Annotated in this window: 198 protein-coding genes, 1 tRNA gene, 2 pseudogenes and 2 riboswitches (1 of these 203 cut by a window edge); of the genes and pseudogenes, 114 read left to right on the top strand and 87 right to left on the bottom strand. The window is 71.4% G+C overall.

Going from position 1 to position 230,686, the window contains the following annotated elements; genetic code table 11:
* Positions 1-524: the 5' portion of a rhomboid family intramembrane serine protease gene (locus ABH940_RS03125; protein WP_370104282.1), read on the bottom strand. Its footprint begins 355 nt before the window's first position; 524 of the gene's 879 nt are visible here — the first part of the coding sequence; the start codon lies at positions 522-524; its stop codon lies off the left edge, out of view.
* A 148-nt stretch (positions 525-672) separates the two neighbouring features.
* Between ABH940_RS03125 and ABH940_RS03120 the strand changes: the two genes are divergently transcribed.
* The 6 genes from ABH940_RS03120 (at position 673) to ABH940_RS03095 (ending at position 8,135) form a co-directional block, all read left to right on the top strand.
* Positions 673-942 (top strand): hypothetical protein, encoded by a 270-nt coding sequence (locus ABH940_RS03120; protein WP_370064794.1) that lies wholly within the window; start codon positions 673-675, stop codon positions 940-942.
* Positions 943-1,073: 131 nt separating this feature from the next.
* On the top strand, positions 1,074-2,450 hold the full coding sequence (locus ABH940_RS03115) for an NYN domain-containing protein (protein WP_370064792.1): 1,377 nt from the start codon (positions 1,074-1,076) through the stop codon (positions 2,448-2,450).
* A gap of 352 nt (positions 2,451-2,802) precedes the next feature.
* Positions 2,803-3,807 carry an NlpC/P60 family protein gene (locus tag ABH940_RS03110; RefSeq protein WP_370104160.1) on the top strand — a complete coding sequence of 335 codons (1,005 nt, stop codon included), beginning with the start codon at positions 2,803-2,805 and terminating at the stop codon, positions 3,805-3,807.
* A gap of 357 nt (positions 3,808-4,164) precedes the next feature.
* A riboswitch (cyclic di-AMP (ydaO/yuaA leader) is annotated at positions 4,165-4,321 on the top strand.
* 11 nt (positions 4,322-4,332) lie between these two features.
* Positions 4,333-5,397 (top strand): NlpC/P60 family protein, encoded by a 1,065-nt coding sequence (locus ABH940_RS03105; RefSeq protein ID WP_370064788.1) that lies wholly within the window; start codon positions 4,333-4,335, stop codon positions 5,395-5,397.
* Positions 5,398-5,781: 384 nt separating this feature from the next.
* Positions 5,782-6,804, top strand: a complete 1,023-nt coding sequence (locus ABH940_RS03100) for an NlpC/P60 family protein (RefSeq protein WP_370064786.1) — start codon at positions 5,782-5,784, stop codon at positions 6,802-6,804.
* Positions 6,804-8,135 (top strand): hypothetical protein, encoded by a 1,332-nt coding sequence (locus ABH940_RS03095; protein WP_370064784.1) that lies wholly within the window; start codon positions 6,804-6,806, stop codon positions 8,133-8,135. The genes ABH940_RS03100 and ABH940_RS03095 overlap by 1 nt, the downstream gene beginning before the upstream one ends.
* Here the strand turns inward: ABH940_RS03095 and ABH940_RS03090 are convergent.
* The gene (locus ABH940_RS03090; RefSeq protein WP_370064782.1) at positions 8,125-9,441 is read right to left on the bottom strand and encodes a glycosyltransferase 87 family protein; all 1,317 of its coding nucleotides are present in this window, start codon (positions 9,439-9,441) and stop codon (positions 8,125-8,127) included. The two genes, ABH940_RS03095 and ABH940_RS03090, sit on opposite strands and share 11 nt — an antisense overlap.
* 47 nt (positions 9,442-9,488) lie before the next feature.
* Here ABH940_RS03090 and ABH940_RS03085 point away from each other — a divergent pair, with 47 nt between their 5' ends.
* From ABH940_RS03085 to ABH940_RS03070, 4 genes are all read left to right on the top strand, one after another.
* Positions 9,489-10,619: a glycosyltransferase family 4 protein gene (locus ABH940_RS03085; protein WP_370064780.1), complete on the top strand. Its 1,131-nt coding sequence runs from the start codon at positions 9,489-9,491 to the stop codon at positions 10,617-10,619.
* A gap of 155 nt (positions 10,620-10,774) precedes the next feature.
* On the top strand, positions 10,775-11,275 hold the full coding sequence (locus tag ABH940_RS03080; RefSeq protein ID WP_370064778.1) for a SigE family RNA polymerase sigma factor: 501 nt from the start codon (positions 10,775-10,777) through the stop codon (positions 11,273-11,275).
* Entirely contained in the window at positions 11,272-11,994 is a 723-nt protein-coding gene (locus tag ABH940_RS03075) for a hypothetical protein (protein ID WP_370104158.1), read from the top strand. The genes ABH940_RS03080 and ABH940_RS03075 overlap by 4 nt, the downstream gene beginning before the upstream one ends.
* A 116-nt stretch (positions 11,995-12,110) precedes the next feature.
* On the top strand, positions 12,111-12,326 hold the full coding sequence (locus ABH940_RS03070) for a hypothetical protein (protein ID WP_370064774.1): 216 nt from the start codon (positions 12,111-12,113) through the stop codon (positions 12,324-12,326).
* A 78-nt stretch (positions 12,327-12,404) separates the two neighbouring features.
* Here ABH940_RS03070 and ABH940_RS03065 read toward each other — a convergent pair whose 3' ends face one another.
* A complete protein-coding gene (locus ABH940_RS03065) occupies positions 12,405-14,204 on the bottom strand; it encodes a long-chain fatty acid--CoA ligase (protein WP_370064772.1) in 1,800 nt (599 codons plus the stop codon).
* Between the two features lie 175 nt (positions 14,205-14,379).
* Between ABH940_RS03065 and ABH940_RS03060 the strand changes: the two genes are divergently transcribed.
* From ABH940_RS03060 to ABH940_RS03035, 6 genes are all read left to right on the top strand, one after another.
* The gene (locus ABH940_RS03060; protein ID WP_370064770.1) at positions 14,380-15,147 is read left to right on the top strand and encodes a metallophosphoesterase; all 768 of its coding nucleotides are present in this window, start codon (positions 14,380-14,382) and stop codon (positions 15,145-15,147) included.
* A 154-nt stretch (positions 15,148-15,301) separates the two neighbouring features.
* Positions 15,302-15,733 carry an SRPBCC family protein gene (locus tag ABH940_RS03055; RefSeq protein WP_370064768.1) on the top strand — a complete coding sequence of 144 codons (432 nt, stop codon included), beginning with the start codon at positions 15,302-15,304 and terminating at the stop codon, positions 15,731-15,733.
* The gene (locus tag ABH940_RS03050; protein ID WP_370104156.1) at positions 15,733-16,944 is read left to right on the top strand and encodes an ArsA family ATPase; all 1,212 of its coding nucleotides are present in this window, start codon (positions 15,733-15,735) and stop codon (positions 16,942-16,944) included. Before ABH940_RS03055 ends, ABH940_RS03050 begins: the two co-directional genes overlap by 1 nt.
* 44 nt (positions 16,945-16,988) lie before the next feature.
* Positions 16,989-17,522: a DUF5304 family protein gene (locus ABH940_RS03045; protein ID WP_370104154.1), complete on the top strand. Its 534-nt coding sequence runs from the start codon at positions 16,989-16,991 to the stop codon at positions 17,520-17,522.
* Between the two features lie 197 nt (positions 17,523-17,719).
* The gene (locus ABH940_RS03040) at positions 17,720-18,661 is read left to right on the top strand and encodes an ROK family glucokinase (RefSeq protein WP_370064762.1); all 942 of its coding nucleotides are present in this window, start codon (positions 17,720-17,722) and stop codon (positions 18,659-18,661) included.
* Positions 18,662-18,678: 17 nt separating this feature from the next.
* Positions 18,679-19,482 carry an endonuclease/exonuclease/phosphatase family protein gene (locus ABH940_RS03035; RefSeq protein ID WP_370104152.1) on the top strand — a complete coding sequence of 268 codons (804 nt, stop codon included), beginning with the start codon at positions 18,679-18,681 and terminating at the stop codon, positions 19,480-19,482.
* A 103-nt stretch (positions 19,483-19,585) separates the two neighbouring features.
* Here ABH940_RS03035 and ABH940_RS03030 read toward each other — a convergent pair whose 3' ends face one another.
* Together ABH940_RS03030 and ABH940_RS03025 are read right to left on the bottom strand one after the other, a co-directional pair.
* Positions 19,586-20,116, bottom strand: coding sequence for a hypothetical protein (locus ABH940_RS03030; RefSeq protein ID WP_370064757.1), 531 nt, complete (start codon positions 20,114-20,116; stop codon positions 19,586-19,588).
* Positions 20,117-20,122: 6 nt separating this feature from the next.
* Complete coding sequence (locus tag ABH940_RS03025; RefSeq protein WP_370064755.1) at positions 20,123-20,884, bottom strand: alpha/beta hydrolase; 762 nt, start codon at positions 20,882-20,884, stop codon at positions 20,123-20,125.
* A gap of 197 nt (positions 20,885-21,081) precedes the next feature.
* Between ABH940_RS03025 and ABH940_RS03020 the strand changes: the two genes are divergently transcribed.
* From ABH940_RS03020 to ABH940_RS03010, 3 genes are all read left to right on the top strand, one after another.
* Positions 21,082-21,852, top strand: a complete 771-nt coding sequence (locus ABH940_RS03020) for a lysophospholipid acyltransferase family protein (RefSeq protein WP_370065022.1) — start codon at positions 21,082-21,084, stop codon at positions 21,850-21,852.
* A 140-nt stretch (positions 21,853-21,992) separates the two neighbouring features.
* Entirely contained in the window at positions 21,993-23,267 is a 1,275-nt protein-coding gene (gene macS, locus ABH940_RS03015; protein ID WP_370064753.1) for a MacS family sensor histidine kinase, read from the top strand.
* Positions 23,268-23,284: 17 nt separating this feature from the next.
* Entirely contained in the window at positions 23,285-23,932 is a 648-nt protein-coding gene (locus ABH940_RS03010) for a response regulator (protein WP_370065020.1), read from the top strand.
* A gap of 55 nt (positions 23,933-23,987) precedes the next feature.
* Here the strand turns inward: ABH940_RS03010 and ABH940_RS03005 are convergent, their stop codons facing one another.
* Complete coding sequence (locus ABH940_RS03005) at positions 23,988-24,539, bottom strand: YceI family protein (RefSeq protein ID WP_370064751.1); 552 nt, start codon at positions 24,537-24,539, stop codon at positions 23,988-23,990.
* A gap of 159 nt (positions 24,540-24,698) precedes the next feature.
* Between ABH940_RS03005 and ABH940_RS03000 the strand changes: the two genes are divergently transcribed.
* Positions 24,699-25,196 carry a MarR family winged helix-turn-helix transcriptional regulator gene (locus ABH940_RS03000; RefSeq protein ID WP_370064749.1) on the top strand — a complete coding sequence of 166 codons (498 nt, stop codon included), beginning with the start codon at positions 24,699-24,701 and terminating at the stop codon, positions 25,194-25,196.
* Positions 25,197-25,268: 72 nt separating this feature from the next.
* On the opposite strand, the gene ABH940_RS02995 is transcribed toward ABH940_RS03000, so the two are convergent.
* Positions 25,269-27,263, bottom strand: a complete 1,995-nt coding sequence (locus ABH940_RS02995) for an anthranilate synthase family protein (protein ID WP_370064747.1) — start codon at positions 27,261-27,263, stop codon at positions 25,269-25,271.
* A 323-nt stretch (positions 27,264-27,586) separates the two neighbouring features.
* On the opposite strand from ABH940_RS02995, the gene ABH940_RS02990 reads away from it, so the two are divergent.
* Both ABH940_RS02990 and ABH940_RS02985 read left to right on the top strand, forming a co-directional pair.
* On the top strand, positions 27,587-28,936 hold the full coding sequence (locus ABH940_RS02990) for a class II 3-deoxy-7-phosphoheptulonate synthase (RefSeq protein WP_370064745.1): 1,350 nt from the start codon (positions 27,587-27,589) through the stop codon (positions 28,934-28,936).
* A 138-nt stretch (positions 28,937-29,074) separates the two neighbouring features.
* Positions 29,075-29,323 (top strand): bacterioferritin-associated ferredoxin, encoded by a 249-nt coding sequence (locus ABH940_RS02985; protein ID WP_370064743.1) that lies wholly within the window; start codon positions 29,075-29,077, stop codon positions 29,321-29,323.
* Here the strand turns inward: ABH940_RS02985 and bfr are convergent.
* A complete protein-coding gene (gene bfr / locus ABH940_RS02980) occupies positions 29,320-29,799 on the bottom strand; it encodes a bacterioferritin (protein WP_370064741.1) in 480 nt (159 codons plus the stop codon). The genes ABH940_RS02985 and bfr overlap by 4 nt on opposite strands.
* A gap of 179 nt (positions 29,800-29,978) precedes the next feature.
* On the opposite strand from bfr, the gene ABH940_RS02975 reads away from it, so the two are divergent.
* Together ABH940_RS02975 and ABH940_RS02970 are read left to right on the top strand one after the other, a co-directional pair.
* Complete coding sequence (locus tag ABH940_RS02975) at positions 29,979-30,614, top strand: sulfite oxidase-like oxidoreductase (protein WP_370064739.1); 636 nt, start codon at positions 29,979-29,981, stop codon at positions 30,612-30,614.
* Between the two features lie 60 nt (positions 30,615-30,674).
* Positions 30,675-31,238 carry a GNAT family N-acetyltransferase gene (locus ABH940_RS02970; RefSeq protein ID WP_370064737.1) on the top strand — a complete coding sequence of 188 codons (564 nt, stop codon included), beginning with the start codon at positions 30,675-30,677 and terminating at the stop codon, positions 31,236-31,238.
* Here the strand turns inward: ABH940_RS02970 and ABH940_RS02965 are convergent.
* The 5 genes from ABH940_RS02965 to thiO form a co-directional block, all read right to left on the bottom strand.
* Positions 31,231-31,854 (bottom strand): GNAT family N-acetyltransferase, encoded by a 624-nt coding sequence (locus tag ABH940_RS02965; protein ID WP_370064735.1) that lies wholly within the window; start codon positions 31,852-31,854, stop codon positions 31,231-31,233. The genes ABH940_RS02970 and ABH940_RS02965 overlap by 8 nt on opposite strands.
* 58 nt (positions 31,855-31,912) lie before the next feature.
* Positions 31,913-33,880, bottom strand: a complete 1,968-nt coding sequence (pknB, locus tag ABH940_RS02960; RefSeq protein ID WP_370064733.1) for a Stk1 family PASTA domain-containing Ser/Thr kinase — start codon at positions 33,878-33,880, stop codon at positions 31,913-31,915.
* A 112-nt stretch (positions 33,881-33,992) separates the two neighbouring features.
* Positions 33,993-34,787: a thiazole synthase gene (locus ABH940_RS02955; RefSeq protein ID WP_370064731.1), complete on the bottom strand. Its 795-nt coding sequence runs from the start codon at positions 34,785-34,787 to the stop codon at positions 33,993-33,995.
* A 7-nt stretch (positions 34,788-34,794) separates the two neighbouring features.
* Positions 34,795-35,025 carry a sulfur carrier protein ThiS gene (gene thiS / locus ABH940_RS02950; protein ID WP_370064729.1) on the bottom strand — a complete coding sequence of 77 codons (231 nt, stop codon included), beginning with the start codon at positions 35,023-35,025 and terminating at the stop codon, positions 34,795-34,797.
* Positions 35,022-36,227: a glycine oxidase ThiO gene (thiO, locus tag ABH940_RS02945; RefSeq protein WP_370064727.1), complete on the bottom strand. Its 1,206-nt coding sequence runs from the start codon at positions 36,225-36,227 to the stop codon at positions 35,022-35,024. Before thiO ends, thiS begins: the two co-directional genes overlap by 4 nt.
* Positions 36,222-36,333: riboswitch (TPP riboswitch) on the bottom strand. Its footprint overlaps the gene before it by 6 nt.
* Before the next feature lie 24 nt (positions 36,334-36,357).
* Here thiO and ABH940_RS02940 point away from each other — a divergent pair.
* Positions 36,358-37,527, top strand: coding sequence for an NAD(P)/FAD-dependent oxidoreductase (locus ABH940_RS02940; protein WP_370064725.1), 1,170 nt, complete (start codon positions 36,358-36,360; stop codon positions 37,525-37,527).
* Here ABH940_RS02940 and ABH940_RS02935 read toward each other — a convergent pair.
* Entirely contained in the window at positions 37,508-37,777 is a 270-nt protein-coding gene (locus ABH940_RS02935) for a hypothetical protein (protein WP_370104150.1), read from the bottom strand. The two genes, ABH940_RS02940 and ABH940_RS02935, sit on opposite strands and share 20 nt — an antisense overlap.
* A 191-nt stretch (positions 37,778-37,968) precedes the next feature.
* On the opposite strand from ABH940_RS02935, the gene ABH940_RS02930 reads away from it, so the two are divergent.
* Complete coding sequence (locus tag ABH940_RS02930; RefSeq protein ID WP_370064721.1) at positions 37,969-38,799, top strand: enoyl-CoA hydratase family protein; 831 nt, start codon at positions 37,969-37,971, stop codon at positions 38,797-38,799.
* Positions 38,800-38,877: 78 nt separating this feature from the next.
* The gene (locus tag ABH940_RS02925) at positions 38,878-41,130 is read left to right on the top strand and encodes a bifunctional salicylyl-CoA 5-hydroxylase/oxidoreductase (protein ID WP_370104148.1); all 2,253 of its coding nucleotides are present in this window, start codon (positions 38,878-38,880) and stop codon (positions 41,128-41,130) included.
* Between the two features lie 129 nt (positions 41,131-41,259).
* Here ABH940_RS02925 and ABH940_RS02920 read toward each other — a convergent pair whose 3' ends face one another.
* Positions 41,260-42,105, bottom strand: a complete 846-nt coding sequence (locus ABH940_RS02920; RefSeq protein ID WP_370064717.1) for a PaaX family transcriptional regulator C-terminal domain-containing protein — start codon at positions 42,103-42,105, stop codon at positions 41,260-41,262.
* Positions 42,106-42,122: 17 nt separating this feature from the next.
* Positions 42,123-43,745, bottom strand: coding sequence for an AMP-binding protein (locus ABH940_RS02915; protein ID WP_370064715.1), 1,623 nt, complete (start codon positions 43,743-43,745; stop codon positions 42,123-42,125).
* Between the two features lie 163 nt (positions 43,746-43,908).
* Between ABH940_RS02915 and ABH940_RS02910 the strand changes: the two genes are divergently transcribed.
* The 5 genes from ABH940_RS02910 to thiE all read left to right on the top strand — a co-directional run bounded on the left by ABH940_RS02910 (position 43,909) and on the right by thiE (position 47,444).
* Positions 43,909-45,144, top strand: coding sequence for an acyl-CoA dehydrogenase family protein (locus ABH940_RS02910; RefSeq protein ID WP_370064713.1), 1,236 nt, complete (start codon positions 43,909-43,911; stop codon positions 45,142-45,144).
* The gene (locus ABH940_RS02905) at positions 45,141-45,917 is read left to right on the top strand and encodes an SDR family NAD(P)-dependent oxidoreductase (RefSeq protein WP_370104146.1); all 777 of its coding nucleotides are present in this window, start codon (positions 45,141-45,143) and stop codon (positions 45,915-45,917) included. Before ABH940_RS02910 ends, ABH940_RS02905 begins: the two co-directional genes overlap by 4 nt.
* Positions 45,914-46,312 carry a RidA family protein gene (locus tag ABH940_RS02900; protein ID WP_370064709.1) on the top strand — a complete coding sequence of 133 codons (399 nt, stop codon included), beginning with the start codon at positions 45,914-45,916 and terminating at the stop codon, positions 46,310-46,312. Before ABH940_RS02905 ends, ABH940_RS02900 begins: the two co-directional genes overlap by 4 nt.
* A gap of 113 nt (positions 46,313-46,425) precedes the next feature.
* Positions 46,426-46,791 (top strand): Rv2175c family DNA-binding protein, encoded by a 366-nt coding sequence (locus ABH940_RS02895; protein ID WP_370064707.1) that lies wholly within the window; start codon positions 46,426-46,428, stop codon positions 46,789-46,791.
* Complete coding sequence (gene thiE, locus ABH940_RS02890; RefSeq protein ID WP_370104144.1) at positions 46,788-47,444, top strand: thiamine phosphate synthase; 657 nt, start codon at positions 46,788-46,790, stop codon at positions 47,442-47,444. Before ABH940_RS02895 ends, thiE begins: the two co-directional genes overlap by 4 nt.
* 163 nt (positions 47,445-47,607) lie before the next feature.
* Here the strand turns inward: thiE and ABH940_RS02885 are convergent, their stop codons facing one another.
* The gene (locus ABH940_RS02885; protein WP_370064703.1) at positions 47,608-48,729 is read right to left on the bottom strand and encodes a polyprenyl synthetase family protein; all 1,122 of its coding nucleotides are present in this window, start codon (positions 48,727-48,729) and stop codon (positions 47,608-47,610) included.
* A gap of 168 nt (positions 48,730-48,897) precedes the next feature.
* Between ABH940_RS02885 and metF the strand changes: the two genes are divergently transcribed.
* Together metF and ABH940_RS02875 are read left to right on the top strand one after the other, a co-directional pair.
* Positions 48,898-49,815, top strand: a complete 918-nt coding sequence (metF, locus tag ABH940_RS02880) for a methylenetetrahydrofolate reductase [NAD(P)H] (protein ID WP_370064701.1) — start codon at positions 48,898-48,900, stop codon at positions 49,813-49,815.
* 71 nt (positions 49,816-49,886) lie between these two features.
* Positions 49,887-50,840 (top strand): hypothetical protein, encoded by a 954-nt coding sequence (locus tag ABH940_RS02875; RefSeq protein WP_370104142.1) that lies wholly within the window; start codon positions 49,887-49,889, stop codon positions 50,838-50,840.
* A 38-nt stretch (positions 50,841-50,878) separates the two neighbouring features.
* Here ABH940_RS02875 and ABH940_RS02870 read toward each other — a convergent pair whose 3' ends face one another.
* Positions 50,879-52,339: a phytoene desaturase family protein gene (locus tag ABH940_RS02870; protein ID WP_370104140.1), complete on the bottom strand. Its 1,461-nt coding sequence runs from the start codon at positions 52,337-52,339 to the stop codon at positions 50,879-50,881.
* Between the two features lie 85 nt (positions 52,340-52,424).
* Here ABH940_RS02870 and ABH940_RS02865 point away from each other — a divergent pair, with 85 nt between their 5' ends.
* The gene (locus tag ABH940_RS02865; protein WP_370064695.1) at positions 52,425-52,604 is read left to right on the top strand and encodes a hypothetical protein; all 180 of its coding nucleotides are present in this window, start codon (positions 52,425-52,427) and stop codon (positions 52,602-52,604) included.
* 1 nt (position 52,605) lies between these two features.
* Here ABH940_RS02865 and ABH940_RS02860 read toward each other — a convergent pair whose 3' ends face one another.
* Together ABH940_RS02860 and ABH940_RS02855 are read right to left on the bottom strand one after the other, a co-directional pair.
* Positions 52,606-53,232 carry a TetR/AcrR family transcriptional regulator gene (locus tag ABH940_RS02860; protein ID WP_370064693.1) on the bottom strand — a complete coding sequence of 209 codons (627 nt, stop codon included), beginning with the start codon at positions 53,230-53,232 and terminating at the stop codon, positions 52,606-52,608.
* Between the two features lie 27 nt (positions 53,233-53,259).
* A complete protein-coding gene (locus ABH940_RS02855; protein ID WP_370104138.1) occupies positions 53,260-53,577 on the bottom strand; it encodes a hypothetical protein in 318 nt (105 codons plus the stop codon).
* Between ABH940_RS02855 and ABH940_RS02850 the strand changes: the two genes are divergently transcribed.
* Positions 53,558-54,946, top strand: coding sequence for an MFS transporter (locus ABH940_RS02850; protein ID WP_370104135.1), 1,389 nt, complete (start codon positions 53,558-53,560; stop codon positions 54,944-54,946). The genes ABH940_RS02855 and ABH940_RS02850 overlap by 20 nt on opposite strands.
* A gap of 46 nt (positions 54,947-54,992) precedes the next feature.
* On the opposite strand, the gene ABH940_RS02845 is transcribed toward ABH940_RS02850, so the two are convergent.
* The 9 genes from ABH940_RS02845 to ABH940_RS02805 all read right to left on the bottom strand — a co-directional run bounded on the left by ABH940_RS02845 (position 54,993) and on the right by ABH940_RS02805 (position 71,880).
* Positions 54,993-55,811 carry a thioesterase II family protein gene (locus ABH940_RS02845; RefSeq protein ID WP_370104133.1) on the bottom strand — a complete coding sequence of 273 codons (819 nt, stop codon included), beginning with the start codon at positions 55,809-55,811 and terminating at the stop codon, positions 54,993-54,995.
* Positions 55,811-56,677 (bottom strand): ACP S-malonyltransferase, encoded by an 867-nt coding sequence (locus ABH940_RS02840; protein WP_370104131.1) that lies wholly within the window; start codon positions 56,675-56,677, stop codon positions 55,811-55,813. The genes ABH940_RS02845 and ABH940_RS02840 overlap by 1 nt, the downstream gene beginning before the upstream one ends.
* Entirely contained in the window at positions 56,674-57,267 is a 594-nt protein-coding gene (locus ABH940_RS02835) for a flavin reductase family protein (protein ID WP_370104128.1), read from the bottom strand. The genes ABH940_RS02840 and ABH940_RS02835 overlap by 4 nt, the downstream gene beginning before the upstream one ends.
* Positions 57,264-58,325, bottom strand: coding sequence for a MupA/Atu3671 family FMN-dependent luciferase-like monooxygenase (locus ABH940_RS02830; RefSeq protein WP_370104126.1), 1,062 nt, complete (start codon positions 58,323-58,325; stop codon positions 57,264-57,266). The genes ABH940_RS02835 and ABH940_RS02830 overlap by 4 nt, the downstream gene beginning before the upstream one ends.
* Before the next feature lie 69 nt (positions 58,326-58,394).
* Positions 58,395-59,714 (bottom strand): MFS transporter, encoded by a 1,320-nt coding sequence (locus ABH940_RS02825; RefSeq protein ID WP_370104124.1) that lies wholly within the window; start codon positions 59,712-59,714, stop codon positions 58,395-58,397.
* A 6-nt stretch (positions 59,715-59,720) separates the two neighbouring features.
* On the bottom strand, positions 59,721-61,391 hold the full coding sequence (locus ABH940_RS02820) for an amino acid adenylation domain-containing protein (RefSeq protein ID WP_370104122.1): 1,671 nt from the start codon (positions 61,389-61,391) through the stop codon (positions 59,721-59,723).
* On the bottom strand, positions 61,388-64,984 hold the full coding sequence (locus ABH940_RS02815) for a beta-ketoacyl synthase N-terminal-like domain-containing protein (protein ID WP_370104120.1): 3,597 nt from the start codon (positions 64,982-64,984) through the stop codon (positions 61,388-61,390). The genes ABH940_RS02820 and ABH940_RS02815 overlap by 4 nt, the downstream gene beginning before the upstream one ends.
* On the bottom strand, positions 64,981-69,882 hold the full coding sequence (locus ABH940_RS02810) for an amino acid adenylation domain-containing protein (protein WP_370104118.1): 4,902 nt from the start codon (positions 69,880-69,882) through the stop codon (positions 64,981-64,983). The genes ABH940_RS02815 and ABH940_RS02810 overlap by 4 nt, the downstream gene beginning before the upstream one ends.
* A gap of 111 nt (positions 69,883-69,993) precedes the next feature.
* Positions 69,994-71,880, bottom strand: coding sequence for a non-ribosomal peptide synthetase (locus ABH940_RS02805; protein ID WP_370104116.1), 1,887 nt, complete (start codon positions 71,878-71,880; stop codon positions 69,994-69,996).
* Between the two features lie 281 nt (positions 71,881-72,161).
* Here ABH940_RS02805 and ABH940_RS02800 point away from each other — a divergent pair, with 281 nt between their 5' ends.
* Entirely contained in the window at positions 72,162-72,914 is a 753-nt protein-coding gene (locus tag ABH940_RS02800; RefSeq protein WP_370104114.1) for an SDR family NAD(P)-dependent oxidoreductase, read from the top strand.
* Between the two features lie 146 nt (positions 72,915-73,060).
* Here ABH940_RS02800 and ABH940_RS02795 read toward each other — a convergent pair whose 3' ends face one another.
* On the bottom strand, positions 73,061-73,678 hold the full coding sequence (locus ABH940_RS02795; protein ID WP_370064681.1) for a DUF4126 domain-containing protein: 618 nt from the start codon (positions 73,676-73,678) through the stop codon (positions 73,061-73,063).
* 440 nt (positions 73,679-74,118) lie between these two features.
* Positions 74,119-75,657: a PLP-dependent aminotransferase family protein gene (locus ABH940_RS02790; RefSeq protein WP_370104112.1), complete on the bottom strand. Its 1,539-nt coding sequence runs from the start codon at positions 75,655-75,657 to the stop codon at positions 74,119-74,121.
* A gap of 225 nt (positions 75,658-75,882) precedes the next feature.
* On the opposite strand from ABH940_RS02790, the gene ABH940_RS02785 reads away from it, so the two are divergent.
* The 9 genes from ABH940_RS02785 (at position 75,883) to ABH940_RS02745 (ending at position 86,766) form a co-directional block, all read left to right on the top strand.
* Entirely contained in the window at positions 75,883-76,506 is a 624-nt protein-coding gene (locus ABH940_RS02785; RefSeq protein WP_370104280.1) for a YitT family protein, read from the top strand.
* Positions 76,400-77,098 (top strand): class I SAM-dependent methyltransferase, encoded by a 699-nt coding sequence (locus tag ABH940_RS02780; RefSeq protein WP_370104110.1) that lies wholly within the window; start codon positions 76,400-76,402, stop codon positions 77,096-77,098. The genes ABH940_RS02785 and ABH940_RS02780 overlap by 107 nt, the downstream gene beginning before the upstream one ends.
* Positions 77,099-77,323: 225 nt before the next feature.
* Complete coding sequence (locus ABH940_RS02775; protein ID WP_370064673.1) at positions 77,324-77,665, top strand: DUF6504 family protein; 342 nt, start codon at positions 77,324-77,326, stop codon at positions 77,663-77,665.
* Positions 77,666-77,793: 128 nt separating this feature from the next.
* On the top strand, positions 77,794-78,291 hold the full coding sequence (locus ABH940_RS02770) for an SAV_6107 family HEPN domain-containing protein (RefSeq protein ID WP_370065018.1): 498 nt from the start codon (positions 77,794-77,796) through the stop codon (positions 78,289-78,291).
* Positions 78,292-78,395: 104 nt separating this feature from the next.
* Positions 78,396-81,926 carry a DNA polymerase III subunit alpha gene (locus tag ABH940_RS02765; protein WP_370064671.1) on the top strand — a complete coding sequence of 1,177 codons (3,531 nt, stop codon included), beginning with the start codon at positions 78,396-78,398 and terminating at the stop codon, positions 81,924-81,926.
* A 106-nt stretch (positions 81,927-82,032) separates the two neighbouring features.
* Entirely contained in the window at positions 82,033-82,764 is a 732-nt protein-coding gene (locus tag ABH940_RS02760) for a methyltransferase domain-containing protein (protein WP_370064669.1), read from the top strand.
* 234 nt (positions 82,765-82,998) lie between these two features.
* On the top strand, positions 82,999-84,219 hold the full coding sequence (dinB, locus tag ABH940_RS02755; protein WP_370064667.1) for a DNA polymerase IV: 1,221 nt from the start codon (positions 82,999-83,001) through the stop codon (positions 84,217-84,219).
* A 264-nt stretch (positions 84,220-84,483) separates the two neighbouring features.
* A complete protein-coding gene (locus tag ABH940_RS02750; RefSeq protein WP_370064665.1) occupies positions 84,484-84,882 on the top strand; it encodes a DUF3040 domain-containing protein in 399 nt (132 codons plus the stop codon).
* Between the two features lie 222 nt (positions 84,883-85,104).
* Positions 85,105-86,766 (top strand): RICIN domain-containing protein, encoded by a 1,662-nt coding sequence (locus ABH940_RS02745; RefSeq protein ID WP_370064663.1) that lies wholly within the window; start codon positions 85,105-85,107, stop codon positions 86,764-86,766.
* Between the two features lie 15 nt (positions 86,767-86,781).
* On the opposite strand, the gene ABH940_RS02740 is transcribed toward ABH940_RS02745, so the two are convergent.
* From ABH940_RS02740 to ABH940_RS02730, 3 genes are read right to left on the bottom strand one after another with little or no spacing between them, the layout of a single operon-like run.
* Positions 86,782-89,145 carry a DUF3488 and transglutaminase-like domain-containing protein gene (locus tag ABH940_RS02740; RefSeq protein ID WP_370104107.1) on the bottom strand — a complete coding sequence of 788 codons (2,364 nt, stop codon included), beginning with the start codon at positions 89,143-89,145 and terminating at the stop codon, positions 86,782-86,784.
* Positions 89,146-89,178: 33 nt separating this feature from the next.
* Complete coding sequence (locus ABH940_RS02735) at positions 89,179-90,738, bottom strand: DUF58 domain-containing protein (protein WP_370064659.1); 1,560 nt, start codon at positions 90,736-90,738, stop codon at positions 89,179-89,181.
* Between the two features lie 23 nt (positions 90,739-90,761).
* Positions 90,762-91,775 (bottom strand): AAA family ATPase, encoded by a 1,014-nt coding sequence (locus ABH940_RS02730; protein WP_370064657.1) that lies wholly within the window; start codon positions 91,773-91,775, stop codon positions 90,762-90,764.
* 593 nt (positions 91,776-92,368) lie between these two features.
* Here ABH940_RS02730 and rsmH point away from each other — a divergent pair.
* The 16 genes from rsmH to ABH940_RS02650 all read left to right on the top strand — a co-directional run bounded on the left by rsmH (position 92,369) and on the right by ABH940_RS02650 (position 110,857).
* Positions 92,369-93,340, top strand: a complete 972-nt coding sequence (rsmH, locus tag ABH940_RS02725; RefSeq protein ID WP_370104105.1) for a 16S rRNA (cytosine(1402)-N(4))-methyltransferase RsmH — start codon at positions 92,369-92,371, stop codon at positions 93,338-93,340.
* Between the two features lie 52 nt (positions 93,341-93,392).
* Positions 93,393-93,956: a hypothetical protein gene (locus ABH940_RS02720; protein ID WP_370064650.1), complete on the top strand. Its 564-nt coding sequence runs from the start codon at positions 93,393-93,395 to the stop codon at positions 93,954-93,956.
* A gap of 15 nt (positions 93,957-93,971) precedes the next feature.
* Complete coding sequence (locus tag ABH940_RS02715) at positions 93,972-96,128, top strand: peptidoglycan D,D-transpeptidase FtsI family protein (RefSeq protein ID WP_370104104.1); 2,157 nt, start codon at positions 93,972-93,974, stop codon at positions 96,126-96,128.
* A 141-nt stretch (positions 96,129-96,269) separates the two neighbouring features.
* Positions 96,270-97,919, top strand: a complete 1,650-nt coding sequence (locus ABH940_RS02710) for a UDP-N-acetylmuramoyl-L-alanyl-D-glutamate--2,6-diaminopimelate ligase (protein ID WP_370065016.1) — start codon at positions 96,270-96,272, stop codon at positions 97,917-97,919.
* Between the two features lie 7 nt (positions 97,920-97,926).
* Positions 97,927-99,360 carry a UDP-N-acetylmuramoyl-tripeptide--D-alanyl-D-alanine ligase gene (murF, locus tag ABH940_RS02705; protein ID WP_370104102.1) on the top strand — a complete coding sequence of 478 codons (1,434 nt, stop codon included), beginning with the start codon at positions 97,927-97,929 and terminating at the stop codon, positions 99,358-99,360.
* Positions 99,360-100,421, top strand: coding sequence for a phospho-N-acetylmuramoyl-pentapeptide-transferase (mraY, locus tag ABH940_RS02700; RefSeq protein WP_370064643.1), 1,062 nt, complete (start codon positions 99,360-99,362; stop codon positions 100,419-100,421). Before murF ends, mraY begins: the two co-directional genes overlap by 1 nt.
* Positions 100,422-100,459: 38 nt before the next feature.
* Positions 100,460-101,875, top strand: coding sequence for a UDP-N-acetylmuramoyl-L-alanine--D-glutamate ligase (gene murD, locus ABH940_RS02695; protein WP_370064641.1), 1,416 nt, complete (start codon positions 100,460-100,462; stop codon positions 101,873-101,875).
* Positions 101,876-102,126: 251 nt separating this feature from the next.
* Positions 102,127-103,401 carry a putative lipid II flippase FtsW gene (gene ftsW, locus ABH940_RS02690; protein WP_370064639.1) on the top strand — a complete coding sequence of 425 codons (1,275 nt, stop codon included), beginning with the start codon at positions 102,127-102,129 and terminating at the stop codon, positions 103,399-103,401.
* Between the two features lie 6 nt (positions 103,402-103,407).
* Complete coding sequence (gene murG, locus ABH940_RS02685) at positions 103,408-104,517, top strand: undecaprenyldiphospho-muramoylpentapeptide beta-N-acetylglucosaminyltransferase (protein WP_370104100.1); 1,110 nt, start codon at positions 103,408-103,410, stop codon at positions 104,515-104,517.
* A complete protein-coding gene (locus ABH940_RS02680; protein ID WP_370064635.1) occupies positions 104,510-105,292 on the top strand; it encodes a cell division protein FtsQ/DivIB in 783 nt (260 codons plus the stop codon). Before murG ends, ABH940_RS02680 begins: the two co-directional genes overlap by 8 nt.
* Before the next feature lie 294 nt (positions 105,293-105,586).
* Complete coding sequence (ftsZ, locus tag ABH940_RS02675) at positions 105,587-106,825, top strand: cell division protein FtsZ (protein ID WP_370064633.1); 1,239 nt, start codon at positions 105,587-105,589, stop codon at positions 106,823-106,825.
* Between the two features lie 251 nt (positions 106,826-107,076).
* Entirely contained in the window at positions 107,077-107,829 is a 753-nt protein-coding gene (locus ABH940_RS02670; RefSeq protein WP_370064631.1) for a polyphenol oxidase family protein, read from the top strand.
* Positions 107,830-107,834: 5 nt separating this feature from the next.
* A complete protein-coding gene (locus tag ABH940_RS02665) occupies positions 107,835-108,563 on the top strand; it encodes a YggS family pyridoxal phosphate-dependent enzyme (RefSeq protein WP_370104278.1) in 729 nt (242 codons plus the stop codon).
* A 130-nt stretch (positions 108,564-108,693) separates the two neighbouring features.
* Positions 108,694-109,284 carry a cell division protein SepF gene (locus ABH940_RS02660; RefSeq protein ID WP_370104098.1) on the top strand — a complete coding sequence of 197 codons (591 nt, stop codon included), beginning with the start codon at positions 108,694-108,696 and terminating at the stop codon, positions 109,282-109,284.
* Between the two features lie 27 nt (positions 109,285-109,311).
* Positions 109,312-109,596, top strand: a complete 285-nt coding sequence (locus ABH940_RS02655) for a YggT family protein (RefSeq protein ID WP_196196143.1) — start codon at positions 109,312-109,314, stop codon at positions 109,594-109,596.
* 46 nt (positions 109,597-109,642) lie between these two features.
* On the top strand, positions 109,643-110,857 hold the full coding sequence (locus ABH940_RS02650; protein WP_370064626.1) for a DivIVA domain-containing protein: 1,215 nt from the start codon (positions 109,643-109,645) through the stop codon (positions 110,855-110,857).
* 99 nt (positions 110,858-110,956) lie between these two features.
* Here ABH940_RS02650 and ABH940_RS02645 read toward each other — a convergent pair whose 3' ends face one another.
* Positions 110,957-111,490, bottom strand: a complete 534-nt coding sequence (locus ABH940_RS02645) for a HutD family protein (protein WP_370064624.1) — start codon at positions 111,488-111,490, stop codon at positions 110,957-110,959.
* Between the two features lie 5 nt (positions 111,491-111,495).
* Complete coding sequence (ileS, locus tag ABH940_RS02640; RefSeq protein ID WP_370104096.1) at positions 111,496-114,633, bottom strand: isoleucine--tRNA ligase; 3,138 nt, start codon at positions 114,631-114,633, stop codon at positions 111,496-111,498.
* A gap of 695 nt (positions 114,634-115,328) precedes the next feature.
* Between ileS and ABH940_RS02635 the strand changes: the two genes are divergently transcribed.
* The 6 genes from ABH940_RS02635 (at position 115,329) to ABH940_RS02610 (ending at position 121,300) form a co-directional block, all read left to right on the top strand.
* Entirely contained in the window at positions 115,329-115,790 is a 462-nt protein-coding gene (locus tag ABH940_RS02635) for a TraR/DksA family transcriptional regulator (RefSeq protein WP_370064620.1), read from the top strand.
* A 163-nt stretch (positions 115,791-115,953) separates the two neighbouring features.
* Positions 115,954-116,592 carry a signal peptidase II gene (gene lspA / locus ABH940_RS02630; RefSeq protein WP_370065012.1) on the top strand — a complete coding sequence of 213 codons (639 nt, stop codon included), beginning with the start codon at positions 115,954-115,956 and terminating at the stop codon, positions 116,590-116,592.
* 120 nt (positions 116,593-116,712) lie between these two features.
* Positions 116,713-117,651: an RluA family pseudouridine synthase gene (locus ABH940_RS02625; RefSeq protein WP_370064618.1), complete on the top strand. Its 939-nt coding sequence runs from the start codon at positions 116,713-116,715 to the stop codon at positions 117,649-117,651.
* Between the two features lie 43 nt (positions 117,652-117,694).
* Positions 117,695-118,120: a GNAT family N-acetyltransferase gene (locus ABH940_RS02620; RefSeq protein WP_370065010.1), complete on the top strand. Its 426-nt coding sequence runs from the start codon at positions 117,695-117,697 to the stop codon at positions 118,118-118,120.
* 4 nt (positions 118,121-118,124) lie between these two features.
* Positions 118,125-119,714, top strand: a complete 1,590-nt coding sequence (locus tag ABH940_RS02615; RefSeq protein WP_370064616.1) for a Na+/H+ antiporter — start codon at positions 118,125-118,127, stop codon at positions 119,712-119,714.
* 161 nt (positions 119,715-119,875) lie between these two features.
* Complete coding sequence (locus tag ABH940_RS02610) at positions 119,876-121,300, top strand: amino acid permease (RefSeq protein WP_370064614.1); 1,425 nt, start codon at positions 119,876-119,878, stop codon at positions 121,298-121,300.
* A gap of 90 nt (positions 121,301-121,390) precedes the next feature.
* On the opposite strand, the gene ABH940_RS02605 is transcribed toward ABH940_RS02610, so the two are convergent.
* A complete protein-coding gene (locus ABH940_RS02605; protein ID WP_370104094.1) occupies positions 121,391-121,873 on the bottom strand; it encodes an Lrp/AsnC family transcriptional regulator in 483 nt (160 codons plus the stop codon).
* Positions 121,874-122,022: 149 nt separating this feature from the next.
* On the opposite strand from ABH940_RS02605, the gene ABH940_RS02600 reads away from it, so the two are divergent.
* Complete coding sequence (locus ABH940_RS02600) at positions 122,023-122,985, top strand: DMT family transporter (RefSeq protein ID WP_370064610.1); 963 nt, start codon at positions 122,023-122,025, stop codon at positions 122,983-122,985.
* Positions 122,986-123,309: 324 nt separating this feature from the next.
* Here the strand turns inward: ABH940_RS02600 and ABH940_RS02595 are convergent, their stop codons facing one another.
* A complete protein-coding gene (locus ABH940_RS02595) occupies positions 123,310-124,335 on the bottom strand; it encodes a mechanosensitive ion channel family protein (RefSeq protein ID WP_370104092.1) in 1,026 nt (341 codons plus the stop codon).
* Between the two features lie 151 nt (positions 124,336-124,486).
* Here ABH940_RS02595 and dnaE point away from each other — a divergent pair, with 151 nt between their 5' ends.
* The gene (gene dnaE / locus ABH940_RS02590) at positions 124,487-128,044 is read left to right on the top strand and encodes a DNA polymerase III subunit alpha (RefSeq protein ID WP_370064605.1); all 3,558 of its coding nucleotides are present in this window, start codon (positions 124,487-124,489) and stop codon (positions 128,042-128,044) included.
* Between the two features lie 92 nt (positions 128,045-128,136).
* On the opposite strand, the gene ABH940_RS02585 is transcribed toward dnaE, so the two are convergent.
* From ABH940_RS02585 to ABH940_RS02570, 4 genes are all read right to left on the bottom strand, one after another.
* Positions 128,137-129,336 (bottom strand): M14 family zinc carboxypeptidase, encoded by a 1,200-nt coding sequence (locus tag ABH940_RS02585; RefSeq protein WP_370065008.1) that lies wholly within the window; start codon positions 129,334-129,336, stop codon positions 128,137-128,139.
* A gap of 53 nt (positions 129,337-129,389) precedes the next feature.
* Positions 129,390-130,049, bottom strand: a complete 660-nt coding sequence (locus ABH940_RS02580; protein WP_370064603.1) for a hypothetical protein — start codon at positions 130,047-130,049, stop codon at positions 129,390-129,392.
* Between the two features lie 109 nt (positions 130,050-130,158).
* Positions 130,159-130,977 (bottom strand): ABC transporter permease, encoded by an 819-nt coding sequence (locus tag ABH940_RS02575; protein ID WP_370065006.1) that lies wholly within the window; start codon positions 130,975-130,977, stop codon positions 130,159-130,161.
* A gap of 8 nt (positions 130,978-130,985) precedes the next feature.
* On the bottom strand, positions 130,986-131,984 hold the full coding sequence (locus tag ABH940_RS02570) for an ABC transporter ATP-binding protein (protein WP_370064601.1): 999 nt from the start codon (positions 131,982-131,984) through the stop codon (positions 130,986-130,988).
* Positions 131,985-132,216: 232 nt separating this feature from the next.
* On the opposite strand from ABH940_RS02570, the gene ABH940_RS02565 reads away from it, so the two are divergent.
* Positions 132,217-132,975 carry a hypothetical protein gene (locus ABH940_RS02565; RefSeq protein ID WP_370064599.1) on the top strand — a complete coding sequence of 253 codons (759 nt, stop codon included), beginning with the start codon at positions 132,217-132,219 and terminating at the stop codon, positions 132,973-132,975.
* Positions 132,976-132,985: 10 nt separating this feature from the next.
* Here the strand turns inward: ABH940_RS02565 and ybaK are convergent, their stop codons facing one another.
* Together ybaK and ABH940_RS02555 are read right to left on the bottom strand one after the other, a co-directional pair.
* Positions 132,986-133,480: a Cys-tRNA(Pro) deacylase gene (ybaK, locus tag ABH940_RS02560; protein ID WP_370104090.1), complete on the bottom strand. Its 495-nt coding sequence runs from the start codon at positions 133,478-133,480 to the stop codon at positions 132,986-132,988.
* A gap of 47 nt (positions 133,481-133,527) precedes the next feature.
* Positions 133,528-134,238 (bottom strand): LON peptidase substrate-binding domain-containing protein, encoded by a 711-nt coding sequence (locus ABH940_RS02555; protein WP_370064595.1) that lies wholly within the window; start codon positions 134,236-134,238, stop codon positions 133,528-133,530.
* A gap of 364 nt (positions 134,239-134,602) precedes the next feature.
* On the opposite strand from ABH940_RS02555, the gene hisD reads away from it, so the two are divergent.
* From hisD to ABH940_RS02510, 9 genes are all read left to right on the top strand, one after another.
* On the top strand, positions 134,603-135,913 hold the full coding sequence (hisD, locus tag ABH940_RS02550) for a histidinol dehydrogenase (RefSeq protein ID WP_370104088.1): 1,311 nt from the start codon (positions 134,603-134,605) through the stop codon (positions 135,911-135,913).
* 5 nt (positions 135,914-135,918) lie between these two features.
* Entirely contained in the window at positions 135,919-137,067 is a 1,149-nt protein-coding gene (locus tag ABH940_RS02545) for a histidinol-phosphate transaminase (protein ID WP_370065004.1), read from the top strand.
* Between the two features lie 2 nt (positions 137,068-137,069).
* A complete protein-coding gene (gene hisB / locus ABH940_RS02540) occupies positions 137,070-137,678 on the top strand; it encodes an imidazoleglycerol-phosphate dehydratase HisB (protein WP_370064591.1) in 609 nt (202 codons plus the stop codon).
* Entirely contained in the window at positions 137,675-137,827 is a 153-nt protein-coding gene (locus tag ABH940_RS02535) for a hypothetical protein (protein ID WP_370064589.1), read from the top strand. The genes hisB and ABH940_RS02535 overlap by 4 nt, the downstream gene beginning before the upstream one ends.
* 31 nt (positions 137,828-137,858) lie before the next feature.
* Positions 137,859-138,494, top strand: coding sequence for an imidazole glycerol phosphate synthase subunit HisH (gene hisH, locus ABH940_RS02530; protein ID WP_370104086.1), 636 nt, complete (start codon positions 137,859-137,861; stop codon positions 138,492-138,494).
* Entirely contained in the window at positions 138,491-139,219 is a 729-nt protein-coding gene (priA, locus tag ABH940_RS02525; protein ID WP_370064585.1) for a bifunctional 1-(5-phosphoribosyl)-5-((5-phosphoribosylamino)methylideneamino)imidazole-4-carboxamide isomerase/phosphoribosylanthranilate isomerase PriA, read from the top strand. Before hisH ends, priA begins: the two co-directional genes overlap by 4 nt.
* A gap of 19 nt (positions 139,220-139,238) precedes the next feature.
* Positions 139,239-139,646: a RidA family protein gene (locus tag ABH940_RS02520; RefSeq protein ID WP_370064583.1), complete on the top strand. Its 408-nt coding sequence runs from the start codon at positions 139,239-139,241 to the stop codon at positions 139,644-139,646.
* Positions 139,643-140,425: an imidazole glycerol phosphate synthase subunit HisF gene (hisF, locus tag ABH940_RS02515; protein ID WP_370064581.1), complete on the top strand. Its 783-nt coding sequence runs from the start codon at positions 139,643-139,645 to the stop codon at positions 140,423-140,425. The genes ABH940_RS02520 and hisF overlap by 4 nt, the downstream gene beginning before the upstream one ends.
* Before the next feature lie 64 nt (positions 140,426-140,489).
* Entirely contained in the window at positions 140,490-142,748 is a 2,259-nt protein-coding gene (locus ABH940_RS02510; protein ID WP_370104084.1) for an MMPL family transporter, read from the top strand.
* A 3-nt stretch (positions 142,749-142,751) separates the two neighbouring features.
* On the opposite strand, the gene ABH940_RS02505 is transcribed toward ABH940_RS02510, so the two are convergent.
* Positions 142,752-143,684: an esterase/lipase family protein gene (locus ABH940_RS02505; RefSeq protein ID WP_370064577.1), complete on the bottom strand. Its 933-nt coding sequence runs from the start codon at positions 143,682-143,684 to the stop codon at positions 142,752-142,754.
* Between the two features lie 267 nt (positions 143,685-143,951).
* Here ABH940_RS02505 and ABH940_RS02500 point away from each other — a divergent pair, with 267 nt between their 5' ends.
* Positions 143,952-145,148, top strand: a complete 1,197-nt coding sequence (locus ABH940_RS02500; RefSeq protein ID WP_370064575.1) for a helix-turn-helix domain-containing protein — start codon at positions 143,952-143,954, stop codon at positions 145,146-145,148.
* Here the strand turns inward: ABH940_RS02500 and ABH940_RS02495 are convergent.
* Entirely contained in the window at positions 145,123-145,755 is a 633-nt protein-coding gene (locus tag ABH940_RS02495) for a TIGR03085 family metal-binding protein (protein WP_370064573.1), read from the bottom strand. The two genes, ABH940_RS02500 and ABH940_RS02495, sit on opposite strands and share 26 nt — an antisense overlap.
* A 28-nt stretch (positions 145,756-145,783) precedes the next feature.
* The gene (locus ABH940_RS02490; RefSeq protein WP_370064571.1) at positions 145,784-146,350 is read right to left on the bottom strand and encodes a hypothetical protein; all 567 of its coding nucleotides are present in this window, start codon (positions 146,348-146,350) and stop codon (positions 145,784-145,786) included.
* 114 nt (positions 146,351-146,464) lie between these two features.
* On the opposite strand from ABH940_RS02490, the gene hisI reads away from it, so the two are divergent.
* The 12 genes from hisI (at position 146,465) to ABH940_RS02430 (ending at position 156,039) form a co-directional block, all read left to right on the top strand.
* Positions 146,465-146,842, top strand: a complete 378-nt coding sequence (gene hisI, locus ABH940_RS02485) for a phosphoribosyl-AMP cyclohydrolase (RefSeq protein WP_370064569.1) — start codon at positions 146,465-146,467, stop codon at positions 146,840-146,842.
* 18 nt (positions 146,843-146,860) lie between these two features.
* The gene (locus tag ABH940_RS02480; RefSeq protein ID WP_370064567.1) at positions 146,861-148,429 is read left to right on the top strand and encodes an anthranilate synthase component I; all 1,569 of its coding nucleotides are present in this window, start codon (positions 146,861-146,863) and stop codon (positions 148,427-148,429) included.
* Positions 148,333-149,127, top strand: coding sequence for a TIGR02234 family membrane protein (locus ABH940_RS02475; RefSeq protein ID WP_370064565.1), 795 nt, complete (start codon positions 148,333-148,335; stop codon positions 149,125-149,127). Before ABH940_RS02480 ends, ABH940_RS02475 begins: the two co-directional genes overlap by 97 nt.
* A 71-nt stretch (positions 149,128-149,198) precedes the next feature.
* Positions 149,199-149,459: an HGxxPAAW family protein gene (locus tag ABH940_RS02470; protein ID WP_370064563.1), complete on the top strand. Its 261-nt coding sequence runs from the start codon at positions 149,199-149,201 to the stop codon at positions 149,457-149,459.
* Positions 149,460-149,558: 99 nt separating this feature from the next.
* Complete coding sequence (locus ABH940_RS02465; protein WP_370064561.1) at positions 149,559-150,008, top strand: DUF2752 domain-containing protein; 450 nt, start codon at positions 149,559-149,561, stop codon at positions 150,006-150,008.
* Positions 150,009-150,194: 186 nt separating this feature from the next.
* Positions 150,195-151,001 (top strand): indole-3-glycerol phosphate synthase TrpC, encoded by an 807-nt coding sequence (gene trpC / locus ABH940_RS02460; RefSeq protein WP_370064559.1) that lies wholly within the window; start codon positions 150,195-150,197, stop codon positions 150,999-151,001.
* A gap of 86 nt (positions 151,002-151,087) precedes the next feature.
* Complete coding sequence (gene trpM, locus ABH940_RS02455) at positions 151,088-151,315, top strand: tryptophan biosynthesis modulator TrpM (protein ID WP_370064557.1); 228 nt, start codon at positions 151,088-151,090, stop codon at positions 151,313-151,315.
* A 43-nt stretch (positions 151,316-151,358) separates the two neighbouring features.
* Positions 151,359-152,621: a tryptophan synthase subunit beta gene (gene trpB, locus ABH940_RS02450; RefSeq protein WP_370064555.1), complete on the top strand. Its 1,263-nt coding sequence runs from the start codon at positions 151,359-151,361 to the stop codon at positions 152,619-152,621.
* Entirely contained in the window at positions 152,618-153,427 is an 810-nt protein-coding gene (gene trpA, locus ABH940_RS02445) for a tryptophan synthase subunit alpha (RefSeq protein WP_370064553.1), read from the top strand. The genes trpB and trpA overlap by 4 nt, the downstream gene beginning before the upstream one ends.
* A gap of 224 nt (positions 153,428-153,651) precedes the next feature.
* Entirely contained in the window at positions 153,652-154,518 is an 867-nt protein-coding gene (locus ABH940_RS02440) for a DsbA family protein (RefSeq protein ID WP_370104081.1), read from the top strand.
* Positions 154,519-154,593: 75 nt separating this feature from the next.
* A complete protein-coding gene (locus ABH940_RS02435) occupies positions 154,594-155,109 on the top strand; it encodes a MauE/DoxX family redox-associated membrane protein (RefSeq protein WP_370064549.1) in 516 nt (171 codons plus the stop codon).
* 60 nt (positions 155,110-155,169) lie between these two features.
* Positions 155,170-156,039: a DsbA family protein gene (locus tag ABH940_RS02430; RefSeq protein ID WP_370104080.1), complete on the top strand. Its 870-nt coding sequence runs from the start codon at positions 155,170-155,172 to the stop codon at positions 156,037-156,039.
* Positions 156,040-156,086: 47 nt separating this feature from the next.
* Here the strand turns inward: ABH940_RS02430 and ABH940_RS02425 are convergent, their stop codons facing one another.
* Positions 156,087-156,731 (bottom strand): response regulator, encoded by a 645-nt coding sequence (locus ABH940_RS02425; RefSeq protein ID WP_370064544.1) that lies wholly within the window; start codon positions 156,729-156,731, stop codon positions 156,087-156,089.
* Positions 156,732-156,786: 55 nt separating this feature from the next.
* Positions 156,787-158,028 (bottom strand): sensor histidine kinase, encoded by a 1,242-nt coding sequence (locus ABH940_RS02420; protein ID WP_370064542.1) that lies wholly within the window; start codon positions 158,026-158,028, stop codon positions 156,787-156,789.
* A 170-nt stretch (positions 158,029-158,198) separates the two neighbouring features.
* On the opposite strand from ABH940_RS02420, the gene ABH940_RS02415 reads away from it, so the two are divergent.
* The 5 genes and pseudogenes from ABH940_RS02415 (at position 158,199) to ABH940_RS02395 (ending at position 167,294) form a co-directional block, all read left to right on the top strand.
* The gene (locus tag ABH940_RS02415; RefSeq protein WP_370064540.1) at positions 158,199-159,272 is read left to right on the top strand and encodes an ABC transporter permease; all 1,074 of its coding nucleotides are present in this window, start codon (positions 158,199-158,201) and stop codon (positions 159,270-159,272) included.
* Positions 159,269-159,805: pseudogene (locus ABH940_RS02410) on the top strand (ABC transporter ATP-binding protein); the annotation flags it as partial. The gene ABH940_RS02415 and the pseudogene ABH940_RS02410, both read left to right, overlap by 4 nt.
* 280 nt (positions 159,806-160,085) lie before the next feature.
* Complete coding sequence (locus tag ABH940_RS02405) at positions 160,086-160,808, top strand: VIT1/CCC1 transporter family protein (protein ID WP_370064536.1); 723 nt, start codon at positions 160,086-160,088, stop codon at positions 160,806-160,808.
* 482 nt (positions 160,809-161,290) lie between these two features.
* Positions 161,291-165,838 (top strand): glutamate synthase large subunit, encoded by a 4,548-nt coding sequence (gltB, locus tag ABH940_RS02400; RefSeq protein WP_370104276.1) that lies wholly within the window; start codon positions 161,291-161,293, stop codon positions 165,836-165,838.
* On the top strand, positions 165,831-167,294 hold the full coding sequence (locus tag ABH940_RS02395) for a glutamate synthase subunit beta (RefSeq protein ID WP_370064534.1): 1,464 nt from the start codon (positions 165,831-165,833) through the stop codon (positions 167,292-167,294). The genes gltB and ABH940_RS02395 overlap by 8 nt, the downstream gene beginning before the upstream one ends.
* Positions 167,295-167,471: 177 nt before the next feature.
* On the opposite strand, the gene ABH940_RS02390 is transcribed toward ABH940_RS02395, so the two are convergent.
* From ABH940_RS02390 to ABH940_RS02375, 4 genes are all read right to left on the bottom strand, one after another.
* Positions 167,472-168,368, bottom strand: coding sequence for a hypothetical protein (locus tag ABH940_RS02390; protein ID WP_370104078.1), 897 nt, complete (start codon positions 168,366-168,368; stop codon positions 167,472-167,474).
* 121 nt (positions 168,369-168,489) lie between these two features.
* Positions 168,490-170,361 carry a phospholipase C gene (locus ABH940_RS02385; protein WP_370064530.1) on the bottom strand — a complete coding sequence of 624 codons (1,872 nt, stop codon included), beginning with the start codon at positions 170,359-170,361 and terminating at the stop codon, positions 168,490-168,492.
* Between the two features lie 144 nt (positions 170,362-170,505).
* Complete coding sequence (efeB, locus tag ABH940_RS02380) at positions 170,506-171,726, bottom strand: iron uptake transporter deferrochelatase/peroxidase subunit (RefSeq protein ID WP_370064528.1); 1,221 nt, start codon at positions 171,724-171,726, stop codon at positions 170,506-170,508.
* Positions 171,723-172,931: an imelysin family protein gene (locus ABH940_RS02375; RefSeq protein WP_370104076.1), complete on the bottom strand. Its 1,209-nt coding sequence runs from the start codon at positions 172,929-172,931 to the stop codon at positions 171,723-171,725. Before ABH940_RS02375 ends, efeB begins: the two co-directional genes overlap by 4 nt.
* 196 nt (positions 172,932-173,127) lie before the next feature.
* Here ABH940_RS02375 and pyk point away from each other — a divergent pair, with 196 nt between their 5' ends.
* Positions 173,128-174,576 (top strand): pyruvate kinase, encoded by a 1,449-nt coding sequence (gene pyk, locus ABH940_RS02370; RefSeq protein ID WP_370064524.1) that lies wholly within the window; start codon positions 173,128-173,130, stop codon positions 174,574-174,576.
* Between the two features lie 151 nt (positions 174,577-174,727).
* On the opposite strand, the gene ABH940_RS02365 is transcribed toward pyk, so the two are convergent.
* The 3 genes from ABH940_RS02365 to ABH940_RS02355 all read right to left on the bottom strand — a co-directional run bounded on the left by ABH940_RS02365 (position 174,728) and on the right by ABH940_RS02355 (position 177,527).
* Positions 174,728-176,362, bottom strand: coding sequence for an APC family permease (locus ABH940_RS02365; RefSeq protein ID WP_370064522.1), 1,635 nt, complete (start codon positions 176,360-176,362; stop codon positions 174,728-174,730).
* A 242-nt stretch (positions 176,363-176,604) separates the two neighbouring features.
* On the bottom strand, positions 176,605-177,342 hold the full coding sequence (locus tag ABH940_RS02360; protein ID WP_370064520.1) for a transcriptional regulator: 738 nt from the start codon (positions 177,340-177,342) through the stop codon (positions 176,605-176,607).
* 110 nt (positions 177,343-177,452) lie between these two features.
* A tRNA-Leu gene (locus tag ABH940_RS02355) sits at positions 177,453-177,527 on the bottom strand.
* Between the two features lie 94 nt (positions 177,528-177,621).
* Here ABH940_RS02355 and ABH940_RS02350 point away from each other — a divergent pair.
* Positions 177,622-178,290 (top strand): ANTAR domain-containing response regulator, encoded by a 669-nt coding sequence (locus tag ABH940_RS02350; protein WP_370104074.1) that lies wholly within the window; start codon positions 177,622-177,624, stop codon positions 178,288-178,290.
* A gap of 5 nt (positions 178,291-178,295) precedes the next feature.
* On the opposite strand, the gene ABH940_RS02345 is transcribed toward ABH940_RS02350, so the two are convergent.
* From ABH940_RS02345 to ABH940_RS02315, 7 genes are all read right to left on the bottom strand, one after another.
* Positions 178,296-178,679, bottom strand: coding sequence for a nuclear transport factor 2 family protein (locus ABH940_RS02345; RefSeq protein WP_370104072.1), 384 nt, complete (start codon positions 178,677-178,679; stop codon positions 178,296-178,298).
* Between the two features lie 88 nt (positions 178,680-178,767).
* On the bottom strand, positions 178,768-179,484 hold the full coding sequence (locus ABH940_RS02340) for an ABC transporter ATP-binding protein (protein WP_370064514.1): 717 nt from the start codon (positions 179,482-179,484) through the stop codon (positions 178,768-178,770).
* Positions 179,481-180,395, bottom strand: coding sequence for an ABC transporter ATP-binding protein (locus ABH940_RS02335; RefSeq protein ID WP_370064512.1), 915 nt, complete (start codon positions 180,393-180,395; stop codon positions 179,481-179,483). The genes ABH940_RS02340 and ABH940_RS02335 overlap by 4 nt, the downstream gene beginning before the upstream one ends.
* Before the next feature lie 5 nt (positions 180,396-180,400).
* Positions 180,401-182,368: a branched-chain amino acid ABC transporter permease gene (locus ABH940_RS02330; RefSeq protein WP_370064510.1), complete on the bottom strand. Its 1,968-nt coding sequence runs from the start codon at positions 182,366-182,368 to the stop codon at positions 180,401-180,403.
* Positions 182,369-182,375: 7 nt separating this feature from the next.
* Positions 182,376-183,302: a branched-chain amino acid ABC transporter permease gene (locus ABH940_RS02325; protein ID WP_370064508.1), complete on the bottom strand. Its 927-nt coding sequence runs from the start codon at positions 183,300-183,302 to the stop codon at positions 182,376-182,378.
* Positions 183,303-183,382: 80 nt separating this feature from the next.
* The gene (locus ABH940_RS02320; protein WP_370064506.1) at positions 183,383-184,621 is read right to left on the bottom strand and encodes a branched-chain amino acid ABC transporter substrate-binding protein; all 1,239 of its coding nucleotides are present in this window, start codon (positions 184,619-184,621) and stop codon (positions 183,383-183,385) included.
* A 331-nt stretch (positions 184,622-184,952) separates the two neighbouring features.
* A complete protein-coding gene (locus ABH940_RS02315; protein ID WP_370064504.1) occupies positions 184,953-185,426 on the bottom strand; it encodes a PaaI family thioesterase in 474 nt (157 codons plus the stop codon).
* 242 nt (positions 185,427-185,668) lie between these two features.
* Between ABH940_RS02315 and polA the strand changes: the two genes are divergently transcribed.
* The 3 genes from polA (at position 185,669) to ABH940_RS02300 (ending at position 189,883) form a co-directional block, all read left to right on the top strand.
* Positions 185,669-188,416 (top strand): DNA polymerase I, encoded by a 2,748-nt coding sequence (gene polA, locus ABH940_RS02310; RefSeq protein WP_370064502.1) that lies wholly within the window; start codon positions 185,669-185,671, stop codon positions 188,414-188,416.
* A gap of 231 nt (positions 188,417-188,647) precedes the next feature.
* Positions 188,648-188,782 carry an SPW_0924 family protein gene (locus ABH940_RS02305; protein ID WP_370064500.1) on the top strand — a complete coding sequence of 45 codons (135 nt, stop codon included), beginning with the start codon at positions 188,648-188,650 and terminating at the stop codon, positions 188,780-188,782.
* 45 nt (positions 188,783-188,827) lie between these two features.
* Positions 188,828-189,883 carry a DUF3068 domain-containing protein gene (locus tag ABH940_RS02300; protein WP_370104070.1) on the top strand — a complete coding sequence of 352 codons (1,056 nt, stop codon included), beginning with the start codon at positions 188,828-188,830 and terminating at the stop codon, positions 189,881-189,883.
* Here the strand turns inward: ABH940_RS02300 and ABH940_RS02295 are convergent.
* Positions 189,806-190,651, bottom strand: coding sequence for a class I SAM-dependent methyltransferase (locus ABH940_RS02295; protein ID WP_370064496.1), 846 nt, complete (start codon positions 190,649-190,651; stop codon positions 189,806-189,808). The two genes, ABH940_RS02300 and ABH940_RS02295, sit on opposite strands and share 78 nt — an antisense overlap.
* 340 nt (positions 190,652-190,991) lie before the next feature.
* Between ABH940_RS02295 and rpsA the strand changes: the two genes are divergently transcribed.
* The 3 genes from rpsA to coaE all read left to right on the top strand — a co-directional run bounded on the left by rpsA (position 190,992) and on the right by coaE (position 195,595).
* Positions 190,992-192,491 carry a 30S ribosomal protein S1 gene (rpsA, locus tag ABH940_RS02290; protein WP_370064494.1) on the top strand — a complete coding sequence of 500 codons (1,500 nt, stop codon included), beginning with the start codon at positions 190,992-190,994 and terminating at the stop codon, positions 192,489-192,491.
* A gap of 257 nt (positions 192,492-192,748) precedes the next feature.
* The gene (locus ABH940_RS02285; protein ID WP_370104068.1) at positions 192,749-194,950 is read left to right on the top strand and encodes an MMPL family transporter; all 2,202 of its coding nucleotides are present in this window, start codon (positions 192,749-192,751) and stop codon (positions 194,948-194,950) included.
* Between the two features lie 45 nt (positions 194,951-194,995).
* Entirely contained in the window at positions 194,996-195,595 is a 600-nt protein-coding gene (gene coaE, locus ABH940_RS02280) for a dephospho-CoA kinase (RefSeq protein WP_370064491.1), read from the top strand.
* Between the two features lie 12 nt (positions 195,596-195,607).
* On the opposite strand, the gene ABH940_RS02275 is transcribed toward coaE, so the two are convergent.
* From ABH940_RS02275 to glgX, 4 genes are all read right to left on the bottom strand, one after another.
* Positions 195,608-196,324: a GNAT family N-acetyltransferase gene (locus tag ABH940_RS02275; RefSeq protein ID WP_370104066.1), complete on the bottom strand. Its 717-nt coding sequence runs from the start codon at positions 196,322-196,324 to the stop codon at positions 195,608-195,610.
* A 4-nt stretch (positions 196,325-196,328) separates the two neighbouring features.
* Entirely contained in the window at positions 196,329-198,134 is a 1,806-nt protein-coding gene (gene treZ, locus ABH940_RS02270; RefSeq protein WP_370104064.1) for a malto-oligosyltrehalose trehalohydrolase, read from the bottom strand.
* 87 nt (positions 198,135-198,221) lie between these two features.
* A complete protein-coding gene (gene treY, locus ABH940_RS02265; RefSeq protein ID WP_370104062.1) occupies positions 198,222-200,675 on the bottom strand; it encodes a malto-oligosyltrehalose synthase in 2,454 nt (817 codons plus the stop codon).
* Positions 200,676-200,790: 115 nt separating this feature from the next.
* On the bottom strand, positions 200,791-202,914 hold the full coding sequence (gene glgX, locus ABH940_RS02260; RefSeq protein ID WP_370064484.1) for a glycogen debranching protein GlgX: 2,124 nt from the start codon (positions 202,912-202,914) through the stop codon (positions 200,791-200,793).
* A gap of 521 nt (positions 202,915-203,435) precedes the next feature.
* On the opposite strand from glgX, the gene ABH940_RS02255 reads away from it, so the two are divergent.
* From ABH940_RS02255 to ABH940_RS02245, 3 genes are all read left to right on the top strand, one after another.
* Positions 203,436-204,692, top strand: a complete 1,257-nt coding sequence (locus tag ABH940_RS02255; RefSeq protein ID WP_370065000.1) for an SAV2148 family HEPN domain-containing protein — start codon at positions 203,436-203,438, stop codon at positions 204,690-204,692.
* Positions 204,693-204,827: 135 nt separating this feature from the next.
* Positions 204,828-205,550 (top strand): exonuclease domain-containing protein, encoded by a 723-nt coding sequence (locus ABH940_RS02250; RefSeq protein ID WP_370104060.1) that lies wholly within the window; start codon positions 204,828-204,830, stop codon positions 205,548-205,550.
* A gap of 302 nt (positions 205,551-205,852) precedes the next feature.
* Positions 205,853-208,039 carry an MMPL family transporter gene (locus tag ABH940_RS02245; RefSeq protein ID WP_370064480.1) on the top strand — a complete coding sequence of 729 codons (2,187 nt, stop codon included), beginning with the start codon at positions 205,853-205,855 and terminating at the stop codon, positions 208,037-208,039.
* Between the two features lie 88 nt (positions 208,040-208,127).
* Here ABH940_RS02245 and ABH940_RS02240 read toward each other — a convergent pair whose 3' ends face one another.
* The 12 genes from ABH940_RS02240 to ABH940_RS02185 form a co-directional block, all read right to left on the bottom strand.
* Complete coding sequence (locus ABH940_RS02240; RefSeq protein ID WP_370064478.1) at positions 208,128-208,550, bottom strand: hypothetical protein; 423 nt, start codon at positions 208,548-208,550, stop codon at positions 208,128-208,130.
* Between the two features lie 41 nt (positions 208,551-208,591).
* Positions 208,592-209,368 carry a sirohydrochlorin chelatase gene (locus ABH940_RS02235; RefSeq protein WP_370064476.1) on the bottom strand — a complete coding sequence of 259 codons (777 nt, stop codon included), beginning with the start codon at positions 209,366-209,368 and terminating at the stop codon, positions 208,592-208,594.
* Between the two features lie 4 nt (positions 209,369-209,372).
* Positions 209,373-210,299: an ABC transporter permease gene (locus ABH940_RS02230; protein WP_370064474.1), complete on the bottom strand. Its 927-nt coding sequence runs from the start codon at positions 210,297-210,299 to the stop codon at positions 209,373-209,375.
* Positions 210,286-211,086, bottom strand: a complete 801-nt coding sequence (locus tag ABH940_RS02225) for an ABC transporter ATP-binding protein (protein ID WP_370104059.1) — start codon at positions 211,084-211,086, stop codon at positions 210,286-210,288. The genes ABH940_RS02230 and ABH940_RS02225 overlap by 14 nt, the downstream gene beginning before the upstream one ends.
* Positions 211,087-211,240: 154 nt before the next feature.
* Positions 211,241-212,383 (bottom strand): aliphatic sulfonate ABC transporter substrate-binding protein, encoded by a 1,143-nt coding sequence (locus ABH940_RS02220; protein ID WP_370064470.1) that lies wholly within the window; start codon positions 212,381-212,383, stop codon positions 211,241-211,243.
* 225 nt (positions 212,384-212,608) lie between these two features.
* A complete protein-coding gene (locus ABH940_RS02215) occupies positions 212,609-213,901 on the bottom strand; it encodes a sulfate adenylyltransferase subunit 1 (protein ID WP_370064468.1) in 1,293 nt (430 codons plus the stop codon).
* A gap of 1 nt (position 213,902) precedes the next feature.
* Complete coding sequence (cysD, locus tag ABH940_RS02210; protein WP_370104057.1) at positions 213,903-214,844, bottom strand: sulfate adenylyltransferase subunit CysD; 942 nt, start codon at positions 214,842-214,844, stop codon at positions 213,903-213,905.
* Entirely contained in the window at positions 214,841-215,425 is a 585-nt protein-coding gene (gene cysC, locus ABH940_RS02205; protein WP_370064464.1) for an adenylyl-sulfate kinase, read from the bottom strand. Before cysC ends, cysD begins: the two co-directional genes overlap by 4 nt.
* Positions 215,426-215,471: 46 nt before the next feature.
* The gene (locus ABH940_RS02200; protein ID WP_370064462.1) at positions 215,472-216,200 is read right to left on the bottom strand and encodes a phosphoadenylyl-sulfate reductase; all 729 of its coding nucleotides are present in this window, start codon (positions 216,198-216,200) and stop codon (positions 215,472-215,474) included.
* The gene (locus ABH940_RS02195; protein WP_370064460.1) at positions 216,184-216,369 is read right to left on the bottom strand and encodes a hypothetical protein; all 186 of its coding nucleotides are present in this window, start codon (positions 216,367-216,369) and stop codon (positions 216,184-216,186) included. Before ABH940_RS02195 ends, ABH940_RS02200 begins: the two co-directional genes overlap by 17 nt.
* Positions 216,366-218,057 carry a nitrite/sulfite reductase gene (locus tag ABH940_RS02190; RefSeq protein ID WP_370064458.1) on the bottom strand — a complete coding sequence of 564 codons (1,692 nt, stop codon included), beginning with the start codon at positions 218,055-218,057 and terminating at the stop codon, positions 216,366-216,368. The genes ABH940_RS02195 and ABH940_RS02190 overlap by 4 nt, the downstream gene beginning before the upstream one ends.
* Positions 218,058-218,235: 178 nt before the next feature.
* Positions 218,236-218,319: a putative leader peptide gene (locus ABH940_RS02185; protein WP_332262522.1), complete on the bottom strand. Its 84-nt coding sequence runs from the start codon at positions 218,317-218,319 to the stop codon at positions 218,236-218,238.
* A gap of 258 nt (positions 218,320-218,577) precedes the next feature.
* Between ABH940_RS02185 and ABH940_RS02180 the strand changes: the two genes are divergently transcribed.
* Together ABH940_RS02180 and rsgA are read left to right on the top strand one after the other, a co-directional pair.
* Entirely contained in the window at positions 218,578-219,768 is a 1,191-nt protein-coding gene (locus ABH940_RS02180) for a YihY/virulence factor BrkB family protein (RefSeq protein ID WP_370064456.1), read from the top strand.
* Positions 219,769-219,940: 172 nt separating this feature from the next.
* Positions 219,941-221,095, top strand: coding sequence for a ribosome small subunit-dependent GTPase A (gene rsgA / locus ABH940_RS02175; protein ID WP_370064455.1), 1,155 nt, complete (start codon positions 219,941-219,943; stop codon positions 221,093-221,095).
* Here rsgA and ABH940_RS02170 read toward each other — a convergent pair.
* Positions 221,058-221,525: a rhodanese-like domain-containing protein gene (locus tag ABH940_RS02170; protein ID WP_370064454.1), complete on the bottom strand. Its 468-nt coding sequence runs from the start codon at positions 221,523-221,525 to the stop codon at positions 221,058-221,060. The two genes, rsgA and ABH940_RS02170, sit on opposite strands and share 38 nt — an antisense overlap.
* Positions 221,526-221,761: 236 nt before the next feature.
* Between ABH940_RS02170 and ABH940_RS02165 the strand changes: the two genes are divergently transcribed.
* On the top strand, positions 221,762-223,327 hold the full coding sequence (locus ABH940_RS02165) for an AlkA N-terminal domain-containing protein (protein ID WP_370104274.1): 1,566 nt from the start codon (positions 221,762-221,764) through the stop codon (positions 223,325-223,327).
* Entirely contained in the window at positions 223,327-223,803 is a 477-nt protein-coding gene (locus ABH940_RS02160) for a methylated-DNA--[protein]-cysteine S-methyltransferase (RefSeq protein WP_370064453.1), read from the top strand. The genes ABH940_RS02165 and ABH940_RS02160 overlap by 1 nt, the downstream gene beginning before the upstream one ends.
* Before the next feature lie 52 nt (positions 223,804-223,855).
* On the opposite strand, the gene ABH940_RS02155 is transcribed toward ABH940_RS02160, so the two are convergent.
* Together ABH940_RS02155 and ABH940_RS02150 are read right to left on the bottom strand one after the other, a co-directional pair.
* Positions 223,856-224,335: a MarR family winged helix-turn-helix transcriptional regulator gene (locus tag ABH940_RS02155; protein WP_370104055.1), complete on the bottom strand. Its 480-nt coding sequence runs from the start codon at positions 224,333-224,335 to the stop codon at positions 223,856-223,858.
* 81 nt (positions 224,336-224,416) lie between these two features.
* Complete coding sequence (locus ABH940_RS02150) at positions 224,417-225,409, bottom strand: helix-turn-helix domain-containing protein (protein WP_370064449.1); 993 nt, start codon at positions 225,407-225,409, stop codon at positions 224,417-224,419.
* Between the two features lie 261 nt (positions 225,410-225,670).
* Here ABH940_RS02150 and ABH940_RS02145 point away from each other — a divergent pair, with 261 nt between their 5' ends.
* The gene (locus tag ABH940_RS02145; RefSeq protein WP_370104053.1) at positions 225,671-227,335 is read left to right on the top strand and encodes a hypothetical protein; all 1,665 of its coding nucleotides are present in this window, start codon (positions 225,671-225,673) and stop codon (positions 227,333-227,335) included.
* A gap of 23 nt (positions 227,336-227,358) precedes the next feature.
* Here the strand turns inward: ABH940_RS02145 and ABH940_RS02140 are convergent, their stop codons facing one another.
* The 4 genes and pseudogenes from ABH940_RS02140 to ABH940_RS02125 form a co-directional block, all read right to left on the bottom strand.
* The gene (locus ABH940_RS02140; protein WP_370064445.1) at positions 227,359-228,552 is read right to left on the bottom strand and encodes a DUF4328 domain-containing protein; all 1,194 of its coding nucleotides are present in this window, start codon (positions 228,550-228,552) and stop codon (positions 227,359-227,361) included.
* Between the two features lie 127 nt (positions 228,553-228,679).
* Positions 228,680-229,297, bottom strand: coding sequence for a TetR family transcriptional regulator C-terminal domain-containing protein (locus tag ABH940_RS02135; RefSeq protein WP_370104052.1), 618 nt, complete (start codon positions 229,295-229,297; stop codon positions 228,680-228,682).
* A gap of 2 nt (positions 229,298-229,299) precedes the next feature.
* Positions 229,300-230,364, bottom strand: a complete 1,065-nt coding sequence (locus tag ABH940_RS02130; RefSeq protein WP_370104050.1) for an agmatine/peptidylarginine deiminase — start codon at positions 230,362-230,364, stop codon at positions 229,300-229,302.
* 62 nt (positions 230,365-230,426) lie between these two features.
* Positions 230,427-230,686 (bottom strand): annotated as a pseudogene (locus ABH940_RS02125) (urease subunit alpha); the annotation flags it as partial.

The following is a 230,686-nucleotide window of genomic DNA, read 5'->3' as shown; positions in this document are numbered from 1 at the left end:
CCCGACGCACCGACCAGGGTCTGCGTCGCGCCCGGGCTGCCCGCCTCGAAGAGGGCGTAGCCGTAGGTGGCCAGATAACCGAGTGCCACATAGAAGAGGAGAAAGGCCACCGGGCCGATCCGCTCCTCCACCATCGCGCCGAAGACGAAGAGGAAGAGCATGTTGCCCGCCAGGTGCAGCCAGCCGCCGTGGACGAACATGGCGGTGAGCACCGAGAGTGCCGGGACCTTGGGCAGGCCGGTGTCGGTCGGGCACCGGTGTGAGAGGTGCAGTCGGAGCACCGCGTTGTGGAGCAGCTCGGCCGGGACCACGCCCCAGCGGTGGTAGTACGCGGTCTCGGCACAGGCCCGGAGCGTGCCCGAGCCGTAGAGGGGGTCGAGGCCGGAGACCGGGCCGACCACGAAGACCAGGACGCAGAGCGCGATCAGTCCGTAGGTCGCGACCGGGACGAACGGCACCGGTCGGGGAACGCCGTCAGCAGTCGTCGGAGCCGCCGGGGGTGCCGGATCCGCCGGGGTCGCCATGGTCACCATGGACAAAGCATTCCTTCTCCGGACGAATCTGACACCCGTTCGTGGAGGCCTGTGGGGGACCGTGCCCGAGGGCAGCGCCCAGGCCATAGGGTTTACCGGACAGCTCGCTGACGCTGCCCGCCGACGAGAGGATCTCGCCATGGCCGTCCCGCTTCCCACCGAGGGAACCCGCTGGCGCTGCACCCTGTGCGGCAACCTGACCCGCTTCGACGTCACCCGCTCCTCACGGGTCGTCGAGTTCGTCCATCTGGACCTGGCCGGGGACCCCACCGTCGAGGAGCGCGAGGTGCTCAGCGAGACCGTCGAGTCGGTGCGCTGCCGCTGGTGCGACGCCGTCGACCAGATCGAGCTGGTGGACCGCCCCGGCGCCGAGGCCGAGGCCGCCGAGCAGGCCGCACGTCAGAAGTAGTCCGCCGTCGGGGGCGACCCCGAGACGGGCCGGGGACACGGCGGACGTGGCGGAGCGACAGGCGGGGGGCGTCGGCGGGGAGAATAGCGGTCCGGGCGGTACGTCCCCCGGAGCGGATCGGAGCGGATCAGGTGGAGCAGCCAGACCAGGCGTCGACGCCCGCGGAGGGCGGTGACCCCGCGCTGCCCGAGGGCGGCGAGGCGCTTGCGCGCCCGCTGCCGGAGGGCGTGCGGCGCCGGGTGGTCGGCATCGCCGCCGACGCGCTCGGCGGCCTCGCGGCGGGCGACCTGCCGATCCGGCTGCGTCCCTACGGGAAGTTCACCCGCGAAGCCCGCGTCAAGCGCGGGGCCACCGCGATCGCCGCCGCACTGGAGACCGACTCGCTGTTCCGCTCCCGGATCGCCGAGCGGCTCCGGCAGGGCCAGCCGGACCTGGTCGCCGCGCTGGAGGCCGGTACCGTCCCGGCTGCCGCCGACCCGCAGGACGTGGCCGCCGCCGCGTACCTGCTGCGCACCGCGGGCTGGACCCGGATCGTGGAGGGCGTCGGCGAGGAGGTCGAGCGCGCCGAACACGAGGGCGCCGCAGCGGAGTCGGCCCGGCTGGCCGAGAAGCTCCAGGACGAGCTCGTCGCCCTGCGCGCCGCCGCCCGTACCGAAGCCGAGCGGGCCAAGGCCGACCTGGACGTGGCCCGGAAGGACGGCGACAGCCTGCGCCGTCAGTTGCGTTCGCTGGCCGCCGACACCAAGCGCGCCGAGGCCGCCACCCGCAAGGCGGTGGCCGAGCTGGAGGCGCTGCGCGCGACCGGGGCCACCGAGCGGGGGGCGCAGGACAGCGAGGTGCGCCGGCTCAAGCACCGCGTGGCCGAGCTGGAGACGGCGCTGGAGGCCTCCCGGCGCGCGGCGCGCGAGGGGCGCTCGGCGGAGGAGATGCGGCTGCGGCTGCTGCTCGACACCGTGGTCCAGGGCGCCCAGGGCCTCCAACGCGAGCTCGGCCTTGCGCCGCTGAGCGGCCGTCCGGCCGACTCGGTCGAGGCGGTCTCGCCGGTTGCCGCCTCGCCGCACGACGTGGCCCGCCGGGCGCTGGAGGGGGACGACCCCGCCCTGCTGGAGCAGCTGCTCCAGTTGCCGCAGGTCCACCTGCTGGTCGACGGATACAACGTCACCAAGACCGGCTGGCCCGGGATGGCGCTGGACCGGCAGCGTCAGCAGCTGCTGCGCGGGCTCGGCCTGCTGGCGGCGCAGACCGGTGCCGAGATCACCTGCGTCTTCGACGGGCAGGACCTGGACGGTCCGATCCCGATGGCGCCGCCGCCGCGCGGGGTGCGGGTGCTGTTCAGCCGGACCGGGGAGACCGCCGACGAGCTGATCCGCCGTCTGGTCCGCGCGGAACCGGAGGGACGACCGGTCGTGGTGGTCTCGACAGACCGTGAAGTAGCGGACGGAGTGCGCAAATCGGGCGCACGCCCGGTCCCGTCCACGATGCTGCTGCGGCGGCTGATCCGCTCGTGACGGGGTGGCGAGGATGTTGCGAACGCCACTTCCCAGCGCGCGTGCTTGTTTGGGGGCGATGCGTGGCGGAGTGCCAATGAGCGCTTCTGACCTGGGCTTTGTGACGGTCCGCGACGCGCGTGGGCGGCTTCGTGATCTTGAGGCTTTGTTAAGAGCGGACGTCCGATCCGGTCACGGGGAAGACACGAGGCCTCCTCAATCACTATTGTCATCGCGCAAACGTCCGCACTCGTGTTCCAAACATCGTGTTTCAGCCGTGCACTCTGTCGTGCATGCGGACGAGTCCGCGTGTGAAGGGATTGCATCCGTCGTGGCCAATCATCGTCGTCCCAGGCAGACCAGCCGTGCCCGCGTGTCCGTGCTGACCGCGGCAGCGGCGACCGTGGTGGCGTTGTCCGCCCAGACCGCTGCCCAGGCTGCCCCGACCGTCTCGGTCAAGGACGCCCAGACCCAGGTGGACGCAGACCGCCAGGACGCATCCGTCAAGACGGAGCAGTACGACAACGCCCACCAGCAGCAGCAGAACCTGCAGCAGAAGGTGGCGGTCATCCAGCAGGAGATCGCGCGTCAGCAGGCGCAGATCAACAACGAGCTGGGCCAGCTCGGGCAGATCGCCAACGCGCAGTACGCGTCCGGCGAGATCGACCCCACCGTGCAGCTGCTGCTCTCCTCGGACCCGCAGCACTTCCTGGACCAGGCCACCTCGCAGGACGAGCTCACCGCCAACCAGACCTCCGAGCTGTCCCAGCTGGTGGCCCAGGAGGAGACGCTCAACCGGGAGAAGACCCAGGCCGCGTCCGAGCTGGCCCAGGAGCAGGCGCTGCTCTCGCAGATGAGCGCGGCGAAGTCGGAGGCGCTGGCCAAGCTGGCCCACGCGCAGTCGATCCTCAGCACGCTGACTGCCGCCGAGCAGGCCGCGGTCAACAACGCCAATAACGGCGGCGGTTACGGCAGCGGCGGCTCCACCAGCAACTGGAACGGCACCATCGACCTGAGCGGCATCTCCTCCACGGCGCGCACCGCGATGCTGGCGGCCGAGCAGTGGATCGGCAAGACCCCCTACCTGTGGGGTGGTTCGACCCCGTCCGGCTTCGACTGCTCGGGCCTGGTCATGTGGGCGTACGGCCAGGCGGGCGTCTCGCTGCCGCACTCCTCCTACTCCGACGAGTCGGTGGGTTCGCCGGTGGCGAGCCTGGCCGACGCACAGCCCGGCGACATCATCGTCCTGGAGCAGGGCGGCCACGTCGGCCTGTACGCCGGAAACGGCATGCTGCTCAACGCGCCGGAGTACGGCTACGACGTCTCGGTGCAGCCGTTGTCCTACTTCGGCTCGATTGTCGCGATCCGCCGCATGTGATCTCGTCTGTCAGTGTTCCGGTGCGTCAGCTGACGCGCCGGAATGTGGCGCGCCGACGGATCTGTGAATCCACTCACAGGTCATGCGCACGAAATCGCCTCATCCTGCGGGCGAATGACCGAATTGGCCCCCATGTCATGGCTGTTGGTCATGGCGTGGCTACGTTGTGTCCCCTGGGTGACGAGTCGTCGTAAGTGACTCGTGTTTTTTCTGACAAGGATTTGAACTGATCACGGTTCGGTCACTAGGGTCATGGGCCGAACCTCCGCGCAGGCGTTCGCCCATCCCGGGCGACAGCGGCGGTTACCGTCGAGTTCGACGACGCGGCAGGGCCATCCGGCACCCAGGGCGGCCCAACTGGGGAAGCCGTCGAGTCGGAGCCGGGGACCCACCTTCCTCGGGGTGAATCGGCGCCCGGTCGGCCGGTGTGAATCCGGACCGATGAAGCGTCGTAGGGCCTACTTCCTGGTCCGAACCCGTCAGCTCACCCGGTAGGCGGACGTAGGAAGAAGGAGTGTCGCCTTCGTGGCGTCCCATCGTCGTCCCAAGTCCCCCAGTCGTACCCGCATAACCGTTCTCACGGCAGCCGCCGCCACCGCGGTCGCGGTCTCGGCCCAGACGGCGCAGGCAGCGCCGAAGCCGACCATCAGCCAGCTTCAGGCCCAGCTCCAGCAGCTCAACGTCGAGTCCGACACCGCGATCCAGAAGTACGACCAGGCTCAGTCGGAGCTCCAGCAGCAGCAGGGCAAGGTCAACACTCTGCAGCAGCAGATCGCCCGTCAGCAGGCGGACGTCAACACCAAGCTCGAGTCGGTCGGCGAGATCGCGAACCAGCAGTACGCGGACGGCGCCGTCGACCCGACCGTCCAGCTGCTCCTCTCCTCGAGCCCGACGGACTACCTCACCAAGGCCTCCTCGCTGGGCCAGGTCACGGACAGCCAGGCGAGCCAGATCCAGGCGCTCAAGACCGCCGAGCAGGCCCTGGGCGGCCAGAAGGCCCAGGCCGAGCAGGCGCTCCAGCAGATCCAGGCCACCAACAAGCAGTTGTCCGCGCAGAAGTCGCAGGTCCAGCAGAAGATCGCGCAGACCCAGGCGCTGCTGAACTCGATGACCGCGGCCCAGCAGGCCGCCGTTGCCCGTGCGCAGGCCGCCGCCAACCAGGCCGCGGAGGCCGCCGCCGCCAAGGCCAACTCCGGCAGCTCCGGCGGCTCGGTCAACCTCGGCTCGTCCACGGCGGGCAACTCGGTGGAGGCCGCCGCCTTCGCCGCGGCGCAGACCCGTATCGGCTCGCCCTACGTCTGGGGCGCGACCGGCCCGAGCTCCTTCGACTGCTCCGGCCTGATGCAGTGGGCCTACGCGCAGGCGGGCGTCTCCATCGGCCGCACCACCTACGACCAGATCGACGCCGGCACGGCGGTCAGCTCCACGGCCGACCTGCAGGTGGGTGACCTCGTCTTCTTCAACGACGACTCGCACGTCGGCATGTACGCGGGCAACGGGATGATCCTGCACGCCCCGCACACGGGCGCGGACGTCCGCTACGAGTCGATCGACACGGTCGGCAGCATCTACGCGATGCGTCACATCTGATCGCGGCTCATGTCGCGTGCCACGGGCCCCGCTCCGATCCGGAGCGGGGCCCGTTCGCGTTCACCCCGGCTCACCCCGCCTCACTCGGACGGCCGTACGGGAGTGTCCTCCTTCGTGGTGGGTCGGTGTCCTGGGCAGGTGCGGAACCTCGGGGCGACCAGCAGACTCGTTCACCTGAGCGGCATTCGATGTGATTTTTCAGCTCTTGGGAGCTTGGACTGCTTCTGTCCGAATCGCTAACGTCAGCGCTCGGTTCCGTCCCGGAGATCATCCGGGAGAACCCTGGACCTGATGGTCCTCGACAAGCGGAGAGCGGAGAGCGAGCAGGTGGCGTCCCATCGACGAGGCAGACGCGTCGGACCGTCAGTGCTGTCGCGAGCCGCGGTGACCGTCGCTGCGGCGACCGCCGCGATGCTCACGGCCCCCGGCGGCGCGCACGCCGACCCCGTCCCCGGCGGGGCCGGCACAGCCGGCGCGAGCGGCAGTCTCACCCCGGACGAGGTGCAGCAGCAAGTCGACGCCCTCTACGCGCAGTCCGAGTCGGTCGGGCAGCAGGCCGACAGCGCACAGGAGCGGGCGGCCCGACTGCAGCACCGCGCCTCGCTGCTGCAGCAGACGCTGGCCGAGGAGCAGGCGAGCGCCAACGCGCTCGCGGCGCGGCTGGGCGAGGTGGCCACCGAGCAGTACCAGAGCGGCAGCATGGACCCGGTGATGCAGCTGCTGTTCAGCGCCCATCCGGCCGACTACCTCAGCCGCGCCGCCTCGCTCGACGAGGTGGACGCCGGTACCGCCGACGAGCTGGTCCAGCTGAGCGGTGTCGAGCGCGAGATCGAGCAGGGCAAGGCCGAGGTGCTGGCCCAGTACAGCGAGCTGGAGCAGGTGCGGCGGACCATCTCCACCACCAAGGCCGAGGCGCAGCGCCGGCTGGGCGCCGCCCAGGCGCTGCTCGGCTCGCTGACGGCGGCTCAGCGCGACCAGCTGCAGCAGGCCGAGGACGCCTCGGCCCAGCTCGCCGCCCAGGCAGCCGATTCGGTACTGCCTCCGGACCAGGGCCCGGCCGACTCCGCCGCCGCGGCGGCGCTGGCGGCGGCCCGGAGCGCGATCGGCAGCCCGTACGTCTACGGCGCGACGGGTCCTGGCGCGTTCGACTGCTCCGGTCTGATGTACTGGGCCTGGCGGCACGGCGGGGTGTCGCTGCCGCGTACGTCGCAGGAGCAGGCCTTCGCCGGGCGACGCGTGCCGGTGTCGGAGATCCGTCCGGGAGACCTGGTGATCTACTTCGGGGACATGCACCACGTCGGCATGTACGCGGGTAGCGGCATGGTCATCCACGCCCCGTACCCCGGCGCCCGGGTCCGCTACGAGAACATGCGCGACATGCCGATCGCCGCGGTGGTCCGCCCTTGATGGCGGCCGGTCAAGGACTCACCCGCCGACGGGTGCTGGTCAGCGGCGCGGCCCTGGTGGCGGCGGCTGGCGGCGCGACGGCCTGGGCGGCGTGGGCGGACGCCGCCGACGACCGGCGTGAGCAGCGGGCGGTCGAGGTCGAGCAGACGCTGGCCCGCCGGGCCGCCGCCGTCCTGGCCCGCGACGCCGCCGCACTGGCGGCCACCGTCGTCCCCGTCGCGAGCGGCGGTTCGGTGGCGACCGACCTGAGGCGGCGTCAGTACACGCTGGTCGCCAACCTGGCCGAGGTGCCGCTGGGCGACTGGCGCTACCGGGTCACCGCGCTCGACGCGTTCCCGCTGTCGCCGGTCCTCGGGGCGGGGGAGCGGGTGGCCGTGGCGGTCGAGCTCGGCTACCGGCTGGCGGGCTTCGACGCGCAGTTGGAGACCGCGACCCAGTACCTGACCTTCGAGCGGCAGCCCGACGGCCGTTGGCTGCTGGCATCCGACGGCACCGAGGGCGGGGACCACCCCGGCGGCACCGTGCTGATCTGGGACCTCGGCCCGGTCCGGGCGGTCCGCGGCCGGTACAGCCTGGTCCTCGGACTGCGCGACCCGGCCACCCTGGCCGCGATCGGCGCGGAGGCCGACCGCGCGGTCCCGGCCGTCAGCGCCGTCTGGGGGACCAGGTGGGGACAGCGCACCGTCGTGCTGGCCCCGCTGGCGAGCGACCAGTTCGGTGCGCTGCTCGACGCCGATCCGGCGGCCTTCGCCGACATCGCCGCCGTCACCACCGGCGAGCTGGGTGCGTCCGAACTCGGCCGGACCGAGCGGATCACGCTCAACCCGGTCGCCTGGGACGGTCTCAGCGCTCTGGGCCGACGGGTCGTCACCACCCACGAGACCACGCACGTCGCCACCCGCGCGGAGACCGTCACCTGGACGCCGCGCTGGCTCTCCGAGGGCGTTGCGGACTGGACCGGCTACCTCGGCACCGGCCGTACCCCGCAGCAGATCGCCGTCGAACTCGGCAGCGCCCTGACCTCCGGCGGCCCGGGCAGCTCGGGCGCTGCAGCCCGGCTGCTGGCGGCCCTGCCCGCCGACGCCGACTTCGCCGGCACCGCACCCGCCCTGCAGGAGGCGTACCAGAAGGCCTGGTTCGCCTGCCGCAGCGTCGTGCTGCACCACGGACAGGCCAAGCTGGTCGCGCTCTACGCCGCCGTCGCCGCGACCGGCGGCCGGGGTGGGCAGGACGCGGCGGTGGACGACGCGCTCCACTCGACGCTGGGCGTCGGCACCGCCGCGTTCACCGCGCAGTGGCGCGCGGACGTGGAGGCGGCGCTCAGGCGCTGACCTCTTCGGCGTCGCGCTCGCGTTCCACGGCGTCCGGCACCTGCGGCAGTTCGGGCGACGCGCTGGAGACGGTCGCCCGCCAGAGCCGGACGAAGGCCAGCACCGCCGCGGCGAGCAGCAGCAGGTTGCGGGTCCCTATGATCACCAGGCCCAGCTCGGTCCGGCCGGTCAGCTGGCCGAACATGAACGGGAACTCGACCGTGGTCACCGGCACCGCCACCGCCACCAGCCACGCCACCGGTCGCATCACCGAGCCCCGCAGCGTGAGGCAGACGGCGGCCAGCCCGACCAGCCACAGCAGGTACTGCGGGCTGATCACCCGGCTGGTCACCACGAAGAGCAGCACCGCGGTCAGCCCCGCGTCGGCGGCGGTCGCGGGCGTCCAGTTCCGGACGCGCAGCCGCCACAGCGCGAGCAGGGCGAAGGCGATCACCGAGCTCGCCACCATCACCCCGCTCATCGTGGCCACATGCGGGCCGAGCACCTCGAGCGAGCCGTAGTTCATCGCCACGGTGCCCTGCCAGTGCAGGAAGACGCTGGCGAACAGGAACGGCAGGGCGCCCAGCGACTCCACCTCGATGCCCCGGCCCTCCTGGAAGCCGAGGAAGGAGAACGCGCCGTGCGTGGAGACCAGGAAGAGGAAGCCGACCAGCGCCGCGCTCAGCGCGCACGACGTCACGACCTTGCGCCAGCGCCGTCCGCGACCCGCGCCGATCAGCAGCAGCACCGGCCACACCTTCAGCATCGCGCCGACGGCGGTCAGCACCCCGGCCAGCTTCGGCCGCCGGACCAGCGCGACCAGTGCGGCCATCGCCACGACGGTGACCACCAGGTCGAACCGGGCGTACAGCGTCGGCCCGAGCAGCGGCGGCACCACCACCCAGAGCCAGACGCCCGCCCTGTTGCGGGATGTCCCATCGGTCCGCTCGGTCCCGGAGCGGCGGAGACGCAGCAGCAGCCACAGGCCGAGCGCGTCGCAGAGGCCGATCAGCACCACGAAGCCGACGAAGTAGGACGCGGGCACCGCAAGCGGAGCCAGCATCACGAGGGCGGCCAGCGGCGGATACTGCCAGGTGACGTCGTCCATCGGAAACGTCCCGGAGCGCAGCACCTCGGCCCAGCCCTGGTAGATCACCTTGACGTCGCTGGTCACGTCCATCATGTGCGGTATTTTCAGGACGCCGAGCACCAGCAGGACCACCAGCGCACGTCCCAGCACCCACCCGCACCAGGCGGACGGGACGGTCGGGTCGAACTGGGGACGGTGCCGTCCTGGGGTGGCTCCGTCAGCTGGCTTTTTACGCATTGCCCTATCGTACGGATCAGCCCTCCCCGGACCGAGGAACCGCACGCGTGAACAAGACCCTCATCGTCACCAACGACTTTCCCCCGCGCCAGGGCGGCATCCAGACCTTCGTGCACAACATGGCCGTCCGGCTTCCCGCCGACCAGGTCGTGGTCTACGCCTCCACCTGGCGCGACGGGACCGAGGTGCGCGCGTTCGACGCGGAACAGCCGTTCGAGGTGATCCGGGACCGGACCACCATGCTGCTGCCGACGCCGAGGGTCACCCGACGGGCGGCGGAGCTGCTGCGCGCCCACGGTTGCTCGTCCGTCTGGTTCGGTGCGGCGGCGCCGCTCGGCCTGATGGCCCCGGCGCTGCGTCGCGCGGGGGCTTCGAAACTGCTCGGGATGACCCACGGCCACGAGGCGGCCTGGGCGCAGCTCCCCGGCTCCCGCCAGTTGCTGCGCCGGATCGGCGCGGGCACCGATACGCTCACCTACCTCGGCGAGTACACCCGCTCCCGGATCGCGTCGGCAGTCGGCCCGCAGGCGGCGGCCCGGATGGTCCAGCTGCCGCCGGGCGTCGACGAGAAGACCTTCCACCCCGCCTCGGGCGGCGACGCGGTCCGTGCCCGGCTCGGGCTGGCGGACCGTCCGGTGGTCGTCTGCGTCTCGCGCCTGGTCCGGCGCAAGGGCCAGGACACGCTGATCCGCAGCTGGCCCCGGGTGCTGAAGGCTTTCCCCGAGGCGGTCCTGCTGATCGTGGGCGGCGGCCCGTACCGGGAGGACCTGACGAAACTGGCGGCGGAGACGGGCGTCTCGGCCTCGGTCCGCTTCACCGGCGCGGTCCCCTGGGAGGAGCTGCCCGCGCACTACGGCGCGGGCGACGTCTACGCCATGCCGTGCCGGACCCGCCGGGGCGGGCTCGACGTCGAGGGCCTGGGCATCGTCTATCTGGAGGCGTCCGCGACCGGGCTGCCGGTCGTCGCCGGTGACAGCGGCGGTGCGCCGGACGCGGTGCAGGAGGGCGAGACGGGATATGTCGTCGGGGGCCGTGATCTGGACGCTCTCGCGGAGCGGCTGATTCTTCTTCTGGGCGACGAGGGATTGCGCGCGCGAATGGGAGCGGCGGGGCGGAAATGGGTCGAGGAGGCCTGGCGCTGGGATTTGCTCGCGGAGCGGCTCGAGGGACTGCTCTAAGTCAGTCCTTTATCTCCCCGGAATTTTCACGATCGCCGATCCGGATGCTGTCGCTCCTGTGATCAGATGATGTCTCGTGAAATGCTCAGACCTCTGCTTGATGTGCGGACTCCCGCTGGTCTCCCCGTGCCGGCCGAACCAGGGAGCGGGAGCGCTTGTCGCCTGAGGAGTTCGACGAGTTCTACGCCGCGAGCTGGTCGCGGCTGGTCGGCCAGCTGTACGTGATGACCGGGGATCTGGCCGAGGCGCAGGACGTCGTCCAGGAGGCGTACGTGCGCGCCTGGAAGCGGCGCGACGAGCTGTCCGCCTCCGGGGCGCCGGAGGCCTGGGTCAGGACGGTGGCCTGGCGACTCGCCGTCAGCCGGTGGCGGCGGGCGCGCAGTTACGTGTCCGCGCTGGTCCGCCACGGCACCCCGGCGGCGCAGGCCGGACCGGAGCCGGAGCACGCCGCGCTGGTGGAGGCGCTGCGCAAGATTCCCGAGGAGCAGCGCCGAGTGGTTGTCCTGCACTACCTCTGCGACCTCCCCGTCGTCGAGGTCGCCGAACAGACGGGTGCGCCGGTGGGTACCGTCAAGGTCCGCCTCTCCCGCGCCCGCGCGTCACTCGCCCGGCATCTGACCGGCGATCTCACGGACTTGACGGACCTGAAGGCATGATGGGCGACGACCTCCGACACGACGACCACCTCCGACACGACGGTGACCTCCCACACGACGGTGACCTGCGCCGCGCGTTGCACCGGCTTGCCGACAGCGCCGCCGGCCCTCCGCCGCTGAGCGGAACGGGGCTGCGGGCGTTGGCCGGGCGCCGCGGTCGGCGCACCCGACTGGCCGTGGTGCCCGCGGCTGCTGTCGGGGCGCTGCTGGCGGGTGCCACCGCGTATGCCCTGGCCGGCGGCGGCCACGCCACCCCGCAGGAGCACAGCGCGCCCGCGCCGAGCGTGGCCCCCGTCGTCTCCGGCGTTCCGCAGGCATCCGCCTCGCCGACGGCCGCCGGAGGCCGGAACGGTGCGACAGCGCCCGCGACCGCTCCGTCCTCCTCTCCCGTCAGCGCGAGCCCGACGGCCACCGCATCGTCGCGGGCCACCGCGCACCCGACGTCGTCGGCCCCGACCGGAGCGGCTGCGTGCCTTGCCGCCCCGCAGGGCGAAATCCTGGTCCTGCTGCGGACGTTGAGCACCCCCGGTGCACTGCTCTCGGCGACCCCGGTCGCCTGCGTCCAGGGACAGCTGGTGCCCAGCGGCCCCACGCAGAACTGGGGCCTGGCGCCGGGCGTCGTGGCGCCGACGACGGGTGCCGACCAGCTCTTCGCCGTCCGCCGGGACGCCGCCGGGCTGGTGGTCCGGCTGGACAAGGTGGCTGCCGGCCACGTGTGACCGGCGTCACTCGGAAATTCCTTCGAGGGGTGTAACCCAGTGCCCGTCGAGACGCGTAGAGAGTGCGGAACGGGTTCCACATGGCTGTTCCGCACTGCTGAAGAGAAGAGAGAATCATGCGCAACAACACCGGGTCGCAGATCGAGACGGCCGAGCTCTCCGACAGCGAGCTGGACCAGGTCGCCGGTGGTCTCGCCAACATTTCCGTCGGCGTCGCGGGTGTCGGCGTTCACGTGGGTGTCGGCAATGTCCTCGGTGCTGTCGAGTCCGTGGTCACCGCGCTGCCGCTTTCGCCGCTGACCCACCTCACCTCGGTGCAGACCAGCCACTGAGTCTGATTTACCCCAAAAGCTTGAAAGGGCGCAGGGCTCGCATTCCAGCGAGCCCCACGCCCTTTCGGTTTTTCCGGACTACCGCGCGTACAGATCCTCGACGTCCGCGGCGTAGTCCTTCATCACGACGGCGCGCTTCAGCTTCATCGACGGCGTCAGGTGCCCGGAGTCCTCCGACAGCACCGTGTCCAGGATCGCGAACTTCTTCACCGCCTCCGCGTGCGACACCGCGGCGTTGCCGTCGTCGATCGCCGCCTGGACCGCCTCGCGCAGGTCCGCGTCGTCCTTCAGCTCGGAGACCGTCGCCGACGCCGGCTTGCCGTGCAGCTGCTTCCAGGCCGGGAAGAACTCCTCGTCGATGGTGATCAGGGCCGCGATGAACGGCCTGCGGTCGCCGACGACCATGCACTCGGCGATGATCGGGTGGGCCCGGATGCGGTCCTCGATCACCGCGGGGGCGACGTTCTTGCCACCGGCCGTGACGATGATCTCCTTCTTGCGGCCGGTGATGCTGAGGTAGCCGTCGGCGTCCAGCGTGCCGATGTCGCCGGTGGCGAACCAACCGTCGTGCAGGGCCTCGGCGGTGGCCTCCGGGTTGTCCCAGTAGCCCGCGAAGATCTGCGGGCCCTTGAGCAGGATCTCGCCGTCGTCCGCGATGCGCGCGGCCGAACCCGGCAGGGGCTGGCCGACGGTGCCGATGCGCGGCTCGTCGTGGGGGTTGAAGGCGGTGGCCGCGCAGGTCTCGGTCAGGCCGTAGCCCTCCAGGACGGTGAAGCCGATGCCGCGGTAGAAGTGGCCCAGCCGCTCGCCCAGCGGGGCGCCGCCGGAGATGGCGTGGGTGGCCCGGCCGCCCAGCGCGTTGCGGAGCTTGCTGTAGACCAGCGCGTCGAACATCTTGTGACGCAGCTTCAGGCCGAGGCTCGCGCCGGAACGGGTGTCCAGGGCGCGGCTGTAGGCGATCGCCGTCTCCGCGGCGCGGTCGAAGATCTTGCCCTTGCCCTCGCTCTGTGCCTTCGCTCTGGCCGCGTTGTAGACCTTCTCGAAGACCCGCGGGACGCCCAGGATCAGCGTCGGCCGGAACGAGGCCAGCTCCGCGGTGACCTCCTTGATGTCCGGGACGTGGCCGATCCGGATCGGCGCCATCGCCGCAGCGATCTCCGCGATCCGGCCGAGCACGTGCGCCTGCGGCAGGAACAGCAGGACCGAGGACTCGCCGGGCTGGAAGAGCGGCCGCAGCCGGGTCGTGATGTTGCCCAGCTCCGCCATGAAGTTGGCGTGGGTGAGCATGCAGCCCTTGGGACGGCCGGTGGTGCCGGAGGTGTAGACGATGGTGGCCACCGAGTCGGGGCCGAGCGCGGCCCGGCGCTCCTCGATCGCGGCGTCGGGGACGTCCACACCGGCCCGGACCAGGTCGGTCAGACCGCCGGCCTCCAGCTGCCAGACCTGCTTCAGGTCCCGCAGCCGGTCCCGCACCTCGCCGATCACGGCCTCGTGGCGGGGGAGTTCGGCGATACAGGCGACCGCGCCGGAGTTGCCGAGGATCCACTCGACCTGCTCGGCCGAGGAGGTCTCGTAGACGGGCACGGTGACCGCACCCGCGCACCAGATGGCGAAGTCCAGCAGTGTCCACTCGTAGCGGGTGCGCGACATCACCGCGACCCGGTCGCCGAGGCCGACGCCGGAGGCGATCAGGCCCTTGGCCACCGCCCGTACCTCGGACAGGAACTGGGCCGCGGTGCGATCCTCCCAGGCGCCGCTGTCGTCCTTGCGGGCGACCAGCGGCAGGTCCCGATACTGCGCCGCGTTGCGGTGGATCGGATCGGTGAGGTCGCCGCCACTCGGCACCTGGTAGAGGGCCGGAAGGCTGAACTCGCGCAAAGCTGCTCCTCGATCTCGAAGCGCTGACCTGGGCGGAACCCAGCGCGCTGTCACGGCGACGCTGCAGGGACGCCAGGACGTTACTGGCAGGTAGTTACTCCGGCATAGGTGTACCAGCCAATATGTTTCCAGGGTCACACTCGGACCAGCCTAGGGGCTGGTTACTGTGGTGGTCATGCGGGTCCATGTGGTCAGTGACGTGCACGGCAACAGCGAGGCCCTGGCGCGCGCCGGGGAGGGCGCTGACGCTCTGGTGTGCCTCGGGGACCTGATCCTCTTCCTCGACTACGCGGACCACACCCGCGGGATCTTCCCCGACCTCTTCGGCGCGGAGAACGCCACGCGACTGGTCGGGCTGCGCAACGAGCGCCGGTTCGAGGAGGCGCGGGCGCTCTCCGCCGAGCTCTGGTCCGGGCTGCGGATGGACCGGCGCACGGCGATCGAGGGGGCGGTCCGCCGTCAGTACGCCGAGCTCTTCGCCGCCTTCCCGGCCCCGACCTACGCCACCTACGGCAACGTCGACCTGCCCGGCCTCTGGCCGGAGTTCGCCCGCGACGGGGTCACCGTGCTGGACGGGCAGACCGCCGAGATCGGTGGGCTGCGCTTCGGCTTCGTCGGCGGCGGTCTGCCGACTCCGATGCGGACGCCGTTCGAGATCCCGGAGGAGGAGTACGCGGCCAAGGTCGCCGCGCTCGGCCGGGTCGACGTGCTCTGCACCCATGTCCCGCCCGCCGTACCGGAGCTGACCTACGACGTGGTGGCCCGCCGTTTCGAGCGCGGCAGCGAGGCGGTGCTGCAGGCGATCCACGAGACGCAGCCCGCGTACGCGCTCTTCGGTCACGTCCACCAGCCGTTGCGGCGACGGCTGCGGATCGGCAGGACCGAATGCGTCAATGTCGGCCACTTCAACGCGACCGGACGCCCCTGGGTCCTCGACGTGTGACCGTACTCAGCGGTTGACCGTGCGCGACGTCTGGCGGTGCCCGGCAACCGGCAGTGCTCGACAACTGAAGAGGGGCCCGGACGCGATAGCCTCTCATCGGCGGGATGTACACACCGGCCGTGACAGCAGCAGGGCGAGAGGCGGAGGCCATCCGATGGCGGAGCACACCAGGTCGAGCACCACGATCGAGGCGACCCCGGCCCAGGTCATGGCGGTGATCGCGGACTTCGCGGCGTATCCGGCGTGGACGGGCGAGGTCAAGGAGATCGAGGTCATCCGCCAGGGCACCGACGGCCGCGCCGAGGAGGTCCGGCTGCTGCTGGACGCGGGCGCGATCAAGGACGACCACACCCTCGCCTACACCTGGGACGGCGACCGCAAGGTCAGCTGGACCCTCGTCAAGAGCCAGATGCTCAAGTCGCTGGACGGCTCCTACACGCTCACGCCGACGGGGGACAAGACCGAGGTCACCTACCAGCTCGCGGTCGACGTCAAGATCCCGATGCTGGGCATGATCAAGCGCAAGGCCGAGAAGGTCATCATCGACCGCGCGCTGGCCGGGCTGAAGAAGCGCGTCGAGAGCTGATGGCGCCTCGGCTCGTCCTGGTCAGCGGCGCGGGAGGCGCCGGGCGCAGCACGCTGGCGGCGGCCACCGCCGCGCTGGCGGCCGAGTCGGGCGAGCGGGTGCTGCTCGTCGCGGCGGACGACCCGCACCGGTCCGTCGACGGACTGCTGGGTCACCGGCTCGGCCCCGAACCGCTGCGGATCGCCTTCGAGCCGGGCCTGTTCGCGCTGCGGCTCGACGAACAGACGGCGTTCCGCGCGGCCGGAGTGCGGCTGCTGGAGCGCGCCAAGGGACTCTTCGACCTGCTCGGCGTGGAGCCGTTGGAGCCCGAGGAGCTGACCGCCCTGCCGGGTGCGTCCCACCTGGCGCTGCTCGACCTGCTGCGCAGCTACGGGCGTTCGGACTCGTTCGACCTGGTCGTCGTCGACGCGCCGCCGGTCGCGCAACTGGTCGCCGCGCTCGCGCTGCCCGAGCAGCTCGACGCCTACCTGGCCCGGCTGCTGCCCGACGAGCGTCAGGCGGCCCGTGCGCTGCGGCCGGTGCTGGCCGGGCTGGCGGGCGTGCCGATGCCGTCGCAGTGGCTCTTCGAGGCGCGCGCCTGGGCCTCCGCCGAGCTGGCCGACATCCGCGCGGTGCTGCGTGCGCCGGGAACCGGCATCCGGCTGGTCACCGCGCCGCCCGCCGGTCCCCGGGCGCGAGCCGAACTGCTGCGCGCCCGCGCCGGGTTGGCGCTGCATCAGCTGCCGCTGGAGTCGCTGCTGGTGAACCGGGTGCCGGTGGACCGCACCTCGGTGGACCGCCCGTCGGTGGACCGTGACAGCGGCGAGCTCGACCTGCTGCGCGCCGCCTGGGACGTCCCGGTCCACTCCGTGCCGGACCTCGGGCGGGAGCCCGAGCGGGTCGACCTCGGCGAACTGGCCGAGCCGGCCGCCCTGGTGACCTGGACCGACACCCCCGCACGTGCGGCCGCCGACTGGCGCGTCGAGGACCGGCTGGGCACCCCCGAGCGCGTCCTGGTCTGGCACATCCCGCTGCCCGGTGGGGAGCGCGGCGACCTGGAACTGGTCCGCCGCGGCGACGAACTCACCCTCGGCGTCGGCTGTTACCGCCGCGCGGTGCTACTGCCGTCCGCGCTGCGCCGCTGCACGGTCGCGGGCGCGGCGCTGCGGGACGGTGTGCTGACCGTGCGATTCGCACCCGACCCATCCCTCTGGCCCGCCTCGCTCGGGTAGCGTCGGAGGCAGAAGGATCGCCGCGCCCACGAAGGAGCAGCACGATGACCAGTGCCGACGACAGCAGCGCCGCTGAGAACGGTCGCATCGAGGATGTGTGGGCGGAGGCGGTGGCCGAGCAGCACCTGACCGACCAGGAGCGCGACGACAGCTGGGCCGAGCCGGACGTCGAGGCCGTCCCCGGCAGCGCCGCCGACAGCAGCGCCGCCGACAGCACCGCAGAACACGGGCCCGTCCCGGTCGACGGCGAGGTCGACGAGAAGGCGGACGGCGCGCAGAAGGAGTCGGCGGCGGACTTCCCCTTCGCGGGCGACCTCGGGCCGTTGGTCGACGAGGTGCGCAAGTTCGCCTCCGCCGTCGGTGACAAGGTCAGCTCCGTGAGCAGCGGTGGCGCGGATCCGATGGAGGTGCTGCAGAACCTCGCCGCACCGCTGCGCAGCAAGAGCCCCGCCGTCTACGGTCACCTGCTGGCGGCCGGCGGCGAGCTGATCGCGGCCTACCGCGCGGCGGTTTCAGCCTCCGAACGCCGCTGGTCCGCGCCGAAGAAGAGCGACTCGGAGCACATCGACCTGGACTGAGCCCTGGGCTGAGCTTTGGGCCGAACTGGTCTGGACCGCGGTCTGGACCTGACTGACTCAGTGCCTACGACTTCTGAACCCGCCCGGCTCAACCATCGCAACCTGTCTTCGGCTAATGTACGCAAAGGTGTGTACCCGGCCCCCCGTGGCCGGGTACGGTACCGCCCAGCGGGGAACCACCGAAGACTGAGGGACACATGGGACTGACCATCGGCGTGGATGTCGGCGGCACCAAGATCGCAGCCGGTGTCGTGGACGAGAACGGGACGATCCTGGCGCGCACCCGCGTGCCCACGCCCGCCGATCCGCAGTGGGCCGTCGGTGCGATCGCAGACGCCGTAAAGGAACTGCGCCATGAGCACGACGTCACCGCCGTCGGCGTCGGCGCCCCCGGCTACATCGACCGGAACCGCTCCACGGTGCTGATGGCCCCGAACATCGCCTGGGAGAACGAGCCGCTCAAGGCCCGGATCGAGGACCTGGTCCACCTCCCCACCGTGATCGAGAACGACGCCAACGCGGCGGCCTGGGGCGAGTTCCGCTTCGGCGCGGCGGCCAGCCACCCGGACATGGTGATGGTGACCGTGGGCACGGGCATCGGCGGCGGCATCGTCATCGACGGCCGGATGCACCGTGGCAGCTTCGGTGTCGCGGGCGAGATCGGCCACCTCAACATGGTTCCCGACGGCCTGCCCTGCGGCTGCGGCTCCAAGGGCTGCTGGGAGCAGTACGGCTCCGGCCGTGCCCTGCGCCGCTACGGCCGCGAGGCGGCGGCAGCCGACCCGGTGCGCGGCAAGCGGCTTCTCGAACTGAACGAGGGCGTCGCCGAGACCATCACCGGCAGCCAGATCACCCAGGCCGCGCACGAGGGCGACCCGCTGGCCCTCGACGTCTACGACGAGCTGGCTGACTGGCTCGGTCGGGGCCTGTCCGATCTGGCCTCGCTCTTCGACCCGGCGGTCTTCGTCCTCGGCGGCGGCGTCTCCGACTCCGGTCGGCTGCTGCTCGACCCGGTCGCCAAGGCCTTCGAGAAGTACCTGATCGGGGGCGTCCACCGGCCGCGTGCCGAGGTCGTGCTGGCCACCATCGGCTCGGCCGCCGGCATCATCGGCGCGGCGGACCTCGCCCGTCAGGACTGAGCCGTCAGACTCGGTGCATGGCCGAAGCGACCGCACCGACGGTACCGTCCGCACCGACCACCGGGAGCTGGGAGCTTCCGACGTCCGGAGCGCAGCCGGACGGCTCGGAGATCGTCCGGGTGGTGAGCTGGAACATCCGCTCCCTGCGCGACGACCGCACCGCTGTGGTCCGGGTGCTGCGGGCGCTGGAGCCGGACCTGGTCTGCCTCCAGGAGTCCCCGCGCTTCTGGTTCCCCCGCCCGCAGGCGGGTTGGCTGGCCCGGTCGACCGGACTGCTGGTGCTCGGCGGCGGCAAGAGCGCCGCAGGGCCGCTGCTGCTCGGCCGCCTGCGCGCCCTGCCGCTCTCCGTCCACGACGTGCTGCTGCCGCGCACACCCGGGCTGCACCAGCGGGGCTTCGCGACCACCGTGGTCCGCCTCGGCTCGGCCCGGCCCTTCTCGCTGACGAGCTGTCACCTCTCGCTGGACCGCGACGAGCGCCGTCGCCAGTGTGGGCTGCTGCTCGACCACCTCGACCACCTCGACCGACGGGGCGTCGCCCACTCGATCGTCGGCGGTGACGTCAACGAGCGGCCCGGCGAACCCGGTTGGGAGCTGCTCGGCTCCCGGCTGCAGGACGGCTGGGCGACGCGGCCCTGGGGGGACGAGTACAGCTATCCGTCCGCGAACCCGTCCCGGCGCATCGACGCCGTCTTCACCACGCCGGAGGTCGAGGTCCTCGGCTGCGGCGCGGTAGGGGAGGGGTTCCCCGGCCTGCGCGGCAAGGACCTGGCGCTGGCCACCGACCACCTCCCGGTCGTGGCCGCGCTGCGGCTGTCCTGAGCCGGGAGGTTCGCGCACCGGGACATCCCTGACCCGGAACGTCCCTGCCCCGCAACCTCACTGCCCCCCAACCTCACTGCCCCAGAACCTTCCTGACGGCGGCTCAGACCACCGCGCCGTGGTTCGGGTCGTCGCGGTCGTGGTCGTCGTCCTCCGAGTCCTTCATCCGGGCGACCAGCGTCACCACGCCGCCCGCCGCGAAGGCCACGCCCAGGAAGGTGGCCATGCCCGGCAGTTGGCCGAAGCCGCCCAGCAGCGCCAGGATGGTGCCGCCGATCAAAGACAGCAGTGCCATCCGGGTCGGCGCCTCCGCCTTGGGCAGGTCGCGCGGGTCCGGCGGGACGTAGTGGTCCTCGTCCGGGTCCTCCGCCGGGCTCCAGGCGCGCGGGTCGACCGGCGGTACCGCCGGGACCACCGGCAGCGCCCGGATCACCGGCTCGATCACCGGGCGGGGCCGCGGCTGCGGCGTGAAACCGGACAGATCGTTCTCGGTGAGGTCCTCCGACTCCGGCCAGCTGCGCTCCTCCTGGGCCACCGGCTCGTCGAACCCGGCCACAAGCTCCGCGAACAGCTCGTCGTCGGACCGGCCCGCCTCGCTGCCGTCGGTACCGGACGCGTCCCGCTCCTCCGCCATCGCGCCTCAGCCCTTCGTGACGGGGACGGTGAGCCGACGGACGAAGTCGACGCTGCCGTCGAAGATCGTCTCGGCGTCGTAGTCCAGCGTGGCGACGTGGTAGCTGCGCTCCAGCAGCCGTTCCTCCAGGTCCGTGCTGCCGACCCGTTCCAGCAGGAGCTTGCCGCTGGGCGGCGGCACCACGTTGTCCTGCGGGCTGCGGAAGAGCAGAAGCGGCTGGGTGACTGTCGGGAGCTCGGCCTGGACGATCTTCGTCAGCTGCTTCATCGACCACGCGGCGTGCAGCGGGGTGCGGGTGTAACCGCCCTCGTCCACACCGGGCTTGGCGATGTCGCTGGTGATCCCGGGCAGGCTCGGCACCAGGTGGCGCGCCACCGGCAGCGCCACGTGCGTCTGTCCGGGCATCCGGACCAGCGGGTTGACCAGCACGAGTCCGCTGACGCCGGCGCCCTGCTGGGCGGCCAGGTGGAGGGCGAGCAGGCCGCCCATGGAGAGACCGAAGACGAAGACCTGGTCGCACTCCTCGGCGAGCTCCAGGTAGCCGCGTTCGACCGTCGCGTACCAGTCCTGCCAGCGCGTGGTGTTGAGGTCCCGCCAGTGGGTGCCGTGCCCGGGGAGCAGCGGAAGCGAGACGCTGTAACCCTCGGCGGCGGCGCGCTCGGCCCAGGGGCGCATCGACACGGGTGAGCCGGTGAACCCATGGCACACCAGGACTCCCACCGGGCCGCCGTGGTGGCGGTACGGCTCGGCGCCGGGCAGCAGCGGCATCTGTGGTCCTTCCGAAACGGCCTACGCGGCAGTAGCTGTCATCGTCCCATGTCCGCAACGCAGCCGTACAGCGCCTGTGTTCCCGTGGCGCCGCTCCGGGCAGGGGGTGGCCCGCCGAGGGGGGACTTTTCCGCAAACGCGACTAAGGTTCTCCGTGGTCAGGTGAGTATGGAGGTCCAGGGTTGTTCTACCGGTTCATGAAGATGATCGTCACCCCGATGTTGAAGATCTTCTTCCGTCCGTGGGTCGAGGGGATGGAGAACATCCCCGAGGAGGGCCCGGCCATTCTGGCCAGCAACCACCTCTCGTTCTCCGACTCCTTCTTCCTGCCCGCGATGATCCCGCGACGCCGGGTGACCTTCATCGCCAAGTCCGAGTACTTCACCGGGACGGGGCTCAAGGGCAAGTTGACGGCTGCCTTCTTCAAGGGCGTCGGACAGCTGCCGGTCGACCGCTCGGGCGCGCGCGGTGCGGGCGAGGCCGCGATCCGCAGCGGGATCGAGGTCGTCAAGCGCGGTGAGCTCTTCGGCGTCTACCCGGAGGGCACCCGCTCTCCGGACGGTCGCCTCTACCGCGGCAAGGTCGGTGGCGTGGCCCGGATCGCGCTGGCGACGGGTGCGCCGGTGATCCCGGTCGCGATGATCGACACCGAGAAGCTGCAGCCGCCCGGCCAGGTGCTGCCCAAGCTGGGCGTCCGTCCGGGGATCCGGATCGGCCGGCCGATGGACTTCTCCCGCTACCACGGCATGGAGAACGACCGGTTCATCCTGCGCTCGGTCACGGACGAGGTGATGTACGAGATCATGCGGCTCTCCGGCCAGGAGTACGTGGACATCTACGCCACCGCCGCCAAGCGTCAGCTCCAGGACGCGAAGAAGCAGGCCAAGCAGGCGGCCCAGCACGACAAGCAGACCGAGCAGGACAAGCAGACCCAGCAGGACAAGCAGGACAAGACGGAAGAGTCGTAGGGGGAGACAGCGTGCTCGGGGGCATACGTCCCGGCTTCGGCCGCAAGCCGGGAGACACGGCGGGGACGGCAGGCACGACAGGTACGGCAGCGACGGCCGGCACGAGAGGTGCGGCAGGGGCGGCCGGCGGATCCTTCTCCGTGGAGCAGCCGCTCTGGACCGCCATCGGCGCGTTCCGGATCCTCACCCTCCTCTACGCCATAGGCCGTTACGCCGAGCACGAGCAGCACTACACCGACCAGGTCGGCGCGTGGCTCTATCTCCTCGTGCTGACCGTGTGGACCTTCGGCACCGTCAAGGTCTTCTCCACCAAGCAGCGCTGCGGCTGGCCCTGGCTGCTGACGGACGGCGTGCTGGTGGTGGCAGGCATCCTGCTGACCCGGGTCTTCGACGGCTGGGCCTGGGTCGTCGGCGGGGACGTGACACTGCCGACCATCCGCGCCGCCGGGATGGTGCTGGGCTTCGCCGTCTACGGCGGCTGGATCCCCGCGGCCGTGGCCGGCCTGGTGGTCGGCATCGCGAACATCATCGAGGCCAACGGCCCGACCTCGTCCAACGTCCACAACATCGTGCTGCTCATGCTCTCCTGCGTGGCCATCGGCTTCGTCGTCGAGGTGGCCCGCAAGAGCGAGGAGACGCTGGCCCGCGCCCTGGAGATCCAGGCGGCGACGCGCGAGCGGGAGCGGCTGGCCCGGGACATCCACGACGGTGTGCTCCAGGTGCTGGCGCTGGTCAAGCGGCGTGGCGCGGAGATCGGCGGCGAGGCCGGCGAGATCGCCGCGCTGGCCGGGGAGCAGGAGAGCGCGCTGCGGCTGCTGATCGCGCAGGGGCTCAACAACCCGATGCCTGCGATCACCGCTTCGCCGTCCGCCTCGGCCGCCGCGACGGCCGCGTCGTCCGGCCCGCTGAGCGCCTCGGTGCCGCTCCAGGACCGCCGCCGCGCGACCCCGGGTGCGCCGGGCGCGTCGTCCGGCGACCCGGACGTGCCGCAGGACCTGCGCATGCTGCTGGCCCCGCTGACCAGCCCCCGGGTGACCGTGGCTCAGCCCGGCACGCCGGTGCTGCTGCCCGAGCACGCGGCCGGAGAGCTGGGCGCGGCCGTCGGCGCGGCGCTCGACAACGTCACCAAGCACGTGGGCGAGCAGGCGCTCGCCTGGATCCTGGTCGAGGACGAGCCGGACGCCGTCGTCGTCAGCGTCCGGGACGAGGGACCAGGTTTTGAACCGGCGCGACTGGGCGAGGCCGAGCGCGAGGGACGGCTCGGGGTCTCCCAGTCGATCCGCGGCCGATTGCGCGATCTGGGCGGCACGGCGGAGATCTTCTCGGTCCCCGGCCAGGGCACGGAGGTCGAGCTGCGGGTGCCCAAGCGGGCCCCGGGGCAACGGAACGGAAGCAGGCAGGAGTCGAAGCGGTGACCGAGGCGATCCGGGTCATGGTGGTCGACGACCACCCGATGTGGCGTGACGCCGTCGCGCGCGATCTCGCGGACGCGGGCTTCGACGTGGTGGCCACCGCGGGCGACGCCCGCGAGGCGGTGCAGCGCGGCCGGGCGGTCCAGCCCGCCGTGGTGGTGCTCGACCTCAACCTGCCGGACCGCCCCGGCGTCGAGGTCTGCCGCCAGCTGATGGCGTCCGAGGTGGCGCCCCGCGTCCTGGTGCTCTCCGCCAGCGGTGAGCACGGCGACGTGCTGGAGGCGGTCAAGTCCGGTGCGACCGGCTACCTGGTGAAGTCCGCCAGTCGCGAGGAGCTGCTGGAGGCGGTCCGCCGCACCGCCCAGGGCGACGCGGTCTTCACGCCCGGCCTGGCCGGGCTGGTGCTGGGCGAGTTCCGCCGCCTCGCCGCCGAGCCCGCGCCCGCAGGCAAGCCCGCCCCGGCCGTCCCCAAACTGACGGAGCGGGAGACGGAGGTGCTGCGGCTGGTGGCCAAGGGCCTGCCGTACAAGCAGATCGCCGACCGGCTGGTGCTCTCGCCGCGCACGGTCCAGAACCATGTCCAGAACACCCTCGGCAAGCTCCAGTTGCACAACCGGGTCGAGCTGGTCCGCTACGCGATCGAAGCGGGGCTCGACGAGGAGGCGTGAACCCCCGTTCGCGGGAGGCCCTCAGACGCGCTTGACCCTCAGGCGCTCATGACCCTCAGGCGTGCTTGTAGGTGACGGTGACGTCGACCGACGTGAGTCCCTTGAGCATGTTGCCCTTGTTCCAGCCCAGGCCGAATCGGTCGCGGTCGATCTCGGTGTGTGCGGTCAGGGTGACCGAGTCCGGGCTGTGGCCGGTGACGGTGGCGGTGAGCGCCAGCGGTTCGGTGACCCCGTGGACGGTGAGGGTGCCGGTGACCGCCACCGTGCCGTCCGCCTGCGGGCGGGCCTCGGTGGCCCGGAAGACCAGCTCCGGGTGACGCTCGACCTCGAAGAAGTCCGAGTGGCGCAGGTGCTCGTCGCGCTTGGCGTTCTTGGTGTCCAGCGAGGCCGCGTCGATGGTCAGCGTGCCCGAGGCGGCGCCGTCGGCGGGTATCTCGCCCGCGCCGGAGAAGCCGGCGAACTGGCCCTTGACGGTGACCAGGCCCCACATCGTCTTGTGGCGGAACCGGATCTCGGAGGTGCCGGGCTCCAGTCGGTAGGTGCCGGCGGGCAACGCCTTCAGGGCGGCGGCGGCATTCGTTGCGCTGGTGGGGGTGGTGGCGGGCATCGGAGCAGTCCCTTCGCTGGATGGCTAGCCTCACCGGATACCTGGCCGAGTATTGGATAGCTGGATACTCAGTAGCTAGTTAGACAATAACTGGTTGCACGATAGCCAGTGTTGCTAATCTGTGCAAGAGCAGGTCGCTGACGAGGGAGGATGCGGGCGATGGCGGAGCGGAAGGTTCCGGACCACGACTCGGGCTGCCCCGGCGAGGCGGACCTCCGGCTGCTGGACCAGTGGAACACCCTCCAGTCCGGCTTCCGGCGCCTCACGGACGAGCTGCTCGCGGACGTCGACCGCCAGGCGGGCATAGCGCCCTCGGAGTTCCAGGTGCTCTGGTACCTGCTGACCTCGACGACCGAGCAGTCCGCACCGATGAACCAGCTCGCCGCGACGCTGAACTTCACCACCGCCGGCACCACCAAGGTCGCCGATCGGCTCAGCGAGGCAGGCCTGATCAGCCGTCAGCCGTCGCCCACCGACCGACGCGTGGTGCTCGCCGTGCTCACCGGGAAGGGCCAGGAGGTGGCCATGGCCGCCGCCCTGGCCCTGGCGGCGGCGCTGCGGGAGCGCGTGGTCGCGCCCATGGGCCCGGACGCGTTCGCGGCCCTGGCCGACCGGATGCGCGACCTCGACCCGAACCCGCCGCGGCCCTGCCGCTGACGGCTCTGCCGCCGGCGGGTCCGCGCAGTTGACGGGTTCGGGTCCAGGCCCGGGTCCGGGCCCGGTCGCGGCTCAGGCGGACAGCGGGCGCAGTGCGTCGGTCAGCTCCCGGACGATCCCGACGCCGTCCAGTGTCAGCACCGACTCCGGGTGGAACTGGAGGCCCGCGAAGCCGGGGCCGCGCAGTGCGTGGACGTCGCCGGTCAGCGGGTCGCGGCTCACCTCGATGCCGCGTGCGGCCAGTGCCTCCGCCGTGGCGTCGTCGCAGCGCGCGGTGAACGTGTTGTAGAAGCCGACCGTCTGCTCCCGGCCGAACAGCTCGATCCGCTCCTGCGCACCCTGGTACGGCGTCGCCTTCCGGTGCACGGAAAGGCCCAGTGCCGTGCAGAGGAGTTGGTGGCTGAGACAGACCGCGAGGAAGCCCTGCGGCCGTCCGGTGGCGACCAGTCGGGCGACCAGCGCGCGCATCGCGTTCATCTTCGGGTCGTCGTCGGCCGGGTCGCCGGGGCCCGGGCCGAGGACCAGTGGTCCGTCGTGCGCGGCCACCGCCTCCTCCAGCCCCGGTACGTCCCAGCGGCGGACGGTGACCCGGTGGCCGAGGGAGCGCAGCAGGTGGGCCAGCATCGAGGTGAAGGTGTCCTCGCCGTCGATGACCAGGGCGTGGCTCCCGGAACCCGAGTCAGTGGCATGCGTCTGCATGGTCAGCCAGAACGGCGAGAGGTTGGTCCGCCGTGCGTTCAGCGCCGTCTGGACCCGGTGGTTCTCCGCCAGCAGCGGCGCGGTCACGGACGCCGCGGATGCGCCCGCCCGTCGCGGACGGGCCGGCAGCGCGCCGATCGCGGCCAGCACGCCGGCTGCCTTGGCGTGCGTCTCGGCGACCTCCGACTCCGGGTCCGAGCGTCGGACCAGTGTCGCGCCGACCCGGACGGCCAGTCGGCCGGTCGCGGGGTCGATGTCCGCGGTGCGGATCAGGATCGGGGAGTCCAGGGTCTGGCCGCCGAGCGCGGTCCGGCCGATCAGGGCCAACGCCCCCGCGTAGTAGCCGCGTCCGGTGGGCTCGTGACGGCTGATCACCCGCGTCGCGTTCTCCACCGGGCTGCCGGTCACCGTGGCCGCGAACATGGTCTCGCGCAGCACCTCGCGCACGTCGAGCGAGGTGCGTCCGCGCAGCTCGTACTCGGTGTGCGCGAGCCGGGACATCTCCGTAAGGCGCGGCCCGAGCACCTGGCCGCCCAGGTCGCCTACGGTGCACATCATCTTCAGTTCCTCGTCCACGACCATGGTGAGCTCCTCGAGCTCCTTGGGGTCGTGCAGGAATGCCAGCAGCGAGTCGAGCGACGGGCCCTCGGCCGGATAGCGGTAGGTGCCGGAGATCGGGTTCATCACCACCGTCCCCGCGTTCTGCCGCACATGGACCTCGGGGCTGGCGCCCACCAGCACCCTGTCTCCCGTGTGCACGAGGAAGGTCCAGTACGCGCCGCGCTCCTGCTCCAGCAGCCGTCGGAACAGCGTCAGCGCCAGTCCGGGGGAGAAGCCGTCGAGCGTGCCGGTGAAGTCGCGGCGGATCACGAAGTTGGCGCCCTCGCCGCGGCCGATCTCGTCGGCGACCACCCGGCGCACGATCTCCGCGTAGGCGGCGTCGTCCACGTCGAAGCCGCCGTCGCGCAGTTCGACCCGCTGGTCCGGCAGTGCCGCCAGCGCCGCACGCACCTCTGCCAGCGGCAGGGCGTACGACTCGCGTACGCGCAGCGCCCGCAGCGGGGTGCCGTCGTCGTGGGCCTCGAAGCCGCGCTCGCGGATCTGGCGGTAGGGGACCAGCGCCAGCAGGTCGTGGACGGGTCGCCCGGACGCGGGCACCCCCTCCGGCAGCGGCAGCCCGGCCAGCGTGTCGTAGTCGCCGACCTCGCCGAGGAGCAGCTCGACCGTGTGGGGCGCGAGCCGCGGCGTGCGGCGGTGGAGCAGGGCGAACGGCTCGCCGCCCTCGGTCAGCCTGCGGATCAGCGAGGCGGACCGGGAGCTGGCGGGTGAGCTGGCGGGTGCGTTGCCGGGTGCATCGGTGCCGGTCACGAGGGGCCTTCCTGCCGGAGTCGGGTCGGGGGACCGCTCTCGGGGGAGGCTGCTCGCAGTCCGTCGTGAGACGGGAACGGCCGCCCCGAGGGGCGGCCGTGAAGTCTGCGTGGGTACGCGCGCTAGTGGGCCGCCTCGGGGACGGTCCACCACCAGGAGTAGGTGTGCGACTGCGTGTTCACGGGGGAGAGCCTAGCGGACACCGGCCGCGATCGGGGAGCGGGACGCGGTGCGCGCGTCCTGCGCGCGTCCTGTGTCCACCACGTGTCTCAGTAATCGGGCAGCGCGCCCGGATCGTCTGCGTGACCACGTAGCCTTGCTGCGTGACCGTGAACGTTGACACCCACGCCCAGGACTTCTCCTGGCTGTCCCTTCCCGCGGCGCAGCAGCCCGAATGGCCGGATTCCGAGGCTCTGCGCAACGTGCTTGCGGACCTCACCTCGTATCCGCCGCTCGTCTTCGCAGGCGAGTGCGACCAGCTGCGCGCCCGGCTCGGGGCCGTTGCGCGCGGCGAGGCGTTCCTGCTCCAGGGCGGCGACTGCGCCGAGGCCTTCGACGGCGTCTCCGCCGACCACATCCGCAACAAGCTCAAGACGCTGCTGCAGATGGCCGTCGTGCTGACCTACGCCGCCTCCGTGCCGGTGGTCAAGGTCGGCCGGATCGCCGGCCAGTACTCCAAGCCGCGCTCGAAGTCGACCGAGACCCGCGACGGGGTGACCCTGCCGGTCTACCGTGGCGACTCCGTCAACGGCTTCGACTTCACCCCCGAGTCCCGGATCCCGGACCCGGAGCGGCTGAAGCGGATGTACCACGCCTCCGCGTCCACGCTGAACCTGGTCCGCGCGTTCACCACCGGTGGCTACGCCGACCTGCGCCAGGTCCACGCCTGGAACCAGGACTTCGTGCGCAACTCGCCCTCGGGCCAGCGCTACGAGCGCCTCGCCAAGGAGATCGACAACGCGCTCGCCTTCATGAACGCCTGCGGGGTGGACCCGGAGGAGTTCCGTACGGTCGAGTTCTTCTCCTCGCACGAGGCGCTGGTGCTCGACTACGAGTCGGCGCTGACCCGGGTCGACTCGCGTACCGGCAACCTGTACGACGTCTCCGGCCACATGGTCTGGATCGGCGAGCGCACCCGGCAGCTGGACCACGCGCACATCGAGTTCGCGTCCAAGATCCGCAACCCGCTCGGCGTCAAGCTCGGCCCGACCACCTCGGTGGACGACGCGCTGACGCTGATCGACCGGCTCGACCCGGACCGCGAGCCCGGCCGGCTCTCCTTCATCACCCGGATGGGCGCGGGCAAGGTCCGCGACCTGCTGCCCAACCTGGTCGAGAAGGTCACCGCGTCCGGCGCGCAGGTCGCCTGGATCTGCGACCCGATGCACGGCAACACCTTCGAGGCGGAGACCGGCCACAAGACGCGTCGCTTCGACGACGTGCTCGACGAGGTCAAGGGCTTCTTCGAGGTGCACCGCGCGCTCGGCACGCACCCGGGCGGCATCCACGTCGAGCTGACCGGCGACGACGTGACCGAGTGCGTCGGCGGCGGCGACGAGGTCTTCGTCGACGACCTGCACCAGCGCTACGAGACGGCCTGCGACCCGCGCCTCAACCGCAGCCAGTCGCTGGACCTGGCGTTCCTGGTCGCGGAGATGTACCGGGGGCAGTGAGCCGTTCATCTCCCCCTGTGTGACGTACGCCCCCTCGGTTTCGGCCGAGGGGGCCTTTTCGTTGCGGGAGGGCTCTGGGTAAGGTAAGCCTTAGCTCATTACGAGCGAGATCGAGCCCCCGTCCCTGGAGGATCCGCGATGTACGTGTGCGTGTGTCACGGCGTCACCGAGGACCGGGTGCGCGAGGAGATCGCGCAGGGCGCGAAGACGCCCCGCCAGGTCGCCAAGGGGTGCAAGGCGGGAACCGACTGCGGCTCCTGCGTCCGCCGGATCCAGGCGCTGCTCGGCCACGAGGGTGCCCGCCCGTGCCCGACAGCCCGCCTCGCGGCCAGGCTGGGCCTGCCGCTTCCCGGCATCGCAGCGGCTCCGGCCGCTGAAGCGGCCTAGCTCTCCGGCTGCTCGATCAGCTGCGCGAGGTAGAGCGGCTCGCCCAGCTTCTGCAGCAGTTCCAGCTGGGTGTCCAGATAGTCGATGTGGTGCTCCTCGTCGGCAAGGATGTCCTCGAAGATGTTGGCCGAGGTGACGTCGCCCTTGGCGCGCATCACCACGATCCCGCGCCGGAGCCGGTCGATGGCCTCGACCTCGATCTGCCGGTCGGCCTCGAACATCTCTCCGACCGTCTGGCCGATCCGCAGGTGGAAGAGGCGCTGGTAGTTGGGCAGCCCATCCAGGAAGAGGATCCGGTCGGTCAGCACCTCGGCGTGCTTCATCTCGTCGATGGACTCCGAGCGGGTGAACCGGGCGAGCTTCGTCCAGCCGAAGTTCTCCTGCATCTTGTAGTGCAGGAAGTACTGGTTGATGGCGGTCAGTTCGGCGGTGAGCTGCTCGTTGAGGAACTCGATGACCTCGGGGTCGCCCTGCATGGCCGCGCCCTTTCTCTGGCTGTCTCTGGTGGTTCGTCCGGTTTGCTTCCGGTTTCGAGGCATGGTTCCACTCGGCCACCCGTGAATCCAGCAAGGTCACACTCACCACGCCGAGCCCACCCCGAGCCCGCGCCGACCCTCCGGGACGGGCCACTGGCTGGATCTGTCACCATTGAGCCATGGGTCAGTCCGAAAACGAGCAGGCCGCAGCGTTGGAGGCCCAGTACGGACTGCCCCCGGGGCAGCGGCTCCAGCGTGGGTGGCCGGTGCTCCACTACGGCCCGATTCCCCGCTTCAAGCCGGCCACGTGGGAGTTCCAGATCTTCGGGGCCACTGCCGACGGCGCCAAGCACAGTTGGACCTTCGAGCAGTTCACCACGCTGCCGCGCACGGAGGTCGTGGCCGATTTCCACTGCGTGACCCGGTTCTCCATGCTGGACAACCGCTGGGGCGGCATCGCCACCTCCACGCTGCTCGACCTGGTCCCGCCCGCCCCCGGTGTCACCCACGTCATGGTCTGGGCCGAGTACGGCTTCAGCTCCAACCTCCGGCTCGCCGACTTCGCGGCGACCACGTCGGTGTTCGCCACCCACCGCAACGACGAGCCGCTGACCGTCGAACACGGCTTCCCGGTCCGGCTGGTCGTCCCGCAGCTCTACGCGTGGAAGGGGCCCAAGTGGGTTCGCGCGGTGGAGTACATGACCGCGGACCGGCGCGGCTTCTGGGAGGAGCGCGGCTACCACAACCTCGGCGACCCCTGGCGCGAACAGCGCTACACCTACCAGGAGGGACCCGGCGACGGTCCGGAGCTCTGAGCTCGGCAGACGCGGCGCTAACCAGTTGCTCACGCCTGGCCGCGCCGGAAGGATCGGCGCATGGAACACCCTGCTGAGATCCTGCGCCATGACCGCGTCGTGCTCCGCCGGTGGCGGAACGTCGACGCCGACATCGAGCGGCTGACCCTGATCGGCCTGGAGGCGCAGGAGCGCCTGAAGCCGTGGATGCCGTGGGCGGCCACCCACTCGCGCGAGAGCGTGGTCGAGTACCTGACCGCTGCGGACCAGGGCTGGGCGAAGGGCGAGGCGTACAACTACGCCATCATGGGCGACGGCCCGAACAGCCTGCCCGTCGGGTCGACGTCGATGATGCGGCGGATCGGGCCGGGCGGGTTCGAGATCGGGTACTGGATCCACCAGGACTGGAGCGGGCAGGGTCTGGTGACCATGGCCGCCGCCGCGCAGGCCGCCGCGGCGTTCGCGCTGGTGGGGACGGACCGCGTCGAGATCCACCACGACAGTGAGAACCACGCCAGCGGCGCGGTCCCGGCGCGGCTCGGTTTCACCGAGGTGGACCGGCATCCGGACGAGGGCCGGATCGAGGTGGTCTGGCGGATCGTCCGCGCGGATGCCGAGCGGCAGCCCTGGTGGGGCGTCAGCTGACCGGGGTGGCAGCGGCAGTGGTGGTGGCGGCGGTGCCGGAGCCCGGCCACGGGCCCGGCACCGCGCCGACCGGCTGCACCGTGGTCTCGGTGCGGACCAGTTCGAAGCCGCGGGCCCGGTAGTTGCCCAGTGCCGCCGGGCCGTCCAGGGAGCAGGTGTGGACGGTGACGCGCCGGGTGGGCGGCAGCGCGAGGTGACGGTCCGCCAGGTCCCAGGCGCGGCGCAGCCCGACGTCGAGCAGGTGGCCGCCGAGGCCCCGGCCGATGAAGGCGGGCAGCAGACCGAAGTAGGCCACCTCGACCTCGCCCGCACGCTCCTCCCGGTGCGGCTCCAACTGGACGTAACCGGCGGGCGTGCCGGAGACCCAGGCCACCCACGTCTCCAGGCCGTCCTTGGCCAGCCAGTCGGCCCACCGCCGGTAGTCCCAGCCGAGGCGGTCGGTCCAGTGCCAGGCCCCGCCGACGGCGGTGTAGAGGAACCGGGCGAACTCCGGGCCGATCAGCTCGGCCCGGACCACCGTCAGGTCCAGCCCCTCCGGCGCGGGCACCGGCGTGGCGGGGAGCGCGTCGGGGGAGGGCTGGGCCAGGTGCCAGGTGGTCACCTCGGTTGCGGTCACGGCACGTTCCTCGAAGCAGGGATCACGGGGATCACAGAGATCACAGAGATCACGGAAATCAGTAGAGCCAGATGGTGACGGTGCTGCCCAGCGCGGCCTGGCTGTTGCCGCCCGGCGTCTCGCTGCGGACGGTCGGGCTGCCGAAGAGCGTGAAGCCGAGCGAGCGGACCTTGAACCGGGCCTGCTTGAGCGTCTTCGTCGCGTCCTTCTCGGTCATCCCGGTGACGTCCGGGACAGTCACCTGTTGCTGTCCCTTGGACATGGTCAGCGTGATGGTCGCGCCCTGCGCGGCCTGACCGGCGGGCGGGTTCATCGTGGCGACCGTGCCGGCCTGCTGGTCGGAGTAGACCTGGGTCGGGTTCAGCGCGACCTGGAACCCGGCGGACTGGAGGTCCGAGGTGGCCTGGTCCAGCGTCTCGCCGGTCACGTCCGGCAGCGGCACCGGCTGGGCGCCGCTGCTGACGACCAGGGTGACCACGGTCTGCGGCGCGACCTGCTGGCCCGCCGCCGGGCTGGTGCTGATCACCGCGCCCGCCGGGACGGTCGAGTTGGTCTGCTGCTGTTGTTGACCGGAGACGGCCAGCCCCGCCTGCTGCAGCGCGGCCGTCGCGTCGGCTACGGACTTGCCCGCCACCGACGGGACGGTCGGCCGCTGCGGGCCCTTGGAGACGTCCACGGTCACGTCGGAGTCCTTGCGGACGCGTGTGCCGGGGCCCGGATTCGTGCTGATCACCGTGCCCTTGGGGACGCTGCCGCTGAAGTCCTGGGTGAGCGAGACGGTGAAACCGTCGTGCTCCAGGGTCTGCACCGCCTGCGGCTGCGGCACCCGCAGCACGCTCGGCATCTGCGTGTAGAGGCCGCCGTTGAGCGCCCAGGTCAGCCCGGCCACCAGCAGCGCGAGGACCACGACCACGCCGGTGGGCAGCACCCAGCGCGGTCGGCGGACGCCCCGCTGACGGCGGGTCAGCGCCACTGGCGGCGGCTCGGGCCGTTCGCGGCGCGGCATCACCAGGTCGGCCGGGAGCTGCTGCAGCATCGCCGGGTCCATGACCGAGGTCCGCTCGACCGGCGGCGGGAGCAGCGTGCTGGCCGACCCGGGCCCCGATGCCGAGGGCCCCGACGCCGACGGTCGCGTTGCGGCAAGAGGCTCGGCGTCCAGCTGATCGGCCGTCATCTCACGGCGCACCCGCTGGAGTTCGGCCAGCAGCTCGACCGCGTCGGCGGGCCGACCGGACGCGTCGCGCGCGGTCGCCGCCTGCGTTATGGCGTCGAGCTGCGGCGCGAGGCCGGGGACCAGCTCGGACGGCGGCGGCACGTCGACGCTCAGGTGCTGGAAGATCACCTGCATCGGGCTCTCGCCGGTGTGCGGCTTGGAGCCGGTCAGCATCTCGTAGAGCATCACGCCGCAGGCGTAGACGTCGGTGCGCGGGTCGGCAGCGCCGCGCTCGATCTGCTCGGGCGCGAGGTAGGAGACGGTGCCCATCACCTGCTGGGTGGTGGCCGCGGTCTGGCCGTTGACGGCCCGGACCAGGCCGAAGTCGGCGACCTTGACCCGGCCGTCCTCGGTCAGCAGCACGTTCTCCGGCTTGACGTCGCGGTGCACCAGACCGGCCCGGTGCGCGGCGCCGAGCGCGGCCAGCACGGGCTCCAGGATGTCCAGCGTGGTGCGCGGGCTCAGCGCGCCGCGGTCCCGCAGCAGGTCGCGCAGGGTCCAGCCGGGCACGAACTCCATCGCCAGGAAGACCGCGGGCGGCATCGCCGTGTGGTCCTCGCCCTGGTCGTAGACGCCGACGACGTTCGGGTGGGAGAGCCGGGCGACGGCCTTGGCCTCGCGGATGAACCGCTGGACGAAGTCGGGGTCGGCGGCGAAACCCGGGTGCATCACCTTCAGGGCGACGACCCGGTCGAGCCTGGTGTCCACACCCCGGTAGACGGTGGCCATCCCGCCGACGGCGACGCGCTGCTCGACCCGGTACCGGCCGTCGAGCATGCGCCCGAGAAGGGGGTCCTGCAGCGTTGCGTCCATCCCACGGAGTGTACGGGGCAGGGGTGTGCCGCTCCGCACGGCCGAGCTCTCCGTCGCTGAAAAGTGAGAGTCCGAGGACACTACGGTGACGAACCGGTCCGGGGTGCTCGGGTCAGAACGCGGGAGCCTCTGGGTCGAAGGCGGCGCGGCCGTCCATCGGGGAGGACGCCTCGGCGTGGAACCGCTTCGGGATCCGTCCCGCCCGGTACGCCAATCGTCCGGATTCGACCGCTTTACGCATCGCCTCGGCCATCAGCGCGGGCTCCTGGGCCCGGGTCACCGCCGTTGCCAGCATCACAGCCGCGCAGCCCAGCTCCATGGCGAACGCCGCGTCCGACGCGGTGCCCGCGCCCGCGTCCAGGACCACCGGGACGCCCGCCTGCTCGACGATCAGCTGGAAGTTGTGCGGGTTGCGGATGCCCAGCCCCGAGCCGATCGGCGAACCCAGCGGCATGACGGCGGCGCAGCCGACATCCTCCAGCTTGCGGGCCAGCACCGGATCGTCGTTGGTGTAGGGGAGGACCACGAAGCCGTCGTCGACCAGGGTCTCGGCGGCGTCCAGCAGTTCGACCGGGTCGGGCAGCAGGGTGCGCTCGTCGGCGACCACTTCCAGTTTGATCCAGTTCGTCCCCAGCGCCTCGTGGGCCAGACGGGCGGTCAGCACCGCCTCCCCGGCGGTGAAGCAGCCGGCGGTGTTGGGCAGGACGTCGATGCCGCAGCGCTGCAGCACCTCCAGCACCGAGCCGCGCGCGGACGGGTTGATCCGGCGCATCGCCACGGTGGTCAGCTCGGTCCCGGAGACGCGCAGGGCGTTCTCCAGCACCTCCAGGCTGGGCGCGCCGCCGGTGCCCATGATCAGGCGGGACGAGAAGGAACGGTCGGCGATGGTGAGCAGGTCGTCAGCCATGACGGTGTCAGCCTCCCTGGACTGCGGTGAGGATCTCGACCCGGTCGGCGTCGGCCAGCGCCGTCGCGTCCCAGGCGCTGCGCGGCACCACGGCCTCGTTGACGGCGGCGGCCACGCCGCTCGGCGCGGCGCTGAGCTGGGCCACGACCTCCGCGAGCGACGTCCCGGACGCCACCTCGCGGGGCTCGCCGTTGACGGTGAGTCGGATCTGAGCAGGCACGCCAAGCGGGGCGGTCATCGGGAGGTCTCCAGCACGGGGCGGTGAGCGGCGAAGCGCTCGGGGGTGAAGGGCGCGGCCTCGGGCGGCAGGCTGCCGGTGGTCAGCAGCGTGGCGATCGCGTCGCCGGTGACCGGGGTCAGCAGCACGCCGTTGCGGTAGTGGCCGGTCGCCGCGATCAGGTCGGGCAGCGCGGTCGGGCCGAGCAGCGGGGCGTTGTCGGGGGTGCCGGGCCGCAGCCCGGCGTTGGTCTCGGCGAGCGGCAGCTCGGTGATGCCGGGCAGCAGTTCGCGGGCGTCGCGCAGCAGCTCGTGGACGCCGCCCGCGGTGACGGTGGTGTCGAAGCCCTGCTCCTCGCTGGTCGCGCCGAGGACGAGTTCGCCGTTCTCGCGCGGGACGACGTAGATGTGGCAGCCGCGGACCACGGCGCGGACGTTGCGAGAGAGGAACGGCATCGGCAGCGGGCCCTGGACGGTCTCCATCCGCAGCCGCAGCACCTGGCCCTTGACCGGCCGCACCGGCAGCCGTGCCTCCGGCGGCAGACCGGGCAGCTCGCCGGACCAGCTCCCGGCGGCCAGGACGGTCCGCCCGGCGGAGATCCGGGTGCCGTCCTCGGCGACCGCGCCGGCGGCGCGGTTGTCGGCCACGGTGAGCCTCGCCGCGCGGGACCGGTGCAGGGTGACGCCCGCGCGCTCGCAGGCGGCGACCAGCGCCGCGCCGAGGCGGCGGCCGTCGACCTGGTGGTCCTCGGCGACCAGCGTCCCGCCGCGCACGTCGGGGGCGAGCATCGGCTCCAGCCGGCGGCACTCGCGGCCGGTCAGCCACTCGGTGGCGAGGCCCAGCCGCTGCTGGAACGCGTGCACCTCGCGCAGCTCGGCGCGGTCGTCGGCGTCGAGGGCGACGGCCAGGGTGCCGCAGCGGCGGTAGCCGGTGTCGAGACCGCCGCTGGCCTCGGTCAGCTCGGCGACGAAGTCGGCGTAGCGGGTGTTGGACGCGATGCCGAGCCGGAGCAGCGGCTCCTCGCCGTACTGGAGCTCGGTCACCGGGGCCAGCATCCCCGCCGCGACCTGGTTCGCGCCGTGACCGGGATCGGGGTCCAGCACCGTGACGGAGAGGCCACGCTGCGCCGTCCGCCAGGCCACGGCCAGCCCGATGATGCCGCCGCCGACGACCAGGACGTCGGTGCTGCTGTCGGACGTTCGATCGACATGCTCGCGCGTCATTGTTCCTGCGCTCCCTTCGCCGGCATGACCCGGATCAGGTTCGGACGGTCGGAGGCGCCCCAGCCTCCCTCTCAGCCCGGTGCTCCGGGCTCCCGTGTCTACTTCACGCTTCACTCTATACAGTGGCGCAATGGCTGTAGTGATCGTCGGGGCCGGGATGGCCGGCGTGCAGACCGCGGTGGCCTTGCGCGCGCAGGGGTACACCGACCGGCTGACCCTGCTGGGGGCTGAACCGCACCCGCCGTACGACCGTCCACCGCTCTCCAAGGACGTGCTGCTGGGCAAGGTCGCCGACTCCCGCTTCGAGGTGGACTTCGCGGGCCTCGGCATCGACCTGGCGCTGAGCCGCCGCGCGCTCTCCCTGGACGCTGACGCGCACCTGCTGCGCACCGACACGGGCGACCTCTCCTACGACCGCCTGGTGCTGGCCACCGGCGCGGCCCCGATCTCACTCCCGGGACAGCCGGAGTCCGCCTTCCTGCTGCGCACCCAGGACGACGCGGTCGCGCTCAAGGCCGCGCTCCGGCCGGGCGCGCGGGTGGCCGTCGTCGGCGCGGGCTGGATCGGCGCGGAGGCGGCGACCGTCGCCCGGCAGTTGGGCTGCGAGGTCACCGTCGTCGAGGCCGCGCCCTCCCCGCTGGCCGGCGCACTGCCGACCGAGCTGGGGGAGCGGACCCGCGCCTGGTACGCGGAGGCGGGCGTCCGCCTGCTGACCGGCGCCGCCGTGAGCGGCATCCTGCCGGGCGGACTCCACCTGACCGACGGCCAGGAGATCGAGGCCGACGCGGTCGTGGTCGGCATCGGTGCCCGACCGGAGACCGGCTGGCTGGACGGCTCCGGCGTGGCCCTGGACGACCGCGGCGCGGTCGCGGCGGACGAGCGGCTGCGGGCCGGTGGTGTGGCGGACGTCTTCGCTGTCGGCGACTGCGTCTCGTTCCCGTCCCGGCGCTACGGACGGCGGCTGACGGTCCATCACTGGGACAACGCCATGCAGGGCGCACGCGTGGTGGCCGCCAACGTGCTCGGCGGCGAAAGCCTGTACAACCCCGTGCCGTACTTCTGGTCCGAGCAGTTCGGGCGGATGGTGCAGGTCGCCGGCGTGTGGAGCGGCGGCGACGAACAGATCTCGCGCGGCGACGACACGGTGCTGTGGGTGCGCGACGGACGACTGGTCGCGGTCTTCGCGGTGGACCGCCCGCGCGATCTGGCGCAGGGCCGGAAGCTGATCGACGCGGGCGCGGTGCTCGATCTGGCCAGGGTGGCGGACCCGGCGGTACCGCTCAAGTCCGCCGTCGCCTGAGGCGCCGGGCGCCGGGCGCTGCGGGGGCGCGGGGAGCGCGGGCGGGATCAGACGGGAAGGCGGGTCCGACCACCCGGCGGTTGCCCGGCGCGGTGTCCTCGTCACCCAGCGGGCGACCGGCGAGCACGGCCAGCGGAGCCAGCGCCAGCGTCGGCAGCACGACGGCCAGCGCGGCGAGCGTCGTCGGCGAGGTGGTCCACTCCAGGACGCAGACGCCTGCCAGGACCACGGCGATCAGCGCATAACGCATGCTCAGGGCTCCTCGAACTCCTTTGCGTGCACTTCCTTCGTGTGCACAGTCACCAGCAGTATGCCCGACCCGTCCACGCGGGCCGCGGCGGGCCGCGCGGACGGGGTGTTCCCCGTGGCCGCCGGGTGGTCATATCGTGTTCGTGACGACCGTCGCACAGCAGCGATTCACCTCACGGGGAGGCCACCCAGATGAGCCCGTTCCGAGGATCCGTCCCGTTCACCGAGGAGTGGCGCCACTTCCGGCTCAGCCGCGACGAGTCGGGCATGCTCACCGTCACCCTCGACCGCCCGGACAAGCTCAACGCGCTGACCTTCGAGTCCTACGCGGACCTGCGTGACCTGCTGGCCGAGATCCCGCAGCGCGGCGACACCCGGGCGATCCTGCTGCGCGGCGAGGGCCGCGCGTTCTGCTCCGGCGGTGACGTCAACGAGATCATCGGCGCGACCCTGGCGATGCGGCCCGACGAGCTGCTCGACTTCACCCGGATGACCGGCCAGGTGGTCCGCGCCATGCGCGAGTGCCCGGTGCCGATCGTCGCCGCCGTCCACGGGATCGCCGCAGGCGCGGGCTCGGTACTGGCGCTGGCCGCCGACTTCCGGGTGGTGGCCAGGTCCGCCCGGTTCGCCTTCCTCTTCACCAAGGTCGGCCTGGCGGGCGCGGACATGGGCGCGGCCTACCTGCTGCCCCGGCTGGTCGGCCTCGGCCACGCCACCAAGCTGCTGATGCTCGGCGACACCATCGACTCCGCCACCGCCGACCGGTACGGCCTGGTCAGCGAGCTGGTCGACGACGAGGAGCTGGACGCCGCCGCAGGTGCCCTGGCCCGACGCCTGGCCGAGGGCCCCGCCTTCGCGCTGGCGCAGACCAAGGCGCTGCTCACCCAGGAGCTCGACATGAGCCTGGCCGCCTCCGTCGAGCTGGAGGCGATGACCCAGGCGCTGCTGATGAAGAGCGCGGACTACGCCGAGTTCCACGCCGCGTTCACCGGCAAGCGCCCGCCCAAGTGGCAGGGACGTTGACGCGGGGCCGCTGACAGCGCATAGCGTTCTCGTTACGATGGACAAAAGAGCAGTACAAGCAGGAGCAGGGAGGCGGCCGTGCGGATCGCGGTGATCGGGGGCGGGCCCGGTGGGCTCTACTTCGCGTCGTTGGTCAAGCAGCAGGACCCGGCGCACGAGGTGACCGTCTGGGAGCGCAACGCCCCCGGCGACACCTTCGGCTTCGGCGTCGTCCTGTCCGACGAGACCCTCGGCGGCATCGAGGACGCCGACCCGGCGCTCTACGCCGACCTGGCGTCGGGCTTCGCCCGCTGGGATGACATCGACGTCCACCTGCCCAGCGGCCAGGTGGTCACCTCCGGCGGGCACGGCTTCGCCGCGACCAGCCGTCGCCGCCTGCTCGACGTGCTCCAGCAGCGCTGCCGCGACCTCGGCGTCGACCTGCGCTTCCGCACCGAGGCCCCGCCCGCCGCCGACCTCGCCCGCAGCCACGACCTGGTCGTCGCGGCCGACGGCGTCCGCTCCCGCACCAGGACGGCGGCCGAGGAGGTCTTCCGCCCCCGGCTGGACGCCCGGCACTGCCGGTACATCTGGCTCGGCACCGACCTGGTCTTCGACGCCTTCCAGTTCCAGGTGCTGCGCACCGAGCACGGCGTGATGCAGCTGCACGGCTATCCGTACTCGGACGAGGGCAGCACTGTCATCGTCGAGATGCGCGAGGACGTCTGGCGTCGGGCCGGGCTGGACACGCTGGACGAGCAGGAGTCCATCGCGGCCTGCGAGAAGTACTTCGCCGAGCTGCTCCAGGGCCACGCGCTGCGCGGCAACGACGCGCGCTGGATCGCCTTCACCACCGTCCGCAACGCCGTCTGGCACGACGGCAACACCGTGCTGCTCGGCGACGCCGCGCACACCGCGCACTTCTCCATCGGCTCCGGCACCAAGCTCGCCATGGAGGACGCCCTGGCGCTGGCCGCGAGCCTGCGCGACGGCGCGCGGGACGGCCGGTCGGTCCAGGAGGCGCTGGCCGCGTACGAGGCGGAGCGGCGACCGGTCGTCGCGTCCACCCAGCGCGCGGCGCAGGCCAGCCTGGAGTGGTTCGAGAACCTGGAGCAGTACCTGGACCAGCCCGACTGGCAGCTGGGTTTCAACCTGCTCACCCGCAGCCGCCGGATCACCTACGACAACCTCCGGCTCCGCGACCCCGGCTATGTCGCCTCGTTGGAGGCCGAGTTCGCCGAGGCGGGCACCCCGCCGATGTTCACCCCGTTCCGGCTGCGCGGGCTGACGCTGCGCAACCGGGTCGTGGTCTCGCCGATGGACATGTACTCCGCGCAGGACGGCCTCCCCGGCGACTTCCACCTGGTCCACCTGGGCTCGCGCGCGCTGGGCGGGGCCGGGTTGGTGATGACGGAGATGGTCTGCGTCGCCCCGGACGCCCGGATCACGCTGGGCTGCACCGGCCTCTGGAACGACGAGCAGCAGGCGGGTTGGGCGCGGATCGTCGACTTCGTCCACGGCCGCAGCGGCGCGGCGATCGGCCTCCAGCTGGGCCACGCGGGCCGCAAGGGCGCGACCCGGCTGATGTGGGAGGGCATGGACGACCCGCTGGAGCCGGAGAAGGCCTGGCCGGTCGTCGGCCCGTCGGCACTGCCGTACCGGACGGGGGTCAGCCAGGTCCCTGCGGAGTTGACGCACGATCAGTTGGACGAGATCCTCGGTCGCTTTGTCGACTCGGCGCGGCGCGGTGCGCAGGCGGGTTTCGACCTGCTCGAACTCCACTGCGCGCACGGCTATCTGCTGTCGTCGTTCCTCTCGCCGTTGACCAACCGCAGGAGTGACGAGTTCGGCGGCTCGGTCGAGGCCCGGCTGCGCTGGCCGCTGCGCGTCTTCGACGCGATGCGGGCGGTCTGGCCGGAGGACCGCCCGATGACAGTCCGCATCTCCGCCACGGACTGGGCGGCAGGCGGCAACGACGTCACCGAGGCGGTCACCATCGCCCGCGCCTTCGCCGAGCACGGCGCGGATGCCATGGACGTCTCCACCGGCCAGGTCGTCTCGGAGGAGCGGCCCGCCTACGGGCGGTCGTACCAGACCCCGTTCGCGGACGCGATCCGCAACCAGGTCGGCGTACCGGTGCTGGCCGTGGGCGCGGTGTCGTCCTGGGACGACGTCAACTCCCTGCTGCTCGCCGGCCGCGCGGACCTGGTCGCCCTCGGACGCCCGCACCTGTACGACCCGGCGTGGACGTTGCACGCGGCGGCGGAGCAGGAGTGGACGGGCGCGGGTGTGGACTGGCCGATCCAGTACGCCGCGGGCAGCAGGCGCCCGCAGACCGGCCGGAGGCTGTAGTTGCAGCACGCTGGGGGCCCGGGGAACTGCGCGAGAAACCACTCTGTGCGGATGGCCCCGCTCGTTCGGTGCTCTACCCGGGTGGGTGGCTTGTCGCGCAGTTCCCCGCGCCCCTGAGGTAGTGCAGCCTCAGCTGTTGCCGATCGTCTCCCGAACGAAGTCCCGAGACGCGTCCCGCAACCTTGCGTCCAGCTCCTGGAACACCCGAGCCGCCCGCTGCCCCGGCCACCCCGCCGGAAGCAACTCCATCGGCAAACCGGGATCCAGATACGGCAGCCGCCGCCAACTGTCCACCGCACGCAGGTGATCCGCGAATGCCTCCGGCAGGGACACCGGTCCGCGTCGGCGGTTCCACCGGGTCAGCACCGGCTCGTGGACCTCCAGGAACTCCTCGTGGCACCGCGCCAGAGCGGGGAGGTCCCACCAGCGGGCGACGGCCTCCCGCGTCGGCTCGAAAGCCAGGTGCTCGGCACGGAACAGGTCCGTGTACTCCGCGAGCTTCAGTCGCGTGAGCACGTGCCGGGTCTCCTCGAACAGCTGGGCAGGGGCGATCCAGACCCCCGGCGCCGCCGTTCCGTACCCCAGCCGGGCCAGCCGGGAGCGCAGCAGGTGCCGCTTCTGGCGCTCGCTCTCCGGCACGGAGAACAGCGCCAGCACCCACCCGTCCGCGAGCCGTGAGCCCCGCGACGCGTAGATGCGGCGGTCGCCGTCGGCGAGCAGCTCGCTCGCTGACTCCGACAGCGCGTACCCGGCGACGCCGCCCAGCGGTTCCGGCGTCAGGAACCCCCGCCGCTTGAGCCGCGACACGGCGGACCGCACCGCCTGCGCGTCCACGCCCACCGCGGCCAGCAGGCGGATCAGGTCGCCGACGGCGATCCAGCCGCCGAGGTCGCGGCCGTGCGCTCCGAAGAAGGTGACGAGCAGCGAGCCCGGCGTGTGCTCGCGCGCGGACCCGGTGTCGTCGTCAGTCGTCATACGGTCACTTTAGAGATCTAGAGATCCGGTCCGCGCAGGCGGAACCGCTGGAGCTTGCCGGTGGGGGTGCGCGGCAGCGTCTCGCGGAACTCGACGGCGCGCGGGTACTTGTAGGCACTGATGGTGGACTTCACGAAGTCCTGCAACGTCTTCACCGTGCCCTCGTCCGCGGGGACGCCGTCCGCCAGCACCACGAAGGCCGTGACTATCTGGCCGCGCTTCTCGTCCGGGACGCCGATGACCGCCGCCTCCCGCACGTCCGGGTGACGCAGCAGCGCCTCCTCGACCTCGGGACCGGCGATGTTGTAGCCCGCCGAGATGATCATGTCGTCGGCGCGGGCCTGGTAGTGGAACCGGCCCTCGGCGTCGCGGACGTAGGTGTCGCCGGTCAGGTTCCAGCCGTCGTGGACGTAGGCGTGCTGGCGCGGGTCGTCCAGGTAGCGGCAGCCGGTCGGGCCCTGGACGGCCAGCAGGCCGGGGGTGCCGTCGGGCGCCTCCGCGCCGGTCGCCGCGTCGACCACGCGGGCGCGGAAGCCGGGCACGGCCACGCCGGTGACGCCGGGTCGGGCGTCCTCGTCGGCGGCGGAGATGAAGATGTGCAGCATCTCCGTCGCGCCGATGCCGTTGATCAGCGGCAGCCCGGTCCGGTCGTACCAGGCCCGCCAGGTCGCGGCGGGCAGGTTCTCCCCGGCGGAGACGCAGCGGCGCAACGACGAGAGGTCCGTGTGGTCGGCTCCCTCCAGCAGCGCGCGGTAGGCCGTCGGGGCGGTGAAGAGCACGCTGACCCGGTGGCGTTCGATCGCGGCGGGCAGCGTCTTCGGCGACGGCTGCTCCAGCAGCAGCGCGGAGGCCCCGACCCGCATCGGGAAGATCACCAGCCCACCGAGCCCGAAGGTGAAGCCGAGCGGCGGCGTCCCGGCGAACACGTCGTCGGGCTCGGGCCGCAGCACGTGCGCGGAGAAGGTGTCGGCAATGGCCAGGACGTCGCGGTGGAAGTGCATGCAGCCCTTGGGGCGGCCGGTGGTGCCGGAGGTGAAGGCGATCAGCGCGACGTCGTCGGCGGAGGTGTCGACGGCGGGGAAGGGCGCGTCCGGCTGCGCGGCGGCGAGCGTCAGCAGGTCGTCGGGGCCGTCGCCGCCGTAGGGGGTGATCCGCAGTCCGTCCGGGCCTGCGGCCTCCAGCTCCTCCAACACGCGGGCGTCGCAGAGCGCGTGGCTGACCTGGGCGATCTCGATCATCGTCGCCAGCTCGGTACGACGCTGCGCGGCCAGCACGGTGACGGCGACCGCGCCGGCCTTCATGACGGCCAGCCAGCAGGCCACCAGCCAGGGCGTGGTGGCGCCGCGGAGCAGTACCCGGTTGCCGGGAACGATGCCGAGGTCCTCGGTCAGGGCCCGGGCGATCCGGTCGGTCCGGACGCGCAGTTCACCGTAGCTCCAGACCTCGCCGTCCTCGGTGCGCAGGCAGGGCCGCTCGGGGCCGAGCGCGGCGACGGTGGCGTCGAGCAGTTCCGCGCCGCAGTTGAGCCGGTCGGGATAGTGCAGCTCCGGCAGGTCGAAGCGGAGCTCCGGCCACGCGTCGGTGGGCGGGAGATGGTCGCGCGCGAAGGTGTCGACGTGCGCGGAGGGGAGCAGGTGCATGGCGGGTGGTTCCCCCTCACCGGCTGACGGAAGGTCCCGGGACCGGATGGGCCGGGTGGGCCAGGTGGCTCGATCCGGATTCAGGCTAGCGCGTTGGTGACGGCAGTCAACCATCCGCGATATGAATGGGGGGAGGGGTGACCCGGTCAGGAGGGAGCGCGCGATGACGACGACGGCGTTCGCGCTGGACAAGGGCCAGCGTGAGTTCTGCGGCTGGGTGCGGTCGGTCGCCGCCGAGCGGCTGCTGCCGCTCGCGCACGGCACGGCCGCGGGCGAAGCGGGGGGCGTGAACCGCCCGCTGCTGGAGGAGATGGGACGGCTCGGCCTGTTGGCCCGGCTCTTCCCGGGCGTCGGGCAGACGGGAGCGGCCGAGGGCGCCGAGGACGGCGGCGGCCTGCGGCAGGCCGCCGCGTTGGACCTGTGCCTGCTGCGCGAGTCGCTCGCACAGGTCTGCACCGAGGCGGAGACCGCCCTCGCGCTCCAGGGGCTCGGCGCCTACCCGGTGCTGCAGAGCGGCACCGAGGCGCAGATCGCGCGCTGGCTGCCGGAGGTCGCCGCCGGGCGGGCCGTGGCCGCGTTCGCGCTCTCCGAGCCGGGCGCGGGTTCGGACGCGGGCGCGCTGGCTCTGGCAGCCGAGCCGCAGGAGGCCGGCGGCTGGCTGCTGGGTGGCGAGAAGTGCTGGATCTCCAACGCGCCCGAGGCCGACTTCTACACCGTCTTCGCCCGCACCGGCCCGCAGTCCGGCCCCCAGTCGGGCGCGCGTGGCGTCACGGCGTTCCTGGTCCCGGCGGACCGTCCGGGGCTGACCGGTGAGCGGCTGGACATGATCTCGCCGCATCCGATCGGCCGTCTTGTCTTCGACGGTGTCCCGGTCGGTCCGGAGGACGTGCTCGGCGAGGTCGGTCGCGGCTTCCGGGTGGCCATGCGCACGCTCGACCTGTTCCGTCCCAGCGTCGGCGCGTTCGCCGTCGGCATGGCCCAGGCAGCGCTGGACGCGACGGTCGCCCATGCGGGCAGCCGCCAGGCCTTCGGTGGTCCGCTGCGCGACCTGCAGGCCGTCGGCCACCGGCTCGCCGAGATGGCCACCCGCACCGAGGCCGCCCGCCTCCTGGTCCTCTCCGCTGCCGGCGCCTACGACGCGCAGCAGGCCGACGAGGGCGGTGACGGCGCGCGGGTCACCGGCCTTTCCGGGCCGACCGGTCGGGCCGCGATGGCCAAGCTGTTCGCCACTGAGGCGGCGCAGTACGTCGTCGACTCGGCGGTCCAGATCCACGGCGCGCGGGCGCTGCAACGCGGCCACCTGCTGGAGCAGCTCTACCGCGAGGTCCGCGCACCCCGGATCTACGAGGGCGCCTCCGAGGTGCAGCTGTCGATCATCGCCCGGGAGCTCTACGCATGAGCGTCAGTCAGGTCAGTGGGACCAGCCGGATCTGCGTCGTCACCGGCGGCAGCCGGGGCATCGGCGCCGCCGTCGCCGCCGACCTCTCCGCCGCCGGTCACCGCGTCGTCCTGGCCGCACGTGACGCGGAAGCGCTGGAGCACGCGGCCAAGGCGCTGTCGGGCCCGGCGCTGACCGTCCCTCTCGACCTGACCGCGCCCGGAGCGGCCGACGAGCTCTTCGGACGGGTCGAGGCGGAGTGGGGCCCGGCCGAGGTGCTGGTCTGCGCGGCCGGCGCGGGCGCCTCGGCGAAGCTCACGGAGACGACGGACGAGCTGTGGGAGGCCCAGCTCGCGCTGAACCTGACCGCGCCGTTCCGCTGCCTGCGCCGCGCGTTGCCGCCGATGCGCGCGGCGGGCTGGGGACGGGTCGTGGTGGTCGCCTCGACGGCGGCCAAGGTCGGCACCCCCTACGTCGCCGCCTACACCGCCGCCAAGCACGGCGTGCTGGGCCTGGTCCGCTCGGCCGCGGCGGAGCTGGCCGGGAGCGGAGTGACCGTCAACGCCGTCTGCCCCGGCTATGTGGACACGCCCATGACCGACGCGACGGTCGCCGCGATCGTCGCCCGCACCGGCCGCACCGAGGACGAGGCCCGCGCCGCGCTGGCCCGGATGCAGCCGATCGGGCGGCTGATCCGCCCGGGGGAGGTCGCCGCCGTGGTCCGGCTGCTGCTGGAGCAGGAGGCCCTCAACGGCCAGGCAGTCACCGTCGACGGAGGAGGAGTCCAGTCATGACGCTGCATCGGATCAACCCGCCCGAGCTGGCCCCGGCCAGCGGCTTCAGTCACGCGGTCACGGCGACCGGCGGCACGCTGGTCTTCCTGGCCGGCCAGACCGCGCTGGACGAGCACGGCGCGATCGTCGGCAAGGACATCGTCGAGCAGTTCGACCAGGCCCTCGCCAACCTGCTCACCGCGCTGACGGCGGCGGGTGGCAGAGCAGAGCAGTTGGCCCGGCTGACGGTCTACACGACCGACCCGGAGGAGTACCGCACGCACGCCGCCGAGATCGGCCACATCTGGCGGGCACGCGCCGGGCGCGACTACCCGGCGATGGCGCTGATCGGGATCCTCCGCCTCTGGGACGCCCCGGCTCTGGTCGAGCTGGAGGGCATCGCCGTGCTGGACTGAGCGGCAGCGGTGGCCCCGAAGGAGGCGGGCAGGAGGCCGGCAGGCGGCGGGACGCGACGATTCCCGAGGCCCTGGGTGTGCGTTCCGGGCTGCGGAGATGGCAGTCTGTTGACGTGAGTGAGATTGATCCGAAGATCGACGCGTTGATTCCGGCCTGGCTCTACCTCCCCGACATCTCGGAGAAGTGGGGCATCGAGGTCACCAAGGTCCGCAACATGGTCACCGACGGCACGCTCCTGGCGGTCCGCCGCGGCGAGAACAACGCCCTTCAGGTCCCGGCCGCGTTCGTCGGTGAGGACGGGCCTGTCAAGGGCATCGTCGGCACGTTGACGGTGCTGAAGGACTGCGGGTTCACCAAGGAGGAGGCCCTGGAGTGGCTCTTCACCGATGACCCGACCCTCCCCGGCACCCCCGCCCAGGCCCTGAACGAGAATCGCGGCACGGAGGTCAAGCGCCGGGCCCAGGCGATGGCTCTGTGAGCGCGGTTCGTCCCGCACGGGAAGCCCTGGCCGACGCCCGGCTCTACCTCTGCACGGACGCCCGGCGGGAGCAGGGCGACCTGGCGGAGTTCCTCGACGCGGTGCTGGCCGGTGGCGTCGACATCGTCCAGCTCCGCGACAAGGGCCTGGAGGCGAAGCAGGAGCTGGAAGCCCTGGAGGTCTTCGCGGCGGCCTGCGAGCGGCACGGCAGGCTGCTGTCGGTCAACGACCGCGCGGACGTCGCGTTCGGCGCCCGCCCGGACGTGCTGCACCTGGGCCAGGACGACCTCCCGGTGCGGATCGCCCGCGAGATCCTCGGCGACGACATCGTCATCGGCCGCTCCTGCCACGCGGAGTCGGAGGTCGACACCGCGCTGACCGAGCCCGGCATCGACTACTTCTGCACCGGCCCGGTCTGGCCCACCCCGACGAAGCCGGGCCGCTTCGCCCCGGGCCTCGGCCTGGTCGAGTACGCGGCGAAGCAGACCACGGACCGTCCGTGGTTCGCCATCGGCGGCATCGACGAGTCCACCCTCGACCAGGTCCTGGACGCGGGCGCCCGCCGCATCGTCGTTGTGCGAGCGCTCACCGCGTCCGCGGACCCGTTCGCGGCAGCGCAGTCGCTGGCGCGGCGGGTGCGCGAGCGCGACTGAGAGTCAGTTGCAACACCCGGGGCCGCGGGGGGTCTGCAGGCGAGCGACCATGCACCTCAGGGGCGCGGGGAACTGCGCGAGAAACCACTGATGAGCGGATGGCCCTGCTCGTTCGTGAGCCACCACACAGGGTGGCTTGTCGCGCAGTTCCCCGCGCCCCTGGTTAGTGCCTGCGCGCAGTCGCCGCCTCGGCGAGGTGGTGGAGGACAGCCCGAGCCTTCGGCTCGGTGATCGGGGCCGCTTCGAGCGCCGTGAGAGCGTCCTCGCGGAGCGCGGCGATACGCGCCTCCACGCGCGCGGGCGCGCCGGAGCGGGTGACCAGGTCGCGGAGGCGTTCGAGGTCGGCCGCGTCGAGGCCGGGCGCGCCCAGGTGGTCGTCGAGGAAGCGCGCGTCCGCCGCGCCCAGCGCGGCGGTCGCCTCGGCGATGAGCAGGGTGCGCTTGCCCTCGCGGAGGTCGTCCCCGGCGGGCTTTCCGGTGACCGCCGGGTCGCCGTAGACGCCGAGCAGGTCGTCGCGGAGCTGGAACGCCTCGCCCAGCGGGAGGCCGAACGCCGCGTACGCGGCGACCAGCTCGGCCGGGGCGTCCGCCAGCAGGCCGCCGATCTGGAGCGGGCGCTGCACCGTGTACTTCGCGGACTTGTAGTGGATCACCGTGCGGGCCCGCTCCACCGGCGGCGTCGCCTCGGTCCAGGCCGCGGCGGGTTCGAGCATGTCGAGGTACTGACCCGCCATGACCTCGGTCCGCATCAGGTCGAAGAGCGGCTTCGCGCGCCGCACCGCGTCCCGCGGCAGTCCACAGTCGCCGAAGAGCGCGTCGCACCAGACCAGCAGCAGGTCGCCGACCAGGACCGCCGCCGCGCCGCCGTACTGCCCGGCGTCGCCGCGCCAGCCCTCGGCGTCGTGCAGCGCCTCGAAGCGGCGGTGGACGGAGGGGAGGCCGCGGCGGGTGTCGCTGCGGTCCATCAGGTCGTCGTGGACGAGGGCACTGGCCTGGAGCAGCTCCAGGGCCGCCGCCGCGGCCACCGCGCCCGGCTCGTCCGGTGAGCCGCCCGCGCCGCGCCAGCCCCAGTAGCAGAAGGCGGCGCGCAGGCGCTTGCCGCCGCCGGTGACGAAGTCGCGGACGGTGGTGCAGACGGGGGAGAGCTGCGGCGAGATCGCCAGCAGGGTCCGCTCCTGGTCGCCGACGAAGTCACAGAGCGCCCGGTCGACCCGCTCCCGCAGCCACTCCTCGTCCACAGGGTTGCCGACGGACGCCGACGAGGGGACGGACGAAGCGATTGACACCGAGGACTCCGAGCGGTACGGGGACCAAAAGCGTAACGCCCCGGTGGCTCCGGACGTCCGAGCGGGGTCCGTACCGTGTCCGTCCCGCTCACCTGGGTGTCCGCGCAGGTGTCCCAGCAGATGGACAACTGTCCCACTCCTTGTCCAAAGGATGGATAACCTACGGGTATGGCTCTCGGAACCCCCAGTACCCGCCCCGACCGCGCGGTCTCCATCCGCGACCTGTTGGCGTCCGGGGCCAAGTCCTACTCGTTCGAGTTCATGCCGCCGCGGACGCTCGAGGCGGAGGCCGGTCTGTGGAAGGCGATCCGCAGGCTGGAGGCGCTGTCGCCGACCTTCGTCTGCGTCACCTACGGCGCGGGCGGCTCGACCCGGGGCCGCACGATCAACATCACCGGCCGCATCGCCGCCGAGACCACGCTGACCCCGGTGGCCCACCTGACCGCTGTCGAGCACACCGTGGCGGAGCTGCGCAACATCCTCGGCCACTACGCGGACCAGGGCGTCCGCAACGTGCTTGCGCTGCGCGGCGACCCGCCGGGCGACCCGCTGGGCGAGTGGGTGTCGCACCCGCAGGGCGTCGACTACGCGTCCGAACTGGTCGAGTTGATCAAGGAGTCGGGTGACTTCTGCGTCGGCGTCGCCGCGTTCCCCGAGCGGCATCCGCGGTCGGAGAACTGGGACGACGACATCCGCCACTTCGTGGCCAAGGTGCGCGCGGGCGCGGACTACGCGCTCACCCAGATGTTCTTCGACGTCGACTTCTACCTGCGCTTCCGGGACCGGGTCGCCGCGGCCGGATGCGAGGTACCGATCATTCCGGAGATCATGCCGGTCACCAGCGTCCGCTCGCTCCGTCGGATCCCGACGCTGAGCACCGCGTGGTTCCCGCCGCAGCTGGCCGAGCGGATGCTCGCGCACGAGGACGACCCGGCGGCGGTCCGGGCGATCGGGATCGACTACGCGACCCAGATGTGCCGCCGCCTGCTCGACGAGGGCACTCCGGGGCTGCATTTCATGACGATGAACTTCTCCAACGTGACCTCTGAGATCTACCAGAACCTCGGCCTGACCCCGCACGCCTGACTCGTTTGTTGACGCTCGTCTCACCTTTACCCGGTACGGTGGCTCCACCCGTCCGCCGGGCGGGAGAGACGGTGGGAGAAGCCGTGGGCCTGACCGCGTTGTATGCCGCGTTCGCGGTGGTCGCCCTGTGGTTGGTGGGCGAGCTGCTGCTGCAGCGCCGTGCGCCGCTGCCCTGGCGGGCCGTCGCGCTGCTCGGATTCCTGGCACTGGTCGGCGGAGTGGCCGGTGGCTCGCTCCCGCTGATCGGTGTGGGCGTGCTCGGCTTCGGCGCCGGGCAGTTCCTGGCCTCGCGCGCGGTCAAGGCGGGCGGTGGGGCGTACTGGGTGCTGGTGCAGCCGGAGCGGGTCCCGGTCGTCGGACGTCTCTTCGGCGGTGGCGGTGCGGGCGGCGACGCCGGTGCGGAGCCGTCGGAGCGGGTCGTGGTGGGCGAGGTGGGCCCGATCGAGGACGTCGAACCGCTGCCGACCGGCGAGCCGGGCGGCATGGGCGCCGAGCCGGTGATCGCGACCGCCGAGGACAGCGTCTACTTCGGCCCCGGCGACGAGCTGTCGCAGGACCAGCAGGGGTACTACGCGTACTCGCCCGAGCAGTCGGTCCCCTATGCGGAGTACACGCCCGAGTACGCCCCCGAACACGCGCCGGTGTACGCGCAGTACGACGCGTACGCGACCGCCGCGGATCCGACGCAGCAGCAGACGTACGCGGGAGCGGACCACGCCTCCTACGCGCAGTACGGCTCGTACGAGCAGCAGCAGACGTACCCCGACTACAGCCAGCAGCAGGCCGCGCAGCCGCAGTACGAGCAGTCGCAGTACGACCCGTACGGCGGGTACGCCCAGGGCAGCGGCGAGTACGCGCAACCCGCCGACTACGGGAACTACACGGGCTACACGGCGGACCCCTACGCGCAGTACCCACCACAACCGGCTGCTCAGCAGTACCCGGAGTACTCCGCCGAACCGGGTGCCTACCCGCAGCAGCCGGACTACACGTACCCCTACCCCGAAGAGCACCTCCAGGGCTGAGCTCCAGGGCTGAGCTCCCGGGCTGAGTTGACGTCCGGTCAGGGCGTCCCGACGAGACCGGCGACGACCGTCGCCGACATGCCGACGCGGGCCAGTCCGCCGCCCGGGTGGCTGGCTCCGCCGACGTGGAACAGGCCCGCCCGCCTGTCCGCGTTGCCGGGCGCCAGGAACGCGCCGCCCGCGCCGGGGAGTGACGGAGGCGGGACGGAGCCGCCGGGCGTGCCTGTCTCCGCGGCCGTGTCGGCCGGGGTGCGGGCGTGACGCCAGAGCAGGCGGTCGGCGAGGTCGGCCGCCTCCGGGACGGATGCGACCGCGTGCGCGAGGACGGCGTCGGCGTAGGCCGAGACCCGCTGCGGGTCGGACCAGTCCAGCGCGCCGTGCGGCGGCACGGTCACGGTGAGCGTCGCCGTCTCGTGGCCCGCAGGGGAGAGCGTCGCGTCGTCCGGTCGTAGCAGCTGCAGCGTGGGCCGGTCGCAGCGGCGCGGGACGGGGCCGAAGAGGGCGTCGAGTTCGTCGGCGCGGTCGGGCGCGTGGACGACGGTGCGGTGCGGCGCGACCGCCGGTCGCGCGCCCCGGAGCGCGAGGAACAGCGTGAACCGTCCGGGCAGGCGCGGGTTCCTGGCGGTCGAGGCCTGCGGCGGCCGGTTGTCGACGACGACGTCCGCCTCCAGCTCGGTCCCGTCGGCCAGCAGGACGCCGGTCACCTTCTCACCGCCCGCACTGTTCTCGACCAGCACCTTCCGTACGGGGGTGCCGAAGCGGAGGTCGACCCGGCGGGCGCGGCAGCGCTCCAGCACGGCGTCGGCGAGCGCGCGCATGCCGCCGGTGACGTACCAGACGCCGAAGCTCTGGTCCAGGTAGGGGAGCCAGGTCAGCGCGGCCGGGGCGCGCTCCGGGTCGAGGCCGGAGCGGAGCGCGTACTCGTCCAGCAGCGCGGTCAGTCGGGGATCGCGCAGCTCGCGGCGGCCGACGTCGGCGAGGCTGCGCGGCGGACGGGCCAGCAGGCCGCGCCGCTCGGGGACGTACGGGTCGCGGTGGAGCGCGGCGGGGTGGTCCGGCAGCGGCTCCTCCAGCAGCGGGCGGCGCGTCGCCTCCCAGACCGCGCGTCCGCGCTCCAGCATCCCGCCCCACCGGGTGCCCGCGCCGTCGCCGAGGGCGGTGGTGAGGGCGCTCTCCACCTTGGCGAGCGAGGCGTTGGCGAGCGCGAGCCGGGTGCCGTCGGGCAGCACGTGCACGCTGCCCGGGTCGACCGGGCGCAGCTCGACCTCGTCCTCCAGGCGGGTACGCCCGGTCTTGAGCATCAGGTCCCGGTAGACGGCGGGCAGGGTGAGCAGGGTCGGGCCGGTGTCGAAGCGGAAGCCCTCGCGCTCGAAGCTGCCGACCATGCCGCCGTGTGTCTGCGCCGCCTCGCAGAGGACGACGGTGTGGCCGACGGTCGCCAGCCGTGCGGCGGCGGCCATTCCGCCCATTCCTGCGCCGATGACGACAATCCGTGCCATGGGGAGTGATCCTAAGGGCAGCGGACCGGGGCGACGGTCACGGCCTCGATGGTCGCCCTGTGATCATCGCCCTATGATCGGCGGCATGGCGGACTTCGAGCACCACGAGGAACTGGCCGTCCGTGCGCTGACGGAGTCGCGTGCGTCGAGCCTCAGCCACACCCGGGAGTACCACGTCCAGGTGGCCCAGGTGGAGGCGACGCTGGCGCTGGCCGCAGCGGTCGCCGCGCTGGGACGTCGGGACGGGGCGACCGAGGAGGGCTGAGCTACTCCGCGCGCAGCCCGTCCATGATCAGGCCGACCAGGCGGTCCGGAGTGCTGGCGCGCTTCTTCATCGTCTTGGCCGTGCTGCAGGCGTAGCTGATGCCGCTGGCCAGCTGCATGATCTCGTGGCCCTCCACGTCCGTGCGGACCTGGCCGCTCGCCTGGGCCCGTGCCAGCAGGTGTTCGAGCGTCTCGCCCAGCACGTTGACCGTCTCGTGCTTGCGGTCGCCGGTCAGCAGCAGCGCTGCGGCCAGGCCGCGGAACTCGCCGATCTGGGCGATCATCCGGACCAGCCAGGTGTGCAGCGCGGCCCCTGGGTCCTCGGCGCCGAGCAGGGGTTCCGCCTCCGCCGCGACGGACTCGGTCCAGCGCGCGGCGACCGCGTTGAAGAGGTCCTGGCGGGTGGGGAAGTGCCGGTAGAGGGTGCCGGGACCGACGCCGGCGCGCTTGGCGATGTCGTCCAGTGACGCGTTGGCGCCGTTGGCGAGGAACGACTCGGTGGCGACGTCGACCAGTCGCTCGTAGTTGCGCCGGGCGTCCGCGCGCATGGGACGGCGGGCGTGCGCCGTCTCGCCGCGGTCGCGTGCGCCGTGCGCTTCGGGTCCCTTTGCCTCGGTGTCGGCGGCCATGCTCCCAAGCCCTCCCAATCCCACTTGCTAACCGGAGAGAGTCTCCGTATTGTTGTCCCTGAAACCGGAGGATATCTCCGTTTGTGTTTCCCAACAATTCTCCATGCACTCCCAGGGCGGAGCCATGTCCGAGAACACTCTCTCCAGGACTTCCAGGTCTTCCATGTCTTCTTCGTCGTTGTCTTCCGTTTCTTCCTCGTCCTCCCCGTCCTCCACGGGCGTCATCACCTCTCCAAGGAGAGAACGAACCGAGCGCGGTGCGTCCGCGCCACCGGGGCACTCACGGCACCGGCTCGCGCTGGCGGTCATCCTGGCCTGCCAGTTGATGGTGATCCTCGACGCCACCGTGGTCTCCATAGCCCTGCCGGGCATCCAGCACACGCTCGGCTTCTCCTCGTCCGGGCTCAGCTGGGTGATGAACATCTACCTGCTGGCCTTCGGCGGACTGCTGCTGCTCGGCGGCCGGGCCGGTGACATCTTCGGCAGGCGGCGGCTGCTCGCCTACGGCATCGCGCTGTTCACGCTGGCCTCGCTGCTGGGCGGACTCGCCACCAACCCGACCGAACTGCTCGCCTCCCGGCTGGCCCAGGGCGTCGGCGCAGCGGTGGCCGCGCCCAGCACGCTGGCGCTGATCGTCAGCACCTTCCAGGACCCGAACGAGCGGGCCCGTGCCATCGGGCTCTTCTCCGCGATGTCGGCGGGCGGCGCGACCGTCGGACTGATCCTGGGCGGAATGCTGACCTCCTGGTTCTCCTGGCGCTGGGTCATGTTCATCAACGTGCCCTTCGGACTGGTCGTCACCCTCCTTGCGCCCCGGGTGATCCAGGAGCCGGCGCGTCACGGCGGACGGCTCGACCTGGGCGGTGCGCTGGCCGCGACCGGTGGGATGGTCTCGCTGGTCTACGGCTTCATCCGCGCCGCCACGGGCGGCTGGACCACGCCGTTGACCCTCGGCTGCTTCGGCGCGGCCGTGGTGCTGTTGACCGTGTTCGTCCTGGTCGAGCGGAAGGTCGCGCAGCCGCTGCTGCCGCTCTCGCTGCTGACCGACCGCGTCCGGGCAGGTGGCTATGCGGCGTTGGGCCTGATCGCCGCGGCGATGTTCGGGATGTTCTTCTTCATCACGCAGTACCTGCAGAACGGCCTCGGCCTCTCGCCGATCAGGGCGGGCTTCGCGTTCCTGCCGCTGGCCGTGCCGATCTTCGTCGGCGCCCGGCTCGCGCCGAGGCTGGTGCCGCGTCTGGGGGCACGTCCGTTCCTGCTGGCCGCACCGCTGTTGCTGCTCTCGGGGCTGGCGCTGCTCACCCGGATCAACGCGCACACCGCGTACACCTCGGGGATCCTGCCCTCGATGCTGCTGTTCGGCTTCGGCGCCGGGTTCACCATGGTCCCGCTGAGCGTGACCATCCTCGGCAGCGTCCGGCCGGAGGAGTCCGGTGCGGCGTCCGGCACGCTGCAGACCATGCAGCAGGTGGGCGGCGCGGTCGGCACCGCCATCGGCACCACCGCCTTCACCGCCGCGCTGCGGCACCCTGTCGGCGGCCCGGGAGCGGCCGGTGCGCACGCGACGCTCGCCCACGGCGTCTCCATCGCGATGACCTGCTCGGCGGCGCTGGTGCTAGTCGCCTTCGTGGTCCTGGCCGGGGTGGTCGCCCCGAAGCTGGTCCGGCCGTCGGGACAGGCCCAGGTGCCGCAGCAGCCGGTCGTGTTCGACTGAGCGACCGGCTGCTGCGGGCGGGGGCCTGCGGGCGGCGGGTCAGCCGTCACCAGGACAGCAGCCCCGGCGCGGCGGTGTCGACCTCCTCCACGATCTGAGCGGCGACCAGAGCGGTCTGATCCTCCCAGTAGAAGTGCGCGCCGGGGTAGAAGTGCTGCCCGACCAGGTCGTCGGCGCCGTCGCTCCAGGCGAGTAGTTGCTCGCGGGTGACCACGTGGTCGTCCTCGCCTCCGAAAAGGGAGCAGGGCACGGCGATCCTGGCCCGGCCCGCGGGGCGTGGCTGCCAGGTCTCGACCAGGTGGAAGTCCGCGCGCAGCCGGGGCTCGTACAGCTCCCACACGTCGTCGTCGGCCAGGATGGCGGGCGGCAGACCGCCCATCGCGGCCAGCCCACGGCGCAGTTCGGCCGACGGACGGGTGTGCAGCGGGGAGCCCCCGAAGGGCGGCTGCGCGGCGAAGGGGGACTCGCATGCCGAGATCCCGAGCCATACGGGGGCGTCCAGGCCGCGCTCCGCGAGCTGCATCGTCAGTTCGTAGGCTGCCAGGGCGCCCATGCTGTGCCCGAACAGGGCGATCGGCGCGTCGAGCAGGGGCCTGATCTGGTCCAGGAGATAGGCGGCCAGGTCGGCCGCACTCTCCTTGGCCGGGACCGCGCTGACCGGGCCGCGACCGGGGGCCTCGACCAGGCAGACGTCCCAGTCCTCCGGGAAGTGCGGCACCCAGCCGGTGTACGCGAGATGCGAACCGCCCGCGTGGTGCAGCACGAAGAGCCGCACGGCCGGGTCGGCGACGGGGCGGGGACGGATGACCGCGCGGCTGCGCGCGGACGTCGGGTCGGCGACGCTCGTCGGGTTGGGGACAGTCATCAGGCGGTCCTTTCACGGCGGATGGCGCGGAGCAGTCGGGTGAGCGTCCGGCTGTCGCCGATCTCGACGAACTCGGTGTCCGGGTCGGCGTCGAGCAGGGCCTCCACGGTCTCCCGCCACCGGACCGGGTGGTCGATCTGCTCGGACAGCAGTCGGGCCGGGTCCTCGTCGTCGGGGTAGGGCCGGGCGGTGCGGTTGGCGTAGACCGTCAGGGCGGGGCGGGCGAGCGGGGCGTCCGCCAGCAGGCGGCCGAACTCGCGGGCCGCCGCGCTCATGTGGCCGGTGTGGAAGGGCCCGGAGACGTTCAGTGTCCGGAACGCCGTGGCCCCGGCCGCGTCGAGGACCGGTGCCGCGGCCTGGAGTTTCGCGGTGGGCCCGGCCACGATGGTCTGGTCCGCCGTGTTGAGGTTGGCCACCTCGACCGACTCCAACCCGGCACGGCGCAGCAGCAGGCGGATCACCGCCTCGTCCATTCCGATGACGGCGGCCATCCCGCCGTCGACGACGCGGGACATCAGGCGCGCGCGAGCGACGACAAGGCGCAGTCCCTCGGCGAAGCCGAACACACCCGCGGCATGGAGCGCGTTGTACTCACCCAGGCTGTGCCCGATGACCGCGTCCGGCTCGGGCGTCCCGTCGGCGCGGGCCGCGGCGAGCGCGAGCGCCCCCACTGTGAAGACGGCGGGCTGGGTGAACTCCGTACGGTCGAGCTGCCCGAGAGCATCGTGGAGGCAGAGTTCCCTGACGGAGTAGCCGAGGACCGCGTCCGCTTCGGCGACGAGGTCGGGGAACCGGTCGAACAGCGCGGAGCCGCCCATGCCGACGCGCTGCGATCCCTGGCCGGGATACATGTGGACTCTGGTCACGGCAGCTCACTTCCTTCACTCCCGGTGGCGAATCGGCCGTCGACGAAGGTGAGCGCCGGTCGGTCGCTCAGTACGCCGAAGGCCTCGACCCGGCCCACCAGAAGGGTGTGGTCCCCGGCCTCGTGGCCGGCGTCCACGGTGCAGTCGAAGAAGGCGACGGCGTCGAGCAGCACCGGGGCGCCGGAATGCGGGGCCCGCTCGCAGGGGATGTCCGCGAAGCAGCCGGCGCCGACCGGGCGTGCCGGGTCGGCGAAGCGGCGTGCTGTGGCCTCCTGGGCGGCCGAGAGGACGCTGACGGCGAATCCGCCGCCGGTCAGGATCAGGTCGTGCAGCCGGGAGCGGTTCCCCAGCCCGATCAGGACCAGGCAGGGATCCATGGAGACGGTGGTGAAGGAGTTGACGGTGGTTCCGTGCGGCTGGCCGTCGGCCGAGAGGGCCGTGACCACGGTGACGCCGGTGGGGAAGCGCGCCGCGGTTCGGCGGAACGCCCGGCCCGAGGGCTCGGCCGCTGCCCCTGGGGTCGGCTGATGACGGGTCAGTCCCTGCATCGCGCGGACCGCCACGCGTTGTACCGGGGTGGAGGCGTTCATGCCGACAGCCTCCGCAGCTCGTCCAGGCTTCCGAAACCGTCGAGGACGGTCTTCGTCGGCAGGCCGAAGTCGATGAGGCAGGCGACCTCGTCCACGCCGAGGTCCGCGAGCCGCCGCACCGCGCGGACGGCTTTGGGAACGGTGCCCAGCAGGCCGCCGTGGTGGTAGTAGCGGTCGAACGCGCGGGCCGCCAGGAAGTCGAGGTCCTTGTCCCTGAGCTTGGCGGGGTCGATGCGGCCTGCCCCGCGCGCCTGGGAGCCGAGGAGCAGTCCCACGGAACTGCGCAGGTAGGCCGTGAGCGGCTCGCGCACGAGCTCGCGGACGGCGTCCTCGTCGTCGCCGAGGTAGGCGTGGACCATGACCGCCACGTGGCCGTCGGTGCCGTCGGCGTCCGGTCGCCCCGCGAAGGCCTCGCGGTAGGCGGCTATCTTGGCGGCCAGCTCGTCCAGGTCCTGGCCCAGCAGGTGGGTCAGCACACCCGCGCCGAGGTCGCCCGCCTGACGGAAGGTCTCGACCCCGCCCGCGCTGGTGATCCAGGCCGGGAGTTCGGCCTGGACCGGGCGGGGGTGGGAGCGCACCCGCACGGGCGCGCCGGTGCCGTCCCTGACCTCGGCCTCCTCGCCCCGCCACAGGGCGCGGACCTGGCGCACGGTGTCCAGCAGGACGGTGCGTCTGTCGTCGTAGTTCTCCGGGCGGAGGGCGAAGTCGGTCGCATGCCAGCCGGACGCGAACGCCACGCCCGCTCGGCCGCCGGAGAGGTTGTCGACCACCGCCCACTCCTCGGCGATCCGCAGCGGGTGGTGCAGCGGCGCCACCACGCTGCCGGCCCGTACGGCGATGCGTTCGGTGACGGAGGCGATCGCGGCGCCGGTGACGGCCGGGTTGGGGTAGAGGCCGCCGAAGGCGTGGAAGTGGCGTTCCGGGGTCCAGACGGCGCAGAAGCCGTGGGAGTCGGCGAAGCGGGCGCCTTCGAGGACCAGCTCGTAGCGGTCCGCGTGGTCGGACGTGGAAGCGGCAGCGGCGTTGTCGTTGCCGAAGTAGAACAGGCTGAAGTCCATGGGGTGCTCTCTGTGTCGGAGAAAGGTGTGCGGCGCGGGCCCGGTGGGCTTCACCGCACGGCCGAGCGGTCAGGCCGGCGCGCCCACCTGCGCGGGGTCCGTGTGCTGGTCGCCGCGCTCGTCGGCGGGGGCGTCAGCCGGGGCGTCGGCGGGGACGCCGGGACCGGCGGCCCGGGTGCGCTCGGCCCAGCGGGCCACGGCGGGGGTGGCCAGGCCGCCCGCGAGGAGGACGGAGCCGAACAGCGTCCAGCCGGGCCAGCCCCAGGCGACGATCACGGTGGTGGTGAGCGCCGGGGTCACCGCCGCCCCGACCCGCTGGGTCAGGTTGAACATGCCCTGGTACTGGCCGTGCGCGTGCTCGGGGGAGAGGTCGTAGGACAGCGCCCAGGAGCCGGCCGAGTGGAGCATCTCCCCGCACACCTGCAGGACGGCTCCGGCCACCAGGCAGACCACGGCCACCCAGGCCGGCTGTCCGGCGGACAAGGCGAAGCAGGCGCAGCACAGCGCGAGCAGGATCCCGGCCTTCCGCATGGCGCGACCGCCGCCCGGGACGTCCTCGGCACCGCGGCTCAGACGCACCTGGAACAGCACGCACATGGCGGTGTTGACGAAGACGAGCCCGGCGTACACGGAGACGGGCACATGCGTGCGCAGCGCGATCCAGATGGGCAGGGCCACCGTCAGCAACGCGTCCGTCCCGAGGACGAGGACGGCGTTGAGGACCGAGACGACGACGTACGGCAGGTCGCGCAGGACGTTGGCACGCGCGTGCGCGGGGCCCGCCGCCTCGGCACGCTCGGTCGGCAGCGGCAGGCAGAGCAGCCCGCCCGCGGTGAACAGCACGCCGGCCGCGGCGAGCAGCCACCGGTAGAGGCTGCCCGAGTCGGCGGCCAGGGCCAGGCCGCCCGCCAACGTGCCCAGTGCCAGGCCGACGTTGATGACGGACTGGAGGTAGGCGCGGGCGCGCACCCGGTCCGCCGCAGGCAGCGCTTCGGCGATCAGTGCGCCGCGCGCGGCGGCACCGCCCGCGTCGGCGACGGCGGAGAGGGAGGCGACGACCAGGAATCCGGCGAAGCCGCCGACCAGGGCGTAGGCGCAGACGGCCAGGCCCTGGACCACCCCGAAGGCCACCGAGGTGTTGCGTGAGCCCAGCCGGTCCGACAGTTGTCCGGCGGGGATGCTGGCCAGCATGGCCAGCACGGCGGCCACGGTCATGCCGAGCCCGACGCGGTCGGCGTCGATCCCGACCGCGCGGATGAAGTAGAGCACGGTGACGGAGAGCAGGAAGCCGTTGGCGACCGTCCTGGCGAGGTTGCTGACGGCCAGGCTCCTGACCACCGGTGAGGGCGCCTGGACCTTGCGGAGCAGCGCGGTCATCGAGAACGTCATGGTGGTTCAGCCGTTCCCTTCGGCGCGCCCGGGGGTGAACCGGCGTACCAGGGCCGGGCGGTCGATCTTCCCGTTGGCGTTGAGCGGCAGGGCGTCGAGATGCTCGTAGCGGCGCGGCACCATGTGGACCGGGATCCGCTTGCGCAGCCACAGCATCACCTCGGTGGCGGTGACCGGGTCGCCGGTGTGGCAGGCGGTCAACTCGGTCCCGTCGCTACCGGGGACGGCCAGCACGACGGCCTCCGCCATGGCGGGGTGCCGACGCAGCGCGGTCTCGATCTCCCCGAGCTCGACGCGGTAGCCGCGGATCTTCACCTGGCTGTCGAGACGGCCGAGGTGGACCAGGGAACCGTGTTCGTGGCGGACCCGGTCGCCGGTCCGGTACCAGTAGGCCGCGGTCAGCGGTCCGTCGCCCCGGTAGATCCGGGCGGGCCGACCGCGGTCCGACCCGCGATCCGGCCCGCGATGCGGCTCGTCGTCCGGTTCGTAGGAGAGGAATCGGCCGTGGTCGTCGGAGGGATCGAGGTAGCCGTCGAAGCGCTGCGGTCCGCGGACGCACAGCTCGCCCTCCTCGGCCGGAAGCCCGTCCTCGCCGAGGACGACGTGGTCGAGGAAGGGGTAGACGGCACCGATGGGGACGGTGTCGTTGGAGGTGGGCGCCCATTCGGAGACGTTCCGGGGAAGCTGGAACTCGGAGCAGGCGACCGTCAGTTCGGTGGGCCCGTAGACGTTGGTGACCACGGCGTCGGGGGCGGCCGCGGCCCACAGCCTGGCCTGACGCTCCGTCAGTTGCTCGCCGATGAAGACGGCATGGCGCAGCGCCGGAGCCCCGTCGGCAGGGAGGGTCCCGAGGCTGGCGGAGACCGACACCACCGAGGGGACGGAGAACCAGTGCGTGATGCCGCGGTCGGCGACGTACTGGACGGGCTTCATCAGCTCGCTGCGCTGGGGCACGACCAGCGTCGCGCCCCCGCCCCAGGTGACGAAGAGGTCGAAGACGGAAGGGTCGAAGGTGAGGTCGAAGGTGTGCGACACCCGGCACCGGGGTCCGACCTCGAACCGCTCGATGTTGTGCGCGATGTACGGCGCGAGGTTCGCGTGACGGATCGGCACGCCCTTGGGGCGCCCGGTGGAGCCGGAGGTGAACAGGATGTAGGCGACGTCCGCCGGGGTCGTGCCGAACGCGGGCAGGGCGGCGGTGTCGGACCGCAGCTGTGCGGTCTCCGCCCCGGTCAGCCTGAGCAGGGCGGGCCCGCCGCTGAAGTCCTCGCCGGAGAGCTGGGCCGCGCCGGTCTCGTCGGCCAGCAGGACGTCACTGGCGGCGAGTTGCCACACAGAACGGTTCCGGGTGACCGGGTAGCCCGGGTTGAGCGGAGTGACGGTGGCGCCGAGGCGCAGCGCGGCCAGGTAGCCGGCGAACGCGGTGAGGCTGCGCGAGGCCAGCAGCGCGACCCGCTTCGGCGCGGTTCCGCCGTTGGCGCGCAGGAGGGCGCAGGCGACGGCTGCCGCACGGTCCTCCAGCTCACGGTAGCTGTGGCAGCGGCCCAGGACCTCGAGCGCCGGCTCGTCCGGGTGGACGGCCGCCGTCTCGGCGAACCAGTCGAACAGGGTGCGGGAGAGCGGGGCAGGTGACGGGAGGTCAGGCGGTGCGGGCAGGGGGGCGAGCAGGTCGGTCATCGGGTCTCCACGGGAGTGCCGAGCAGTTCGGCGTAGTCGGACCGCTGGGCGGCGGCGAAGGCGAGGCTGCTCAGCAGCGCGGCGGCTGAGGGTTCGGGGTCGAGCCCGGCGGCGTCCAGCCAGCCGCGCCAGGCGTGGGCCTCCACCGAAGGGGCTCCCACGACCAGTCGGGCGAGGCCGTGGACGGCGAGCGGGTCCAGCGCCTCGTTCTCGCGATCGAGGGCGCGCAGGGCGACCGCGCGTTGCCATTCCCGCTCGCTCACCGTCCGGGTCGACCGACCCGCCGCGGCGAGCAGGTCGAAGAGCTGTCCGGCGGAGCGGGTCCGCCCGGCCACCAGGTGGTAGGCACGTCCCTCGGACGCGGGGGAGAGGGCGAGTTCGGCCACGGCACGCGCCGCCAGGTCGACCGGGCTGACCGCCAGCGGACGCTCGTCGCGCGGATGGACGCCCACGGCCAGGGCCCCCGTGACCAGCCGGAGCAGCGGGTGGTCCGGGTCGCACGCGCCCGTGTCGGCGGCGCCCAGGAGCAGCCCGGTGCGGAACACCCGTACGCGCATGCCGTCCTGCTCGGCCCGTTCGGCGAGGCGTTCGCCGACCCAGGCCGCCACCGCCCCGCCGGGCATGCCCGGCCGCAGCGGCTGCTGCCGCGTCTCCTCGATGTGCAGGGTGCCGCCGAGGCCCGAGCCGCACGCGCTGAGCGTGGAGAGCAGGGCGAGGTCGTCCACGCCGGTCTGCCGCATCCAGCGCAGCAGCCGGGCCAGCGGGAGCACGGTCTCCTCGCGCACATCCTCGTACGCACCTTCAAGACCGAACGGTGCGGCGGTGTGGAACACCCTGGCGATCCCGGCCGGGAGTTGACCCAGCCGCGTCGTCCAGTCACGGGAGCCGTCCGCGCCGACGCACAGGGGCCGGACCCGGCGCGGGTCGGGCTCGGGAAGGGCGCACGCGGCGGCGCGCGCCCGCAGCACCTGCCTGGCCTCCGCTTCGTCGTCCGCCGGAACGACGCAGTGGACCAGTCCGCCGGTGCGCTTCAGGAGTTCGTGCAGCACGAAGGTGTCCAGGAACCGGGTGGCGCCGGTCAACAGGGCGCCCCCGGCAGCGGGGCGCGGGGCCGTCGGCAGCAGGGCGCCGAGGTCGAGCAGCAGATCGGCGTCGAGCGGGTCGGCCTCCGCTGCGGACTCCGCCGCCGGGCCGGTGCCGTTCGCGGTGCCGCCCGGCTCCGCGGCGGTGCCCAACGCGCGCACGATCTGCGCCATCCGGCGCGCCGTGGCGTCCGCGCCGCCGACGCGGTAGAGGCTCACCTCGACGCCGAACGCCTTCCGGGTACCCGCCTCGATCCGCAACGCGGCGAGCGAGTCGCCGCCGTGGGCGTCGAAGCCGCCGTCGAGGTCGAGGTCGGGGTGGCCGAGGACGCGGCGCCACAGGGCGAGCACTGTCGCCTCGACCGGGTCGCCGTCTCCGGCACCCGCGTCAGCGACTCGCTCGCCGGGCCGGCCGGGCTCGCCGGGATCGTCTTCGCGTCCGCCCGTCGCGGAGAGGGCAACGCCCGCCGGGGCGACGGCCGGTGCGGCGAGCGGGGGCAGGTCGTCGAGCGCCCAGTGGGTCGTGCGGGTGAACGGGTAGGTGGGCAGGGCGACGCGGCGGCCCGCCTCTCCGCCCAGGAACTGCCAGTCCACCTCCGCGCCGTGCAGCCACGCCGAGGCGGCTGCCGCATCGACGCGCAGCGTCAACTCGGCCTGGTCGCAGGTGCCGTCGGCGTCGACGAGACCGTCGAGGGGGAGCACGTGGCGGCCTTCGCCCGGCTCGCCGGCTCCGACCAGCACGGTGAACCGGTCGAGCCGGAGCGGCTGTCCGGGGCCTGCGGTCTCCGCCCGACCGCGGAAGGCGGCCGTCAGACGCTCCAGCACCAGCGCGTCGAGTTCCGTCGGCTCGTGGTCGGCGGGAAGCGCCAGGACCACCTTGGGCAGTCGCCGGGCCGGCTCCGCCGTCGGCGCACGCAGGGCCGCGGCTGCGACGCTCCCGGTGTCCGCGTCCGCGTCCGCGTCCGCGGCATCGGTGGCGGCGGCGTCGGTGGCGACCTCCACCACGCGACGGTGGCGGTGCGCGGTGCGGCCCACCCGCAGGGTGTGGGCGGCGTCGGACAGGGCCGGCGCGTGAGGGCCGCTGAGTGCATCCGCCAACTCCGTGGCGACCGTGGCGAGTTCGTCCTCCGAGCGGGCGGAAAGCAGCAGGCGGACCGTGGCGCGGGACGGGGCGGGCGGGCGGACCGGCTCGGGCGGTGGTCCGATCACCGCGGTGGCGTTGGTGCCGCCCAGGCCCATCGAGTTCACCAGGACGTAGGCGGGGTCGCCTGCGCCGACCGAGGCGGGCTCGGTGCCGATCCGGAACGGGGAGTCGGCCAGGACACCGGGGTTGCGGGGCCGCTCGAAGAGCGGGTGCGGAGGCAGCTGGCCCGTCCGGGCGATCCCCACGGCCTTGATCAGTCCGGCGATGCCCGCGGCCGGACCGGCGTGGCCGATGTTGGCCTTGACCGAGCCCAGGCCGCAGTAGTTCGCCGGGGCGGTCGCTCCGGAGCTGTGTCCGGCCCGACGCAGGGCCGAGGTGAGCCCGCGCAGCTCGATCTGGTCGCCGAGTGGGGTGCCCGAGCCGTGCGCCTCGACATAGCGCAGCTGCTCGCCGCGGATCTCCGCCGCGTCCAATGCTGCCGCGACCACGTCGGCCAGACCGCTCGGGCTCGGCGCGGTGAAGCCCGAACGGGCCGACCCGTCGTTGCCCACGGCGGTGCCGTGCACCACGGCAAGGACCGGGTCGCCGTCCCGCAGGGCGTCCGACAGGCGGCGCAGGGCCACGACCCCGACACCCGAGCTGAACGAGGTTCCGGTGGAGCGGGCGTCGAACGGGCGGCAGTAGCCGTCCTTGGACTGCAGCCCGCCCGGGTGGTAGCGGTAGCCGAGCATCGGCTCGTTGACGGACGCCCCGCCGGCCAGCGCCAGGTCGCACTCGCCGGAGCGGAGGCTCTGGACGGCGTAGTGCACGGCGGTGAGCGAGGAGGAGCACGCGGTCTGCACGCCGATGGAGGGTCCGCGCAGCCCGAGCTTGTAGGCCACCCGGGAGGGCAGGAAGTCGCCGAGGCCGCCCAGGTGCAGGGCGACGTCGTCGACGGCGCCCAGGACACCGTCGGTGCGGGCCCGGTCGGCCTGGAGGGCCGCCAGGTAGGTGCTCGGGCTGCCGCCCGCGAACACGCCGGTGACCGTGCGACCGTCGTGCGGCGCGTGCCCGGCGGACTCCAGCGCCTGCCAGCAGACTTCGAGGAAGACGCGCTGCTGCGGATCGGTCGCGGCGGCCTCGGCCGGGGAGTAGCCGAAGAACTCGGCGGCGAAGTCCCCGGGGTTCGGGATTCCGGCCCCGCGGGCGACGAACTCCTCGTCGTCCAGGGTCGCGCGGTCCCGCCCTGCGGCCAGCAGCAGGTCCGGGTCGAGATCCCGGATCGAGACCCGGCCCGCGGCGATGTTGGCCCAGTACTGCTCGGGGGTCCAGGCGTCGGGGAAGCGGCAGCCGACGCCGATCAGAGCGATCGCTTCGGTGCCGGTCACGCGGAACCGCCCTCGGCCCCGGAGAGGAAGGCGACCTGGGCCTCGATGGTGCTGTGCTCGAACAGGTCCGCCGCCTCCAGCTCACGGCCCGTCAGTTCGGAGAGCCGCTCCATGAGGACGATGAGCAGCAGGGAGTCACCGCCGGCGTCGAAGAAGTTGACGTCGTCGTCCACCGCGGCTCCGTCCAGGACCTCGGTCCAGGCGGCGGTCACCTGGTCGGCCAGGTCGGCGGCGGGCAGCTGCGGGTCGGTGCTCAGCACAGGGGTCTCCCAGGAGTCGGTGAGGTCGGTGGCGGCCTGGACCAGATCGGCCAGGAGTGAGTCGACGGTGTTGGCGTCGAACAGGGCGGTGAGGTAGGTCAAGGAGAGGTCGAGACGGCCGGGGCCGCCGCTGACGGTCAGCTCCAGTTCGTACTTCGCCCTCAGTCGGGGCGGGGTGACGAAGCGACAGCGGGCCTCCGGAGCGAGGACGGGCGGCGCCGGCGGTTCGGCCACGGCGTTCAGATAGACGGGGGTGACGGCCGGACGGCTGAGGTCACGCCCCGGATGCAGGGCCGCGGCGAGCGCGTCGAACGGTGCGTCGGCGTACCGGTACGCCGTCAGCGCGGCCTCCCGGACCTGCTCCAGCAGCTCCGCCCAGGTCGGGTTGGTCCGCAGGTCGGCCCGGACCAGAAGCGTGTTGACGAACATGCCGACCGCCTCCGCCCGGTCCGCCCCGTCCCGGGAGGCCCAGGGGAAGGCGAACAGGAAGTCCCGCTGCCCGCCGCGCCGGGAGAGGACGACGGCCAGCAGGGCCACGCCCACCATGAACGGGGTGCAGCCGCGGGCCGTCGTCCGCTCCAGCAGTCGTTCCGCCCCGGCGCCCGACAGCACCGCGGTGCGCTGGTCCGCGTCCGTGCTCTGCGTCCTGCCCCGGGGGCGGTCGTGCGGCAGTTCGATGTCGACCGGCGCTCCGCGCAGTCCGGCGAGAGCCGCGGCGAGGCCTGCCTCGTCGCCCTCCTGCTCCGCCCGGACCGAGCCAGGGTGGCTCGGCGCGGGCAGGACGGCGGGCACGCCCGTGGTCAGCGCGCGGTAGAGCGCGGCGGAGTCGCGCAGGACAAGGTCCACCGACCAGCCGTCGGAGACGATGTGGTGCACGCCGAAGACCAGCAGGGTGCACTCCGGTGCCGCCGTGATGACGGCGCCTCGGGCGGGTGCCTCGCGGGCGAGGTCGAAGGGCGTCCAGCACAGGCGGGCCAGCTCCTCCTCGAGTTCGGCCGCACTCCAGCCGCTGCCGTCCGTCAGCACGACCTCGGGTGACGGACCGTCGGTGCGGCACAGCACCCGGCGGGTCCTGGTGTCGAGACGGAAGCGGGACCGCAGCGCCGGGTGCCGGGCCAGGGCCTGTGCGAAGGCCTTGCGCAGCGCGTCCCGGTCGACGGGCCCGTCGACGGCCACGACGGCGGGTGCCAGGTAGGCGGTGCGCAGCGCCCGGATCCGGTCGAGTGCCCACAGGCGCTGCTGCACCGAGCCGACGGGGTACTCGGCGTCCGGGTCGAACTCCTCGGCCGGTGCGGCGGTGTGACGCGCCGAGGACGCCTCGGCTCCGAGCGCGCGGGCCAGCCCGGCCACGGTGGGGTCGGCCAGGAAGACCCGCAACGGCACCGGTACGCCGTGGCGGCGTTCGGCCTCCGCCACCACCCGCACGGCGAGCAGCGAGTGCCCGCCGAGGGCGAAGAAGTCGGCCTCGGGCCCGAGGCTGTCGGCCGTCGGAGCGCCTGCCCTTCCGGCGAGCACGTCGGCGAGCACGCCGGCGATCAGGGCGGCGGCCTGCTGCTGACCGGCGGTGAGCTCGGCCTTGCGGGTCGGCGCACCGGAGGCCAGCGGCCGGTCGCGGAGCAGGGCGAGGGCGGCGAAGTCGACCTTGTCGTTGACCGTGCGCGGCAGGGCCTCGACGGCGTACACCTCGGTCGGCAGCGCGGCCGTCGGCAGCCAGCGGGCCAGCGGTCGGACCAACTCCTCGCGGGTCGGCGGCCGGTCGCCCTCCCGGTCGCCCTCACGGGCGAGTTCGACGTAGCAGACGAGGGCGGGAGGGGTGCCGGTCGCGTGCACGGCGGCGGCCGTGACCGCGGGGTGCTCCTCGACGACGCGGGTGATCTCGGCGGGTTCGATGCGGTTGCCGAGGATCTTGAGCTGGTCGTCGGCCCGGCCCAGGTAGCCCAGTTGGCTGTCGTCCCGCAGGACCACCAGGTCGCCGGTGCGGTACATGCGTGCGTCCGCGCCCGCACCAAAGCGCGCGGCGTGGCGGTCCGGCGGGAACGAGCGCGCGGTCTGCTCCGGCGCCGCCAGATAGCCGAGCGCCACTCCGGTTCCGGCCAGGTACAGCTCGCCGGGCACCCCGGGGGGCAACTCCTCGCCGTGCGGACCGAGCACGTACGCGCGCATGCCGGGGAGCGGGACGCCGATGGCCGGGGCGCGCTCGTCGGTCGGATCGAACGCGGAGTAGGTGCTGTTGCAGGAGGCCTCGGTCGGGCCGTAGACGTTGACGACCCGGGCGCCCCAGCGCGCGGCGCAGGCGAGGGCGAGCCGGCGCGGCAGGGCCTCGCCGCCCGAGTAGAGCGTGTGCAGGGTGGTGCTTGCACCTTCGGCAGTGCTCGCACCTTCGGCGGTGTCCACACCTTCGGCGGTGTCCGCGTCGAGCATCGCGCGGAGCAGGCTGGGCGTGACGGATCCGGCGACGGTGGCGCCCTTGGGCCCGCGGATCAGGTTGAGCAGCGCGCTCGGATCGCGACGCTCGACGTCGTCGGCGAGCACCAGGACGGCGCCGGCCAGCAGCGCCTCCACCACGTTGAAGGCGGCGGGGTCGAACGCGGTCCCCGCGGTGACCAGCAGGCGGTCGTCGGGCCCGAGACCGCAGTCGCGGCCCCACCACAGGGCGGTGGCCAGCAGCCCGCGCTGCGGGACGACGACGCCCTTGGGACGGCCGGTGGTGCCGGAGGTGTAGATCACGGCCGCCGGATCCTCGGGCCCGGGGACACGGCTGTCGGCCGTCGGTTCCTGCGGGGCGGCGGCCCTCTCCTCGATGGACGCGACCTCGATGGACGCAGCCTCGATGGACGCGGCCTCGGCGGACGCAGCCTCGATGGACGCGGCCTCGGCGGACGTCCCGAGGTCGGCCAGGCAGCGGGCGCCCTCCGGACAGACGAGCACCCGGTCGGCTCCGGTCTGCTCGATGATGTAGGCGATCCGCGCGGGAGGGGCGTCCAAGGCGAGCGGGACGAAGGCGGCCCCGACGCGCAGGACACCGACCCACGCGGCGACCAGGGCCGGGCCGCGGGCGGCGAGGACGGGGACCAGGCTCCCGGGGCCGACGCCGACCGCGCGCAGCCGGGCCGCGATGGCGGCCGACCACGACGCGAGCTCACGCCGGGTCAGCACCGCACCCGTGGCCTCGACGGCCACGGCGTCCGGGTCATGCGGTTGACGCTCCGTCAGCACCCGCTCCAGGGCGGCGGTTACCGTCTGCTCCGGGTACGCCTCGGGTTCGCTGCCGACGAGGACCCCGGTGGGGTGCGCTCCGGGGCGGGGCCGGGCGAGCGGAAGGTCCTTGAGCGGCGTGTCCGGGCGGGCCACCGCTGCCTGCAGCAGCACGGTGAAACCCTCGGCCAGACTGCGGGCGACCGCGTCGGTGTACCGGTCGGTGTCGTACTCCACCGTGGCGCGCAGCTCGCCGTCGGGTGCGTACTCCAGGACGAGCGACAGGTCCTGCTTGGCGGTGCCCGTGGGCAGCAGTTCCGGCACGTCCCAGCGGCCGTTGCGGGGCACGGCGGGCGCGTTCTGCAGGACGAAGCCGAGGTCGGCCAGGCCCTCGGAGCCGAACCTGGCCGCCAGTCGCTGGAACGGGATGCCCTGGTGGGCGAGGATGCCGAACACCTCGGCCCGGGAGCCGGTGCACAGGGCGGCGAAGTCCGCGTCGGGGTCCGGGGTGCAGAGCAGCGGAACGGTGTTGACGAAGAAGCCGACCAGTCCGTCCACGGCCGGATGGCTGCGGTTGGCGGCGACCGTTCCCACCAGGAAGCTGTCACGACGGCTCCAACGCTGGACGACCGCCTGGAACGCGCCGAAGAGCACCACGAAGGGCGTCACTCTCAGCTGTCTGGCCAGGTCGGCTGCCGCAGCGGCGAGTTCCGCGTCGAGGGTGAACCGGTGCTGGGCTCCGGTGCGCTCTCCCTCGGCGCTGCGCGCACGGGGGGCGACCGGGCCGAGGGTGACGGCCTCGCCGGCGGCCGGGCCGATCAGTTGCGCGCGGGCTTCGAGGCGCGCCTCCCGCTCGGACGCGTTCCCTGCCTCGGCCTCCCAGGCCGCGAAGTCTGCGTACTGCAGCGGCGGTTGGGGCAGCACCGGCACCGCGTCCCGGTCGGTGAGCGCGGCGTCGTAGGCGGTGGCGAGCGCGTCGTAGAGCGCCGACAGGGACCAGCCGTCGACGGCGATGTGATGGATATTCAGCAGCAGGGTGGCGGGTCCGCCCCGACCGTCCTGCCAGAGCGTCGCGCGCAGGAGCGGGTCGTTCTGGAGGGAGAAGGGCGTACGGGCGTGCCGGGCCAGCTCGTCCGGAGTCGGCGCCTCGGCCCGGACGACGTCCAAGGGGACGGGGCCGGGTGCCCGGACGACCTGGACCGGGCGGCCCTCCCGGACCTCGTAGTTGGTCCGCAGGATCTCGTGACAGGCGACGACGGCGGACAGGGCGCGGGTGAGCGCGGACACGTCGGCGGGTTCGCGCCAGCGGGTGAGCAGGGGAACGTTGTAGTCGGGCGATTCGGGAGCCGCCAGGTGCAGGAACCAGAGGCGCTCCTGGGCCGACGACAGCGGTGCGACGACGGCGGCCCGTCGTTCGGGTACGGCAAGGCGCGGTGGCGCCATGGGTGGTTCTCCTTGTGGTGCGTGAGGCGGCCGCCGGAGGAGGGCGGCGGTGACGTGCGACCGGAGTGGGAGCTGGGAGCGGAGCGGAGTCGGCGGCCGGGAGCCGCCGACTCAGCGGTCCGCGGCGACGGACCCGTCGAGCTGCGCGGCGAGGGCGGTCAGGCTCGGGGTGAGCAGGATGTCGGTGGGGTCCACCGGGGTGCCCAGACGCTCGGCGATGCGGAAGGCCGCCTGGGTGGCGAGGATCGAGTTGCCGCCCAGACCGAGGAAGTCGTCCGTGGGCCTGAGCGCCTCCGGACCCGGAAGCCCGAGCAGCTCGGCCCAGACGACGGCCACGGTGTGGGCCGCGCCCTCCGCAGCGGAGCTCCCGGTGCGCGCGCTCGCGGCCGGGTCGGCGGACAGGTCGGCGGCCGGAGCCGCTGCCCCGGGCGCGGTCTGCGCGGCGGAGTCCGCGAACTCGGCCAGCAGGGCCCTGATGCGGGTGCGGTCCGCCTTCCCGGTGGAGCCGAGCGGGAGGTCCTCGAGCGGAAGCCAGAGGGCGGGAAGCATGTAGGTCGGCAACCGGGAGGCGAGGGCGGCGGCGAGTCGCCCGGCCGGGCCCGCCCCGGCCGCGCCGGTGTCCGGGACCGCCCGGCGGTCCGGCCTGAGGAACGCTCCGACAAGGCGCGCGGTGTGCCCTTCCCCGAGCTTCTCCACGAAGGCGGCCTCGGCGTGGCCGGTGGCCACCGCCGCCTGCTCGATCTCCTCGAGCTCGATGCGGAAGCCGCGGAGCTTGACCTGGCGGTCCGCTCGTCCGACGACCTCCAGCTCGCCGTCCGCCAGTCGGCGCACGAGGTCGCCCGTGCGGTAGACGAGTCCGTGACCGTCCAGCTCCCGGTAGGCGTGGGCGGTGCGCTCGGGCTGGTGGAGGTAGCCCTTGGTGACGGACGGACCACCGATGTACAGCTCCCCGGTCTCTCCGTCCGGCACCGGCTGCATCCGGTCGTCGAGGACGTGCAACTGCGCACGGCGTACCGCGGTGCCGACGGGGACGCGCCTGCGGCCCGTCAGTGAGGCTTGCGTGCACGCGAACGCAGTCGCGAAGACAGTGGTCTCGGTCGGCCCGTAGATGTTGAGGAGCGTCTGCGGAGCTCCGGCGGCGAGCACGCGCTCGGCCGCCGCCAGGTCCAGCTGCTCGCCGCCGACCAGGAGTTGGCGCAGACACCCGAGCGAGCCGGGCGCCTCGCGGGACACCATGTGGAAGAGCGAGGTGGTCAACAGGGCGCTGCTGATCGACTCGTAGGCGAGCAGACCGGACCAGCGGGCCAGGTCGACCTCGACGACGGTGGGCAGCACGATCAGCGGCGCGCCGGCCGTCAGCGCGCCCCAGACCTCCCACGTGAAGGCGTCGAACGCCGGGTTGGCCAGCTGGGCCACCCGGTCGGCGGCCGTGATCGCGCCGACGGCAGCGGGATCGGAGACCAGATCGCGGACGGCCCGGTGGGGTACCACGACGCCCTTCGGGACTCCGGTGGACCCGGAGGTGTATCCGACGCAGAGCGGGCTTTCCTCGTCGACATCCACCGCAGGGGCGAACACGGCGGTGTCGGTGGGTTCGGCGGGTGACGAGGCGCCACCTTCCGTCTCGCGCACGACCGTCAGCACCGGCATCGCGCGGGGCAGGTGGATCGCGCGCGAGCGGCGCGCCGACCCGTCGCCCACGAGGACGGCCTGGGCCCGGGAGTCGGAGAGGATCACCGCGACCCGGTCGGCCGGGGCGCTGCCGTCGACGGGCAGGTAGCCCGCGCCGGTCCGGATCACCGCGAGCGCGGCGACGACGAGGTCGGCACCCCGGTCGAGGTCGAGGGCGACGACGGCACCGGGGCCGATTCCCAGCGCGGCGAGACGCGTCGCGGTCGCGCCCGCGAGTTCCCAGAGGTTCCGGTAGCTGAGCTCACGACCGGTGAGGGCCTCCCGGACCGCGAGGGCGTCAGGGGTCTCCCGTACCCGTTCGCCCACGAGGTGATGGATTCCAGCCGGGCATTGCGGCGAGGAATCGGAATGCGTCCGCGACATGAATTTCCCCCAAAAATGCGATGACGCGCGAAAGCCCTGGCAGAGCAGGGAAGGGGCGTCGGGGCTGGTTCTCGCGCGAAACACCCAGCCGTGGTGCACACGCACCAAATCAGACATAGGCCGCTATCTGCACCATTGCAGTGGGCAATATTCCGTATCATGGAAACTTGATTCCGACTGGTGATACCGTATGATCCACCGGTCGAGCATGTCAACCGGCTTAAATGGAGGCAGAAATGGAGCAGGGTCGAGTCGCCCTCATCACTGGTTCGTCCTCGGGAATCGGTGCGGCGATCGCTCGCCGGCTTGCTGACGAGGGCATACGAATCGTGGTCAATTCGACCCGGAGCGAGGAGGCGGGCCGAGCTCTCGCGTCCGAATTGCCCGAGGCTGTCTATGTCCAGGGAGACGTCGCCGATCCCGACGACGCCCGCCGGATCGTGCAGAGCGCCGTCGACGCCTACGGGCGCTTGGACATCCTGGTCAACAACGCCGGCACCACCCGGTTCATCCCGCTGAACGACCTCGACACCCCCGATGCCGCAGCCTGGCGGGAGATCCTCGACGTCAACCTGATCGGCGCCTGGCAGGTGACGACCGCCGCCGTCCCGCACCTGCGCAAGGCCAAGTCCGCAGCGATCGTCAACATCTCGTCGGTCTCCGCCACCCGGGCCCTGGGCAGCTCCATCCCCTACGCCGTCAGCAAGGCGGCCCTGAACCACATGACGCGCCTGCTGGCCTCCCAGCTCGGCCCCGAGATCCGCGTCAACGCCGTCGCCCCCGGCCTGGTCGACACCCCCTGGTACGAGGGCGCCGACGAGGTCTGGGAGTCCTCCCGCGACTGGATCACGGCGAACACCCCGCTGCACCGCGTCGGCACCCCCGAGGATGTCGCCGGCGCCGTCCACTATCTGGTCGAAGCGCGCTACACCACGGGCGACGTGCTCACCGTGGACGGCGGCCGCCACATCGTCTGACATCGCTCGGCGCCGTGATGCGACACGGTGTCAACGGACGGAGGGCGCCGATCCCGGTGACGGGGGATCGGCGCCCTCGGTGTGGCGCGTGCGGGACCTGCAGCGACCAGTTGCTGCGGAGTTGCGGGGCCGTGGTTGACGGACGGTCAGCCGACGAGGTCGTGCTGCGGACGCAGGCCCGCCCGCGCCGCGCGGCGCTCCTTGCGGCGGCGCAGGAACTTGCGGATCCGCGAGATCGTGAACAGCACCAGCAGCACGCCCCCGGCCAGCAGCACCCCGGCGATGATCGCGGCCGGGACCGGGTGGAACAGCGCCAGGACGACCAGTCCCGCGACGGCCAGGTCCTCGACCATGCTGATCACGATGTTGCTGAACGGCTCGGGGGAGGTGTTCACGCCCATCCGCACGCCGGTTTTGACCAGATGGCTGACCAGCGCGGTGCCGCCGCCGATCGCGGCGGCGCCGAGCGTGGTCAGCGAGTCGTGGGCGTGGCCCGCGATCAGCGCCGCGACGACGCCTCCGGCGATGGGACGGATCACGGTGTGGACGACGTCCCAGGCCGAGTCCACATAGGGGATCTTGTCGGCGACGGCCTCGATCACGAAGAGGACGCCCGCGATCACCAGCACGTCGGTCCGCTCCAGGCCCGGCGGCACGACGGTCACGTGGTCGTAGCGGCCGAACAGCCCCATGATCAGGACCACGGCGTAGGCGTTGACACCGCTGGCCCAGCCGCTGGTGAAGATCAGTGGCAGCAGTCCCATGGATGTTTCCCCCGTTGTGTGGATGGCGCGGCGTCATTCGCGGGGCACAAGGCTAGTGGCCCCCGACTACTCGCGTGACCTGGGGGAAGCACCGATGATCTCTGAGTAGTTCTACTCAGACACTCGTCCGAACGGGTTGAGTACCGACGCGGATGGTTCCGGACCTGCATCGACGGCAAAGTAGTGGGCACCGGGAAGGGCCGGGCGGAAAGCCCGGGCCACCGGGGGCCAGGCACTGCACCGCCGACACGGGGCGGCGGAGCAGGTGCCGGGCCCGGGGGAGCACAGGGGATGGGGGAGTGTCCTGGGGTTCGGGGGAGCCCCGGGAACGGGGGGAGCAGGGGGGAACGGGGGAAAAGCGGCGTTCATGCGCCGGCGAGCGAGAGTCCGCCGGCATGTGAACGCCGCTCTCCAGTTTTCCGACGCTCCGTCAGAACCCTTCAGAGCAGGGCGATCTCGCCGGTCCAGGCGATGCTGCCCGGTTCGGTGCGGCCCGGTTCGGCGCGGTGCGGCGCGGTCAGGGTCGCGGTCGCCGCCGCGAGACGGTGTACCGCCTCGCCGAGGATGTCGGCCGGCTGGGCGTAGGGGAGCCGGACGAAGCGCTCCAGCACTCCGTCCACCCCGAAGCGCGGGCCCGAGCCGACCCAGACCCCGAACCGCTCGGCCGTCGTCGCCAGCACGCTGCCGGAGACGCCGTCCGGGGTGTGGACCCAGAGGGAGAGCCCGCCCTGCGGGGTGCGGAAGGTCCACTCGGGGAGCTCGGCGCGCAGCGCGGCGACCAGCGCGTCCCGTTGGACGCGGATCCGGCCGCGCTGGTGGGCCAGGACCTGCGGCAGCACCTCCGGGGAGAGCAGGTGCGCGACGGCCAGCTGCTCCAGGACCGGGGAGCTGACGTCCAGGCTGGCCCGGTCCGCCCTGATCCGGCGGACGAGGTCGGGCGAGGCGCGGATCCAGCCGATCCGCAGGCCGCCCCAGAAGGTCTTGCCGGTCGAGCCGAGCGTGATCACGGTGCCGCCGCCGGGGTCGAACGCGGCCAGCGGAGGCGGCATCACCAGGTCCGGCTCCAGTGCCAGTTCGGCCATGGTCTCGTCGGCGATCAGCGTCGTCCCGGTGCGGCGGGCGGTCGCCACCAGCGCCCGGCGCTCGTCCTCGGACATCAGCATGCCGGTCGGGTTGTGGAAGTCGGGGATCAGGTAGCCGAGCCGGGGCGCGGCGTCGCACAGGGTGCGGGACCAGCCCTCCACGTCCCAGCCGCCCGCGTCTGTGTGGTCGCTGCCGTCCTGCTGCAGTGCGACCGGCACCACCCGGCTGCCCGCGAAGCGGAGCGCCTGCAGCGCGTTGGCGTAGCTGGGCGACTCGACGGCCACCCGCTCGGCCGGGGCGAGCAGGTGACGCAGCAGCAGGGCGAAGCCACCGGCGGCGCCCGTGGTGATCATGATCTGCTCGGGATCGGTGGGCAGCCCGCGCGCGGTGAAGCGGTCGGCGACGGCATGCCGCAGCACGTGGATTCCGAGCGGGAAGTCGCCGTGGGTGTCGGTGTAGCGGGGAAGCCCGGCCAGGGCCGCCGCCATCGCCTCGGTGAGGAACGGCTCTGGGGCGGAGGGCGCGGCGATGCCGAGGTCGATCACGCTGTCGACGAGATCGGCGGGGAGCGGCGAGAGGCCCGCGCCGTGCACCGTCCGGCCGGGCGGCAGCGCGGTCCAACTGCCCGCGCCCCGGCGGCTGGCGAGGAAGCCCTCGTCCCGCAGCAGCTCGTACGCGGCGGTGACCGTGGTCCGGCTGATGCCGAGCGCCGTGGAGAGCTCCCGCTCCGCCGGCAGCCGCGCCTCGACCGGCACCTGCCCGTCCAGCACCAGCGTGCGCAGGCCGCCGGCCAGTGCCCGGTACGCGGGGCCGTGGCCGGGCCGCTGCCAGTCACCCAGCGCGCGTTCGAGTCGTGTCGAGCCGATGGCGGTGCGCGATGACGGAGGGAGAGCCACGAGAGGCCACCTTTCTGAAATTGGCCATGGAAAGGCAGGCCAATAGGCTCCAGGGTGGTCCTACGGCCGACCAATTTCAAGCGCCGACGCGTTTCAGCCGCTGACCGACGCAAGCGCCGATGAAGCCGTTGAAACCGATGAACACGTGCCCGAGGAGGGACCCACTTGCTGCTGACCCGCCGCCTCGTCCAGCTCTACGTCGGCCTTGCGCTCTACGGCTTCAGCATGGCGTTGCAGATCAGGGCCTCGCTCGGGCTGGACCCGTGGGACGTGTTCCACCAGGGCGTCAGCCGGCATGTCCCGCTCTCGTTCGGCACGATCACGATGATCGTGGGGGCGGTGGTGCTGCTGCTCTGGATACCGCTGCGGCAGAAGCCGGGGCTGGGCACGGTCAGCAACGTCTTCGTCATCGGTCTCTCCGTCGACGAGGGCCTGCGGTTGCTGCCCGTGCTGCACGGGCTTCCGCTGCGGCTTGCGGTGCTGGCGGCGGGCGTCGTACTCAACGGGCTCGCCGGAGGTCTCTACATCGGCGCGCGGTTCGGTCCCGGCCCGCGGGACGGGCTGATGACCGGGTACGTCCGGCGCAGCGGCCGGTCGATCCGGCTGGTGCGGACCGGCATCGAGGTGACCGTGTTGGTGGTGGGCCTGCTGATGGGCGGGCAGGTCGGGATCGGCACGGTCGTCTACGCCGTGGCGATCGGACCTCTGGTGCAGTTCTTCCTGCCGATGTTGACTGTTCCTCATGCGAACGACACGAACGACGCGGGACGGACACCGGGGGACGGGACCGGGGTCGATCACCCCGGACGGGTGCGCGGTGGAGCTGTACGAGCGGCTTCTCGTGGGTGACGAGCCGGACATCATCGCCTCCCGGACGCCGGAGGGCGGCAGCATCCTGGAACTGGGCTGCGGCGTGGGCCGGGTGACGCATCCGCTGGTCGCGCGGGGCTTCGCGGTCACGGCCGTGGACGAGTCGGCGGAGATGCTGGAACGCGTGCGCGGTGCGCGCACGGTGCACGCCTCGATCGAACACCTGGAGCTCGACGAGCGCTTCGACCTGGTGCTGCTCAGCTCCTTCCTGGTCAACACCGGCGACGTCGAGGTCCGCGCCGGACTGCTGGCGACCTGTCGTCGGCACGTCGCCGACGGCGGCGTGATCCTGATCCAGCGCGAAGGGGAGGGCTTCTACGACGACCTGCCGCGCGAGTCGCCGATGAAGGGCGCCGGGACCATCCGGATCGTCTCCGAGGAGATCGCCCCGGGGCTGCGGGCCAACCAGGTCGACTACCTCTACGACGACGCGCAGTGGACCCAGTTCTTCCGCACCCGGCACCTGCCGGACGCCGCGTTCGAACAGGTCCTCGCCGAGGCTGGGCTGGCCCTGGTGGGCTACCTCACCCCGAACCACGTCTGGGCCGGGGCGGTCCCGGTCAAGGACTGATCCTCACGTCGCTGACCAGCGACGACGCTTGTCTCCGCCGTGCGGGCGGTCACCTCGGGTGGCTGCCCGCACGGCTTTGTCAGTGGTGCGGAGGAGCATGGCGAATGGAGGGGCCGTGTGGTCGGTCGCATGGGCGATTCGGCGTTGACGTGGCTCCGGTCCGGCGGGTTACTCTGGAGATGTTCGAACGAAAGTTCGAACATGGATGGCGAAGGAGGCAGCGCTGTGAGCAGAAAGCGTGCGGACCTGGTCGAGGTGCGCGGCGGTACGGGGCTGCCCACGCACTTCCTCTGGCGCGACAAGGTGTACGCGGTGCGCGAGGTGTTGGGGCACTGGAAGGAGAGCGGCGCGTGGTGGGAGGAGGCCCGCAAGGCCTCTGCCTCTGGCCATTCCTCCGCTTCCGCTTCCGCCTCTGCCGGGATGGCGGCCGGTCGGCCGCTGGACCGGACCGAGCGGGAGGTGTGGCGGGTAGAGGCCAGCCCCGGCCGCTGCTTCGCTCTCGGCGTCTACGACCTCAGCTTCGACCGCAGCACCGACCGCTGGACCCTCACCAGTACGACGGACTGAACGGGAGGGCGTACGTCATGAGGGACACCAGAGACTTCAACGGCACCGACTTCAGCGGCACCAGGGGGAAAAGCGCACGAGCGCGGGTGCTGCAGCTGCCACTGCCCGGCCCCGCCACGGGATCGGGCATGCCCTACCACCGGCCGGAGGACGTCCATCCGGTGCTGCGCCGGGCGGGCGCTCCGCCCGCCGCGGTGGATCTGCTGACCCAGGCGCAGCGCGGGCTCGCGGAGGCGCGGGAGCTCCAGGGGCCGTTGGAGCGCTACGCCCTCGCGCATCTCGCCGCGCTGCGCGCCGCCGCGGCCGTGCTCGCCCTGCGCGGGCGGCCGGAGGAGAACGCGCGCAAGCGCAAGCGGATCCGCAGCGCCTGGGAGGTCCTGCCCGAGGTCGCGCCGGAGCTGGCGGAGTGGGCGCTCTACTACGCCGCCGGCGCGCCCAAGCGGGCCGCCGCCGAGGCCGGGATCGCCTCGGCGGCCAGCGCCCGCGACGCGGACGACCTGGTCCGCAACACCGCGCTCTTCCTGCGGATGGTGCAGCGGTTGATCGCCCGCGGCGCGGTCCCCGCCGCACGGGAGCCGTACCTGCGGGGGATCGGAGAAGAGGAGGGAATGCCCCGCACCGGGTGACACCGGTGCACCGGATGCCCGGGTGACCGGGAGCCGCAACCGGCGGGATCGGGAGGGGCCAACAACGCCTTTGCACACCTGACACGCCAGAGGAGTCGCAGCACATGAGCCCCACGGACTCCTTCGTGCATCTGCACACGGCCTCCAGCTACTCGCTGCGCTACGGCACCGCCACGCCCGCTGCCCTGGCCCGGCGCGCGGCGGAGCTGGGCATGGGCGCGCTCGGGCTCACCGACCGGGACGGCCTCTACGGTGCGGTCCGCTTCGCCCAGGCCTGCGTCGAGCACGGCGTACGGCCGATCGTCGGAGCCGACCTGGCCTGCGCCGATCCGCGTACGGACGTGCGCACGGGCATGCGCACGGACGCCCGGATCGTCGGCCGTACCGCCGGCCCCGGCGGGGCCGAGCTGGACCGGGCCGCCGCCGACGCGGCGCGCCCGCCACGGGTCGTGGTGCTGGCCCGTGGGCGTCGGGCGGGGTGGGCCGCGCTCTGTCGGGTCGTCAGCACCGCGCACGGGGACGACATGGAGCGTCGCGGTCGTCCGGTGGTCGGCCCCGAGCTGGTGGCCCGCGCAGGGGACGGTGTGTTCGTGCTGCTCGGCCCGGAGTCCGTGGTCGGACGTGCCGCCGCGGCCGGGCGGACCGCCGAGGCCAAGGCCGAGCTGCAGCGCTGGCGCGCGGCGTGCGGGGACGCTGTCGTGGTCGAGGTGGTGCACCACCTCGCGCCGCCCGGCCACCCCACCTCCCGCGCGGCGGGGCAGCGGATGCTGCGCCTGGCACGGGAGTTGGGCGTGCCCGCTGTGCTGAGCAACGCCGTCCGCTACCCGGTTCCGGAGGACGCCCCGGTCGCGGACGTGCTGGACGCCGCCCGCCGCCTGGTCCCGCTGGAGCTGCGCTCCCGGGACCGGGTCAACGCCGAGGGGTATCTGAAGACCGGCCCGGAGATGGCCGCCCTCGCCCACGACCTGTGCGAGACCGCCTCCGAGGTGCGTGCGCTGCTGGCGCAGACCCGCCGGATCGCCGAGCTGTGCGCGCTCGACCCGCATCTCGACATCGGCCTCGGCTCGATGCACATGCCCGAGGCGGGCGTCCTCGGCACCACCCGCGAGGGCGCGGTCCGCGAGCTGCGGCAACGCTGCGAGGCGGGCATCCCCCGCCGCTACGGCAGCCCGGGCCGGGCGGCGAGCCAGAAGATCACCGACCGGCTGGAGAGCGAGCTCACGCTGATCGACGGCCTCGGCTACGAGCCGTACTTCCTCACCGTCGCCGAGGTCGTCGACCTGACCCGCGCCGCCGGTATCCGCTGCGCGGCCCGTGGCTCGGGCGCGGGCAGCCTGGTCAACCACCTGCTGGGCATCTCCGGCGTCGACCCGATGGCGCACGGCCTGCTGATGGAGCGTTTCCTCTCCGCCAAGCGCACCTCGCTGCCCGACATCGACCTCGATGTCGAGTCCGCCCGCCGCACCGAGGTCTACGACCTGATCCTCGACCGCTTCGGCTCCGACCGGACGCTCTGCGTCGCGATGCTGGAGACCTACCGGGTCCGCCACGCCGTCCGCGATGCGGGCGCGGCCCTCGGCCTGCCGCCGCAGGAGATCGACGCGGTGGCCAAGGCCTTCCCGCACATCCGCGCCCGCGACGCCCGCGCGGCCCTGCGCGACCTGCCCGAACTGCGGCACTCCCGGCTGGAGGAGGGCATCTTCGCGGTCCTCTTCGACATCGTCGAGAAGCTGGACGGCCTGCCCCGCCACATCGCCCTGCACCCCAGCGGCGTGCTGCTCTCCGACCGCACCCTGCGCGACCGCACGCCGGTCGAACTCTCCGCCCAGCGCTACCCGATGAGCCAGTTCGACAAGGACGACGTGGAGGCGATCGGCCTGCTCAAGCTGGACGTCCTCGGCGTGCGGATGCAGTCCGCGATGGCGCACGCCCTGAAGGAAACCGTGCGGGTGGACGGCGAGCGGATCGACCTGGACGCCGTCCCGCTGGACGACCCGGCCACCTTCGAGCTGATCCGCTCCACCCGCACCCTCGGCTGCTTCCAGATCGAGTCGCCCGGCCAGCGCGAGCTGATCGGCAAGTTCGCGCCGGAGACCTTCGGCGACCTGATCATCGACATCTCGCTGTTCCGCCCCGGCCCGGTCAAGAGCGACATGGTCACCCCCTTCCTCAACGCCCGCCACGGCTGGGCCGATCCGGTCTTCGTCCACGACGACCTGCGCGAGATCCTGGCCGAGACCGAGGGCGTGGTGGTCTTCCACGAGCAGGTGATCCGGATCATCGCGAAGATGACCGGCTGCGCACCGGACCGCGCCGACCAGTCCCGGCGGCTGCTCGGCAGCATCAAGGGCCAGCAGGCGGTGGGGGACTGGTTCTGCGTGGCCGCCGACCACCGCGGTTATCCGCGGCCGGTCGTCGAGCGGGTCTGGGAGATCCTCAAGGCCTTCGCCTCCTTCGGCTTCTGCAAGGCGCACGCGGGCGCCTTCGCGCTGCCCACCTACCAGTCCGCCTGGCTGAAGGCCCATCACCCGGCCGCCTTCTACGCCGGGTTGCTCACCCACGACCCCGGCATGTACCCGAAGCGGCTGATCCTTACCGACGCCCGCCAGTTCGGCGTCACCGTGCTGCCGCCCAGCGTCAACGACTCCGTGGTCGACTACACGATCGAACGCGGCCCGGACGGCAGCGGCAGCAGCCGTGACGCGTTGCGGATCGGGCTGGCCGACGTCAAGGGCATCAGCGACGCCGAGCTGGAGCGGATCGTCCGCGAGCGCGAGGGCGCGCCCTACGCCTCCCTGGCCGACTTCCGTCGCCGCGCCGAGCCCTCACAGCCGACCCTGGAGAACCTGGTGCTGGCCGGTGCGCTGGACGCGCTCCACCCCGGGCTGACCCGGCGTGACCTGCTGCTGCACGCGGCCACCGACCCCAAGCCCAAGGGCCCGCGCCGCCCTGGCCCGTCCCAGCTGGAGCTGGCCGACGCGTTGGCGGGAAATTCCGGCGAGGAGCCCACCGCCGTGCCGACCGCGCTGCCCGCGCCGACCGACTCCGAGCTGATCCACGGCGAGATCGAGGCGCTCGGCCTGGACCACAGCGCCCATCTGCTCAGCCCGTACCTGCGCTTCCTCCACGAGCTCGGCACGGTCCGCTCGCGCGACCTGCTGACGCAGCGCAACCGCAGCGAGATCCTGATCGCCGGGGTCAAGGTGGCCACCCAGACCCCGCCGGTGCGGACCGGCGTCCGGGTCGTCTTCGCCACGCTCGACGACGCCACCGGCCCGCTGGACTTCGCCATGTTCGAGGACGCCCAGCAGCACTACGCGTCCACGGTCTTCCACTCCTGGCTGCTGCTGGTCCGCGGCGTGGTCCGCCGCACCGGCCCGCGCGGTGTCTCGCTCACCGCGACCGCCGCCTGGGAGCTGACCGGCCTGCACGAACTGTGGCGCGAGGCGGGCGTGGACGCGGTCCGCGAAGTGCTGGCCGCCCGCCCCGAAGCGGAGGCGGCACCGCCGCGCCGGGTGATGCTGCACCCGAGCGGATTCCGGATGTCCCCCTACGCCGACCTCAAGCCGCCGGGCGTCCCCGCGGCGGAGGCCCCGCGCAAGCTCTGGCACACCAGCCCGGGGAGCCCGGGATGAGCGCCGAGCAGCGGCACAAGGCAATAGGGTGGGGCTGTCCGGCCGTGGCTGCCGCCACCACTGCCGCTACCGCCGAGACGTCGCAGCCGAACCGAGGAGCCCAACCGTGTACACGCGTCCCCGCAGCGCCCTTCGGACCGCCGTGGTGTGGGAGGTCCTGCGCGCGGCGCTGGACCGCAAGGCCGAGTCGCTCGGCCGCCCGGTCCTCGACGTCCTGGACACCGGTGGCGGCACCGGCAACTTCGCCGTGCCCGTCGCCAGCCTCGGCCACCGGGTCACCGTCGTCGACCCCAGCCCCGACGCCCTCTTCGCCCTCGAACGCCGCGCGGCGGAGGCCGGGGTCACCGGCCAGGTCCGGGCGATACAGGGCGACACGAGCACCCTGGCCCAGCAGGTCGAGCCGGGCAGCATGGACGCTGTCCTCTGCCACGGCGTCCTCGAGTTCGTCGACGACCCGGCGGAGTCGCTGCGCGAGCTCACCGCGGTGCTGCGCGACGGCGGTCTGGTCAGCCTTCTTGCTGCCAACCGCAACGGCGCGGTCCTGGCCCGCGCCCTCTCCGGCCACTTCGCCGAGGCCCGGGCGACGCTCGAAGGCGTCGAGAAGCCGGACGCCCGGCGCTTCACCAGCGACGAGCTGGATGCGCTGGCACGCGGGGCGGGACTGCGGGTGCGCTCCGTGCACGGCGTGCGCATCTTCGCGGACCTGGTGCCCGGTGTCCTGGTCGACACGGAACCGGGGGCGCTCGACGCTCTCCTCGCTCTGGAGCAGGCGGCCTCGGCGGATCCGTCGTTCCACGCGGTGGCCACGCAGTTGCACGTTCTGGCGGAACTGGGCTGAACAAAGGGTCAGTTGCACGGTCCAGTGGCGCGGGGCTCTGCCGATGTGCGGCTGCGCCGCGTGGGTGCGACGGGTCACTGACGCTCCCGCGGGTGGTTGCACTGTCCAGGGGCGCGGGGAACTGCGCGACAAGCCACCCACGCAGGTGGCGGACCGAACGAGCAGGGCCATCCGCGCTGGGTGGTTTCTCGCGCAGAGCCTCGCGCCCCTGAGTGTTGTAACTGGCGGTTCGCGGTGATTCTGCACGCGGATCTGGACGCCTTCTACGCCGCGGTCGAGCAGCGTCGTCGTCCTGACCTGGCCGGGAGGCCCGTCGCGGTTGGGGGTACGGGTCCCCGCGGCGTGGTGATGTCGGCGACGTACGAGGCGCGAGCCTCGGGCGTGGAGTCGGGGCAGCCCGTCGTCCGCGCGAGGCGGATGTGTCCGGAGTTGGTCGTGGTCGCGCCGGACATGGACGAGTACGCCGTCGTCTCGGCCAATGTCATGGCCGTCCTCGCCTCCTTCTCCCGTCGCGTGGAGCAGGCCTCCCTCGACGAGGCGTACCTCGACCTCGCGGGGGTGCCGTTCCGACCGCGGGTCCTCGCGGAACTGCTGCGGGAGCGGGTGTGGGACGAGCAGCGCCTCGCGCTGTCGGTCGGGGTCGGGCCGAACAAGCTGATCGCCAAGCTGGCCTCCGTCGCGGCCAAGCCCGACGGACTGCTGCTGGTGACGCCGGCCGAGGTGCCGGGGTTCCTGCTGCCGCTGCCCGCGACGCGGCTGCCCGGGGTGGGGCCGAGCACCGCCGCCGCGCTGAGTCGGTTCGGTCTGACCACCGTCGCCGACCTCGCGGCCACGCCGCCGGACACGCTGCGGCGGATCGTCGGCGCCGCCGCGGGCGAGCAGTTGGCGCGGTTCGCGCGGGGCGAGGACCCGCGCCCGTTGGTACCGCAGCGCGCCGAGCGGAGCCTGGGCGGGGAGCGGACCTTCCCGGCCGACGTCTCGGCGGAGCACGAGCTGATCCGGACCACGCTGCTGCGGCTCGCCGAGTCCGCCGCCGCGCGGCTGCGGGCCGCCGGGGTCGCGGGGCGGACGGTCACCGTCAAGGTGCGCTTCGCCGACCTGCGCACGGTCACCCGTTCGCGGACCCTGCCTGAGCCGGTGGACCTGGCGCACGACCTCTACGCCGCGGCGGTCCAGGTCTTCGACGGGATGGGTCTGGCTCGGGCCCGGATCCGGCTGATCGGGTTGCGCGTCGAGGGGTTGGGCGAGGGGGCCCGGCCGCAGCAGATGGCGCTGGGGGAGCGCGAGCACGGCTGGTCCGAACTGGAGCGGACGGTCGACCGGGTGCGGGCGAAGTTCGGCACGGCCTCGGTCGGTCCGGCGAGTCTGCTGGAGGGTGGGAGGGAGGTAGGAAGGGACACGGGCAAGGACACGGGCAAGGAGCCGGGCAGTGACACGGGAAAGAGGAGCTCCTGAGGCTGGAAACTTCTCACTGGTGTCGCCCGTTCACAGGGCACACCGAGGCGTTCCGGCCTGTCCGGAGAGAGGTACCGCACATGCGGCACGGCACTCCAAAAACCCACGGTGAACCGTATGATTCGGGTAAAGGCAGCAAGCATGACGGCCGCCCACCCGGGGCATACACGCAACACAGCGGGATCAAGAGAAACCGAGCCGTGCGGTGGGGTGGTCTTCCGGTCGGCGCGCTTGCGCCGTCGGCGGCCAGAGGAGGAGGACGACGTGCCGCTCTCGGAGCACGAGCAGCGACTGCTTGAGCAGATGGAGCGAGCGCTGTACGCCGAGGACCCGAAGTTCGCGACGGCGCTCGAGGGTAGTGGCTTGCGCACGCGGACCCGGCGCGCCGTTTACGCGTCCGCCGCAGGCTTCGTGGTCGGCGTGGGCCTGTTGATGGGTGGCCTCTTCGTGCACCAGCAGTGGGTGAGCGTCGTCGGTTTTGTGCTGATGCTGGCGGGTGCCGTCTTCGCGGTCACCGCATGGCGCCGCATTCCGCGGCTCGCGGCCGTGGACCCGCGTACCGGGCGGCCGGTGCGCCGTAAGCGTGGCGGCGGTGGCAGCCTGGTCGACCGGATGGAGCAGCGCTGGCAGCGACGTCAGGAGCAGCAGCGCGGCGGGTTCTGACCCGCGCAGAACACTCTTTCGTCAGGGCCCCGACCTTCGGGTCGGGGCCCTTCGTCGTGTCCGAGCGGCGCATCGTCGTGTTTGGCGCGCAGAGATCACCAGGTCAGCAGGGTTTTGTTGTGTTCGCCGCAGAAAACATGAGCACCACTCTTGTTATGTTACCTGGGGGTACCTACCCTGAGGGACGATCGGGCACTCCCCGTCCACCCTCAGGAGCACTGTGTGACCAGATCAGTCAGAGCAGGCCTGCGCAAACCCCGGGCCGCCCTCGCGGCACTCGCCGTCACCGCCCTCGTCGGCGCACTCGGAACCGCGACCACACAGACCGCCGCCGCGGCCGCCGGACCGGCCGCCAAGCCCGCCGCCATCGTCTCCCTGGGCGACAGCGCGATATCCGGCGAAGGGGCCGGGACCGACACCAACGACGGCTACATGGCGGGCACCGACGGTCCCAAGGACTTCTGTCACCGGCACGCCGAGTCGACGATCTTCGACACCGGCGTCACCGGCGTCACCCCGATCGACCTTGCCTGCTCCGGGGCGCAGACCGGGGACCTGACCTCCGACCCGACCCTGGCCAAGATCACCGGCCCGGGCAGCGGCGACTACGGCGAGCCCAAGCAGGACGTCCAGCTGGCCCAGAGCGCCGCCAACTACGACGTCAAGATGGTCGTGGTGACCATCGGCGCCAACGACGACTTCGACTTCACCGGCATCGTCGTCAGCTGCCTGACCGCGTACTTCCCGGTCCCGCAGTCCCAGGGCTGCCGGCAGACCATCGGCAGCGCGGCGATCACCGCCCGTGCCAAGGCGGACCTGCCGAAGATCGAGGCGGCGCTCACCGACGTCCGCCAGACCATGCGCAACGCCGGTTACGCGGACGGCTCGTACCAGCTGGTGCTGCAGTCGTACTTCACGCCGATCACGCCGGACATCCGTGACAACTCCTATGCGGGCAAGGTCGCCGACGGCTGCCCCGGCTTCCCCGAGGACGCCGCCTGGGCGCACAACTGGGTGGTCCCGCAGCTGGACGACACCGAGCGGGCCGCCGCCGAGGCGGTGCCCGGGGTCCGGTTCCTGGACATGCGGCGGGTCTCCTACGGCCACGAGGTCTGCGCGGAGATGACCAGCTCGCCGTACGAGTACATCAACGGTGACGTGATCGACACCAGCGAGCTGACCCGCAACGGCTGCGACCAGTCGATCGGCGTGCTCGGCCTCTGCACCGACGAGGTCCGGCAGTCCTACCACCCGCGCGTCGCCGGCTACAAGGCCGAGGGCGCCTGCCTCGGGGACTTCTACGACGACCCGACGCAGCCGGAGGCCTACTGCACCCTGGACCCGCAGGACGGCACCACGATCATGCCGTTGACACCGGGCAACGCGTCGTTCAACGACGTGCCCACGGACGGGTCCTGGTTCCAGTTGGCCAACAAGGCGAGCGGCAACGTCCTCGACTTCTCCGGCGGCGGCAGCTACGGCGACGCCACCAACGGCCGCCCGGCCATCACCTACGGCGCCGACGGCGGGCTGAACCAGTCGTTCGTCTTCGAGATCAAGTCCGGTGGCAGCTACGAGCTGGACTTCAGCGGCAACCGCAACATGTGCCTGGACGCCACCGGCGGCAGCACGGCGGCGGGCACGCAGCTGGAGCAGTGGGGCTGCACCGGCAACGCCAACCAGCACTGGGTCTTCGAGGCAGCTGGGAACGGCTACTACAAGATCGCCGACTCGGCCGCCACGAACATGGTGCTGACCCTCGGCACCAGCGCCGCGGTCGACAGCTCCGGCAACCCGATCACCACGCTCCAGTCGGACACCGGCGCGGACACCCAGCTCTGGCAGCTGGACAAGCTGGGCATCGTCTACCTGCCCGCCGGCTGATCAACGGTCACCTGCTCAGTGCGAGCCACCGGGCCGCAGCCTGTTCCACAGGGCTGCGGTCCTGCGCCGTACCTCGGCGGAGACGCGGCGCGGCAGGTCACGGTAGAGCCGGGACGAGGACGGCGGGAGCAGCACCGCGCGCAGGCGGGTGCGCCGGTCGACGCGGGCGGCGAGGCCCTCCCGGACCGAGCGGACGTCCTGCCGGAGCTGGAGCGGCACGGTCACCACAGGCGCGTAGAGCACCTGCTCGGTGGCGAGGGCGAGTCGGCCCGCCGCCGCGCTCGGCTCGGGGCCCAGCTCGCCGAGGGCACTGATCCGATCCGCCGTGCGGCGGGGCGTCTCCGCGTGGTCCGGGGGGATGCCGAGGTCCCAGGCGGTGTCCAGCAACTCGCGCCAGGCGTCCAGCACCTGCTGCTCGGTCAGCCCGCCGGGCCCCCGGGCCAGCCGGGTGCGTCGGGCCCGCCAGCGCCAGACCATCGGCACCAGCAGCAGGAGCAGGAGAAGTCCGGCCAGCGCCCAGACCGCCAGCCGCAGCGAGCCGACCGCCGACGAGCCGGTGCTGACCGGTCCGCCGGCGGTGCCGACAGCCGCGCACAGGCCCTCGCGGCGCGCCTGGATCGGGCAGCCCTGGTTGTGCGTGCCCGCCGTCGGACCTGCGCCGGTGGTGGGCTGCGCGGAGGTCGACGGACCGGGAGCCGGCGCGGTGGTCGAGGAGCCGAAGCTCGGCTCGAAGCCGATGGACGGCGTCGGCTCGAAGCGCAGCCAGCCCACGCCGGTGAAGTAGAGCTCCGGCCAGGCGTGCGCGTTCTTGGTGGTCACCAGCCAGGAACCGTCGGCCTGTTGGGTGCCGGGGGTGAAGCCGACGGCGACCCGCGCCGGGATGCCGAGGATCCGGGCCATCGCCGCCATGGTGGAGGCGAAGTGGACGCAGAAGCCCTGCTTGTTCTTGAGGAAGTCGGCCAGCGCGTTCGAGGTGTTGTTGACCGGGACGTTGGTGTTGTACGTGAAGCCGCCGGAGTGGGCGAACCAGTCCTGCAGCGCCAGCGCCTTGTCGAGGGCGGTGGGCGCGCCGGCGGTGACCGCGCGGGCGTCCTGGCCGACCACGGGCGGCAGGTTGTTGGGCAGCGTGAGGTAGGTGCGCGCGATGTCCGCCGGCGGCGGCGCGGCGTTGCGCAGCTGGTCCTGGGTGGGGTGCAGCGACAGGCTGGTGACGGTGTAGTCGAGCCCGCCCGCGTTCTGCGCGTCGGTGCCGCCGATCACCGTGCGGCCCTCGGGCTCCCACCGCCAGTCGCCCGCCACCTGGAGGTTGACCGCCGGGTACGGCATCGGCAGCCACTGCTGGACGTAGCCGGGCTGGGTGGTCACCTCCGTCTCCACCGTCTGTTGCTGGATGCCGCCGGAGAGCTCGGTGGGGACGCCCAGCGGGTCGGGCAGCGGGACGGCGCGGTGGGTGCTGGTGGTCCAGGCGACGCCGTTGAAGACGTCCAGGTCGACGATGCGCAGGTACTGGTCGGCGGGGTCCTGGGCGGTGGTCCGGTAGGAGAGCACCGGGACCGCGTTGGTCTGGTTGAGGCTCTGCGCCAGCGAGGCCATCGGGTCGACGGCGGTGATCACGCCGTTCCCGGTGCCGGATCCGCTGCCACCGCCGAGGTCGGCGACCACGCCGCTGCCCACGGACGGCAGCAGCACCGGGACGAGCAGCGCGCCGACCGCCGCCAGCGCGGCGATCCGGAAGCCGGTGGCGTTCACCGGGTTGGTGCTGTCGGCGTTCCCGGTGGCCGAGGCGCCGTGGAAGATCCGCCCCCAGCGCGAGACCCGGTCCCGCCCCTCGGCCAGCAGCAGCATCAGGAAGCCGAAGGCGGCGGCCAGGAACCAGAACCAGAGGGCGCCGTGCGGGTGGATGCCGGTGCCGACGGCGTAGAGGGCCAGCAGCGGCAGCCCGGCCAGGGCGACCCGTTGGTAGGTGACCGCCAGCGCGTCCACGAGCAGGCCGACCGCCAGCACCGCGATGGTGAGCAGCAGTCGCAGCCCGACCGTGTCCGGGGCCGGGGTGCTGAAGTGCGACATGTCGTCGAAGCCGGACTGCAGGTCGGAGCCGAACTCGCCCCACGCCGCAGGACCGGGCAGCAGTCCGAACACCGCCGTGTCGCGGACGAAGAAGAACGTCAGCAGCAGCACCGTGGCCAGCAGTTGGAGCAGCACGGTGAGCGGGCGGGCCAGCGGGAACCGGCGGGTGAGCACGCCGACGCCGGTGACCAGCAGCAGCATCGCCGTCGCCTCGACCAGCCAACTGGTCGGCTGGACCAGCGGGAAGAGGCAGAGCGCGGTGAGCACCGTGGCCGCAGCCGCAGTGAGCGCGATCCGTGTCCGCGTGTTCATCCCACGACTCCCAAGTCACGCATGTCACGCATGTCACGAACCCCCGTCGGCCCGGCGCGTGGGCTCGCCCTGGACGATGCCGGCTGCCGACTTCGCCGTCACGGAGCTGACGCCCCGGCCGCCGAAGCCCGTGCCGGGACGGCCCAGCAGCTGCCACAGCTCGGGCAGCGTGTCGCCGGAGCGGGCGGGCAGCACTCGCCAGCCCGCGTCTCCCATCAGCCGCTGCCGCCGTTCTGCGCTGTCGCGCGGCACGCCGCCGGCGTGGCTCGCAGCGCCGTGGTGCGCGCCGTTGGCGGCGGCGCCGTTCGACGGAATGCCGTTGCCGCCCGAGCCGTTGCGGCCCTGGCCGTTGCCGTTGCCGTTGGCCGAGGCGTTGCCCAGGCCCCGCAGCAGGCTCCAGCTGTCCGGGTCCAGCAGCACCGCGATCGCTGAACCGGCCCGGCGGCGCAGCCGGGAGAGCTCGGCCAACTGCTCGTCGTCCATCCCGCCCAGGACGGCCACCAGCAGGCCCTCGCCGCCCAGGCGCAGCACCTCCTCGGCGGAGGTCAGGTCGTCGCTCTCGGAGAGCTCCACCATCGCCAGATGGTCCAGCATCAGCCCGGCGGCCTCGGCCGCGCTGCCGCCCGCGCTGAGCGCGCCGACGGCGGAGACCGCCTCGCCGGTGTCGGTCAGCAACCGCACCTCGTAGCCGCGTTCCAGCAGGTGGAGGGCGATCGACGCGGCGGCGCTGACCGCCCACTCGAAGGAGGAGGCGGGGCCCGAACCCCGATGCCCGGACCGGCGGGTGTCCAGCAGCACGGTGGCGTGGTGCCGCAGCGGCTGCTCCTCGCGACGGACCATCAACTCGCCGTACTTGGCGGTGGAGCGCCAGTGCACCCGGCGCAGGTCGTCGCCCTGCCGGTACTCGCGCGGCACCACGTCGTCCTCGCCCGCCAGCGCGACCGCGCGGGCCTGGCTGTCGCCGAAGCCGGACCACTCGCCGGTCAGCTTGACCGGCGCCAGCGCCTGCACCTGCGGGACCACGGTCAGCAGGTCGTGGGAGGTGAACGCCCGGGACAGCTCGCACAGCCCGAACGGGTCGGCCAGCCGCAGCTGCAGCGGCCCGAGCGGATAGCGTCCGCGCAGGTCGGAGCGGACCCGGTAGGAGACCTCGCGGTAGCCGCGCGGCTCGACCCGGTCCAGCGCGAAGCGCGGACGCGGCCCCAGCACGTAGGGGACCCGGTCCTCCAGCAGCAGCAGGCCGGTCGGCACCCGGGAGATGTTGTCGACCCGCAGATGGACCCGCGCCTCCTGCCCGGCCGGGATCCGCGACGGCGTCAGCCGCCGTCCGCTGGCCACCCGGTACCGGGTGCGCACCAGCGCGCCGACGCTGACCAGCGGCAGCACGGCCAGCAGCACGCCCACCCGCATCAGCGCGAACTCGCCCAGCAGGTAGGCGCAGAGGACCGCGGTCAGCCCGGCGGCCAGGAACGAGCGACCACGCGTGGTCAGCCCGCTGAGCGCCTGGCGGACCGTGTCCTTCCGCTGGGGGTCGCTGCTCTCCGGGCCTCCCGGGCCTCCCGGGCCTCCGGGCCCTCGTGGTCCTCTCGGCACTGGGGAACCGGCCGTCGGCACGCTCAGCGCCCCCGCGTGTACTGCGGCAACGGCTGCGTCAGGACGAGGTCCTGGACCACGTCCTCCGGCGTGCGGCGGCCGAGCTGGGTCTCGGCGGTGGGCAGCACCCGATGGGCCAGCACCGGGACGGCCAGCCGCTGGATGTCGTCGGGGATGACGTAGGTGCGCCCGTCGAGTGCAGCGGCGGCGCGGGCGGCGCGCAGCAGGTGCAGGGTGGCCCGGGGCGAGGCGCCGAGGCGCAGCTCCGGGCTGGTCCGGGTGGAGCCGACCAGGGCCACGGCGTAGCGGCGCAGCTCGTCGGCCACGTGGACCCCGCGGACGATCCCGATCAGCTTGAGCACGTCGTCGGTGTGCGCGACGGGCTCCAGGTCGGCCAGCGGCGAGACGCCGCCGTGGACGTCGAGCATCTTCAACTCGGCGTCGGGGCTGGGGTAGCCGAGGGAGATCCGGGCCATGAAGCGGTCGCGCTGGGCCTCGGGGAGGGGGTAGGTGCCCTCCATCTCGATCGGGTTCTGGGTGGCCACCACCATGAACGGCGCGGGCAGCTGATAGCTGGTGCCGTCGACGGTGACCTGACGCTCCTCCATCGACTCCAGCAGCGCCGACTGGGTCTTGGGCGAGGCGCGGTTGATCTCGTCGCCGACCACGATCTGGGCGAAGATCGCGCCGGGCTTGAACTCGAACTCGCGGCGGTTCTGCTCGAAGATGCTGGTGCCGGTGATGTCCGAGGGCAGCAGGTCCGGGGTGAACTGGATCCGGCGGACCGTGCAGTCGATCGATCGGGCGAGCGCCTTGGCCAGCATGGTCTTGCCGACGCCGGGCACGTCCTCGATCAGCAGGTGGCCCTCGGCCAGCAGCACCGTCAGCGCCAGCTGGACCGCCTCGGGCTTGCCCTCCAGGACGCTCTCCACGGAGGCCCGGATCCGGCCGACCACGGCGTCGAGCTCGGCGAGCACAGCGCCGGACGACGGCTGTCCCTGCTGGTCGACACCGCTGCGTTCGTCGAAGGTCGTCACCCGGCTGCTCCTCGTACCGTCCGCCCGTTTGTGTCCCCGCACGGGCCGTCGCCTGCCCCGCCGGGGGCAGGGGCACGGGCCCGCTTGAGACGCATTGTTCCCTGCGCCGGGCGTTTACGTCACTCGACTGGCTGACATGCGGTGATTTGCCGTAAAGATCGGGTGGCCGGGCCCGCCGAGGACGTCCGGGGCGGGCCACGCGACGGGCCACGTGACAGGTCGCGTCGGACCGGGCGCCGGGCACGCTCGGACGCTGGGGGCGTGTTCCGGCGTGGCGCGCGCCCCTGACCTTCCGGGGCAGCGGTCCTGACCAGGGGTTTCTGGGTTCACTCGGACGGGGGGTCGGCCGCGCCGTTCGATTGACCAGGGGGAGCCGTGGAGTAGAGTGACGCCACGTCGAGGGAGTGTCGGACGGGACGCTCCGTACGTTGATCAGGGCCCGTACCTTCCGGCCTCCACCCGCTCGACACCCGCACGTGGTTGCTGCCCGCTGACGCCCCTTCCCCGGCGCCAGACGGCTCTTCCCTCGCGGGCGAGCGGGCGGGGACCAGTAGGCGCGGGCCACTTGCAGAGAGGCCCGAGGTAAGCAGGTCATGAGCTCCGCCGCGGACAACGCGAAGCACGTCCCGGTGATGCTGCGGCGCACCCTCGAGATGCTGGCCCCGGCGCTGCGCGCCCCCGGCGCGGTCGTGGTCGACGCGACGCTGGGCCTGGGCGGCCACAGCGAGGCGCTGCTGCGCGAGTTCCCCGAGGTCCGGCTGGTTGCCACCGACCGCGACCCGGCCGCGCTCCGGCTGGCGGGCGAGCGGCTGGCCCCCTTCGGCGACCGGGCCACCCTGGTGCACGCCGTCTACGACGAGATCCCCGAGGTGCTGGAGCGGCTCGGTATCGAGCAGATCCACGGCGCGCTCTTCGACCTCGGCGTCTCCAGCATGCAGTTGGACGAGGCCGACCGCGGTTTCGCCTACGCGCAGGACGCGCCGCTGGACATGCGGATGGACCAGACCGTCGGGATCAGCGCGGCGGAGGTCCTCAACACCTACTCCCACGGGGAGTTGGCGCGGATCCTCAAGGTGTACGGGGAGGAGCGCTTCGCCGGGAAGATCGCCTCGGCGGTCCTGCGCGAGCGCGAGAAGGAACCGTTCAGCAACAGCGCGCGTCTGGTGGATTTGGTGCGCAACTCGATCCCCGCGGCGACGCGGCGGACCGGCGGCAACCCCGCCAAGCGCACCTTCCAGGCCCTGCGGATCGAGGTCAACGGGGAGCTGACCGTGCTGGAGCGTGCCATTCCGGGAGCGCTCGCCACCTTGGCAGTGGGCGGACGGATCGCCGTGCTCTCGTACCACTCGCTGGAGGACCGCCTGGTGAAGGGGTTCTTCACGGAGGCCGCGGCCACCAACGCGCCGCCCGGACTGCCGGTCGTCCCGGAGGAGTACCAGCCCCGGTTCAAGCTGCTGACGCGAGGCGCGGAGCTGCCGACCGAGGAAGAGATCGCGGAGAACCGGCGCGCCACGCCCGCGCGGCTGCGGGGGGCGGAGAGAATCCGGGAACGCGTCGGGTCGTGAACGGACCGGCCGTGCCGGATGAGGGTCGAGTGCGTCGAGGGAGTGCGTGCAGGTGGCAGTCGGGAGGGGAACGGCGCGATCCCGGAGCGTCCGCGCCGGGCGCGGTCCGTTCGCGCTGCTGGTGATACTGCTGCTGTCGGGCGGTCTGATCGCGCTGTTGATGCTCAACACCGCCGTCAGCCAGGGGTCGTTCACGCTCTCCCAGCTCCAGCAGCACACCACGTCGCTGCAGAACGAGCAGCAGGGGCTGCAGCAGCAGATCGACGGGTGGTCCGCGCCGGAGGCGCTGGCCGCACGCGCCCGCGGCCTCGGCATGGTGCCCGGCAGCAACCCCGCGTTCCTGATGGACAACGGCCAGGTCCTCGGCAGCTCTCCGGCCCCGCTGGTCGGCCCGCCGCCGTCACCGACCCCGTCGCCGACCCCGTCCGCACCGGCTTCTGCGCCCGCGTCAGCTTCCGCCACGGCCAAGCCGTCCGGTACGGGCACACCGTCCGGCGGCGCCCGGACGACCTCGCACGACGCGGCCAGGAACAGCACCGGGACCGGCTCCGGCACCGGAACGGTCAAGCCGAAGCCGAGCGCCCACCCGCGCACGACCCCGCCCGCAGGCGACTGACGGAGTGATCTGACGATGCCTCAGCCTCCTCGCGACCGTGACCGCAGCTCCCGCGACCGTGACCCGCGCGACCGCGCGCCGCGTCCCTCCCGGGACGCGCGTCCCGTGCGCCCGGCGCGTCCGTCCCGTCCGGACCAGGCCCGCCGTCCGGCGGCCGGGAGCGGCGGAGTCCCCAAGGCGCGTGCGGCCGGGGCCGGTTCCCGCGGCAACAGCGCCAACGGGAGCAGGAACGGCAGCGGCGGCGGACACCCGCGTCCGCCCGTGCCGCGAGCCGGTGCGCGCGGGCCCGCCGGGGCGGCGACGCTGCAGCTGGGCGAGCCGCGCAAGCGGCTGCGGTTCCTGCTGATCGCGCTCGGGACGGTCTTCGCGCTCTTCCTGGGCCGGCTGGTCCAGCTCCAGTTCCTCGACTCGACCGCGCTGGCGGCCGAGGCCTCGGCCAACCGGTACGTGACCGTCCCGCTGACCGCGCAGCGCGGCGCCATCACCGACGGCAACGGCAACGTCCTGGCGACCACCGTCACCGCCTACGACATCACCGCCGACCCGACCATGCTCACGCCCCAGCAGCTGCACACCACCGACGGCTCCCGGGCCGCCGCCGCGCTGCTCGCCCCGATCCTGGGCATGGACCAGACGACGCTTACGACGCTGCTGACGGCGAAGAACCCCACGACGGACATGTACCGGCTGATCGCCAAGCAGCAGTCGCCGCAGGTCTGGACGCAGATCTCCAACCTGTCGAACCAGTTGGCGAACAGCGCCTCCTCCGGGCACTGCCTGACCGAGAACCTGCTGGCCCAGAAGGCCGGCGACAGCGGCCGGGTCGACGACGCCTGCGCCAACCCGCTGGCGTCGATCTTCCGCGCCCGCGACGACAAGCGCGTCTACCCGGAGGGCGACCTCGCCGCCAACGTCATCGGCTTCGTCAACGCCGCGGGCGTCGGCTCCGGCGGCCTGGAGGAGCAGTTCCAGTCGCAGCTGCGGGGCACCGACGGCAACGAGGTCTACGCCCAGGCCAACGGCCGCGAGGTGCCGACCGCCGAGGGGCAGCACGAGACCGCGGCGATCCCCGGCTCGAACATCAAGCTGACGCTGAACAGCGACATCCAGTGGGAGGCGCAGCAGCAGCTCTCCGCCCAGGTCGCCGCCTCGCACGCGCTCGGCGGCTACGTCATCGTCCAGGACGTCACCAACGGCCGGATCCTGGCCATGGCCACCGCGCCGACCTTCAACCCCAACGACCTGGCCCACGCCGACCCGAACGCCATCGGCAACACCGCCCTCAGCGACGCCTACGAGCCGGGCTCGGTCAGCAAGCTGATGACCATGTCCGCCGTGATCCAGCAGAACGTGGCGACGCCGCAGACCCATGTGACGGTGCCGGGAGCACTGCCCCGGGACGGGACGGTCTTCCACGACGACGTCGCCCACGGCACCGAGCAGCTGACGCTGAACGGCGTGCTGGCGCAGAGCTCCAACATCGGGACCATCCTGGCCGCCGAGCATCTGGGCAGCACCCAGGCGCAGGCGAACCAGGTCCTCTACGACTACCTGACCAAGTTCGGCATCGGCCAGCCGAGCGGACTGAACTTCCCCGGCGAGTCCCCGGGCATCCTGCCGCCGCCGGGCCAGTGGAACGCGTCGCAGCAGTACACCATCCCCTTCGGCCAGGGCCTGTCCGTCAACGCGTTGCAGACCACCTCGGTGTACTCGACCATCGCCAACGGCGGGGTCCGGGTCGCGCCGACGCTGGTCGAGGGCATCACCGGACCGGACGGTGTGTACACCCCGGCGCCCGCGCCCGCGACCACCCGGGTGGTCAGCACGCAGACCGCCAGGACGGTGGCGCAGATGCTGCAGTCGGTCGTCGGCAGCGAGGAGGGGACCGGCACCATGGCGCAGATCCCCGGCTACCTGGTCGCGGGCAAGACCGGTACCGCCAACCGCGCCACGGCCCACGGCTACAGCGGCTACACCGCCTCGTTCATCGGCTTCGCGCCCGCCGACAAGCCGCGGATCACCGTCTCCTGCGTGATCCAGGGACCGGTCGGCGCCCACTACGGCGGCGAGCTGTGCGGCCCGGTCTTCAAGCAGGTGATGGAGTTCTCGCTGAAGACGCTCGACGTGCCCCCGACCGGCGGGGCCCCGGCCGACCTCCCGGTCAACTGGTGAGGGGCCGATCATGACGACAGGAGTGACAGCAGCAGCACCGCCAGCAGCGGTGACGGTGACGGCATGTACACGTGGGGGGTCCCGGCAGGCGACACGAAGGATGGCGATACCCTCATGAACGGCACGGACAGCGGCATGGACATGCGGACGAGCTCCCGACTTGGCCCCGAGAGCACAGGTACGGGTAACCTCACCGCCGTGCCAACTCGTGATCAGTCCCCACTCCGCCCCCGCAACACCACCGGGCTCACGCTTGCCCAGGTAGGGGCGCTGCTCGGGCTGGACGACGCGGACCGGGCACCCGCCGACGGCGCCGCAGCCGTGGCGGTGACCGGCATCACCCACGACTCCCGTGCCGTCCGTCAGGGCGACATCTACGCCGCTCTTCCGGGCGCCCACGTCCACGGCGCCGACTTCGCCGCCCAGGCTGCCGCCGCGGGCGCGGTCGCGGTGCTCACCGACGAGGCCGGGGCCGAGCGCGCCGCCGACTGCGGCGTCACGCTGCTGGTCGTGCCGCAGCCGCGCTCCCGGGTCGGCGAGCTGGCCGCCGCGATCTACGGCAACGCCGCCGAGCAGCTGCTCACCATCGGCGTCACCGGAACCAGCGGCAAGACCACCACGGCGTATCTGATCGAAGGCGCGCTGCTGGGCGCCGGCCGCACGCCCGGTCTGCTCGGCACCGTCGAGATGCGCGTCGGCGAGACCCGGATCAAGAGCGAGCGGACCACCCCCGAGGCCACCGACCTGCACGCGGTGCTCGCGATGATGCGCGAGGCCGGTGCGGACGCCGTCGCCATGGAGGTCTCCAGCCACGCCCTGGTCTTCGGCCGGGTCGACGGCGTCGTCTACGACGTCGCGGTCTTCAACAACCTCACGCCCGAGCACCTCGACTTCCACCCGGACATGGACGACTACTACCGGGCTAAGGCGCAGCTGTTCACCGCGCGTCGCTCCCGGCTGGGCGTCGTCAACATCGACGACCGCTGGGGCCGCCGTCTGGCCGCCGAGGCCGAGGTGCCCGTGGTGACCTACTCCGCGGAGGGCGAGCCGAGCGCCGACTGGCGCGCCGAGCAGGTCCAGCTGGGCCACGCCGGCTCGCACTTCCGCGTCGTCGGCCCGGACGGACAGTCCGCCGACGCCTCCTCGCCGCTGCCGGGCCCGTTCAACGTCGCCAACGCGCTGGCCGCCATCGCCGCCGCCGTGACCGCCGGACTGCCGCTGGAGGCGGCCGTCGCCGGGGTCGCCTCGGTGCCGGGCGTGCCGGGCCGGATGGAGCAGGTCGAGGCTGGACAGCCGTACCTGGCTGTGGTCGACTACGCGCACAAGCCGGACGCCCTGGAGGGCGCGCTGCGCTCGCTGCGCGAGGTCACCAAGGGCCAGGTCCACGTCGTCGTCGGCTGCGGCGGTGACCGGGACCCGTTCAAGCGCGGCCCGATGGGCGCCATCGCCGCCCGTTACGCCGACACCGCCGTGCTGACCAGCGACAACCCGCGTACGGAGGACCCGCTGGCGATCCTCCACGCGATGCTGGCCGGTGCGGTCGAGGTGCCCGAGGCGGAGCGCGGCGCGGTCCTGGTCGAACCGGACCGGGCCCGGGCGATCGCCGCCGCGGTCGCACGTGCGCACGCGGGCGACTCGATCCTGGTGGCCGGCAAGGGCCACGAGGTCGGTCAGTACGCGAAGGGGGAGGTCCGGCCGTTCGACGACCGGATCGTGCTGCGTGACGCGATCACCGAGGCCGGCGCAGCCGCCGGCACCGTTCACACCCCCGCCAGGGACATCGAGGAGTAGAGCCAACGTGATCCCCCTGACCCTCGCGGAGGTGGCCGAGGCCACCGGAGGGAAGCTCGCCGACACGCCAGACCCGCAGACGCGGGTGACCGGCCCCGTCGTGCACGACTCGCGCCAGATCCTGCCCGGCGCGCTGTTCGTGGCGGTGGCCGGCGAGCGCGTCGACGGACACGACTTCGCCGAGCGCGCCGTGACGGAGCAGGGCGCGGCCGCCGTGCTCGCCACCCGCCCGGTCGGCGTCCCGGCCGTCGTCGTCGACGACGTGCAGGACGCCCTGGCCAAGCTGGCCCACGCCGTCTCGCTGCGGCTGACGGACACCACCGTCGTCGCGCTCACCGGATCGACCGGCAAGACCAGCACCAAGGACCTGATCGCCCAGGTGCTCGGCACCAAGGGCCGCACCGTCTACACCGAGGGCTCCTTCAACAACGAGATCGGCTTCCCGCTGACCGTGCTGAAGGCGGAGCAGGACACCGAGTTCCTGGTGCTGGAGATGGGCGCGCGTGGCAAGGGTCACATCGCCGAGCTCTGCGGGATCACCCGACCGAGGATCGGCCTGGTCATCAACGTCGGCACCGCGCACCTGGGCGAGTTCGGCAGCCGCGAGGGCATCGCCGAGGCCAAGGGCGAGCTGGTCGAGTCGCTGCCCGCCGAGGGAACGGCCGTGCTGAACGGCGACGACCCGATGGTGCGGGGCATGGCCCCGCGGACCGCGGCGCGCGTCGTCCGGTACGGCGAGGCGGCGGACGCGACCGTGCGGGCGAGCGATGTCCGTTTCGACGAGCTGCAGCGGGCCTCGTTCACCTTGAGCACACCCACCGGTTCCGCACAGGTGACTCTGAGGCTCTACGGTGAGCACCACGTGAGCAACGCCCTCGCCGCCGCCGCGGTCGCGACCGAGTGCGGCATGGACGTCGAGCAGATCGCCGCCGCGCTGAGCGGAGCCGGAAGCCTGTCCAAGTGGCGGATGGAGCTGGCGGAGCGTCAGGACGGCGTCACTGTGATCAACGACGCCTACAACGCCAATCCCGACTCGATGCGGGCCGCCCTGCGCGCGCTCGCCGCGATCGGCGGGAGAGGCCCCGAGGCACGCCGTACCTGGGCGGTCCTCGGGGAGATGCGGGAACTCGGCGAGGACTCCCTCACCGAGCACGATGCCGTGGGCCGGCTCGCGGTCCGGCTGAACATCGCCCAGCTGGTGGCGGTGGGCGGCCGGGAGGCGGCCTGCATGGAGCTTGGCGCGAGGAACGAAGGTTCGTGGGGTGAGGAATCGGTGCTGGTGCCCGACGCGGATAGCGCGATCGAGCTGCTGCGTGAACAGGTCCGGCCGGGGGACGTGGTCCTGGTGAAGGCGTCCCGTTCGGTCGGTCTGGAGAGGGTCGCCGCAGCCCTGCTGACGCAGCACGCGTCGGCCGCCGGCGCGGGGGAGGCTGGTCGTTGATGAAGGCGATCCTCTTCGCAGCCGCGATCGGCCTGTTCTTCTCGCTGGTCGGCACCCCGATCCTGATCCGGATCCTGGCCCGCCACGGCTACGGCCAGATGATCCGCGATGACGGCCCGCAGGCGCACCACAGCAAGCGCGGTACGCCCACCATGGGCGGTATCGCCTTCATCCTGGCGACGCTGATCGCGTACGTGCTGACGCACGTGATCATGGGCACCGAGTTCACCGTCTCCGGTCTGCTGGTGCTCTTCCTCTTCGCGGGCATGGGCCTGGTCGGCTTCCTCGACGACTACATCAAGATCGTCAAACAGCGCTCGCTCGGCCTCCGGGCCAAGGCCAAGATGGCCGGACAGCTGATCGTCGGCATCGTCTTCGCGGTGGCCGCGCTGCGCTTCCCGGACCCGGCGGGCACCACCCCGGCGTCCACCAAGCTCTCCTTCGTGACCGACTTCGGCTGGTCGCTCGGCCCGGTGCTGTTCGCCGTCTGGGCGCTGTTCATGATCCTCGCCATGTCCAACGGCGTGAACCTGACAGACGGCCTGGACGGTCTGGCGACCGGCGCCTCGGTGATGGTCTTCGGCGCCTACGTCTTCATCGGCATCTGGGAGTACGGCCAGACCTGCGGTTCCGCTGCGACCGCCGGCCCCAACTGCTACCAGGTCCGCGACCCGCTCGACCTGGCCGTGGTCGCCGCCGCGCTGATGGGCGCCTGCTTCGGCTTCCTGTGGTGGAACACTTCGCCCGCCAAGATCTTCATGGGCGACACCGGCTCGCTGGCCCTCGGCGGCGCGCTGGCCGGTCTGGCGATCTGCTCCCACACCGAGATGCTGCTGGCGATCCTCGGCGGCCTCTTCGTGCTGATCACCCTCTCCGTGATCATCCAGGTCAGTTCGTTCCGGCTCACCGGCAGGCGCGTGTTCAAAATGGCGCCACTACAGCACCACTTCGAACTGAAGGGCTGGTCGGAAGTCCTGATCGTGGTCCGTTTCTGGATCATCCAGGGCCTGTGCGTCGCAGTGGGCCTCGGCCTCTTCTACGCTGGCTGGGTCACCTCCTGACCGAGGCCTGATCGAGGGAGACTGAGAGTGGTGGGGCGATGAACTGGGAGAAGCTGAGGGTCACTGTCGCGGGGCTGGGTGTCTCCGGCGTACCGGCGGCCAAGGTGCTGCACGGGCTCGGCGCGGTGGTCACCGTCGTCGACGGCGGCGACGGTCCACGTCAGCAGGCCCAGGCCGAGGAGTTGCGCGAGCTGGGCGTCACCGTCCGGCTCGGCGACGGCGACTCGCTCCCGGACGAGACCGAGCTGATCGTCACCGCCCCCGGCTGGCCGCCCTACTCGCCGCTCTTCCAGGCGGCGGAGAAGCTGGACATCCCGGTCTGGGGCGACGTCGAACTCGCCTGGCGGCTCCGTCGTCCGCACCCGGCCACGGGTGAGCCCGCGCCGTGGCTCGCCATCACCGGCACCAACGGCAAGACGACGACCGTGCGCATGCTCGCCTCGATCCTGACCGCGGCGGGCAAGCGGACGGCCGCCGTCGGCAACGTCGGCGTCTCCGTGCTGGACGCGGTGCTGGCCGAGGAGCCGTACGACGTGCTGGCGGTGGAGCTTTCCAGCTACCAGCTGCACTGGGCGCCCAGCGTCCACCCGTACTCGGCGGTCGTCCTCAACATCGCCCCGGACCACCTCGACTGGCACGGCTCGATGGAGGCCTACGCGGCCGACAAGGGCCGGATCTACGAGGGCAACGTCGTCGCCTGCGTCTACAACGTCGCCGACCCCGCGACCGAGCACCTGGTGCGCGAGGCGGAGGTCGAGGAGGGCTGCCGCGCCGTCGGATTCACCCTCGGCACCCCGGCCCTGGCCCAACTCGGCGTCGTCGACGGCCTGCTGGTCGACCGCGCGTTCATCCCCGACCGTCGGCACGCGGCCGCCGAGCTGGCCTCCGTCGAGGACGTCCAGCCGAGCGCCCCGCACAACATCGCCGACGCGCTGGCGGCTGCCGCGCTGGCGCGGGCGTACGGGGTCGAGCCGCGCGCGGTCCGTGACGGCCTGCGGGCCTTCCGCCCGGACGCGCACCGGATCGCCTTTGTCGCGGAGGTGGACGGCGTCGCGTACGTCGACGACTCCAAGGCCACGAACCCGCACGCGGCGGCCGCCTCGCTGGCGGCGTACGAGTCGGTCGTCTGGATCGCGGGCGGCCTCGCCAAGGGCGCGGACATGGACGACCTCGTGGCGGTCGCCGCGTCCCGGCTGCGGGCAGCGGTGTTGATGGGCGCGGACCGCGCCGTCATCCGGCAGGCCCTGGAGCAGCACGCTCCGCACGTCCCGGTCTTCGAACTGCCCGACGGGGTGGTCGGCGCGGCGGCGATGGACGCCGTCGTCAGCGCGGCGGCGGGGTTCGCCGAGAGCGGCGACACGGTGCTGCTTGCACCTGCGTGCGCGTCGATGGACATGTTCACCAACTACGGCGAGCGGGGAGATCTCTTCGCAGCTGCGGTGCACGCACTTTAGGCAAGAGGGACGCTGCACTACCTGGGGGCGCGGGGAACTGCGCGACAAGCCACCCAGGGCAGTTGGTCCTCAATGTGCAGGGCCGTCCACACAGGGTGGTTTCTCGCGCAGTTCCCCGCGCCCCTGACGTTTGCAACTCACCCATGTGCCTTACGCGTCTGCCCTGCTCCGACCCGGTAGGGTCTGTCCTCGTTGATTGACCAGGGGAGAGGACCACCGCAGTGCCACGGACCGGTGTCACGGAGGGGCCGGTGGAGGCGTCCGTCGCCACCTTCCGGTCCTACAGCCGGTTCGGCAGTCTGCAGCGCGCCCTGCACCGCTTCAAGCGGGGCCTGGAGCGGCCGTTGACGCCGTATTACCTGATCCTCGGGTCCTCCGCGCTGATTCTGATCCTCGGTCTGACGATGGTGTTCTCCGCCTCGCAGATCCAGGCGCGCCTGGACGGGCTGCCCTTCGACTACTACTTCAAGAAGCAGCTCATCTCCATCGTGATAGGCGCGGGCCTGATGTACCTGGCCGTCCGCCTGCCCACGAAGTCGATCCGGGCGCTGGCCTACCCGCTGCTGCTCTTCGTCATCGTGCTGCTCTTCGCCGTCATGGTGCCGGGCATCGGCGTCTCCGTGAACGGCAACCGGAACTGGATCCGGCTGGGCGGCTTCTTCCAGATCCAGCCCTCCGAGTTCGCCAAGCTCGCGCTCGTGCTCTGGGCGGCGGATCTGCTCACTCGTAAACAGCAGATGAAGACTCTCAACGAGTGGAAGCACCTGCTGATCCCGCTCGTCCCGGTCGGACTGCTGCTGCTCGCACTCGTCCTCGCGGGCGGCGACATGGGCACGGCCATGATCATCTGCGCCCTGCTCTTCGGCCTGCTGTGGATGGCCGGTGCGCCGACGCGCCTGTTCAGCGCCACCTCGCTGCTCGCGCTGCTGGCCAGCGCGGCCCTCATCATCACCGTGCCGCACCGGCTCAGCCGGCTCTCCTGCATCGGAGCCACCCAGGTCGGCCCGGCCGACTCCTGCTTCCAGGCGGTCCACGGCGTGTGGGCGCTGGCCTCCGGCGGACTGTTCGGGACCGGACTGGGCGCCAGCGTGGAAAAATGGGGTCAACTTCCGGAGCCGCACACCGACTTCATCTTCGCGGTGACCGGTGAAGAACTCGGGCTGGCGGGGACCGTGTCCGTCCTCGTTCTCTTCGCGGCACTAGGGTATGCGGGTATCCGCGTGGCCGTACGCACGAGGGACCCGTTCATCAGGTACGCAGCGGGAGGCGCCACCACCTGGATCATGGCTCAGGCCGTGATCAACATTGGTGCGGTGCTGGGACTACTGCCCATCGCGGGCGTCCCGCTCCCGATGTTCTCCTATGGCGGTTCCGCGTTGCTGCCGACCATGTTCGCGGTCGGCATGCTGCTCTGCTTCGCACGCAGCGAGCCGGCTGCGAAGGCGGCCCTGGCCGCACGGAGCAAGCGCAAGGGAAACAAGCAGGCGCGGCGTCGGTTCCTCCGGCGACCCCACAAGGAGCGGTGAATTTCGGTGCATGTCGTACTCGCCGGCGGTGGCACCGCCGGGCATATCGAGCCCGCACTCGCGTTGGCTGACGCGCTGCGGCGTAACGACCCGACGGTCGGCATCACCGCACTCGGCACCTCGCAGGGCCTGGAGACCAGGCTGGTTCCGGAGCGCGGCTACGAGCTCGCGCTGATCCCCAAGGTCGCGCTTCCGCGCAAGCCCACCGGTGACCTGATCACCCTGCCGGGCCGCCTCCGCAACACCGTCAAGGCGGTGCAGGACGTGCTGGACCGGACCAAGGCCGACGTGGTCGTCGGCTTCGGCGGCTACGTCTCCATGTCCGCCTACTTCGCGGCCAAGCGCAGCGGCGTGCCGATCGTGATCCACGAGGCCAACGCCCGCCCCGGCGTGGCCAACAAGATCGGCTCCCGGTACACCGACTACGTCGCCGTGGCCACGCCGGACAGCAAGTTCCGCGAGGCCCGCTACATCGGCATCCCGCTGCGGCACACCATCGCCACCCTGGACCGCGGCCTGGCCCGTCCGCAGGCGAGGCAGTACTTCGGCCTGGAGCAGAACCTGCCGACGCTGCTGGTCTCCGGCGGCTCGCAGGGCGCACGTCGGCTCAACGAGACGATCCAGACCGTCGCGCCGCGGCTGCAGCAGTACGGCGTGCAGATCCTGCACGCGGTGGGCCCGAAGAACGAGCTGCCGCCCGTCGTCGAGCAGCCGGGCATGCCGCCCTACCGGGTGCTGCCGTACCTGGACCGGATGGATCTCGCCTACGCAGCCGCCGACCTGATGCTCTGCCGGGCCGGCGCGATGACCGTGGCCGAGCTCGCCGCCGTCGGCCTGCCGGGCGCGTTCGTCCCGCTGCCGATCGGCAACGGCGAGCAGCGGCTCAACGCCCAGCCGGTGGTCCGCGCGGGCGGCGGCCTGCTCGTCGACGACGCCGAGCTGACCCCGGAGTGGGTGCTCCAGCAGCTGCTGCCGGTGCTCACCGACCCGCAGCGGCTGTGGCAGATGAGCCAGTCCGCCGCCGAGTTCGGCCGCCGCGACGCGGACCAGCTGCTGGCCCAGATGGTGTACGAGGCCGTCGACGCGCACCGGGGGAGCGGCCGCCGTCGTGACTGACAGCGCGTTGGAGGCCGAGGAGGAGCGGGAGGGCGAGTTCGGCGACGAACGACCGCCTCTCCCGAAGCTGCGGCTGTCGCGACGCGGCATCGCGGTGATCTGCCTGCTGGTCGCCGCGCTGCTCGGCGGCGTGGTCTGGCTGGTCTGGTTCTCCTCGGTCTTCGACGTGCGGACGGTCGGCGTCAGCGGCACCCGGGTGGTGACGGACGGTCAGGTACTCCAGGCCGCCCAGGTCCCGCTGGGCGGCCCGCTGGAGCAGGTGGACACGGGCGCGATCGAGTCGCGCATCGAGAAGGCGCTGCCGCGCGTGGCCCACGCGGACGTGTCCACCTCCTGGCCGCACACGGTCCGTATCGTGGTGACCGAGCGCGTGCCGGTCGCCTCGGTGCGTGCCGCGGACGGGGGCTACACACTGGAGGACGCCGACGGCGTGCAGTTCGCCACGACGGCAAGGCCGTTGCCGGGCGTTCCGGTGGTCCAGCTCGCGCTCGGCGCCGCGGGCAGGGGCGCGCTGGCCGACTTCCCGCAGGCGGTCCTCGTGTCCGGCGCGGTGGAGGTCGCCAAGTCGCTGCCCGCGCCGATCGCCGAGCAGACGCAGCAGGTTGTCGTCCACTCCTACGACGACATCGAACTGACCCTCAGTTCCGGGGCCACGGTCTACTGGGGAAGTCCGGACCAGAGTGCGCGCAAGGCGGTCGTGCTCAACGCCCTGATGAAGCAGGCGTCCAAGGGATACGACGTGAGCGCACCGACAGATCCGGCGCTGCGTTCCTGAGCGTCCGGAACTCAGGTGGGCAGTGAGGGTCTTGACGGGCTGTCGGGATCTCCCTGACCCTTAGTGACCCCCGAGTACGCGCTCGGACCTTTGATCACATAGGCTCACAAGAAAAAAGTTGTTGCTCGGCGTGTCCATTGAACCGGCATGCTCGGAGACCTAGTGTCCTAGTGACACTGGATAATGCAGCAGTGACATAGCATTAACTCTAAACCTAATGTTTAGGGTTCGGGTCGGGAGCGTCGGGAGCACCGCCCCTTCGGTACAGGACATCCGAGGCGAGAGGCCTTCGACGTGGCAGCACCCCAGAACTACCTCGCAGTCATCAAGGTCGTCGGCATCGGCGGCGGTGGCGTGAACGCCATCAACCGGATGATCGAGGTCGGGCTCAAGGGCGTCGAGTTCATCGCGATCAACACCGATGCCCAGGCCCTGCTGATGAGCGACGCCGACGTGAAGCTGGACGTGGGCCGCGAGCTCACCCGGGGCCTCGGCGCCGGAGCCAACCCCGAGGTCGGCCGCAAGGCCGCCGAGGACCACCGCGAGGAGATCGAGGAGGTCCTCAAGGGGGCCGACATGGTCTTCGTGACGGCGGGTGAGGGCGGCGGGACCGGCACGGGTGGCGCACCGGTCGTGGCCAACATCGCCCGTTCGCTCGGCGCACTGACCATCGGTGTCGTGACGCGCCCGTTCACCTTCGAGGGCCGCCGTCGCGCCAACCAGGCGGAGGACGGCATCGCGCAGCTGCGTGAGGAGGTCGACACGCTGATCGTGATCCCGAACGACCGCCTGCTGTCCATCTCGGACCGCCAGGTGAGCGTGCTGGACGCGTTCCGCTCGGCCGACCAGGTGCTGCTCTCCGGTGTCCAGGGCATCACCGACCTGATCACCACGCCGGGTCTGATCAACCTCGACTTCGCCGACGTCAAGTCGGTGATGAGCGGCGCGGGTTCCGCGCTGATGGGCATCGGCTCGGCGCGCGGCGAGGACCGCGCGAAGGCCGCAGCGGTGATGGCGATCTCCTCGCCGCTGCTGGAGGCGTCCATCGACGGTGCGCGCGGCGTGCTGCTCTCCATCTCCGGCGGCTCGGACCTCGGCCTGTTCGAGATCAACGAGTCCGCCCAGCTGGTCAGCGAGGCGGCGCACCCCGAGGCGAACATCATCTTCGGTGCGGTCATCGACGACGCCCTCGGCGACGAGGTCCGTGTCACGGTCATCGCGGCCGGTTTCGACGGCGGCCAGCCGACCCCGATCGTCCGCGAGCCGGTCGTGCGCAGCACGAGCAACGCGGACCGGCCGGCGTCGTCGTCGTCCTCCTCGGGCCCGGAGTTCCGGGTCTCCGGCTCCACGGCGGCGGGCTCGACCGCGACCGGTCGCAGCATGCACACGCTGGGCAGCGTGCCCCGCGCGGAGGACACGCCCCGGCCGACCCCCGAGCCGACCATCCCCCCGGTCCCGCAGCAGGCCCCGCCCCGCCCGCCGTACGTCGACACGACGGCGGAGGAGCTGGACGTGCCGGACTTCCTGAAGTGAGCCTTCGCTCCCGCAGGTAGTTGCACTTTCAGGGGCGCGGGGCTCTGCTGGTTTGCGACTCCGCCGCGTGGGCGCGACAAGCCAGCTCTTTCGCTCCCGCAGGTGGTTGCACTTTCAGGGGTGCGGGGAACTGCGCGACAAGCCACCCAGTGTGGTGAGTCGCTCAGCGAGCAGGGCCATCCGCACAGGGTGGTTGCTCGCGCAGTTCCCCGCGCCCCTGTTTTCGTTCCCGTGTGCCATAAGGTGATCGCATGATCGGCCAGCGGATTGACCTGGGAAATGGTGTGCGGGTCGGGTTCTCCGACCGGTGGGGTGGGGTGAGCCCTGAGCCCTACGCCGAGCTGAATCTCGGTGGTGCCGTCGGGGACGACCCCGTCGCCGTCCGGGAGAACCGGAGGCTCGCCGCAGAGGCGCTGGGCATCGACCCCGCCGGCGTCGTCTGGATGAACCAGGTCCACGGCGCCGAAGGCTTCATCGCCACCGGTCGCCAGCCGGACGGCGAGGCGCCTTCCGTGGACGCCGTTGCCACCCGCGAGCCAGGCCTCGCGCTCGCCGTGCTCACGGCGGACTGCACGCCGATCCTGCTCGCCGACACCCACGTCGGCGTCCTCGGCGCCGGGCACGTCGGACGGCCGGGGCTGGCCAAGGGCGTCGCCGACACCGTCGTCGCGCTGATGCGCGACCTCGGCGCGGAGCGGATCGAGGCCGTCGTCGGGCCGAGCATCTGCGGACGCTGCTACGAAGTGCCGGACTCGCTCCGCGCGGAGGTCGCCGCGGGGACGCCGGAGGCGTACGCGGAGACCAGCTGGGGGACCCCGGCGCTGGACATTCCGGCGGGGGTCCGCGCCCAGCTCGCGCGCCAGGAAGTGACGGTGCGTCAGGTGCCGCACATCTGCACCCTCGAATCCGAGGACCACTTCTCCTACCGTCGGGCGTCCCGTACCGGACGGCTCGCGAGCTACATCTGGCTGGATGCCGACGCGAAGGCGGGTGGCGACAAGTGACAAATCTGACATCTGCGGATCGACTTGCTGAACTCCGATCAAATCTCGCCGCCGTGGAGGCCCGTATCGCCGCGGCCTGCGCCGCCGCCGGGCGTTCCCGTGACGAGGTCACGTTGGTCGTCGTCACCAAGACCTACCCCGCCTCCGACACCCGGCTCCTCGCCGAACTCGGCGTCACCGACGTGGCCGAGAACCGCGATCAGGACGCTGCGCCGAAAGCCGAGGAATGTCGGGATCTACCCCTTGAATGGCATTTCGTCGGCCAATTGCAGACCAACAAAGTCCGTTCGGTTCTCCGCTACGCCGACCGGGTGCATTCCGTGGATCGACTCCGGCTTGTCCAGGCGCTGTCGGCAGAAGTGGTCAAATCCGGACGTTCTGAACTCGGTTGTCTGATCCAGGTGGGTCTGGAATCGGAAACTCCGGAGGGCGCCCACCGTGGCGGAGTCGCACCGAGTGAGGTCGACACCCTGGCCGAATCCGTAGCAGCCGCTCCTGGCTTGCGACTTGACGGTGTGATGGCCGTGGCCCCGCTGGTCGGCCCGTTCGCAGGCGACGCACACGGCGCGTTTCGGCGTCTCGCGGAAATCGCATCCCGCGTACGGGAGGCCCATCCTGCTGCCACGATGGTCTCTGCCGGGATGTCAGGAGACTTGGAAGAGGCCATTGCTGCCGGTGCGACACACGTGCGCGTCGGGACGGCGGTGCTGGGTGCGAGGTCGACGCTCCGGTAACGTCACCGGTTAGAAGATCAGACCGGAAGAACAAATCCGGACAATCAGGAATCTCCCTCGCATGACGGGGGCAGACCGTGGATCGTAGAACCGCCCCGGGCCGATCCACCACAGAGCGGAGGACAGGAGTATGGCCGGCGCGATGCGCAAGATGGCGGTCTACCTCGGTCTCGTGGAGGACGATGGCTACGACGCCCAGGGTTATGACCCTGACGACGACGACTACGGTCCCGAGCCCGAGCCGCTGCGGACCGGACGCACCGAGGAGGTGCCCCGTCCGGCTCCGGCTCCGGCTGCCGCGCCGGTGGCGGCCTCGGCCGTCGTCGCCCCGATGCGGGCCCCCGAACCTCGGATCGCGCCAGTGGCGTCCATCACACCCGAACGTCGACTCGCGGAGAAGAGCGCCCCGGTGATCACGTCCAAGACTGCCTCCGAGCGGGAGCCTTACCGCATCACCACGCTGCACCCGCGAACCTACAACGAGGCCCGTACCATCGGGGAACACTTCCGTGACAGCACCCCTGTGATCATGAATCTCACGGAGATGGACGACACGGACGCCAAGCGCCTCGTAGACTTCGCGGCTGGACTCGTCTTCGGGCTTCACGGCAGCATCGAGCGCGTGACGCAGAAGGTGTTCCTGCTGTCTCCTGCTAACGTCGATGTCACGGCGGAGGACAAGGCACGGATCGCCGAGGGCGGGTTCTTCAACCAGAGCTGACAGACGTGACGGGCGAGGGGAGACACGGTGAGCGTTGTATGGCAGGTGCTGTACATCGTTTTGATGTGTTTCTTCGTCCTGCTCCTGGCGCGGATGGTGATGGACTGGGTCCAGTTCTTCGCTCGCGACTGGCGGCCGGGACGGGCCATGGTCGTCCTGCTCGAAAGCATCTACACCGTCACGGACCCGCCGCTGAAACTACTGCGGCGCTGGATCCATCCGGTACGGATCGGGGGCATGGCCCTGGATCTTGCCTTCATGCTGCTGGTCATCATTGTGTTGATTTTGATCCAGGTCGTGGGGGCGCTGTGACCTACGCAGGTGCCCGGCTGTCCGACGATCACGTTGAGGTGAAGAAATGGCATTGACCCCCGAGGACGTTCGGAACAAGCAGTTCACGACCGTCCGCCTCCGCGAAGGCTATGACGAGGACGAGGTCGACGCCTTCCTCGACGAGGTCGAGGGCGAACTGACGCGTCTCCTTCGCGAGAACGAGGACCTGCGCGCCAAGTTGGCCGCCGCGACCCGCGCTGCCGCGCAGGCCCAGAACCAGCGCAAGGAGCTGCCGCAGCAGGATGCGCCGCATCCTCAGCAGCAGCAGCGCCCGGGCCCGCCCGTTCCCGCCGCCATATCCGGCCCGCCGGTCCCCGGCCAGGGCATGCCGCAGCACATGCAGCAGCAGGGGATGGGCCACCCCGGCCAGCCGCAGCTCCCGGGCGGTCAGCCCGCGCTCCCCGGCGCGCCCCAGCTGCAGGGTGCCCCGCAGCTCCCTGGTGGCCCGCAGCTGCAGCCCGCCCCGCAGATGGGCGGCCCCATGGGCGGCCACACCATCGGTGGCGGTCTGTCCCCGATGCAGCAGATGCAGCAGCCGCAGCAGATGCAGCAGATGATGCCGCAGCAGCAGAACAACGACTCCGCTGCGCGCGTCCTCGCCCTGGCCCAGCAGACCGCCGACCAGGCGATCGCCGAGGCCCGTTCCGAGGCCAACAAGCTCGTCGGCGAGGCCCGCAGCCGCGCCGAGGGTCTGGAGCGCGACGCCCGTGCCAAGGCCGACGCCCTGGAGCGGGACGCGCAGGAGAAGCACCGCGTCGCCATGGGCTCCCTGGAGTCCGCGCGCGCCACGCTGGAGCGCAAGGTCGAGGACCTGCGTGCGTTCGAGCGTGAGTACCGCACCCGCCTGAAGTCCTACCTGGAGACGCAGCTCCGTCAGCTGGAGTCCCAGGCGGACGACAGCCTGGCGCCGCCGCGCACTCCGGCCACGGCCTCGCTCCCGCCGGCTGCTCCCCTGTCCCAGCCCGCGATGAGCCCGGTCGGCGCCTCGCCGATGAGCGCCGGTGGCCCGTCCTTCGGCGGCAACCAGACCTTCGGCGGCAACCAGTCGTTCGGTGGCGGCCAGAACCAGGGCCCGTCCTTCGGCGGCAACGCGTTCCAGCCGGCCGGTGCGTCTGCTTCGCAGCCGACGCCCCCGGCGGCGATGACGCAGCCGATGGCCGCGGTCCGCCCGCAGCCCCCGCTGCAGCAGGCTCCCCAGCCGATGCGCGGGTTCCTGATCGACCAGGACGACGAGAACTAGAGTCTCGCCGCCAAGCGCAAGGCCCCCGCACCGGGAAACCGGTGCGGGGGCCTTTGCTTTGGTTTCTCGCGCAGTTCCCCGCGCAGTTCCCCCCGCCCCTCAGGCAATGGTGACTACGGCCGCCGTACCGTCGACTTCAAGGACGGTGGCGCTGTTGGTGACCAACGCCGCGTCCAGAGGGCCGAGTTGGATGTCGCCGAAGGTCGCACTGCCATCGAAGGCAACCACGAGGACCGTTCCCGACAGTGCGGTCTCCTCCGTCACGAAGGTGACGGTCGCCGAGACCGCGCCGCGGCGGGTCATGACGTTGAAGTCGACGAGCGGGCCGCCCAGCAGACGGCAGTCGGTCTTCGCGTCGCCGCTGAAGTGGAACGGCTGGAACCGCTCCGAGACGATCGTCTCGACCCCGTCGACGGTGAGGGCCATGCCCTCGCCCTGGACGATCGTGATGACACGGTCGATGCCCTCGAAGGTGGAGAACGGGCCGCCGTCCGCGACGTCGGCCAGGCTGACGCGCCAGTCGAACCCGCCCGTCCCCGACGGCGACGACGCGACCTCGCGGGTCACGCCGCCGCCGTTCTTCCAGGGACTGGCCACGCGGTCGGCCGCGCGCAGAACCTGAATGTCCGCCATGGCCGTCAGGCCTTCCGCAGCCAGAACGTGAGGCCGAGCGCCTCGTCGGTGAAGGGCGAGGCGTCCGCCCAGTCCGGCTCGCCCGCGGCGAAGTCGGTGGCGAGGACCTCGTCCGCCAGCAGCGCGCCGTGCGCGGTCAGCGCCTCCGCCGACTCGTCCGTCGAGGCGAGGTAGCGGAGCACGATCCGGTCCGAGACCTCCAGGCCGCTGTTCTTGCGGGCCTCCTGGACCTGGCGGATGGCGTCGCGGGCGACGCCTGCCAGCCGCAGCTCCGGGGTGATGTGCAGGTCGAGCGCGACGGTCGCGCCGGACTCGTTGGCGACGGCCCAGCCCTCGCGCGGGGTCTCGGTGATGATCACCTCGTCCGGCGTGAGCTCGATGGTCTCCTCGCCGACGACCACCGAGGCGGTGCCGGTGGAGCGCAGCGCGGTGGAGAGCGCGGCGGCCTCCGCCGCGGCCACCGCCTTCGCGACGTCCTGGACGCCCTTGCCGAAACGCTTGCCCAGCGCACGGAAGTTGGCCTTCGCCGTGGTGTCGACCAGCGAACCGCCGACCTCGGCCAGCGACTCCAGGGTGGTGACGTTGAGCTCTTCGGCGATCTGCGCGAGCAGTTCCTCCGGCAGTTCCTCGTAACCCTGCGCGGAGACCAGCGCGCGCGACAGCGGCTGGCGGGTCTTGACGCCGGAGTCGGCGCGCGTCGCGCGGCCGAGCTCGACCAGGCGGCGGACCAGCGTCATCTGCCGCGACAGCGCCGGGTCGATCAACGACTCGTCCGCGACCGGCCAGGTCGACAGGTGCACGGACTCCGGGGCGTCGGGGACGACCGGGACGACCAGGTCCTGCCAGACCCGCTCGGTGATGAACGGGGTCAGCGGGGCCATCAGCCGGGTGACCGTCGTCAGCGCCTCGTGCAGCGTGGCAAGTGCGGCGGGCTCGCCCTGCCAGAAGCGGCGACGGCCGCGGCGGACGTACCAGTTGCTGAGGTCGTCGACGAACGCGGAGAGCAACTTGCCCGCCCGCTGGGTGTCGTAGGCCTCCAGCGCCGCATCCACATCGCGGACCAGGGCGTTGAGCTCGCTCAGCACCCACTGGTCCAGCATCGGACGGTCGGCCGGAGCTGGGTCGTTGGCCGAAGGCGCCCAACCGGCGGTCCGGGCGTAGAGGGCCTGGAACGCGACGGTGTTCCAGAAGGTCAGCAGCGTCTTGCGCACGACCTCCTGGATGGTGCCGTGCCCGACGCGCCGCGCGGACCAGGGGGAACCACCAGCGGCCATGAACCAGCGCACCGCGTCCGCGCCGTTGGTGTCCATCAGCTCGATGGGCTCCAGGATGTTGCCCAGGTGCTTGGACATCTTGCGGCCGTCCTCGGCCAGGATGTGCCCCAGGCAGACGACGTTCTCGTACGCGGAGCGGTCGAAGACCAGCGTGCCGACGGCCATCAGCGTGTAGAACCAGCCGCGCGTCTGGTCGATGGCCTCGGAGATGAACTGTGCCGGGTAGCGCTGCTCGAACAACTCCTTGTTCTGCAGCGGGTAGCCGTACTGCGCGAACGGCATGGAGCCCGAGTCGTACCAGGCGTCGATGACCTCGGGCACGCGCACGGCCTGCTTCGCGCAGGTCGGGCAGGCGAAGGTGACGTCGTCGATGAACGGACGGTGCGGGTCGAGGTCGCTCTGGTCGCTGCCGGTCAGCTCGGAGAGCTCGGCCAGCGAGCCGACGCAGGTGAGGTGGTCGTCCTCGCAACGCCAGATCGGCAGCGGGGTGCCCCAGTAGCGGTTGCGGCTCAGCGCCCAGTCGATGTTGTTGTTGAGCCAGTCGCCGAAGCGGCCGTACTTCACCGTCTCCGGGTGCCAGTTGGTGCGCTCGTTCTCGCGCAGCATGGCGTCCTTGACGGCGGTGGTGCGCACGTACCAGGACGGCTGCGCGTAGTAGAGCAGCGCGGTGTGGCAGCGCCAGCAGTGCGGGTAGCTGTGCTCGTACGGGACGTGGCGGAAGAGCAGGCCGCGGTCCTGGAGGTCCTTGGTCAGCGCCTCGTCGGCCTTCTTGAAGAAGACGCCGCCGACCAGCGGCACGCTCTCCTCGAAGGTGCCGTCGGCGCGGACCGGATTGACCATCGGCAGACCGTAGTTGCGGCAGGTCGCGAGGTCGTCGGCGCCGAACGCCGGGGCCTGGTGGACCAGACCCGTGCCGTCCTCGGTGGTGACGTACTCGGCGTTGACGACGAAGTGCGCCTCACCGTCGACGTCCACGAGGGAGAACGGCCGCTGGTAGGTCCAGCGCTCCATCTCCTTGCCGGTGAAGCGCTCGCCCGTGGTGGTCCAGCCTTCGCCCAGCGACTTCTCGACCAGCGGCTCGGCGACGACGACACGCTCGTTGCCGTCGGTGGCGACGACGTAGGTCACCTCGGGGTGGGCGGCGACGGCGACGTTTGAGACCAGCGTCCACGGCGTCGTCGTCCAGACCAGCAGCGAGGCCTTGCCTGCCAACGGGCCGCCGGTCAGCGGGAAGCGGACGTAGACGGAGGGGTCGACGACCGTCTCGTAGCCCTGGGCCAGCTCGTGGTCGGAGAGGCCGGTGCCGCAGCGCGGGCACCACGGCGCGACGCGGAAGTCCTGCACCAGCAGGCCCTTGTCGAAGATCTGCTTCAGCGACCACCACACGGACTGGATGTAGTCCGGGTCCATGGTGCGGTACGCGTCGTCCAGGTCGACCCAGTAGCCCATGCGCTGGGTCAGTCGGGTGAAGGCGTCGGTGTGCCGGGTCACCGACTCGCGGCACTTGGCGTTGAACTCGGCGATGCCGTAGGCCTCGATGTCCTGCTTGCCGGAGAAGCCGAGCTCCTTCTCGACGGCCAGCTCGACGGGCAGGCCGTGGCAGTCCCAGCCGGCCTTGCGGGCGACGTGGTAGCCCTTCATGGTCCGGAAGCGCGGGAAGACGTCCTTGAAGACGCGGGCCTCGATGTGGTGCGCGCCGGGCATGCCGTTGGCGGTCGGCGGGCCCTCGTAGAAGACCCACTCCGGGCGGCCCTCGGACTGTTCCAGGCTCCGCTGGAAGATCTTGTGGTCCTGCCAGAAGGAGAGGATCTGGTGCTCGAGCGCGGGCAGGTCGACTTGGGCGGGTACGGCGCGGTACTGCGCGGTCATGCTTCCTCCGGCGGAACGGTCGATCTCCGACGGAGGGACGAGACGCCTGCGCGCCCCGCGGTACCACCCTCCTTGGCCGCGCCGGACGCCGTCCGACGTCGTGCGGCCCCCTCATTGGGGTCAGCGGCCGGCTTTACTCGGCGAGCGTCACCACCCGGGCATCACCCGGAATGACGTGCTGCCTTTCCTCCGGCGGCTCCGGGGTGATCTTCCCGCTGCGCACACCCCCGGGCTTCCACCGTCCCCGGGTCTCTCGTGGCTGCGTGCGGCGGTACTCGTCCCCATCCACGCCTTGCTGCAGCCCAGTCTATAGGGATCGGAGCCGGGATTTCGCGCGTATTCCGCGCGGCGGGGCGTGCGCCCCCGACAGAGTGACGCGCCGGTAACGAACACGCATGGCGATTAGCGGGTCACGTTCTGGGCACAACTTCCTTCGTCCACTCGTCTCAGTAGTTGCACAGCGGGATGCGCAGCAGGGATGCACGACGGAGTTCCGCTGGTGCAGCCGGACGAGTGGTGGGGCAAACTCCGGTATGTCCCGTTGTGATGGCATTCGCCACGCATTATCGTTCCGGCACCAAGACAGCCGGCCAGTCATGCACGAAGGGGTCGAGGGAATGGCGGACAAGGCAAGGAGCGGAGCAGGCGCGCGTCGCCGCGCCGGAGTGTCCGTGGGCGACCCGGGGGAGAGCATCGTGACGCGCAACAAGACCACGGCTGCTGCCCGGACCCACCAGGCCACAGGCGCTCGTCTGGACCCGGCCTCCCTCCCGGTCCGCCCGGGAGAGGACCCGTGGACCGCCGAGGAGGTCCTCGAGCTGCAGAAGGAGCTCGACGCCGAGGCGGCCGAGCTGCGCGCCGAGATCACCACCTCGGAGGAGGCTGTCAGCGGCCTGATGCGCGACTCCGGCGACGGCGCGGGCGACGACCAGGTGGACGCGGGCACCAAGAACATCTCGCGCGAGCACGAACTGTCCCTGGCCGCCAACGCCCGGGACATGCTGGCGCAGACCGAGCGGGCGCTGCTGCGCATCGCCAGCGCCTCGTTCGGGCTCTGCGAGTCCTGCGGCAAGGCGATCGGCAAGGCCCGGGTGCAGGCCTTCCCGCGCGCCACGCTCTGTGTGGAGTGCAAGCAGAAGCAGGAACGCCGGTACTGAGCACGACGCCGGTACCGAGTACTGAGCCGGTTTCGGACGGCTTCCGACGGTTTCCGGCAGCCTCCGACAGCGCAAAACCGGCGCGGCCCGTGCCACGTCTGGACGGCTCAGTGCCGTACCCTCGACGGCGAAAGCCTCACTGGATCACGGTCACGCGGAGCGCATCATCAGTACCCACGGTCACCAGAACACCGAGGCCGACGTTCCCGCAGCCGTCGAGTCCGAGGCTGCAGCGTCCGAGGCTGCGGGGTCCGAAAGCACGGAGGCCACCGATTCGGCCGAGTCGGCCGAATCGGTTGCGGCGGCGAAGCCCAGGAAGCGCCGGATCGGCATCCTGCTCGCGGTCGCCCTGCTGGCCTACCTGCTCGACCTGGGTAGCAAGCTGCTGGTCGTGGCCAAGCTGGAGCACCAGAACGCCATCCAGCTGATCGGCGACTGGGTGCAGCTCGACGTGATCCGGAACGCCGGTGCCGCCTTCGGCATGGGACAGGCGATGACCATCGTCTTCACCCTGATCGCGGCCACCGTCATCGTGGTGATCATCCGTCTGGCCCGCAAGCTCTACAGCCTGCCGTGGGCCGTCGCGCTCGGCCTCCTGCTGGGCGGGGCCTTCGGCAACCTGACCGACCGGATCTTCCGCTCGCCGGGTCTCTTCCGGGGCGAGGTCGTCGACTTCATCTCGGTCAAGCACTTCGCCGTCTTCAACCTGGCCGACTCGGCCATCGTCTGCGGCGGAATCCTGGTCGTGCTGCTCTCCTTCCTGGGCACCAACCCGGACGGCAGCGTCCAGCGCGACAAGTAGCGCCATGTAGCGACATGGAGACCGAACGAAGCGGGAACGAAGCAGCCGGAACGACGAAGCGCCCTGCCGCTGTCCACGGCCGGGCGGGGGCACGGTCCGCGGTCCGGCATACTCATTACGGTGAGCACCGTTCCCCAGATCCGCGCCCTGCCCGTGCCCGACGGCCTGGAAGGAGAGCGCGTCGACGCCGCCATCGCCCGGATGCTCGGCTTCTCCCGCACCAAGGCTGCCGAGCTGGCCGCCGAGGGCAAGGTCACCATGGACGGCGCGGTCGTCGGCAAGTCCGACCGCGTGACCGCAGGATCCTGGCTCGAGGTCGAGATCCCCGCTCCGCCCGCGCCGGTGCAGATCGTGGCCGAGAAGATCGACGACATGAAGATCGTCTACGACGACGAGCACTTCGTCCTGGTCGACAAGCCCGTCGGCGTCGCCGCGCACCCGAGCCCGGGCTGGACCGGGCCCACCGTGATCGGCGGTCTGGCCGGAGCCGGCTACCGGATCTCCACCTCCGGCGCGGCCGAGCGCCAGGGCGTGGTCCACCGCCTCGACGTCGGCACCTCCGGACTGATGGTCGTCGCCAAGTCCGAGCACGCCTACACCTCGCTCAAGCAGCAGTTCCGCGACCGGGTCCCGGAGAAGCGCTACAACGCCCTGGTCCAGGGCCACCCGGACCCCATGTCCGGCACCATCGACGCGCCGATCGACCGCCACCCCAGCCACGACTGGAAGTGGGCCGTGGTCGCGGACGGCAAGCCCTCGGTCACCCACTACGACCTGATCGAGGCCTACCGCGCCGCGTCGCTGCTCGACATCAAGCTGGAGACCGGACGCACCCACCAGATCCGGGTGCACATGTCCGCGCTGCGGCACCCCTGCGTCGGCGACATCACCTACGGCGCCGACCCGACCCTGGCCAAGCGCCTCGGCCTGTCCCGCCAGTGGCTGCACGCGGTCTCGCTCGGGTTCGAGCACCCGGGGACCGGCGAGTGGGTCGAGTTCACCAGCGACTACCCGGCGGACCTCGCCCACGCCCTGGAGATCATCAGTGCGGAGAGCTGAGACACACGAGGACGTGGTGATCACCGTAGCGACCGAGGCCGACATGGCCGACGTCCGCGCGGTCCGCCTCGAGGTCTTCGTCGAGGAGCAGAACGTCCCCGTGGAGCTGGAGTACGACGAGCTCGACGCCACCTCCGTCCACCTGCTGGCGCGCACCGCCGACGGCACACCGGTCGGCACCGGACGGCTGATCCACGGCGCGGAGGCCCTGGCCGAGACCGGCCGCGACGGCGTTGTCCTGTTGGGCCGGCTCGCGGTCAGCAAGCGCGTCCGCGGCACCGGCCTGGGTGCCGCGCTGGTTCGCGCGATCGAGGACGCGGGCCGTGAGCGAGGGGGCGTGGAGCTGGAGTTGCACGCACAGGTCGCTGCCCTCGGGTTCTATGAGAAGCTCGGGTATGTCGCTTTTGGCGACGTGTATCCGGATGCTGGCATTCCGCACCGGAGTATGACGAAACGTCTGGCAAGATAGCCGTGTGGCGCAACTGATCCTTCTCTTCACGGTCTTCCTCTGCGCCATCATCACCACCCCGCTCGCCGAGCGGATCCGGGTCCCGCAGCCCGTACTGATGACCATCATCGGCTTCGTGCTGGCCGTGCTGCCGTTCGTCCCGAACGTCAGTCTGGAGCCCGACCTGATCCTGCCGTTGGTGCTGCCACCGCTCATCTATGCGGCGGCGCAGCGCTCCACCACGCGCTACTTCCGGCAGAACTACCGGGTCATCCTGCTGCTCGCGGTCGCGCTTGTGGTGGTCACCACAGTGGCGGTCGCGGCAGCCATGCACTTCATCACCCCGGTGATGCCGGTCGCCGCGGCGGTCGCGCTCGGCGCGCTGATCTCCCCGCCTGACCCGATCGCGGCCGGGGCGGTCGCCCAGAGCGTCGGACTGCCGCGCCGGCTGATGGGCATTCTGGAGACCGAGGGCCTCTTCAACGACGTCACCGCACTGGTCGTCTACGGTCTGGCCATCGAGGCCGTGGTCTCCGGGGAGTTCTCCACGCCGGAGGCGGTGTGGCGGCTGCTGCTCTCGGCGGTGCTCGCCGTCGTCTTCGGCATCGGCATCGGCTGGCTGAGCGGCAAGGCGATGGGGCTCCTCAGCGACGCCACGCTGCAGGTGGCGCTCAGCATGCTGGTGCCGTTCGCGGCCTACGTGTTGGCCGACCGCCTGCACGGCTCCGGCGTGCTGGCGGTGCTGGTCTGCTCGCTCTGGATCAACGACCATGCGGTCGGCGCGGACGACGTCAGCTTCCGGCTTGTCGGCTCGGCCTTCTGGGACGTGGTCGAGCTGCTGATCTCCGGCATCGCCTTCGGGCTGATCGGGCTGGAGTGGTCCAGCGTGCTGAAGGAGGTCGGCAGCGGCTGGCCCTCGATGCTGGGCGACGCGGCGCTGGTCATCGTGGTCGTGGTCGGAGTCCGGCTGATCTGGCTGCTGCCGGGGGCCTGGTTCACGGCCTGGCTGGACCGACGGATGGGCCGCCGCGAGGACGCCGCTCCGCTCGGCTGGCGCGAGTCGGTGGTGCTGTGGTGGTCGGGCATGCGCGGGGTGGCCTCGGTCGCGCTGGCGCTGGCCGTCCCGTTCACCGTGCACGGCGGGAAGGAGTTCCCGCTGCGCAACGAGATCGTCTTCATCGCCTTCTCGGTGGTCATCTTCACCCTGCTCTTCCAGGGCATGACGCTGCCGCTGGTGGTCCGTTGGCTCGGCCTGGGCCGTGACCAGGATGCCGAGGACCACGAGGAGCGCCGCCTCTGGTACCGGGCCAGCCGCGCCGGACTGATGCGGCTCAAGGAGCTCTCCCAGGCCGAGGACCTGCCCGAGGAGCTGGTCGACCGGCTGAAGCAGCGTCAGATCGACCGCCTGGCACGCAGTCGTCCCGACATCTACGACGACCAGCAGCGCGAGGGGTGGAAGCGCCGGGTCCGCGTCGTCAAGGCGCTCCGCCATGCCGAGGGCGAGATGCTCGCCGCCTCCCGCGAGGAGATGCAGGTCGCCCGGATGGAACCGGGCGCGGACCCGGAGCTGGTCGACCGCGTCATCCGCCAACTCGACCTGCGCAGCGAGCGTTGACCCCACCCGAGAGCCACTTGACCTTCCCGACCCGCCTGTCCCGCCTGTCCCGCTGAGCCCGCCGGAGCCGAACTGACCCACCCTGCCCCTGGCACCACCTGAGTCCCGTCAGCCTGCCCGCGACGGGACAACCGCAACTCACCTTGAAAGGCCGCACCGAAGTGACCAACGAAGCCACCACCCCGGCGGTCCAGCAACTGAACGGCACGATCGATCTGGACGACTCCGGCGACACCGGTTATGCGAAGACGCTGGCGCCGCGTCATATCAGCATGATCGCCATCGGCGGCGCGATCGGCACCGGCCTCTTCCTCGGTGCGGGCGGCAGGCTGGCCATCGCCGGGCCGTCCCTGGCGATCTCCTACGCGATCGCGGGCGTCTTCGCCTTCCTGGTCGTGCGCGCCCTGGGGGAGCTGGTGCTGTACCGGCCCTCGTCCGGCTCGTTCGTCAGCTACGCGCGGGAGTTCCTCGGCGAGAAGGGCGCCTACGTCGCCGGCTGGATGTACGTGCTCAACTGGGCGACGACCGGTATGGCGGATATCACCGCCGTCGCGCTCTACGTGCACTACTGGGGCGCGTTCAGCTCCGTGCCCCAGTGGCTGCTCGCCCTGATCGCGTTGGCCGTCGTCGTCTCGATCAATCTGATCTCGGTGCGGCTCTTCGGCGAGATGGAGTTCTGGTTCGCGATCATCAAGGTCGCGGCGATCGTGCTCTTCCTGATCGTGGGCATCGTGCTGTTGGCCACGCAGCACAAGATCGGCGGGCAGACGCCCGGTCTCCACATGATCAGCGACAACGGCGGCTGGTTTCCGCACGGTGTGGCGCAGATGATCATCGTGCTCCAGGGCGTGGTCTTCGCCTACGCGGCCATCGAGATGGTCGGCATCACGGCCGGCGAGACGGCCGAACCGGCGAAGGTGGTGCCGAAGGCGATCAACTCGATCACCTGGCGTATCGCGCTCTTCTATGTGGGCTCGGTGGTGCTCCTGGTGATGCTGCTGCCGTGGTCGGCCTACCACGCGGGCGAGAGCCCGTTCGTCACGGTCTTCTCCAAGATGGGCGTCCCGGCCATCGGCGGCATCATGAACGCGGTCGTGCTGACGGCGGCGATGTCCAGCCTCAACTCCGGTCTGTACTCCACCGGTCGCATCCTGCGCTCGCTCTCCGCTGCCGGTTCCGCGCCCAAGTTCACCGGCACGATGAGCGCTCGGGCGGTCCCCTACGGCGGCATTCTCTTCACGGCGGGCTTCGCCCTGATCGGCGTCGTTCTCAACGCCTGGCTGCCGGGCGAGGCCTTCGACATCGTGGTCAACATCGCCTCGCTGGGCGTGATCTCCACCTGGGTCATGATCATGATCTGCCACGCCCTCTTCGTCCGCCGCGCCAAGGCGGGCCACGCCCAACGCCCGTCCTACCGCCTCGGCGGCTCGCCCTGGGTCGAGATCGTCACGATCGCCTTCCTGGTCTTCGTGGTCGTCGAGATGGGCGCCCAGGGCGGCAGCGTCGGCCGCTGGACCGTCCTCCTCATCATCCCGGTCGCGGCGGCCCTCACCATCGGCTGGTACGCGATCAGGCGCCGCGCCTGACGCACCGTCAACGCCTGCTGAAGCCCCGTCCCGTCCGCTCTGGTTCGCCCAGGGCCGGGGCGGGGCTTCGGCGTTGGAGGGCCTCCGGGTTCAATCCGCCGTCGGCGTGCGGGAGGGGACCGGCTGCGGGAAGACGCGGGTGTGCTTGACGCTGCCGAAGGCGAACTCGGACTCGATGGAGGCGATGCCCGGGATCGCGTGCAGGCGGGTGCGGACCAGGCGTTCGTACGCCTGGAGGTCCTCGACGACGATGCGGAGGAGGTAGTCGGTGCTGCCCGCCATCAGGTAGCAGTCCTGGATGTGGTCGATCAGCTGGACGTGCTCCTCGAAGGCCTCGACGCTCGCCGCGGTGTGGCGTTCCAGCCGGATCCGGACGAAGGCGGTGACCGGCAGGCCGAAGACGGACTGGTCGACCAGGGCCGTGTAGCCCTCGATCACCCCCGACTCCTCGAGCCGGCGCACGCGGCGCAGGCAGGGGGAGGGGGAGAGCCGGACGCGGTCGGCGAGCTCCTGGTTGGTCAGGCGGCCGTCCTGTTGCAGCTCGCGGATGATCGCCCGGTCGACGGTGTCCATGGGGTTCGTGCCTCCTCGGGGCAGGTCCTGTAGCAGATTCTGCCTCTTGGCAGGTCTCTGGAGACATTTTTAGCAATCGCATGCCCCGCTTGTCGCCATAGCATTGCCGATGTTCCCATAGCTTCGGCATCCAGTGGAGTCGTGCCGTTTTGTCTCTCACCACCACCCCGGCCGTCCCCACTGTCGATGCCTCGGCCCCGCGCCCCGCCGGGCGGCGGGTGGCCGATCCGCTCGGCGTCACCGCGTTGGTGGCGACGGTCTGCCTCTGGAGCGCGTTCGCGCTCAGCGACCGGGCGTTGGCCTCGTCCACGCTGCGACCGGCGGACGCGGCGCTGATCCGCTTCGGACTCCCGGCGCTGGTGTTCGCGCCGGCGTTGTGGCGTCGCCGCGCGCAGTTCACGCGGGCGGCGGGCCTGCGCTGGGCGCCCGTCGCGAAGATCGTCCTCGGTGGCGGCGTCCCGTTCTATCTGGCGGTGACCTGCGGTGGAGCGCTCACCTCGGCGGCGTTCGTCGGCGCGCTGGTGCCGGGCATGGTCCCGCTCTTCGTCGCCGCGCTGGCCGCCCGCAGCGGGCGAGTCCCGCGCGGGTTGCAGGGCGCGGGCCTTGCGCTCATCGGCCTGGGCGCACTCGCCCTGGTCGGGCCGGACCTGGTGGGCGGCGGTGGCCAGACCCTCGGCGGGGTCGGCCTGTTGCTGCTCGCCAGCGGGCTCTGGGCCGTCTACACCGTGGGGCTCCGGGAGATCTCGCTCGACCCCGTAGCGTCGATGGGCCTGCTCTGCGTCCCGACCGTCGTTGTCATCGCGCTGCTGGCCCTGGCCGGCGTGCTGCCTAGCACGCTGCTCACCCAGGCCTCCCACGCCGCCCCGCGCGACGTGCTCGTCTTCCTGCTCGTCCAGGGCATCGGCACGGGCATCTGCTCCGGCCTCTTCTACGCCACCGCGATCCGCCGCCTCGGCCCCGAACGCTGCACCACCGTCGGCAGCCTCAGCCCCGTCCTGACGGCCGCAGCCGCCGTCCCCCTGCTCGGCGAGCCGCTGACCCTGCCCGTCCTCGTCGGCACGGCGCTCGTCGCGGCGGGTGTGATGCTCGCGAACCGACGGACCGTCAGATGAAGCGCTTCGTCCCGAGCGTGAAGCCGAGGGGCTCGGGCAGGTCGATGGGCTTGCCGAAGCTCGCGCGGGTGGCAGTCTGGTAGTCGCCGTGCTCCGGGTTCGTGAACAGGGTGCCCTTGCCTTCGCTCAGTTCCGCGCGGAAACCCTGAATCGGTTGTTAGGCGGCAGTCATCAACGCCATGCCTTCCCCCCGATCGGTTGGCCCGTGTGCGTTGCTTCGTACAGCAAGGAACCTAACGCCCGGCACTGACAGATCGAGGTGGTCGATGGAGGTCTCACCCGAAAGTGTGCCCGTCCGCGGCGCGTTGTCGCTGTCACTCGCCGCTACTGGCCCGTGCGCACGCGCGGGAGCGCACCGGGGTGCTTGTCGCGGATCCAGGCGAGCAGTTCCTCGCGGGCGCGGCACTTGAGGGTGAAGGCGTCGTCGGGGTTGCGCGCGGTCATGGTCGCGCGGACCACGATCGTGGACGGCGTGCTGTCGAAGACGACCAGCCCCCAGTCGCGGCCGTCCCACTCCTTGCTGCCGACCAGCAGCTTGCGGAACTCCTCGCGCAACTCCGGGACCGGGGTGGTGTGGTCGAGGTGGAGCAGGATCGAGCCGGTGGTGTGCGGGTCGGCGCGGGTCCAGTTCTCGAACGGGCGACTGACGAAGTACGAGACCGGGACGACCAGCCGCCGCTGGTCCCAGAGGCGGACCACGAGGTAGGCGAGGGTGATCTCCTCGACCGTGCCCTGCTGTTGCTCGACCACCACGGTGTCGCCGATGCGGACCAGGTCGCCGAAGGCGATGACCAGGCCGGAGAAGAAGTTGCCCAACGTGTTCTGCGCCGCGATTCCGGCGACGATGCCGATCACGCCCGCCGAGGCGAGCAGCGAGGCGCCGAGGGCGCGCATCTCGGGGAAGGTCAGCAGCATCGCGCCGACCGTGATCAGCCCCACCAGCGCGCCGGTCGCCCGGCGCAGCAGGTTGACCTGCGTGCGGACCCGCTGGACCCGGGAGGGGTCGTCGGCGACCTCGCGGTATCGGGCGAAGACCGCCGACAGGACGGCGGCCAGCACGCGGTTCACCAGCCAGCCGACCGACGCGATCAGCGCGAGCAGTAGTCCTTGCCGCACGTCCGCGGCGTAGGTCTTGAACAGCTGCGCGAGCGGCGCGTTGGCGAGCAGCAGGCCGAGGCAGACGACGAACTGCAGGGGGATGCGGCAGCGCCGCAGCATCGGCCAGACGGTCGTCTCGGGGTGGCGCGCGGCGATCCGCTGGAGCGCTTTGTCGGCCACCCAGCCGATGAGCAGGGTGAGGCCGATGGTCAGCGCCACGGCGATCAGCTGGCTGAGCACCTTCAGGTCCATGGTCCCTCGGGGCAGAGTCGCAAATGGGACAATTCGATCAGTCTGACACGCTGGACGGGCGACACTCCGTCAGCTTGAACTCGATCTTGGATGTCCATAGGGTTGCGATGGTTCCCATGTAATCACTGCGCTCAGAGGGGGCCCTGCGACAGTGGCTGGCAGCTTCGTTCATCTGCATGTTCACACTGAGTTCTCGATGTTGGACGGGGCCGCGAAGAACGGCAGGATGTTCGCCGAGGTCGAGCGACAGGGCATGCCCGCGATCGCGATGTCCGACCACGGGAACATGTTCGGTGCGTACGAGTTCTTCCAGATCGCGAAGAAGCACCCGGTCAAGCCGATCATCGGCATCGAGGCCTACGTCGCGCCCGGCAGTCGCACCCACAAGAAGCAGACCTTCTGGGGTCAGCAGGGCGGCCGGATGGCCGGTGGCGACTCCAGCGGTGAGGGCGGCAAGGACGTCTCCGGCGGTGGCCGCTACACCCACATGACGATGTGGGCCAAGAACGTGCGCGGCCTGCGGAACCTGTTCCGGCTGAGTTCCCTCGCCTCCATCGAGGGCTACTACATGAAGCCCCGCATGGACCGCGAGCTGATCTCCCAGCACGCCGAGGGCATCATCGCCACCACCGGCTGCCCCTCCGGCGAGGTGCAGACCCGGCTGCGGCTCGGCCAGTACGAGGAGGCCGTCAAGGCCGCCGGCGCGTACCAGGACATCTTCGGCAAGCAGAACTACTTCCTTGAGCTGATGGACCACGGGCTCGACATCGAGCGCGACGTCCGCCTGGACCTGCTCCGTCTGGCCAAGGAGCTGGACATCCCGCTGCTGGCCACCAACGACTCGCACTACGTCACCGCCGACCAGGCGGACGCGCACGACAACCTGCTCTGCATCGGCGTCGGCAAGAACAAGGACGACCCGAACCGCTTCAAGTTCAACGGCTCCGGCTACTACCTCAAGACTGCCGAGGAGATGCGCGCCCTCTTCGCCGAGCTGCCGGAGGCGTGCGACAACACTCTCCGGGTCGAGGAGATGATCGAGCCGTACGACGAGGTCTTCGACTTCGTCGACCGGATGCCGCAGTTCGACGTGCCCGAGGGCGAGACGCAGGTCAGCTACCTGCGCCAGAAGATCGGTGAGGGCCTCCAGCGGCGCTTCGGCGACAACCCGGGCCAGGACGTGCTCGACCGGATCGAGCTCGAGATGTCCGTCATCGACCCGATGGGCTTCTCCAGCTACTTCCTCGTGGTCGCGGACATCTGCCAGCACGCCCGCGACAACGGCATCCCCGTCGGCCCGGGTCGTGGATCGGCCGCAGGCTCGATGATCGCCTACCTCACCGGCATCACCCAGCTCGATCCGATCGAGCACGATCTGCTGTTCGAGCGCTTCCTCAACCCCGAGCGCATCAACCCGCCGGATGTCGACATCGACTTCGACGACCGCCAGCGCGACCAGATGGTGCGCTACGTCAGCGAGAAGTACGGCGCCGCGTACACCGCCCAGGTCAACACCTTCGGCACCATCAAGGCCAAGGCCGCCGTCAAGGACTCCTCGCGCATCCTCGGCTACCCCTTCGCCATGGGCGACAAGATCACCAAGGCGATGCCGCCGGACGTGATGGGCAAGGGCATCCCGCTCAAGGACCTCTTCGACTCCTCGCACTCGCGCTACAACGAGGGCACCGAGATCCGCGCCCTCTACGACAACGAGCCGGACGTCAAGAAGATCATCGACACCGGCATGGGCATCGAGGGCCTGATCCGCACGACCGGTGTGCACGCCTGCGCCGTGATCCTCTCCTCCACCCCGCTGCTCGACCTGATCCCGCTGCACATGCGGGACAAGGACGGCACGATCATCACCGGCTTCGACTACCCCTCGTGCGAAAGCATGGGCCTGATCAAGATGGACTTCCTGGGTCTGCGGAACCTGGGCATCATTGATCACTGCATCAAGATCGTCAAGGCCAACCGGGGCATCGACGTCGACTGCGACGAGATCCCGCTGGACGACCCGGTCACCTTCCAACTGCTCCAGCGCGGCGACACCCTGGGAGTGTTCCAGCTCGACGGTGGTCCCATGCGCGCGCTGCTGCGGCTGATGAAGCCCACCGAGTTCGCCGACATCTCCGCCGTCTCGGCGCTGTACCGGCCCGGCCCGATGGGCATGAACTCGCACACCAACTACGCCCTGCGCAAGAACGGCCAGCAGGAGATCACCCCGATCCACCCGGAGTTGGAGGAGCCGCTCAAGGACGTCCTCGGCCCCACCTACGGTCTGATCGTCTATCAGGAGCAGGTGCAGCGAGCCGCGCAGACCCTGGCCGGCTACAGCCTCGGACAGGCCGACCTGCTCCGCCGCGCCATGGGCAAGAAGAAGAAGGAGGTCCTGGAGAAGGAGTTCGTCCCCTTCCACGCGGGCTGCAAGGAGCGCGGCTACTCGGACGAGGCGATCCAGGCGGTGTGGGACGTGCTGGTCCCGTTCGCCGGCTACGCCTTCAACAAGTCGCACTCCGCCGCGTACGGGCTGGTCTCCTACTGGACCGCATACCTCAAGGCCAACTACCCGGCCGAGTACATGGCCGCGCTGCTCACGTCCGTCGGCGACGACAAGGACAAGATGGCGATCTACCTGGCCGACGCGCGCGCCCAGGGGATCCGCGTGCTCTCGCCGGACATCAACGAGTCCGTCACCGACTTCACCGCCGTCGGCGAGGACGTCCGCTTCGGGCTCAAGGCCATCCGCAACGTCGGTGAGAACGTCATCGACTCACTGGTCGAGACCCGAAAGACCAAGGGCAAGTACGTCACCTTCGCGGACTTCCTGGACAAGGTCGAACTGCCGGTCTGCAACAAGCGCGCCGTCGACTCGCTGATCAAGGCCGGTGCTTTCGACTCGCTGAGCCACACCCGGCGGGGCCTGGTCGCCGTCGCGGAGAACGCGATCGACGCCGTCATCGGCGTCAAGAAGCAGGCGGCGATCGGTCAGGACGACCTTTTCGGCGCGATCGACGACGGCAACGACACCCCGACCATCGGGCTGGACTTCGTCCTCGACGAGAAGGAGTGGCCGCGCAAGCACCTGCTCTCGACCGAGCGCGAGATGCTCGGCCTGTACGTCTCCAGCCACCCGCTGGACGGCGCCGAGCACATCCTCGCGCGCAACCGCGACACGTCGATCGCGGAGCTGCTGGGGTCCGGCCGGACCGAGGGCGAGGTCAAGCTGTCCGGCCTGATCACGTCGGTGGACCGCCGGATCAACAAGGCGGGCAACGCGTGGGCGCTGATCACGCTCGCCGACCGTGACGGCTCGGTCGAGGTGCTGTGCTTCCCGAAGACGTACATGCTGCTCAGCGAGATGCTGGTGGAGGACAACGTCGTCGCGGTCAAGGGCCGGCTCAACGAGCGGGACGGCGCGCTGAGCATCTTCGGCTCGGAGATGCAGATGCTCGACATCTCCTCGGCGGAGCACGGCGGCAAGCCGCCGGTCCAACTCAGCATCCACGAGCGGAAGATCAACGCCCAGCTGATCGCAGAGCTGAAGCGCGCGCTGAAGGCGCACCCCGGCGACGTCCCGGTCCGCCTGATGATGGAGGGTCACACCCGCAACGTGCTCTTCGAACTGGGCTTCCTGGTGGACCCGGACAACGGCTTCGCGAGCGACATCAAGGGCATGCTCGGGGCCGGTGCCTGGGCAGCGGTGTAGCTGAGCCCTGGGCAGGCGGAGAAGCAGGCGGAGCAGCAGGCGGGGAAGTTGCCTCTCGCCCCTGACGGTGCCATCTCCCTCGCTCCGGAAAGTCAGCGTCTGAGTCCGGCTGCCGCCAGGCTCGTTGCTGACCGCACCAACCGGAGCTGGTGCTCCACCTGACGGTCGATCGGGAGCCAGCGCGGGTCGAACCGCGCCGCGTACTCCGCGCACCACGCGCGGAGGAGGCCGTCGAGGCGGTTGCGCAGCTCCGCGTCCGAGGGCGCGTCCGCGCAGCGGCGGAGCATCGCCGCCGCGCGCAGCGGGATGCGGTGGGACCAGAGTTCGAGCGACGCCACGCGTCCGCCGCTGAGCACGGGCGGCAGCTCCGGGCTGCCCGGGAGGGAGACGCGCGGATCCCACTCGTCCGCCAGCGGCGCGCACGCGCCCAGCGCTGAGCGGGCGCCGCGCGTCAGCGGGCCCCGATCCCGCAGCCGCGCCAGGAGCCCGGAGAGCAGGTGCGCGCGGGCGCGCAGGCGGTCGGCCGCGGCCGTGAGCGCGGGGCCGGGGTCAGGGCAGGGCGTGGTGTCGGCGAGGCACGTGCTGGTCCACAGCGGGACCTCGACGATGACCGTCTCGCCGCCGTAGTGGGTGGGCGCGTGCCAGGTCGTGGTGCCCAGCTCGCGGGAACTGGCGTGGGTGTGGGTGCGCCGGTTGTCGGGTGGCATGACGAAGACGCCGGGCGCGGGCGAGGGCCAGTAGAACGCGTCGTACGGCCCGTCCTCGACGGGGATGCCGAACTCCGTCGCGCTCGCGGCCAGCGTCCGCTCCAGGCCCGGCAGATGACGTGTGCTCTGCACGAACGTGCCGCCCACGTCCGTGCCGTGCAGGGAGCACTGCAGGAACGGGTGCCGCTCCTCGATCACGCGGAGCAGCGCCTCGCTCTCCGGCAGGGCCGCGCCGACGGACGGTGCCCACTCCGGCTGCTCCTCGCCCGCCGGGCGGTAGAAGCCCCGGAGATGCGTGAGCAGGTCCTGCGGCTCCTGTCCCGCGCAGTCGACCAGGCGGGCGCCGTCGGGGTCCAGGCAGAGCAGGAAGTCCCAGCCGATCCCGTCCTGCTCCGCGGGTTCGGCGAGCACGCGTCGGGCCAGCTCCAGCACGGTGGCGCCGCCGACGCATTCGTTTGCATGCGCTCCGGCGACGACGAGAGCGCGCCGGGGCGCGTCGCCGACCGTCAGGAGTTCGAGCGGCTGACCGGCGCGGGACCGTCCGACGGTGAGCAGGCGACAGCGGTCCGGATGCCGGGCCGCCAGGTCGCGTGCTGCCTTGCCGATCTCGTCGAGGCTGGGGAACCGGTCCGTTTCGGTTACTCCTCCGGCTGCGAGCGGGCGGGGGCGCTGTCGGCCGCTTCCGCCTCGGGGTGCCCGTCACGGGGCGTGAAGAGGGAGGTGGCGGCCACCAGGGTCAGCAGGGCCGCCATCGGCCAGACCACCAGGGTGGACTTCGCCCCCAGCGCCAGCGGGCGCGGGAAGTTCTGGCCGATCTTGGTGGACTGGGCCAGAGCGATGATCGACTTGCTGTCGAGATGGATACCCAGTTGCCAGGCGATCCAACTTGCCGCCAGCCCGCCCAGCGTCAGCCCGATCGGCACACCGATCCCGCCGTGGCGCTTCCGGGTGACCAGGTACGCGATCACCCCGGCCGCGATGCCGAAGCAGGCCCCGATGATCGCGAACGTGCCGTCCCCGGCGATCTGCTGCTCGCCCTCGGGGTCGCGCAGGTAGACGGCGCTGCCGTCGGAGTAGAGCGGGACCTTGGGGGCGAAGGTGTGCCACAGCAGCCCGAAGAGCAGCCCGACCAGGGCCGAGCCCAGCACGAGGGCGACGCCGATCAGGATCTCCCGCTTGATCTCGCGCGGTGGCTTGGCCGGCTCGGCGGGCAGGGTCCACTGCGTGGGCGGTTCGACCGGACCGGCCGACTGCGGGTGGGGACCCTGGGGCGTCTCAGGGGCGTTGGGTGCGGTCACCGGGACATGGTCGCACGTCCGCTCGCCCGTCGCGCGAACGGGACCTTGGAGAACGGACCCTCGGAGAACAGGACTTTGACGGGCGGGGCCGTGCGGACGGGCCCCTGACTCACGCCCGGGTCGCGGCCTTGCGGTAGGCCCAGGTGGAGACGGTCAGCGAGAGGACCCCGACCAGGCCGCAGACGACCAGGTCGACGACGACCGCCGTCCAGTCCGGGCGTGCCGCGAAGCTCCGGGCGAGGGCCTCGACGCCGTAGGTGGAGGGGAGCAGGTCGCGCAGCCACTGGATCGCCTCCGGCAGGTGGCTCGCGGGCAGCACGCCGAGCAGCAGCGCGGCGGACATGCCGAGCTGGCCGAGCAGGGTGGCGATCTCCTGCTTCGGGGCGAGCAGCCCGCACGCCGCGCCGACTCCGGCCAGCGCCGCGCCCGCCAGCGGGATCACCGCCAGCACGATCCACACGTGCACCCAGGGCAGTTGGAACATCGCGCAGCCGACGGCTGCGGTGACCACCGTCCCGGGCACGGTGAAGGACGCGTAGGCCGCCGCCGTTCCGAGCACCACCGACGCGGCCGGGACCGGGAGCGTCGCGTAGTGGTCCAGGCCGCCGGTCGCGCGCAGCCTGCCGAAGTACTGCGACAGCAGGTTGAGCGCCACGAAGGCGACCACGAGCACCGCGGACCCGGCCACCACGTCCTGCGCGGCCTCGGTGTCGTGTGCGCCGACGACGCCGCGCATCATGATCAGGATGCCCAGCGACTGGAAGGTCGCCACGAACATCAGCGGGATCCGGGCCACCTTGGCCCGCGAGAGCTGAGCCCGGTAGACCGCGTTCAGCGCGGGCAGCGCGGAGGCGCGCGGCGCGAGCGGGAACGCGGTGTCGGCGGGGCCCGCGACGGCGGTGTCAGCCGCGGCGACCTCGGGAACGATGGTGGCGCTCACTTCTCGAACCCCTCGTGTCGGCCGCCGAGCAGCAGGTAGACGTCCTCGAGACTGGGCGTGCTGAGCGAGAAGTCGTCCAGCGCGGCGAAGGCCGGGCCGCCGGTCACCTGGGCGACCAGCTCGCGGGCGTCGTCCGGGTCGGTACGGACGGTCCAGCGGCGGCCCTTGACGGCGGCCCGACGGGACAGCTCGGCGACGACGGGCAGGTCGGCGGGGGCCTCGTCGCGCCATACCAGGTCGAGCCGGACGTCGCCGTCGACCATCGCCTTGAGGCCGCCGGGGGTGTCGCACGCGATGATCCGGCCCTCGTCGACCACGGCGACGCGGTCGAGCACTGTCTCCGCCTCGATGACGTTGTGGGTGACCAGCAGCACCGTGGTGCCGTCGGCGGCGCGTCGCCGGTCGACGGCGGACCAGACGGCGCGGCGGGCGATCGGGTCCATCCCGGTGGTCGGCTCGTCCAGCACCAGCAACGGGCGCGCACCGGCGAGCGCCGCGCCGAAGCAGGCGAGGCGGCGCTGGCCGCCGGAGAGCTTGGCCAGCGGACGGGTGGCGATCGGGCCGAGGGCCAGTTCGTCGATCACGTCGGCGGTGGCCCGCCGGGCGTCGGCGCTGCCCAGGCCGCGCAGCCGGGCGGTGGTCTCGATCGCCAGGTGGACGGTCAGCTCGTCGAGCGCGGTCGACTCCTGGCCGAGGTAGGCGAGCAGGCGCGCGGCGCGGTCGGGGTGGCGCACGATGTCGTGGCCGAGGATCTCGATGGAGCCGGAGTCCGGGCGCAGCAGCCCGGTGAGCTGGCGGACCAGCGTCGACTTGCCCGCGCCGTTGGGGCCCAGCAGGCCGAAGACCTCGCCGCGGCGGATCTCCAGCGAGATCCCGGCATTGGCGCGGACCTCGGTGGCGTTCGCGCCCCGGCCCACCCGGTACGTCTTCACCAGGTCCCGCACCGAGCAGCAGGGTGTGGCCGTGCCGAGCGGCGTCGCCTGCGGTGTTGCCACCGTGTTCACGTGCTCCCTCAACGGCCCTGGGTCTCTCTGTGCTGCGGCTGGCGCTGCGGTTGGCCGGCGCTGCGCTTGGCTGGTGCTGCGCTTGGTTGGTGATGCGCTTGGTTGGTGATGCGGGCCGACGGAAAGCCTACGCCGGAGGCGGGCGGTCATGTCGGCAGGGGTGGACGGTTCCTTCTCCCGTTCGGGGACAATGGGGGCCGGTCGAGCTGTTTGGAAGAGGAAGATGCGCAGAAGGTCCGTGCTCCTGGTGGTGTCCGGAGTGCTCGCGGTGGGCGGGATAGTGCTGCCCTCGATCGGGCAGAAGCAGACCAGCGGGGACACTCGGATTGTCTCCGTCGAGGTCAACGGCGGGAAGCCGGTGGTGCTCGGACCGACGGACCGGACGAGCTTCACCTTCGCGGTCACGGCGAAGGACAAGTCGGGGATCAAGTCCGTCGACAAGATCGGGATTTGGGGCGGCAACTACGGCGTGCTCCGGCCCTCGTCGACGACCTGCGTGGCGAAGAGCAAGGAGGTCTCGGTCTGCACCGGGACCGTCTCGGTCGACATCACCAAGCAGCAGCTCTTCGACGACATGGCAGGTCAGTGGCACGTGGAGGCCACGGCCAACGCCAACGACGGCGACCACTTCGAGTCGGACACGGCGGGCGACTTCTTCATCAGGAAGTCCGCCTCGGCCGTCATCACCGGCGTCCCGCCGACCGCCACCACGGGCCAGCCGATCGACATCGAGGGCCAGTTGCAGCAGCCCGACTGGCAGACGCAGCTGTGGGTGCCCAACACCGGCCAGCCGGTCTTGCTCTGCTTCAAGCCGCAGGGCGGCTCGACGTGGCAGACCGTGAAAACGACCACAACGGACAGCCAGGGCTACATGTCCGCGTCGGTGAAGGTCACCGGCACCGGCACCTATGCCTGGGTCTACCAGGGCAAGTACTGGTCGGAGCCGGTGACGACGTCGCCGGTCCAGGTCACGGTGTCCTGAGCCCGGACCTTCAGGCGCGTCCGATCGGGGCGAAGAGCCCGCCGGTGAGGTCGGCGAGGGCCTGGGCCGGGAGCTCGACCTCCAGGCCGCGGCGCCCGGCCGAGACGAAGACCGTCGGGTGGTCCAGCGCGGTCGCGTCCAGGACGGTACGCAGCGGCCTGCGCTGCCCGAGCGGCGAGATGCCGCCGCGGACGTAGCCGCTGCTGCGTTCGGCCGCGGCCGGGTCGGCCATCGACGCGCGCTTGCCGCCGACGGCGGCGGCGAGCGCCTTGAGGTCGAGCTGCCCGGCCACCGGCACGACGCCCACCACCAGCGCGCCGTCGACCTCCGCGACCAGGGTCTTGAAGACCCGGTCGGGCGACACGCCGAGGGCCTCGGCGGCCTCGCCGCCGTAGGAGTCGGCGGACGGGTCGTGCGCGTAGGCGTGGACCGAGTACGTCACACCGGCCCGGTCCAGGGCCACCGTCGCCGGGGTGCCCTGACCGCCCTTCGCCTTCTTCGCCATGCCCGCCCTCGGTGCGTCGGATCTGTCTGCGCCCACCTGAGCCGGCGTCAGTTCGGGTTGAAGGCCTGCCGGGTCAGCTCCACCGCCGGGAGGGAGGGGAGCTTGGCCAGGACCGCCGCCTCGCGGCGCAGCAGGCGCAGTTCGGCGCGGAGCCGGTCGCTCGCCGTCTCGGCGGCCAGCAGCTGCTGCTTGTCGTGGGTGTCCAGCACGGACGCGGCCGCGACCAGGTAGGAGAGGACGGTCGGGTCGTCCGGCAGCTCCTGCGCGCCGGAGACGCTGCTCTCGCGCGCGCCCGCCAGGCGCTTCTGGTAGGCGCGGAAGACCCGCTCCACGCCGGCGGCCAGCACCTTCGCCTCCGGGCCGGTCTGCTCCTCGACCGTCTCGACCTCGGCGGTCAGGTACGGGCCGGTCGCGTCGATGGACAGGATGCGGAAACGGGTGGTCCCCGTCGCCAGCAGCTCGAACCGGCCGTCGGCGTGCGGCTGCAACTGCGCGATCTCGGCGACGCAGCCCATCTCGAACAGCGCCCGGTGCGGGTCGGGACCGAGGCCCGCCAGGGCCGGAGACACGGCGTCCGCACCGGTCGGGGCGACCTCGCGCCCGTCGCGGATCGCCACGACGCCGAAGCGGTGCGGCTCCGGTCCCGCCGTCAGATCGGCCATCAGCCTCCGGTAGCGCTCCTCGAAGACGTGCAGGGGGAGCACCAGGCCTGGGTAGAGCACCGAACCCAGCGGGAAGAGGGGCAGCCGTTCCGTCACGTGCGCAAGATTACGGGCTACTCCCGAGTCGGCGTGCAGCTCTGCGCATCGAAGCCCGTCGCCGCGCAGTGATGCGCACCCATGCGCAGGCGGTCGCGCACGGCCTCGCGGTGCCCGTACCGGGTCGCGCTCGGGGCAGCTCTCCGGTACGGGCGCTCGCAGGGTCCCGGCCCACGGTCGGTTGTGCCGCCCTCCGTGGGCCTGGGAACCTCTCCCACGCTGACGCGCCCGGGGCTCCGCAGCGAGTCCGGCGCGGCCGAACGGGTCCGGGGCCCGTCGTACAAGGTCACCGCCCGTCTCACCGCGGGTATCAGAGAGTGATACGGGAGCACGTCCGTTTCTTCCGTTCTCTAGACTTGACAGCGTGATTTCGCGAATCGACCTCCGAGGCTCCACCGAAGACCCGCGCGGCGGCCTGCTGCCGCGCGCCGAGCTCGACGTCGAGGCCGCCCTGGCGAAGGTGCGGCCGATCTGCGAGGACGTCCATCATCGTGGCGTCGAAGCGCTGATCGAGATCACGGAGCGTTTCGACGGGGTTCGACTGACCGACATCCGCGTCCCGAAGGCGGCCATCACCGCCGCCCTTACGACGCTCGACCCCGCCGTCCGGGCCGCGCTGGAGGAGTCGATCCGCCGCGCCCGCCTGGTCCACCGCGAGCAGCGCCGCACCGATCACACCACCCAGGTCGTCCCCGGCGGCTCGGTCACCGAGCGCTGGGTCCCGGTCGAGCGCGTCGGCCTCTACGTGCCGGGCGGTCTGGCCGTCTACCCGTCGTCCGTCGTCATGAACGTCGTCCCGGCCCAGGAGGCGGGCGTCGGCTCGCTGGCTGTGACCTCCCCGCCGCAGAAGGAGTTCGGGGGCCTGCCGCACCCGACCATCCTGGCGGCGTGCGCGCTGCTCGGCGTGGACGAGGTCTACGCCGTCGGCGGCGCCCAGGCGATCGCCATGTTCGCCTTCGGGGCGGGGGAGTGCCGTCCGGTCAACCTGGTCACCGGACCGGGCAACATCTGGGTCGCCGCCGCCAAGCGCCTGCTCAAGGGCCGGATCGGCATCGACGCCGAGGCCGGGCCGACGGAGATCGTGGTCCTCGCCGACGCGACCGCCGACGCCCGCCACGTGGCCGCCGACCTGATCAGCCAGGCGGAGCACGACCCGATGGCCGCCTCGATCCTGGTGACCGACTCGGTCCCGCTGGCCGAGGCCGTCGAGCGCGAGCTGCCCGGACAGGTCGAGGCGACCAAGCACAGTGAGCGCATCACCACCGCGCTCGGTGGCCCGCAGTCCGGCATCGTGCTGGTCCGCGACCTGCAGCAGGGCCTCGAGGTGGTCAACGCCTACGGCGCCGAGCACCTGGAGATCCAGACCGCCGACGCCGAGGCGGTCGCCGCACGCGTGGTCAACGCGGGCGCGGTCTTCGTCGGCCCGTACGCGCCCGTCTCGTTGGGCGACTACGCGGCCGGTTCCAACCACGTCCTGCCGACCGGCGGATGTGCCTGCCACTCCTCGGGACTCTCCGTCCAGTCCTTCCTGCGTGGCATCCATGTGGTGAGTTACGACCGCGACGCGCTGGCCGAGGTGGCCGGACATGTGGTCACGCTCGCCAACGCAGAGGACCTGCCGGGCCACGGTGACGCGATCCGGGCCCGCTTCGACTGGACGGTACCCAATCAGTGAGTGACATCAGGGACATCGACGACCTGCCCATCCGCGACGAGCTCAAGGGCAAGTCCCCCTACGGCGCACCGCAGTTGCACGTGCCCGTGCTGCTCAACACCAACGAGAACCCGTACTCCCTCCCGGACGCGTTGGTCGCCCGGATCGCGGAGCGCGTCGCCGGGGCCGCCCGCGACCTCAACCGCTACCCGGACCGCGACGCCGTCGAGCTGCGCACCGCGCTGGCCGGCTACCTGTCCGCCTCCACCGGACACACCGTCAGCACCGAGCAGGTGTGGGCCGCCAACGGCTCCAACGAGATCATCCAGCAGCTGCTGCAGACCTTCGGCGGCCCCGGGCGCACCGCGCTCGGTTTCGCGCCGACCTACCAGATGCACGACCTGATCTCGCGCGGTACCGGCACCGACTGGATCGAGGGCCCGCGCAACCCGGACTTCACCATCGACGTCGTGTCCGCCGAGGCGGTGCTCGCCGCCGACCGACCGGACGTGCTCTTCGTCTGCTCGCCCAACAACCCGACCGGCACCGCCGTCGCCCGCGAGACGGTGGAGCGGCTCTACGACGCCGCCCAGGCCGTCAAGCCGACGCTGGTGATCGTCGACGAGGCCTACGTCGAGTTCTCGCACCGGCCCTCGCTGCTGCCGCTCCTCGAAGGCCGCCCGCTGCTGGTGGTCACCCGGACCATGTCCAAGGCCTTCGGCGCGGCCGGGCTGCGCCTCGGCTACCTGGCCGCCGCACCCGCCGTGGTCGACGCGGTCCAGCTGGTCCGGCTCCCGTACCACCTCTCCGCGGTGACCCAGGCGACGGCGCTGGCCGCGCTGGAGTTCACCGACGTCCTGCTCGGCTACGTCGACCGGCTCAAGGCCGAGCGGGACCGCATCGTCACCGAACTGCGCGCGATGGGCTTGGAGGTCACCGACTCCGACGCCAACTTCGTCCAGTTCGGCCGCTTCGAGGACACCCACGCCATCTGGCAGGCGATCCTGGATCAGGGCGTGCTGGTGCGCGACAACGGCGTGCCCGGACGGCTGCGGGTCACGGCGGGCACCCCGGCCGAGAACGACGCCTTCCTCGACGCCGTCCGCGCAGCCCTCCCCGCCGCCACCCTTTCAACGTCGCGCTCCGCGCGCGCCTCCTCTCTGGAGAACCGCTAACCATGTCCCACAGCGACCAGCACCGCATCGGCCGCGTCGAGCGCACCACCAAGGAGACCTCCGTCAAGGTCGAGATAGACCTGGACGGCTCCGGTAAGACCGACATCGCAACCGGCGTCGGCTTCTACGACCACATGCTCGACCAGCTCGGCCGCCACGGCTTCTTCGACCTCACCGTGAAGACCGACGGCGACCTGCACATCGACACCCACCACACCATCGAGGACACCTCGCTGGCGCTGGGTGCCGCGTTCCGCCAGGCGCTCGGCGACAAGGTCGGCATCCGCCGCTTCGCCGACGCGTCCGTGCCGCTGGACGAGTCCCTTGCGCAGGTCACCGTCGACCTGTCCGGCCGTCCGTACCTGGTGCACCACGAGCCCGAGGGCATGGCCCCCATGATCGGCTCCTACGACACCACCATGACCCGGCACATCCTGGAGTCCTTCGTGGCCCAGGCGCAGGTCGCGCTCCACGTCCACGTACCGTATGGGCGTAACGCCCACCACATCGTCGAGGCCCAGTTCAAGGCGCTGGCGCGCGCACTGCGCTACGCGTCCGAGCTGGACCCCCGCGCGGCGGGCATCATCCCGTCGACCAAGGGTGCGTTGTGAGCACGGTTTCGTTTCTTCTCGTCTTCCTCGGACTGTTCCTGGGCGGCGGCGCCTACTCGTTCTGGAAGCAGAAGCTTCCCAAGGGCGTCATCGTGCTGCTGCTCGTCTGCGCCGTCATGAGCCTGGCCGCAGGCTTCATGCGCATCTGAATGCGCATCTGACCCGGAAGGGACCCCTGCCATGACCGCCAAGAGCGTGGTCGTCCTCGACTACGGCTCCGGCAACGTCCGCTCCGCCCAGCGCGCCCTGGAGCGCGTCGGTGCGGAGGCCGTGATCACCTCCGACTTCGACGAGGCCCTTGCCGCCGACGGCCTGCTGGTGCCCGGTGTGGGCGCCTTCGCCGCCTGCATGGACGGCCTCAAGGCCGTCAAGGGGGACCGGATCATCGGCCGCCGCCTGGCCGGTGGCCGCCCGGTGCTCGGGATCTGCGTGGGGATGCAGATCCTCTTCGCCCGCGGCGTCGAGCACGGCATCGAGACCGAGGGCTGCGACGAGTGGCCCGGCACGGTCGAGCCGCTGCGCGCGCCCGTCGTGCCGCACATGGGCTGGAACACCGTCAAGCCGGCCGAGGGCTCCCGGCTCTTCGCCGGCCTGCCGGCGGAGGCCCGCTACTACTTCGTGCACTCCTACGGCGTGCGCCACTGGGAGCTGTCGCCGATCGAGCAGCTGCGCCCGCCGCTGGTCACCTGGGCCGAGCACGGCGAGCCGTTCGTCGCCGCCGTGGAGAACGGCCCGCTCTCCGCCACGCAGTTCCACCCCGAGAAGTCCGGCGACGCCGGCGCCGCCCTGCTCAAGAACTGGATCGACACGCTGTGACCACCAACAAGTTGACCCTCCTCCCTGCCGTCGACGTCCGCGACGGCCAGGCGGTCCGCCTGGTCAAGGGCGCGTCCGGCTCGGAGACCTCCTACGGAGAGCCGCTTGCCGCCGCGCTCGCCTGGCAGCAGGCCGGGGCCGAGTGGATCCACCTGGTCGACCTGGACGCCGCCTTCGGCACCGGCGACAACCGCGCGATGCTGGCCGAGGTCACCGGCCGACTCGACGTCAAGGTCGAGCTCTCCGGCGGCATCCGGGACGACGAGTCGCTGCGCGCCGCGCTGGCCACCGGCTGCGCCCGAGTGAACCTCGGCACCGCCGCGCTGGAGTCCCCGGAGTGGGTCGCCAAGGTCATCGCGGAGTACGGCGACAGGATCGCCGTCGGCCTCGACGTGGTCGGCACCACGCTGCGCGGCCGCGGCTGGACCAGCGAGGGCGGCGACCTCTACGAGGCGCTGGCCCGCCTGGACGCCGAGGGCTGCGCCCGCTACGTCGTCACCGACGTGGACAAGGACGGCACGCTGACCGGCCCCAACCTCCAGCTGCTGCGCAACGTCTGCGCCGCCACCGACCGGGCCGTCGTCGCCTCCGGCGGCGTGTCCTCGCTGCAGGACCTGCGTGACATCGCGACGCTGGTGCCCGAAGGTGTGGAGGGGGCCATCGTGGGCAAGGCCCTCTACGCGCAGGCGTTCACGCTCGAAGAGGCTCTCGCAGCAGTGTCCTGACACCGATGGAGGTCGCGGGATGACGCAGGATCGACGGCACGTGGGCGGTTACTCCCCCTGGGAGGAGCAGTACGGCTTCGCACGCGCCGTCGCCGCAGGGGATTTCGTCTTCGTCTCGGGCTGCACCGCCTGGGACGACGGCTCGGTCCGGTTCGAGGGATCCCCCTACGACCAGACCGTGGCCGCCTTCGGCGTGGCCCTGGACGCGCTCTCCCGCTTCGGCCTCGGCAAGGCGGACGTGGTCCGCACCCGCCTGTACGTCACCCACGCGCGTGACACCGACGAGGTCGGCCGGGCGCATCGCGAGATCCTCGCCGAGGTCCGTCCCGCCTGCACGATGGTCGTCGTCAACGCGCTGCTCGACTCGCGGATGTCCGTGGAGGTCGAGGTCGACGCCTACAAGAAGAACTTGGAGCTTCCCAGATGACCCTCGCGGTCCGCGTGATCCCCTGCCTGGACGTCGACGCCGGTCGGGTGGTCAAGGGCGTCAACTTCCAGAACCTGCGCGACGCGGGCGACCCGGTCGAGCTGGCCAAGCTCTACGACGCCCAGGGAGCCGACGAACTGACGTTCCTGGACATCACCGCCTCCTCGGGCGACCGGGAGACCACCTACGACATCGTGCGCCGCACGGCGGAGCAGGTCTTCATCCCGCTGACGGTCGGCGGCGGCGTCCGCACCGTCGACGACGTGGACAAGCTGCTGCGCGCGGGCGCGGACAAGGTCGGCGTCAACACCGCCGCCATCGCCCGGCCGGAGCTGATCCGCGAGATCGCGCAGCGCTTCGGCCGCCAGGTGCTGGTGCTGTCCGTGGACGCGCGGCGGGTTCCGGAAGGGACCGAGGCCGGGTCCACGGCGTCCGGCTTCGAGGTCACCACGCACGGCGGGCGCACCGGCACCGGCATCGACGCCGTCGAGTGGGCGACCCGGGCCGCCGAGCTCGGTGCCGGCGAGATCCTGCTGAACTCGATGGACGCCGACGGCACCAAGGACGGCTACGACCTGGAGATGATCACCGCGGTGCGCAAGGCCGTCTCCGTCCCGGTCATTGCCAGTGGCGGCGCGGGCAAGCTCGCCGACTTCGCCCCGGCGGTCACGGCCGGAGCCGACGCGGTGCTGGCGGCCAGCGTCTTCCACTTCGGCGATCTGACGATCGCGGAGGTCAAGCAGTCCCTGCATGAGGACGGGCACCCCGTTCGGCTCTGACGCGGACTCCGAACGGACGCGCCCGGATTGCCGGACCAGCTGGTGACGCTCTGATACTGAACGAGTGCGGAAAGGCATCCTGCAACGCCTCGGTGAATGGTGCGCTCGCCACGCGATCGTCGTGATCGTGATGTGGCTGGTGGTCCTGGGCGTGCTGCACGGCCTGCAGAACACCATCGGCGGCACCTATTCCGACGACTTCAACCTCCCTGACAGCCAGTCGCAGAAGGGTGCGAACGTCCTCCAGGCGAACGCCCCGAGCATCGGCGGCACCAGCGCGACGATCGTGATGCACGACGCGAAGCCGCTGACGGACTTCACCACCCAGGTGAACCAGGCCGTCTCCTCGTTGCAGCACCTCGACCACGTGCTGTCCGTGCAGAACCCGCTGCCGCAGCCGAACTCCTCCGGCGGCACGACCCAGACCGGCGCGCTGTCCAAGGACGGCACGATCGGGTACATCACGGTCCGCTTCGACAAGAATCCCGCCGCGCTGGGCAGCGACTACCTGAACGGCGTCGACGCCGCGGTCGGGCCGCTGCGCTCGGCGGGATTGGAGGTCGAGTACGGCGGACCGCTGGGGGAGGCGGCCAGGCCTCATGCCAAGGACCTGACCAGTGAGGCCATCGGCTTCGCGGTGGCCATCGTGGTCCTGGTCGTCGGCTTCGGGAGTCTGATCGCAGCCGGGCTGCCGTTGGTGACGGCCCTGATCAGCGTGATCGTGGGGCTCAGCTGCCTCAGCCTGCTCGCGGCCGCCATCGACTTCGCCAGCGTCTCGCCGACCCTGGCCACCATGATCGGCCTCGGCGTGGGCATCGACTACGCGCTGTTCCTGATCACCCGCTTCCGACAGCTGATCATGGACGGGGAGGAACCCCACGTCGCGGCAGGTGTCGCCGTCACCACGAGCGGGCGCGCGGTCCTGGTCTCGGGCTGCACCGTCATCGTGGCCCTGGCCGGCCTGTACGTGTCGGGCCTCAGCTTCATCGGCCGTCTCGGCATCGCGGCCGCGGTCACGGTGATCACCGCCGTGGCCGGCGCACTCACCCTGGTGCCGGCGCTGGCCGGGCTGATCGGGCCCCGGATCGACCGGTTCTGTCTGAAGACTCCCGTGGCCGAGGGCGGTCCGGTGGCCGGAGAGGACGCCGGGGCGAAGGCCGAGGAGCCCGAGGAGGAGCAGCACGGCTTCTGGCACCGCTACGCCCAGCGCGTCGAGCGCCGCCCGTGGTGGTTCCTGGCGGCGGGCGTGGTGGTGCTCGGGATCCTGGCGATCCCGCTCTTCTCGATCCGGCTCGACCATATCGACGACGGCGCGGACCCGACCTCCTTCACCGACCGCCGTGCCTTCGACCTGATCAGCCAGGGCTTCGGGCCGGGTGCCAACGGGCCGTTCACCCTGGTGATCGACCAGAGCTCGGTGCCGTCGAGTCAGCGGTCCACGCTCGCGGCCGACATGCAGAAGGCGCTGACCGGCGTCCCGAACGCGGCCAGCGTCAGCCCGCTCCAGCCCACCAGCAACGGGAACGTCCTGACCGGCACGGCGATCTCGACCGGGCGGCCGCAGGATGCCGCCACCACCCACCTGTTCAACCACCTCAAGGACGTCGCCCTGCCGCAGGGCGCCACCGGTACGACGGCCAAGACCTACGTGACCGGGGTGACCGCCGCCCAGCAGGACTTCACCGAGATCATCAGCTCCAGGCTGGTGCTGATCATCGCGGTCGTGGTCGCGCTGGCGTTCCTGATCATCCTTGCGGTCTTCCGAGGCATCCTGGTCGCGCTCAAGGCGGCCGTACTGAACCTGTTCTCGATCGGCGCCTCCTACGGTGTGGTGGTCGCGGTCTTCCAGTGGGGGTGGGGCGGCACCGCGCTGGGCGTCGCCGGGAAGGTGCCGATCGAGAGCTACGTGCCGATGATGATGTTCGCCATCATCTTCGGTCTCAGCATGGACTACGAGATCTTCCTGCTCTCCCGCGTCCACGAGGCGTGGTTGCGCACCCAACGAGCCGAGGACAGCGTCGCCTACGGCCTGGAGATCACCGCACGGGTGATCACCTGTGCGGCGCTGATCATGTTCAGCGTTTTCGCGGCCTTCATCCTGAGCGACAGCATCGTGGTCAAGATGCTCGGCCTGGGCCTCGCCGTCAGCGTCCTGGTGGACGCCACCGTCGTCCGGCTGCTTCTGGTCCCGGCTGTGATGACGCTGCTCGGACGGCACGCCTGGTGGGTGCCCCGGTGGCTGGACCGGCTGCTGCCGCACCTCGACACCGAGGGTGAGGCGGCGCTCCACCAGGCGACCGAAAAGCCCTCGAAGGACTCCTAGCCGCTAGCCGACCAGGGGTCCGGTCACCGGGAGCACGACCTCGCACGGGACCGGCTGCCGGTGGGCCGGGTCGAGGGCGTTGAGCATGTCCGTCAGGGCCACCGGGTCGTAGGCGATCTCCAGGTGGTCGGACTGGTCCAGCGCGCACTGGTCCTGGACGGTGATGTCCGTGACGTTCGGCGCGGCAGGCAGGAAGGCGTTGGTGTACGGGGTGACCACCTCGTCGTCCTTGGTGGCGATGACGGTGTAGTCGATCCCCGCCACGGTCTCGCCGCCCGCGTTCAGCGCGGTCAGGAACGACGAGCCGACCTCCTGCTCGACACAGGACGCGCACGCCGCGCTCAGCAGTCCGTTGGCGGGCTCCAACACGTTGAGCTGTTGGGCGAGTTGGGTGATGCCGTCCAGCGTGGTGCCGTTGTTGGAGGGCGAGAGCGCCACCAGCTTGGCCACCTTGGCCGCGCCGCCGAGGTCCTTGATGTAGTAACGCGGCATCATGCCGCCCTGGGAGTGGCCGACCAGGTCGATCCTGGCCGCGCCGGTGGCGCCCAGCACCTGGTCGACGAAGGACGACAGCTGGGCGGCCCCGTCCTCGATCGCACCGGTGCCCTGGATCGGCGACGACGCGCTCGGCCCGCCGTAGTCGAAGGCGAAGACGCAGTAGCCGTCGTCCACGAGGAGCGGCGAGGCGCCGCCCCAGTTGTCGTTCATGTTCTCCAGCGTCCCGTGCACCAGGACCACCGGGTCCGGGTGGGCGGCGCTGGGCTTGCAGCTCCAGTCGTTCGCTCCGGCCGGGGCGCTGCCGGGAGCGAAGAAGCCGGCCGCGAAACCGATGTTGAAGTGGTAGTCCACCGGATACCAGGCGGCGGACGCCGGTTGTGCTGCGAAAGCCGTGATTCCGGCCGCCGCGACGACCACCGCGAGTGTTCTTCTGCGCATGGGAGTCTCCGTCCTCGACCCGTTCGTCCGAGAATTTCGGGTGGATTTCGGCGAGGATGCTAGGAAATCCGGGAGGAGTGGTCAAGAAGAATGGCAGCGCGAGGCGAATCGTGAGCGGAACTGCCCCGAACGCGTGCCCGGCCGCGCTGAAACGCTCACGAAACCTCGTGGAACATGCTGGTGCATCCCTATTGACCGGCCGGTAACATCGCCTCATACTGGCCGGTAGCGTAGGAGGGAGCAGGCTTGAGCGAGCCGTGGAGTGTATTGCCCAGATCGCTGGCCGCCGAACTGCGCAAGGAAGAGCGGGCCATCGCGGCGGAAATCATCGGGGAGATCAGACAACAGGTGCCCGAATTCTCCCGGCCGCTTTCCGGGAAATTCGGTGCGGGAATCCAGCACGGTGTCGAGACCGCGCTCGCGGAATTCGCCGACCTGATCGAGGGAGCCCGGCGCGACACCCCCGAACGCATGCGCGTGTACCGCGCGCTGGGCCGTGGGGAGCTGGCCGAGGGCCGCAGTCTGGACGCGTTGCAGGCCGCCTACCGGCTGGGCGCGCGCGTCGCCTGGCGCCGCTACGCCCGGATCGCCCGTCGGGTCGGGCTGGGCACCGAGCTGCTGGTCGTGCTGGCCGAGGCGATCTTCGCGCACATCGACGAACTCGCCGCCGCCTCGGTCCGCGGCTACGCCCGTGCCCAGGTCGACGAGGCGGGCGAACTCGGCCGCGCCCGTTCCCAGTTGCTCGCCCTGCTGACACGGGGTGGTGGCGATCTGAAGCACCTGGAGGCCGCGGCGGAGCTCGCCGACTGGCCGCTGCCGTGGCATCTCTGTGCGGTTGCGCTCGCATCGGACCCGCCGTCGCCGGGCGGCGGACCGAGCAGGTCGGCCGGGCCGCGAGGACACGGGTTGCCGGAGGCGGTCCTGGCCGAACTCGACGGCCCGGAACCGTTCCTGGTCGTGCCCGAGCCGTCACTCCAGCTGCGCGACCCCCAGATCCAGGCGCTGCTGGCCACCCGCCGCGCGGTCATCGGCCCCACCGTGCCGCCCGAGCAGGCCGCGGACTCGCTCCGCTGGGCGCGGGCGCTGCACACGCGGGCGCTGCACACGCGGGCGGCGACGGAGACGGCGAGGGAGACCGGGTCGCCGGTCGTCTGCGACGCGCACCTGTCCGACCTGCTGCTGCTCGCCGACGAGCCGCTGATCCGGCTGATCACGGCGCGGCGGCTGCAGCCGCTCGAAGGGCTGACGCCCAAGCAGTACCAGCGCCTCGCCGAGACGCTGCTGGCGTGGCTGCAGACGAACCGGGGCAGCGCACCGGAGGTCGCCGCGCGACTGGGGATCCACCCGCAGACCGCGCGGCAACGCCTGCACCAGGTCCAGCGCCTGTTCGGCCCGGCGCTGGCCGACCCCGACTCCCGGTTCGAGCTGGAGATCGCGCTCAGATCCCGAACTTCGCCCCCATGACCTTGGCCACGGCCTCCTCGTCGCCCTCGAACTCGACGCGAGCGTGCGCCTGACGGCCCATGCCGAACATCACCAGCTCGCCCGGCTCACCGGTCACGGTCACCACGGGCGAGCCCTTCTTCGCCACGGCGGTCTGTCCGTCCGGACGGCGCAGCACCAGCCCGACGGGGGAGCGACGTCCGTTCAGTCGCGCCATCCCGCTGATCCGCTTCCACAGCGCCTCGCTCAGCTCCTCGTCCAACACCCGTGCCGACCAGTCGGGTTGGGCGCGACGCACGTCCTCGCTGTGGACGAAGAACTCCATCGTGTTCCCGGCGTCCTCCATGCCCGGCAGCCGGAACGGCGAGTAGGCGGGCGGCCCGACCCGGATCGCCTCGACCAGCTCGGCGTACGGCTTGGCCACGTAGTCGCTCCGCACCCGCTCCAGCCGCGCGGCCAGGGGCTTCAACAGGATCCCGCCGGCGGCGTCCGGCCGTCGCTCCCGGACGACCACGTGTGCGGCGAGGTCCGCGGTGTTCCACCCCTCGCACAGCGTCGGGGCCTCGGGGCCGACGCTCTCCAGCAGATCAGCCAGCAGCAGGCGCTCACGGCGTCCCAGATTCGACATGGCCCAAGGGTACGGCGGGTGGCCCGGATCAGTTCGCGAGGGGGGCGGTGAGTTTCCGCGCGCCTTGGTAACTCCCGCCGGAGAGCGCACAGGTGACGGTATGTCGACCCGCCTGGTAGTCGGCCAGGGTCGGGTAGAGCTCGTAGTACTGGAGGGCGGTCCCCCCGGACTGCCTGCGGTAGGCGGCGGCGTCGATCGGCTCACAGAGCGTCAGCGCGCGGCTGACGATCGCCGGGTAGGAGCTCAACCCGGACGGCAGCGTGGCCAGCTGGGTGACCTCCGCGTCGTGCGGAGCGGTGCAGGGGCGCTTCGCGAGCAGCGAGAGCGTGCGGGTGAAGGCGGGGGAGTCGAAGCAGTCGCCGGGCTGGAGCGAGATGTAGGCGAAGGTGTTCGGCAGCGACGGCGTCGGGCTGGGTATCGGGGTGGGCGTCGCCTTCGTGGGCGAGGGGGTGGCCACGGGCTTCGGCTGCGCGAGGGCTTTGGGCGGCTTGGCCTGCAGAGCCAGCGTCACCGCGATCGCGACCACGACCAGCACGGCGAGAAGGCCTGCGGCCAGCCTGATCCGCGCGCTGCGCGGTCCCCCGAGGAGCGTCATGGGGAACAGAATGCCGGGCGCTCCGCGCGCTGGACAGGGTGCGTCGCTCATGGGCAACGGGGAAGCTGCACGCCCCTGGGGTAGTGCGACTTCCCCGTCGCGGATAATGAAGCCATGTCCGCCTCACCTGCCGTCCCGAACACCACCGATCTCGATCCCGCCGTTGCCGTACGGCTCAAGCGGGATGCGAACGGGCTGGTCCCCGCCATCGCTCAGCAGTACGACACGGGCGAAGTGCTGATGATGGGCTGGATGGACGACGAGGCGCTGCATCGCACCCTCACCACCGGACGCTGCACCTACTGGAGCCGCAGCCGGTCCGAGTACTGGGTCAAGGGCGACACCTCCGGGCACGTGCAGGTGGTCAAGTCCGTGGCGATCGACTGCGACGGCGACACCCTCCTGGTCAAGGTCGACCAGCACGGCGCGGCCTGCCACACCGGTGACCGGACCTGCTTCGACGCCGGTCAACTGCCGGTCGCCACGGCGTGAGCCGGTACGCTCCGACGCATGACCAGCGGTAGCGTCACCCCCGATCTCGACACGTTCCGCAAGCTCGCCGTGGATCGCCGGGTGATCCCGGTGACGCGGCGGCTGCTCGCCGACGGGGACACGCCCGTCGGCGTCTACCGCAAGCTCGCGGGGGAGCGGCCGAACACCTTCCTGCTGGAGAGTGCGGAGCAGGGGCGCGCCTGGTCGCGTTACTCGTTCGTCGGGGTGCGCTGCAGCGCGTCCCTCACCGTCGGCGCCGACGGCAACGCGCGCTGGCTCGGGACGCCGCCCGTCGGGGTGCCGACCGAGGGCGATCCGCTGGTCGTGCTGCGGGCGACCATCGAGGCCCTGCGCGGGCCGCGCGACCTGCACCAGGGCGGGGAGTTGCCGCCGTTCACCGGCGGCATGGTCGGCTACCTCGGCTACGACATCGTCCGGCGGCTGGAGAAGCTGCCGAGCCTCACGCCCGACGACCTCGGGCTGCCCGAGCTGACCATGCTCTTCGCGGACGATCTCGCCGTCCTGGACCACAAGGACGGCTCGGTCCTGCTGATCGCCAACGCGGTCAACCGCGACGCCCAGCCGACCGGCGTCGACGCCGCCTACGCCGACGCGGTCGCCCGGCTCGACGCGATGACCGCCGACTTCGGCCGCCCCGCCGACGTCGGGGCCGCGACGCTGACGCCGGTCAGCTCCGTCGAGGCGGTCTCGCCGTTCGGCGGCGCCCCGTACCGGGCGGCGGTGGAGACGGTGAAGGAGCGGATCCGCGCGGGCGAGGCGTTCCAGGTGGTGCCCTCGCAGCGGTTCGAGGTGGACTGCCCGGCCAGCGCGCTGGACGTCTACCGAGTGCTGCGGACCACCAACCCCAGCCCGTACATGTACCTCTTCCGCTTCGCCGCCGCCGAGCCCGGCGGCCTGCCGTTCGACGTGGTCGGCTCCAGCCCTGAGGCGCTGGTCAAGGTCGAGGACGGCGAGGCGATGGTGCACCCGATCGCCGGCACGCGCCCGCGCGGCACGACGCCCGAGCACGACGCGGACCTCGCCGCCGAGCTGCTGGCCGACCCGAAGGAGCGGGCCGAGCACCTGATGCTGGTCGACCTGGGCCGCAACGACCTGGGCCGGGTCTGCGCGCCGGGCAGTGTCGAGGTCGTCGACTTCATGACGATCGAGCGCTACAGCCACGTCATGCACATCGTCTCCACGGTCACCGGCAAGGTCGCCCCGGAGCGGAGCGCCTTCGACGTGCTGACCGCCTGCTTCCCGGCCGGGACGCTCTCGGGCGCGCCCAAGCCGCGCGCCATGCAGATCATCGAGGAGCTGGAGCCGACCCGTCGTGGTCTCTACGGCGGCTGCGTCGGCTACTTCGACTTCGCGGGGGACGCGGACACCGCCATCGCCATCCGCACCGCGCTGATCCGGGACGGCAAGGCCTACGTCCAGGCCGGGGCCGGGGTCGTGGCCGACTCGGTTCCCGAGAACGAGGACGCGGAGTGCCGCAACAAGGCGGCGGCGGTGCTGCGCGCGGTCGCCTCGGCGGCCACCCTGCGTCCGGTCGCGTCGGCGGCGCAGGGCACACTGGAGCGGTGAACCCCGAAGCGCCCGCCCCCTCAGACCCATCAGCTTCAGACTCGGCAGCTTCAGACCCCGCAGCTTCAGGGCCGGCAGCCGCCGCCCCGTCCCGGTCCGGCAGCCGACGCAGCCTCGCGGTGACGCTGTTCCTCTCGGTCCTCGGAGCGGCGCTGCTGCTGGTCGCGGCAGGGCAGGGCTGGGTCTCCGGCGAGGTCCAGGCCCAGGGTGTGACCCGGACGGTGACCGCCGACGGCGGCGAGGTCAGTGGCCTGCCCGGCGCGATGGCGCTGGTCGGGCTGGCCTCGGTGGTCGCGGTCTTCGCGGTGCGGGGCAGGGCACGGGCGGTGCTCGGCGCGCTGGTCGCCCTGGCGGGCGCGGGCGCGGCGTACACCGCAGTCGCGGCGATGGCGAACTCGGGCAGCTCGGCGCTGGACGCGAAGGCTGCCCGGGCGATAGGGCTGGCGAACGTCAGCGCCACCGGGATCTCCGACTCGGCCTGGCCGTGGGTCGCCGTGCTCGGCGGGGTGCTGCTGGTGCTGGCCGGTCTGCTGACCGTCGCCAAGGGCGCCGCCTGGCCGGGCATGTCCGCACGCTACGACGCCCCGGCAGGTGCCGAACCGGCCCGCCCGAAGCGCGCGCCCGCGGCGGAACCGACCCACTCCCCGGCCGACCTCTGGAAGGCTCTGGACCGGGGTGAGGACCCCACTGCAGGCTGACCCGGGCGATACGGGACAATGGACCAGGAGAACTCTCCCGGGCGGGAGAGTCCTATGAACGAGGAGCAGTAATGTCGGCAAACTCCCACGGATCCACCACGGCCGCCTGGACCGCAGTCGGCGTCTCATTTGTGGGTTTCTTCGTTGCGGCCTTCGGGATGGTCATCCCGTCGCCGATCGTGGTCGCCATCGGCCTGGTCATCGCCGCCGCCGGTGCGCCGGTCGGCAAGATGATGTCCGCCGCGGGCTTCGGCAAGAAGCCGAGCACGCACGCGAGCATCGTCGACCCGATGGTGAAGCGGGAGCCGGTCAGCAACGGCGCGTCCGTCTGAACCGTCTGACTCGTCCGACTCGTCCGAGCGACTCCTCGGTTCCACAGGCGCGGCGGGTCCCTACGGGTTCCGGCGCCCGCGCCGCGTGAGAATCGGTGTATGACTTCTTCGGCCTCCGCGCCCGTGCCGCAGTCAGTACCCTCACTGCCGTCACTGGGCCGGAGGCTTGCCGTGCCCTTGGCGCTGATCGGGGGCACGGCTGCGGCCACGGGCTACGTGGCCGCTGTGGACCCGAACCAGCCCGGCCACTACCCGGTCTGCCCCTTCCTGCGGCTCACCGGCTGGTGGTGCCCCGGCTGCGGCGGCCTGCGCGCGGTGCACGCGCTGACCCGTGGCGACCTCGCTGGCGCGCTCCACGACAACGCGCTCGGCGTCGCCTTCTGCGCCGCGCTGCTCGGCGGCCTGGTGCTCTGGGCCTCCCGCGAGGTGCGCGGACTGGCGCGCCCACAGCCCCGGTTGGGCCGTACGGGGACGCTCGCGCTGCTCGCCGTCGTCCTCGTCTTCACCGTCCTGCGCAACCTTCCCACCGGCGCGTTTCTTGCTCCCTGAGCAGGTCAAAGGCCTGTTGACGGTGTCCGTCTGGCGAGACCGGGATGCGCTCGATGCGGGGTTGAACAGGCAGGACGGATACCATCGACGCAGTTCATCGAACACTGGAATCCGACAGTTGTCGGAAGCCGAGCTGAACCGGTGACGTCCGATCCGAGGAATTCCCGAGTGAAGAGGGGCGCCCGAGTGAGCGTGCTCGACGAGATCATCGCCGGTGTCCGTGAGGACCTCGCCGAGCGTCAGTCGCAGGTGTCGCTGGACGAGCTCAAGGAGCTGGCCGCGAAGGCCCCGGAGGCCAAGGACGGCGTGGCCGCACTGGGCGGCGAGGGAGTGGCCGTCATCTGTGAGGTCAAGCGCTCCAGCCCCTCCAAAGGCGCGCTGGCCGCGATCGCCGACCCGGCCGCGCTGGCCGCGGACTACGCGGCGGGCGGTGCCGCCGCGATCTCCGTGCTGACCGAGCAGCGCCGCTTCGGCGGCTCCCTGGCCGACCTCAAGGCGGTCCGCGCGGCAGTCGACACGGCCGTCCTGCGCAAGGACTTCATCGTCACCGCCTACCAGCTGTGGGAGGCCCGCGCGTACGGGGCCGACCTGGCCCTGCTGATCGTCGCCGCGCTGGAGCAGCCCGCCCTCGTGTCGCTGATCGAGCGCGCCGAGTCGATCGGCCTGACCCCGCTGGTCGAGGTCCACGACGAGGAGGAGGTCGCCCGCGCGGTCGACGCCGGCGCGCGGATCATCGGCGTCAACGCGCGAAACCTGAAGACCCTCGAGGTCGACCGCAACACCTTTGCGCAGGTGGCGCACGCGATCCCGGCCAACGTCCTCAAGGTCGCCGAGTCGGGCGTCCGCGGCCCCCACGATCTGATCGCCTACGCGAACGAGGGCGCGGACGCGGTCCTCGTCGGCGAGTCGCTGGTCACGGGCAAGGACCCCAAGTCGGCGGTCGCCGACCTCGTTGCGGCAGGCGCGCACCCGGCGCTGCGGCACGGGCGGTAGTTGCACCGACTGTCAGGTCGGGGCTCTACCTCGCAGGGTGGCTTGTCGCGCGCGCAGTTGATCAAGCAGAGCCCCGCGCCCCTGAGGTGTTGCAACTGCCTGCGGGAGCGAACAGATATGATCGTCCCGTGACCTCCCGTTCCCCCCATCAGCCCGGCTATGCCGGCCTGCAGCGCGGCTGCAAGCCGCGTGGGTGTCGTGCGCCGGCAAGGCGCGTGTTGGGGCGACGGGTTCGGTATGTGATCGGTGCGGAGCCCGGTCAGGTTCCGGGGCGGCGATGGCAGCGCACGCGCCACGCCAGCCGTCCCAGTTGACCCCCGTCTTCATCTTCACGCATACCTTCACAAGGGAACACCCATGTCCGACGTGACATCCGTCCCCGACGCGCGCGGCTACTTCGGCGCGTACGGCGGACGCTTCATCCCGGAGGCGCTCGTCGCCGCCGTGGAGCAGGTGGCCGACGAGTACGAGAAGGCCAAGGCCGATCCCGCCTTCGCCGCCGAGCTGTCGACCCTGCTCAAGGACTACACCGGCCGTCCGAGCCCGCTGACCGACGTCCACCGCTTCTCCGCGGAGGCCGGGGGCGCGCGCATCCTGCTCAAGCGCGAGGACCTGAACCACACCGGCTCGCACAAGATCAACAACGTCCTCGGTCAGGCCCTGCTGACCAGGCGGATGGGCAAGACCCGCCTGATCGCCGAGACCGGCGCCGGTCAGCACGGCGTGGCCACCGCCACCGCCGCCGCGCTCTTCGGCATGGACTGCACCATCTACATGGGCGAGGTCGACACCCAGCGCCAGGCGCTGAACGTCGCCCGGATGCGGATGCTCGGCGCCGAGGTCGTGCCGGTGAAGTCCGGCAGCCGGACGCTCAAGGACGCGATCAACGAGGCCTTCCGCGACTGGGTCGCCAACGTCGACAACACCCACTACCTCTTCGGCACGGTCGCCGGGCCGCACCCGTTCCCGATGATGGTCCGTGACTTCCACCGGGTCATCGGCCAGGAGGCGCGCGCGCAGGTGCTGGACCGGACCGGGCGGCTGCCCGACGCCGTCGTCGCCTGCGTGGGCGGCGGGTCCAACGCGATGGGCGCGTTCTACGACTTCATTCCCGACGCCGGGGTCCGGCTGATCGGCATCGAGGCGGCCGGTGAGGGGGTGGAGACGCCCAAGCACGCGGCCACCCTGACCAAGGGCGACCCGGGCGTGCTGCACGGCTCGCGCACCTACGTGCTGCAGGACGAGGACGGCCAGACCATCGAGTCCCACTCGATCTCCGCCGGTCTGGACTACCCCGGCGTCGGCCCGGAGCACGCCTTCCTCAAGGACTCCGGCCGTGCCGAGTACCGGCCGTGCACCGACGCGGACGCGATGAACGCGCTGCGGCTGCTCTCGCGCACCGAGGGCATCATCCCGGCCATCGAGAGCTCCCACGCCCTCGCCGGGGCGCTGGAGTTGGGCCGCGAGTTGGGCCCGGACGCGGTGATCCTGGTCAACCTGTCCGGTCGTGGCGACAAGGACATGCACACCGCTGCGCAGTACTTCGGCCTGCTCGACGACTCGACCCTGGAGTCGATCTCCGACTCGACCTCCGACGCGACCTCCGGCGGTGCCAAGTGACGAACGCCCTGCTGACCACCACCCTGGCGAACGCCAAGGAGGAGAACCGGGCCGCGCTGATCGGCTACCTCCCGGCCGGCTTCCCGACCATCCCGGGCGCGGCCAAGGCCGTGCAGGCGCTGATCGACGGCGGCGCGGACGTGGTCGAGATCGGTCTGCCGCACAGCGACCCGGTCCTGGACGGCGCGACCATCCAGACCGCTGACGACATCGCGCTGCGCAACGGCATCCGGATCAAGGACGTGCTGGCCACGGTCCGCGAGGTCACCACGGCCAACCCGACCGTGCCGATCCTGGTGATGACCTACTGGAACCCGGTGGACCGCTACGGTCAGGCCCGCTTCGCCGCCGACCTGGCGGCGGTGGGCGGGGTCGGCTGCATCCTGCCGGACCTGCCGGTCGAGGAGGCGGAGGAGTGGCTCGCGGCGGCGGCCGAGCACGGGCTGGCGACGGTCTTCGTCGTCGCGCCGTCCAGCCAGGATCAGCGCCTGGCGCTGATCACGGCCAAGGGCACCGGCTTCGTCTACGCGGCGGCGGTCATGGGCGTCACCGGGACCCGTACCCAGGTCGGGGCGATGGCCGAGGACCTGGTCGAGCGCACCCGCCGGACGACGGACCTGCCGGTCTGCGTCGGCCTGGGCGTCTCCAACGCCGAGCAGGCGGCCGAGGTGGCCGCCTTCGCGGACGGCGTGATCGTCGGGTCGGCCTTCGTACAGCGCATGCTTGACGCTCCGTCGGAGGACGTGGGCTACGCGGCCGTCCGCGAGCTCGCCGCGGAGCTGGCCCAGGGGGTCCGCAAGCGGTAGGTCCGCAAGCGGTAGGTCGGCAAGCGGTAGGCCCGGTGCGGGACGATCGCAGGATCGACGTGCGGAGGGCGCGGCAGCTCGGTGACGGGCTGCCGCGCCCTCACTCGTTCCGGTGATACGGCGCGTGGCGTGCCCCGGGGTGGCCTTCATTCTCGTTCATGATCCGGCACGTGACGTGCAGAAGCAGTCACATGAGATCAGGAACGTGATCAGGAGGCTCCGCTGTGGCAGCAAGTCCTCAACGCGCCAGGGTGGTCCGCGCCGCCGTCGCAGCGGTCGTGCTGGTCGCGGCGCTCGTCGCCGAGGCAGACCTCGACTCCGCACTCGCCCAGGCCCGCGCCCACCATCGCGGCACTCACGGGCACCACCATGCGACCGCACATCACGGCAGGCCGTCGGCGAAGCCCAAGCCCCAGCCGGTGGCAAGGCCGGTAGCAAAGCCGGTGGCAAAGCCGCAGCCGGGCCAGGCCGTTCGCGACATCGCGGACCGTACGGTCGCGCTCGGGCTCCCGGCGCGCCTCGACGACGACGGCACCAGCATCGACGTCGGCTACGCCGACGCGCCCGTCCAGCTCACCCTCTTCGAGGACTACCGCTGCGACAACACGGGCCCGTTCGAGAACCTCCAGGGGCCGACGCTGCGGATGCTGATGGCGCATCACCAGCTGCTTGTCCACTACGTGATCGAGTCGTCACTCGACGAACGCCTGCCCGGTCCCGGTGCGGTCCTCGCCGCGGACGCCGCCCGCGCCGCGCTCGCCCACGGCGGGTTTCCGCTGTTCCACGCGCTGCTCTATGTCAACCAACCCGCCGAGGAGGTGGACGGGTTCACCCCTGTGCGGCTGCTCGACATCGCCTCGCAGGTGCCGGGGCTGCGCAGTGCGGCGTTCGACGCCGAGGTTCGCACGCTCTACTGGAAGCCCTGGGTCGACGCCGCACAGCACCTCTACGACACGTCAGGTGTGCACCACGGCACTCCGTCGATGCTGCTCGACGGTACCGAGGTCGACCTGTGGGCGCACCCGGAGCTGTTGAACGATCCGGGCGCGCTGCAGCGATTTGTCGAGAATGCAGCGAATCACGAGCAATGATCCGAGCCGGTTGCGCCTGATCCGGCAGGATTAGTCCGTATTGCCCAAGAGGGCGTCAGAGGGAGGCGAGCACCGGTGATCACAGAGCAGCCGGCCCACACGCCGGGCCGGACCGCCGGTCCGGACGGGCGGTGGGCCGGGGCGATGCCATGGATCAGCACGGTCGTACGACTCGGGTTGGCAGTGGTCTGGGCCTGGGCCGGACTGGCCAAGATCTCCGATCCGGAGGCCGCGGCACAGGCGGTCCGGGTCTACCGGATCCTGCCGGAGTCCCTGGTCAACCCGATCGGTTACGGCATGCCGTTCCTGGAGCTGGCCCTGGCGTTGCTGCTGGTGGTCGGACTGGGCACCCGGATCGTCGCGGTCATCTCCGGGGTCCTGTTGCTGGTCTACATCGCCTCCATCGCGTCCGTCTGGGCGCGTGGGATCGCGATCGACTGCGGGTGCTTCGGCGGGGGCGGCGCGGTAGCGGCCTCGCAGACCGAGTACTGGCAGGAGATTCTCCGCGACTGCGGATTCCTGCTGCTGGTGGCCTGGTTGGTCTGGCGTCCCAAGAGCCGCCTCTCCCTCGACGCCTGGCTGGCCGGCTGAGCAGGCAGCCCCGTCCCCGCGCACGACGCAGAACCGAGCAGACAGATGACAGACGAACTGATGAGTCAGAAGAACGACGAGGGCAAGCGCAGCGCCCGCGCCAAGATGCTGGAAGAACGCGCCAAACAGGAGGCCAAGGCCCGGAAGAAGCGTCAGTACGGCATCATCGGCGCCGTGCTGGCCGTCATCGTGGTCCTGGTCGCGATCGGGATCGTGATCCAGAACGGCCGCTCCAGCAGCTACAACGCCTCGAGTCAGGCACCCGGCGGCACGATCGGGAACACCAGGCTGGTGGTCCCGGTCGGCGCGACCGACGCGCCCTCGACGGTCACCGTCTACGAGGACCCGCGCTGCCCGGCCTGCGAGCAGTTCGAGACCGGCATGAAGCAGACCATGAACAAGCTGCTGGCCGAGGGCAAGATCCAGGTCCAGTACCACGTGGTGTCGTTCATCGACACCCACGACAACGGCTCCGGGTCGAAGAACGCGGCCAACGCGCTGGGCTGCGCGCAGAACGCCGGCAAGTTCCACGACTACCACGACGTCCTCTACGCCAACCAGCCGGACGAGACCAACGACGCCTGGGCCGACAAGACCATCCTGATCAGTCTGGCCAAACAGGTCCCCGGGCTCGACTCGCCCAGCTTCGAGTCCTGCGTCAACGGCAACGCCTACGGCAGTTGGGTCACCGCCGTGGAGACCGACTTCAACAAGTCCGGCTACACCTCGACGCCGACCGTGTTGCTGAACGGCACCCCGGCCTACCCGAGCTACAAGAACCAGCAGATCTCGCCCGCCGCCTTCACCACCTGGGTGGACGCGGCGAACAAGGGCAAGCCGCTGGGCACGCTCCCGGCCGCCAGCGCCCAGGCCCTGGCCTCGCCGACCGCCCACAACAACCCGGCCGCCCCGAGCCCGAGCGGTTCCTGACGAAGCATCAGTCAACGCGGGGCTGATCCGGCACAGGTCCGATTCACCTACCTGGGCCGGATCAGCCCCGACTGCATTCCGGCGGCGATCGCGGCGGTGCGGCTGTCCACGCCGAGTTTGTCGTAGATGTGGACCAGGTGCGTCTTCACGGTGGCCTCGCTGATGAAGAGCCGCTTGGAGATCTGACGGTTGGCCAGCCCCTCGGCCAGCAGCTCCAGGATCTCCGTCTCGCGCGGTGACAGCGTCGGCCGTTTGGACCGGACCCGGCCGAGCAGCCGCGCCGCGACGGGCGGGGCCAGCACCGTGTCCCCCTTGGCTGCCGCCCGCAGCGCTGCGGCGAGCTCCTCCGGCGGGGCGTCCTTGAGCAGGTAACCGGTGGCCCCGGCCTCGACGGCGGAGAGGATGTCGGCGTCGGTGCTGTAGGTGGTGAGGATCAGCACGGCCGGCGGGTCCGGCAGGGACGTGATCCGGCGGGTGGCCTCCACGCCGTGCATGCCGGACCCCATCTGAAGGTCCATCAGCACCACGTCCGGGCGCGGACTGCCCTCGGCCTCGAACCGCTCCAGCAGTCGCAGTGCCTCGGCTCCGTCGGCCGCCTCACCCACCGGCTCCAGCTCAGGCAACTCGTCCAGCATGGACCGCAGGCCGCGGCGGACGACCGGGTGGTCGTCGACGAGCAGGACGGTGATCACAAAAGGGCTCCGGTAGGGCAGGGGCGGCAACGGGACGTCGGGGGCAGCGCGTGGCTCAGCGGGCCGGTATCGGGGGAGCGTCGAGCGCGGTGAGCGGGAGCGCGACGGCGACGGCGGTGCCCTCGCCCGGGCTGGACTCGATGGTGAGGCTGCCGCCCAAGTCCGCGATCCGCTCCCGCATCCCGTGCAGGCCGAAGCGCGGACGCACGTCGGTCGCGTCAGGCACGGCCGAGGCGGCGAAACCGATGCCGTCGTCGAAGACGTCGAGGGTGACCTGGTCGTCCAGGTAGGCCAGGGTGACCGCGGCACGGTGGGCACGGGCGTGGCGGCGGACGTTGGCCAACGCCTCCTGGGTCATCCGCAGCAGGGCGACCTCGGCTTCGACCGGCAGCGGATACGGCTCGCCGTCCAGATGGAACGCGACCTCGGGCGTCGGGCCGAACCCGGCGGTGACCCGGCGCAGCGCCTCCGCCAGCGTCGCGTCCTGAAGCGGCGGCGGGGTCAGCGCGGCCACAAAGCGGCGTGCCTCGGCCAGGTTGGCGCTCGCCGTCGCGCCGATCTCGCGGACCCGCTCGCCCGCGGGGCCGTCGGCCGCCGCGGACGGCAGCGCGGACTCCGCCGAGCGCGCCAGCAGCACGATGCTGGAGAGGCCCTGGGCCAGGGTGTCGTGGATCTCGCGGGCCAGCCGCTGCCGTTCGGCCAGCCGCCCGGCCTCACGTTGGGTCGCGGCCAACTCGTCACGGGTGCGGACGAGATCGTCGATCAGCGCCTGGCGTCTGCGGCTCTCCTTGTACAGCCCGGCGTAGCCGTAGGCGGTCAGCACCGCGACGGCCGCGCCCGCGCAGGGGCCTATCACCTTGGCCGCCGTCAGTCCGCCCGACGTGCCGGACTGGGCGGCGATGACCACGCCCGTCACCAGCAGCACGGCGGGCAGCGACAACCGGGGCGGCAGCAGGTGCAGATAGAGGAAGTAGAGCGGAAAGGCGACGTACCCCGCCGACGGCGAGACCGCGGCCAGCGCGACCCAGAGCACGGTGATCGTGCCGAGCCAGACCAGCATCGGCGTCCGCGACGCGTCCGGGCCACCGCCGCCCTGCCGCGCGAACCGGCCGCCCACCGCGTAGGCGACGCCGAGCGCGACCCCCCACGACCAAGCGGCGACCCCGCCGCCCACACAGCCGACCACGAGCAGCGCGTAGAACATCGCGTGCAGCGCCACCCGCATGACCCGGAGCGCGGGCATCCGCGCCGGATCGTGCTGGTCGGGGTGCGCGGGACGCGCGTCGGTGCTGCTCATGCCGTCGACCCTACGTCCCACCACCGACAGGACGACGGGCCCCGGCATCAACCATTCGGTTGATTCGGGACCGACCGTCTCCCTGATGGAAAGCGGCGTCGAAAACGCGAGCGTGGAGTACATAAGCCCACACCCGGAAGCCGAGTCGGCACCATCGAGGAGTCCACACCGTGTTCGTCGCCCTGCGTGACATCCGCTTCGCCAAGGGGCGCTTCGCCCTGATGGGCGCGGTCGTCACGCTCATCACCACGCTGGTGGTCTTCCTCTACGGACTCACCGGCGGCCTCGCCTCCGACGCCTCCTCGGCGATCGCGCAACTGCCCGCCACCGACCTCGTCTTCGGCGCACCCGGCGGCGCGACGCCGGAGGTGTCGTTCAGCAACAGCGGCATCAGCGCCGCCCAGCAGCGGGCCTGGGAGTCGGCGCCCGGCATCGGCTCGGTGCAGCCGCTCGGGGTGGCCATGTCCCGGCTGACCGGCGGCTTCGGCGCGACCGCGGTGAGCGTGCTCGGCGCGCCCGCGGGACTGACGCCGCCGCTGGCCTCGGGCGTGGCCCCGGAGGCGGGACAGGTCGCGGTGAGCCGGAAGGTCGCGTCGGCGGACGGGATCAAGGTCGGCGACCAGGTCGGCGTGGGTGGGCGGACGCTCACCGTCTCCGGCATCACCGACGACCGCTCCTACGGCCACGCCCCCAGTGTCTGGACACCCCAGGCCACCTGGCAGCAGGTGACCGGTGCGCAGCAGCCCAACGCGCTCGCCGTCGACCCGGGCACCGCCGACACCGCCGCGCTGGACAAGGCGCAGAACACCGACATGGTGACGCGCGGCGCCGCGCTCTCCGGCATCGACGGCTTCTCCGCCGAGCAGGGCAGCCTGCAACTGATCCAGGGGTTCCTCTTCGCGGTCAGCGCGCTGGTGGTCGGCGCGTTCTTCACCGTCTGGACGGTGCAGCGCCGGGCCGACATCGCGGTACTGAAGGCCGTCGGCGCGTCCAGCGCCTACCTGGTCCGCGACGCCCTGGCACAGGCGCTGGCGATGCTGCTGGGCGGCGCGCTCACCGGAGCGGTGATCGGCTTCGGCGGCGGAGCACTGCTGGGCGGCACCGGGATGCCGTTCACCCTCAGCGCGGCGACGGTCGCGGTGCCCGTCGTCGTCATGGTCGTGCTGGGCCTCGCCGGTGCGGCCCTCGCCGTGCGCCGCATCACCTCCGTCGACCCGCTGACCGCGCTGGGAGCCAACCGATGAGCCGACCGATGAGTCTCGTCCTGTCCGACATCGTCCTCACCTACCCCGACGGCGACCGTCGCCTCACCGCGTTGGACCGCGTCTCGCTTGAGGTGGGCGCGGGGGAGTTCGCCGCCGTCGTCGGCCCGTCCGGTTCCGGCAAGTCCAGCCTGCTCGCCGTCGGCGCGACGCTGCTGACGCCGGACAGCGGACGCGTTCTGATCGCGGGGCAGGACGCGTCCGCGATGGACGGACGACAGCGCACCGCGCTGCGCCGGGACCGGATCGGCATCGTCTTCCAGCAGTCCAACCTGATCGCCTCGCTCACCGCCGTCGAGCAGTTGCAGGCCGTGGCCCACCTGCGCGGCGGGAGGCCGCGGGCGGTCGCGGCGCGTGCCGAGGAGCTGTTGGCCTCGGTCGGCCTCACCGACGGCAAGCAGCACCGCCGCCCGCACCAGCTCTCCGGCGGCGAGCGCCAGCGCGTCAACATCGCGCGGGCGCTCTTCGCGGAGCCGTCGGTGCTGCTGGTCGACGAGCCGACGTCCGCGCTGGACCACGAGCGCGGCGAGCAGATCGTCGCCCTGTTGGCCCGGATCACCCGCGAGCACGGCACGGCGACGGTGATGGTCACCCACGACAAGGCACAACTCGCCGCAGCCGACCGGGTTCTGGAGATGGCCGACGGCCGGCTTGCCGAGCTGACGGCAAGGGTGCCGCGCGCTTAGGCAAGGAAGGCCTAACTTCCCAGGTCAGAGGCGTGGTTAGGCAGTCCTGCCTTGCTGGAAATGAGCGCGCGAGCACGTTACTTTCATCGACGTGACCACGATGATGCCCATGAGCGCCCAGGACATAGCCGAGACCGCAGAGGCCTACAAGCACGACCACCGCGACGTGAACGGTGGCTGGCTGCGCCCGGCGGTGTTCGGTGCGATGGACGGCCTGGTGTCGAACTTCGCGCTCATGTCCGGCGTGGTCGGCGGCCACGCGAGCAACAACGTGGTGGTGCTGACCGGCCTGGCCGGCCTCGCCGCCGGTGCGTTCTCGATGGCGGCCGGCGAGTACACCTCCGTTGCCTCGCAGCGCGAGCTGGTGCAGGCCGAGCTCGAGATCGAGCGCCTGGAGCTGCTGCGCAACCCGCAGGAGGAGCTGGCCGAGCTGGCCCAGCTGTACGTCGACCGCGGCGTCGAACCGCACCTTGCCTTCGAGGTCGCCCAGCAGCTGAGCGCTGATCCCGAGCGCGCGCTCGACGTCCACGCCCGCGAGGAGCTGGGCATCGACCCCGACGACCTCCCGTCGCCGCTGCTCGCGGCGGTCTCGTCCTTCATCTCCTTCGCGCTGGGTGCGCTGCTGCCGCTGCTGCCCTACCTGCTGGGCGCGACGTCGCTGCTGCCCGCGGTGGTCCTGTCGATCGCCGGGCTGTTCCTCTGCGGCGCGGTGGTCAGCAAGGTCACGGCGCGGACGTGGTGGTTCGGCGGGTTCCGCCAGTTGGCGCTCGGGGGCGCGGCGGCGGGAGTGACGTTCCTGCTGGGACAGCTCATCGGCGGACACATCGGCTAGTGCCGCCCACGCGGCGGAGCGCATCTCAGCAGAGCCGCGCCCAGCGGGGCCCCGCGCCCCAGACGTTTTGCAACTTGCCGCTCTGCGGATCTCACCCTGCGTGGTTTTACTCACACGCGACAAACACGTGAAGGGTCTGTTTCGCGAGCCCAGCGATCGGGCACACTTGCGAGGACGTCCGAATACCCCGTGACCCTGGGTGTGCGACGTGACGGGAACCTCCTTCTTCCAAAGGCCGCACCCATGGCCTGGATCCGCCGGTAAGTCCACATCGTGGACTTGAAAATCCACTGAGTGGAATCTCCGGCAAGATGTAACCTGCACCACCCGCACACGCTAAGGGCCAGCGTCGTCCCGGATGCGCATGTGAATTGACTCCATGCCGAATTCCGACGACGGGAGAGCCGATGCTGCCTGCGTCTTCGCGCCCCGCCCCCCGCCCCTACGCGGCCTTGGCGGATGCGCGCCCCGCCAAGCAGGGCCTGTACGACCCGAGCAATGAGCACGACGCCTGTGGCGTCGGGTTCGTCGCCTCACTGAGCGGAGTCGCCGAGCACCGCATCATCGAGCAGGCGTTGACCGTCCTGCGCAATCTGGAACACCGCGGCGCCACCGGCGCCGAACCGGACTCCGGCGACGGCGCCGGCATCCTGACCCAGATCCCGGACGCGTTCCTCCGCGAGAAGTCCGCCGAGCTCGGGTTCGAGCTGCCCGCCCAGGGCCGCTACGCCGTGGGTATCTCGTTCCTGCCGGACGACGACGCCGCCGACGCGGCGGCTGTCTCGGCCATCGAGACGATCGCGTCCGAAGAGGGCCTGACCGTCCTCGGCTGGCGTGACGTCCCGGTCAGCCCGGACCTGCTGGGCGCCACCGCCCGTTCGGTCATGCCGCGCTTCCGCCAGCTCTTCGTCGCCGACGCCGAAGGCGCCAAGGCGGGCCTGGAGCTGGACCGGGTGGCATTTGTGGTGCGCAAGCGCGCCGAGCGCGAGGCAGGGGTCTACTTCCCCTCCCTCTCCGCGCGCACCCTGGTCTACAAGGGCATGCTGACCACCGGGCAGCTGGAGCCGTTCTTCCCGGACCTCTCGGACCGCAGCTACGCCTCCGCGCTCTGCCTGGTGCACAGCCGCTTCTCCACCAACACGTTCCCGAGCTGGCCGCTGGCGCACCCGTACCGGTTCGTCGCCCACAACGGTGAGATCAACACCGTCAACGGCAACCGCAACTGGATGATCGCCCGCGAGTCGCAGCTCGCCACGGACCTGATCCCGGCCAACGCGAACGGGCAGGGTCTGGACCGGATCTTCCCGATCTGCACCCCGGGCCACTCCGACACCGCCTCGTTCGACGAGGTGCTGGAGCTGCTCCACCTGGGCGGACGCTCCCTGCCGCACGCGGTGCTGATGATGATCCCGGAGGCGTGGCAGAACCACGCCACCATGGACCCGGCCCGCCGCGCCTTCTACCAGTTCCACTCGAACCTGATCGAGCCCTGGGACGGCCCGGCCTGCGTCACCTTCTCCGACGGCACCCAGGTGGGCGCCGTGCTCGACCGCAACGGCCTGCGTCCGGCGCGGTACTGGGTCACCACCGACGGCCTGGTCGTGCTGGCCTCCGAGGTCGGCGTGCTGGACATCCCGCAGGACCAGGTGGTCCGCAAGGGCCGGCTGCAGCCGGGCAAGATGTTCCTGGTCGACACGGCCGAGGGTCGGATCGTCGACGACGAGGAGATCAAGTCCAAGCTGGCCGCCGAGCACCCGTACGCGGAGTGGCTGCACGCGGGCTCGATCAAGCTGGACGCGCTGCCCGAGCGCGAGCACGTCGTGCACACCCACGCGTCGGTGACGCGTCGTCAGCAGACCTTCGGCTACACCGAGGAGGAGCTGCGGGTCATCCTCGCGCCGATGGCGCGGACCGCCGGTGAGGCGCTGGGATCGATGGGCACCGACTCGCCCATCGCCGCGCTCAGCTCCAAGCCGCGGCTGCTCTTCGACTACTTCTCGCAGCTGTTCGCGCAGGTCACCAACCCGCCGCTGGACGCGATCCGCGAGGAGCTGGTCACCTCGCTCGGCTCCAACCTGGGGCCCGAGGGCAACCTGCTCCAGGCCGAGGCCGCCTCCTGCCGCTCCGTCGTGGTGCCGTTCCCGGTCATCGACAACGACGAGCTGGCCAAGCTGATCCACATCAACGCGGACGGCGACCTGCCCGGCCTCAAGGCCGTCACGCTCTCCGGCCTCTACCGGGTCTCCGGCGGCGGCGAGGCGCTGGCTGACCGGCTGGCGGAGATAGCGGCCGAGGCCGACGCGGCGATCGCCGACGGTGCGCGCCTGATCGTGCTCTCGGACCGCCACTCCGACGCCGAGCACGCGCCGATCCCGTCGCTGCTGCTCACCGCGGCCGTGCACCACCACCTGATCCGCACCAAGCAGCGCACCCACGTCGGCCTGATCGTCGAGGCCGGCGACGTGCGCGAGGTGCACCACGTGGCGCTGCTGATCGGCTACGGCGCCGGCGCGGTCAACCCCTACCTGGCCATGGAGTCGGTCGAGGACCTGGTCGCCCAGGGCACCTTCATCGACGGCATCGAGCCGGAGAAGGCGATCGGCAACCTGATCAAGGCGCTGGGCAAGGGCGTGCTCAAGGTGATGTCCAAGATGGGCATCTCCACCGTCGCCTCCTACCGCGGCGCGCAGGTCTTCGAGGCCATCGGCCTCGGCCAGGACCTGGTGGACGCCTACTTCACGGGCACCACCACCAAGCTCGGCGGCATCGGCCTGGACGAGATCGCCAAGGAGAACGCCGACCGCCACGCCCAGGCCTACCCGGCCTCCGGCATCGCCGCCGCGCACCGCCGTCTGGAGATCGGCGGCGAGTACCAGTGGCGTCGCGAGGGTGAGCCGCACCTGTTCGACCCGGACACGGTCTTCCGGCTGCAGCACGCCACCCGCACCAAGCGGTACGACATCTTCAAGCAGTACACCTCGCGCGTGAACGAGCAGTCCGAGCGGCTGATGACGCTGCGCGGCCTCTTCAAGTTCAAGGACGCGAGCGAGTTCGAGCCGGGCGAGGGCCGTGCCCCGATCCCGATCGAGCAGGTCGAGTCCGTCGCCGACATCGTCAAGCGGTTCTCCACCGGCGCGATGTCCTACGGCTCCATCTCCCTGGAGGCGCACGAGACGCTCGCCATCGCCATGAACCAGCTGGGCGGCAAGTCCAACACCGGTGAGGGCGGCGAGGACCCGGACCGCCTCTACGACCCGGCGCGCCGCTCCGCGATCAAGCAGGTCGCCTCCGGCCGCTTCGGCGTCACCAGCGAGTACCTGGTCAACGCGGACGACATCCAGATCAAGATGGCCCAGGGCGCCAAGCCCGGTGAGGGCGGCCAGCTGCCCGGCCACAAGGTCTACCCGTGGGTGGCCCAGACCCGGCACAGCACCCCCGGTGTCGGTCTGATCTCCCCGCCGCCGCACCACGACATCTACTCCATCGAGGACCTGGCTCAGCTGATCCACGACCTCAAGAACGCCAACCCGGCGGCCCGCATCCACGTGAAGCTGGTCTCCGAGGTCGGCGTCGGCACGGTCGCGGCGGGCGTCAGCAAGGCCCACGCCGATGTCGTGCTGGTCTCCGGCCACGACGGCGGCACCGGCGCCTCGCCGCTGACCTCGCTCAAGCACGCCGGTGGCCCCTGGGAGCTCGGCCTGGCCGAGACGCAGCAGACGCTGCTGCTCAACGGCCTGCGCGACCGGATCGTGGTGCAGACGGACGGTCAGCTCAAGACCGGCCGCGACGTGGTCATCGCCGCGCTGCTCGGCGCGGAGGAGTTCGGCTTCGCCACCGCCCCGCTGGTGGTCTCCGGCTGCATCATGATGCGCGTCTGCCACCTGGACACCTGCCCGGTCGGCGTCGCCACGCAGAACCCGGTGCTGCGCGAACGCTTCAGCGGCAAGCCGGAGTTCGTGGTGAACTTCTTCGAGTTCATCGCCGAGGAGGTCCGCGAGATCCTGGCCGAGCTGGGCTTCCGCTCCATCGAGGAGGCCGTCGGCCACGCCGAGTTCATCGACGCCACCGACGCGGTCGACCACTGGAAGGCCAGTGGTCTGGACATCGCCCCGCTGCTCCACGTCCCGGACACCGGCTCGGCGCTGCACGCCACCACCGTGCAGGACCACGGGCTGGACAAGGCGCTGGACAACCAGCTGATCGAGCTGGCCCGGGAGGCGCTGGAACACGGCGAGTCCGTGAAGATCGAGCTGCCGGTCCGCAACGTCAACCGCACCGTCGGCACCATGCTCGGCCACGAGGTGACGAAGCGTTACCGCGGCGAGGGTCTGCCCGAGGGCACCATCGACGTCACCCTCAGCGGCTCGGCCGGCCAGTCCTTCGGCGCGTTCGTGCCGCGCGGCGTCACGCTGCGGCTGGAGGGCGACGCCAACGACTACGTCGGCAAGGGTCTCTCCGGCGGCGTGGTCGTGGTCCGTCCGGCCAAGGACGCCTCCGCGATCGGCGCCGACGCGCAGAACCACGTCATCGCGGGCAACACCATCGGCTACGGCGCCACCTCGGGCCGGATCCACCTGCGCGGCAAGGCCGGTGAGCGGTTCGCGGTCCGCAACTCCGGCGCCACGCTGGTCGTCGAGGGCGTGGGCGACCACGCTCTGGAGTACATGACCGGCGGTCGCGTGGTCGTCCTCGGCGAGACCGGACGCAACCTGGCGGCCGGCATGTCCGGCGGCATCGGCTACGTGATGGACCTGCGCCCCGCCAACGTCAACGGCGGCATGGTGGGCATCGAGGCCCCCGACGCGGCCGATCGCGAGTGGCTGCGCGAGACGGTGCAGCAGCACTACGAGGAGACCGGCTCCACGGTGGCGGCCGAGCTCCTCGCCGACTGGGGCAGCGGCGTCTCCCGCTTCTCCAAGATCATGCCCACCGACTACAAGGCCGTGCTCGCCGCCAAGGACGCCGCCGAGCGAGACGGACTCTCCGAGTCCGAGACCACCCGCAAGATGATGGAGGCGGCTAATGGCTGACCCGAAGGGCTTCCTCACCACGCCCAAGCAGCTGGCCGAGAGCCGCCCGGTCGCCGAGCGCGTCCGGGACTGGAACGAGGTCTACGTCGAGCGCTCGCTGCTGCCCATCATCAGCAAGCAGGCCGGACGCTGCATGGACTGCGGCATCCCGTTCTGCCACAACGGCTGCCCGCTCGGGAACCTGATCCCCGAGTGGAACGACCTGGCCTGGCGGGACGACTGGAACGGCGCCATCGAGCGCCTGCACGCGACCAACAACTTCCCGGAGTTCACCGGTCGCCTCTGCCCGGCCCCGTGCGAGTCGGCCTGCGTCCTCGGCATCAACCAGGACCCGGTGACCATCAAGAACGTCGAGGTCACCATCATCGACAAGGCCTGGGACCGCGGCGGCGTCACGCCGCAGGTCCCGGACCGGCTCTCCGGCAAGACGGTCGCGGTCGTCGGCTCGGGCCCGGCCGGTCTGGCCACCGCCCAGCAGCTCACCCGGGCCGGGCACACCGTGGTGGTGTACGAGCGCGCCGACCGGATCGGCGGCCTGCTGCGCTACGGCATTCCCGAGTTCAAGATGGAGAAGCGCCACGTCAACCGCCGTGTCGAGCAGATGCGCGCGGAGGGAACCCGGTTCCGCACCGGTGTCGAGGTGGGCGTCGACATCACCGGACGCCAGCTGCGCGAGCGCTTCGACGCGGTGGTCGTCGCGGCCGGTGCCACCACGGCACGCGACCTGAACGTGCCCGGTCGCGAACTGCGCGGCATCTACCAGGCCATGGAGTTCCTGCCGCTGGCCAACAAGGTGCAGGAGGGCGACTACGTCGACTCGCCGATCAGCGCCGCGGGCAAGCACGTGGTCGTCATCGGTGGCGGCGACACCGGCGCGGACTGCGTCGGCACCGCGCACCGCCAGGGCGCGGCCTCGGTGACCCAGCTGGAGATCATGCCGCGTCCGGGCGACGACCGCCCGGCCGGGCAGCCGTGGCCGACCATGCCGATGGTCTTCAAGGTCACCTCCGCGCACCAGGAGGGCGGCGAACGGATCTACTCCGTCAACACCACCCACTTCAGCGGCGATGAGGACGGCAACGTCCAGGCGCTGCACCTGGTCGAGGTCGTGTTCAGCGAGGGCCGGTTCGAGCCGGTCCCCGGCAGCGAGCGGAGCATCCCGGCGCAGCTGGTCACCCTGGCCATGGGCTTCACCGGCACGGACCAGAAGAACGGCCTGGTGGAGCAGCTCGGCGTCGACCTGGACGCGCGTGGTAACGTCGCCCGCGACGACCGTTTCGCCACCAACGTCGATGGCGTGTTCGTCGCCGGTGACGCCGGCCGCGGTCAGTCGCTCATCGTCTGGGCCATCGCCGAGGGCCGCTCCGCGGCCAAGGCGGTCGATGCCTACCTCTCGGGCAGCGCCTCCACGCTGCCCGCCCCGATCCGCCCGACGGACCGTCCGTTGACCGTGTAATGACGCACTGACGCAACGACGTCTGCCGGGTCAGCCAGCGTGGCCTGCAACGGCGCCGGATCGCACGCGGCGAACACAGTGCTGATTGCGCTGGGCGGCACCAGCCCCCTGTCCCCGACCAGTTCGGGGGGCTGGTGCCGTTGTTCGTTCCCGGGGCTCAGCCGGGGTCGGCCGGGATCAGCGAACGGGCAGTTCGGGCATCCCGTCGGCCACGTCGAGCACCGTGCGGCCGTCCAGCGGATCGCTGAGGTGCACCGGGACAGGGAGTTCGGTCGCGCTCGCGGCGCAGACGGTGCCGGGAGGAATCGGCGCCGGGTCGTCGGTCGCGCCGACCACCACGACGTCCTTGGTCTCGTAGACCAGCCCCTTCGGCAGCGGCTGCTTGCCGCAGCCGGCGCCCACGCCGAGGGTGAGCGTGCGGCCGTCGGGGGAGACCCTGATCAGGCCGGCTCCCTCGTAGCCGTTGAGCCGGGGCGGATTGGACGTGCTCGGCACCGGCTCCGGCCGCACCGCCGGCACAGTGAACTCGCCCTGGTAGCCGGCGATGCGCAAGGCCCAGGCCGGAACGGTCGCCATGCCCTGGCTCGTGGGCAGGCGCAGCGTGGTCGCGCGGACGGCGGTCACGGTGAGCGTGGTCGTGCAGCTCGACGCGGGACACGGCCCGCCGCCACCTGCGACGCCCAGCGCGTCCGCCGGTTGCAGGCCAGGGAGCGTTCGGGTCGTGCCCCGGTCGAAGCGGACGGTCTGCTGCGCCGGACCGATGGGCGGTCGCACCGCGAAGCGGACCCTGCCTGTCGCGAAGGCCGCCTTGTCCGCCTGGGAGTGGAACGCGTCGGACGGGACGCGGACGCCGTCGCCCTGGGGGACGTAGCCGTTCTGCCACGTCTGCTGGAGCGGTGAACCGTCCCAGGCGGAAGCCAACGTGTCGGCGCGCACGGTGAACGGGTTCGGATCCGTCGGTGCGCCCTGCCTGGGCGCGGCCGTCGAGGAAGTCTGCACGGTTGTGGTCGTCGCGCAGCCCGCAGCGGCGGACAGCAGGACGGCGGCTAGGGCGAGGGCCCGGGAGGGACGCATGCCGGTGGGACGCGCCGCGTCGGGCCCCGGTTCCCGCACGGAAAGCCCGAGGGCCGGACCCGCCGCAGCGGATCCGACCCTCAGGCGTTGTCAGCACATCAGCACATCAGCGCATCAGCGCTTACGCGCGGCCCAGCGCCTTGCGGCGCGAGCGGCGGGAGACCGCCGTGCCGGTGCCGAGGGCCACGACGGCCGCCGCGCCCAGGCTGATCGACAGCATCGTCGCGCCGTTGTCCGACGAGCTGCTGGCCGCCGTCGGGGAGGCGTTGATCGCCATCGGGGTGTCGCTGTCGTCGCCGTGGCGGATCGGCGTCACCGAGGCCACCGAGCCGCTGCTGTTGAGCAGCACCCGCACGTTGTTCGGGCAGTCGAAGTTGAACGCGGAGTTCAGCGAGCCCGCCGAGGCGTCGAAGGACCCGTCGCCGATCCGGCCGAGCTTCCAGTTGTCCTCGATGAACTTGGTGATCGAGGACTGGTCGGTGAAGGTGTGGCTGACGTGGTTGGTGCGCGCGTAGGGCGAGATCACCATCAGCGGCTGGCGCGGGCCCACACCGCAGCGGTCCTGGTAGCCCTTCTTTGCCGCCGGACCGGCCTGGCAGGCCGCCGTGTCGGTGGTCGTGGTCGACGAGGCCGCAGTGGTGTCCGTCGAGCCGTTGGTGGGCGCGTGGTACACGTGGTCGTACCAGCCGTCGGAGTCGTCGTAGGCGAGGACCACCGCGGTCGAGGACCAGTCCGGCGAGGACTGCAGCGCGTTGATCTCCTTGACCAGGAAGTTCTGCTCGTCGATCGGGTCGGAGTAGCCCGCGTGCCCGTCCTGGTACTCACCGGCCTTGAGGAAGCTGACGGCCGGCAGGTTGCCCGCCTTCAGCGCCTCGTCGAAGTAGCTCAGGTCGTACTGGTGGTTGGCCTGGCCGTTGTTGCCGACCTCGGCCTCGCTGGCCGGAGCCAGGTGGTGCGGGTTCGAGGTCGACTTGTAGTACTCGAACGGGTCGTGGTGCGCGCTGTAGTCCGCCACCGTCGCGCCGCCCACGTTGGTGTGGGTCGCGCCGCAGACCGCGTAGCCGCTGGTCCCGTTGTACGGCGTGGTCGGGGCGAAGCCACCCTGGAACCAACCCCAGGTCACGTGCTTGGAGTTGAGCAGGTCGCCGACGTTGCCGCCCTGCATCTCCGCCAGCGGGGAGTTCGAGGTGTGGTTGTTGTTGGCGCAGTCGTCGTACGCCGGGTCCGGGTCTCCGATGACGGTGCCGACGCCCTGAGCGTTGGGCGAGTGGACCGTGTACGGGTCCGGAGTCGCCGTCTGCGTCGGGTCGGTGGTGCTGCCGTTGCCGGTGACCGAGACGACGCCGTGGGTCTGACCCGAGATCAGGTTCAGCGCGCCGACCGAGGACGGGCCGTACTCGTCGTCGAACGAGTTGTCGTTCAGCGTGTAGTGCTGCGCGTAGTTCCACATCGCCGTGACGGTGTTGCCGTCGTAGTAGTCCATGGCCAGGCCGGGCGCGCCGTAGAGGCCGCCGGAGCACGTGTCCTTGGAGGTGTACTGGACGAACTTGTCCATCTTGCCGCCGTCTTCGGCGTACTGCTCCGGCGTGTAGTTGTGGTTCTGGTCGCAGGTCAGCGCCTGCTTGCCGCTGAGGCGCTGCGGCGCGTAGAGGTTCGGGTTGCTGTTCAGCAGACCCGAGGTGACCAGCGTGTTCGCCTTGGGGGTGTGCGGCGCGGCGGTGAACGGCGTGCCGTCCGTGTTCGCGGCCTTGGGGTAGGTGCCGAAGTAGTGGTCGAAGGAGACGTTCTCTCCGAAGATCACCACCAGGTGCTTGATCGGCGTGGTGGTGTGCACCGTGCCGTGGCTCGCGCCGCCCTGGCCGCCGTGGCCGTGGTCCGCAGCCGCCCAGGCAGGAGCGGTCCCGGCGGCGACGGTCAGCGCCGCGGCCCCCACCAGCGCGGCCCAGCGCCTGCCTCGGCGCCGCGTGCTCGTGCTCTCTGCCGTACCGCTCATCCCGTTCCCCTCCAAAGGGCCTGAACAATCGTCAAGCTGCGGACCGCATCATTCGCGCTGCGAAGGACGGGCTCGGAGCGCGGAGATGACGGCCTCGTAAACGGCAGGAAAAGCCTAGCCTCTGCGCGCGTAGATCAGGCCGGTTCAGGGCAGGAGCCCGCTCCCGTACCGGTCGTTCGTGTCCCGTACGCCCGGCAGGACGAAGAAGTAGCCGCCGCCGAACGGACGGATGTAGTCCACCAGCGGCTCACCGGCCAACCTCCGCTGCACGGTGACGAACTGACGCTCCAGATCCTGCTGGAACGCACAGAACACCAGGCCCATGTCCAGGTTGCCGTTCGCGTCCGTGCCGCGGTCGTAGTTGAAGCCGCGGCGCAGCAGCCGCTGGTCTGCGGTCGGCGCGGTACGCGGGTTGGCCAGGCGGATGTGCGCGTCCATCGGGATCACGTCGCCGGTCGGGTCGGCGGCGAAGTTCGGTACGTCGGTCTCGGTCCGGCCGTCCAGCGGCGCGCCGGAGTCCTTCTGGCGGCCGAACATCCGCTCCTGCTCGGTCAGGCTCACCCGGTCCCAGAACTCGACCAGCATGCGGATCAGTCGGACGGCGAGGTAGGAACCGCCGGTGGCCCAGGCGGGTTCGCCCTGGCCCGCGCCGACCCAGAGCAACTGGTCCATCAGCCGGGAGTCGGTGACGTCGGGGTTGGCGGTGCCGTCGCGGAAGCCCATCAGGTTGCGCGGCGTGCCGACCGGTCGCGGCGGCGAGGCGAAGCCGTCGATCCGCCAGCGCACCTGCATCGCGCCCCGGGTGTGCCGGGCCACGTCGCGCAGCGCGTTGGCCAGCACGTCGGTGTCGTCGGCCTCCAACTGCAGCAGCAGGTCGCCGCCGCACTGGGTCGGGTCGAGGTCGTCGTCGGGGAAGGCCGTCATGGTCGAGAGCCGCAGCGGCTTGGCCGAGGCCAGTCCGAAACGGTCGTCGAAGAGCGAAGCCCCCGCGCCCAGCAGCGCCGTCAGCGTCCCGCCCGGGACGGTCGGGCCCAGCACGCCGGAGTCCGACGGCGGCGCGGAGATCCCGAGCGGGTCAGGGACGCCGCCGGTGACCAGGAACCGCAGCCGGTCGGTCAGGGTGCCGAACAGGTCGAGAAGACCGGACCGGTCGGCGGCCATGACGTCGAAGGCGACGAAGGCGGAGCAGCGCCGCTTGGGTGTGACGATCCCGGCCTGGTGGACGCCGTGGAAGCCCTGGGTCGCAGGTGCAGGCGTGGTGGGCGAGGCGCCGTTGCGCACCGCGGCGACCGTGCCTGCGACCGCACCGGCCGCCAGTGCTCCCGCCAGCACGGACCGCCGGCCCACACCCGACGTCGCGCTCATGTCGTCCTCCGCACGTCCAGCACCGCTGCGACCGGCGCGAGTTGCTCCACCAGATTCCCGAACACCGCGTTCAGCCGCTCGCGTTGCAGCTGCGAGAGCGACGCCGGCGGTGCGCCGTCCAGCGTGGTCAACTCGGAGCGGGCGGCGGCCATCGCCGCGTCGATGGACGGCAGGTCTACCCTGCTGGTCAGCAACGGGCGCACCAGCGCAAGGACTTCTGCCGTCCCGTCCAGATTCGCCTGCACGGTCTGCAGATTGGAGTCGCTGCCGTAGTCGGTGCGCCCGCTCAGCTCGAACTCGATCGCGTTCTCGACGATCTCGTGCGCCCGCACACCCAGCACCAACGGGTCCAACTGCACCGTCGCCCACGAGGTCTGGAGCCCCTGCACGTCGGAGCGGAGCTTGGCCGCCACGGGCGCCAGGCTGGACGCCGACGCGCCGTGCCACAGGCCGTACTCGAGCGCGTGGAACCCGGTGCTGTCCTGACGCGGGCCGTTGATCTCCTCGTCCACGTCGCCGAACGCGCCGTAGGCAGCGCCGAGGCGCTCGTAGTCGAGGTGCGCCGTCAGCCAGCGCTGCCGCGCGCCCGCCAGGTCGCCTGAGCTGACGGCCGTCTCCAGTGCCGTCACATCACCGACAAGGGAAGGGAGTTGACCGGCAACCCAGTGCTGGTACGCCAGCGTGGCGGGGATCAGGTCCTGCTGCGTCACCGGGACCACCGCCGGTGTGCCGGTACCCGACTCCGACGAAGTGCCCGGGCCCTTCGGGCCCTTGACGGCGACGGTCGGCCCGGTCACCGCGTCGACGTCCTGCTGCAGGCAGCGGAAGGCGTACGCACCGGGCGCGAGACGGACCAGCATCGGCCGCGAGCGGTTCGGGGCCAGGCCCTCCACCTCGGCGACGACCGCGCCCGTGGCGGGCTCCAGCAGATCGACGTCGGTGGGGGACACGCCGGTGTCCGTCACGTCGAACACCTGCAGACCGGCCGTCGGCCGCGTCCAGCCCGCGCCGCAGGCGCTCGGTGAGATCTGCACGGCCGTGTGCGGCAGCGTCGGATAGTCCGCCGGGGCGCTGTTCGCCGCTCCGGCGCTCGCCGAACCCTGCGCGCCCCCGGACAGCTCCCACGCCGCGAGTCCGGCCAGCGCCACCGCCGTCGCCACCACCGCAACCCCGGCCCGGTACCGGCCCCGACTACCTTGCTCCACGATCGCGCTCCACCCGGCCGATGCTAGGGATGCTGGGCGCGCGTTCGAAAGGGGGGACCGGAACCGGAAAGGAAGTGTTCCCCTGCAGTTCACGCGTGCGTACGTTTCGGAAAGTTCAACCCTCGGTCGGCGAAAAGCCATCTGACGCCCCGTCGGCGCCGCCAAGCTACCCCTGGGTAGGATCTAGGCTCGTAGCATGCGCCGAGCAAAAATCGTCTGTACGCTAGGCCCCGCCACCGACAGCTACGACCAGATCAAGTCCCTGGTCCAGGCCGGAATGGATGTGGCCCGCTTCAACCTCAGCCACGGCAGTCACGCCGAGCACGAGGACCGCTACCGCCGAGTCCGCAAGGCCGCGGACGAGACCGGCCGCAGCGTCGGTATCCTGGTCGACCTGCAGGGCCCCAAGATCCGCCTCGCCACCTTCGCCGAGGGACCCGTACTGCTCGAACGCGGCGACGCGTTCACCATCACCACCGCCGACTGCAAGGGGGACCGCAACCGCTGCGGCACCACCTACGCGGGCCTCTGCGGCGACGTCACCGCGGGCGAGCGGATCCTGGTCGACGACGGCCGGGTCACCCTCGAAGTCACCTCCGTCGAAGGCCAGAACGTGCACTGCACGGTCGTCGAGGGCGGCATGGTCTCCGACCACAAGGGCCTCAACCTTCCCGGTGTGGCCGTCTCCGTCCCCGCGCTGAGCGACAAAGACGTCGCCGACCTGCGCTGGGGTCTCCGTCTGGGCGCCGACATGGTCGCCCTCTCCTTCGTCCGCAGCGCGGACGACATCAAGGACGTCCACCGCATCATGAGCGAGGAGGGACGCTTCGTCCCCGTCATCGCCAAGGTGGAGAAGCCGCAGGCGGTCGAGAACCTCGCCGAGATCGTCGACGCCTTCGACGCCGTCATGGTCGCCCGCGGCGACCTCGGCGTCGAGATGCCGCTGGAGCAGGTCCCGCTGGTGCAGAAGCGGGCCATCAAGCTCTGCCGTCGCAACGCCAAGCCGGTCATCGTGGCGACCCAGATGCTCGACTCGATGATCAACGCCTCCCGGCCCACCCGAGCCGAGGCGTCCGACGTCGCCAACGCCGTCCTCGACGGCGCCGACGCGGTGATGCTGTCCGGCGAGACCAGCGTCGGCAAGTACCCCGTCGAGACGGTCCGCACCATGAGCCGGATCGTCGAGGCGGCCGAGGAGGAGGTCCTCGCCGCCGGGCTGCCGCCGCTGACCGGCTCCCACAAGCCGCGCACCCAGGGCGGCGCGGTCGCCCGCGCGGCGGCCGAGATCGGCGACTTCCTGCACGCCAAGTACCTGGTGGCGTTCACCCAGTCCGGCGACACCGCCCGACGGCTGTCCCGCTACCGCTCGCCGATCCCGGTGCTCGCCTTCACCTACGAGCCCTCGGTGCGCAGCCGGCTCGCGCTGACCTGGGGCGTGGAGACGTTCCTGGGCCCGTTCGTGGACACCACCGACGAGATGATCGACCAGGTCGACGCCGCGCTGCTGGCCATCGGCCGGTGCGAGGTCGGCGACATCGTCGTCATCACCGCCGGCTCCCCGCCCGGTCTCGCCGGCTCCACCAACCTGGTCCGCGTCCACCACGTCGGACAGGACGACCTGCCGATCCCGCCCAGGAACCGCTGAGCAGCAGGTCGCAGCAGGTCCGCAACGGGCCCGCAGCAGGTCCGCAGTAGGTCCGGACACGAGAGAGCCCGGCCGGAGCGACGTTGCTCCGGCCGGGCTCTCTCGTTCAGCGGCGGGTGAAGGTCAGTGACCCGGGATCAGAGACCCGGGGTCAGTGACCACCCTCGTCGACGACCTCGACGTCCGTGATGTTCCGCTCGATCTCAGCGGTCTTCAGCGAGGTCGCGATCGCCCAGTAGTAGATCGCGAGCGACAGGACCGTGAGGATCGCGATGTCGTACCAGAGCCCGATGTGACCGGCGCCGCCGAAGCCGCCCTGCCAGGACACGATGCCGACGCCGATCAGGTACACCGGCAGCCACTGCGCCGACTTCCAGTCCATCTTCGGCGCCTGCGGCAGGTTCTTCGCCGACGCGTACCAGGCATAGGAGCCGAGCAGCGCGTAACCCAGCAGGATCGCCAGGCCCAGACGCCACAGCGTGGACCAGCCGCTCCAGTAGATGATCAGGGTCGCGACGACGAACGAGATCGGCGAGATGACCTGACCGAACGGCAGGCGGTACGGACGCTCACGCTCGGGCAGCTGCTTGCGCAGCGCACCGTAGGCCAGCGGGGCACCCGCGTACATCAGCACCGAGGCCGAGGTGATGAAGGAGACCAGTGCCTGCCAGCTCGGGAACGGCAGGAAGCAGATCACGCCGACGATGAAGGAGATGATCAGACCGAACCACGGCACGCCCTGGCGCTCGGTCTTCTCGAACAGCTGCGGCGCGTAGCCGTTGCGGCTCAGGCCGTAGGAGATGCGCGAGGTGGAGGTGGTGTAGATCAGGCCGGTGCCGGCGGGGGAGACCACAGCGTCGATGTAGAGGACCACGGCGAGCCAGCCCAGACCGACCAGACCTGCCAGACCCGCCCACGGGCCGGAGATGCCCTTGTACGCCAGGTCCGCCCAGCCGTGGGCGAAGGAGGCACCCGGCAGTGCGCCGATGTACGCGACCTGGAGCAGCACGTAGATGGCGGACCCGATGGCGACCGAGCCGAGCACCGCGCGCGGGATGTCCTTCTTCGGGTTCTTGCTCTCACCGGCCAGCTGGATCGCCTGCTCGAAGCCGAGCAGGGCGAAGATGATGCCGGAGGTGCTGATCGCGGCGAGGACGCCCTTCGAGCCGAACGGCGCGAAGCCGTGCGAGGTGAAGTTGCTGGCGTGGAAGTGCGTGAGGGCGACCACGAAGATCGTCACCAGCGGGATGAAGATCTTCCACCAGGTGGCAGCGCTGTTGGTGTGCGCCAGCACCTTCACGCCGAGGAAGTTGACGGCGACGAAGACCGCCATCAGCAGGGCGGCGACGAAGAAACCGGAGGTCGTCAGGGTGCCGTTGGCGTTCTGGAAGCCAGCGGCCCAGGACCAGTGACCGGCATAGCCGATCATCGCCTCGACCTCGATCGGCGCGACGGTCGCGGCCTGGAGCCAGGAGAACCAGCCGAACGACATCCCGGCGATCCCGCCGAATGCGTAGTGCGGGTAGCGGGCCGTGCCGCCGGCGACCGGGAACATGCCGCCGAGCTCAGCGTGTACGAGAGCGAGTAGCACGATCGCGATGGCGCCGATGATCCAGGACACAGTGGCCGCAGGGCCGGCGACCATGACGGCGTTCTTGGCGCCGTACAGCCAACCAGATCCGATAATGGATCCGACGGACGCCCACATCAGACCGATCAGACCGACCTCACGCTTGAGCGATCGGCGGTCTGTGGTGGGTGCCTGGGCTTGGGACGTGGTGCTCATGCAGGGCCTCTCGGTGGGGGAGCAGATGCTTGAGAGTTGCCCAACATTAAGGGTTGGTTTTTCACCATGCATAGACGTCGTTACTGAATAGATGCCTGCATGGCCAATCTTTTCCCCAGCCCAGCGGGGTCAAGACAATTGAGGAAGAATTGAGCAACCCTCATGAGCACTTATGTCCACCGCATGAACCGGCGGTAACGCCTTGGAAAGCCAAGGTCATGGCCCGGATCACTTGGGAATCGTCAGAACTTCGGTCCGACGTGCACGTCCATGAGTTGGACGGACTCCCGGCGGGCGACCGAGATGTTGTAAGGGGTCGAACCGCGACGCGTCTCTTTCCACTCTATGCCGACCCTGTCAAGGGCGTCCGTGTAGATCCGCCGGATGTCGTCGGAGACGTTGGTGAAGAAGTAACGCGGGTACTCGTAGCGCTTGCCTCGGCGCGTGGTCCAGTTCGTGATCCGACACCCGTCGGAGTGCACCAGCCCCCGGATCAGCTCCCAGGGATGCTCGTCGACGATCTCGCTCTGCCAGGGCGCGAGCTCGATCCGGCGCAGATGCTTCGGCCCCGGGCCTGCCTGGGGGAAGAGGCACGGCCAGTGCTTGCTGTAGCTGACGACGCTGGTGCATCCCTGACACGCCACCCGGCAGACGCCGCTCGCCGGAGCGACCTCGCGCATGGTCTCCTCGCAGGCTGTGATCAGCCCTGGCCAGGAGTTCGCGCAGGCGATGCGCAGGACGTGGACGCCGCGCCTCGAGCGGCTGATGCAGCCGTCGCCGAGATAGAGGCCGAGGAGGTAGGAGTAGGCCCGGTGGGGGACGTCGTCGCGGAGGCAGTGCGCGCGCCGGGGGATCGCCGGGTGCGTCTGCCATTCCCGGAGGGTCGACCGGGAGACTCCGGTGGCGCGGCTCGCGGAATTCAGGCTCAGCCCGGATCCGAGTAGTTCCAGGGCGCGCAGGCGGGTTGCGGCGTCGTACATGGGGTCACCCTGAGCGACCACCGGGCGAGTGGAGGAGAAGTCGTCGGGAAGTCACTCGTTGAGGTGATCAACGCCCGCCGGTCGCATGACCTTGGAAATGAAGGAGAAAGTGCCCCGGGTCGGACTCGAACCGACACTGTATGGGTTTTGAATCCATCGCCTGCTGCCAATTGGGCTACCGGGGCCTGCGGATCGAAGGCTGGGCCTCCCCCGCTGCACACCTAACATACCGTGTCCGGGTAGGCTCGTGCACGCACCCGCGTCATTCAGAGGAGCATCGTGACCGCCGCCGACGAGCAGCAGGACCCGCACGTCCCCCCGACGACGACCCGCGTGGTCATCGCGGAGGACGAAGCACTGATCCGCCTCGATCTCAAGGAGATGCTCGAGGAGGAGGGCTACACGGTCGTCGGCGAGGCCGGTGACGGCGAGGCGGCGGTGAAGCTCGCGCAGGAGCTGCGGCCGGACCTGGTGATCCTGGACGTCAAGATGCCCGTCCTGGACGGCCTCTCGGCCGCCGAGCAGATCCACAACGAGCACATCGCCCCGACGCTGATGCTCACCGCGTTCTCCCAGCGCGAGCTGGTCGACCGGGCGCGGGACGCTGGGGCGATGGCTTACATCGTCAAGCCGTTCAACAAGTCCGACCTGGTCCCCGCGATCGAGATGGCCGTGTCCCGCTACAGCGAGATGCGCGCGCTGGAGCTGGAGATCGAGGACCTGAACCAGCGTCTGGAGACGCGCAAGCTGGTCGACCGGGCCAAGAGCGTGCTGCAGACGAAGTTCGGTCTGGCCGAGCCGGCCGCATTCCGCTGGATCCAGAAGACCTCGATGGACCGCCGGATGACGATGAAGGCTGTCGCCGAGGCCGTCATCGAAGAGGGCGCGGCCCAGGACGCGAAGAAGAAGACGCCGGAGCCGTCGGAGCAGGCCGCCGAGCAGGAGTAGGCGACTCAGGGCTCCGGCGTTGGCTCCGTCACCGGCTCCGGCCCGTAGGCGCCGAAGCCGCGGCAGACGTGCTCGTTGCGGAAGGTGAGCACCTCGGCGACGGCCTGTCCGCGCTCGTTGCGGTAGTTGATGACCACGGTGTCGACGGACGCGCGCACGTCCTCCACGGTGAAGTGCAGGCTGGGCAGTTGCCGCAGGCCTTCGGCCCAGTAGGCGCGGAGCGCCGCCTTGCCCTCGACGCGGCCGGACGGGTCGCCGAGGATCGTCGCGATCCGGGGCGAGGCGAAGACGACGTCGTCGGTGTAGTGGCTGAGTATCCGTTCCAGATCACGGGAGTTCCAGTCCGCTGCCCACTGCTCGGCGAACCGCTGCGCGTATGCAAGATCCATGGCGGCCGATCCTAGTCGGAGGCCGACGCGGGATGGGGCGGTCCGCCGAAGCGGATCGCCCCTCGTGTGTCCTGCGGGTGATACCGGATCAGTCCTCGCCGAGGTAGGCCTTGCGGACCGACTCGTCGGTGAGCAGGTCCTGGCCGGTGCCGGAGAGGGAGATCCGGCCGACCTCCATCACGTGGCCGTGGTCGGCCAGGGAGAGCGCGGCCTGGGCGTTCTGTTCGACCAGCAGGATGGTCGTGCCCTGGTCGCGCAGTTCGGCGATGGTGGACATGATCTTCTGCATCATGATCGGCGAGAGGCCCATGCTCGGCTCGTCGAGCATCAGCAGCTTCGGTTGGGACATGAGCGCGCGGCCCATGGCCAGCATCTGCTGCTCGCCGCCGGAGAGGGTTCCGGCCGCCTGCTTCCGGCGTTCGCCGAGGATCGGGAACCGTTCGTACGCCCGGTCCATGTCGGCCTGGATGCCGGCCTGGTCGCGTCGGAGGAACGCGCCGAGCAGCAGGTTCTCCTCGATCGTCATGCGGGCGAAGATGCGTCGTCCCTCGGGGGAGTGGGCCAGGCCCATCCCGACGATCTTGTTGGCCGCGATGCCGTCGATCCGCTTGCCGTCGAAGCGGATCTCTCCGCTGACCGGTTTGAGCAGCCCGGAGATGGTGCGCAGCGTGGTGCTCTTGCCGGCGCCGTTGGTGCCGATCAGTGAGACGACCTGCCCGGCCTCGATGGTGAAGGAGATGCCCTTCACCGCCTCGATCTTGCCGTAGGCGACGCGGAGGTCCTCGACCTCGAGCAGCGCGGTCACTGGTCCTCCTCCGTGCTCTCGGTGCGCTCCGTGCTCGCGGCGCTCTCCGTGCTCGTCTCGGCGGCGGGAGGGGCGGTCGCTTCCCCCTCGTAGGGCGTGCCCAGGTACGCCGCGATGACGCGTTCGTCGCTCTGGACGGTCTGCGCGTCGCCCTCGACCAGCTTCTTGCCCTGGACCAGGACGGCGACGCGGTCGCACAGGTTGAAGATGAACCGCATGTCGTGCTCGATGACCAGTACGGCCATGCCGCGGTCGCGGATGGCGAAGACCAACTCCTCGGTGGCGCGGGTCTCCTGGGGGTTCATGCCGGCCGTGGGCTCGTCCAGCAGCAGCAGGCCGGGGTCGCTGGCCATGGCGCGGGCGATCTCCAGCTTGCGCTGCTCGCCGTAGGGGAGGTTGCGGGCGAGGTGGTCGCGTTTGCCGGCCAGGCCGACGAACTCCAGCAATTCCATTGCTTTGGCGCGGGATTCGGCTTCCTCGCGGCGGTAGCGGGGGCCGCGGAGTACGGCCGAGATGATGCCCTCCTTGGTCCGCGTGTGGCGGCCGACGAGGACGTTCTCCAGCACCGTCATGTTGTGGAACAGCCGGATGTTCTGGAAGGTGCGGGCCATCCCAGCCTGGGTGACCTTGTACGGGGTCGGCGGCAGCACCTTTCCCTGGTACCGGACCTGACCCTCCGTCGGGACGTAGAGACCGGTCAGGCAGTTGAAGAAGGTGGTCTTGCCGGCGCCGTTGGGGCCGATCAGGCCGATGATCTCGCCGGTGTTGACGGTGAGGTCGACGCCGCCGACGGCGGTGAGGCCGCCGAAGCGCATGACGACGTCGGTCGCCTCCAGCAGCGGGGTGCCGGTGGCGGGGACGGCTGGGCCGTCGGGGCTGCCGGGGTCCGGGGTGATGGTGTCGGTGGTCATGCTGTTCACGCCCCTGCGGTGCTGAGTTCGGCGGATCCACCGGATCCTGCGGCGCCGGCGCCCTCGCCGGTCTCCTCGGCCTCGTGGAACTCCAGTTGGCGACGGCGGCTGGCGATGATGCCCTCCGGCCGCAGGCGCATGAAGACGATGAGCGCCACGCCGAAGATCAGCAGCTCGTTGCTCTGCAGGAAGGCCAACTTGGCCTGGAGCAGGTAGAAGAGCGTCGCGCCGACGATCGGGCCGGAGACGGTGCCCATGCCGCCGATGACGACGGCGGCGAGCAGGAACGCGGAGTTGGGCGGCACCGGTCCGGAGAAGACGAACGGGTCGGGCACCACGGAGAAGTTGACGTGGGCCATCACGCTGCCGGCCAGTCCGGCCAGGGTCGCACCGAGTGCGAAGGCCAGCAGCTTGAAGCGGAATCCGTTGATTCCCATGGCCGTTGCGGCGGTCTCGTCCTCGCGGATGGCGACCCAGGCCCGGCCGATCCGGGAGTCGGCGGCGCGGCTGAAGATCAGCATGATGATGGCCATGATGATCAGCATCAGCAGGAAGTAGTTGGCGAACCGGCCGATGGTCGCGCCCAGGATGGTGTGCGGGTTGCCGAGGTTGAAGCCGAAGATGCTCAGGTCCGGGATGTTGACGATGCCGTTGGGCCCGCCGGTGACGTTGGGGCCGGAGACGCCGTCGAGGTTGGACACCACGATCCGGAAGATCTCACCGAAGCCGAGCGTCACGATGGCCAGGTAGTCGCCGCGGACGCGCAGCGTCGGCGCACCGAGCAGCACGCCGAAGAGCCCGGAGACCGCCGCGCCGGTCAGCGCCGCCGCCCAGAACGGGAAGGTGACGTGGACGGACGAGGTGACCGCGCCGGACACCAGTGCGGCGGCGTACGCGCCGACGCCGAGGAAGGCGACGTACCCGAGGTCGAGCAGACCGGCGAGGCCGACCACGACATTGAGCCCGAGCGCGGTGGCGGCGAAGATCAGCAGGTTGACGCCGAGGGTGGCGTCCGCGTCGCTCTGCTGGACGAAGACGAACGCGCCTGCCGCGACGAAGCCGCCGACGGCGGCCAGGGCACGGTTGCGGTCGAAGACGTCGCCGATGCGCCGGACCAGTCCGGCCTGGGTGAACGCCCAGAGGCCGAAGCAGAGCACCGTCAGGAAGCCGACGAACAGCTGCCAGTAGGGCGTGTCGACGCCGTAGGCGAAGATCTCCAGGGCGACGGCGAGCACGAGCACGATGAGCAGCACGTCGGCCCAGCGCGGCAGGGCCTTGCCCTTGCCCAACTCCGGGGTGGGGCCCACGTATCGGGTCACCACGGTGACCAGGCGGACCATGAACACGACGCCGCTGCCGGCCATGGTGAGGCCGGCCGCGCCGCTGCCTGCGGCCTTGAGCAGCAGGCCGAGGACCAGCAGGCCGGCGCCCGCGTAGAGGGTCTGCAGCCACTCCTGCCGGGTCGGCGCGCAGCGGACGGAGGTGGCCGAGCGGGGCAGGCTCAGACCGCCGAGCAGGGCGAGCAGGCTGGCGACGCCGGCGATCCAGCCGCCGGTGGTCAGGTTGACCAGTCCGTGCAGCTCGACGGCGATGGCGCTGACGGTGAACCAGGTGACGGCGAGGCCGCCCACGGCCGAAAGGAGCGCCGCTCCGGCGGCGTTGCCGGGCGTCAGCCCGCGCAGCCGGGGCAGTGCCGAGGCGATCCCGAACACGGTGGTCAGCAGCCCGGCCGCGAAGGTGAGCCACTGCAGTCCGCCGGGGTAGCCGGTGACGGTGAGGTCGCCCGGGAACTGTGCACTGTAGGTCCAGGAGAGGAAGGCGGAGACGGCGGTGAGCACGCCGCCTCCGATGGTGAGCCCGTGGGCGACGGCCTGGGGCATCGGGATCGCGGGGGAGAGCCCGGACCGGTCGGGGTCCGACGCGGTGCCGGAGGGCTCGGCGGGGGAGGCGGGGATGGTCTGGATGTCGGTCATGGTGCGCTCACGCCCTGTCCGCGACGCGCTCGCCCAGCAGGCCTTGGGGCCGGAACATCAGGACGAGGATGAGGATGACGAAGGCCCACACGTTGGACCAGTCCTGGCTGCCGAACTGGCTCATGCCCGGGATGTACTGCACGTAGGCGGCGGTCAGCGTCTGGGCCAGGCCCAGCACCACGCCGCCGAGCAGCGCGCCGTAGATGTTCCCGATGCCGCCGAGGACGGCTGCGGTGAAGGCGAACAGCCCGTTGAGGAAGCCCATGTTGAACTCGATCTGGCCGTAGCGCAGACCGCTGGAGACACCGGCCAGGGCGGCGAAGACGGCGCCGAGGATGAAGGCGATGACGATCACCTTGTCGGTGTCGATGCCCATCAGCCGTGCGGTGTCCGGGTCCTGGGAGGTGGCCTGCATGGCGCGCCCGGTCCGGGTGGAGCGCACGAAGTAGGCGAGGAAGAGCGTGGACAGCGCCGCCACGACCAGGACGAAGATGTCGGCGGGCTGGAAGGTGATCGGCCCCAGGTGGTAGGGCCCGCCCGGTAGTGAGGGGAACGGCCGGGCCGAGGTGTTGCCGGGGAAGCTCCACACCAGCTGCTGCAGGAAGATCGAGAGGCCGATCGCGGTGATCAGCGGCGCGAGACGGGGCGCGTTGCGCAGCGGCCGGTAGGCGAAGCGCTCGGCGAGGACGGCGACGAGCGTGGAGGTGACCACGGCTCCCAGAATCATCAAGGGCAGCGCGAGCCATATGGATATGTCCGACTTGAGCTGCGACCAGACGGCCAGCGCACCGAAGGCGCCGGTCATGAAGATCTCGCCGTGGGCGAAGTTGATCAGTTGGATGATGCCGTAGACCATCGTGTAGCCGACGGCGATGAGCCCGTACATGGCCCCGAGGAACAGGCCGTTGGCCAGGTTTTGCGGCAACTCGTGCACCGCAGGCCTCCGTAGCTTTGCTGTGGGTATGGAACAGGCGGGGGCGCAACGGTTCCGCGCCCCCGCCTACGTGCGGTGTGTCAGCCGGTGAAGGTGCCGGTCTTGACGGTGGTCCACTGGCCGTTCTTGACGCCGTAGACGGTCAACTGCTTGTTGGTGGCGTCGCCGTACTGGTCGAAGGAGACCTGGCCGGTGACACCGGCGAAGTTGACCGAGGACATGGCCGTCTCGATCGCCTGGCGCGGGTTGGACGGCAGCTTGCCGCCGTTGTTCTTCACCACGGCCTTGACGGCCTCGATGATCGACCAGGCGGAGTCGTACGAGTAGCCGCCGTACGCGGCGTACGGGTCGGAGTAGCCCGCGGCCTTGTAGTTGGCGACGAACTGGGCGGCGGACGGCAGCGACTCCACCGGCGCGCCGACGGAGGTGGCGAAGTCTCCGTTGGCCGCGGCGCCGGCCAGCTTGATGTAGGTCGGGTCGTACATGCCGTCGCCGCCGATGACCGGGATGTTGACGCCGGCCGCACTGAGCTGCTTGGTCAGCGGGGCCGCGTCCGGGTACTCGCCGCCGAAGTAGACGAAGTCGGCGCCGGAGGACTTGATCGCGGTCACGGTGGAGGAGAAGTCGCTCGCGCCGCTGGTGACGTGGTCCTGGCCGACGACGGCGCCGCCGAGCTTGGTGAACTCGCCCTTGAAGGTGGCGACCAGGCCGACGCCGTAGGTCAGCTTGTTGTCGACCAGGAAGACCTTCTTCTTGCCCAGGGTGCTGTAGGCGAACTGCGCGGCGAAGGGGCCCTGGATCGCGTCCGTGGTGGCGGTGCGGAAGTAGGACTTGAACTGGCGCGCCTTCTGGCCGCTCTGCCAGTTCGGGCCCTGGGTCAGCGACGGATTGGTGTTGGCCGGGGAGACCTCGACCAGGTTCGCCTCGTCGAAGATCTTCTGCATCGAGACGGCCACACCGGAGTTGAGCGGGCCGACGACGCCGGCCACGCTGTTGTCGGCGACCAGGGTGGTGGCGTTCTGCTGCCCCTGCTGCGGCGAGGCCTTGTCGTCCTCCGCCTCGATCTTGAAGGTGACGCCCGGGACCTCGTTGGTCTTGTTGGCGGTGTTGACCGCCAGGTCCACAGAGTCCTTGATGCCGAGGCCCAGCGCGGACAGTGGACCGGTCAGCGGGGCGTCGACCCCGATGGTGACGGTGGTGCCCGTGGAGCTGCTGGAGCCGCCGGTGGAACCGGAACCGGCACGGGAGCCGCAGGCGGTGAGGGTGAGCGCGCCGGTGGCCGCGATGGCGGTGAGGGCGAGCAGGGAACGGTTGCGCACGTGAGTCCTTTCCTCTGTTGCGAGGGTCGAACCGCGCGAAGGCCCCGACCTTGATGTACCGACGGCGCGGTGACTGGCGGCGACTTTAGGACCCCGTACCACCCGGCAGGGAGCAGTACGAATGCGATGTGATCCTGTTGTTATGACCTGAGGAAGATTTGAGACTCGCGGTTCGTACGGCGGGGTCCCTTATTGCCCCAGAAATGCGAAAAGTCACATCCCGCAAGGTATTGGGGGCTGCGGGAGAGGATAGGGCGAGTGGGGGTTGAGCGACAGTCAAAAACAAGGACGCCCCTCTCGATCGAGAGGGGCGTGCTGATCTGACGTGTGGTCAGATGTCGCGCAGCATGCAGGTCAGGCGGCAGCTGGTGATCCGGCGGCCCTGGTCGTCGGTGATGGCGATCTCGTAGGTGGCCGCGGTCCGGCCGCGGAAGACCGCCGTCGCCACGCCGGTGACCAGGCCGGAGGTGGCCGAGCGGTGGTGCGTGGCGTTGAGGTCGACGCCGACCGCGTAGCGACCCGGGCCCGCGTGCAGCATCGCGCCGACCGAGCCGATGGTCTCCGCCAGCGCGGCGGACGCGCCGCCGTGCAGCAGGCCGTACGGCTGTTGGTTGCCCTCCACCGGCATGGTGCCGACCACGCGCTCGGGCGAGGCCTCGACGATCCGGATCCCCATCTTCTCGCCGAGGTGGCCGCCGGAGAAGGTGTCCGCGGTCACGCCGAGCTTGGCGAAGTGGTCGATCACGTCCTGCGGCACGTTCAGCTTGATGCCGGGCTCGGTGCTCGCGGGGGTCTGGTCGGACATGTTGCTCCTGACGCCGTCGTCGTGCCGATGTCGTTCGGATGCCACCCCCGCGTTCCGGAATGATCCGGTCTCCTGCGGGGGGATCCGGTGCGATCGTACGACGCCGTCGGAGCGGGCGTGGTGCGGGCCCGCTGGTGTGCCCGCCGGTGCGCGGGCCTGTCGCTCCGCGCCGACTGTCGGTGGCGGGCCATAGGATTTCGTCCCGTAAGCACGGCAGTCGGCAGAGCGGTGGGTGGCAGTCAATGGCAGGCAGTACGACGAGCAGGACCAGCGGCACCAAGGGCCGGCTGCTGCTCATGGACGGCCACTCCATGGCGTACCGCGCCTTCTACGCCCTGCCCGAGGAGAACTTCTCCACCGTGACGGGCCAGTCGACCAACGCGGTCTACGGCTTCACGTCGATGCTGGCCAACATCCTGCGCGACGAGGCGCCCACCCACTTCGCGGTCGCCTTCGACGTCTCCCGCAAGACGTTCCGGGCCGGCATCTACCCCGAGTACAAGGCCAATCGCTCGGCCTCGCCGGAGGGCTTCCGCGGCCAGGTCGAGCTGGTCTCCGAGCTGCTCGACGCGATGCACGTGCCGCATCTGCGCTCGCCCGAGTACGAGGCCGACGACATCATCGCCACCCTGGCCACCGCCGCCGGGGCCGAGGGCTACGAGGTGCTGATCCTCACCGGCGACCGCGACTCGCTCCAACTGGTCACCGAGAACGTCACCGTCCTCTACCCGACCAAGGGCGTCTCCGAGTTCACCCGCTACACCCCCGAGAAGGTCCTCGAGAAGTACGGCGTCACCCCCGCCCAGTACCCGGACCTCGCCGCGCTGCGCGGCGACCCGTCGGACAACCTCCCCGGCATCCCCGGCGTCGGCGAGAAGACCGCCGCCAAGTGGATCAACCAGTACGGCTCCTTCGGCGAGCTGGTCGCCCACGCCGAGGAGGTCAAGGGCAAGATCGGCGAGAAGCTCCGCGCCGGTCTCGACGACGTCAAGCTCAACCGCGAGCTGACCGAGCTGATCCGCGACGTCGAGCTGCCGCTCGGCGTGGGCGAACTGGCCCGGCAGCCCTACGACGTCCCGGCCACCACGCTGCTGCTGGACACCCTGGAGTTCCGCAACCAGCAGCTGCGCGACCGCCTCTTCGCCGCCGACCCGGGCGCGGGCGCAGGCGCAGCCGAGGCCGCTGCTGCGTCCGGTCCCGGCGTCGACATCCACGGCACGCTGCTCACCGAGCCCGGCTCGGTCGCGGCCTGGCTGGCCGAGCACGCGGCCGAGGGCCGGGTCGGCCTCGCCGCCGACTACACCTGGTCGTTGGGCGAGGGCCACGTCACCGCCGTCGGCCTCGCCGTCCCTGACGGTCCGGCCGCCTGGCTGGACCCGACCTCGCTCGCCGAGACCGATGAGCAGGCCTTCGCCGCCTGGCTGGCCGACGCCACCCGGCCCAAGGCGTTGCACGTCGCCAAGCAGGTCCAGCGCGCTTTCGCCGAGCACGGCTGGCAGATCGCGGGCATCGAGGCGGACAGCGCCCTGGCCGCCTACCTGGAGAAGCCCGGCCGCCGCACCTTCGGTCTCGACGTCCTCGCCGAGGAGTACCTGGGCCGCACGCTCGGCTCCAGCGCGGCCGCCGACAGCGGCCAGCTGGCCTTCGGCGACGAGGCCTCCGAGGACGACCAGGCGGCCGCGGCGGCGGAGTTGCTGATGGTCCAGGCCCGCACGGTGCTCGACCTCGCCGAGCTCTTCGAGACCCGCCTGGCCAAGGACAACGCCCTGACCCTGATGCGCGACCTCGAACTCCCCGTCGCCGAGCTGCTGGCCCGGATGGAGCGCACCGGCATCTCCGCCGACCGCGAGTGGCTGGGCCAGCTGGAGATCCAGTTCGGCGCGGCCGTCCAGCAGGCGGTCAAGGAGGCCCACCACGCGGTCGGCCACGAGTTCAACCTCGGCTCGCCGAAGCAGCTCCAGGAGATCCTCTTCAACGAGCTGGGCCTGCCCAAGACCAAGAAGATCAAGACGGGCTACACCACCGACGCGGACGCGCTCACCTGGCTGGCCGGTCAGACCGAGCACGAGCTGCCCGTCATCCTGCTGCGTCACCGCGACCAGACCCGGCTGCGCAGCACGGTCGAGGGCCTGATCAAGACCGTCGCGGCGGACGGCCGGATCCACACCACCTTCAACCAGATGGTCGCCGCCACCGGCCGCCTCTCCTCCACCGACCCGAACCTGCAGAACATCCCGGTCCGCACCGAGGAGGGCCGGATGATCCGCCGCGCCTTCGTGGTCGGCGAGGGCTTCGAGACGCTGCTGACCGCCGACTACAGTCAGATCGAGCTCCGGGTGATGGCCCATCTCTCCGAGGACGAGGGCCTGTTGGCCGCTTTCGCCTCCGGCGAGGACCTGCACACCACGGTCGGCTCCTACGTCTTCGACGTCGCGCCGGGCGCAGTCGACGCGGAGATGCGCCGCAAGGTCAAGGCGATGTCCTACGGCCTGGCGTACGGTCTCTCCGCCTTCGGGCTCTCCCAGCAGCTCGACATCGAGACCGCCGAGGCGCGCCGTCTGATGGACACCTACTTCGAGCGCTTCGGCGGCGTCCGCGACTACCTGCAGCGCGTCGTCGAGGAGGCCCGGGGCACCGGCTACACCGAGACCCTGCTCGGCCGCCGCCGCTACCTGCCCGACCTCACCAGCGACAACCGGCAGCGCCGCGAGATGGCCGAGCGGATGGCGCTCAACGCCCCGATCCAGGGCTCCGCTGCGGACATCGTCAAGATCGCCATGCTCAAGGTCGACGCCGCGCTGCGCGAGGCGGAGCTCGCCTCCCGGATGCTGCTCCAAGTCCACGACGAAATCGTGCTGGACGTCGCCCCCGGCGAGCGGCAGCGCGTCGAGGAGCTGGTCCGCCGCGAGATGGCGGGCGCGTACCCGCTCCGCGCCCCGCTGGACGTCTCCGTCGGCGTCGGCGCGAACTGGGAGGACGCGGGTCACTGACGGGCCCCTGCGGCTTTCCGCGCAGCGCGGCGGCGTCCGACCCACGGTCGGGGCCGCCGCGCTGCGCCGTTTCAAAACCCTTGTGAATGTGGGGAGTTGATGGTTCGCAAGGAGGGGTGGGCCGGGTGGGCGAGCGCACCGGTCCGGTAGAACCTGTTCTCATTTCCTGCGCGCGGCGCTACGGTGCGCTCCTGTCCGGGATACCCGGGACAGCGGCGGAGGGAGCAGGGCATGCGTGCGCTGATCGCGGCGGTGGTGGGAGCCGTGCTCGCGTTGGTGGTGGCCTTCCTCGCCGTGCCGTTGGCCGACCAGAACGGCCCGACCACGGCCAAACCGCTGATGACCAGCGCTCCGGCGCACCCCTGACGGCCCATCAGCCTGACGCCCTGACAGCGAAGGAGTGGTTCCAGGATGCGGCACCGTATCGGTCTGCTGCTCGTCGCGCTGGCGGCCTTCGTCTCGGTCCTCGGCGTCATGATGCGGGTCTGGGTCTATCCGCGCGTCGTCGCCGTACCCGACAACCAGTACCAGGTCGTGGTGCTGCAGGCGAAGGACGCGACGCTGATCGACTACGCGACGCTGACCTCGGTGCCGCACCAGACGGTGACCATCGTGCAGACCCTCAAGGGCGACGCCGCCGCGGCCCAGGCCGAGAAGAAGCGCACCGGCCGGAGCGTGGTGGTCTGGGACACCCTGTCCTACATCCTCGGCGGCGACGGCAAGCGGCTCTCGGCCATCCCCGAGGTGTACACCTTCGACCCGCGCACGCAGGACCCGGTGCACTGCTGCGGCGAGAGCATCGACGGCGACGCGGTCAGCCGGATCGGCGTCGAGTACAAGTTCCCGTTCAACACCCAGCCGCACGACTACCAGTACTTCGACGAGCAGACCCGGACCTCCGCGCCGATCCACTACAAGGGGACCGAAAAGGTAGGCGGGTTGACCGTCTACTACTTCGAACAGACGATTCCGTGGACGCAGGTCCCCTTCCCGAAGACCATGCCGGCGAATGTGGCCATCACACCCGCGCAGATCGCCGCCCTCGGCTACCAGCGCTGGTACACCACGGTCCGCAAGTTCTGGGTCGACCCGGTCACCGGCGCACCCGTGAACGGCGAGGAGATCCACAACGAGCAGCTGCGCTTCCCCGCGTCGGCCCACCACGCGCCGGTGACGGTCTTCCAGGGCGACGTGAAGATCCGCCCCGACTACCAGGCCGCCACGCTGGCCCTGGTGAAGAACGAGCAGACGCTGGTGCTCATGCTCAGCACCTACCTGCCCTGGGGCCTGCCGCTGCTCGGCGTCGGGCTGCTGGCGCTGGCCTTCGTGGTCGAGGGCCGCGACCGCCGTCGCCGGGCGGACGGGAACAGCGGGTCCCAGGGCCCGGCTTCAGTCGCGGAGGCAGACGAAGATCGCGGTCCCCGGGATGTGCCGTCCGCGCAGGGGGCTCCACCCGCCCCACTCTGAGGTCAGCCCCTCCGGCCACTCCGGCTCGACCAGGTCGACCAGCCGGAAACCGGCCGCCGCCAGCTCGCGCACCCTGTCGCCGAGGGTCCGGTGGTGCTCGACGTAGACAGCGCTCCCGTCCTCGTCCTGCTCGACGTAGGGGGTCCGGTCGAAGTACGAGGACACCGCCGTCAGCCCCTCCGGGCCGGGCTCGTCGGGGAACGCCCAGCGGATCGGGTGGGTCACCGAGAAGACCCAGCGTCCGCCGGGCCGCACCACGCGGTGCACCTCGCGCATCAGCTGCGCGGTGTCGGCGGCGAAGGGCACCGCCCCGTATGCCGAACAGGCCAGGTCGAAGGAGGCGTCCGCGAAGGGAAGCACGCCCGCGTCCGCCTGGACCAGCGGCACCGGCGGCAGCTCGAGCTGCTCGTCGATCCGCAGCGAGTGCTGCAACTGCCGGAACGAGAGGTCCAGTGCGACCGGAAGCGCGCCCTGGGCCGCCAGCCAGCGGGAGCACTGGGCGGCGCCGGCGCCGATCTCCAGCACCCGCTGTCCGCGCAGCTGCGCCGGGTCGCCGAGCAGGTGCGCGTCGGCCTCGTCCAGTCCCTCGGGGCACCAGGTGAACCGGGCGTCGCCGAGGAACCCGCCGTGTTCGACCTGGTACTCGTCGGCGTTGCGGTCCCACCAGCCACGGTTGGCCCGGCTGCTCTCGACGCCGTCCGAGTCGCGGCGAACCGCCTCCGCGTCGTCGTCACCGGGGATGTCTTCGGCAAAGGTGTCATCGATCATGTCGGCGATAGCGTAATCTGTGGGGCGTAGCAAGCGAGGCCGCCGTGGGTCTTGCGAATGGTCCCGTTCGAGCGATAGACATCACTCCGTCCGGGCCCCTTCCCACGGTGCGGTATCCGCATTGACCGTCCACGACTGTCCCCGTATGCTACAAGTTGCGCTGCGGGCCTGCGCGCCTCGGACGTAGCAGGTCGCGCTCGCATCTGTTGAAGACCCCACATGTCTTGGGACGTACGTATGTACGTGACGAGAGTTCAGTTTGGGTGTCCTTGGTGGAGCGACACGGGTCCCGGCGTGGTAGTACCTACGACTTCATGTCCGTACCGGAGCCCCTTTCCTAATGACGAGCAGCACCGAGGCCCCCACCACTCCGCAGGTTGCGGTCAACGACATCGGCGACGCCGAGGCCTTCCTCGCCGCGATCGACGAGACCATCAAGTACTTCAACGATGGTGACATCGTCGAAGGCACCATCGTGAAGGTTGACCGTGACGAGGTGCTCCTCGACATCGGTTACAAGACCGAGGGCGTCATCCCGTCCCGCGAGCTGTCCATCAAGCACGATGTCGACCCGCACGAGGTCGTCGCCGTCGGCGACAGCATCGAGGCCCTGGTCCTCCAGAAGGAGGACAAGGAGGGTCGTCTGATCCTGTCCAAGAAGCGCGCCCAGTACGAGCGCGCCTGGGGCACGATCGAGAAGATCAAGGACGAGGACGGCATCGTCACCGGTACCGTCATCGAGGTCGTCAAGGGTGGTCTCATCCTGGACATCGGCCTCCGTGGCTTCCTCCCGGCCTCGCTCGTCGAGATGCGTCGTGTCCGCGACCTTCAGCCGTACGTCGGCAAGGAGCTCGAGGCCAAGATCATCGAGCTGGACAAGAACCGCAACAACGTGGTCCTGTCCCGCCGTGCCTGGCTGGAGCAGACCCAGAGCGAGGTCCGCCAGACCTTCCTCACCACCCTGCAGAAGGGCCAGGTGCGCTCTGGCGTCGTCTCCTCGATCGTCAACTTCGGTGCCTTCGTGGACCTGGGTGGCGTCGACGGCCTGGTGCACGTTTCCGAGCTGTCCTGGAAGCACATCGACCACCCGTCCGAGGTTGTCGAGGTCGGCCAGGAGGTCACCGTCGAGGTTCTCGACGTTGACATGGACCGCGAGCGCGTCTCCCTGTCGCTGAAGGCGACCCAGGAGGACCCGTGGCAGCAGTTCGCCCGGACCCACCAGATCGGTCAGGTCGTCCCGGGTAAGGTCACCAAGCTGGTTCCGTTCGGTGCGTTCGTCCGCGTGGACGAGGGCATCGAGGGTCTGGTCCACATCTCCGAGCTGGCCGAGCGCCACGTGGAGATCCCGGAGCAGGTCGTCCAGGTCGGCGACGAGATCTTCGTCAAGGTCATCGACATCGACCTCGAGCGTCGTCGCATCAGCCTCTCGCTGAAGCAGGCCAACGAGTCCTTCGGTGCCGACCCGGCGTCGGTCGAGTTCGACCCGACCCTGTACGGCATGGCCGCGTCCTACGACGACCAGGGCAACTACATCTACCCCGAGGGCTTCGACCCGGAGGCCAACGACTGGCTGCCCGGCTACGAGAAGCAGCGCGAGGAGTGGGAGCGCCAGTACGCCGAGGCGCAGCAGCGCTTCGAGCAGCACCAGGCGCAGGTCATCAAGAGCCGCGAGGCCGACGCCGAGGCTGCGGCCGCGGGCGAGGGTGCCCCTGCCGAGACCGGCGGCGGCGCCGTCTCCGGTGGCTCGTACTCCTCGAGCAGCGACGAGACCTCGGGCGCCCTGGCGACCGACGAGGCCCTCGCCGCCCTGCGCGAGAAGCTCGCGGGTGGCCAGAGCTGAGGCTCTGCCGCTGAGGTTGTAGGTCCCTAGGGCCTGAAGAACCCCCGTCCGATCACTCGGGCGGGGGTTCTTTCTATGTTTCTCAGAGGCCTCTCAGCCTTTCTCGGCCCCTTCTTGGTCCTTCTCGGTCCTTCTTAGTCTTCGGCTTATCCGGATCTGATGACTATGGCGGAGCCCATAGCGGAAGCCCCTACCGATCATGGGGCAACTCGGTCACCGTGGACAGAGTTGCCCCGGACCGGAAGCAAGGCCTCCTTATGCACCAGACCCCCAAGCGCTGCGGCGGACCTTTCGCCGCGGTGGGCCGGTTCAGCTTCCGTCACCGCCGTTGGGTGGCGCTGGCCTGGGCCGTGCTGGTGGTTCTGGGTCTGGTCTTCGGCACGAAGGTGTTCAACGCCGCTGCGCCGTCCGCCAAGGCAGCGGGCTCCGAGTCCGCCACGGGTGCCGCGCTGCTCTCCCAGGCGGGAGGCACCAGCAGCGACGCGCTCCAGGCGCTCATCTCCGGCAAGTCGCCCGCCGACGCGGGTGTGCAGGCAGCCGTCGCCTCCGCTGAGCACGACCTGCGCGCGCTGCCCGGCGTCGCCCAGGTCAGCGACATCCGGGCACAGGACGGCTCCTCGCAGATCCTGAGCGTCCAGCTGAGCAACCCTGCCGCGGTCACCAAGGCCTCGGAGCGGCTCCAGGCCCTCGGGACCGAGTCGGGTACCACCGTCAAGCTCGGCGGCAACCAGGTGCTGAACCAGCAGGTGCAGCAGCAGACCAAGTCGGACACCGAGAGCGGCGAGATGATCGCGCTGCCGGTCACCCTGGTGGTGATGGTGCTGATCTTCGGCGGATTCATCGCCGCCGGGCTTCCGCTGTTGGGAGCGATCGGTTCCGTCGCCGGCGCGTTGCTGGCGCTGCTGGGCTTCACCCAGATCATGCCGATGGACACCAGCGTGCTGCCGATCACCACGGTGCTGGGTCTCGGCCTCTCCATCGACTACGCGCTGCTGATGGTCAACCGGTTCCGGGAGGAGCGCAGCAAGGGCGCGACCATCGAGGCGGCCGTCGAGCGCACCAGCGCCACGGCCGGGCGCACCATCGCCTTCTCCGCGCTGACGGTGACCGTCGCGCTCTCCGGCCTCTTCGTGCTGACCAGCCCGATCTTCCGTGCCGTGGCGGCGGCCGGTGTCAGCGTGGTCGTGATCACCGTCCTGTCCGGGCTGACCCTGGTCCCCGCGCTGCTCGGCTTCGCGGGCAAGAAGATCAAACCGCCCAAGCGCGGTGTCAGTGACGACGGCCGGTTCGCCCGGATCGTCCGCCTGGTGCAGCGCAAGGCGCTGCCGGTGGCCCTGGCCACCTCGGCGGTGCTGATCGCGTGCGCCGCACCGTTCTTCAGCGCCCACGCCCAGAGTCTCAGCACTCAGGTGCTACCCACCAGCTTCTCCAGCCGAGACGTGGCCGACGCCGTCGCCGCCGACTACCCCCAGTTGGCCGACCCGGACGTCACGGTCTTCATGAAGGCCGACCCGGGCCTCGCCAAGGACTACGCAGCCAAGGTCGCCACCCTGCCCGACGTGCGCTCGGCGCAGGTCGACGAGTCCGGCCCCGGCTGGGCGGCGGTCGGCGTCCACGTCGACGGCTCGTCGCAGGGCGCGACCGCACAGCACGTGGTCGAGGAGCTGCGCGCGGACCGGGGCGGGATGCAGACCTGGGTGAACGGCAATGCGGCCGACGTGGTCGACTTCCACCACGAGATCGACACCCGCGGCCCATGGGCGCTCGGCCTGATCGTGGTGGCCACCTTCCTGCTGCTCTTCCTGATGACCGGGTCCGTGGTGGTGCCGATCAAGGCGCTGGTGATGAACCTCCTCTCGCTCGGCGCGGCGCTGGGCGTGATGACGCTGGTCTTCCAGGACGGCTGGTTCAGCGGACTGCTCGGGTTCACGCCGACCGGCGGTCTGGAGGCGTGGATCCCGGTCCTTGTCTTCGTCTTCTCCTTCGGCCTGTCGATGGACTACGAGGTCTTCCTCCTCTCGCGGATCAAGGAGCTGCACGACGAGGGGCAGAACTGCTCCAGATCGGTGGAGCTGGGCGTCCAGCGCAGCGGGCGGATCATCACCTCGGCCGCGGCGTTGATGGTGATCGTCTTCCTCGGCTTCTCCAGCGGGCGGATGCTCGACATCAAGGAGATCGGACTGGCCCTGGCAGTGGCCGTGCTGGTGGACGCGACCCTGGTCCGGATGCTGCTGGTGCCCGCCACCATGTCGCTCTTCGGCAAGGGCAACTGGTGGGCCCCACCGCTGCTGCGCCGGCTGCACGCCCGGTTCGGGTTCAAGGAGCACGCCACGCTCCCGCCGCTGCCGGTCGCCTCGGGCGCGCTGCCGGTGCAGCGGGCCGGCGCCCCGGCGGGTGCGGTGGCCGAAACGGAGTCCGTACCGGCCGTTGCAGCCGGCCCGGAGCGCCGGGCGGCCTGAGCCCGGGATAGTGCGGCATCGGCAGTTGCCGATAGGTTGCTGCCCATGGTGAAGGTTGGGCTGACCGGCGGTATCGGTGCCGGCAAGAGCGAGGTGTCGAGGCGGCTGGCCGCGCTCGGCGCGGTCGTGGTGGACGCGGATCTGATCGCGCGCGAGGTCGTGGAGCCGGGCACGCCCGGACTGGCTGCCGTCGTTGCCGAGTTCGGGCCGGAGATCCTGACCGCCGACGGCACCCTGGACCGGCCCAAGCTCGGCGCGATCGTGTTCGCCGACGCCGACCGGCTCGCCGCGCTCAACGCCGTCGTCCACCCCCTGGTCGGCCGCCGTTCGGCCGAGTTGGAGGCCGCTGCCGGTCCGGACGCCGTCGTGGTCCACGACGTGCCGCTGCTCGCCGAGAACGGTCTGGCTCCGTTCTACGACGTGGTCGTGGTCGTGGACGCCTCCGACGAGACCCGGCTGCACCGCCTGGTCGAGGTGCGCGGCATGACCGAGACGGACGCCCGCGCCCGGATGGCCGCCCAGGCCGCCCGCGAGGCCCGGCTCGCCGTGGCCGACCTGGTCATCGACAACGACGGCCCGATGGAACAGCTGGACGCCCAGGTGGCGGACGTCTGGCAGAAGCTCCAGGGCCGCGGCGCGGCATAGGGGCCACCCGGTTCAGACGCCGAAGAGCCCGAGCGACTCCGCTGCCGCGGCCGGGAAGCCGCGGCCAGTGGGCCCGGCCGGAGCCGGAGCGTCGAGGACCCACACCTCGACCCGGCCGGACTGGGCCGGGGACTCGGGTGTGCGTTCGCGGACGCGCTCCAGCCGGTAGCCCAGCTTGCGCGGCACGGCCGAGCTGGCGGCGTTGGCCTCGTCGACGTGTATCTCGGCCCGGGAGATGCCGGGCAGCGTCAGCGCCTCCTCGGTGAGGCTCCGCGCCAGCGTGGTCGCCACGCCCTGGCCGGTGAGCTGCCGGGCGACCCAGTAGCCGATCTCCAGCGCCCCCGCACCGACCCGGGCGTGGAGTCCGCAGCCGCCGACGACCGTGTCCGGATCTCCGCTCGGCTGGATCACGTAGGAGTAGCCCGTGTCCGTCTCCCACTGGGCGACGGCGTGCTCGCAGTTGGCCGTGGTCTCCGCGAGGGTGGGGGCCTGGTGGGCCCAGGGCACCCACGGACGCAGGTGGTCGAGGTTGGCCAGGATGGCCGCGTTCAGCGCGGCGGCGTGCGCAGGGCGTCGACGGCGCAGCTCCAGGCCGTTGCCGAGCGCGATCACCTCCGCCGGGCGGTCGGTGCGCGGCGCGTCGTCCTCCGCCCCGGGACGTGCCAGGTCAGCCTGCTGACCATGCGTCACCTCTGGGGTGCTGGGAGTGCTGCGGCCGTCGGTCTTCATGCGCTCATCCTTGCGAAGGCCGAGAGGCGAGTCCAGCACCTTTCGCCCGCCTGTGGAAAACCACCGTCGCGGCCGCCGGAACCGCAGGTGAGGGCCGTGTTCCAGCCGGGAAGGCGGCCAGCGGCGTGCCGTCCGTAAGCGGCAGCTCGCGTGCCTCGTCGGACAGGTTGACGCCGAGGGAGAGCGGTCCCCGGCACATCGTCAGCCAGCCCTCCTCCTCGTCGAACCGCACCTGCGGCACCTCGCCGGAGGCCAGCGGGCGCAGTCGCAGCAGCAGCCGGTACCAGTCCAGCAACTCGGCATGGTGCCCGCGCTGCGGCTCGTCCCAGTCGAGGGTGGAGGCACGCACGGTCGAGGTGGCCTGCGGGTCGGGGATCTCCTCCGGCTTCCAGCCGTGCGCGGCGAACTCACGGCGGCGGCCCTCGCGCACCGCCCGGGCCAGGGCGGGGTCCTGATGGTCGGTGAAGTACTGCCAGGGGGTGCGCGCGCCCCACTCCTCGCCCATGAAGAGCATCGGCGTGAACGGCGACAGCAGCGCCAGCGCCGCACCGGCCGCCAGCCGTTCGGGCGGGAGGGTGGCGGAAAGCCGGTCGCCCTGGGCGCGGTTGCCGATCTGGTCGTGCGTCTGGGTGTAGCCGAGCAACCGGTGCAGCGGCGTCCGGGCGGGGTCGATCGGGCGGCCGTGGGAGCGGCCGCGGAAGCTCGACCAGCTGCCGTCGTGGAAGTAGCCGGCGGTCAGCGTCTTGGCGAGGGCGGCCAGCGGCCGTGCGGTGAAGTCCGCGTAGTAGCCCTGGCTCTCGCCGGTCAGCGCGGCGTGCAGCGCGTGGTGGAAGTCGTCGCTCCACTGGGCGTCGAGTCCGGTGCCACCGGCGGCCCGCGCGGTGATCAGCCCGGGATCGTTGCGGTCGGACTCGCCGATCAGGAAGAGCGGTCGGCCCACCTGCTGCGACAGCTCGTCCACGGCAACGGCCAGCTCCTCCAGGAACGGCAGCGCGCGGGTGTCGAACAGGGCGTGCACGGCGTCCAGCCGGAGGCCGTCGAGCCGGTACTCGCGCAGCCAGGTCAGCGCGCTGCCGACGAGGTACGCCCGCACCTCGTCCGAGCCGGGCGCGTCCAGGTTCACCGCCGAGCCCCACGGTGTCTGGTGACGGTCGGTGAAGTAGGGGCCGTAGGCGGGCAGGTGGTTGCCGGACGGGCCGAGGTGGTTGTGCACCACGTCCAGCACCACACCCAGTCCGTGGGCATGCGCGGCATCGACAAAGCGCTTCATCCCCTCAGGTCCGCCGTAGGGCTCGTGGACGGCCCAGGGCGCGACGCCGTCGTAGCCCCAGCCGTGCTGCCCGGGAAAGGGACAGACCGGCATCAGCTCGACGTGGGTCACCCCGAGGTCGGCCAGGTGACCGAGCCGCTCGGCGGCGGCGTCGAAGGTCCGCTCCGGGGTGAACGTGCCGATGTGCAGTTCGTAGAGGACGGCTCCGGCAAGTCCGCGCCCGGTCCACGGGTGCTGCCACCGGAACGCCGCGTGGTCGACGAGTTGTGACGACCCGTCCGGCCCGTCGGGCTGACGCGGCGAGCGGGGATCGGGCAGGACCGGCCCGCCGTCGAGGCGGAAGCCGTAGCGTCCGGCCGCCGGATCGGTGGGCACGTCGGCCCGCCACCACCCGCCCCGCCCCGGATCCGGCCGCATCCGGTGTGACGCGCCGTCCACGACGACCTCGACCCGTTGCGCCTCGGGTGCCCAGACCGCGAAGCGGTGCGGGCGGGTGACGAGGGGCTGGGGCACCGCGACAACTTCAGGTTCGGACGGCATACCGGACCTCCTACCCGCGCCGGGGATGCGTGCATGCCTGGCCCCGCGAGCCTTCCGCCATACGGCCAGGTCAGTTCGCAGGCGGCGTCAGGTCGCGGGGTCCGTCCGGACCAGCAGTGCCACCGGGAGTTCGGCCAGCAGCTCCGCCAGGGCCACCGCGCCCCAGAAGCCGGTCCGGGCGGTGAGCGCCTCGGTCCAGGTCCCGGGCGGAAGGGGGAGGGTCTGGCGGCCCCAGCCGCCGGACCGTTCCAGCCCGTGCGGGAGGCGGGTCACCACGGTCAGCGTCGCGTCGCCCCGCAGGAACGCGAGCGCGTGCGGGCTCGGCGTCTGCCACGGCGTGTACGAGGCCCCCCGCGCGGGGTGCAGGTCCAGGTGCCTGTGCGCGTGCAGGGCGGTGCGGGTGAGGTCGGCCTTCTCGGCGGCCAGGCCGTGCGAGCGCCGGTGCGGGGACGAACCCGGCTGCGTGCCCGGCTCTGGACGTGGGTCGTTCGGAAAGCCGACCACGTCCCGGTTGTCCGGGTCGACCAGGGTGTAGAGCGGGAACTCGCTGCCCTGGTAGAGATCGGGTGCGCCGGGCATGGTCAGGTGGAGCAGGGCCGCGCCCAGGGTGTTGGCCCGGGCGTACGGCGCGGTACGCGCGACGAAGGCCTCGATCCGCGCCGCGAGCGCGGGAGTCTCCGGCACGGAGCATGCGAGTGCGGTGACGGCGCGCTCGTAGGCCGGGTCGGGGTCGGTCCAAGTGGTGTGGAGTTTGGCCTCGCGGACCGACTTGAGCATCACCTCGGTGAGCCGTTCGCCGTCCACGGGCCAGGCGGCGAAGGCGGTCTGCCAGAGCAGGTCCTCGGCGTCGCGGTCGTGGGGCAGGCCGCCGTCGGGAGCCAGCGCGGACCAGGCCGCGCGCTCGGTCGCCCACTCCTCCGGAAGCTCGGCGAGGACCGCGAGCCGGGCGCGGGCGTCGGCGCTGCGCTTGGTGTCGTGGGTGGAGAGCGCCGTCATGGTGTGCGGCCAGTCCCGGGCGATCCGCGCGCAGAAGGCGTGGAACTGCTCCGGGGTGACGCCGGGTCGGGCGGGGGCGCCGCCGACCTCGTTGAGCGAGAGCAGCGGGTGGTGCCGGTAGTAGGCGGTGTCCTCGACGCCCTTGGCGGCGACGGCCGACGAGGTCTGGCCGAACCGGGCACGCAGCGAGGCGGGGGAGTCGGGGTCCAGCAGCAGCTCGCGTATCAGTCGGGCGGTCGCGGCGTAGGGGGCGGGGAGCAGCACCTCGTCCGGCGGCGAGAGCAGCGCCTGCGCGTCCGACACGGGCAGCGGCTCGCCTGGGACCGGGTAGGGCCGGTAGCGCGGGAAGGCGGTGAGCAGCCCGGCCAATGCCTCGCGGACGGCCCAGGACGGATGGTCGGACCGGTCGGGCAGGTCGGGCTTGTCGGCGCAGGCGGCGGCGACCTCGCGGACCAACCGCGCGACCTCCGCGTCCAGTTCGCCCTGCGGCGCGACCAGTTCGGCCTTGCCGCGCAGTGCCGCTCCGGCGGCGACCTCGGCCGGTGGCCGCAGCGCCCGGACCACTCCCGCGCCGTCCGTCAGCACCCCGTCGATTCGCCGCAGCGCGTCGTAACCGGTGGTACCGGCGCACGGCCAGTCGCTGGGGAGCGTCTCGTCACCGGTCAGGATCTTCTCGACCACGACATGCGCCCCGCCGGACGCGTCCCGCAGGCGACGCAGATACTCGCGCGGGTCGGCCAGCCCGTCCGGGTGGTCCACCCGGAAGCCGTCCAGCACGCCCTCGCGATGGAGCCGGAGCAGCAGCTCGTGGGTGGCGTCGAAGACCTCGGGCAGCTCGACGCGGACGGCTATCAGCTCAGTGACCGTGAAGAAACGCCGGTAGTTGAGTTCCGTCCGGCCCAGCCGCCACCACGCGGGGCGGTACCACTGGTGACGCAGCAACTCCGGCAGCGGCAGGTGCTCCGTGCCCGGACGCACGGGGAACACCTGATCGCCGTACCGGAGCACCGGCTCGCCACTTGCGCCCTCCGGGCTGCCCGCCCCGTCGGCACTCCCCGTGCCGTCCGACGTCTCGATCTTCAGGTCGCCGGCCGCCACGACGGCCCCCAGCCGGTGGCCCAGGATCGGCAGCAGCACCCGGCCCTGCTGCGCGTCCCAGTCGATGTCGAACCAGCGCGCCCACGGTGACTCCGGACCCTCACGCAGCGTGTGCCAGAGCGGCCGGTTGAGGTGGAGCGGGGAGGGCACGGCCATGTGGTTGGGCACGATGTCGGCGAGCAGGCCGAGGCCGTGGTCGCGCGCCGCCGCGGCCAGCGCCCGTAGCCCGGCCTCGCCGCCGTGGTCGGCGCTGACGGCGGAGTGGTCGACGACGTCGTAGCCGTGCCGCGATCCCGGCACCGCCTGCAGGATCGGCGACAGGTGGAGGTGCGAGACGCCGAGGTCCGCCAGGTACGGCACCGCGGCGGCGGCCTGCGCGAAGCCGAAGCCGGGCTGGAGCTGCAGACGGTAGCTGGCCGTCGGGACCCGGCGTGCGGCAGGAGTCATACCCACACGCCTACCCCACGCCGAGCCCCGTCACGACCCGGATGAGGCAATCGGTCGAACCGGCGTGCGCCCGCCGGCCGCACGCCGTACCCTGCGTGCCCTGGCGCGGCCCCGCTCAGGCGGGACGCTGGAGCACCATCATCGACCGGTCGGTCAGCCGCAGCGTCTCACCCGCCCGCACCTTGGCACCCGTGCCCGGGGCGATCGTCCACGGCAGCGAGGTGTCCACCACGAGTTGCCACTCCTGGCCGTGATTGAGCGGGACCACGAACTCCAACGGTTGTGGGCTGGCGTTGAAGAGCAGCAGGAACGAGTCGTCGGTGATCCGGCCGCCGCGCCGGTCGGGCTCGGAGATGGCGTTGCCGTTGAGGAAGACCGTCAGCGACTTGGCGAAGGACGCGCGCCAGTCCCTGGCGGTCATCTCTTCGCCCTCGTTGGTGAACCAGGCGATGTCGGTGAGCTCGTCGTGGGTGCCGGAGACCGGGCGGCCGTGGAAGAACCGTCGTCGGCGGAAGACCGGATGGTCGCGCCGGAGCCATACCATGTGGCGTGTGAACTCCAGCAGTTGACCGGCCGGGCTCTCCTCGTCCAGCCGGGGCCAGCGCACCCAGGAGATCTCGTTGTCCTGGCAGTAGGCGTTGTTGTTGCCCCCCTGGGTGCGGCCGAACTCGTCGCCGTGGAGCAGCATCGGCACGCCCTGGCTCAGCAGCAGGGTGGCGATGAAGTTGCGTTGTTGCCGGGAGCGCAGGCCGAGCACCGTCGGGTCGTCCGTCTCGCCCTCGACGCCGCCGTTCCAGGAGCGGTTGAAGGACTCGCCGTCGCGGTTGTCCTCGCCGTTGGCCGCGTTGTGCTTCTGGTTGTAGGAGACCAGGTCGCGCAGGGTGAAACCGTCGTGGCAGGTGACGAAGTTGATGCTGGCGATGGGACGGCGACCGTCGTCCTGGTAGAGGTCGGAGGAACCGGTCAGCCGTGAGCCGAACTCGGCCAGTGTGGCGTTCTCGCCGCGCCAGAGGTCGCGCACGGTGTCCCGGTAGCGGCCGTTCCACTCCGTCCACAACGGCGGGAAGCCGCCGACCTGGTAGCCGCCCTCGCCGAGGTCCCACGGCTCGGCGATCAGTTTGGCCTGGGAGACGATCGGGTCCTGCTGGACCAGGTCGAAGAAGGAGGAGAGCCGGTCCACCTCGTGGAACTGGCGGGCCAGGGTGGCCGCCAGATCGAAACGGAAGCCGTCGACGTGCATCTCGGTGACCCAGTACCGCAGCGAGTCCATGATCAGCTGCAGCACGTGCGGGCTGCGCATCAGCAGGCTGTTGCCCGTGCCGGTGGTGTCCTCGTAGTACCGGCGGTCCTCGGCCAGGCGGTAGTAGGAGGGGTTGTCCAGCCCGCGGAGGGCGAGGGTGGGGCCCAGGTGGTTGCCCTCGGCGGTGTGGTTGTAGACCACGTCGAGGATGACCTCGATGCCGGCCGCGTGCAGCGACTTGACCATCGACTTGAACTCCTGGACCTGCTGGCCGCGGTCGCCGAGCGAGGAGTAGGAGCCGTGCGGGGCGAAGAAGCCGATGGTGTTGTAGCCCCAGTAGTTGGACAGGCCCATGTCGCTGAGCCGGTGGTCGTCGACGAACTGGTGCACCGGCATCAGCTCGATCGCGGTGATGCCGAGCTTGACCAGGTGCTCGATCACGGCGGGGTGCGCGATGCCCGCGTACGTGCCCCGGATGTCGTCGGGGATGCCGGGGTGGAGCTCGGTGAGGCCCTTCACATGGGCCTCGTAGATGACCGTGCGGTGGTAGTCGGTGCGCGGCGGACGGTCGTTGCCCCAGTCGAAGTACGGATTCACGACGACCGAGGTCATCGTGTGCGGGGCGGAGTCGAGGTCGTTACGGCGGTCGGGGGAGCCGAAGTGGTAGCCGTAGACGGACTCGTCCCAGTCGATCCGGCCGCTCATGGCCTTGGCGTAGGGGTCGAGCAGCAGCTTGGCGCTGTTGCAGCGCACCCCGCGCGAGGGGTCGTACGGCCCGTGTACGCGGAAGCCGTAGCGCTGGCCCGGCTGCACGCCGGGCAGGAAGGCGTGGCGGACGAACGCGTCCGTCTCGCGCAGCTCGACCGAGGTCTCGGAGTCGTCGTCGCCGAGCAGGCACAACTCGATCCGCTCCGCCGCCTCGGAGAACACGGCGAAGTTGGTCCCCGCGCCGTCGTAGGTGGCGCCCAGGGGGTACGGCTGGCCCGGCCAGACTTGCATGGTCCTCAACCAATCCTGTCTGCTCGGAGCGGGGCTCGGCGTACACCCCGGAGCGCCCCGGAATCGAGGCTCTCCCGGGGTGATGCCCGCCCCGACTCGTCGTCATGTCCCAGTGCATCGTGGCGTAGCACACGGGTTCCCATGACCGACTTGCCGGTTCTTCGCCCGAACGAGTGTCTGCGTCCCACGGTTGCCCAGCTGATGTCCGTCGGTTGTTCGGATCCTTACGTCCGGGTGGACCAGCGGCGACCGCACGGGGACGACACGGGGGCCGGTGCGGGCGGAGGAACGTTCCGCCGACGCGCGCAACTGCCCGGCGTCGAACTGCTGCACCTGCCTGCTGATGCGAAGTACCCTTGATCGTCAGCTGATCGTCCGGACCCGCGCGGACGGTCCGCATCCGGCCGCCCGGCGCGGTACGGTGTGGGCGGCCGACAGGGCGCGCCACCGCACCGCACGCCCCAACGGCCGGGCGGGTCAAGAGGGATGACGTGGAATAGGGACGGACGGTGAGCTCCGGAATGGTGGTCCCCGACGGGGGTTCCCCGGGGAGCGCGGCGCGGGGCGACGCCCCCACCGGCGTCGAACGAGTCGCCCGTACCGGCCTCGGCCGCACCGTTCCGCACCAACCGGGCTCGCTGGAGCCGTCGTTGGCCTGGCCCGGGACGGCCTGGGAGGAGGCCAGGGTCCGGGTGCGCCGCGCCGGGCGTGCCTATGTCTGGCTCAACCTGGTCGAACAGCGGCTGCGTTCGGTGGTCGCCGAGGTGCTGCGCCCGGTCTACGAACCCGCGCACGGTGACGACTGGGTCATCGCCGCGGCCGGACCGGCCGGCGAGGAGTGGGTCCAGCGGGCCGGCGCCGTTCGCGAGGTCAGCCGCCGCAAGGGCTACCTGCTCGACCCGGACGACGACGCGCTCGTGATCTTCCTCACCCTGCCGCAGCTTCGTGAGCTGATGGTCCAGCACTGGCCCTGCTTCGAGCCCTTCCTGAACGACCGCCGGGAGATCGAGGTCGCCCTGGACGAGCTCGAGGTGGCCCGGCACGTCGTCTCCCGCAACCGCACGCTCTCCGAGAACGTGCTGGCCCAGGCCGAACGGGCCGCCGCCCGGCTGCTGCTGCTGCTCGACGGCAGTCTCCACGAGGGCTCCGCCTCGCTCGCGCTGCGCGCCCCGGTGGACGCCGTCGAGGAACTGGTCGGCGACCGCTACGCCGACGTCATCGGTGTCCACGCGGACCGGGTCCGGCTCCAGCGCGATCTGCCGGTCGAGGACCTGCTGGCGGGGGCGCGGCGACTGGACGCCATCGGCATCGGCCTGAGCATGCTCTGCCAGAACTTCACCGGGCGGCGGCTGGTCGGCCTCGCCGACTCCGGCTGCCGGGTGCGGCTGCTCTTCCTCAACCCGGCCAGCAGCTCGCTGCGCCGCCGGGAACGCGAACTCGGCCTCGGGCGAGGCGAGTTGGGCAAGGCGGTGGAGATGAACATCATGCACGTGCGCCGGGTGCGGGCCCGGCTGCGGGACGCCGGCGCGTTCGAGATCCGCGTCTACGACGAGATGCCGCGTGCCTCGGCCTATCTGGTGGACGGCGACGGCCCGGACGGGCTGGGCGTGGTGCAGCCGTACCTGCGGCGCTCGCGCGGAATGGAGTCGCCGGTGCTGGTACTGCGCGGCGGCACCTCCGCGCCGCTGACGCCGGGTCGGACGCCGGAGCCGGGCCTGTTCCAGATCTACCAGGAGGAGTTCGAGGGAGTCTGGGCTGACTCGCGGCCCGTCTCCTGAACCTCCTGGACCGTTCCCTCGCCCGCCCGTCGGCCCGTCCTCGGCCCCGGGCCCGCCTGACCGTCCGACCTGGACGCGGGCTTGTCAGTGCCGCACGCGATGATGGTCCGGCAAAGGGACGAGAGGACGCGCCTGATGAGTTGGATGCACGACACCCTGGTCGGCTTCGATCTGGAGACCACCGGCACCGAGCCGAGTCGGTCGCGGATCGTCTCCGCCGCGCTGATCGAGGCCAAAGCCGGTGAACCGGTCAGGCGGCGCGCGTGGTTGGCCGACCCGGGCGTCGCGATCCCCGCCGAGGCCACGGCCGTGCACGGCATCACCACCGAGCGCGCGGTCGCCGAGGGCCGCCCCGCGATAGACGTGGTCGCCGAGGTGGCGGCCGCACTCGTCTCGTACCTGCGGCAGGGTGTCCCTGTCGTTGTCTACAACGCGCCGTTTGATCTGAGCCTGCTCGCCGCCGAGCTGGGCCGGTACGACCTGCCCTCGCTGGAGCGCCAGCTCGGCGGCGCGGTCGGGCCGGTGCTCGACCCGCTCACCGTCGACCGGGCGGTGGACAAGTACCGCAAGGGCTCACGCTCGCTGGAGAACGCCTGCGCCCTCTACGGCGTCGAGCTGGCCGAGGCGCACGAGGCGGGCAGCGACGCGCTGGCGGCTGTCCGCGTGGCGCTGGCCCTGGGGGAGCGGTATCCGGACCGGGTCGGCGCGGTCGACCCGGCCGAGCTGCACCTCGCCCAGATCCGCTGGCACGCGGACTGGGCGGAGGGCCTGCAGTCCTGGCTGCGCCGCTCCAAGGATCCGCAGGCCGTCGTCGACGGCACCTGGCCGCTGCGGCAGCCCGACGCGTCGGCGGAATGAGGTCCGACCCCGGGGTGACTCAGGGTCGGTTCGCGGGCGCATCTCCACCCTGAGCAGGAGGCGGATCCACCCGGGGGACGAGGTAGAAGTCTGGTCCGGCCAGGCAAGATGAGGTCGGCAGACCTAAAGAAGCCGTCAGGGACCGGTCGGGGATTTCTCTCCCGACTTGCCGCCCGGCTAGTAACTTTCTAGGATGCCGCCAGATACTTACCTGCCGCCCGACAAGTACGGGTGGCCAGATCGCGCTGCCCGCGTCCTCACCCGGGGGTGGTGGTGATCCATGCCGTGGAGGGGCAATCGACATGTTTCACCGGATCGGACGCACGGTCGTCCGACACCCATTCTGGACGCTCATCGCCTGGGTGGTCGCCGCGATCGCGATCGCGGCCTCCGCGCCGGCGCTGCAGTCCAACAGTGACGAGAGCAGCTTCCTGCCGAAGAGCTACGAGTCCATCCAGGCGATGGAACTGCAGCAGTCGGCCTTCCCGCACCAGTTCACGCCGGGCGCGGAGATCCTCTACCAGCGGACCGACGGCGGGCAGCTGACCCCGGCGGACAAGGCCAAGGTCGTCGAGGTCAACAAGGAGCTGTCCACCAAGACGGACATCCCGCTCAACCAGGGCGTCATCGGCATGCCGTTCTCCAAGGACGGCAAGTACGGCCTGGCGATGGTCAACCTCGGCACCAACACCTCCGACCAGACGAAGATGTCCGACGCGGCCACGGCGCTGCGCGCGGACGTCAAGCAGCTGACCGCGGGTACCGACCTGAACGCCAAGGTCGGCGGTTCGGCGGCGCAGATCCTCGACCAGTCGAACTCGTCGAAGACCGGTCAGGCGATCATCAGCTTCGGCACCTTCGGGATCATCATCATCGCGATGCTGCTGATATTCCGGTCGCCGCTGATGGCGATCATGCCGATCATGCTGATCGGTGTGGTGCTGACCGCGGCCAACGGTCTGATCGCCGACATCACCAAGATGCTGAACCTCACGTCGAACTCGTCGGTGACAGGCATCCTCATCGTCGTGCTCTTCGGTGTCGGTACGGACTACATCCTCTTCCTGATGTTCCGGTACCGAGAGCGGCTACGAGCGGGTGACGACCACAAGGAAGCCATGATCACAGCGGTGGCCCGCGTCGGCGAGGCGATCGCCTCCGCCGCCGGCACCGTCATCATCGCCTTCCTCGCGCTCTGCCTCTCCTCCATCTCCTTCCTCAAGCAGATGGGTCCGGCGCTGGCCATCTCCGTCGCGGTCACGCTGCTCGCCGGTCTGACCCTGATTCCGGCGATCTTCTCCTGGATCCCGCCGCGGGTGCTCTTCGCCCCGTCGAAGAAGTGGAGCGTCGAGCCGACGAGCTCGCGCTTCGCGGCGATCGGCAACACCGTCAAGCGCCGCCCGGCGCTGGTCACCGCCGTCTCCGGCATGATCATGCTCGGTCTGGCCGTGATCTCCACGGGCTACTCGGCGAGCTTCGACTTCTCCTCCGGCTCGATGCCGAAGACCGAGGAGTCGATGGTCGTCCAGAACACCATCACCACGGCGTACAGCGCCGGTGCAGCCACGCCCACCGACGTCTTCGTCACCAGCACCAACGGCGGCGCGCTGGACAAGGCCGCGGTCGCCGGACTGGGTGAGAAGCTCACCTCGGTCTCCGGAGTCGGCCAGGTCGCCCCGGCCAAGTACAACCCGAGCGGCACCACCGCGGACATCAGCGTCGTGCTGAGCAGCGACCCGCAGAGCAGCACGGCCATCTCCACGGTGGGCCAGCTCCGCGACACGGCCCATGCGGACACCCCGCCGGGCACCAAGGTCCTGGTCGGCGGCACCACCGCGATCTACGCCGACATCCAGAAGGCGATCGACCGCGACTACTCGGTGGTCTTCCCGACGGCGGCCGTGCTGATCATGCTGATCCTGGGCCTGATGCTGCGCAGTGTCGTGGCGCCGTGGTACCTGATGGCCTCGGTCGGCCTCGGCTTCGCCGCCACCCTCGGGTCGACGGTCCTGGTCTTCCAGCACCTGGACAACCAGGGTGGCCTGATGTTCATGCTGCCGGTCTTCATCTATCTGTTCGTGGTCGCCATCGGTACCGACTACAACATCCTGATGATCTCCCGGCTCCGTGAGGAGGCCCGTGAGGGCCGCGAACCGCGTGAGGCGGCTGCTCGGGCGCTGCGCCACGCCGGTCCGACCGTCGCCGCGGCCGGTGCGATCCTCGCCGGTACCTTCGCCTCGATGATGCTGGCCGGGAACTCGCTCTTCGCGGAGATGGGATTCTCCATCAGTATCGGTATCGTGATCGCGGCGTTCGTGATGGCGATGTTCTTCACGCCGTCGCTGACCGCGCTCATCGGCCACGCGGCCTGGTGGCCGGGCCACGCCGACCGCCGCGAGGCCAAGGGCGAGAGCCGGATCGTGGCGGGCTCGACCGTCACGAGCGGTGACAGCGACAACGTCACCGAGCTGGACCCGAGCCGCCGTTGATGTCGCCCGCGACGGGCTGACAGGCTGACGCCGAGTCACAGAGCAGCAGGAGGGGCCGCAGCCGGGCAGGGCTGCGGCCCCTCCTGCGTCATACCGGGCGGAGCGTGCGGCGGAGCTGGCTGCGGAACGCCCGACGCAGCGGAACGGCCGTGGCGAGGACGAAGAGGCCGAAGAGCGTGATCGGGAGCAGGCCGGTCACGCCGAGGTAGTCGAGCGGCTCGCTCATGAGTTCCTCCCAGTTGCCCTGGTAGTTGGCCGTCAGGTCGGCGACCATGACGGCCGCGCCGAGCAGCGGTCCAGCCGGGCGGCCCCATGCCACGAGCACGGCGGCGAGCGGGTCGAGGAGCAGCAGGGAAAAGAAGAGGATCTGGCTGGCCATCGGCCAGCCCTGGTAGGCGTGCAGCCCGCCGCCGATCACGTCGTGGAGGTGCGAGCCCGCACCCTCGACAAATCCGATCACGTAGACGATCGACACCCACCGCGCCCAGCGCGGGCGTTCCCCCCATGGCATGCCGCCCACTGTAGAGGGGCGGGCGCGTCCTTTGGAGGCGGTCAGGCTCCGAGGGGCAGGGCCTGGTCGACCGGGGCGAGGGCGGCCGTTGTCAGTGCCTCGTCGTAGCGTTGGACCACAAGCTCGGCGAGGTCGGGGGACGCGCCGAGTGGGGCTGCGACGGCGGTGATGCCCGCCGTCGCAGCCTGGGCGGTGATCCGGTCGGGGAGCAGGCCGGGGGCCAACAGGTAGGGCGCCACGGCGAGATGACGCAGGCCCTGGGCGCGGAGCGCCTCGGCCGCGTCGGTCAGGTGCGGGGGAGCGGCGGAGGCGTGCGCGACGGCGACGCCGCCCCAGCCCGCGGTGCGCTGCCACGCGGCGGCGAGGGCGCGGGTGGCAGCGTTGGCGACGGGATCGGAGGAGCCCGCCGCGGCGAGGATGACGCCGGTGTCGGCGGCGGGACGCACGCCCGCCTCGGCCAGGCGGCGCTCCAGTGCGCGCAGCAGCAGCGGGGAGGGGCCGAGGACGTCGGCCTGATGGACGGTCAGCCGGGGCAGCCGGGAGGCTGCCTCGCGCAGCACTCCGGGGATGTCGGTCTTGGCGTGGTACGCACGGGCCAGCAGCAGCGGCACCGCGACCACGGGCGCCTCGCCCTCCTGCGCCAACTGCTCCAGCGCGCGCGGGATCCGCGGCGCGCAGTGGTCGAGATAGCCGACCCGCACGGTGACGTCCGGGCGCAGTGCGCGCGCCCGGTCGGCGAGGGCGGCCATCGTCGCGGCGTGCCGCGGGTCGCGGCTGCCGTGGGCGAGCAGGAGCAGGCGGGCGTGGCGGGCGTGCATCAGGTCACCTCCGGGCGGTCAGCAGACCGCGGGAGCGGAGGACGTGTCGCTCGATCGGGTTGAAGACGAGCATTTCGATGCCGATACCGACGACGAGGATCAGAATGATGGTGGCGAGAACGCCGGGCATGTCGAGGTTCTCGCGGGCGAACTCGAGCTGGGCGCCCAGGCCCAGGCCGAGGGCGGGGGAGCTGGCGATCAGCTCGGCCGCCATGAGGGAGCGCCAGGAGAAGGCCCAGCCCTGCTTGAGGCCGGCGACGTAGCCGGGCAGGGCGGCGGGCAGGAGCACGTGCCAGACGCCGCGCAGGCCGCTGGCGCCGAGGGTGCGTCCGGCGCGCAGGTAGAGCGGCTGGACCTGGTCGATTCCGGCGACGAGGCCGTTGGCGATGGAGGGGACGGCGCCGAGCAGCACGACGGCGTAGATGGTAGCGTTGCTGAGGCCGAACCAGATGACGGCGGCGGGCACCCAGGCGACGGACGGGATGGACTGCAGGCCGGAGAGGATCGGGCCGATGGCGGCGCGAACGGGCTTGACCCGGGCGACGAGCAGTCCGATGGGGGTGCCGATGACGACGGAGACCAGGAACCCCAAGATCCCGCGGGAGAGCGAGGTCCAGATGGTCGAGAGGATCGTGCCCTGGAGCCACAGCTGGTGGAGGCTGTTCCACACGTCCAGCGGGCTGGGCAGCAGGTCGGGGCGCTTGAGGTGGGCCGCGTAGGCGCCCTGCCACAGCAGCAGGACGAGGACGACGGCAATGACCGGGGGCAGCACCTTGCCCAGCAGCACCTCGCGGACGCTGGTGCGCTGTGCGGTCTGGGTCTCCAGGGCGTCGAGTCCGGCGCCGAGGTCGGCGACGTCGGAACCAGCCGTCGTGGTGCCTGCGGCGACCGTGCGCGGCTCGGCGTCGGGCTTCAGGTCAGTGCTGGACATGGCGGCGGATCTCCCCTCGGAGCTTGTCGGTGATCTCCACCGCGAGGTCGGCCACGCCGGCCGACTCGATGCGGCGCGGCTGGGGCAGGTCGATGGCCCACTCCTGGGCGATGCGTCCGGGGCGGGAGGAGAGGAGCACGACGCGCTGGGCGAGGCGGACGGCTTCGCGGACGTTGTGGGTGACGAAGAGGACGGAGATCCCCGTGGCCTCCCAGATCTGGACGAGTTCCTCGTGCAGGACGTCGCGGGTGATCGCGTCGAGGGCGGCGAAGGGCTCGTCCATCAGCAGGACCTTGGCGTCCTGGGCGAGGGCGCGGGCCATGGCGACGCGCTGGCGCATGCCGCCGGAGAGTTCGTGGATGCGCTTGCCGTGGGCCCCGCCGAGGCGGACGAGCTCCAGCAGTCGCTGAGCCTCGGGCCGCCGCTCGGAGCGCGGGACGGCGCGCAGGCGCAGGGCGAGCTCGATGTTCTGACCAGCCGTCAGCCATGGGAAGAGCGCGTGCTCCTGGAACATCAGGGCGGTGCGTCCGGCGGGGACGTCGATGGTGCCGCTGGTGGGCTGGTCGAGGTCGGCGACGAGATTGAGGAGGGTGGACTTGCCGCAGCCGGAGGCGCCGAGGAGGCAGACGAACTCGCCGGGGGCGACGTTCAGGCTGATGTCGTCCAGGACGACATGGGCCGCGGCGGCGCGGCCGAAGGACTTGGTGACGTGATCGAGCCGGACGGCGGTGTCGACCACGGGGGCGGTCTGGCCCTCCGTGGAGGTCGAGGTCAGCAGTGCGGTCATGCGGTCACCTCCTGGTTCGTGCGGCGGGGCGGGAAGCTTGATGTCTTGGGTGGGGCCGGTCGTGGGCCCGGTGGCTGTGCCGAGAGCCGCCCCGCGCCGCCTTGACTGGGCATCGACGCGGTGTGGGGCGACTCCCGGAGCATGGTGGGCGCCGTTACTGGGCGCCGAGCCCGGCGGCGGAGACGGCGGGCTTGCCCTCGGCGGAGAGGACCTGGTTGAGCAGGGTCAGGTCGTAGATGCCGGAGAGGTTGGGCTGGGTGATGAAGCCTGCGGTCACCGCGTGCTGGGCCTCGGTGGTCAGGGATGAGGCCAGAGGGTCGTTGGTGACGGTCATCTCGCTCCAGGCCGCCTTGAGGACCTTGGAACTCAGGCCCTTGCCGGTCAGCGCGGTCAGCGCGGTGTTGGCCTCCTGCTGGGCCTTGGCCGGGTTGGCCAGGATCCAGGCGTTGGTGTCGACCGAGGCCTTCAGCACAGCCTTGACCACGTCGGGGTGGGCCTTGAGGAAGGACTGCGAGACCACCACGTTGGTCGAGACGAACTGGCCCTGCGGCCACAGCGTCCGCTCGTCGATCAGGATCTTGGCGCCCTCGGAGACCAGCTTGGAGGCGGTGGGCTCGGGCACCCACGCGCCGTCGATCTGGCCGGAGGCGTATGCGGAGGGGGTGATCGAGTTGTCGGTACGGATGACGGAGACGTCACCGGCGCCGGTCTTCGGGTCTTCCTTGTAGCCGTGGGTGTCCAGGTAGTTGAACAGCGCCACGTCCTGGGTGTTGCCGGCCTGCGGGGTGGCGATCTTCTTGCCCTTGAGGTCGGCCACGCTGGTGACGGTCTTCGGGTTGACCACCAGCTCCGCGCCGCCCGAGGTGGCACCGGAGACGATCTTCAGCGCGGCGCCGTGGGACTTGACGTAGCCGTTGATCGCGGGCGAGGGGCCGACCCAGGCGATGTCGATGGCACCGGAGTTGAGCGCCTCGATCTCGCTCGGCCCGGCGTTGAAGATCTGCGTGGAGATCTTCGTCCCGCCCAGGTCCTTGGCGAACTGCCCGTCCTGGATCCCGATCAGGGGGGTGGCGTGGGTCAGGTTGGCGAAGTAGCCGATCCGCACGGTCGACGCCGACAGCGCCGGACCGGAGCTGCCGGACGACGGAACGACCGAGCCGCCGCCGGAGGTCGAGGCGGCCTGGGAGCCGTAGCCGCACGCGCTCAGCAGTCCGGATGCGGCGACAACGGCGACGCCGGCTATGACGGCACGTCTGATGCGGGTGGTGCGGGGGGAGCGGGAGCGCAGCTGCGACATGGAAGAGGTCCTCACGAGGGTGATGGTGGTCCGGCTGGAAGGAACGCGGGGGCACGTGCGGCGGGGTACGACGACGGGGCGGAGGCCCCGTGTCAGCGACCCGCCGGTCGACACGGCCCGAGGGCGCCGCAACCGGCCCCGAGCACGCCGCTGCCGACGCGGCCACCTTCCTTCGCCATGCGGGAGAACGCCTCGCCGCCCATCGTGGGGAATCCCTTCATCGGGTCAGAACGCCTCTCCGGCCATGCCTGCCGTGAGGGTCGTGCCGTCCGCCTGGTCGATCAGCAGGAACGAGCCGGTGCGGCGGTTGCTGCGGTAGTCGTCCAGGGCGATGGGCTCGGCGGTGCGGAGCACCACGCGGCCCAGGTCGTTGACCTCCAGGCTGCCCGGGTTCGGGATCTCGTCGAGAGTGTCCACCGCGATCGCGTAGGGGATGTCCTTGACGATCGCGCGGACGGTCCGGGTGGTGTGCTTGAGCAGCACCCGGTCCCCGACGCGCAGCGGACGCTCGTTGAGATGCGCCACGGTCGCGACGACGTCCTGGGTCGGCTCCGGGGCCGGACCGGCGGCGATCACGTCGCCGCGCGAGATGTCGATGTCCTCGGCCAACCGCACCGTCACCGACTGCGGCGCCCAGGCGACGTCGCTCTCCACACCGAGCACGTCGATCCCGGCCACGGTCGCGGTCAGCCCGGCGGGCAGCACGGTGACCTGGTCGCCGGTGCGGAGCACGCCGGAGGCGAGCTGGCCCGCGTAGCCGCGGTAGTCGGGGTGCTCGGCGGACTGCGGCCGGATCACGTACTGGACCGGGAACCGGGCCGGCTCACCGTCGGGGTCGGTGCCGACCGGCACGGTCTCCAGGTGCTCCAGCAGCGTCGGGCCGCCGTACCAGTCCATGGTGGCGGACGGCTCGACGACGTTGTCCCCGGCCAGCGCGCTGATCGGGATCGCGGTCACGTCCTCGATCCCCAGCGAGGCCGCGTACGCGCCGAACTCGGCGGCGACGGCGGCGAAGACGGGCTCGGCGTAGTCGACCAGGTCCATCTTGTTGACGGCCAGCACCAGGTGCGGGACGCGCAGCAGCGCGGCGACCGCGGCGTGGCGGCGGGTCTGCTCGACCACGCCGTTGCGGGCGTCGACCAGCACCACGGCCAGCTCGGCCGTGGACGCGCCGGTGACCATGTTCCGCGTGTACTGCACGTGCCCCGGGGTGTCGGCGAGGATGAACCGCCGCTTGGGGGTGGCGAAGTAGCGGTACGCCACGTCGATGGTGATGCCCTGCTCGCGCTCGGCCCGCAGACCGTCCGTCAGCAGCGCCAGGTCCGGGGCCTCCTGGCCGCGCTTGCGCGAGGCGTGCTCGACGGCCTCCAACTGGTCGGCCAGCACCGACTTGGAGTCGTGGAGCAGGCGGCCGACCAGGGTCGACTTGCCGTCGTCCACGGAACCGGCGGTGGCGAAACGCAGCAGGGAGGCGGCCGCCACCTCGTGGGGCGCCTGGGTGTCAGTGGTGCTGGTCATGCTAGAAGTACCCCTCGCGCTTGCGGTCTTCCATGGCGGCCTCGGACATCTTGTCGTCCGCGCGGGTCGCGCCACGCTCGGTCAGACGGCTGACGGCGATCTCCTCGATCACCGCGGCGACGTCGGCGGCGTCGGAGTCGACGGCCCCGGTGCAGGACATGTCGCCGACCGTGCGGTAGCGGACCAGACGGCGCTCGACGGTCTCGCCCTCCTTGGCGCCGCCCCACTCACCGGGCGAGAGCCACATGCCGTTGCGCTGGAACACCTCGCGCTCGTGGGCGTAGTAGATCGCGGGGAGCTCGATCTTCTCCCGCTCGATGTACTGCCACACGTCCAGCTCGGTCCAGTTGGACAGCGGGAAGACGCGCACGTGCTCGCCGGGAGCGTGGCGGCCGTTGTAGAGCGACCACAGCTCCGGGCGCTGACGGCGCGGGTCCCAGGCGCCGAACTCGTCACGCAGCGAGAAGACACGCTCCTTGGCGCGGGCCTTCTCCTCATCACGTCGGCCGCCGCCGAAGACCGCGTCGAAGCGGCTGGACTCGATGGCGTCCAGCAGCGGCACGGTCTGCAGCGGGTTGCGGGTGCCGTCCGGGCGCTCGCGCAGGCGGCCGTTGTCGATGAACTCCTGCACCGAGGCCACGTGCAGGCGCAGCCCGTGCTCGGCCACCGTGCGGTCGCGGTAGTCGAGCACCTCGGGGAAGTTGTGCCCGGTGTCCACGTGCAGCAGTGCGAACGGCACCGAAGCCGGCGCGAACGCCTTCAGCGCCAGGTGGAGCATGACGATCGAGTCCTTGCCGCCGGAGAAGAGGATCACCGGGTTCTCGAACTCGCCCGCCACCTCACGGAAGATGTGGACGGCCTCGGCCTCCAGCGCGTCCAGGTGCGACAGCGCGTAGGGGGAGTCGTGGGTGGAAGCGGCGGCAAGCGAAACAGCGGTGGTCACGCCAGTCCCCTCTCGGTCAGCAGAGCGTGCAGGGCGGCGGCGGACTCGGCCACCGTCTGGGTGTGCGCCTCGATCCGCAGATCGGGGGCGGCGGGCGCCTCGTAGGGGTCGTCCACGCCGGTCAGTCCGGAGATCTCACCGGCGGCCTGCTTGGCGTACAGGCCCTTGACGTCCCGCTCGGAGCAGACCTCGACCGGCGTCGCCACGTGGACCTCCAGGTACGAGGTGCCCTGCGCGGCGTGCCGGGCGGCGACCGCGGCGCGGGAGTCCGCGTAGGGGGCGATCACCGGGGCGAGCACCTTCACGCCGTTGGAGGCGAGCAGTTCGGCGACGAAGCCGATCCGCTGGATGTTGGTGTCCCGGTCCTCGCGGTTGAACCCGAGGCCACGCGAGAGGAACTCGCGGATCTCGTCGCCGTCCAGGATCTCGACCCGGTGGCCCTCGGCACGCAGCCGCTCGGCCAGCGCGGCCGCGATGGTGGTCTTCCCGGCGCTGGGCAGGCCGGTCAGCCACACGGTGGCGCCGCACGCCGGCACGGCGGCTGCCGTGCCGGCCGCCGGTGCGTCAACAGTGGTGGTCATGAAGCTCTGCTCCAGGGTGGTGGTCAGTCGGAGAACGGACGAGCGGTCAGAGGTGGATGCCGCACTCGGTCTTGCCGGCGCCGGACCAGCGGCCGGAGCGCGCGTCCTCGCCCTCCAGCACGCGGCGGGTGCAGGACTCCGGCGCGCAGCCGATCGACGCGTAGCCGTCGAAGAGCAGCGGGTTGAGCAGGATGCCGTGCTCGGCCACGTAGGCGTCCACGTCGTCCTGCGTCCAGCGGGCGATCGGGGCGATCTTGACCTTCTGCCGCTTCGGGTCGTAGGCCACCACCGGGGTGTCGGCCCGCGTCGGCGACTCGTCCCGGCGCAGCCCGGTGGCCCAGGCGTCGTAGCCGGCCAGGCCGCGGCCCAGGGGCTCGACCTTGCGCAGCTTGCAGCAGAGGTCCGGGTCGCGGTCGTGCAGCCGGGGGCCGTACTCCGCGTCCTGCTCGGCCACGGTCTGACGCGGCGTCAGCGTGATCACGTTGACCGGCATCGTCGCCGCCACCGCGTCACGGGTGCCGATGGTCTCCGCGAAGTGGTAGCCGGTGTCCAGGAAGACCACGTCGATGCCCGGCAGCGCGGTCGAGCCCAGGTGGGCGACGACTGCGTCCTCCATCGACGAGGTCACCGCGAGGCGCCTGCCGAAGGTCTCGGCCGCCCAGCGCAGGATCTCCTGCGCGGAGGCGTCCTCCAGCTCCCGGGCGGCAGTGGTGGCCAGGGCCTCCAACTGCTCGGGGGAGTACGGAGAGTGCGTGTGCTCAGTCTCGGTGGTCATCAGGACGTCCCCCAGTCGCGGTCGGGGCGGTCAGCAGCCCGAGGAACTTCAGCGCGAACGCACGTCGGCAGGACGCGCACTCCCAGGCACCGTGCCCGCCGGTCTCGCTCGGGCGCAGGTCCTCGTCGCCGCAGTAGGGGCAGTAGAACGGTGCGGCACGCTCACTCATGAGAGCTGCTCCTCGCCGGCACGCGTGGTCCACTGCGCGAACCGCTCGCCGTCGTGGCGGTCGTCCAGGTAACGGCGCAGGACGCGCTCGATGTAGTCGGGCAGACCGTCCTTGGTGACCTTCAGGCCGCGGACCTTGCGGCCGAAGCCGGCGTCCAGGCCCAACGCGCCGCCCAGGTGCACCTGGTAGCCCTCGACCTGCTCGCCGTTCTCGTCCACGACCAGCTGGCCCTTGAGGCCGATGTCGCCGACCTGGATCCGGGCGCAGGCGTTCGGGCAGCCGTTGATGTTGATGGTCAGCGGCTCGTCGAACTCCGGCAGCCGGGCCTCCAGCTCCTCGATCAGGGTCCGGCCGCGGTCCTTGGTCTCGACGATCGCGAGCTTGCAGAACTCGATGCCGGTGCAGGCCATCGTCCCGCGCCGGAAGCTGGACGGCTTGACCTGCAGGCCCAGCGCCTCCAACCCGGCGACCAGGGAGTCGACCTGGTCCTCGGCCACGTCCAGCACGATCATCTTCTGCTCGGTCGTGGTGCGGAGCCGGTCCGAGCCGTGCTGGGCGGCCACGTCGGCGACCTTGGTCAGCAGCGAGCCGTCCACCCGGCCGACGACCGGAGCGAAACCGACGTAGTAGTTGCCGTCCTTCTGCCGGTGCACGCCGACGTGGTCGCGCCAGCGCCCGACCGGCTCGGCCGGGGCCGGGCCGTCGACCAGCGCGCGGTGCAGGTACTCGTCCTCCAGCACCTGGCGGAACTTCTCGGGGCCCCAGTCGGCCATCAGGAACTTGAGCCGGGCGCGGGTGCGCAGGCGGCGGTAGCCGTAGTCGCGGAAGATCGAGATGACGCCGACGAAGACGTCCGCGACGTCCTCCAGCGGCACCCAGGCGCCCAGGCGTTCGCCGAGGCGGGGGTTGGTGGAGAGGCCGCCGCCGACCCACAGGTCGAAGCCGGGGCCGTGCTCGGGGTGCTCGACGCCGACGAAGGCCACGTCGTTGATCTCGTGGACCACGTCCAGCAGCGGCGAGCCCGAGATCGCGCTCTTGAACTTGCGCGGCAGGTTGGAGAAGTCGGGGTTGCCGATGACGCGGCGGTGGATCTCCTCCAGCGCCGGCGTGCCGTCGATGATCTCGTCCGCGGCGATGCCCGCGACCGGGGAGCCCAGGATCACACGCGGGCAGTCGCCGCACGCCTCGGTCGTGGACAGCCCGACGCCCTCGAGGATCCGCCAGATCTCCGGCACGTCCTCGATCCGGATCCAGTGGAACTGGATGTTCTGGCGGTCGGTCAGGTCCGCGGTGCCGCGCGCGTAGGTCTGCGAGACCTCGCCGATCGCGCGCAGCTGCGCCACGGTCAGCCGGCCGCCGTCGATGCGGACGCGCATCATGAAGTACTCGTCGTCCAGCTCGTGCGGCTCGAGCACGGCGGTCTTGCCGCCGTCGATGCCCTGACGGCGCTGGGTGTAGAGGCCCCACCAGCGCATCCGGCCGCGCAGGTCGGCCGGGTCGATCGAGTCGAAGCCCCGGTGCGCGTAGATCGTCTCGATACGCGTCCGGACGTTGAGACTGTCGTCGTCCTTCTTGAACTGCTCGTTGGCGTTGAGCGGGGTGAAGTGACCGGCCGCCCACTGACCCTCACCGCGGTGACGGGTCACCTTGCGCTTGGGCGGCGTCGAAGACGTGGGGGTGGTGGCCATGGAAGCGTCCTTCGGCAGTGTGTTCGGGCCTGTTGGGGCGTCTCCCGGTCCGGGGCACTGCGGCTTCCACCTGCGGGTTCGCGTGGAGGAGCGGCGGTGACCAGGCCGGGGCCGACGCCTTCCGCACTGCGGCGGGCGGATCGTCGGGCGGGGCTGTCGTCGGTGGTGCGGCGGGTGGTCAGGTCACCGGACAGATGGCGCTGGACATGCGACCGAGGTCGACGTGAAGTCGACCTACCAAGGCAGTTCCAGCACCAGACATGGCAAGAGCGTCGCATGCCGATCTTTCTGGCGTCCACCACTATCCATTATGTGGACTTGGATGTCCTGAAAGCTGAGATTTGACTCCGGGCACGGTGGCCCCGGGGTGCCGATCTGTCCTCGAGGGTGCCGAATCGACGATCTGCGAGACGGATCGTTCCAGCATGTGGACTTTTCATCGGCCCTGTCGCGGCGGACCAGGCGGATGGCGCACCCGCACCGCTCCGATCAGGGGCGTTCGGGCCGATAGGTTGGACATGTGCAACCGGCAGGCGAATCCTCACCCAAGGCACGGCATCGGGCCCGTGACAACCGGCGTGCCGGACGGCGACGCTCCGGTCCCTCCTATCGTGCCATCGCCTGGAAGCTGATCAAGGACACCACCACGATCTGCATCGAGTACCGGGTCACCGGACTCGCCGCCGAGGTCGCCTTCTTCACGCTGATGTCGGTGCCGCCGCTGCTGCTCTCCATCGCGGGCACGCTCGGCTACCTGAGCCAGAGCGTGATCGCCAAGCTGGAGGCGGACATCCTCCGCATCGCCGGGACCTTCCTGGCCCCGAGCTCCGTGCACCAGACGGTGCTCCCGTTGCTCCACAGCGTCTTCAGCGGTGGGCGGCCGGACCTGATCTCGATCGGCTTCCTGCTGGCACTGTGGTCCGGCTCGCGTGCGCTCTATGTCTTTGTCGACACCGTCACGATCATGTACGGGCTGGAGGACCAACGCGGAATCGTGCACACCCGCCTGCTCTCGCTCGGCCTGTACGTGGTGGCGCTGATCGCGGGGACGGTCATCGGACCGGTGGTGATCGCCGGGCCGGACCAGCTGGTGCGTTGGTTCCCGGCCACGACGGGTGTGGTGCACGCGCTCTACTGGCCCGGCGCGATCCTGCTCTCCGTCTGCTTCATGACCACGCTCTACCACGTGGCGGTGCCGGTGCGGACGGCGTGGAAGGAGGACGTGCCCGGGGCGATAGTCGCGCTGATCGTCTTCTTCGTCTGCAGCATCTTCCTCCGGCTCTACCTGGTTCACTCGGTCGAGGGCCCGACCGTCTACAGCTCGCTGGCCGCGCCGATCGCGGTGCTGCTCTGGATCGGCGTCACCGCCCTCGCGGTGCTGATCGGCGCGGCCATGAACGCCGCCATCGACCAGATGTGGCCGACCCGCGAGACCGAGCAGGCCCGCGCCGCCGCCGAGCAGGCCCGCGAGGACGCGGCCCTCGAAGTGATACGGCGCGCCGAGGCGCGACGCACGGCCACCCGCAACCGCGCCGCCTACCCGCCGCCTCCGCCCGAGGAGGGCGGCGAACCCGAGGCGCCGGCCGAGTATCCGGAGCGCTGGGCGGACTTCCTGCCCCCGAGCGCGCTCAAGCGCCGCCTCCAGAGCAAGAGCGAGCCGCGCCGCCGCTACCCGTCGCCCTTTGACGACCAGCAAGACTCGAACGAGTGATCGGCGGCTAAATCGGTGGCGCCGCACCCACGCCGTCGCTAGCGTCGGCACCAGAAGCGCAGGACCACAACAAGCGCAGGACCACAACAAGCCGAGGAGGTGAGGACGTTGATGACCATCGCGCACTCTCCGCAGTTCATCACCGCACCCACCCTTCGAAGGGCTTCTCGTCTTGTCCTCTTCTCAGTCCTCCTCGCGGCCCCGTCCATACGCCGCTGAGGCCCACCCCCTCGCCCGCTACGGCTGGGACGACGTCTGGCAGGCGGAGTTCGACGCTGTCGTTCCTGGCGAACCCGGCCTGCTACCGGGTCGTGTCGCCCGTGTCGACCGCGGGCTCTGCGACGTGATCACCGCCCGGGGCGTGCTCCGCGCCGACACCGCGCTGGTCACCCCACGCGATCCGGTCCGGATCGTCTGCACCGGCGACTGGGCGGTCGTCGCCCACGGCCAGGGCGCGGTCGGCGACCTGGTGCGCTGCCTGCTGCCGCGCCGCAGCACGGTGATCCGCTCGGGCGCGTCCAAGCGCTCCGAGGGCCAGGTGCTGGCCGCCAACGTCGACACCGCCGTGATCGCCGTCTCGCTCGCCGTCGAGCCCGACCTCGGCCGGATCGAGCGGTTCCTCACCCTCGCCTGGGAGAGCGGCGCCGTGCCGCTCGTCGTGCTGACCAAGGCGGACACCGCACCGGACGCCGAACAGATCAGGGACGACGTGGCACGCGTCGCCCCCGGCGTCGAGGTGCTGGTCGTCAGCGCCCTCACCGGCGCGGGCACGGCTGAGCTGGCCGCCCGCCTGGGCGGCACCACGGTGCTGCTCGGCCAGTCCGGTGTCGGCAAGTCGACCCTGGCCAACGCGCTGACCGGTGTCGACGCGATGGACGTCCGCGCGATTGGCGTCGACGGCAAGGGCCGACACACCACCACGACCCGCGAACTGCTGCCGCTGCCCGGCGGCGGCGTGCTGATCGACACCCCCGGCCTGCGCGGCGTCGGCGTGATGGACGCCGCCGCCGGGCTGCAGCAGGTCTTCGCCGACATCGACGAGTTGGCCGGAGGATGCCGCTTCGCCGACTGCGGCCATCTCGGCGAGCCCGGCTGCGCGGTCCAACAGGCCCTGGACGACGGCGAGCTGAGTCACCGACGCCTGGAGAGCTACCGCAAGCTGCTGCGCGAGAACCGGTGGATGGCCTCCCGCACCGACGCCCGGGCACGCGCCGAGCTGTCCCGGATCTGGCGGGAGCGCGGCAAGCTCGCCAAGGAGGCGCGGGAGGCCCGTGACCGGCGCGAAAGGGTCAGCAGGCGCAGGCAATTCCCGAGCGCGGAGCGGTGAGCGGGTCGACCTGGTTGCGGACGAGCTCGCCTGCGCCCGTCTCCGTGTCGAAGCCCTCACGGACCCAGTACTCGTAGCCGCCGATCATCTCCTTGACCGGATAGCCGAGCCGGGCGAAGGCCAGCGCGGCCCGGGTTGCCCCGTTGCAGCCCGGGCCCCAGCAGTAGGTGACGACCGTCAGCGAGCGGTCCACCAGGGTCGGCGCCAGCTCGGCGATGCGGGCGGTCGGCAGGTGGACCGCGCCGGGGATGTGTCCCTGCGCCCAGGCCTCGTCGCTGCGGGAGTCGATCACGACGAGCCCCGGCACGCCGGCCTCCAGGTCGGCGTGCACGTCGGAGACGTCCGCCTCGAAGGCGAGCCGGGCGGCGTAGTGAGCGGCGGCGACATCCGGCTCGGCGGCGGGGACACGCAGGACGGCACTGTCGGTCATCGTCGTCTCAATCTCCTGGTCCAGCGGCTTGCTCGCCGCGCTGGCTGCGCTTGCTGTGCTTACTGCGACGACCTCATCCTTTCGGGACGGCGAGATCCGGGCGAGTGGCAAGAACGCCGCCGAGCATCAAGATCCTGCCAGACGAGGCCATGTGGAGCCGCGCAGGTCCGCGCGTCACTGCCATGTCCGATTCCCGCCAGTCCGAGCCCCGCCGATGCCGCAGACTGGAAGGCGTGATGATGGAAGAAGAGGCCTGCTACCGGGCGGTGAGCAGCAGGGACGCCCGCCACGACGGCGTGTTCTACACGGCCGTGCGGACCACCGGTATCTACTGCCGCCCCAGCTGCCCGGCCCGGACGCCGAAACGCGAGAACATCACCTTCTACCCGACCGCTGCCGCCGCCCAGGGCGCCGGATACCGCGCATGCCGCCGCTGCCGCCCGGACATCGCCCCCGGCTCGCCGGAGTGGAACCTCCGCGCCGACCTGGTCGGCCGGGCGATGCGGCTGATCGGTGACGGCGTCGTCGACCGCGACGGCGTCGCCGGACTCGCGGCGCGCCTCGGCTACAGCGAGCGGCACCTCTCCCGCGAGCTGCACGCCGAACTCGGCGCCGGTCCACTGGCGTTGGCCCGCACCCAGCGTGCCCAGACCGCGCGTCTGCTGCTGCAGACGACCGACCTCGGGGCGACCGAGGTCGCCTTCGCGGCCGGGTTCGCCAGCGTGCGGCAGTTCAACGACACCATCCGCGAGGTCTACGCGATGACCCCCACGGAGCTGCGCGCACGGCAGGGCCGACGGACCACGGAGCGCGGCGTGATACCGCTGCGGCTGGCACACCGTCAGCCCTTCGACGCGGAGGCGGTCTTCGACTTCCTCGCGCTGCGTGCGGTGCCGGGCGTCGAGGAGATCACCCACGGACCGCACGGCCGCAGCTACCGGCGCACGCTCGCGCTTCCCGGCGGCCCCGCCGTCGCCGAGGTGGACGAGCCCGACCGGCCGCAGGGTTGGCTCGACGCCCGGCTGCAGCTGACCAGCCTGCGCGACCTGACCACGGGCGTGCAGCGCCTGCGCGCGCTGTTCGACCTGGACGCCGACCCGGTCGCCGTCGCCGAGGTGCTCGGGGCGGACCGCCACCTCGCGCCGCTGGTCGCCAAGCGTCCGGGCCTGCGTTCGCCGGGGCACATCGACCCGCACGAACTGGCGGTGCGCGCGGTCCTCGGACAGCAGGTCACCGTCGCGGCGGCACGTACGCTCGCGGGTCGTCTGGCCGAGCGGTACGGCGCGCCGCTGCCGACCGCCAGCGGCGGCCTGACCAGGCTCTTTCCGACCGCTGCCGCGCTGGCCGAGGCCGACCCGGCCGATCTGGCGATGCCCACCGCGCGCCAACGCGCGCTGCGCGGCCTGTGCGCGGCCCTAGCCGACGGCAGTGTCCGGCTCGACCCGGGCGTGGATCGTGACGAGGCGGGCGCGGCGCTGCTCGCCCTCCCGGGCATCGGCCCGTGGACGGTCAGCTACATCCGGATGCGCGCCCTCGCCGACCCGGACGCGTACCTGCCCACCGACATCGGCGTGCGTCACGGCCTGCGCGCGGCGGCCGGCGGCGACGCCGCCGGAGACGCAGCCGGTGCCGGAGCCGGAGACGCCGTCGCGGACGCCGACCCGGACGCCTGGCGTCCGTGGCGCTCCTACGCCGTCCACCACCTCTGGGCGGCGGCGAGTGAGGCGCAGTACGAGGCCCGGAACAAGGCGAAGCGCTCTCCCACGAACCGCACCAACACGAAGACAGGGACCCCGAAGTGATGACCCGCTACACGACCATGGACTCCCCGCTCGGCGTGCTGCAGCTGACCGCCGACGACGAAGGACGGCTGACCTCCCTCTACGCCCCGACGCAGAAGGGCAAGGACGTCCGTCCCGACCCCGCGTGGACTCCCGACCCCGAGAACCTGGCGTCAGCGGTGGCGCAGCTGACCGAGTACTTCGCCGGTGAGCGCAAGGAGTTCGACCTGCGATTGGCGCCCGTCGGCACCGAGTTCCGGCAGCGCGTCTGGCAGGCGCTCGACGACATCCCCTATGGCGCGACGGTCACCTACAAGGAGTTGACGGCGGCGGCCGGGCTTCCGCCGACGTCGGTGCGGGCAGTTGCGGGCGCGGTGGGCGCCAACCCGTTGCTGATCCTGCGTCCGTGCCACCGGGTGGTGGGCAGCGACGGCTCGTTGACCGGCTTCGCGGCCGGACTCGAAGCCAAGCAGGCGTTGCTCGCGTTGGAGCAGTAGCAAGCGCCTTCGCACCTTCGCACCTTCGCGCCCTTCGGAACTGGAAACGGCGCTACGCGGGACCCTCCGGGCCCTCGCCGAGCGCCGTCGCCAGCCGTTCCAGCCCGTCCAACGCGCTCAGTACCGCCGCGCTGTCCTCCGGGGCGATCGCGGCGAGTGCCGTGGCCAGGCGCCGCTCGTGGGCGCGCTGCCAGTCGGCGAGTTGGCGGTGTCCGGCCTCCGTCAGCGCGATCCGTGCGGTGCGGCGGTCGCCCGGGTCGGCCTGCCGGTCGACGAAGCCGGCCTCCAGCATCTTGCCGACCAGCCCGCTCACCGTGTTCGGCGCCAGCCGTTGCCGCGCGGCCAGTTCGCCCACGCGCAACGGCCCCATGGCCAGCGTCTGCAGGAGTTCGACCTGCGCCATCGGCAGGGATTCCCATGGGTACTCGGTGCGGATGCTGCTGCGCAGGGCACGACGCAGCCGAGTGACCGCATCGGTGAGGCGCTGGACCTGGCCGGGATCGAGGACGTTCGGATCGGCGGGTTCTGGCATGGCGAGATCCTAACGGGCGGCTCCGACGAAACGAGCCACCCAGTACTACCGGGCTACCCAGTACTACCGAGCCACCCAGTACTACCGGGCTACCCAGCCCTTCTCGTAGGCCTGCCAGCCCAGCTGCATCCGTGTGGTCACGCCGGTCAGCACCATCAGCCGCTGCACCCGGCGCTGGACCGTGCGCAGGCCCAGGTCCAGCTGCTTGGCCACGCTGGCGTCGGTCAGCCCGGCCAGCAGCAGCGAGAGGATCTGCAGATCCGTCTGGTCCGGCTGGTCGCCCTCGTCGTCGACGGGCAGTTCGCCGTCCGAGGAGAACCGCACCGGAACCGCCTGCTGCCAGCAGAGTTCGAATAGTCCGATCAGTGCTTCCAGCAGCCCCGGAGCGCGGACCAGCAGCGCCGCCGGTTCGCCGGGCGATCCCAGCGTGCGCAGCGGCACCATGGCCAGGCCGCGGTCCGCGACGATCAGCTTGGTGGGCACGGTCTCCGCGATACGCACCTGTTGGCCCCGGCCGAGCGCCAGGGCCATCTGCTCCATGACCTGGCCCTCCGCCAACGTGGCCCGGGAGAGCACGGTCCGGTGGGTCACCCCGCGGGCGACCGCCACCGACTCGACCATGTTCTCCTCCGGCCGCACCGCGACGGGGGCGTCGGTGACCAGGGCCATGAGCTCCTCCGCGGCGCCGAGTTGGATCTGCTCGAAGCGGTGCCGGACTGCCGAGACGCCGGAGACCACCTCGACCAGGTCGGCCACGCCGTTGGCCGCGCCGCCGGTGCGCCGGTACTCGTCCGCGAGTGACTCCACCGCCCGCTCGGCCTCGTGCAGTTCGTGACGGCGCTGGGACAGCGCGGGCGCCAGCGCGATGGTGGGCGGCGCGGCGACGTAGTGGTCACCGAGGGCGGCGGAGACGGCGGCGAGGCCGTTGGACTCCAGCCCGGCCAGCGCGTTCTCGACGAGTGGCAGCGGGAGTGCGAGCCGCTCGGCGAGCGTGCCCGGGGTAGCCGCACCGAGTGCCAGCAGGGCTCGGTAGACGTGCTCGGCGCGCTCGTTCAGCCCGAAGAGTTCCAGCATGCGTGAGTCGCCTCGTCCCTTCCTCTCCTCCCCCTGCCACCACGTGATCATCATGCCTGTTCCGAGCGTGTGCGCGGTAGTCGAGGGGTAGGCGAAGAGGTGGTCGAACGGAATGGCAGTCGGGTCGGGTGATTGTCCGGATATTCCGTTCGGTTGCTCCGGACGTGGGCTGATTCGTCGGTTCCCCGCATGGATCCGGGCCCCCGCATGGACAATGGCCTCGATCCCGGAGGCACTTCTGGCACCGGAGGGAGCGGCAGGATGACCGAGCGACGCGACCAGGGCGCGCCGAGCCCCACGGCTCAGGCGGAGGACGCCTGGTGGGCCGCCGTCTACGCACGCGACGCCGACGCGCCGGAAACAGCCCGCGCCGGATCGGTCGACGACTGGTTCGCCTCCGCGCTCGGCGCGATGGGCGCGGCCGAGGCGCCGGAAGCGGGCGAGGAGGGCGACGCGGGCGAGGACGCGCCGGTGCCGGACGTCCCGACCCCGCCGGACCTGCCCGACGTCGGTGACGTCCCCGACATCCCGGACGTGCCCGAGCCCCCGGACCTGCCCGAGGGCCCCGATCTCCCGGACGTCTCACCCGACGCACGCCAGGCACACGACGCACACCAGGTATACGACACACGCCCGGCACACGACGCACAGCAGGTATACGACGCATACGAGGTGCGCGACGAATACGACGTGCGCGACGCGTACCTCACGGAGGAGCCGCACGACCGGCGTCCGTCCCCGCCGCGCGTCCCCGATCCACGGGTGATCGCGCCGCGCGCCGAGCCCGACAGTACGGTGGACAGCGCGGCCGGCGCGGACAGCGCGCCTGAGACCCCGCCCACCGCCGCACCCCCGATGCCGCCCCGACCACCCCTGCCGCGCTCCGAGCCGGACCCGTCCCGGCTGGCGGCTCCCGGCCCGGAGGCCGACCCCGAGGCTGACCCGACCGTCAACCCCGCGTCGCCCGCGCCAGGTTCGGCGTCCCGGTCGGCGTCCGGGCCGGCGTCCCGATCGTCATCGCAGTCGGCGTCCACGCCGATCCGGTTGGCCAAGAAGCCCGAGCGCGCCACCGTCCCGACGCCGACCGTGCCCGACGGCATCGCCGCGCGCTGGGGGAGGAGCCGACCTGGCACGACCGCGCTGCCCGAGCCGGACTCGCTGCCCGAGGCAGACCCGGACGCAATCGGCGCGGTGGTCCCGGACACGGCCCTGGAGCTGGCCCGGCACGGCAGTGTGACGCTGCGTGCGGCCAGTGCCCGTGGCGAGCAGGCCCGCGGGCTGGGGCTGCCGCGCACGGACCGGCTGTTGGTGGCGCGCTTCGGTCAGGGCGTCGGGGGACTGCTGGTGGCCGTGGTCTCCAGTGGCTCGGGCGGCGCACAGCAGGCCGCTCACGTGCTGGCGGCGGCCGTCGGGCGCAGCCGCGCGGGCCTGCTGGCGGACCTGCGCGAGGGCGCCCAGGAGCAACTGCGGTACGGCCTCCAGCGACTGACGGCACGCGCCGCACGCGAGCTCGGCCCGGACGGCGCGGTGCACGCGTTGATCGCACCGCTCGACCCGACCAACCGGCTCCGCGCCGGTTTCGGCACCGGCCCCGGCGCGCTGCTGCTGCTCGGCGACGACGCCTGGTACGACGCCTACGCGGGGCGTCGACTCGGGGTGGGCGACGCGGAGGTCGAGGGCGCGCCGGTGGAACAGCCGGACCGGTTCCGGTTCCGCGCGGTGGTGCCGGAGCCCGGTGACGTGCTGCTGCTCTGCTCCGAGGGCCTGGCCGCTCCGCTGCGCGCGGAGGCGGCGGTCGCCGGGCTGCTGGCCGAGCACTGGTCGCAGCCGCACGCGCCGGGCGGCGTCGACTTCCTCCGCCAGCTCCAGGCCCGCGCGCAGGGCCACACGGCGGACCGCACGGCCGTGGCGGTCTGGGAGGACTGAGTCCGACTGAGGCTGACCGCCGGTCAGGCCTCGGGCTTGCGGAACATCACGGTCGCGGTGTCCTTCTTGGGCGCGTCGTCAGCGGGGACGGCGTCCTGCGGGACCGCGTCCTGAGGCTGGACGTCCGGCTCTGCGGCGTCCTTGGACAGGGCGACGAGCGGCGTCGTCGGACGGTCCACGCGGACCGGCTGCGGCTCCGGCTCCGGCGCCGATACCGGCTGCGACTGCGGCTGCGCAGGCTCCTTTGTCAGCTCCACCGCCGGCTCAGCCTGCGCCTGCGCCTGCGCCTGCGCCTGCACCGGAGCCACGGCCTGGGCCGGGACGACCGGCGTGTACTGCCGTGCGGCGTCCTTCGGAGCGATGTACGCGGGGGGCATGCCCGACTCCGCGTAGGCGGCGTACGGCGCCTGCATCGGGGCGGCGTAGGGGTGGCCGATGCCGGGGCCCTGGAGGATCCGGACCTGCTGCATCGAGGTGACCTTGCGGATCATCACCACGGCCAGCACGGTCGCCGCGATCGCGCACAGGTCGACCAGCCCGACGAATCCGAACTCGACAACCAGGGTGCCGACCGAGGCCCCAGGGTTCTCCCACGAGGTGGCGGAGCCGACCCGCTCCACCCAGAACACCTGCGCCACGCAGAAGGTTAGCCACCACCACGTCACCAGGTAGGTGTTCGGGCGGCGCATGGTCGGGACCTGCTGCAGCGGGACGGCCGCGCGCCAGATGCCACCGGCCACGAGACGGGGCAGCACCAGGAAGGCGAGCGGGACGAACCAGCCGCCGATCGCCCATCCGGCGCTGAGCGCCTGCCGACCCGGGGCCAGGATCTCCGACAGCCTGGCCGACTTGAAGAACCAGATGATGAAGAGGACGCCTGCCGCGAGGTTGGCCAGGGCGCTCAGGAAGACCAGCACGGCCGAGGCCGTGTTCGCGGCGTTGAGGGCGGACAGGTTGGCCCCGCTGGTGTCCAGGGCCGTCTTGGCCACCGTGAACGACCAGATGTTGAACCCGAAGCCGAGCAGCGCGAGCAGCCCGTTGATCACTATCAACACCTGCGCCGCGATGCCGATCCCGACGGGAGCGGTCGGCGCGATGAGCGCGGGCTGCGCGAAGTAGCCGCCGTAGGACTGGGGCGTGTGGCCCGCGATGTAGCCGCAGTTGGGGCAGCGACCGGCGAAGTCGAGGCTAGCGGCGGAACAGGTCGGGCAGAGCACGGGAGTTCCCCCTGGATCGATCCGCGCTCGGCTGCGCGCGGCTGGCGGCTGCTGATGGTATTGGACACGGGCAACCCTCGTCCATGCGTGTGGGTCAAGCCCCCGTGCGTGGACGAACCATGGCGGGTCAGCCGGAAACGGCTGTTCCGGGCAGCAGCAGCGAGTCCCGCAGGAAAGCGTCGACGTGCTCCAGGGCCTCCGTGCGGCCGGTGCCGGGCAGGCCGACGACGACCGAGGTGCCGAAGCCGTCCAGCAGCGCACTCAACAGCACGGCGAACCGGTCCGGTTCGACCGCGCGGAACTCACCGGCGTCCACGCCCGCCCGCAGCAGCGCGACCAGGTCCGCCCGCCAGGCCGCCTCGATCTCCGCCTGACCGGACCGGATCTCCTCACTCGCCTGGGACCGGCCCCAGACCTCGATCCACAGCGTCCAGCGCGGATCGCCCGGGCCGGTCGGCAGGTAGAGCGCGCAGAAGTCACGCAGGCGCTCGGCGGCGTTGCCGTCTTCGGCGAGCACGGCGAGCACGGCGACGCGTCGTTCGCCGAGCTGCGCCTCGCTCCAGCGCAGCGTCTCCAGCAGCAACTGGTCCTTGCTGCCGAAGTAGTAGAGCAGGTGACCGCCGCTCATCCCGAGCTCCTTGCCGAGCCCGGCCATGGTCAACCCGGCCAGGCCCTGGGCGGCGATCGACGTCATGGCTGCGGCGAACACCTCCTCCCGGGGCCTGGCCGGCCTGCGTGTGGCCATCGTCAGACCTTGGGCTGCTGCTGGGTGATGCAGTGGATGCCACCGCCGTTGGCGAAGATCTCGCGTGCGTCGACGAGCTCGACCTTGCGCTCGGGGAAGATCCGGGCGAAGACCTCGGCCGCCGCCTGGTCACGCGGGTCGTCGAAGGCGCACAGCACCACGGCGCCGTTGCACAGGTAGTGGTTGATGTAGGAGTAGTCGACCGGCTCTCCGTCCTCCTCGAAGAGGACGGTCGGCGCCTGCAGCTCGATGACCTCCAGCTGACGGCCCTTGGCGTCGGTCGAGGCGCGCAGCAGCGCCGCGATCTCCTTGGTGACCTCGTGGTCCGGGTGCGCCGGGTCCGGCTGGCTGTGGACGACCACGGTGCCCGGACGCAGGAAGGCGGCGACGATGTCGATGTGGCCGCGGGTGCCGAAGCGCTGGTAGTCGCGGGTCAGGCCGCGCGGCACCCAGATCGCCTTGGTGGTGCCGAGGAACGCGTGGATCTCCGCCTCGACCTGCTCGCGCGTCCAGTCGCTGTTGCGGCCCTCGCCCAGCTGCACGGTGTCGGTGAGCAGCACGGTGCCCTCACCGTCGACATGGATGCCGCCGCCCTCGTTGATCAGCCGCGAGGCGAACCGCTGAATACCCGTCAGCTCGACGACGTGCTCGGCGACGTGCTGGTCGTTCTCCCAGCTGGCCCACTCCTGCGCGCCCCAGCCGTTGAAGATCCAGTCGGCGGCGGCCAGGGTGCCCTTGCCGTCGGTCAGGAAGGTCGGGCCGATGTCGCGCATCCACGCGTCGTCCAGCGGGCGCTCGACGATCTCGACCTCGGGGGAGACGTAGCCGCGCGCGGCCTCGGCCTCACCGGTGTTGACGACCAGGGTGACCGGCTCGTAGCGGACGATCGTGTTGGCCACGCTCGCCCAGGCCTGGCGGGCCAGGTGGAGCTCGTCGCCGACGAAGGTCTCGTTGGAGGTGGGGAAGGCCATCCAGGTGCGGTCGTGCGGCGCCCACTCGGCGGGCATGGCGAAACCGGCGGCGGCGGGAGTCTGCGCGGCGGCAGCCGCTGCGGGGTTGGACGTCATGGGGGTGGGCTCCTGATGCGCTGGGAGATCAGAGGCTGTGCTGATCTGGAGGCTGTGCTGCTTCAGAGGAAGTAGAGGCGGCTGAGGGTGACGGTGTCGGCGGGGTGGCTGTGGAGGGGGTTGCCGTCGAGGGTGACGGTGCCGGTGGTGGGGTTGACGTCGACGGTGCCGAGGCGGTGGTTGCGGTGCATGTCGGCGGGGCCGATGCCGCGGGTGTGCTTGACGGTGACGCGGCGGCGGCGGGTGGGCATCTGGTCGCCGTTGGTGACGGCGGCTGCGGCGACGAAGGCGACGGAGATGTCGGCGGCGGTGGCGCCGTGGG

This window comes from Streptacidiphilus sp. BW17 (genome assembly GCF_041262485.1).
Classification (GTDB): domain Bacteria; phylum Actinomycetota; class Actinomycetes; order Streptomycetales; family Streptomycetaceae; genus Streptacidiphilus.
The sequence above is the reverse complement of the archived record's forward strand: the minus strand, read 5'-3'. Positions and strand labels throughout refer to the sequence as shown.

What these genes read in the sequence shown, in the direction of transcription:
- thiS (WP_370064729.1), bottom strand. Translation starts at nt 35,025, where the DNA reads ATGACCGCCCCGCTTGGCGTGCCTGCTCAGATCCGACTCACCGTCAAC.
- coaE (WP_370064491.1), top strand. Translation starts at nt 194,996, where the DNA reads ATGGTGAAGGTTGGGCTGACCGGCGGTATCGGTGCCGGCAAGAGCGAG.
- ABH940_RS03075 (WP_370104158.1), top strand. Translation starts at nt 11,272, where the DNA reads ATGATGGGCGACGACCTCCGACACGACGACCACCTCCGACACGACGGT.
- ABH940_RS03025 (WP_370064755.1), bottom strand. Translation starts at nt 20,884, where the DNA reads ATGCCGCTGCTGCCCGGCGCCGAGCCGTACCGCCACCACGGCGGCCCG.
- ABH940_RS02860 (WP_370064693.1), bottom strand. Translation starts at nt 53,232, where the DNA reads ATGGCCGCCGACACCGAGGCAAAGGGACCCGAAGCGCACGGCGCACGC.
- ABH940_RS03000 (WP_370064749.1), top strand. Translation starts at nt 24,699, where the DNA reads ATGGCGGAGCGGAAGGTTCCGGACCACGACTCGGGCTGCCCCGGCGAG.
- ABH940_RS02645 (WP_370064624.1), bottom strand. Translation starts at nt 111,490, where the DNA reads ATGGCGGACATTCAGGTTCTGCGCGCGGCCGACCGCGTGGCCAGTCCC.
- ABH940_RS02940 (WP_370064725.1), top strand. Translation starts at nt 36,358, where the DNA reads ATGGCTGTAGTGATCGTCGGGGCCGGGATGGCCGGCGTGCAGACCGCG.
- ABH940_RS02250 (WP_370104060.1), top strand. Translation starts at nt 204,828, where the DNA reads ATGAGTTGGATGCACGACACCCTGGTCGGCTTCGATCTGGAGACCACC.
- ABH940_RS02970 (WP_370064737.1), top strand. Translation starts at nt 30,675, where the DNA reads ATGGAACACCCTGCTGAGATCCTGCGCCATGACCGCGTCGTGCTCCGC.
- ABH940_RS02150 (WP_370064449.1), bottom strand. Translation starts at nt 225,409, where the DNA reads ATGCTGGAACTCTTCGGGCTGAACGAGCGCGCCGAGCACGTCTACCGA.
- ABH940_RS02785 (WP_370104280.1), top strand. Translation starts at nt 75,883, where the DNA reads ATGGCGTTGCAGATCAGGGCCTCGCTCGGGCTGGACCCGTGGGACGTG.
- ABH940_RS02650 (WP_370064626.1), top strand. Translation starts at nt 109,643, where the DNA reads ATGGCATTGACCCCCGAGGACGTTCGGAACAAGCAGTTCACGACCGTC.
- ABH940_RS02565 (WP_370064599.1), top strand. Translation starts at nt 132,217, where the DNA reads ATGCGCAGAAGGTCCGTGCTCCTGGTGGTGTCCGGAGTGCTCGCGGTG.
- ABH940_RS02220 (WP_370064470.1), bottom strand. Translation starts at nt 212,383, where the DNA reads ATGTCGCAGCTGCGCTCCCGCTCCCCCCGCACCACCCGCATCAGACGT.
- ABH940_RS02195 (WP_370064460.1), bottom strand. Translation starts at nt 216,369, where the DNA reads ATGAGTGAGCGTGCCGCACCGTTCTACTGCCCCTACTGCGGCGACGAG.
- ABH940_RS02420 (WP_370064542.1), bottom strand. Translation starts at nt 158,028, where the DNA reads ATGAGCAGCACCGACGCGCGTCCCGCGCACCCCGACCAGCACGATCCG.
- ABH940_RS02900 (WP_370064709.1), top strand. Translation starts at nt 45,914, where the DNA reads ATGACGCTGCATCGGATCAACCCGCCCGAGCTGGCCCCGGCCAGCGGC.
- ABH940_RS03090 (WP_370064782.1), bottom strand. Translation starts at nt 9,441, where the DNA reads ATGCGTAAAAAGCCAGCTGACGGAGCCACCCCAGGACGGCACCGTCCC.
- glgX (WP_370064484.1), bottom strand. Translation starts at nt 202,914, where the DNA reads ATGCAAGTCTGGCCGGGCCAGCCGTACCCCCTGGGCGCCACCTACGAC.
- pyk (WP_370064524.1), top strand. Translation starts at nt 173,128, where the DNA reads ATGCGCCGAGCAAAAATCGTCTGTACGCTAGGCCCCGCCACCGACAGC.
- ABH940_RS03045 (WP_370104154.1), top strand. Translation starts at nt 16,989, where the DNA reads ATGACCAGTGCCGACGACAGCAGCGCCGCTGAGAACGGTCGCATCGAG.
- ABH940_RS02870 (WP_370104140.1), bottom strand. Translation starts at nt 52,339, where the DNA reads ATGGCACGGATTGTCGTCATCGGCGCAGGAATGGGCGGAATGGCCGCC.
- trpB (WP_370064555.1), top strand. Translation starts at nt 151,359, where the DNA reads ATGTCCGACGTGACATCCGTCCCCGACGCGCGCGGCTACTTCGGCGCG.
- mraY (WP_370064643.1), top strand. Translation starts at nt 99,360, where the DNA reads ATGAAGGCGATCCTCTTCGCAGCCGCGATCGGCCTGTTCTTCTCGCTG.
- ABH940_RS02315 (WP_370064504.1), bottom strand. Translation starts at nt 185,426, where the DNA reads ATGTCCGACCAGACCCCCGCGAGCACCGAGCCCGGCATCAAGCTGAAC.
- ABH940_RS03060 (WP_370064770.1), top strand. Translation starts at nt 14,380, where the DNA reads ATGCGGGTCCATGTGGTCAGTGACGTGCACGGCAACAGCGAGGCCCTG.
- ABH940_RS02930 (WP_370064721.1), top strand. Translation starts at nt 37,969, where the DNA reads ATGAGCCCGTTCCGAGGATCCGTCCCGTTCACCGAGGAGTGGCGCCAC.
- ABH940_RS02520 (WP_370064583.1), top strand. Translation starts at nt 139,239, where the DNA reads ATGACGCAGGATCGACGGCACGTGGGCGGTTACTCCCCCTGGGAGGAG.
- ABH940_RS02190 (WP_370064458.1), bottom strand. Translation starts at nt 218,057, where the DNA reads ATGGCCACCACCCCCACGTCTTCGACGCCGCCCAAGCGCAAGGTGACC.
- ABH940_RS02795 (WP_370064681.1), bottom strand. Translation starts at nt 73,678, where the DNA reads ATGGGACTGCTGCCACTGATCTTCACCAGCGGCTGGGCCAGCGGTGTC.
- ABH940_RS02300 (WP_370104070.1), top strand. Translation starts at nt 188,828, where the DNA reads ATGCGGCACCGTATCGGTCTGCTGCTCGTCGCGCTGGCGGCCTTCGTC.
- ABH940_RS02770 (WP_370065018.1), top strand. Translation starts at nt 77,794, where the DNA reads ATGCCCTACCACCGGCCGGAGGACGTCCATCCGGTGCTGCGCCGGGCG.
- hisF (WP_370064581.1), top strand. Translation starts at nt 139,643, where the DNA reads ATGACCCTCGCGGTCCGCGTGATCCCCTGCCTGGACGTCGACGCCGGT.
- ABH940_RS02185 (WP_332262522.1), bottom strand. Translation starts at nt 218,319, where the DNA reads ATGTCTGGTGCTGGAACTGCCTTGGTAGGTCGACTTCACGTCGACCTC.
- ABH940_RS02490 (WP_370064571.1), bottom strand. Translation starts at nt 146,350, where the DNA reads ATGACGCTCCTCGGGGGACCGCGCAGCGCGCGGATCAGGCTGGCCGCA.
- ABH940_RS02975 (WP_370064739.1), top strand. Translation starts at nt 29,979, where the DNA reads ATGGGTCAGTCCGAAAACGAGCAGGCCGCAGCGTTGGAGGCCCAGTAC.
- ABH940_RS02160 (WP_370064453.1), top strand. Translation starts at nt 223,327, where the DNA reads ATGACCCGCTACACGACCATGGACTCCCCGCTCGGCGTGCTGCAGCTG.
- ABH940_RS02830 (WP_370104126.1), bottom strand. Translation starts at nt 58,325, where the DNA reads ATGGACTTCAGCCTGTTCTACTTCGGCAACGACAACGCCGCTGCCGCT.
- ABH940_RS03120 (WP_370064794.1), top strand. Translation starts at nt 673, where the DNA reads ATGGCCGTCCCGCTTCCCACCGAGGGAACCCGCTGGCGCTGCACCCTG.
- ABH940_RS02935 (WP_370104150.1), bottom strand. Translation starts at nt 37,777, where the DNA reads ATGCGTTATGCGCTGATCGCCGTGGTCCTGGCAGGCGTCTGCGTCCTG.
- ABH940_RS02810 (WP_370104118.1), bottom strand. Translation starts at nt 69,882, where the DNA reads ATGGCGCCACCGCGCCTTGCCGTACCCGAACGACGGGCCGCCGTCGTC.
- ABH940_RS02165 (WP_370104274.1), top strand. Translation starts at nt 221,762, where the DNA reads ATGATGGAAGAAGAGGCCTGCTACCGGGCGGTGAGCAGCAGGGACGCC.
- ybaK (WP_370104090.1), bottom strand. Translation starts at nt 133,480, where the DNA reads ATGGCGAAGAAGGCGAAGGGCGGTCAGGGCACCCCGGCGACGGTGGCC.
- ABH940_RS03020 (WP_370065022.1), top strand. Translation starts at nt 21,082, where the DNA reads ATGAAGATGATCGTCACCCCGATGTTGAAGATCTTCTTCCGTCCGTGG.
- ABH940_RS02170 (WP_370064454.1), bottom strand. Translation starts at nt 221,525, where the DNA reads ATGACCGACAGTGCCGTCCTGCGTGTCCCCGCCGCCGAGCCGGATGTC.
- metF (WP_370064701.1), top strand. Translation starts at nt 48,898, where the DNA reads ATGGCTCTCGGAACCCCCAGTACCCGCCCCGACCGCGCGGTCTCCATC.
- ABH940_RS02780 (WP_370104110.1), top strand. Translation starts at nt 76,400, where the DNA reads ATGCGAACGACACGAACGACGCGGGACGGACACCGGGGGACGGGACCG.
- hisI (WP_370064569.1), top strand. Translation starts at nt 146,465, where the DNA reads ATGTCCGCCTCACCTGCCGTCCCGAACACCACCGATCTCGATCCCGCC.
- ABH940_RS02825 (WP_370104124.1), bottom strand. Translation starts at nt 59,714, where the DNA reads ATGACGTTCTCGATGACCGCGCTGCTCCGCAAGGTCCAGGCGCCCTCA.
- ABH940_RS02920 (WP_370064717.1), bottom strand. Translation starts at nt 42,105, where the DNA reads ATGACGACTGACGACGACACCGGGTCCGCGCGCGAGCACACGCCGGGC.
- ABH940_RS02835 (WP_370104128.1), bottom strand. Translation starts at nt 57,267, where the DNA reads ATGAACGCCTCCACCCCGGTACAACGCGTGGCGGTCCGCGCGATGCAG.
- ABH940_RS02330 (WP_370064510.1), bottom strand. Translation starts at nt 182,368, where the DNA reads ATGACCGACATCCAGACCATCCCCGCCTCCCCCGCCGAGCCCTCCGGC.
- ileS (WP_370104096.1), bottom strand. Translation starts at nt 114,633, where the DNA reads ATGACCGCGCAGTACCGCGCCGTACCCGCCCAAGTCGACCTGCCCGCG.
- thiO (WP_370064727.1), bottom strand. Translation starts at nt 36,227, where the DNA reads ATGACGCGCGAGCATGTCGATCGAACGTCCGACAGCAGCACCGACGTC.
- ABH940_RS02800 (WP_370104114.1), top strand. Translation starts at nt 72,162, where the DNA reads ATGGAGGCAGAAATGGAGCAGGGTCGAGTCGCCCTCATCACTGGTTCG.
- ABH940_RS02215 (WP_370064468.1), bottom strand. Translation starts at nt 213,901, where the DNA reads ATGACCAGCACCACTGACACCCAGGCGCCCCACGAGGTGGCGGCCGCC.
- ABH940_RS03095 (WP_370064784.1), top strand. Translation starts at nt 6,804, where the DNA reads ATGGCGGCCGGTCAAGGACTCACCCGCCGACGGGTGCTGGTCAGCGGC.
- ABH940_RS02145 (WP_370104053.1), top strand. Translation starts at nt 225,671, where the DNA reads ATGACCGAGCGACGCGACCAGGGCGCGCCGAGCCCCACGGCTCAGGCG.
- ABH940_RS02605 (WP_370104094.1), bottom strand. Translation starts at nt 121,873, where the DNA reads ATGGACACCGTCGACCGGGCGATCATCCGCGAGCTGCAACAGGACGGC.
- ABH940_RS02235 (WP_370064476.1), bottom strand. Translation starts at nt 209,368, where the DNA reads ATGCACGCCCGCCACGCCCGCCTGCTCCTGCTCGCCCACGGCAGCCGC.
- ABH940_RS02740 (WP_370104107.1), bottom strand. Translation starts at nt 89,145, where the DNA reads ATGAACACGCGGACACGGATCGCGCTCACTGCGGCTGCGGCCACGGTG.
- ABH940_RS02595 (WP_370104092.1), bottom strand. Translation starts at nt 124,335, where the DNA reads ATGGACCTGAAGGTGCTCAGCCAGCTGATCGCCGTGGCGCTGACCATC.
- ABH940_RS03010 (WP_370065020.1), top strand. Translation starts at nt 23,285, where the DNA reads ATGGTGGTCGACGACCACCCGATGTGGCGTGACGCCGTCGCGCGCGAT.
- ABH940_RS03030 (WP_370064757.1), bottom strand. Translation starts at nt 20,116, where the DNA reads ATGGCGGAGGAGCGGGACGCGTCCGGTACCGACGGCAGCGAGGCGGGC.
- ABH940_RS03035 (WP_370104152.1), top strand. Translation starts at nt 18,679, where the DNA reads ATGGCCGAAGCGACCGCACCGACGGTACCGTCCGCACCGACCACCGGG.
- ABH940_RS02405 (WP_370064536.1), top strand. Translation starts at nt 160,086, where the DNA reads ATGAGCGCCCAGGACATAGCCGAGACCGCAGAGGCCTACAAGCACGAC.
- ABH940_RS02845 (WP_370104133.1), bottom strand. Translation starts at nt 55,811, where the DNA reads ATGACTGTCCCCAACCCGACGAGCGTCGCCGACCCGACGTCCGCGCGC.
- ABH940_RS02275 (WP_370104066.1), bottom strand. Translation starts at nt 196,324, where the DNA reads ATGAAGACCGACGGCCGCAGCACTCCCAGCACCCCAGAGGTGACGCAT.
- ABH940_RS02305 (WP_370064500.1), top strand. Translation starts at nt 188,648, where the DNA reads ATGCGTGCGCTGATCGCGGCGGTGGTGGGAGCCGTGCTCGCGTTGGTG.
- ABH940_RS02200 (WP_370064462.1), bottom strand. Translation starts at nt 216,200, where the DNA reads ATGACCACCGAGACTGAGCACACGCACTCTCCGTACTCCCCCGAGCAG.
- hisB (WP_370064591.1), top strand. Translation starts at nt 137,070, where the DNA reads ATGTCCCACAGCGACCAGCACCGCATCGGCCGCGTCGAGCGCACCACC.
- ABH940_RS03055 (WP_370064768.1), top strand. Translation starts at nt 15,302, where the DNA reads ATGGCGGAGCACACCAGGTCGAGCACCACGATCGAGGCGACCCCGGCC.
- rpsA (WP_370064494.1), top strand. Translation starts at nt 190,992, where the DNA reads ATGACGAGCAGCACCGAGGCCCCCACCACTCCGCAGGTTGCGGTCAAC.
- ABH940_RS02715 (WP_370104104.1), top strand. Translation starts at nt 93,972, where the DNA reads ATGCCTCAGCCTCCTCGCGACCGTGACCGCAGCTCCCGCGACCGTGAC.
- murD (WP_370064641.1), top strand. Translation starts at nt 100,460, where the DNA reads ATGAACTGGGAGAAGCTGAGGGTCACTGTCGCGGGGCTGGGTGTCTCC.
- ABH940_RS02480 (WP_370064567.1), top strand. Translation starts at nt 146,861, where the DNA reads ATGACCAGCGGTAGCGTCACCCCCGATCTCGACACGTTCCGCAAGCTC.
- ABH940_RS02505 (WP_370064577.1), bottom strand. Translation starts at nt 143,684, where the DNA reads ATGCGCAGAAGAACACTCGCGGTGGTCGTCGCGGCGGCCGGAATCACG.
- ABH940_RS02395 (WP_370064534.1), top strand. Translation starts at nt 165,831, where the DNA reads ATGGCTGACCCGAAGGGCTTCCTCACCACGCCCAAGCAGCTGGCCGAG.
- ABH940_RS02905 (WP_370104146.1), top strand. Translation starts at nt 45,141, where the DNA reads ATGAGCGTCAGTCAGGTCAGTGGGACCAGCCGGATCTGCGTCGTCACC.
- ABH940_RS02495 (WP_370064573.1), bottom strand. Translation starts at nt 145,755, where the DNA reads ATGTCGAATCTGGGACGCCGTGAGCGCCTGCTGCTGGCTGATCTGCTG.
- cysC (WP_370064464.1), bottom strand. Translation starts at nt 215,425, where the DNA reads ATGACCACCACTGTTGACGCACCGGCGGCCGGCACGGCAGCCGCCGTG.
- ABH940_RS02985 (WP_370064743.1), top strand. Translation starts at nt 29,075, where the DNA reads ATGTACGTGTGCGTGTGTCACGGCGTCACCGAGGACCGGGTGCGCGAG.
- ABH940_RS02285 (WP_370104068.1), top strand. Translation starts at nt 192,749, where the DNA reads ATGCACCAGACCCCCAAGCGCTGCGGCGGACCTTTCGCCGCGGTGGGC.
- ABH940_RS02365 (WP_370064522.1), bottom strand. Translation starts at nt 176,362, where the DNA reads ATGAGCACCACGTCCCAAGCCCAGGCACCCACCACAGACCGCCGATCG.
- ABH940_RS02955 (WP_370064731.1), bottom strand. Translation starts at nt 34,787, where the DNA reads ATGGCTGACGACCTGCTCACCATCGCCGACCGTTCCTTCTCGTCCCGC.
- ABH940_RS02295 (WP_370064496.1), bottom strand. Translation starts at nt 190,651, where the DNA reads ATGATCGATGACACCTTTGCCGAAGACATCCCCGGTGACGACGACGCG.
- treZ (WP_370104064.1), bottom strand. Translation starts at nt 198,134, where the DNA reads ATGCCGTCCGAACCTGAAGTTGTCGCGGTGCCCCAGCCCCTCGTCACC.
- hisH (WP_370104086.1), top strand. Translation starts at nt 137,859, where the DNA reads ATGACCGCCAAGAGCGTGGTCGTCCTCGACTACGGCTCCGGCAACGTC.
- ABH940_RS02335 (WP_370064512.1), bottom strand. Translation starts at nt 180,395, where the DNA reads ATGACCACCGACACCATCACCCCGGACCCCGGCAGCCCCGACGGCCCA.
- pknB (WP_370064733.1), bottom strand. Translation starts at nt 33,880, where the DNA reads ATGGACGCAACGCTGCAGGACCCCCTTCTCGGGCGCATGCTCGACGGC.
- efeB (WP_370064528.1), bottom strand. Translation starts at nt 171,726, where the DNA reads ATGAGCGCGACGTCGGGTGTGGGCCGGCGGTCCGTGCTGGCGGGAGCA.
- ABH940_RS02670 (WP_370064631.1), top strand. Translation starts at nt 107,077, where the DNA reads ATGATCGGCCAGCGGATTGACCTGGGAAATGGTGTGCGGGTCGGGTTC.
- ABH940_RS02155 (WP_370104055.1), bottom strand. Translation starts at nt 224,335, where the DNA reads ATGCCAGAACCCGCCGATCCGAACGTCCTCGATCCCGGCCAGGTCCAG.
- ABH940_RS02660 (WP_370104098.1), top strand. Translation starts at nt 108,694, where the DNA reads ATGGCCGGCGCGATGCGCAAGATGGCGGTCTACCTCGGTCTCGTGGAG.
- ABH940_RS02130 (WP_370104050.1), bottom strand. Translation starts at nt 230,364, where the DNA reads ATGACGTCCAACCCCGCAGCGGCTGCCGCCGCGCAGACTCCCGCCGCC.
- rsmH (WP_370104105.1), top strand. Translation starts at nt 92,369, where the DNA reads ATGAGCTCCGCCGCGGACAACGCGAAGCACGTCCCGGTGATGCTGCGG.
- ABH940_RS02910 (WP_370064713.1), top strand. Translation starts at nt 43,909, where the DNA reads ATGACGACGACGGCGTTCGCGCTGGACAAGGGCCAGCGTGAGTTCTGC.
- ABH940_RS02385 (WP_370064530.1), bottom strand. Translation starts at nt 170,361, where the DNA reads ATGAGCGGTACGGCAGAGAGCACGAGCACGCGGCGCCGAGGCAGGCGC.
- ABH940_RS02820 (WP_370104122.1), bottom strand. Translation starts at nt 61,391, where the DNA reads ATGACCGACCTGCTCGCCCCCCTGCCCGCACCGCCTGACCTCCCGTCA.
- ABH940_RS02230 (WP_370064474.1), bottom strand. Translation starts at nt 210,299, where the DNA reads ATGTCCAGCACTGACCTGAAGCCCGACGCCGAGCCGCGCACGGTCGCC.
- ABH940_RS02465 (WP_370064561.1), top strand. Translation starts at nt 149,559, where the DNA reads ATGACTTCTTCGGCCTCCGCGCCCGTGCCGCAGTCAGTACCCTCACTG.
- ABH940_RS02240 (WP_370064478.1), bottom strand. Translation starts at nt 208,550, where the DNA reads ATGCCATGGGGGGAACGCCCGCGCTGGGCGCGGTGGGTGTCGATCGTC.
- ABH940_RS03050 (WP_370104156.1), top strand. Translation starts at nt 15,733, where the DNA reads ATGGCGCCTCGGCTCGTCCTGGTCAGCGGCGCGGGAGGCGCCGGGCGC.
- ABH940_RS02865 (WP_370064695.1), top strand. Translation starts at nt 52,425, where the DNA reads ATGGCGGACTTCGAGCACCACGAGGAACTGGCCGTCCGTGCGCTGACG.
- ABH940_RS02430 (WP_370104080.1), top strand. Translation starts at nt 155,170, where the DNA reads ATGAGTCAGAAGAACGACGAGGGCAAGCGCAGCGCCCGCGCCAAGATG.
- ABH940_RS03070 (WP_370064774.1), top strand. Translation starts at nt 12,111, where the DNA reads ATGCGCAACAACACCGGGTCGCAGATCGAGACGGCCGAGCTCTCCGAC.
- ABH940_RS02225 (WP_370104059.1), bottom strand. Translation starts at nt 211,086, where the DNA reads ATGACCGCACTGCTGACCTCGACCTCCACGGAGGGCCAGACCGCCCCC.
- ABH940_RS02360 (WP_370064520.1), bottom strand. Translation starts at nt 177,342, where the DNA reads ATGTACGACGCCGCAACCCGCCTGCGCGCCCTGGAACTACTCGGATCC.
- ABH940_RS02850 (WP_370104135.1), top strand. Translation starts at nt 53,558, where the DNA reads ATGGTGATCCTCGACGCCACCGTGGTCTCCATAGCCCTGCCGGGCATC.
- treY (WP_370104062.1), bottom strand. Translation starts at nt 200,675, where the DNA reads ATGACTCCTGCCGCACGCCGGGTCCCGACGGCCAGCTACCGTCTGCAG.
- ABH940_RS02390 (WP_370104078.1), bottom strand. Translation starts at nt 168,368, where the DNA reads ATGCGTCCCTCCCGGGCCCTCGCCCTAGCCGCCGTCCTGCTGTCCGCC.
- bfr (WP_370064741.1), bottom strand. Translation starts at nt 29,799, where the DNA reads ATGCAGGGCGACCCCGAGGTCATCGAGTTCCTCAACGAGCAGCTCACC.
- ABH940_RS02345 (WP_370104072.1), bottom strand. Translation starts at nt 178,679, where the DNA reads ATGGATCTTGCATACGCGCAGCGGTTCGCCGAGCAGTGGGCAGCGGAC.
- ABH940_RS02135 (WP_370104052.1), bottom strand. Translation starts at nt 229,297, where the DNA reads ATGGCCACACGCAGGCCGGCCAGGCCCCGGGAGGAGGTGTTCGCCGCA.
- ABH940_RS02620 (WP_370065010.1), top strand. Translation starts at nt 117,695, where the DNA reads ATGGCCGACGTCCGCGCGGTCCGCCTCGAGGTCTTCGTCGAGGAGCAG.
- ABH940_RS02245 (WP_370064480.1), top strand. Translation starts at nt 205,853, where the DNA reads ATGTTTCACCGGATCGGACGCACGGTCGTCCGACACCCATTCTGGACG.
- ABH940_RS03040 (WP_370064762.1), top strand. Translation starts at nt 17,720, where the DNA reads ATGGGACTGACCATCGGCGTGGATGTCGGCGGCACCAAGATCGCAGCC.
- ABH940_RS02710 (WP_370065016.1), top strand. Translation starts at nt 96,270, where the DNA reads ATGCGGACGAGCTCCCGACTTGGCCCCGAGAGCACAGGTACGGGTAAC.
- ABH940_RS02765 (WP_370064671.1), top strand. Translation starts at nt 78,396, where the DNA reads ATGAGCCCCACGGACTCCTTCGTGCATCTGCACACGGCCTCCAGCTAC.
- ABH940_RS02915 (WP_370064715.1), bottom strand. Translation starts at nt 43,745, where the DNA reads ATGCACCTGCTCCCCTCCGCGCACGTCGACACCTTCGCGCGCGACCAT.
- ABH940_RS02255 (WP_370065000.1), top strand. Translation starts at nt 203,436, where the DNA reads ATGGTGGTCCCCGACGGGGGTTCCCCGGGGAGCGCGGCGCGGGGCGAC.
- polA (WP_370064502.1), top strand. Translation starts at nt 185,669, where the DNA reads ATGGCAGGCAGTACGACGAGCAGGACCAGCGGCACCAAGGGCCGGCTG.
- ABH940_RS02470 (WP_370064563.1), top strand. Translation starts at nt 149,199, where the DNA reads ATGTCGGCAAACTCCCACGGATCCACCACGGCCGCCTGGACCGCAGTC.
- ABH940_RS03005 (WP_370064751.1), bottom strand. Translation starts at nt 24,539, where the DNA reads ATGCCCGCCACCACCCCCACCAGCGCAACGAATGCCGCCGCCGCCCTG.